171 protein-coding genes, 4 pseudogenes and 3 riboswitches (1 of these 178 cut by a window edge) are annotated in these 185,613 nt (G+C 38.8%); of the genes and pseudogenes, 121 read left to right on the forward strand and 54 right to left on the reverse strand.

The genetic code is table 11. The annotated features are described in order from the left end of the window. Window positions 1-369, reverse strand: the 5' portion of a protein-coding gene (locus tag AC25Y5_RS09510; protein WP_488140066.1) for a recombinase family protein. Its footprint begins 195 nt before the window's first position; 369 of the gene's 564 nt are visible here — the first part of the coding sequence; its start codon is at window positions 367-369; the stop codon falls past the left edge of the window. 119 nt (window positions 370-488) lie between these two features. Here AC25Y5_RS09510 and AC25Y5_RS09515 point away from each other — a divergent pair, with 119 nt between their 5' ends. The 31 genes and pseudogenes from AC25Y5_RS09515 to AC25Y5_RS09665 all read left to right on the forward strand — a co-directional run bounded on the left by AC25Y5_RS09515 (window position 489) and on the right by AC25Y5_RS09665 (window position 31,995). Continuing rightward, complete coding sequence (locus tag AC25Y5_RS09515) at window positions 489-1,898, forward strand: SulP family inorganic anion transporter (RefSeq protein WP_488140067.1); 1,410 nt, start codon at window positions 489-491, stop codon at window positions 1,896-1,898. A gap of 14 nt (window positions 1,899-1,912) precedes the next feature. Further along, window positions 1,913-2,322: pseudogene (locus AC25Y5_RS09520) on the forward strand (universal stress protein). Between the two features lie 432 nt (window positions 2,323-2,754). Next, the gene (gene lepA, locus AC25Y5_RS09525; protein ID WP_488140068.1) at window positions 2,755-4,578 is read left to right on the forward strand and encodes a translation elongation factor 4; all 1,824 of its coding nucleotides are present in this window, start codon (window positions 2,755-2,757) and stop codon (window positions 4,576-4,578) included. Window positions 4,579-4,759: 181 nt separating this feature from the next. Further along, complete coding sequence (gene hemW, locus AC25Y5_RS09530; protein WP_488140069.1) at window positions 4,760-5,893, forward strand: radical SAM family heme chaperone HemW; 1,134 nt, start codon at window positions 4,760-4,762, stop codon at window positions 5,891-5,893. Window positions 5,894-5,988: 95 nt separating this feature from the next. Continuing rightward, a complete protein-coding gene (gene hrcA, locus AC25Y5_RS09535) occupies window positions 5,989-7,044 on the forward strand; it encodes a heat-inducible transcriptional repressor HrcA (protein WP_488140070.1) in 1,056 nt (351 codons plus the stop codon). Then, window positions 7,041-7,616, forward strand: a complete 576-nt coding sequence (grpE, locus tag AC25Y5_RS09540) for a nucleotide exchange factor GrpE (protein ID WP_488140071.1) — start codon at window positions 7,041-7,043, stop codon at window positions 7,614-7,616. The genes hrcA and grpE overlap by 4 nt, the downstream gene beginning before the upstream one ends. A gap of 47 nt (window positions 7,617-7,663) precedes the next feature. Continuing rightward, window positions 7,664-9,493: a molecular chaperone DnaK gene (gene dnaK, locus AC25Y5_RS09545; RefSeq protein ID WP_488140072.1), complete on the forward strand. Its 1,830-nt coding sequence runs from the start codon at window positions 7,664-7,666 to the stop codon at window positions 9,491-9,493. 222 nt (window positions 9,494-9,715) lie between these two features. Then, complete coding sequence (dnaJ, locus tag AC25Y5_RS09550) at window positions 9,716-10,831, forward strand: molecular chaperone DnaJ (protein WP_482100759.1); 1,116 nt, start codon at window positions 9,716-9,718, stop codon at window positions 10,829-10,831. A 15-nt stretch (window positions 10,832-10,846) separates the two neighbouring features. Beyond that, window positions 10,847-11,791, forward strand: a complete 945-nt coding sequence (prmA, locus tag AC25Y5_RS09555) for a 50S ribosomal protein L11 methyltransferase (protein ID WP_488140073.1) — start codon at window positions 10,847-10,849, stop codon at window positions 11,789-11,791. Window positions 11,792-11,795: 4 nt separating this feature from the next. Then, a complete protein-coding gene (locus AC25Y5_RS09560) occupies window positions 11,796-12,536 on the forward strand; it encodes a 16S rRNA (uracil(1498)-N(3))-methyltransferase (RefSeq protein WP_488140074.1) in 741 nt (246 codons plus the stop codon). Between the two features lie 15 nt (window positions 12,537-12,551). Beyond that, window positions 12,552-13,892 (forward strand): tRNA (N(6)-L-threonylcarbamoyladenosine(37)-C(2))-methylthiotransferase MtaB, encoded by a 1,341-nt coding sequence (mtaB, locus tag AC25Y5_RS09565; RefSeq protein WP_488140075.1) that lies wholly within the window; start codon window positions 12,552-12,554, stop codon window positions 13,890-13,892. Between the two features lie 77 nt (window positions 13,893-13,969). Beyond that, a complete protein-coding gene (deoC, locus tag AC25Y5_RS09570) occupies window positions 13,970-14,680 on the forward strand; it encodes a deoxyribose-phosphate aldolase (protein WP_488140209.1) in 711 nt (236 codons plus the stop codon). A gap of 105 nt (window positions 14,681-14,785) precedes the next feature. Beyond that, window positions 14,786-14,959 carry a 30S ribosomal protein S21 gene (rpsU, locus tag AC25Y5_RS09575; RefSeq protein ID WP_067208368.1) on the forward strand — a complete coding sequence of 58 codons (174 nt, stop codon included), beginning with the start codon at window positions 14,786-14,788 and terminating at the stop codon, window positions 14,957-14,959. Between the two features lie 270 nt (window positions 14,960-15,229). Continuing rightward, complete coding sequence (locus AC25Y5_RS09580) at window positions 15,230-16,561, forward strand: NfeD family protein (RefSeq protein WP_488140076.1); 1,332 nt, start codon at window positions 15,230-15,232, stop codon at window positions 16,559-16,561. Beyond that, entirely contained in the window at window positions 16,561-17,571 is a 1,011-nt protein-coding gene (gene floA, locus AC25Y5_RS09585) for a flotillin-like protein FloA (RefSeq protein WP_482100753.1), read from the forward strand. The genes AC25Y5_RS09580 and floA overlap by 1 nt, the downstream gene beginning before the upstream one ends. A 38-nt stretch (window positions 17,572-17,609) precedes the next feature. Then, window positions 17,610-18,149, forward strand: coding sequence for a hypothetical protein (locus AC25Y5_RS09590; protein WP_488140077.1), 540 nt, complete (start codon window positions 17,610-17,612; stop codon window positions 18,147-18,149). Between the two features lie 50 nt (window positions 18,150-18,199). Continuing rightward, window positions 18,200-18,457: a hypothetical protein gene (locus AC25Y5_RS09595; protein WP_482100751.1), complete on the forward strand. Its 258-nt coding sequence runs from the start codon at window positions 18,200-18,202 to the stop codon at window positions 18,455-18,457. Next, window positions 18,450-19,547, forward strand: a complete 1,098-nt coding sequence (locus AC25Y5_RS09600) for a sporulation protein YqfD (protein ID WP_488140078.1) — start codon at window positions 18,450-18,452, stop codon at window positions 19,545-19,547. Before AC25Y5_RS09595 ends, AC25Y5_RS09600 begins: the two co-directional genes overlap by 8 nt. Before the next feature lie 4 nt (window positions 19,548-19,551). Further along, on the forward strand, window positions 19,552-20,496 hold the full coding sequence (locus AC25Y5_RS09605) for a PhoH family protein (protein WP_482101007.1): 945 nt from the start codon (window positions 19,552-19,554) through the stop codon (window positions 20,494-20,496). A gap of 85 nt (window positions 20,497-20,581) precedes the next feature. After that, the gene (locus AC25Y5_RS09610; RefSeq protein ID WP_488140079.1) at window positions 20,582-22,696 is read left to right on the forward strand and encodes an HD family phosphohydrolase; all 2,115 of its coding nucleotides are present in this window, start codon (window positions 20,582-20,584) and stop codon (window positions 22,694-22,696) included. Between the two features lie 21 nt (window positions 22,697-22,717). Next, the gene (ybeY, locus tag AC25Y5_RS09615) at window positions 22,718-23,188 is read left to right on the forward strand and encodes an rRNA maturation RNase YbeY (protein WP_488140080.1); all 471 of its coding nucleotides are present in this window, start codon (window positions 22,718-22,720) and stop codon (window positions 23,186-23,188) included. 7 nt (window positions 23,189-23,195) lie between these two features. Beyond that, on the forward strand, window positions 23,196-23,546 hold the full coding sequence (locus tag AC25Y5_RS09620) for a diacylglycerol kinase family protein (RefSeq protein WP_488140081.1): 351 nt from the start codon (window positions 23,196-23,198) through the stop codon (window positions 23,544-23,546). Window positions 23,547-23,563: 17 nt separating this feature from the next. Then, window positions 23,564-23,974: a cytidine deaminase gene (locus tag AC25Y5_RS09625; protein ID WP_488140082.1), complete on the forward strand. Its 411-nt coding sequence runs from the start codon at window positions 23,564-23,566 to the stop codon at window positions 23,972-23,974. Next, window positions 23,958-24,872, forward strand: a complete 915-nt coding sequence (era, locus tag AC25Y5_RS09630) for a GTPase Era (RefSeq protein ID WP_488140083.1) — start codon at window positions 23,958-23,960, stop codon at window positions 24,870-24,872. The genes AC25Y5_RS09625 and era overlap by 17 nt, the downstream gene beginning before the upstream one ends. A gap of 28 nt (window positions 24,873-24,900) precedes the next feature. Then, window positions 24,901-25,695, forward strand: coding sequence for a DNA repair protein RecO (gene recO / locus AC25Y5_RS09635; protein WP_482100744.1), 795 nt, complete (start codon window positions 24,901-24,903; stop codon window positions 25,693-25,695). Between the two features lie 455 nt (window positions 25,696-26,150). After that, entirely contained in the window at window positions 26,151-26,534 is a 384-nt protein-coding gene (locus AC25Y5_RS09640) for a CidA/LrgA family holin-like protein (protein ID WP_488140084.1), read from the forward strand. Then, complete coding sequence (locus AC25Y5_RS09645) at window positions 26,525-27,214, forward strand: LrgB family protein (protein ID WP_488140085.1); 690 nt, start codon at window positions 26,525-26,527, stop codon at window positions 27,212-27,214. The genes AC25Y5_RS09640 and AC25Y5_RS09645 overlap by 10 nt, the downstream gene beginning before the upstream one ends. Before the next feature lie 152 nt (window positions 27,215-27,366). Continuing rightward, window positions 27,367-28,227 carry a YitT family protein gene (locus tag AC25Y5_RS09650; RefSeq protein ID WP_488140086.1) on the forward strand — a complete coding sequence of 287 codons (861 nt, stop codon included), beginning with the start codon at window positions 27,367-27,369 and terminating at the stop codon, window positions 28,225-28,227. 312 nt (window positions 28,228-28,539) lie between these two features. Further along, window positions 28,540-29,349, forward strand: coding sequence for an NUDIX domain-containing protein (locus tag AC25Y5_RS09655; RefSeq protein WP_488140087.1), 810 nt, complete (start codon window positions 28,540-28,542; stop codon window positions 29,347-29,349). A 165-nt stretch (window positions 29,350-29,514) separates the two neighbouring features. Then, the gene (locus tag AC25Y5_RS09660; protein WP_488140088.1) at window positions 29,515-30,423 is read left to right on the forward strand and encodes a cysteine hydrolase family protein; all 909 of its coding nucleotides are present in this window, start codon (window positions 29,515-29,517) and stop codon (window positions 30,421-30,423) included. 105 nt (window positions 30,424-30,528) lie between these two features. Further along, window positions 30,529-31,995: a nicotinate phosphoribosyltransferase gene (locus AC25Y5_RS09665; RefSeq protein ID WP_488140089.1), complete on the forward strand. Its 1,467-nt coding sequence runs from the start codon at window positions 30,529-30,531 to the stop codon at window positions 31,993-31,995. A 302-nt stretch (window positions 31,996-32,297) separates the two neighbouring features. Here AC25Y5_RS09665 and AC25Y5_RS09670 read toward each other — a convergent pair whose 3' ends face one another. Then, on the reverse strand, window positions 32,298-32,837 hold the full coding sequence (locus tag AC25Y5_RS09670) for a 3H domain-containing protein (RefSeq protein WP_488140090.1): 540 nt from the start codon (window positions 32,835-32,837) through the stop codon (window positions 32,298-32,300). 46 nt (window positions 32,838-32,883) lie between these two features. After that, on the reverse strand, window positions 32,884-34,023 hold the full coding sequence (locus AC25Y5_RS09675; RefSeq protein ID WP_488140091.1) for an IscS subfamily cysteine desulfurase: 1,140 nt from the start codon (window positions 34,021-34,023) through the stop codon (window positions 32,884-32,886). Window positions 34,024-34,122: 99 nt separating this feature from the next. On the opposite strand from AC25Y5_RS09675, the gene nadB reads away from it, so the two are divergent. The 8 genes from nadB to AC25Y5_RS09715 all read left to right on the forward strand — a co-directional run bounded on the left by nadB (window position 34,123) and on the right by AC25Y5_RS09715 (window position 44,002). Next, window positions 34,123-35,715, forward strand: coding sequence for an L-aspartate oxidase (nadB, locus tag AC25Y5_RS09680; protein WP_488140092.1), 1,593 nt, complete (start codon window positions 34,123-34,125; stop codon window positions 35,713-35,715). Then, window positions 35,684-36,526 (forward strand): carboxylating nicotinate-nucleotide diphosphorylase, encoded by an 843-nt coding sequence (gene nadC, locus AC25Y5_RS09685; protein ID WP_488140093.1) that lies wholly within the window; start codon window positions 35,684-35,686, stop codon window positions 36,524-36,526. Before nadB ends, nadC begins: the two co-directional genes overlap by 32 nt. A 12-nt stretch (window positions 36,527-36,538) precedes the next feature. Continuing rightward, the gene (gene nadA, locus AC25Y5_RS09690) at window positions 36,539-37,648 is read left to right on the forward strand and encodes a quinolinate synthase NadA (RefSeq protein ID WP_488140094.1); all 1,110 of its coding nucleotides are present in this window, start codon (window positions 36,539-36,541) and stop codon (window positions 37,646-37,648) included. A 367-nt stretch (window positions 37,649-38,015) separates the two neighbouring features. Continuing rightward, a complete protein-coding gene (locus AC25Y5_RS09695) occupies window positions 38,016-39,158 on the forward strand; it encodes a M20 peptidase aminoacylase family protein (protein ID WP_488140210.1) in 1,143 nt (380 codons plus the stop codon). Then, entirely contained in the window at window positions 39,155-39,991 is an 837-nt protein-coding gene (locus tag AC25Y5_RS09700; protein ID WP_488140095.1) for a GNAT family N-acetyltransferase, read from the forward strand. Before AC25Y5_RS09695 ends, AC25Y5_RS09700 begins: the two co-directional genes overlap by 4 nt. Then, on the forward strand, window positions 39,988-41,100 hold the full coding sequence (gene menC / locus AC25Y5_RS09705) for an o-succinylbenzoate synthase (RefSeq protein WP_488140096.1): 1,113 nt from the start codon (window positions 39,988-39,990) through the stop codon (window positions 41,098-41,100). The genes AC25Y5_RS09700 and menC overlap by 4 nt, the downstream gene beginning before the upstream one ends. Before the next feature lie 535 nt (window positions 41,101-41,635). Beyond that, window positions 41,636-42,736: a glutamate 5-kinase gene (gene proB, locus AC25Y5_RS09710; RefSeq protein ID WP_488140097.1), complete on the forward strand. Its 1,101-nt coding sequence runs from the start codon at window positions 41,636-41,638 to the stop codon at window positions 42,734-42,736. 18 nt (window positions 42,737-42,754) lie between these two features. After that, on the forward strand, window positions 42,755-44,002 hold the full coding sequence (locus AC25Y5_RS09715; RefSeq protein WP_488140098.1) for a glutamate-5-semialdehyde dehydrogenase: 1,248 nt from the start codon (window positions 42,755-42,757) through the stop codon (window positions 44,000-44,002). A 52-nt stretch (window positions 44,003-44,054) separates the two neighbouring features. On the opposite strand, the gene AC25Y5_RS09720 is transcribed toward AC25Y5_RS09715, so the two are convergent. Next, on the reverse strand, window positions 44,055-44,987 hold the full coding sequence (locus tag AC25Y5_RS09720; protein ID WP_488140099.1) for an LCP family glycopolymer transferase: 933 nt from the start codon (window positions 44,985-44,987) through the stop codon (window positions 44,055-44,057). A gap of 424 nt (window positions 44,988-45,411) precedes the next feature. Between AC25Y5_RS09720 and AC25Y5_RS09725 the strand changes: the two genes are divergently transcribed. From AC25Y5_RS09725 to AC25Y5_RS09735, 3 genes are all read left to right on the forward strand, one after another. Continuing rightward, on the forward strand, window positions 45,412-47,139 hold the full coding sequence (locus AC25Y5_RS09725) for an AAA family ATPase (protein WP_488140100.1): 1,728 nt from the start codon (window positions 45,412-45,414) through the stop codon (window positions 47,137-47,139). Between the two features lie 230 nt (window positions 47,140-47,369). Next, the gene (locus AC25Y5_RS09730; RefSeq protein WP_488140101.1) at window positions 47,370-48,248 is read left to right on the forward strand and encodes a patatin-like phospholipase family protein; all 879 of its coding nucleotides are present in this window, start codon (window positions 47,370-47,372) and stop codon (window positions 48,246-48,248) included. A gap of 176 nt (window positions 48,249-48,424) precedes the next feature. Beyond that, the gene (locus AC25Y5_RS09735; protein ID WP_488140102.1) at window positions 48,425-50,215 is read left to right on the forward strand and encodes a sulfatase family protein; all 1,791 of its coding nucleotides are present in this window, start codon (window positions 48,425-48,427) and stop codon (window positions 50,213-50,215) included. 101 nt (window positions 50,216-50,316) lie between these two features. On the opposite strand, the gene nspC is transcribed toward AC25Y5_RS09735, so the two are convergent. The 11 genes from nspC to AC25Y5_RS09790 form a co-directional block, all read right to left on the reverse strand. Next, on the reverse strand, window positions 50,317-51,453 hold the full coding sequence (gene nspC / locus AC25Y5_RS09740; RefSeq protein WP_488140103.1) for a carboxynorspermidine decarboxylase: 1,137 nt from the start codon (window positions 51,451-51,453) through the stop codon (window positions 50,317-50,319). A 12-nt stretch (window positions 51,454-51,465) separates the two neighbouring features. Further along, window positions 51,466-52,665, reverse strand: coding sequence for a saccharopine dehydrogenase family protein (locus AC25Y5_RS09745; protein WP_482100722.1), 1,200 nt, complete (start codon window positions 52,663-52,665; stop codon window positions 51,466-51,468). 243 nt (window positions 52,666-52,908) lie between these two features. Beyond that, window positions 52,909-53,763, reverse strand: coding sequence for an agmatinase (gene speB, locus AC25Y5_RS09750; protein WP_488140104.1), 855 nt, complete (start codon window positions 53,761-53,763; stop codon window positions 52,909-52,911). Continuing rightward, window positions 53,753-54,604 carry a polyamine aminopropyltransferase gene (gene speE, locus AC25Y5_RS09755; RefSeq protein WP_482100720.1) on the reverse strand — a complete coding sequence of 284 codons (852 nt, stop codon included), beginning with the start codon at window positions 54,602-54,604 and terminating at the stop codon, window positions 53,753-53,755. Before speE ends, speB begins: the two co-directional genes overlap by 11 nt. Then, complete coding sequence (locus AC25Y5_RS09760) at window positions 54,601-56,028, reverse strand: aminotransferase class I/II-fold pyridoxal phosphate-dependent enzyme (protein ID WP_488140211.1); 1,428 nt, start codon at window positions 56,026-56,028, stop codon at window positions 54,601-54,603. Before AC25Y5_RS09760 ends, speE begins: the two co-directional genes overlap by 4 nt. Before the next feature lie 44 nt (window positions 56,029-56,072). Continuing rightward, on the reverse strand, window positions 56,073-56,891 hold the full coding sequence (speD, locus tag AC25Y5_RS09765; protein WP_488140212.1) for an adenosylmethionine decarboxylase: 819 nt from the start codon (window positions 56,889-56,891) through the stop codon (window positions 56,073-56,075). A gap of 323 nt (window positions 56,892-57,214) precedes the next feature. Continuing rightward, window positions 57,215-57,937: an amino acid ABC transporter ATP-binding protein gene (locus tag AC25Y5_RS09770; protein ID WP_488140105.1), complete on the reverse strand. Its 723-nt coding sequence runs from the start codon at window positions 57,935-57,937 to the stop codon at window positions 57,215-57,217. Then, window positions 57,930-58,589, reverse strand: a complete 660-nt coding sequence (locus tag AC25Y5_RS09775) for an amino acid ABC transporter permease (RefSeq protein ID WP_482100717.1) — start codon at window positions 58,587-58,589, stop codon at window positions 57,930-57,932. Before AC25Y5_RS09775 ends, AC25Y5_RS09770 begins: the two co-directional genes overlap by 8 nt. A gap of 35 nt (window positions 58,590-58,624) precedes the next feature. Then, window positions 58,625-59,419: a transporter substrate-binding domain-containing protein gene (locus AC25Y5_RS09780; protein WP_488140106.1), complete on the reverse strand. Its 795-nt coding sequence runs from the start codon at window positions 59,417-59,419 to the stop codon at window positions 58,625-58,627. Window positions 59,420-59,436: 17 nt separating this feature from the next. Next, entirely contained in the window at window positions 59,437-60,765 is a 1,329-nt protein-coding gene (locus tag AC25Y5_RS09785; protein ID WP_488140107.1) for an aspartate aminotransferase family protein, read from the reverse strand. 11 nt (window positions 60,766-60,776) lie between these two features. Further along, window positions 60,777-62,141: a sigma 54-interacting transcriptional regulator gene (locus tag AC25Y5_RS09790; RefSeq protein WP_488140108.1), complete on the reverse strand. Its 1,365-nt coding sequence runs from the start codon at window positions 62,139-62,141 to the stop codon at window positions 60,777-60,779. A gap of 291 nt (window positions 62,142-62,432) precedes the next feature. Here AC25Y5_RS09790 and AC25Y5_RS09795 point away from each other — a divergent pair, with 291 nt between their 5' ends. Together AC25Y5_RS09795 and AC25Y5_RS09800 are read left to right on the forward strand one after the other, a co-directional pair. Continuing rightward, window positions 62,433-63,608 (forward strand): M20 metallopeptidase family protein, encoded by a 1,176-nt coding sequence (locus AC25Y5_RS09795; protein WP_488140109.1) that lies wholly within the window; start codon window positions 62,433-62,435, stop codon window positions 63,606-63,608. Between the two features lie 107 nt (window positions 63,609-63,715). Continuing rightward, window positions 63,716-64,861, forward strand: a complete 1,146-nt coding sequence (locus AC25Y5_RS09800) for a glycerate kinase (RefSeq protein WP_488140213.1) — start codon at window positions 63,716-63,718, stop codon at window positions 64,859-64,861. Between the two features lie 81 nt (window positions 64,862-64,942). Here the strand turns inward: AC25Y5_RS09800 and AC25Y5_RS09805 are convergent, their stop codons facing one another. The 5 genes from AC25Y5_RS09805 to queC all read right to left on the reverse strand — a co-directional run bounded on the left by AC25Y5_RS09805 (window position 64,943) and on the right by queC (window position 68,745). Beyond that, window positions 64,943-65,494 carry a GDYXXLXY domain-containing protein gene (locus AC25Y5_RS09805; protein WP_488140110.1) on the reverse strand — a complete coding sequence of 184 codons (552 nt, stop codon included), beginning with the start codon at window positions 65,492-65,494 and terminating at the stop codon, window positions 64,943-64,945. Continuing rightward, on the reverse strand, window positions 65,491-66,567 hold the full coding sequence (locus tag AC25Y5_RS09810) for a DUF2157 domain-containing protein (RefSeq protein ID WP_488140111.1): 1,077 nt from the start codon (window positions 66,565-66,567) through the stop codon (window positions 65,491-65,493). The genes AC25Y5_RS09805 and AC25Y5_RS09810 overlap by 4 nt, the downstream gene beginning before the upstream one ends. A 386-nt stretch (window positions 66,568-66,953) precedes the next feature. Beyond that, the gene (gene queE, locus AC25Y5_RS09815) at window positions 66,954-67,661 is read right to left on the reverse strand and encodes a 7-carboxy-7-deazaguanine synthase QueE (RefSeq protein ID WP_488140112.1); all 708 of its coding nucleotides are present in this window, start codon (window positions 67,659-67,661) and stop codon (window positions 66,954-66,956) included. Next, the gene (gene queD / locus AC25Y5_RS09820) at window positions 67,658-68,083 is read right to left on the reverse strand and encodes a 6-carboxytetrahydropterin synthase QueD (RefSeq protein ID WP_488140113.1); all 426 of its coding nucleotides are present in this window, start codon (window positions 68,081-68,083) and stop codon (window positions 67,658-67,660) included. Before queD ends, queE begins: the two co-directional genes overlap by 4 nt. Then, complete coding sequence (gene queC / locus AC25Y5_RS09825; protein ID WP_482100708.1) at window positions 68,080-68,745, reverse strand: 7-cyano-7-deazaguanine synthase QueC; 666 nt, start codon at window positions 68,743-68,745, stop codon at window positions 68,080-68,082. Before queC ends, queD begins: the two co-directional genes overlap by 4 nt. Before the next feature lie 7 nt (window positions 68,746-68,752). Next, window positions 68,753-68,796, reverse strand: a riboswitch (PreQ1 riboswitch). 412 nt (window positions 68,797-69,208) lie between these two features. Here queC and AC25Y5_RS09830 point away from each other — a divergent pair. Next, window positions 69,209-69,577 carry a DUF378 domain-containing protein gene (locus AC25Y5_RS09830; RefSeq protein ID WP_488140114.1) on the forward strand — a complete coding sequence of 123 codons (369 nt, stop codon included), beginning with the start codon at window positions 69,209-69,211 and terminating at the stop codon, window positions 69,575-69,577. Between the two features lie 122 nt (window positions 69,578-69,699). Here the strand turns inward: AC25Y5_RS09830 and AC25Y5_RS09835 are convergent, their stop codons facing one another. The 3 genes from AC25Y5_RS09835 to AC25Y5_RS09845 form a co-directional block, all read right to left on the reverse strand. After that, a complete protein-coding gene (locus AC25Y5_RS09835; protein ID WP_488140115.1) occupies window positions 69,700-70,521 on the reverse strand; it encodes a squalene/phytoene synthase family protein in 822 nt (273 codons plus the stop codon). Between the two features lie 255 nt (window positions 70,522-70,776). Continuing rightward, complete coding sequence (gene sspL, locus AC25Y5_RS09840; RefSeq protein ID WP_488140116.1) at window positions 70,777-70,911, reverse strand: small, acid-soluble spore protein L; 135 nt, start codon at window positions 70,909-70,911, stop codon at window positions 70,777-70,779. A gap of 27 nt (window positions 70,912-70,938) precedes the next feature. Then, window positions 70,939-71,136, reverse strand: coding sequence for a gamma-type small acid-soluble spore protein (locus tag AC25Y5_RS09845; RefSeq protein WP_488140117.1), 198 nt, complete (start codon window positions 71,134-71,136; stop codon window positions 70,939-70,941). Window positions 71,137-71,458: 322 nt separating this feature from the next. On the opposite strand from AC25Y5_RS09845, the gene AC25Y5_RS09850 reads away from it, so the two are divergent. From AC25Y5_RS09850 to AC25Y5_RS09865, 4 genes are all read left to right on the forward strand, one after another. Then, window positions 71,459-75,319 (forward strand): AAA domain-containing protein, encoded by a 3,861-nt coding sequence (locus AC25Y5_RS09850; RefSeq protein WP_488140118.1) that lies wholly within the window; start codon window positions 71,459-71,461, stop codon window positions 75,317-75,319. Next, entirely contained in the window at window positions 75,300-76,100 is an 801-nt protein-coding gene (locus tag AC25Y5_RS09855; protein WP_488140119.1) for a hypothetical protein, read from the forward strand. The genes AC25Y5_RS09850 and AC25Y5_RS09855 overlap by 20 nt, the downstream gene beginning before the upstream one ends. 418 nt (window positions 76,101-76,518) lie before the next feature. Then, entirely contained in the window at window positions 76,519-77,601 is a 1,083-nt protein-coding gene (locus AC25Y5_RS09860; RefSeq protein ID WP_488140120.1) for a hypothetical protein, read from the forward strand. A gap of 466 nt (window positions 77,602-78,067) precedes the next feature. Then, window positions 78,068-79,498 carry an NAD-dependent succinate-semialdehyde dehydrogenase gene (locus tag AC25Y5_RS09865; protein WP_488140121.1) on the forward strand — a complete coding sequence of 477 codons (1,431 nt, stop codon included), beginning with the start codon at window positions 78,068-78,070 and terminating at the stop codon, window positions 79,496-79,498. A 278-nt stretch (window positions 79,499-79,776) separates the two neighbouring features. Here AC25Y5_RS09865 and AC25Y5_RS09870 read toward each other — a convergent pair whose 3' ends face one another. Together AC25Y5_RS09870 and AC25Y5_RS09875 are read right to left on the reverse strand one after the other, a co-directional pair. Further along, a complete protein-coding gene (locus AC25Y5_RS09870; protein WP_488140122.1) occupies window positions 79,777-80,703 on the reverse strand; it encodes an MBL fold metallo-hydrolase in 927 nt (308 codons plus the stop codon). A 202-nt stretch (window positions 80,704-80,905) separates the two neighbouring features. Further along, complete coding sequence (locus AC25Y5_RS09875) at window positions 80,906-81,325, reverse strand: DUF4395 domain-containing protein (protein WP_488140123.1); 420 nt, start codon at window positions 81,323-81,325, stop codon at window positions 80,906-80,908. Window positions 81,326-81,504: 179 nt separating this feature from the next. Between AC25Y5_RS09875 and AC25Y5_RS09880 the strand changes: the two genes are divergently transcribed. The 3 genes from AC25Y5_RS09880 to AC25Y5_RS09890 all read left to right on the forward strand — a co-directional run bounded on the left by AC25Y5_RS09880 (window position 81,505) and on the right by AC25Y5_RS09890 (window position 83,852). Continuing rightward, window positions 81,505-82,845 (forward strand): AAA family ATPase, encoded by a 1,341-nt coding sequence (locus AC25Y5_RS09880; protein WP_488140124.1) that lies wholly within the window; start codon window positions 81,505-81,507, stop codon window positions 82,843-82,845. Beyond that, window positions 82,835-83,560 carry a hypothetical protein gene (locus AC25Y5_RS09885; protein ID WP_488140125.1) on the forward strand — a complete coding sequence of 242 codons (726 nt, stop codon included), beginning with the start codon at window positions 82,835-82,837 and terminating at the stop codon, window positions 83,558-83,560. The genes AC25Y5_RS09880 and AC25Y5_RS09885 overlap by 11 nt, the downstream gene beginning before the upstream one ends. Window positions 83,561-83,699: 139 nt before the next feature. Beyond that, window positions 83,700-83,852 carry a YfhE family protein gene (locus AC25Y5_RS09890; protein ID WP_488140126.1) on the forward strand — a complete coding sequence of 51 codons (153 nt, stop codon included), beginning with the start codon at window positions 83,700-83,702 and terminating at the stop codon, window positions 83,850-83,852. Between the two features lie 85 nt (window positions 83,853-83,937). Here the strand turns inward: AC25Y5_RS09890 and AC25Y5_RS09895 are convergent, their stop codons facing one another. From AC25Y5_RS09895 to AC25Y5_RS09905, 3 genes are all read right to left on the reverse strand, one after another. Then, window positions 83,938-84,756 (reverse strand): S1C family serine protease, encoded by an 819-nt coding sequence (locus AC25Y5_RS09895; protein WP_488140127.1) that lies wholly within the window; start codon window positions 84,754-84,756, stop codon window positions 83,938-83,940. Between the two features lie 128 nt (window positions 84,757-84,884). Beyond that, complete coding sequence (fdhD, locus tag AC25Y5_RS09900; RefSeq protein WP_488140128.1) at window positions 84,885-85,673, reverse strand: formate dehydrogenase accessory sulfurtransferase FdhD; 789 nt, start codon at window positions 85,671-85,673, stop codon at window positions 84,885-84,887. Then, the gene (locus AC25Y5_RS09905; protein ID WP_482105209.1) at window positions 85,660-86,034 is read right to left on the reverse strand and encodes a Na-translocating system protein MpsC family protein; all 375 of its coding nucleotides are present in this window, start codon (window positions 86,032-86,034) and stop codon (window positions 85,660-85,662) included. The genes fdhD and AC25Y5_RS09905 overlap by 14 nt, the downstream gene beginning before the upstream one ends. A 261-nt stretch (window positions 86,035-86,295) precedes the next feature. On the opposite strand from AC25Y5_RS09905, the gene fdhF reads away from it, so the two are divergent. Both fdhF and AC25Y5_RS09915 read left to right on the forward strand, forming a co-directional pair. After that, on the forward strand, window positions 86,296-89,223 hold the full coding sequence (gene fdhF, locus AC25Y5_RS09910; protein ID WP_488140129.1) for a formate dehydrogenase subunit alpha: 2,928 nt from the start codon (window positions 86,296-86,298) through the stop codon (window positions 89,221-89,223). 10 nt (window positions 89,224-89,233) lie between these two features. Then, window positions 89,234-89,719 carry a helical membrane plugin domain-containing protein gene (locus AC25Y5_RS09915; protein ID WP_488140130.1) on the forward strand — a complete coding sequence of 162 codons (486 nt, stop codon included), beginning with the start codon at window positions 89,234-89,236 and terminating at the stop codon, window positions 89,717-89,719. A gap of 160 nt (window positions 89,720-89,879) precedes the next feature. Here the strand turns inward: AC25Y5_RS09915 and AC25Y5_RS09920 are convergent, their stop codons facing one another. Beyond that, window positions 89,880-90,032: a DUF1540 domain-containing protein gene (locus AC25Y5_RS09920; RefSeq protein WP_488140131.1), complete on the reverse strand. Its 153-nt coding sequence runs from the start codon at window positions 90,030-90,032 to the stop codon at window positions 89,880-89,882. A gap of 238 nt (window positions 90,033-90,270) precedes the next feature. On the opposite strand from AC25Y5_RS09920, the gene purU reads away from it, so the two are divergent. Beyond that, a complete protein-coding gene (gene purU, locus AC25Y5_RS09925; protein WP_488140132.1) occupies window positions 90,271-91,179 on the forward strand; it encodes a formyltetrahydrofolate deformylase in 909 nt (302 codons plus the stop codon). 119 nt (window positions 91,180-91,298) lie between these two features. Here purU and AC25Y5_RS09930 read toward each other — a convergent pair whose 3' ends face one another. Both AC25Y5_RS09930 and AC25Y5_RS09935 read right to left on the reverse strand, forming a co-directional pair. Further along, the gene (locus AC25Y5_RS09930; protein ID WP_488140133.1) at window positions 91,299-91,658 is read right to left on the reverse strand and encodes a transporter; all 360 of its coding nucleotides are present in this window, start codon (window positions 91,656-91,658) and stop codon (window positions 91,299-91,301) included. Between the two features lie 82 nt (window positions 91,659-91,740). Then, window positions 91,741-93,357 carry an ABC1 kinase family protein gene (locus AC25Y5_RS09935; protein WP_488140134.1) on the reverse strand — a complete coding sequence of 539 codons (1,617 nt, stop codon included), beginning with the start codon at window positions 93,355-93,357 and terminating at the stop codon, window positions 91,741-91,743. Window positions 93,358-93,499: 142 nt separating this feature from the next. Between AC25Y5_RS09935 and AC25Y5_RS09940 the strand changes: the two genes are divergently transcribed. Next, window positions 93,500-94,489 carry a YecA family protein gene (locus tag AC25Y5_RS09940; RefSeq protein WP_488140135.1) on the forward strand — a complete coding sequence of 330 codons (990 nt, stop codon included), beginning with the start codon at window positions 93,500-93,502 and terminating at the stop codon, window positions 94,487-94,489. Window positions 94,490-94,753: 264 nt separating this feature from the next. Continuing rightward, window positions 94,754-96,106 carry an amino acid permease gene (locus AC25Y5_RS09945; protein ID WP_482105203.1) on the forward strand — a complete coding sequence of 451 codons (1,353 nt, stop codon included), beginning with the start codon at window positions 94,754-94,756 and terminating at the stop codon, window positions 96,104-96,106. Here AC25Y5_RS09945 and AC25Y5_RS09950 read toward each other — a convergent pair. After that, the gene (locus AC25Y5_RS09950) at window positions 96,091-96,717 is read right to left on the reverse strand and encodes a LysE family transporter (protein ID WP_488140136.1); all 627 of its coding nucleotides are present in this window, start codon (window positions 96,715-96,717) and stop codon (window positions 96,091-96,093) included. The genes AC25Y5_RS09945 and AC25Y5_RS09950 overlap by 16 nt on opposite strands. Window positions 96,718-96,930: 213 nt before the next feature. Here AC25Y5_RS09950 and AC25Y5_RS09955 point away from each other — a divergent pair, with 213 nt between their 5' ends. Then, the gene (locus AC25Y5_RS09955) at window positions 96,931-97,206 is read left to right on the forward strand and encodes a YqhV family protein (protein ID WP_482100682.1); all 276 of its coding nucleotides are present in this window, start codon (window positions 96,931-96,933) and stop codon (window positions 97,204-97,206) included. 79 nt (window positions 97,207-97,285) lie between these two features. Here AC25Y5_RS09955 and AC25Y5_RS09960 read toward each other — a convergent pair whose 3' ends face one another. Beyond that, window positions 97,286-98,518, reverse strand: coding sequence for an MFS transporter (locus AC25Y5_RS09960; RefSeq protein WP_488140137.1), 1,233 nt, complete (start codon window positions 98,516-98,518; stop codon window positions 97,286-97,288). 157 nt (window positions 98,519-98,675) lie between these two features. Beyond that, on the reverse strand, window positions 98,676-99,305 hold the full coding sequence (locus tag AC25Y5_RS09965; protein ID WP_488140138.1) for a LysE family transporter: 630 nt from the start codon (window positions 99,303-99,305) through the stop codon (window positions 98,676-98,678). Window positions 99,306-99,699: 394 nt separating this feature from the next. Between AC25Y5_RS09965 and AC25Y5_RS09970 the strand changes: the two genes are divergently transcribed. Continuing rightward, window positions 99,700-100,041, forward strand: coding sequence for a zinc ribbon domain-containing protein YjdM (locus AC25Y5_RS09970; protein WP_488140139.1), 342 nt, complete (start codon window positions 99,700-99,702; stop codon window positions 100,039-100,041). A gap of 237 nt (window positions 100,042-100,278) precedes the next feature. Here the strand turns inward: AC25Y5_RS09970 and AC25Y5_RS09975 are convergent, their stop codons facing one another. Further along, window positions 100,279-101,727, reverse strand: a complete 1,449-nt coding sequence (locus AC25Y5_RS09975) for an RNA-guided endonuclease InsQ/TnpB family protein (protein WP_488140140.1) — start codon at window positions 101,725-101,727, stop codon at window positions 100,279-100,281. Between the two features lie 289 nt (window positions 101,728-102,016). On the opposite strand from AC25Y5_RS09975, the gene AC25Y5_RS09980 reads away from it, so the two are divergent. The 5 genes from AC25Y5_RS09980 (at window position 102,017) to AC25Y5_RS10000 (ending at window position 105,527) form a co-directional block, all read left to right on the forward strand. Further along, complete coding sequence (locus tag AC25Y5_RS09980) at window positions 102,017-102,484, forward strand: GNAT family N-acetyltransferase (RefSeq protein ID WP_488140141.1); 468 nt, start codon at window positions 102,017-102,019, stop codon at window positions 102,482-102,484. A gap of 99 nt (window positions 102,485-102,583) precedes the next feature. Further along, window positions 102,584-103,222 (forward strand): O-methyltransferase, encoded by a 639-nt coding sequence (locus AC25Y5_RS09985; protein WP_488140142.1) that lies wholly within the window; start codon window positions 102,584-102,586, stop codon window positions 103,220-103,222. 162 nt (window positions 103,223-103,384) lie between these two features. Continuing rightward, window positions 103,385-103,894: an MFS transporter gene (locus AC25Y5_RS09990; RefSeq protein ID WP_488140143.1), complete on the forward strand. Its 510-nt coding sequence runs from the start codon at window positions 103,385-103,387 to the stop codon at window positions 103,892-103,894. Window positions 103,895-103,936: 42 nt separating this feature from the next. After that, a complete protein-coding gene (locus AC25Y5_RS09995; protein ID WP_488140144.1) occupies window positions 103,937-104,575 on the forward strand; it encodes an MFS transporter in 639 nt (212 codons plus the stop codon). A 184-nt stretch (window positions 104,576-104,759) separates the two neighbouring features. After that, on the forward strand, window positions 104,760-105,527 hold the full coding sequence (locus AC25Y5_RS10000) for a class I SAM-dependent DNA methyltransferase (protein WP_488140145.1): 768 nt from the start codon (window positions 104,760-104,762) through the stop codon (window positions 105,525-105,527). A gap of 76 nt (window positions 105,528-105,603) precedes the next feature. On the opposite strand, the gene AC25Y5_RS10005 is transcribed toward AC25Y5_RS10000, so the two are convergent. Both AC25Y5_RS10005 and AC25Y5_RS10010 read right to left on the reverse strand, forming a co-directional pair. Next, on the reverse strand, window positions 105,604-106,107 hold the full coding sequence (locus AC25Y5_RS10005) for a phosphatase PAP2 family protein (RefSeq protein ID WP_488140146.1): 504 nt from the start codon (window positions 106,105-106,107) through the stop codon (window positions 105,604-105,606). 800 nt (window positions 106,108-106,907) lie between these two features. Next, window positions 106,908-108,242 (reverse strand): glutamine synthetase family protein, encoded by a 1,335-nt coding sequence (locus AC25Y5_RS10010; RefSeq protein ID WP_488140147.1) that lies wholly within the window; start codon window positions 108,240-108,242, stop codon window positions 106,908-106,910. A 378-nt stretch (window positions 108,243-108,620) separates the two neighbouring features. On the opposite strand from AC25Y5_RS10010, the gene AC25Y5_RS10015 reads away from it, so the two are divergent. Together AC25Y5_RS10015 and AC25Y5_RS10020 are read left to right on the forward strand one after the other, a co-directional pair. Continuing rightward, complete coding sequence (locus AC25Y5_RS10015; protein WP_482105196.1) at window positions 108,621-108,824, forward strand: hypothetical protein; 204 nt, start codon at window positions 108,621-108,623, stop codon at window positions 108,822-108,824. A 228-nt stretch (window positions 108,825-109,052) separates the two neighbouring features. Beyond that, window positions 109,053-109,469 carry a HEAT repeat domain-containing protein gene (locus AC25Y5_RS10020; RefSeq protein WP_488140214.1) on the forward strand — a complete coding sequence of 139 codons (417 nt, stop codon included), beginning with the start codon at window positions 109,053-109,055 and terminating at the stop codon, window positions 109,467-109,469. 872 nt (window positions 109,470-110,341) lie between these two features. On the opposite strand, the gene AC25Y5_RS10025 is transcribed toward AC25Y5_RS10020, so the two are convergent. The 3 genes from AC25Y5_RS10025 to AC25Y5_RS10035 form a co-directional block, all read right to left on the reverse strand. After that, window positions 110,342-110,416 (reverse strand): excalibur calcium-binding domain-containing protein, encoded by a 75-nt coding sequence (locus tag AC25Y5_RS10025; protein WP_488140215.1) that lies wholly within the window; start codon window positions 110,414-110,416, stop codon window positions 110,342-110,344. A gap of 160 nt (window positions 110,417-110,576) precedes the next feature. Next, window positions 110,577-110,924, reverse strand: a complete 348-nt coding sequence (locus AC25Y5_RS10030; RefSeq protein WP_488140148.1) for a hypothetical protein — start codon at window positions 110,922-110,924, stop codon at window positions 110,577-110,579. Between the two features lie 388 nt (window positions 110,925-111,312). Then, window positions 111,313-112,170: a manganese catalase family protein gene (locus tag AC25Y5_RS10035; RefSeq protein ID WP_488140149.1), complete on the reverse strand. Its 858-nt coding sequence runs from the start codon at window positions 112,168-112,170 to the stop codon at window positions 111,313-111,315. A gap of 576 nt (window positions 112,171-112,746) precedes the next feature. Between AC25Y5_RS10035 and AC25Y5_RS10040 the strand changes: the two genes are divergently transcribed. The 19 genes from AC25Y5_RS10040 to cyoE all read left to right on the forward strand — a co-directional run bounded on the left by AC25Y5_RS10040 (window position 112,747) and on the right by cyoE (window position 132,386). Continuing rightward, entirely contained in the window at window positions 112,747-113,577 is an 831-nt protein-coding gene (locus AC25Y5_RS10040) for a transporter substrate-binding domain-containing protein (protein ID WP_488140150.1), read from the forward strand. Between the two features lie 85 nt (window positions 113,578-113,662). Beyond that, window positions 113,663-114,817 carry a saccharopine dehydrogenase family protein gene (locus AC25Y5_RS10045; RefSeq protein ID WP_488140151.1) on the forward strand — a complete coding sequence of 385 codons (1,155 nt, stop codon included), beginning with the start codon at window positions 113,663-113,665 and terminating at the stop codon, window positions 114,815-114,817. Window positions 114,818-115,005: 188 nt separating this feature from the next. Next, on the forward strand, window positions 115,006-115,662 hold the full coding sequence (locus AC25Y5_RS10050; RefSeq protein ID WP_488140152.1) for an amino acid ABC transporter permease: 657 nt from the start codon (window positions 115,006-115,008) through the stop codon (window positions 115,660-115,662). A gap of 38 nt (window positions 115,663-115,700) precedes the next feature. Then, a complete protein-coding gene (locus AC25Y5_RS10055; RefSeq protein ID WP_488140153.1) occupies window positions 115,701-116,450 on the forward strand; it encodes an amino acid ABC transporter ATP-binding protein in 750 nt (249 codons plus the stop codon). Window positions 116,451-116,899: 449 nt separating this feature from the next. Then, a complete protein-coding gene (locus AC25Y5_RS10060; protein WP_488140154.1) occupies window positions 116,900-118,069 on the forward strand; it encodes a TraB/GumN family protein in 1,170 nt (389 codons plus the stop codon). Between the two features lie 139 nt (window positions 118,070-118,208). Further along, window positions 118,209-118,309: riboswitch (SAM riboswitch) on the forward strand. Between the two features lie 181 nt (window positions 118,310-118,490). Then, on the forward strand, window positions 118,491-119,090 hold the full coding sequence (cysC, locus tag AC25Y5_RS10065) for an adenylyl-sulfate kinase (protein WP_488140155.1): 600 nt from the start codon (window positions 118,491-118,493) through the stop codon (window positions 119,088-119,090). A gap of 233 nt (window positions 119,091-119,323) precedes the next feature. Next, window positions 119,324-120,055: a phosphoadenylyl-sulfate reductase gene (locus AC25Y5_RS10070; protein ID WP_488140156.1), complete on the forward strand. Its 732-nt coding sequence runs from the start codon at window positions 119,324-119,326 to the stop codon at window positions 120,053-120,055. A gap of 1 nt (window position 120,056) precedes the next feature. Then, window positions 120,057-121,205 carry a sulfate adenylyltransferase gene (gene sat / locus AC25Y5_RS10075; protein WP_482105183.1) on the forward strand — a complete coding sequence of 383 codons (1,149 nt, stop codon included), beginning with the start codon at window positions 120,057-120,059 and terminating at the stop codon, window positions 121,203-121,205. 44 nt (window positions 121,206-121,249) lie between these two features. Continuing rightward, window positions 121,250-122,032: a uroporphyrinogen-III C-methyltransferase gene (cobA, locus tag AC25Y5_RS10080; RefSeq protein ID WP_482100663.1), complete on the forward strand. Its 783-nt coding sequence runs from the start codon at window positions 121,250-121,252 to the stop codon at window positions 122,030-122,032. A gap of 153 nt (window positions 122,033-122,185) precedes the next feature. Beyond that, window positions 122,186-122,941: a sirohydrochlorin chelatase gene (locus AC25Y5_RS10085; protein ID WP_488140157.1), complete on the forward strand. Its 756-nt coding sequence runs from the start codon at window positions 122,186-122,188 to the stop codon at window positions 122,939-122,941. 35 nt (window positions 122,942-122,976) lie between these two features. Next, window positions 122,977-123,123: a YezD family protein gene (locus AC25Y5_RS10090; RefSeq protein WP_482100661.1), complete on the forward strand. Its 147-nt coding sequence runs from the start codon at window positions 122,977-122,979 to the stop codon at window positions 123,121-123,123. Window positions 123,124-123,177: 54 nt separating this feature from the next. After that, complete coding sequence (locus AC25Y5_RS10095; RefSeq protein ID WP_488140158.1) at window positions 123,178-125,004, forward strand: assimilatory sulfite reductase (NADPH) flavoprotein subunit; 1,827 nt, start codon at window positions 123,178-123,180, stop codon at window positions 125,002-125,004. A gap of 25 nt (window positions 125,005-125,029) precedes the next feature. Beyond that, window positions 125,030-126,754, forward strand: coding sequence for an assimilatory sulfite reductase (NADPH) hemoprotein subunit (cysI, locus tag AC25Y5_RS10100; RefSeq protein WP_488140159.1), 1,725 nt, complete (start codon window positions 125,030-125,032; stop codon window positions 126,752-126,754). 255 nt (window positions 126,755-127,009) lie between these two features. Then, the gene (locus tag AC25Y5_RS10105; RefSeq protein WP_488140160.1) at window positions 127,010-127,633 is read left to right on the forward strand and encodes a precorrin-2 dehydrogenase/sirohydrochlorin ferrochelatase family protein; all 624 of its coding nucleotides are present in this window, start codon (window positions 127,010-127,012) and stop codon (window positions 127,631-127,633) included. A gap of 22 nt (window positions 127,634-127,655) precedes the next feature. After that, entirely contained in the window at window positions 127,656-128,588 is a 933-nt protein-coding gene (gene cysK, locus AC25Y5_RS10110) for a cysteine synthase A (protein ID WP_488140161.1), read from the forward strand. A gap of 64 nt (window positions 128,589-128,652) precedes the next feature. Then, on the forward strand, window positions 128,653-129,495 hold the full coding sequence (locus AC25Y5_RS10115; RefSeq protein ID WP_488140162.1) for an ABC transporter ATP-binding protein: 843 nt from the start codon (window positions 128,653-128,655) through the stop codon (window positions 129,493-129,495). Beyond that, window positions 129,428-130,180 (forward strand): ABC transporter permease, encoded by a 753-nt coding sequence (locus tag AC25Y5_RS10120; RefSeq protein ID WP_488140163.1) that lies wholly within the window; start codon window positions 129,428-129,430, stop codon window positions 130,178-130,180. Before AC25Y5_RS10115 ends, AC25Y5_RS10120 begins: the two co-directional genes overlap by 68 nt. A 36-nt stretch (window positions 130,181-130,216) precedes the next feature. Beyond that, window positions 130,217-131,221 (forward strand): aliphatic sulfonate ABC transporter substrate-binding protein, encoded by a 1,005-nt coding sequence (locus AC25Y5_RS10125; RefSeq protein ID WP_488140164.1) that lies wholly within the window; start codon window positions 130,217-130,219, stop codon window positions 131,219-131,221. Between the two features lie 235 nt (window positions 131,222-131,456). Next, window positions 131,457-132,386 carry a heme o synthase gene (gene cyoE, locus AC25Y5_RS10130; RefSeq protein ID WP_488140216.1) on the forward strand — a complete coding sequence of 310 codons (930 nt, stop codon included), beginning with the start codon at window positions 131,457-131,459 and terminating at the stop codon, window positions 132,384-132,386. Window positions 132,387-132,449: 63 nt separating this feature from the next. Here the strand turns inward: cyoE and AC25Y5_RS10135 are convergent, their stop codons facing one another. Next, window positions 132,450-133,472: a hypothetical protein gene (locus AC25Y5_RS10135; RefSeq protein WP_488140165.1), complete on the reverse strand. Its 1,023-nt coding sequence runs from the start codon at window positions 133,470-133,472 to the stop codon at window positions 132,450-132,452. Window positions 133,473-133,806: 334 nt separating this feature from the next. On the opposite strand from AC25Y5_RS10135, the gene dacB reads away from it, so the two are divergent. Both dacB and ypfJ read left to right on the forward strand, forming a co-directional pair. Beyond that, window positions 133,807-135,294, forward strand: coding sequence for a D-alanyl-D-alanine carboxypeptidase/D-alanyl-D-alanine endopeptidase (dacB, locus tag AC25Y5_RS10140; protein WP_488140166.1), 1,488 nt, complete (start codon window positions 133,807-133,809; stop codon window positions 135,292-135,294). A gap of 160 nt (window positions 135,295-135,454) precedes the next feature. Next, window positions 135,455-136,303, forward strand: coding sequence for a KPN_02809 family neutral zinc metallopeptidase (ypfJ, locus tag AC25Y5_RS10145; protein ID WP_488140167.1), 849 nt, complete (start codon window positions 135,455-135,457; stop codon window positions 136,301-136,303). A gap of 74 nt (window positions 136,304-136,377) precedes the next feature. Here ypfJ and ilvA read toward each other — a convergent pair whose 3' ends face one another. After that, on the reverse strand, window positions 136,378-137,646 hold the full coding sequence (gene ilvA, locus AC25Y5_RS10150) for a threonine ammonia-lyase IlvA (RefSeq protein ID WP_488140168.1): 1,269 nt from the start codon (window positions 137,644-137,646) through the stop codon (window positions 136,378-136,380). Between the two features lie 290 nt (window positions 137,647-137,936). Between ilvA and AC25Y5_RS10155 the strand changes: the two genes are divergently transcribed. From AC25Y5_RS10155 to AC25Y5_RS10180, 6 genes are all read left to right on the forward strand, one after another. Next, the gene (locus tag AC25Y5_RS10155) at window positions 137,937-138,674 is read left to right on the forward strand and encodes a DUF2161 domain-containing phosphodiesterase (RefSeq protein WP_488140169.1); all 738 of its coding nucleotides are present in this window, start codon (window positions 137,937-137,939) and stop codon (window positions 138,672-138,674) included. A 116-nt stretch (window positions 138,675-138,790) separates the two neighbouring features. After that, window positions 138,791-139,615, forward strand: a complete 825-nt coding sequence (locus AC25Y5_RS10160; RefSeq protein WP_488140170.1) for a GNAT family N-acetyltransferase — start codon at window positions 138,791-138,793, stop codon at window positions 139,613-139,615. A gap of 250 nt (window positions 139,616-139,865) precedes the next feature. Then, window positions 139,866-141,569 (forward strand): methyl-accepting chemotaxis protein, encoded by a 1,704-nt coding sequence (locus AC25Y5_RS10165; protein WP_488140171.1) that lies wholly within the window; start codon window positions 139,866-139,868, stop codon window positions 141,567-141,569. Window positions 141,570-141,798: 229 nt separating this feature from the next. Then, window positions 141,799-142,647 carry a transporter substrate-binding domain-containing protein gene (locus AC25Y5_RS10170; protein WP_488140172.1) on the forward strand — a complete coding sequence of 283 codons (849 nt, stop codon included), beginning with the start codon at window positions 141,799-141,801 and terminating at the stop codon, window positions 142,645-142,647. A gap of 20 nt (window positions 142,648-142,667) precedes the next feature. Further along, window positions 142,668-143,342, forward strand: a complete 675-nt coding sequence (locus tag AC25Y5_RS10175) for an amino acid ABC transporter permease (protein ID WP_488140173.1) — start codon at window positions 142,668-142,670, stop codon at window positions 143,340-143,342. Window positions 143,343-143,419: 77 nt separating this feature from the next. Beyond that, window positions 143,420-144,388 (forward strand): proline dehydrogenase family protein, encoded by a 969-nt coding sequence (locus tag AC25Y5_RS10180; protein WP_488140174.1) that lies wholly within the window; start codon window positions 143,420-143,422, stop codon window positions 144,386-144,388. A 55-nt stretch (window positions 144,389-144,443) separates the two neighbouring features. Here the strand turns inward: AC25Y5_RS10180 and AC25Y5_RS10185 are convergent, their stop codons facing one another. Both AC25Y5_RS10185 and AC25Y5_RS10190 read right to left on the reverse strand, forming a co-directional pair. Continuing rightward, on the reverse strand, window positions 144,444-145,460 hold the full coding sequence (locus tag AC25Y5_RS10185; RefSeq protein ID WP_488140175.1) for a DUF1646 family protein: 1,017 nt from the start codon (window positions 145,458-145,460) through the stop codon (window positions 144,444-144,446). Between the two features lie 163 nt (window positions 145,461-145,623). Then, window positions 145,624-147,114 carry a peptide MFS transporter gene (locus tag AC25Y5_RS10190; protein ID WP_488140176.1) on the reverse strand — a complete coding sequence of 497 codons (1,491 nt, stop codon included), beginning with the start codon at window positions 147,112-147,114 and terminating at the stop codon, window positions 145,624-145,626. 567 nt (window positions 147,115-147,681) lie between these two features. On the opposite strand from AC25Y5_RS10190, the gene AC25Y5_RS10195 reads away from it, so the two are divergent. The 6 genes from AC25Y5_RS10195 (at window position 147,682) to AC25Y5_RS10220 (ending at window position 155,179) form a co-directional block, all read left to right on the forward strand. Beyond that, the gene (locus AC25Y5_RS10195) at window positions 147,682-147,918 is read left to right on the forward strand and encodes a hypothetical protein (protein WP_482100641.1); all 237 of its coding nucleotides are present in this window, start codon (window positions 147,682-147,684) and stop codon (window positions 147,916-147,918) included. A 265-nt stretch (window positions 147,919-148,183) separates the two neighbouring features. Then, window positions 148,184-149,776, forward strand: coding sequence for a long-chain-fatty-acid--CoA ligase (locus AC25Y5_RS10200; RefSeq protein ID WP_488140177.1), 1,593 nt, complete (start codon window positions 148,184-148,186; stop codon window positions 149,774-149,776). 399 nt (window positions 149,777-150,175) lie between these two features. Then, on the forward strand, window positions 150,176-152,056 hold the full coding sequence (locus AC25Y5_RS10205; RefSeq protein WP_488140178.1) for an ABC-F family ATP-binding cassette domain-containing protein: 1,881 nt from the start codon (window positions 150,176-150,178) through the stop codon (window positions 152,054-152,056). An 18-nt stretch (window positions 152,057-152,074) separates the two neighbouring features. Further along, window positions 152,075-153,202 (forward strand): virulence factor, encoded by a 1,128-nt coding sequence (locus AC25Y5_RS10210; RefSeq protein WP_488140179.1) that lies wholly within the window; start codon window positions 152,075-152,077, stop codon window positions 153,200-153,202. 202 nt (window positions 153,203-153,404) lie between these two features. Beyond that, a complete protein-coding gene (locus AC25Y5_RS10215; protein ID WP_488140180.1) occupies window positions 153,405-153,830 on the forward strand; it encodes a hypothetical protein in 426 nt (141 codons plus the stop codon). Window positions 153,831-153,988: 158 nt separating this feature from the next. Next, a complete protein-coding gene (locus AC25Y5_RS10220) occupies window positions 153,989-155,179 on the forward strand; it encodes a Bcr/CflA family multidrug efflux MFS transporter (protein WP_482100636.1) in 1,191 nt (396 codons plus the stop codon). Window positions 155,180-155,384: 205 nt separating this feature from the next. Here the strand turns inward: AC25Y5_RS10220 and AC25Y5_RS10225 are convergent, their stop codons facing one another. Then, window positions 155,385-156,278 carry a manganese catalase family protein gene (locus AC25Y5_RS10225; protein WP_488140181.1) on the reverse strand — a complete coding sequence of 298 codons (894 nt, stop codon included), beginning with the start codon at window positions 156,276-156,278 and terminating at the stop codon, window positions 155,385-155,387. 33 nt (window positions 156,279-156,311) lie between these two features. Continuing rightward, window positions 156,312-156,533: a YuzF family protein gene (locus tag AC25Y5_RS10230; RefSeq protein WP_488140182.1), complete on the reverse strand. Its 222-nt coding sequence runs from the start codon at window positions 156,531-156,533 to the stop codon at window positions 156,312-156,314. Between the two features lie 374 nt (window positions 156,534-156,907). On the opposite strand from AC25Y5_RS10230, the gene AC25Y5_RS10235 reads away from it, so the two are divergent. The 6 genes from AC25Y5_RS10235 (at window position 156,908) to AC25Y5_RS10260 (ending at window position 162,367) form a co-directional block, all read left to right on the forward strand. After that, window positions 156,908-157,342 (forward strand): BrxA/BrxB family bacilliredoxin, encoded by a 435-nt coding sequence (locus AC25Y5_RS10235; protein WP_488140183.1) that lies wholly within the window; start codon window positions 156,908-156,910, stop codon window positions 157,340-157,342. Beyond that, window positions 157,342-158,121: a class I SAM-dependent methyltransferase gene (locus AC25Y5_RS10240; RefSeq protein WP_488140184.1), complete on the forward strand. Its 780-nt coding sequence runs from the start codon at window positions 157,342-157,344 to the stop codon at window positions 158,119-158,121. Before AC25Y5_RS10235 ends, AC25Y5_RS10240 begins: the two co-directional genes overlap by 1 nt. 268 nt (window positions 158,122-158,389) lie before the next feature. After that, a complete protein-coding gene (locus AC25Y5_RS10245) occupies window positions 158,390-158,989 on the forward strand; it encodes a YpjP family protein (protein WP_488140185.1) in 600 nt (199 codons plus the stop codon). A 275-nt stretch (window positions 158,990-159,264) separates the two neighbouring features. Then, entirely contained in the window at window positions 159,265-159,459 is a 195-nt protein-coding gene (locus tag AC25Y5_RS10250) for a hypothetical protein (protein WP_488140186.1), read from the forward strand. Window positions 159,460-159,959: 500 nt separating this feature from the next. Beyond that, the gene (locus tag AC25Y5_RS10255; RefSeq protein ID WP_488140217.1) at window positions 159,960-160,049 is read left to right on the forward strand and encodes a DUF3953 domain-containing protein; all 90 of its coding nucleotides are present in this window, start codon (window positions 159,960-159,962) and stop codon (window positions 160,047-160,049) included. 815 nt (window positions 160,050-160,864) lie between these two features. Beyond that, window positions 160,865-162,367, forward strand: coding sequence for a serine hydrolase domain-containing protein (locus AC25Y5_RS10260; RefSeq protein ID WP_488140187.1), 1,503 nt, complete (start codon window positions 160,865-160,867; stop codon window positions 162,365-162,367). A 1,012-nt stretch (window positions 162,368-163,379) separates the two neighbouring features. Here the strand turns inward: AC25Y5_RS10260 and AC25Y5_RS10265 are convergent. Further along, entirely contained in the window at window positions 163,380-163,715 is a 336-nt protein-coding gene (locus AC25Y5_RS10265; protein WP_488140188.1) for a L,D-transpeptidase, read from the reverse strand. 454 nt (window positions 163,716-164,169) lie between these two features. Continuing rightward, window positions 164,170-164,253, forward strand: a riboswitch (cyclic di-GMP riboswitch). A gap of 17 nt (window positions 164,254-164,270) precedes the next feature. Here AC25Y5_RS10265 and AC25Y5_RS10270 point away from each other — a divergent pair. The 6 genes from AC25Y5_RS10270 (at window position 164,271) to AC25Y5_RS10295 (ending at window position 171,778) form a co-directional block, all read left to right on the forward strand. Next, window positions 164,271-165,116 carry a GGDEF domain-containing protein gene (locus AC25Y5_RS10270; RefSeq protein WP_488140189.1) on the forward strand — a complete coding sequence of 282 codons (846 nt, stop codon included), beginning with the start codon at window positions 164,271-164,273 and terminating at the stop codon, window positions 165,114-165,116. 904 nt (window positions 165,117-166,020) lie between these two features. Beyond that, window positions 166,021-167,301, forward strand: coding sequence for a M20 family metallopeptidase (locus AC25Y5_RS10275; protein ID WP_488140190.1), 1,281 nt, complete (start codon window positions 166,021-166,023; stop codon window positions 167,299-167,301). Between the two features lie 447 nt (window positions 167,302-167,748). Beyond that, on the forward strand, window positions 167,749-168,255 hold the full coding sequence (locus tag AC25Y5_RS10280) for a hypothetical protein (RefSeq protein ID WP_482103321.1): 507 nt from the start codon (window positions 167,749-167,751) through the stop codon (window positions 168,253-168,255). A gap of 194 nt (window positions 168,256-168,449) precedes the next feature. Beyond that, window positions 168,450-169,427 (forward strand): NAD(P)H-dependent flavin oxidoreductase, encoded by a 978-nt coding sequence (locus AC25Y5_RS10285; protein ID WP_488140191.1) that lies wholly within the window; start codon window positions 168,450-168,452, stop codon window positions 169,425-169,427. 230 nt (window positions 169,428-169,657) lie between these two features. After that, complete coding sequence (locus tag AC25Y5_RS10290) at window positions 169,658-170,071, forward strand: hypothetical protein (protein ID WP_488140192.1); 414 nt, start codon at window positions 169,658-169,660, stop codon at window positions 170,069-170,071. A gap of 21 nt (window positions 170,072-170,092) precedes the next feature. After that, entirely contained in the window at window positions 170,093-171,778 is a 1,686-nt protein-coding gene (locus tag AC25Y5_RS10295) for a type IV secretory system conjugative DNA transfer family protein (RefSeq protein WP_488140193.1), read from the forward strand. 102 nt (window positions 171,779-171,880) lie between these two features. On the opposite strand, the gene AC25Y5_RS10300 is transcribed toward AC25Y5_RS10295, so the two are convergent. The 6 genes and pseudogenes from AC25Y5_RS10300 to AC25Y5_RS10325 all read right to left on the reverse strand — a co-directional run. After that, window positions 171,881-172,693, reverse strand: a complete 813-nt coding sequence (locus AC25Y5_RS10300) for a glycerophosphodiester phosphodiesterase (protein WP_488140194.1) — start codon at window positions 172,691-172,693, stop codon at window positions 171,881-171,883. 469 nt (window positions 172,694-173,162) lie between these two features. Then, window positions 173,163-173,420: a hypothetical protein gene (locus AC25Y5_RS10305; protein WP_488140195.1), complete on the reverse strand. Its 258-nt coding sequence runs from the start codon at window positions 173,418-173,420 to the stop codon at window positions 173,163-173,165. A 426-nt stretch (window positions 173,421-173,846) separates the two neighbouring features. Next, a complete protein-coding gene (locus AC25Y5_RS10310; RefSeq protein WP_488140196.1) occupies window positions 173,847-174,299 on the reverse strand; it encodes a hypothetical protein in 453 nt (150 codons plus the stop codon). Window positions 174,300-174,487: 188 nt separating this feature from the next. Continuing rightward, window positions 174,488-174,684 (reverse strand): annotated as a pseudogene (locus AC25Y5_RS10315) (IS4 family transposase); the annotation flags it as partial. Window positions 174,685-175,005: 321 nt separating this feature from the next. Then, window positions 175,006-175,935 carry an urea transporter gene (locus AC25Y5_RS10320; RefSeq protein WP_488140197.1) on the reverse strand — a complete coding sequence of 310 codons (930 nt, stop codon included), beginning with the start codon at window positions 175,933-175,935 and terminating at the stop codon, window positions 175,006-175,008. 99 nt (window positions 175,936-176,034) lie between these two features. After that, a pseudogene (locus AC25Y5_RS10325) lies at window positions 176,035-176,339 on the reverse strand (IS30 family transposase); the annotation flags it as partial. Between the two features lie 341 nt (window positions 176,340-176,680). On the opposite strand from AC25Y5_RS10325, the gene AC25Y5_RS10330 reads away from it, so the two are divergent. Continuing rightward, complete coding sequence (locus AC25Y5_RS10330; RefSeq protein ID WP_488140198.1) at window positions 176,681-176,959, forward strand: urease subunit gamma; 279 nt, start codon at window positions 176,681-176,683, stop codon at window positions 176,957-176,959. Here the strand turns inward: AC25Y5_RS10330 and AC25Y5_RS10335 are convergent. Continuing rightward, window positions 176,955-177,155 (reverse strand): annotated as a pseudogene (locus tag AC25Y5_RS10335) (IS110 family transposase); the annotation flags it as partial. The gene AC25Y5_RS10330 and the pseudogene AC25Y5_RS10335 sit on opposite strands and share 5 nt — an antisense overlap. Window positions 177,156-177,641: 486 nt before the next feature. On the opposite strand from AC25Y5_RS10335, the gene ureA reads away from it, so the two are divergent. The 9 genes from ureA to AC25Y5_RS10380 form a co-directional block, all read left to right on the forward strand. Beyond that, a complete protein-coding gene (gene ureA, locus AC25Y5_RS10340; RefSeq protein WP_482105274.1) occupies window positions 177,642-177,944 on the forward strand; it encodes an urease subunit gamma in 303 nt (100 codons plus the stop codon). A gap of 15 nt (window positions 177,945-177,959) precedes the next feature. Continuing rightward, on the forward strand, window positions 177,960-178,328 hold the full coding sequence (locus tag AC25Y5_RS10345; RefSeq protein WP_488140199.1) for an urease subunit beta: 369 nt from the start codon (window positions 177,960-177,962) through the stop codon (window positions 178,326-178,328). After that, entirely contained in the window at window positions 178,325-180,040 is a 1,716-nt protein-coding gene (gene ureC / locus AC25Y5_RS10350; RefSeq protein ID WP_488140200.1) for an urease subunit alpha, read from the forward strand. The genes AC25Y5_RS10345 and ureC overlap by 4 nt, the downstream gene beginning before the upstream one ends. A 111-nt stretch (window positions 180,041-180,151) precedes the next feature. Further along, a complete protein-coding gene (locus AC25Y5_RS10355; RefSeq protein WP_488140201.1) occupies window positions 180,152-180,655 on the forward strand; it encodes an urease accessory protein UreE in 504 nt (167 codons plus the stop codon). Beyond that, a complete protein-coding gene (locus AC25Y5_RS10360; RefSeq protein WP_488140202.1) occupies window positions 180,597-181,337 on the forward strand; it encodes an urease accessory protein UreF in 741 nt (246 codons plus the stop codon). The genes AC25Y5_RS10355 and AC25Y5_RS10360 overlap by 59 nt, the downstream gene beginning before the upstream one ends. A gap of 23 nt (window positions 181,338-181,360) precedes the next feature. Next, window positions 181,361-181,990 carry an urease accessory protein UreG gene (ureG, locus tag AC25Y5_RS10365; RefSeq protein WP_488140203.1) on the forward strand — a complete coding sequence of 210 codons (630 nt, stop codon included), beginning with the start codon at window positions 181,361-181,363 and terminating at the stop codon, window positions 181,988-181,990. Beyond that, window positions 181,983-182,792 carry an urease accessory protein UreD gene (locus AC25Y5_RS10370; RefSeq protein ID WP_488140204.1) on the forward strand — a complete coding sequence of 270 codons (810 nt, stop codon included), beginning with the start codon at window positions 181,983-181,985 and terminating at the stop codon, window positions 182,790-182,792. Before ureG ends, AC25Y5_RS10370 begins: the two co-directional genes overlap by 8 nt. Before the next feature lie 263 nt (window positions 182,793-183,055). Beyond that, window positions 183,056-184,327, forward strand: a complete 1,272-nt coding sequence (locus AC25Y5_RS10375) for a RidA family protein (protein WP_488140205.1) — start codon at window positions 183,056-183,058, stop codon at window positions 184,325-184,327. Window positions 184,328-185,177: 850 nt separating this feature from the next. Further along, a partial coding sequence (locus AC25Y5_RS10380) for a recombinase family protein (RefSeq protein ID WP_488140206.1) occupies window positions 185,178-185,613 on the forward strand: 436 nt, incomplete at its 3' end.

The following is a 185,613-nucleotide window of genomic DNA, read 5'->3' on the forward strand; positions in this document are numbered from 1 at the left end:
TAGCGTAAATGTAGAAGAATGGCTAAGAAATTTAGATTGTAAATTCGAAAAAAAAGTAGCATTTTGAAGTAGTGAAGCTTTTTGTATCGTTTGATTGGTTAATTGTTCATCGACGAAGTGAATGGTGATTTGATCTCGTTCTGCTAATCTTAAAATATCTAAAAGCTGCTGAAGGGAATCAGCTAATACTACAATATTTTGGATGAACAGTTCGTCATATTTTTGGAGGGTCATTAATAAGTGTTCGAGTTCTGTTCTTTTCCTGGAAAGTCCATGTGTCTCTTTAAATAATGTATCAATGAAAAGTTCATTTAATTGATGGGTGCAATGTTGATCCAAGACAATCGGACGGATATATCCGTATTTCATTTTTTCGCTCCTAACTTCCCAAAACTATTAACTTTTGGGATTAAAAATGATATGATATTAATATTCTAACATTGGTATAAGCTTTTTTGTGAATTTAGACATCTTGAGAGGGGAACTGTATGAATACTTTAAAACAACAGTGGTTTGGGAATATGCGTGCCGATATTTTAGCAGGTATTGTTGTCGGACTCGCACTCATTCCTGAAGCCTTGGCTTTTGCGTTCATTGTGGGTGTAGATCCACGTGTCGCGTTATATGCTTCATTTACAATTGCGGTCATTATTTCGTTTGTAGGTGGCCGACCTGGTTTAATTTCAGCTGCCACAGGTGCGATGGCTTTAGTGCTTGTCAGCTTAATGGCGGATCATGGTCTACAATATGTCCTTGCAGCCACAATTTTAACAGGAATTATCCAATTAATACTCGGAGGGCTTGGTGTTGCGAATTTAATGCGCTTCATCCCAAACTCCGTCATGCTTGGATTTGTGAATGCACTAGGGATTATGATTTTTATTACGCAAATGCCATATTTACTTGGGGCAAACAGTATGACCTATATATTTGCGGTTGTTACATTAATTTTAGTGTACGCGATTCCACGATTTTTCACGGCTATTCCTGCACCTCTTATTGCGATTGTCGTTATGACTTGTATTGCGCTTATCAGTGGTGTGAAGTTACAGACAATAGGTGATCTGGGGACGATGCCAAATTCATTACCGGTTTTTTTCTTTCCAGATATTCCACTTAACCTTGAAACGTTGAAAATCATTCTACCTTATTCTTTGGCTTTATCGATTGTCGGTTTATTGGAATCCTTACTGACATCCCAAGTATTGGATGATATGACTGATACGTCGAGTAATAAAAATAAAGAAGCACGTGGACAAGGGATCGCCAACTTTATCACTGGTTTTTTTGGTGGGATGGCAGGTTGTGCTTTGATTGGTCAATCAATCATAAATATTAAATCAGGTGGACGAGGCCGCTTATCGACATTTACCGCGGGTGTATTTCTAATGTTTTTAATTATCGTTTTAGGAGATGTGGTTATCAAAATTCCGATGCCCGTTCTTGTCGGGGTGATGATTATGATTAGTATTACAACATTTAATTGGGGTTCGTTTAAGTTTTTGAAACAAGCGCCTAAATCGGAATCACTTGTAATGCTCATTACAGTTGCGATTATTTTATATACACATAATTTAGCGATTGGTGTTGTTATTGGTGTTATATTAAGTGCGCTATTCTTTGTCGCAAAGGTTTCTCGTGTAACAGTAACGCATGATTTGGATGAATATAAGGTGAAAGGTCCTTTGTTTTTTGCGTCAACTACAAAATTTATTCAGTCATTCGACAACGTTTCAGAAAATGAAATCGTCATTAATTTTGAAAATAGTCAGCTGTGGGATGAATCGGCAGTAGGTGCAATATATAAAGTGAAACAAAAGCTTGAGCAAAAAGGTGTGAAGGTACAGATTGAAGGATTAAATTCTTCAAGTGAACAATTGTATAAACGGCTAACATAGGGGGAGGAATCTACATGAAGATTGCTGTAGCAATTGATGGGTCAGAAAATGCTTTACGTGCAGCAAAACATGCCATTACGCTCGTCCAATACTTACCTGAGGCGCATTTAGAAGTTATTTATGTAGCGGATTTTAATAAGGCGAGAGATGAGAGGCTATTATCCCAAAGCCCAGAGAGCTTAACATTAAAACGAGAGCAAAAAGTGCTTCCTATTATAGAATTAGCAAAAGACGTCGGAGTAAGGACGAAGATTACCATGTTAAAAGGGAATCCAAGTCAAGAAATAATAAAGTATGTGAATTAGAAATTGACCAACTTGTCATCGGGAGTCGTGGCTTAAATACTATTCAAGAAATGGTCCTCGGTAGCGTTAGTCACAAAGTAATGAAGCATGTGAATTGCCCGATTACAATTGTTAAATAAAGAGCTTTCATTCCCGTTTACGATTAGCGATTACAAGTTACACTTCGATTAATTCATAGAGACTTCACTCATTTCTAAGCTGTGAGTAGAAGTATTGGGGGAATGTAGTATATAAGGGGGAAATAGAGCGGTTAAACGAATGGATTATAGGCAAGATTTTGAATGTGTGATTAAGAATAGAGAAAGTCCATTTTATAGTTAATAAAAATGAAATAGCCCGACATAGAAAAGACTTCATAAAAATGGGCTATTTCATTTCTGGATGATAAGTAATATTGATGTCATGACTTATATAAAGCCATATAAAACAGTGCGAAACTTATCATGTTGAATCATTCTCAAGCCTGTTCCCTAAAGGTTTTAACACAAATATATGTAAAGGTGAACGGATATCTGCTATAATTCATATAGTTAAAATAGGAGTGAACTTACATGAATCATGAACAGAGAGCGGCACGTCAAAAAAACATCCGGAATTTTTCTATTATCGCCCATATCGATCACGGGAAATCAACATTGGCGGATCGTATTCTGGAACAGACTCAAACGTTAACATCTAGGGAAATGAAGACCCAAACGTTGGATTCGATGGATCTTGAAAGAGAACGCGGAATCACGATTAAATTAAATGCAGTGCAGTTGACGTACTTGGCGAAAGACGGGCAGGAATACACATTCCATCTGATTGATACGCCTGGACACGTCGACTTTACATATGAAGTGTCGCGAAGTCTTGCGGCATGTGAAGGTGCAATCCTCGTTGTCGATGCGGCACAAGGGATTGAAGCGCAAACACTTGCAAACGTTTATTTGGCACTTGATAATGAACTTGAAATATTACCCGTCATCAATAAAATTGATTTACCAGCAGCAGATCCGGAACGTGTTAGAAAAGAAATTGAAGATGTAATCGGACTGGATGCATCAGAAGCGGTTCTTGCTTCTGCAAAAGCAGGTATCGGAATCGTGGATATTCTGGAACAAATCGTTGAAAAAGTCCCTGCTCCACAAGGCGATCCGGACGCTCCATTACAAGCGTTAATCTTCGACTCTCATTATGATCCCTATAAAGGAGTTATCGTAAATATTCGTATCATGGCAGGATCCGTCAAGCCAGGAGATAAGATCCATATGATGGCGACTGGTAAGGATTTCGAAGTCCTAGAAACAGGAGTCTTTACTCCGAAAATATCACCTAGGGATGAATTGACTGTCGGAGACGTAGGTTATTTATCAGCGTCCATAAAAAATGTCGGGGATACACGCGTAGGAGATACGATTACAAGTGTGAAAAACCCGGCAAGCGAACCTTTGGCTGGTTATCGACGCATGAATCCAATGGTGTTCTGCGGACTGTATCCAATTGATACATCGAAATACAATGAACTACGTGACGCACTTGAGAAGTTAGAGTTGAATGACTCTGCACTTGAATACGAGGCGGAGACGTCTCAAGCACTTGGATTTGGATACCGTTGTGGATTCCTAGGCCTTTTGCATATGGAAATTATTCAAGAGCGTATTGAACGAGAATTCAATATTGATTTGATCACAACTGCGCCAAGTGTTATATACAATGTTGTCTTGACAGACGGTTCTGAATTGAAAGTGGATAACCCTGCAATGATGCCAGACGCACAAAAAATCGATTATGTCGAAGAGCCATATGTAAAAGCATCAATCATGGTGCCAAATGAGTATGTAGGTTCTGTTATGGAACTGTGTCAACATAAACGTGGTAACTTCATGACGTTGGATTATTTGGATTCGACTCGTGTCAATATCATCTACGAATTGCCACTCGCGGAAATTGTTTACGATTTCTTCGATCAGTTGAAGTCTGGTACAAAAGGGTACGCATCACTCGACTATGAACTGATTGGTTATAAACAATCGAAACTTGTAAAAATGGACATCCTCTTAAACGGAGAACATGTCGATGCATTCAGTTTCATTGTGCATAGAGATTTCTCATATGACCGCGGAAAAGCGATTGTTGAAAAATTGCGGAAACTAATTCCTAGACAACAATTTGAAGTACCTGTGCAGGCAGCAATCGGTCAAAAAATTGTTGCAAGGTCTACAATCAAATCGATGGGTAAAAACGTTTTGGCTAAATGTTACGGAGGGGACATCTCTCGAAAACGTAAACTTCTTGATAAACAAAAAGAAGGTAAAAAACGTATGAAACAAGTAGGTTCAGTTGAAGTTCCCCAAGAAGCATTTATGGCAGTATTGAAAATGGATGAAGATTAATTAATAAATGGAATAGAGGGCGTATAGCCCTCTTTTTTCCGTGTCTAAACGATAAAGCTTAGATCTTTGAGTCGATACTACCTCGGTTTGTCGCTGAAAGACACAGCATATTGTATTATGTATGACTGGATTACTTGAACAATTTTTTGAGTTTTTCTAACTATAGAAAGGAAGTGACGGTATGAGGGGTATGTATATCCACATTCCGTTTTGCCATCAAATTTGTCATTACTGTGATTTCAATAAAGTATTTTTCAAGAACCAGCCTGTAGATGAATATATCGAATCGATAGGACAGGAACTATCTATCATGCATAATGAGGGAATTTCATTTAAAGAAGTCGAAACTGTTTTCTTAGGAGGCGGAACACCGACTTCACTATCTGAAAAACAACTCGAACGATTGCTTGAAATCATTCATGAATATATAGATGTTAGTTCTTTAAAAGAATTTTCAACTGAAGCAAATCCTGATGAACTGACATTCGGGAAGTTAGCTGTTCTGAAAAATGGCGGCGTAAATAGACTGAGTATCGGTGTACAATCATTTGACGCGGAATTGCTGACGAAAATCGGGAGGACGCATAGTCCAGGTGATGCTGATCGAGTTGTTGGAGAAGCTAGAAAAGCAGGATTCGACAATATTAGTATCGATTTAATTTACGGTTTGCCGGGACAAACAATTGTCCAATGGCAAGATACGCTTATACAGGCGACTGCGCTTGACCTCCCTCATTATTCGGGATACTCCCTTATTGTCGAACCGAAAACAGTGTTTTATAACTTGATGAATAAAGGCAAATTGCCGCTGCCGGGGGAAGATATCGAAACAGAAATGTTCACGATGCTAATTGAACATATGGAAAGCCATGGACGAAATCGTTATGAAATTAGTAATTTTGCAATACCTGGTCAAGAATCAATTCATAATCTCATCTACTGGGAGAACGCAACGTATGCAGGAATCGGTGCCGGTGCACATGGTTATATAAATGGAACCAGGTATTCAAACATTGGACCGATTGCAAAATATATTGAAAAGACAGCTGCGGGTAATAGGCCGTTACAACAAACACATCTAGTTACAGAAACAGAAGCAATGGAAGAAGAGATGTTTCTTGGATTACGCAAATCAAATGGCGTTTCTCGTTCATTATTTCAAAAGAAATTTGGGAAATCGCTTGAAAATGTATACGGTGAAACGCTGCAATCTCTGATTGAAGACGGACTTGTCATGCAATTGGATGATACCGTCAAGTTAACAGAGCACGGTGTTTACAGGGGAAATGATGTGTTTCAACAATTTCTTAAATAATCGTGAGTCAATTCGTTGACACGACGATCTGTATTTGTTAAATTATCAGTAGCATTAGCACTCGTAGTTATAGAGTGCTAACAGGAGTGATGGCTATGTTGACGAACAGACAATTGCTTATATTGCAACTGACGGTTGACGATTTCATCGAATCCGCACAACCTGTCGGATCAAGGCAGCTATCCAAAAAGAGTGAAGCTCCTTTCAGTCCTGCGACAATTAGGAATGAAATGGCTAATCTTGAAGAGATGGGTTATCTTGAAAAAACCCACACCTCATCCGGTAGGATACCATCTGAAAAAGGGTACCGATTTTATGTCGATCATTTGATGACTACAGAAAAGCTAAACATGGAAGACAGTATCCATTTGAGATCTGTTTTTCGAGAGAAAATTGTCGAAACTGAAGAGTTGATACGTAAATCTGCAACAATTCTTTCCGATTTGACCAATTACACTTCGATTCTTCTTGGGCCAGACACTTCACTACATGCAGTGAAACGTTTTTCAATCGTTCCATTAGATCGGAAGACGGCTGTCGCTATTATCGTTACAGACAATGGCCGTGTTGAGAATAAGCTTTTCAATGTACCGGAAGGATTCACCGCGTCTGATATTGAAAAAATGGTGAACATCCTAAACGAACGACTGATTGGCACACCGCTTGTTAATATTCAAAAAATGCTAGTCGAGGAAACGAAAACGGTATTGGAACGTCATATCCATCACGCTGGCGACTTATTCGCCTCATTCCAACGGGCGATATCAATCGCACCGGAAGAACGGCTGTTTTTTGGCGGTAAAATGAATATGATGAAACAACCTGAATTCAATGATATCCATAAGATGAAAACATTTTTCGAACTGATGGATAATGCTGCACCGGCAATGACGTTTTTCCAAGAAGGTATGACAGGTATCCATGTCCGCATCGGCTCTGAAAATAATCACAATGCCATGGAAGATTACAGTGTGATTACAGCTACGTATTCAGCGGGCGACAATATGACGGGTTCCATCGCAATTATCGGACCAAAACGTATGGATTATGCAAGAGTCATTACTATGCTCGATTTAATGAGCAGTGATTTGTCCAGTGAATTGGCAAGGTTGACAATAGGCGGCGGAAATGCAGGGAGGAACGACCAATGACAAATGTAAATGATGAAATTGAAGTTAAAGAAGAATCAGTAAATGAAACGCTTGAAGATGGAATTGAAACAATCAATTCAGATGAAAAAGTGGATTCGATTGAAATCATAGAAAACGGGAATGACACTACTGTGCAAGAACTGACAGAAAAACTACATGAAGAAGAGAACAAACGGTTGAGATTACTGGCAGACTATGAAAACTTCAAACGAAGGGTCTCCCTTGATAAAGAAGCAGCTCAAAAATACCGTGCTCAGAATGTAGTAACTAATCTTATTCCTGTTCTAGATAATTTTTCACGTGCATTGACTGTTGAAGCAAAAACAGAAGAAGTCCAAACGATGATGACGGGATTAGATATGATATACCGTACATTTGTCCAAGCTCTTGAAGAAGAGGGTCTTGTCGAAATCAAAGCACTCGATCAGGAGTTCGATCCTAATTTCCATCAAGCAATTATGACTGGAAAAGATGAAGATAAACCTGCAGGTATCGTACTTGAAGAATTGCAAGCAGGTTATATGTTGAAAGACAGAGTCCTGCGACCAGCAATGGTTAAAGTTAACGAATAAGAAGAATTAGAATAAAAGAAGCACTATTTAATAGGAGGAATTTGATTATGAGTAAAATTATTGGTATTGACTTAGGGACAACAAACTCAGTAGTTGCAATTTATGAAGGCGGAGAGCCGAAAGTAATTCCAAATCCAGAAGGTAACCGTACAACACCATCTGTCGTAGCGTTTAAAAACGGCGAACGTCAAGTCGGAGAAGTTGCTAAACGCCAATCAATCACTAATCCGAATACAATCATGTCTGTTAAAAGGCATATGGGTACTGATTTCAAAGTTAAAGCAGAAGACAAAGAGTATACACCTCAAGAAGTATCAGCGATGATTCTTCAATATTTGAAGGGGTATGCGGAAGAATACTTAGGTGAAAAAGTAACAAAAGCAGTTATTACTGTTCCAGCTTACTTCAGCGATGCACAACGTCAAGCAACACAAGATGCAGGTAGAATTGCAGGACTTGAAGTCGAACGAATTATCAATGAGCCAACTGCAGCGGCGCTTGCTTATGGTCTTGATAAAACGGATGAAGACGAAACAATTCTTGTATATGACCTTGGTGGCGGTACGTTCGACGTGTCGATCCTTGAACTAGGCGATGGCGTATTCCAAGTTAAGTCTACTGCTGGAGACAACAAACTTGGAGGAGATGATTTTGACGACGTAGTCATCGACTTCCTCGTTCAGGAATTCAAAAAAGACAACGGTATTGATTTGTCAAAAGACAAAATGGCAATGCAACGTTTGAAAGATGCTGCTGAGAAAGCGAAAAAAGACCTTTCAGGCGTAACATCATCACAAGTATCGCTACCTTTCATTACAGCAGGAGATGCAGGTCCACTTCATCTTGAAGTCACACTTTCCCGTGCGAAATTCGATGAATTGACTGCTCACCTGGTTGAACGTTCCATGGTTCCAACACGCCAAGCGTTAAAAGACGCTGGACTTGCTGCATCTGAAATTGATAAAGTAATTCTCGTTGGTGGATCAACTCGTATTCCAGCGGTTCAAGAAGCCATTAAAAAAGAAACAGGTAAAGAGCCATATAAAGGCGTTAACCCGGATGAAGTAGTTGCACTTGGTGCGGCTGTACAAGGATCTATCTTAAGTGGAGACGTTACAGATGTTGTTCTATTAGACGTAACACCTTTATCACTTGGTATTGAAACAATGGGTAATGTCTTTACAAAACTAATCGAACGTAACACAACGATTCCAACTAGCAAATCACAAGTGTTTTCAACAGCAGCGGATAGCCAGCCGGCTGTAGATATTCATGTTTTGCAAGGCGAACGTCCAATGTCTGCGGACAACAAAACGCTAGGTCGTTTCCAATTGACGGATATTCCACCAGCTCCACGTGGAGTTCCTCAAATTGAAGTAACTTTTGATATCGATAAAAACGGTATTGTTACAGTTAAAGCGAAAGACCTTGGTACTCAAAAAGAGCAAAATATTACAATCCAAGCAAGTTCGGGTCTAACTGATGATGAAATCGAACGTATGGTGAAAGATGCTGAAGCGAATGCTGAAGTTGACCAAAAACGTAAAGAAGAAGCAGATTTGAAAAACGAAGCAGACCAACTCGTATTCATGGCTGAAAAGACATTAAAAGATCTTGAAGGAAAAGTTTCCGAAGAAGATGTGAAGAGTGTGGAAGAAGCTAAGGAAGAGTTGAAAGTTGCACTAGAAGCTGCTGATTATGATGAAATTCGTACGAAAAAAGAAAAATTGGATGAACTTGTCCAACAAATGTCAATGAAATTATATGAGCAAGCTGCTGCTGAATCCGCTGAAGGTGCTGAAGGCGCTTCTGAGCCTAAGGACGACGGCGTAGTTGACGCTGATTTTGAAGAAGTTGACGACAAAGAAACTAAATAAAAATATTTGTTGACGGAAAAGTCAAAGTCCGATATTCCGGCTTTGGCTTTTTCGGTTTTTATTGCTGAGTACAAGCAGCAGCGGCTAGCCCTTTAAGCTAATATAGCGGAAGGGGAATGAACTGCATCTATCCTGCATTTCGGAGCTCACTGAACGCTTACGCTTTTAAGTTCGTAGTGATACAATAGTAAACATGCCAAAGTATTTCGGGAGAGTGAAATAATGAGTAAAAGAGATTATTATGACGTATTGGGCTTGTCAAAGTCCGCTTCAAAAGACGAAATTAGGAAAGCCTATCGATCACTTTCAAAGAAATACCATCCTGACTTGAACAAAGCAGATGATGCAGTAGAGAAATTCAAAGAAGTGACTGAAGCATATGAAGTGCTGAGTGATGATTCGAAGAAAGCAAATTATGATCAATTCGGCCATACAAATCCAAATCAAGGATTTGGTGGCGGAGGTGGCGCTGACGGATTCGGTTTTGATGATATTTTCAGTAGTTTTTTCGGTGGGAATACCCGTCGGCGTGATCCGAACGCCCCTCGTAAAGGGGATGACCTTCAATACTCGATGAATATTGACTTTATGGAGGCAGTTTTCGGTAAGGAGACTGAAGTTGAAATACCGAAAGAAGAAACATGCGATACATGTGATGGTTCAGGTGCTAAAAAAGGAACGTCAGCTAAAACGTGTACACATTGTAGTGGTTCAGGGCAAATCAGCGTTACACAAAACACGCCGCTTGGTCAGATGGTAAACCGTAGAGCATGTCACCATTGTCAAGGAACTGGTAAAATTATTCCTGAAAAATGTTCGACTTGCCATGGTGCAGGTAGAGTAACGAAAAAGAAAAAAATTAAAGTGACAATCCCTGAAGGTGTTGATGATGGTCAGCAGTTACGCGTATCCGGACAGGGCGAACCAGGTCATAATGGAGGACCTTCAGGAGATTTGTATATCGTATTCCGTGTGAGGCCACATGAGAAATTCATCAGAGAAGACGATGATATTTATCTGGAACTCAATCTTTCGTTCCCGCAAGCATCTCTTGGTGATGAAATCGAAGTTCCAACTGTACAAGGAAAAGTGAATTTGAAAATACCTGCTGGTACTCAAACAGGAACACGATTCCGTTTGAAAGGCAAAGGTGTTAAAAACGTCCATGGTCGTGGAATTGGAGATCAGCACGTTATTGTAAAAGTGACGACGCCTAAGAAAATGACGGAAAAACAGAAAGAACTTATGCGTGAGTTTGCGGCGATTAGTGGGGATTCTCTTGATGAGTATTCAAGTTCTCTTTTCGATAAAATCAAACGATCAATCAAAGGCGACTGAAAGGGATGAATTCATATGAAGTGGTCAGAGGTATCTATTCATACGACACATGAAGCAACTGAAGCAGTAGCAAATATTTTACATGAAGCTGGTGCAAGTGGGGTCGTTATAGAGGATTCAGCGGAACCAGATCGAATCCACGAAGACCAGTACGGTGAAATATGGGCACTGGACAAAAATGATTTTCCTTTGGAGGGAGTCATTTTAAAGGCATATTTACCTGTTAATAGTTTTCTGATAGAAACAGTTAAAGATATTGAACTGTCAATCGAAGGTTTGTCAAAATTCGGATTGGATGTCGGTAAAAATGCTATTCAGATGAATGAAGTCGATGAAGAAGATTGGGCAACTGCATGGAAGAAGTACTATCATCCTGTTAAAATTTCTGGCCGCTTTACAATTGTACCGACATGGGAACAATACGTTCCGGTTGAGTCTGATGAATTGATTATTGAGCTTGATCCGGGAATGGCTTTTGGGACAGGTACACATCCAACAACAGTACTGTGTCTGCAAGCGCTTGAGAAATACGTTAAACCTGGCTACACAGTTGTGGATGTAGGAACTGGTTCAGGAGTACTCTCCATCGGCGCGGCACTCTTAGGTGCATCACGTGTCCATGCGCTAGACTTGGATCAAGTTGCTGTAGTAGCCGCAAAAGATAACATCAAGTTGAATCACGTTGAAGGAACGGTAGAAGTGGTACACGGTAATTTACTAGAGTCTGTAAAAGAACCGGCTGATATTATCATTGCTAATATTTTGGCCGAAGTTATCATTTCCTTTTCACAAGATGCTTATACCATTTTACCGGAGGATGGCCTATTTATTGTTTCGGGAATTATCGGCCAGAAACGGGACTTGGTAAAGGATGACCTAGTGAGTAAAGGATTTGAGATTATAGAGTCTGTCCTTATGGAAGACTGGGTTGCTATTATTGCGAGAAAAAGGAGCGTGTAACAATTTGCAACGCTATTTTCTGCAATCCCCTTTTGATGATGAAGGGATCGCGACAATAAAGGGCGATGATGGAAAACATATCATTCGTGTCATGCGGATGAATGTCGATGATAATGTCATTGCTGTTACGAACGGGAAGGCTTTTATTTCTTTAATTACTGAATTGCTACCGGATGGTGTAGTCATTTTGCGTACCGGCAATGCACTAAAGTCTAATGAAATGCCTGTTAACGTAACAATTGCCTGTGGTCTGCCAAAAGGCGACAAACTCGATTTAATTGTTCAAAAAGGAACTGAGCTTGGTATGTCGGGGATTCTACCATTCCAAGCTGAGAGATCCATTGTTAAGTGGGATGAAAAAAAAGGTGATAAAAAAGTTGAACGGCTTCGCAAAATTTCCAAAGAGGCCGCAGAACAATGTCATCGAACCGTTATTCCTGAAGTGGGAAAACCATTATCATTTCAGCAATTGATTGTGGAATCAAGTAAATTTGACGTCTTACTTTTTGCAGATGAAGAGGATGCGAAAAGTGGAGAGCCTCATAAAATTGCTGACCGTCTAAAAAATGTATATCATGAACAAACGGTGCTAGTTGTATTCGGACCAGAAGGCGGGTTATCGAGAACAGAAGCTGAAAATCTCCGTTCTGAAGGGTTTCTGCCGATTGCATTAGGTCCGCGCATCTTGCGGACTGAAACGGCACCATTGTATTTATTGTCCGCAATGTCATACGAATTTGAATGAAAGAGGTGAGCAGCTATGTCTTCGGTGGCATTTCATACGTTGGGCTGCAAAGTGAATCATTACGAAACCGAGGCAATCTGGCAACTTTTCAAGGAAGCCGGTTATGACCGCGGTGATTTCGAAAAGAACTCTGATGTTTATGTCATTAATACATGTACAGTGACAAATACCGGTGATAAGAAAAGCCGACAAGTCATTCGTCGGGCAGTCCGTAAAAATCCGGATGCTGTCATTTGTGTTACGGGTTGTTACGCACAAACTTCTCCTGCTGAAATCATGGCGATTCCTGGGGTTGATATTGTTGTTGGAACACAGGATCGGACCAAACTTCTTGGGCTCATTGATGAGTACCGTTCAGAACGTAAGCCGATCAATGCTGTCCGCAACATTATGAAAAATAGAGTTTATGAAGAACTGGATGTACCTGCATTTACTGATCGAACACGTGCGTCCCTCAAAATTCAGGAGGGATGTAATAACTTCTGTACATTTTGCATCATTCCGTGGGCTCGTGGACTTATGCGTTCGCGTGATCCACAGGAAGTCATCCGTCAGGCGCAACAGCTTGTCGATGCGGGTTATCTTGAAATTGTTTTAACAGGTATTCATACAGGTGGTTACGGAGAAGATTTGAAGGATTACAATCTGGCTCGGCTGCTACGTGATCTTGAAACCCAGGTGATAGGACTGAAACGTCTTCGTATCAGTTCGATTGAAGCGAGCCAACTTACCGATGAGGTCATCGATGTCCTTCGTAATTCGTCTACAATCGTTCGTCATCTGCATATTCCGATTCAATCCGGTTCCAACTCCGTTTTGAAACGTATGCGCCGGAAATATACGATGGAATTTTTTGCAGAACGTCTGGACAGATTGCGTGATGCACTGCCACAATTGGCAATCACTTCAGATGTTATCGTCGGTTTTCCTGGTGAGACTGAAGAAGAGTTCATGGAAACATACAACTTTATCCGTGATTATAAATTCTCTGAACTTCATGTTTTCCCTTATTCAAAACGGACTGGGACTCCCGCCGCAAGAATGGAAGACCAGGTTCCCGAAGCTGTAAAAAACGAACGTGTTCATCGCTTGATCGAATTGAACGATCAGCTGGCGAAGCAATATGCATCGACATTCGAAAATGTGGTTCTCGAGGTTATACCGGAAGAAAAGTATAAGCTTGATCCGGACAGCGGATTATATGAAGGCTACTCGGATAATTATTTGAAACTCGTTTTTCCCGCTGATGAGTCCATGGTCGGTAAAATCATTCGTGTAAAAGTCGTGAAAGCAGGCTATCCCTATAACGAAGGACAGTTTGTCCGTGTTATTGAGGAAGAGACACAACTCGTCTAAATCAGCTATCTAAAAAGCTGTTCTTATCCATCTTGGAAGGAACAGCTTTTTTCGTGCAGAAACGAATGGTTCTTGATATGATATCAGAAGTACGGACAACTCAAGGAGGTATTCATTTGAATACAAATTATGCTACTTATATCGATCATACATTATTAAAAGCAGATGCTTTAAAAACAGAAATAACGACATTATGTGAAGAAGCCCGTAAATATTCGTTTGCTTCTGTCTGTGTAAACCCGGCATGGGTAAAAACAGCTTCAGCTGCACTTGAAGGTTCGCCAGTTAAGGTTTGTACAGTCATTGGTTTTCCTTTAGGAGCGTCAACGTCTGAGGTAAAGGCATTTGAAACTGCTGATGCGATTGCAAACGGAGCAACTGAAATCGATATGGTTATTAATATGGGAGCCCTTCGCAGTGGTGATGATGCGGCTGTGGAAAAAGACATTAAAGCAGTTGTTAATGCAGCAAAAGGAAAAGCGATTGTAAAGGTTATTATTGAAACAGCTTTACTAGCTGATAAAGATAAAAGAAAAGCATGTGAACTATCGGTTCTAGCAGGTGCTGATTTCGTGAAAACATCAACAGGTTTTTCAACTGGGGGAGCGATAGAGGAAGACGTCAAGTTGATGAGAGCCGTCGTTGGACCTGAAATGGGTGTCAAGGCTTCGGGTGGAGTTCGAAGCTTGGAAGACATGAAGAAAATGATAGATGCAGGGGCTACAAGAATAGGTGCAAGTTCAGGCGTTCAAATCATGCAAGGGTTGGAATCTAAATCTGATTATTAATTTGAAAGTTTTATATTGACCTATGCTTAATTACGAGGTATAATTTATGAGTACAAGGCACTTGGTCTTGTACAAGAAGTGTGTTTGGAGGGAGGGACAAGAGATATGTCGAAAACTGTTGTTCGTAAAAACGAATCGCTTGAAGATGCTCTTCGCCGCTTCAAACGTACTGTATCCAAAAGTGGAACAATACAAGAGGTAAGAAAGCGTGAGTTTTATGATAAGCCGAGTGAGAAACGTAAAAAGAAATCTGAAGCTGCAAGGAAACGTAAATTCTGATTTCCTGCGATGATGAGTTCGATCTTGTTTTCAATTTAAAATTTGGTAAACCGGAAAATCCTTTATGGGTTTTCCGGTTTATTTGTATATGCTTGAGATAATTAACTACCTGCGCCAATCATGCGTATTAGTATGCAAATCGGCTATGTAACACCGTGCACTTTTCGATATGGAGAAAAATAAACATATTTACAATGAAAATGAAACTTCCGCGCATTTAGAACGTATATAGAGATATAATAGATTCTATAAAGAGAGGTGAACAATACTATGCATAAAATGATAGGAAAAATTCTCCTGTTCATTTTATTCGTATCGGCATTCACGTTTCCGTTCTTAGAAACCGGTGCAGCAACAACTAAAGTTTATAAAGTTCCCATTGAAGACGTTGTTGAAAAAGGATTATACGCATTTTTGCAAAGGTCATTCGCAGAAGCTGAAGATGCGGATGCAAAAGCAATCATCTTGGACATCAATACACCAGGTGGCTTTACTGATGCAGCGGGGAAAATTGCTAAGCTCATGGATGAAACAGATTTAAAGGTAATCGCTTACATCAATGATGATGCTTTATCTGCGGGCGCATACTTGGCACTTCATGCAGATCAAATCTATATGTCTCCAAATGGCCGAATGGGTGCTGCACAGGTGATTGACTCTTCTGGTAATGCGGCGGATGTCAAAGCACATAGTGCCTGGGTCGCAAGCATGATAAATGCAGCGAAGTCTTCAAATCGTAACCCATTATTTGCTGAAGCCATGGCAAATCCTAAAATCGATCTTCCCGACTACCGAGCAGGTGTTGGTGAATTACTGACACTTACTGCGGATGAGGCAATGAAAGTCGAATATAGCGAAGGAACGGTGACATCCCTCAAAGAGTTGCTAAAAGAAACAGGACTCGAAAACGCAGAGATTATTTCGACGAATGAAACATTTACGGAGAGTATTGCACGTTTCGTCACGCATCCTGTCGTTATTCCGATTCTTTTGTCAATTGCTGGACTGGGATTTGTACTGGAGTTATACTCTCCGGGGTTTGGCGTAGCAGGAACTATGGCTGCCAGTTCATTAGTATTATTCTTCTACGGGCACCTGATTGCTGGACTCGCAGGCTACGAAACAATTATCTTATTTCTAATTGGAGTGGGTCTGGTAGTTGCGGAAATCTTCCTTCCGCATGGCGTTGCAGGTGTTGTTGGATCGCTCGCAATTATTGGAAGTATTATTATGGCGGGCGGCAATCCGATGTATATGGCGATATCTGTCTTAATCGCGGTTGCTATCGCTGTAACAGGGATGGTGATTATTATGAAATTTTTCGGTAAAAAATTGCACTTGCTCAACAAGATGGTATTGATGGATTCAACTGATACTGAAAGTGGCTATGTTTCTAATGTGAATAGAAAAGAACTACTTGGCCGCACCGCGCAGACATCTACAGCACTTAGACCATCCGGTGCAATAGAACTGGACGGCGAACGAATTGATGTTGTTTCCGATGGAAGCTACATTGATAAAGGAAAGAATGTTATTATTGTAAAGGTTGAAGGTTCTCGAATTGTAGTCAGGGAATCAGTAGAAAAGGGGGAAATTGAATAATGCAAGCACTTTTAGGTACAGGTAGTTTAGTTACAATCGTTATAATTGCTTTTATCGCAATTATTGTTTTGTCAGTGTTTTTCACACTCGTTCCTGTGACACTGTGGATATCCGCAATGGCAGCAGGCGTTAGAGTCAGTATTTTCACATTAATAGGTATGCGTCTTCGCCGGGTTATCCCAAGTCGAATCGTTAATCCGCTCATTAAGGCACACAAAGCGGGGCTTGAGGTTTCAATTAATCAGCTTGAAAGTCACTATCTTGCAGGAGGGAACGTTGACCGTGTTGTCAATGCTCTGATTGCTGCACACCGTGCAAATATCGAACTTACATTTGAACGTGCGGCTGCGATCGATCTAGCGGGTCGTGACGTTTTAGAGGCAGTTCAAATGTCCGTTAACCCGAAAGTTATTGAAACACCATTCATTGCCGGTGTGGCAATGAACGGGATTGAAGTAAAAGCAAAAGCTCGTATAACAGTTCGTGCAAACATTGACCGACTTGTCGGTGGTGCTGGTGAAGAGACAATCGTAGCGCGTGTTGGTGAAGGTATCATATCGACAATCGGTTCTTCAATTGACCACGCAAAAGTATTGGAAAATCCAGATATGATTTCACAAACTGTGCTAGCAAAAGGTCTTGACTCAGGTACAGCATTTGAAATCCTATCGATTGATATCGCAGACGTTGATATCGGTAAAAACATCGGTGCGGAACTTCAAACTGAACAAGCTATGGCTGATAAAAACATTGCACAGGCAAAAGCAGAAGAACGCCGTGCTATGGCAGTGGCAAATGAGCAAGAGATGAGAGCAAAAGTTGAAGAAATGAGAGCGAAAGTTGTTGAAGCCGAAGCAGAAGTTCCACTTGCAATGGCGGAATCACTACGTTCAGGTAACATGGGAGTTATGGATTACATGAACTTTAAAAATGTCCAGGCAGATACGGGAATGCGCGATTCCATCAGTAAATATGGAAAAACCGATAAAACCGACCCAGCCAAAGACTAATCCGGAAGAAACAGATTCCCGGAAAGGGGATGCACTGAATGGATAGTGGACTTATCATATTAATCATCTCTCTAGCTGTCGGGGCTTTTCTAAACGGTAAAGGAAAGAAAAACCCACCCGAAAAAGGACCCCAACCAAAGCCATTCACGGCAACAGGTCAGGCTCCAAATAGTCCGACACGTAAATTAAAAGAGATGTCAAAAGACTTGTATCGCGAATTGCAAAAAGAGATGCAGACTCAGGATGCGGAACCGCCAAGTCGCAAACTCCAAACACAACAGGAACAAACGCAACAGCGACAACTGCATCAAGAAATTGTTCTTACTACTTCCGAAACAGCACAACCTGCAAGACCTACTTCTAGTAGAAAAGAACGTGCTGATTCAACAGTTAGTCGTCATATCGAGCGTCCTGATTCTTCTGTAAGTCGTCATAGTGGAAGATTGTCGGCACATGGCGGCGTACGCCAATCTGTAGAAATTGTGGAAAAGCTTGATCTAATACCAAAAAGTCAAGATGACCTGCTTAAAGGTATTGTCTTCTCTGAAATCTTCGGTCCACCGAAATCAAAAAGATAAGCATCGACCCCCTATCCAAATCATACAATGTGGATAGGGGGTTTTATATTTTGAGAAAACTATTTAATACCGGTTCATCAATTACAATTGAGGATTTTTCATCATTACGAATCACTGGTCCTTACTCTTTGCTGAAACTTGGCCCCGATTTTGCGATTATTAGCAGCGGAGAATACAAGATTGAAGTGTCAGGGACTGACTTAACAGTTGAAACACTAACGGAGGAAGTGGCCCTTTTTACATTTACCTCCATTAGTGCTATGAACATTAAAACTGGTGAAAAACAGGAAGCTGTGTATGATGCGTAAACGGTATGCTGTTAAAGTTTCAGGTAACGGTGACCTTCCTGGATTTCTCACAAAATTGGTGACAATAGGAACAAAAATAACATCGTTATCGGTTGTTGATGGTGTTGCTCGTTTTCGGACGGATCGTAGTGGGCTTCGTAGTATCCGGCGCAATAGAAGGAATTATCGTTTGAAAGTGGCAATCTCAATTGCAGATCTTCAGTCGGGTTCATTGGTTTTTTTTTCTACAGGTCGTTTTCTTATAGCCTGTCTTATTCCGTTAGCGGCATCCTATTTCCTCTGGTCAGTAGAAATTGAATCTGATATCCCTGAAGTCGTGGATAGAATTGAGAAGAAACTTGAAAAAGGTTCAATTGTTCCGTTAAGACCTTTAGCTCTAATCCCAGATGAAGGTGAAATTCGCCGAAACCTTATGCTAGATGATCCGAATTTGTCTTGGGTTAGATTTAGACGGGTCGGTACATCGCTCACGGTTATACCCATGATTTCGCCTCCCTCAAATAACATAGTCGAAGCTGAAGAGGCCCCATCTAACCTCGTAGCGCGTACCGGGGGTGTAATTACACGTTTTGAATTGAAAAGAGGTGAACGGGTCAGTCGAGTTCATCAGACTGTAAAAGAAGGGGACGTGCTTGCTACGGGAATCCTTGAACAAGGCGATAAAACAACAATTGTAGCTGCGGACGGAGCCGTTTATGCAGATTACTGGGTTGAATATTCATTCAGCTTGCCAAAGGAAATGAAATTCCAGTTGCAAGGTGAAGAAATTGTTAAATATTCATTTAACCCTCCGTGGAAGCAGCAAGGAGAAGAGAAGTGGACTCCGCAATCTTTTATTAAAATGGAAAGACATGTGGAAGAGACTGCAGGACAGTTTGAATTGGTTAAAGGGATGGAGGAAACAGTACTAATTCCCTTACTAAAAAACAAGCTATTATCGGAATCTTTTTCAAAAGCAATAATTAAAGATGAAAATATTTTACACGTGACATTCGGTAATGATAAAGTTAGTGGGACTATATTGTTTCTGATCAATGACAATATAGCTGTTAAAAGACTGATTCCCAAGGAGACTGAGCCTATTGGATGAGCAAATGATTCAACTTCATGTTGAAGACCCTAATGAAACAGTGATGCTTCTTGGCATTTCTGACCAGAATATGAAGCTGATTGAGGAAGAACTGAACATTTCAGTATTGACCAGAGGTGACACGATTTCAATCAGTGGTGATGAAGAGAATAGGAATTCAGCAAAAGTGCTTTTGGAGCAGTTATTGAAAGTAATACGTAAAGGTACTAATATTAATCAACGAGATGTCTCGACAGCCCTAGAGATGGTGAAAAGTGGCACAATCGAATACTTTGCTGAACTGTACGATGAAGAAATTTCAAGGAATATGAAAGGAAAGGCGATTCGCGCGAAAACGATTGGTCAGCGTGAATACGTTAGTGCAGTTCGTTCGAGAGATCTTGTATTTTGTATTGGTCCAGCCGGAACCGGAAAGACATACTTAGCAGTCGTACTAGCTGTACTGGCGATGAAAACAGGATCTGCCAAAAAGATAATACTTACACGACCAGCAGTCGAGGCCGGAGAGAGTCTAGGGTTCCTCCCAGGCGACTTGAAAGAAAAAGTCGACCCGTACCTGCGTCCTCTATACGACGCCCTCCATGACGTGCTGGGAGCAGAACAGACGGATAGACTTATGGAGCGGGGAGTTATTGAAATTGCGCCCCTTGCTTATATGAGGGGACGAACACTCGACGACGCCTTTATTATTTTGGATGAAGCGCAAAATACGACAAAAGCACAGATGAAAATGTTCTTGACACGACTCGGTTTTGGTTCGAAAATGGTAATCAATGGAGACAAAACCCAAATTGACTTGCCGCGAGGCACTGAATCAGGCTTAATCGTCGCAGAAAAAATTCTAAGTAACGTAAGTGATATTCATTTCCAATATCTAGAACAAGGGGATGTCGTACGCCACCCACTCGTAGCCAAAATAATTGAAGCGTATGAACAGGAGCAGTCATAGAAAGTGACTGCTTTTTCTTTAGAATCATCGCTGCTCTAATTGTAGTCATAGAGAAGCAGGGGGAGAGATTCCAATTTTTAAGCCAATGGGGAAACTTTTTAAAACACTTAAGTTCAATTACTTGTCGCTATTTTTATTAGCGATATCAATGATACTCCTTTTTACTTTCATGTATGGGAGCGTTAAAAAAGAAACCTATGAGGTAAAACTTTTTCAAATTTCATTGGATACCATACGTTCATTAAAAACAGTAGAAGATACTGTGAAAACAGAGCAGGAAAGAGAACGCGCGGCTAATGAAGTAAATCCATACTATCAATTTTCCGAAGATGTTGTGAAAAATAGGCAAGCGATTGCAACGTCTATATTTGACTTGCTTATTGAAGTGAAAACTTCGAGTGAACCTGGAAAAACTGAAACAGAAGCGCCAACTAAGTCCGCCAAAGAACAACTCCCGACTATGCGGGCTAAACTTGCGAGCCTGGAAAAGGAAGAACCTGGACTGCGCTTGAGTGATGATGCCCTTACCAGTCTCTTAGCACAAAACACAGAGACATTGCAAAATATGCAGAAAATACTTGTCAATGTTATTGGGGAGGAATTATCGAAACCTGTCAGGACTTCAGATTTGTCGACTGTACGCGACGAAGTCGAACGGGAAATTCGACTTACGGAAGCGGTTCCGTCTTCTGTCTTACAAACACTAATTGCGATTAGCAAATCCCTTATTGTTGAGACAGAATCGATTAACGAAGATATGACGAAGGCACGGATCGTACAAGCTAAGGAATCTGTAGAGCCTACACGTATTTTACAAGGGCAAGTAATTGTACGTGAAGGCCAAGTTATCGATAAAGAAGTATATAGGCAATTGGAGCTTGCAGGTGTGTTGTCAAACCAGTCATCCATGAAGCCATTGGTTGGCCTGATTATCTTTGTTGTAATTATCGGTGCAATCATTTATATGCACTTTGGATCTTGGAACGAAAATAGAGTAACAAAAAGAAAAGCATTACTTATTGCGCTAACAGTCTTTTTTCTATTAGTAGTCATTATGAAGTTACTATCGCTAATTGGAAAGGATTTTGATGTCCTTCTCGCATTTCTATTCCCAACAGCCCTTGCACCAATGTTAATGAAGCTGTTAACCAATGAACGTCTTGCGATATTGTCAACAATCATCACGGCTGCAACTGCGGGAATAATTCTTCAGGAAGGTTATGCAGCAATCATTCAAATGGAAGTTGCATTATACATACTTTTCGGCGGTATTGTGAGCTTATATTTGCTTGGTAATGGTGGGAGACGTTCGAATATTTTACGGACAAGTCTTGGGGTATCCGTTTCTAATATGATGTTTATCGCATTTTACCTCTTGATGACACAGTCTTCTTATGATTTGACGGAGCTAGTCTATTATGTGATAGCGGCAATTGCTTCTGGTATTTTATCTGGAGCACTTACAATCGGCCTCATGCCATTTTTTGAGTCTGCCTTTCGATTGTTGTCCGACATGCGTCTAATCGAATTATCGAATCCAAATCATCCATTGTTGAAAAAGGTTTTGACCGAAACACCAGGTACTTATCATCATAGTGTTATGGTTGCCAATCTGGCTGATGCAGCGTGCGAATCGATTGGAGCGAATGGACTTCTTGCAAGAGTCGGGAGTTATTATCACGACATTGGCAAGACCATCAGACCGGGCTTTTTTATAGAAAATCAGCTTGCTGGACAAAATCCTCATGATGCTCTACCACCGGAGAAAAGTAGGGACATTATTATCGCCCATGCGGAAGATGGTGCAAAGCTGCTTGAAAAGCACAAGATGCCAGCTGAAATCATCGATATCGCCCGTCAACATCACGGTACGAGTACATTAAAGTATTTTTACTTTAAAGCGAAGGAATCTGGTATGGATGTTACGGAGGAGGAATTTCGGTATTCGGGTCCTAGACCGCAAACAAAAGAAATTGCAATAATATCAGTAGCTGACAGTGTTGAAGCAGCAGTACGTTCGATGAAAGAACCCACTCCACAAAAAATAGCAGCACTTGTAAAATCGATTGTTAATGATAAATTAAATGATGGCCAATTCGATGAATGTGATCTTTCAATGAAAGAATTAAAGACAGCTGAAAGAGTTATTTGCGAAACATTGAATGGGATATTCCACAACCGTATTGAATATCCAAAGTGAGTTTGAAAGGAGTGTCAGAGAATGCTGGAAATTTATTTTGAAGATGAAACTAAAAAAGTAGATAAAGAAACAGAAGACTTGATAAGGGAATTGCTAAGCCATGCTTCAGTAGAAGAAGGTTTGACTGGAGAAATAGAATTGGCTGTAACATTCATGACAGATAAGGAAATACAAGAAGTGAATTCTGAATATCGTGGTAAAAATGTTTCGACGGATGTACTTTCATTTGCTCTTGAAGAGATGACGGAAGGCGAAATTGCAATAATTCCGATAGAAGGCATGCCGACCGTATTAGGTGATATACTTATATCAGTGGAAACAGCTGGTAGGCAAGCAGAAGAGTATGGGCACGATTTTCATCGTGAAATCGGTTTTCTAGCATTGCATGGTTTTTTGCATCTGCTAGGGTACGATCATATGACAGAAGTTGACGAAGCTAAAATGGTCGGCAGGCAGAAAGAGATTCTCGCATCATTCGGACTTGAGAGGTGAATACTCGATGCGGAAGTTTTTGCTATCATTCGTCTACGCGTGGAATGGAATCCGTCACGGTATACTAGTAGAACGAAATGCTAAATTGCATTTATTTTCCGCTATTATTGTCGTGTCTGCAGGAGTACTGACTGGATTGTCACAATACGAATGGTTTATCATTCTCATTTTGATTGGCGGGATGCTCGCACTTGAAATGTTGAATTCGGCGGTGGAACGTGTTGTTGATCTTGTAACAGATACGCGCCATCCGCTTGCTAAACAGGCGAAAGATCTTGCTGCGGGTGCTGTGCTAATATACGCAATGATTAGTGCATTAATCGGGTTGATTATTTTTTTACCGAGATGGTTTAACTAAATTGAAGAGGTGTTTTTATGGATGTAGAACAATTATTAAATGAGTCGAAAAAAGCACGTGAAAAAGCGTATGTACCATACTCGAAGTTTCCGGTCGGGGCTGCACTTTTGACTGACGATGGAACAATTTATCACGGTTGTAATATTGAAAACTCTGCATACAGTATGACGAATTGCGCGGAAAGAACGGCATTTTTTAAAGCGGTTTCCGATGGTGTACGGACGTTCAAAGCACTTGCGGTAGTTGGAGATACGCAAGGTCCAATCTCCCCGTGCGGAGCATGCAGGCAAGTCATAGCTGAATTTTGTGATGGCGCAATGCCTGTATATCTGACAAACTTAAATGGGGACGTAGAAGAAACAACGGTAGCAAAATTGCTTCCGGGCGCATTTTCCAAGGAGGATCTTTCATATGCAGCAAAACAATAATAAGTTTAAGTCAGGGTTCATATCGATTATTGGCCGCCCTAATGTTGGTAAATCAACATTTCTAAACCATGTAGTCGGTCAGAAAATTGCCATCATGAGCGACAAACCCCAGACAACACGCAATAAAGTGCAAGGGGTTGTTACAACAGATGAATCACAAATAATATTCATTGACACTCCAGGAATTCATAAGCCAAAGCATAAGCTTGGTGATTTCATGGTGAAAACTGCTCGTAACACGTTAAAAGAAGTAGATATAATCATGTTCATGGTTAATGCTGACGAAGCGATTGGCCGCGGTGATCGATTCATCATTGACTTACTTGAAAACTCGGAGACACCCGTGTTTTTAATCATCAATAAAATTGACCTAGTACACCCAGACGAGTTGTTTAAAATTATCACAACTTATACTTCCGAATTCGATTTCGCTGAAATTGTTCCAATTTCAGCTTTAAACGGTAATAATGTGGATCGTTTGCTAGAAACGATGACGAAGTACTTACCTGAAGGGCCCAAATATTACCCTGATGATCAAGTAACGGATCATCCTGAGCGATTTATTATTTCTGAATTAATTCGCGAAAAAGTATTACATCTAACGAGAGAAGAAATTCCACATTCCATAGCTGTTGTTATTGAAAAGATTGAACGCGAGGAATCACGTGAAATGGTTAACGTAATGGCAACGATTGTCGTTGACCGCGATTCTCAGAAAGGCATTGTTATCGGTAAAAAAGGTGCATTGCTTAAAGAAATCGGCACGAAAGCTAGATATGATATTGAAATGTTACTCGGTTCAAAAGTATTTCTTGAGTTGTGGGTTAAAGTGCAAAAAGATTGGCGTAATAAGCCAGGTCAACTGAAAGAATTCGGTTTCAGGGACGATGAGTATTAAGAAATGAGCTGCATAAGTTGACAAAGAGGTGATTGCTTCGCTGAACAAATGGGAAGGAATCATTTTAAGAGGCATTCCGTATGGCGAGTCCAACAAAATTGTTACGCTGTTCACACGTGAAGGCGGTAAAATGACGGCAATGGCGCGTGGTGCGAAGAAACCGGCTAGCAGGCTAGCAGCAGTCACACAACCCTTCACACACGGTTCATTTCTGATTCGAACTGGCAGGGGAATGGGGACGCTTGAACAGGGTGAACCACTCGACTCAATGCGGCATATTCGAGAAGACTTGGAAGCAACGGCCTATGCCAGTTATATTGTCGAATTGATTGATAAGCTTACTGAAGATAATGAACGTATCGTGGGGATATATGGATTGTTATATGATGCGCTTCACGCAATTAACGAACAATATGACCCCGAAGCGATTGCGTTATTCGTTGAGTGGAAAATGTTGCCGATAGCTGGCATTCATCCAGTTCTCCATCAATGTGCAAACTGCGGAGCGACAGAGGGAGAGTTTGCATTTTCCTTTATGCAAACCGGTTTTATCTGCCACAGATGCTTCCAGGTAGACAAATTTGCAACCCGAATTACACCAAGTCAATTAAAACTGATTCGGACATTTTATACAGTCCCCATCAATCGAGTTGGTAATTTGACATTGAAAAAGACAACGAAAGAATTCATGAAAAAACTTGTTCGTACAATTTACGATGAGCAAGTGGGAATTCGTTTGAAGTCGAGATCATTCCTCGATCAGCTAGATTCGACACCCGAACTATTGCCCAGAAAAGAAAAACCTAAAGAAGAAAGCGAATAACTTTCTGAAATAGAAACCCCGAATTCTGGACTCTTTTAACTAGAGCCTGAATTCGGGGTTTATTATCGGTAAAAAGATTCACTCATTGATCACTCGTACTGTTCCATAATAACGTTGGCATTTTGAAATTTAAATTTCAAAATTGCCCTCAGCAAGCATACTGAATTCGGGACCCTTTAGTGCGAATTTTATAGGGTCACCACTTTCAACGTAAAACGCGACATACTACTTTGTACTAGCAGATAAATAGGTGAATATAGCTGCAAAATGTCCCAATGTATTTAGGATAATAGACTTGCCATTATTCGTCTTGGCGTAAAAGTAGTTTCAGGAGTCTATTGTAAACGTTAAAAATTCATTGCGACCTTTGATATTTACATAGTAAATCTCTATACTGATACGAATAGAGCATCAAGTTAATGTGAAGGAAAGTAATAAAAGGGGGCAGCGTATTTTTGAAATACATAAAAATAATTTCGCAAATCGTAATTTTATATGGTTTTGTCCTAATCGGTAACTGGTTAAGAGACTTCCTGCACTTACCACTTTCAGGAAGTATAATCGGTCTTTTATTATTACTGGCAGCTCTTTCATTAAAAATATATAAGCTTGAATGGATAGAATCGGGTGCTTACTTTCTTTTAGCTTATTTGCCACTATATTTTATCCCTGCAACTGTCGGTGTGATGAATTATGGGCATGTTTTTGCAGGAATTGGTTTTTTGTTAATTCCAATTACCATAGTTAGCACGCTATTGGCGATGTGGGTTTCCGGCACTACAAGTCAATCCCTGGCTCGTAAATCTGCAAAAAGTAAGGAGCAGGTTTCATGCGAATAATAATGCTTTCTATTCTGTTTTTGGTACTAACCCTCGCTATATATCTTGTGATGAATTTCGTATTTGTTAAATTTCGCAGAGTGTTCCTAATCCCAATCCTGACAACAACAATAGGAATCATATTGGTACTAGTGCTTTTCAAAGTTCCTTATGAAACATATATGCTTGGTGGAAAGTGGGTGGATTTGCTTTTGGGACCCGCGATTGTAGCATTGGCAATTCCTTTATATAAACAAAGGGAATTGATAAAAAAATACATGCTTGCGATCCTTGGTGGTATTTCGGTCGGTGCTGTTGTTGGCATGTTAAGTGGAGTAATATTTGTTAAACTAGCTGGTTTCTCAAAGGAAATCGTCATGTCATTATTACCAAAATCGATTACAACACCTATCGCTATTCAAATTTCTTCAACACTTGGCGGTGTTCCTTCGTTAACCATCGCTTTTGTAATGATTGCAGGTTTCACTGGAATCATAATTGGACCGGCGTTGATGAAATGGACGCACATTGATACAACAATTGGCCGAGGAATTGCATTAGGGACGGCTGCTCACGCACTGGGAACTTCGAAAGCAATCGACTTCGGTGAGGAGGAAGCATCCTACAGCTCCCTTGCTATGACACTTTCGGCAATTATCGGTTCTGTCATAGGTCCGATTGTGGCTTGGATGTTTTATTGAAGGATAATAAGAATCAAAAGAGTGTATGTTAGGGAAAGGAATTCTTTTTTAAAGTCCATTTCCCATCAATCACAGTATTGTAGTATCTAGTAAATAGGAAATGTTGAATAAATGGTCTAGTTCACAGAAAAACTCACAAACCGGAGGTACCTATGTTTTTTATGGAAGCAAAACGTATTATTGTTGTTATTTTTGGTTCGTTATTAGTTGCAATATCACTTAACTTCTTTTTAATTAATGCAAATGTTTACGCGAGTGGATTTGCTGGGGCTGCGCAGCTAGCTTCTAGTTTGTTTGAAGATTATACGGATTTTAGCATTAGTACGGGAATCTTGCTGTTATTATTTAATATTCCTGTCTTTATTTTAGGATGGTACAAAGTAGGAAAAGGATTTACCATTTATAGCATTATTTCCGTTATATTTGCTACTATCTTTTTGGAAATATTACCTGTAATCTCAGTGTCCGATGATATTATTTTAAATGCAGTAATTGGTGGGGTAATTGCTGGCGTAGGTGTCGGATTATCCTTAAAGTTGGGTGCATCTACTGGCGGTATGGATATTGTTGCAATGTTTTTATCACGATTACAAGACAAGCCAATCGGCACTTATTTTTTAATTCTTAACGGGGTTATTATTGTTATGGCTGGTATTCTATATGAGCCTGAAAATGCCTTATATACGATGTTAGCGTTGTATACTACGACAGCCGTTATTGACATGATCCATACACGTCATGAAAAAGTAACAGCAATGATTGTTACAGTTAAAGCAGATGAATTACAGCATGCAATTCATCAAAAAATGGTGCGCGGAATTACGATTATTCCTGTAAAAGGGGCATATACAAAAGAAGATAAAAATATGATGTATTTGGTCATTACACGTTATGAATTATATGATTTGGAAACAATTATTAAAGAGGTAGATCCAAAAGCATTTACAAACATTGTACAGACTGTTGGCGTTTTTGGGTTTTTTAGACGAGAAGGCGAAGTAATTAATAAGTAAAGCGGGTATTACGTCAATCGAAGAGATAACTTTCATACAAAAAGGATGGCTAAGATTACCTTAGCTGTCCTTTTTAATATTTGAAACTGATAGTCATTAAGAGCAAAATATAATACAGGAAAGATTTCTTGCTTTTTTTATTTAGCTGATATATACTTCAATTAATGATTAGTTAATTGTTAATTGAAAGGAAAGTTTTTGATTTTAAGCATTGATAAATAGATAGTTATCTGTTAAACAGCAATGGGCGTCGCTAAGGAAAAAATGAAGTCTAATCGACAGTTGGTTTATAAGCAAAGGAGATGAAATTGGATGTCAAAATTTAAAACAGAAGAAGAAGCACTACAACATTATGATTCGAGTCAGTACAGAACGCCGGATGGGTATACAAGTGATATTGCGATATTTACATTACTCCGAAATGAGGAATCGACTGTTGGAAGTGATTCGACTTCTATTCACTCATTAGCTTTGATGTTGATTAAACGGGCAGAGTTCGATGCTGAAGGTGAACCTAACATCGAAGGCGGAAAATGGGCTTTACCAGGAGGGTTTATCCATCCAGAAGAAACAGCATACGAAGCGGCTAAGCGGGAACTGAAAGAAGAAACAGGTGTAGATGGTATTCACATCGAACACTATGGTGTGTATGACAAATTAGGTAGAGATAAACGCGGATGGATAATATCTAATGCTCATTACGCAATTGTACCTGAAGAAAACGTTGAAAATATGGAAGCTTCTGATGATGCTGAAAATGTTCAATTATTTACGATAGATGAAGTCTTTACGTTAGATTTGGCTTTTGATCATTACCAAGTGATTAAAGATGCTTTGGAAGCCGTTCGAAAAGATGTATTTCAAACAACGGTGGTTAAAAACTTTTTAACCGAGGAATTCAAGTTGGAAGATTTACGCCAAGTGTTGCTTGCGATTATTAATGACCCTGTTGTGAATAGTAAGCCTGGGTTCTTTAGAAAAGCACCAAGTCTGCCTTTTATCGTAGCTGCGTTAGATAAAAATCATGTACCTAAAACAGCAGAACCAACGAGCACTACCAAACGACCAACAAAATTATATCGATTTGTAGATGTAGACATTACCCCTTCGATTTGGCGCTAAATTTGTGAATGGGGTATGTACCTGAACTTGTGAATCAATAAAATATGGATGCCTCCTGTTGCAGGCAGTAAGGTGTCCAAAATCTATAGTTTTTTATTTTTCAGTATAACAATTAACAAATTTGTAATTGTTAATTTAAATTAAAACTAAAGGAGTGTGTTGAAAATGATGAAAACTAAATTTGAGGAAATCGTTGATGTTTCAAGGGTTGGAAGTGAGAATACGAAGGGATTAAATGAATTAATGCTCCTTGCGAATGCGGAGAAAATGGCACCTTCAAGAGAAGATGTTGAAAGAGTATTGTTCATAGGGATTGATATTCAAAATGACTTTATGGAAAACGGAGAACTAGGTGTCCCAAATTCCCATAAGGATGTTGAACGTGTAACTAAGTTCCTTTATCAAAACCTAGATAAGGTGACAACGATTGCCTTGTCGTTAGATACACATCAAATGCATCAAATATTCCATCCGAGTTGGTGGGTAGATGCAGAGGGAAATCATCCTGTTCCATTTACAGTCATCACAACAGAAGATGTTGAAAAAGGAAAGTGGATGGCTGTAGAAAAACAAAAAGAAAGCTTGGCGTACATTATTCACTTAGAGCGTTTAGGGAAAAAACAATTGTTGATATGGTCTTATCATTGCATTGAAGGGACCCATGGCGCCGCCTTAGAAGGTCAGTTTTCGAATATGGTTCACTTTCATTCTGTGGTACGGCAGTCCAGCATACAAAAAATTGTGAAAGGGCAAGATCCATTAAGCGAAATGTACGGAATCATTCAGCCGGAGTATGCCAAAACAGACGGAACAAATTATGCGTTTCTTCAATCCCTACTCGCTTACGATAAAATTGTTATCGCTGGGGAAGCAAAATCTCACTGTGTATTGGAATCCGTTCGGCAGATAGTTGAGTACTACGGAGACAAGCATGAATTGCCATCAAAGATTTATTTGTTAGATGACTGCATGAGTCCCATCCCTGGATTCGAAGTATCAACAGAGCATGCATTTAAAGAACTTCAAAAGAATTATGGCATTCATATTGTGAAATCAACCGAATTTATGTTGTGAAAACGAACAAAACACGGCTGTTTGTATAATAAAAGAAGTGGCACTGTTAAAGAGACGGTGCGGTTTAGTAGTAATCAATGAACCCTTATAGAGGAGGAGAATTCAATGACTAAAAAGTACTCAGATGATGGGTTAGCACTACACACGGATCTGTATCAAATTAACATGACGGAAACGTATTGGGAAGATGGCATACACAACAAACGGGCGGTGTTTGAACTCTATTTTCGCAAGTTGCCTTTTGAAACGGGTTACGGTATTTTTGCAGGATTGGAACGAATCATTGAATTCATTAAAGAATACCGTTTCACCGATAGTGATATTGCTTATTTACGTGAAGAATTGGGTTATGCAGAAGACTTCCTGACCTATTTGCAATCGGTGCGCTTTAATGGAACGATTCGAGCAATGAAAGAGGGAGAATTGGTTTTTGCGAATGAGCCGATTCTACAAGTCGAAGCAAGTTTGGCAGAGGCTCAGTTGATAGAGACAGCGCTCTTAAATATTGTGAATTACCAAACACTCATTGCGACGAAAGCAGCACGTATCAAACAAGTGGTAGGAGAACAAACCGTAATGGAATTTGGAACGAGACGTGCACATGAATTAGATGCGGCGGTGTGGGGAACAAGAGCGGCTTATATTGCTGGGTTTTCTGCAACGAGTAATGTAAGAGCCGGTAAGATGTTTGGCATCCCTGTTTCTGGAACACACGCACATTCAATGGTTCAGGCGTATAAAGATGAATACAAAGCATTTCATAAATACGCTCGTCGTCATAAAGAGTGTACGTTTTTAGTGGATACCTTTGATACGTTGCGATCTGGTGTTCCGATAGCGATTCAAGTTGCGCAAGAACTGGGAGATAGCATTAATTTTAATGCGATTCGTTTAGATAGCGGCGACTTGGCTTACTTATCAAAGGAAGCTAGAAAAATGTTAGACAAAGCAGGATTCAGTAAAACAAAAATCGTTGCTTCCAACGACTTAGATGAAAAAACCATTATGAACTTGAAGGCACAAGGAGCGAAAGTTGATATGTGGGGTGTCGGAACAAAAGTGATTACCGCATTTGACCAACCTGCTCTGGGTGCTGTTTATAAATTGGTGGCGATTGAGGATGAAAACGGTAATATGGTTGACACAATAAAAATATCTGGAAATCCTGAGAAAGCAACGACTCCAGGATTGAAGAAAGTGTATCGTATTGTGAACACGGTGAATAATCGTGCCGAGGGTGATTACATTGCTATGATGGATGAGAATCCGCAAGTGGAAGAAAAATTAAAAATGTTTCACCCGATTCATACGTTTATCTCAAAGTTTGTGACGAACTTTGAAGCGATCGAATTACACCAAGACATTTTTGTAGAGGGAGAGCTTGTATATGCATCTCCATCTATACAGGAAATTCAAGTGTTTGCTAAAAACAATTTAAACCTCCTGTGGGATGAATATAAGCGCACCTTGAATCCAGAACAGTATCCCGTAGATTTAAGTCAGAAATGTTGGGATAATAAAATGAGAAATATTCGTGAGGAACAAGAAAAAGTACAGGAGCTGAATAGCTAGAGAAGCTTCAAGACATAAGGGAAATAGTAATGGATAGGGTTGAGGGGCAAGGGTGATCCCTTGCCCTCCATGCATGTTGATAGGTTTCATAAGGATACCTCGCTTTATGATTGAGAATGTTCGTTCTTAAGTATACAATTTAACAGAAATTCTAATAGAGTGATCAACACCTTTCACGGCTGCTCGGTACATTTATCTAAAATAGAAAAAAATACACCATCTAGTGAAAGATGATGTGGGTTCGAGAAAATTGTTGTATAAAGTTTTTAGTCACATGAAATTTTCTTCGAGGTTACATTCCGTCAATCGACGAGTATATCCGCTTTTCGTAATGCTTCTTCGGCATTTTTGATTTGGTCTTCATTGTCCGCGACGATTGTGTGCAAGTGAATTCCATCTTCAGATAACTTGGATAAGTAATTGGCTTCAGACTCTCTTATACGATTGATGAACTCTTTCACTTCATTCCGATTTGAAACCATGATAGAAGCACTCAAATCACCATAGACAGGATGCTCAATTTTGACGTCTTTCACAGTAATGCCATTATCGACAAGAATATTAAGTTCTTCCATCGTTTGATCAGAAGTATGCTTGCAAACAATCGTTTTTTCAATTCTCCCAAGGGTTTCCTGAGCCTGTATATAAATATATCCTCGACTTGTAGCAACAATAGGTTCATTTTTTGCTTTTAACAAAGTTATATCTCCGACGATTACTTGTCTACTGACATTAGTCATTTCTCCAAGTGTTCTTCCTGTAATGGGTTTTGCAGCTGACCTCAATGTATCAATGATTTGCTGCCGACGTTCTTCTCCTAATACTTTTTCATTATCTTTCATCATAAAACCTCCTCGCAATGCCATTTTAACATATTGTAAGTCTGAATCACTTTCGCTTGAATTGTTCCACAACTCTGAGAAGTGAGCTAGTTAAAGAGGATACTGTTCCGTCGGTTGTGCTGGCCCCAAATGAAATTCGGATAAATCCTTTTGCTGTTTGTGCATCAATTCTTAAGGCCATCATTGCTTTTGATGATTGCTGTTGACCTATTTGGCATGCGCTTCCAGTTGATATCGCAAAACCGAGCCGATTTAGCTCCAGCATCATAAGTTGTCCTTCTAAATCTTTTACACCCAATCCAATAATTTGAGGGAGTTGAAAAGTCATATCTTTTGATTCGTAGATTGTAAATAGCTCTGGATATTTTTTTATTTCATCCAGTAAAAGAGCTCGGAAATGGACGTGTTTTTCAACGTCATAGGCATTTTTTGAGCAAAGTTTGGCGGAAGTCACAAAAGCAGCTATTCCCGGTACATTAACGGTTCCGCCCCTGAATCCGGATTCGTGAACAAACCCTGGAAAGACAGGAATAATTCGGTACCGCGGATTGATGTAAACTGCACCGACACCTTTTGGACCATATACTTTATGACTGGAAACGGTTAAGCTGTCAACAATTTTCGCGATTGGTGTAATATCCATCTTACCGAATGACTGAACGCAGTCACTATGGAGAAGGGTAGTGCGTCCGGAAATTAATTCGGTAATCTGTTCAAGAGGTTGAATTGTACCTAGTTCAGGATTGATATGCTGGATGCTGACCAATATCGTATCATTTTGAAGCGCTTTTTCGAATAAATCAAGATTGACACGACCGTTTTCATCAAAAGGAACAACTGTTACCGTAAATCCGTCCGCTTTCAAATATTCCAGTGCGGAATCTACAGATGGATGCTCTCCTGCTGATGTAATGATATGACTACCTTGATGCCGATTTGCCTTAGCAAGAGAGACGATCGAAAGGACATTACTTTCTGTACCACCTGAAGTGAAATAGATTCCGGCTGTATTCACCCCTAGCAATTCAGCAAATTCTTTGCGACATAGTGCCAGCATGTTTTGCGCTTCACCACCAACCTCATGCAAGCTACTTGTATTTCCATAACACTCCTGTGAAAGTTTCAAGTAAACGTATGCTGCATCTGGGTGTAACGGTGTAGTAGCCGCGTAATCGAAATAATGCATAATAGATTCCTCCAAGTTAACTAATAAATTCATCTTGTCATAGTTTGCATAATGTGTAAAGATAGGTGTCAAGACAACGGTAGTTAAAGGAGGATAAAGGTGAACTCATACAGTTGTATTATTGTCGGAAGCGGAATATCCGCATTACAGTTGGCAAATGAATTGGCTGGCGACGCGCGAGTACTAATCATCACTAAATCTATGAAACGCTCGAGCAATTCTTATCGTGCTCAAGGCGGCATTGCCGCAGCGCTAAGTAGTGAAGATACATCAGCTTCGCATTATCAAGATACAATCGCAGCCGGCTGTCAATTCCAAAACAGTGATGAAGTACATGAACTTGTCAAAAACGGACCTTCACTTATTCAGGCTTTGATGAGAAAAGGACTTCAGTTCGATACAGATTCGTCTGGACAATTGGAACTTGGATTAGAAGGCGCACATAGCCTAAATCGGATTGTTCATTGCGGAGGGGATGCGACTGGTAAACATGTCGTGGACCATCTAATCAGCTCACTCGGAAGAAATGTTGAAATAGTGGAAAACCGTTTCGTATATGAATTAATTGTTCATCCTCTGACAAAGTCATGTATTGGTGTCAAAGCAAAAAACCAGTTTGGACATAATGAAACGTATTACGCTGATCACATCGTGTTGGCAACAGGCGGAATAGGTGGATTATATTCATATACTTCGAATGATTCATCTGTCACTGGGGATGGACTTGCAGTTGCCTATCGTGCGGGGGCAGAAGTAAAGGACATGGAATTCATTCAATTTCATCCGACGCTGCTGTATATCAACGGAAAAACAGAGGGGTTGATATCGGAAGCGGTTCGTGGGGAGGGGGCGAAACTCATAAATGCAAACGGGACTTTGATAATGAGAGGAAAGCATCCTCAGGAAGATCTTGCACCGCGGCATTTAGTAGCGAAGGAAATATATCAGCGGCAAGTTGCTGGTCAAGATGTCTATCTGGACATTCGAATGATTTCCCGATTTAAAGAGAAATTTCCTACAATCACAGGAATGTGTCAGGAAAACGGTATTTCTTTGGCTAGTGGGAAACTGCCTGTCGCACCAGGTTGTCATTTCCTCATGGGGGGAATTGTCGTGGATTCGGTCGGGAAAACGTCAATTGAAGGATTGTATGCCATAGGAGAAACAGCTTGTACGGGTGTTCACGGTGCGAATCGTCTCGCTAGCAACTCTTTGTTAGAAGCGCTTCATTACGGAAATAAATTAGCCAAGTATTTGAATGAACTGCCAGATAAGAACTGGCAACAACCGATCTACATGGAGGCGACTGCCATGCAATCTTCAATTTATATATCCTTGCCGGAAAAAGATAAACTGCGTGCGGAAATGATGGCTAAAGCAGGCATTGTTAGAACAAAAGCGGACCTTCAGCAGCTAACTAATTGGCTGGATAGCTTTGAGCAGCCGTATTTAGCGAACTTACAAGTTGATGAGTGGAGCACTGAACAAATTCAGCGACTATTTATGCTTCAAATTGCGAAGTTGATCACAACTGGCGCTTTGCAACGAGAAGAAAGCAGAGGCGCACATAACCGAGAAGATTATCCGCAAGAGGATGAACGATGGGCTAAACTCCATATTGTCCAATCGAAAAATGGAATTGAAATGAGGGAGCGAAAACATGAACATCATCAAGTTGAAATCCATGCTTGAACAGTTTTACATAGAAGACATCGGTGACGGCGATCTCTCCAGTGATTATCTATTCCCAAAATCTTTAAAGGGTGAATTGTCATTTATCGCAAAAATGGATGGCATCTTTTGTGGCAATAATGTCATTGAATATGGATTACAGGTTGTAGATGACACTCTTACAGTCGTTTGTCATCTGGAAGATGGAGATCCGATTAAGCGGGGGACTGTTATTGCGACTGCTTCGGGAAGAATTGGTAGTTTGTTAAAAAGTGAAAGAGTTATTTTGAACTTGATTCAGCGGATGAGCGCTATTGCTACTGAGACAAACAGGGTAGTGCAAAAAATTAGCGGGACAGGTACAAAGGTAGTCGATACACGTAAAACTGTACCCGGTTTACGCATGCTTGATAAGTATGCAATCCGTATCGGTGGTGGATTCAATCACCGTAATGGGCTTTATGATGCTGTTATGTTGAAAGATAATCATCTAGCATTCGCTGGGTCCATCTCAAAAGCAGTTAAAACAGTAAGGGCGGCAATCGGCCATACCGTGAAAATCGAAGTTGAAATTGAGTCATTCGAGCAATTGCAAGAAGCCGTGGAAGCTAAAGCGGATATTATTATGTTTGATAATTGTTCTCCTGAAATGATAAAAGAATGGAAGAAATCAGTTCCAGGATCAATCATTACAGAAGCATCTGGCATGATTACGAATGAAACAATCCGTGCTTATGCGGAATCTGGAGTGGACTATATTTCACTAGGTTATTTAACACACTCAGTTAAAGCGTTAGATATTAGCGCAAATGTACTAATAGAAACTCATTAAGGGGGAATCGATTTGTCAATTTTACAATACTTTGAAAAAGAAAAGAGCGGTACATTACCAGAATTTTACCGGGAAATGACACGTGAACAAATGGAAATGCGTATTGTTGAAATCAAACAGCATCTTGGCGATAAACTACTTATCCCAGGACATCATTACCAAAAAGATGAAGTCATTCAGTTTGCTGATATATCCGGTGATTCACTTCAACTTGCACAGCTTTGCGCTGACAATCAAAAAGCGGAGCATATCGTATTTTGTGGTGTCCATTTCATGGCGGAAACGGCCGATATTTTAACAAGTGAACATCAGAAAGTATACTTACCCGACATGCGAGCAGGTTGTTCAATGGCTGATATGGCCGATATATTTCAGACAGACCGTGCGTGGACAGCGTTAGAAAAGATGTTCGGAGAATCAATTGTACCATTGACATATGTCAACTCGACAGCAGCCATTAAAGCTTTCGTTGGTAAAAACGGTGGTGCAACGGTAACGTCATCCAACGCACATAAAATGGTGAAATGGGCGTTTACGCAAAAGGAGCGCATTTTGTTTTTACCGGATCAGCATTTGGGGAGGAATACAGCCTTTGATATCGGGGTGTCACTTGAGCAGATGGCTGTATGGGATCCTATTCATGACAAACTCGAGTATGATGGAGATTTTGAAGACGTTAAAGTGATTTTATGGAAAGGGCATTGTTCCGTTCATGAAAACTTCACTGTCAAAAATATCGAGGATGTCCGTACAAATGACCCTGCTATAAAGATCATTGTCCATCCGGAATGTTCACGTGAAATTGTCGCTCTTGCTGATGATAATGGTTCAACGAAATATATTATCGACGCAATCGAAAACGCTTCCCCGGGAAGTAAATGGGCAATTGGGACAGAAATGAATCTAGTCAATCGTTTAATCCGCAATCATCCAGATAAACACATCATTTCGCTCAATCCGCAAATGTGTCCATGTTTAACAATGAATCGTATCGACCTCCCGCATCTGCTGTGGGGTTTGGAGAGTATTGTCAATGGGGAAGAGATAAACGTGATTGAAGTCGATGCAGAAACGTCACTGTATGCTATTAATGCACTGGACCGGATGTTGGAAAGAGCATAATGAATAACGAAGAGACACCTTATGTATTTGGGTGTCTCTTTTTTTTCAATTGCTGGCAGAAATGAGACGATTCATGGGTGAGACCTAAGAATAGCGGAAAAACCAAATCATAATATCGAAAGAGTCGGAAAACACATTGAACTCCGTAAGCATGTATGTGAAAATAGTAAATAACCAATCAGTCAATTACTTTTCCCGATTTATTCACCAAACAAATCGACACTCGATGCAACAGCGACTTTGTTTTCATTCATGAATGCTATTGTTGCGGGATTATCCGTAAAAGAAAAGGATAGATTTGAAATAAGGCAGAAGACCAATAAGCGCTAACAAGTGATTTTTTATTTATAGAGGGAGCGGATTGAAAGTGAAAAACACATTACTTGAAGTGGAACCAATCATTGTAGAAGTGTTCCAACATTTACATACACATCCTGAAATCAGTTGGAAGGAAGTAGAGACGACAAAGTATTTACAGCAACTGCTTGAAAAAGAGGGCTTTCAGGTGGAGACGTTCGAGGATTCAACGGGACTCGTCGTCACTGAAGGGTCAGGGGAGTATTGTGTAGGGCTTCGCACGGATATCGATGCTTTATGGCAAGAAGTGAATGGCATTTATCAGGCGAATCATTCATGCGGACACGACGCGCATATGTCGATAGCAGTCGGTACGATGCTAGTTTTGAAAAAGCTAGGATATCCGAAAACAGGTCGACTAAAAGGGATTTTTCAACCGGCTGAGGAAAAGGGGACAGGGGCTTTAGCATTTGTGGAAAAAGGTGTTGTAGATGATGTCGATTATTTATACGGTGTCCATCTACGCCCTATTCAAGAAATCGGTCATGGCTACTCGGCGCCGGCTATTATTCATGGTTCTGCAAAAATGATCAAAGGGTCTATCAGCGGAACGGATGCACATGGAGCTAGACCGCATCTAGGGCAAAATGCCATTGAAGTGATGGCGTTACTCGTGCAAGCAATACATACTATCCATGTCGATCCCATGGTTCCACATTCGGCTAAAATGACAATGTTCCAGGCGGGCGGAGAGTCGGCGAATATCATTCCAGGAAATGCAGTGTTCAGTTTGGATATACGAGCCCAGACGAACCCAGTCATGGATAAAGTGATGGAACAAGTAAAGAAAGCGATTCACTCGGTTGCAGAGCTTTCCGGTGTTACTATCAATTATGAAGTTATCGCTGAAATAGCGGCTGCAGAAGTGAATGAAAATGCGGTCGATATGATGGCTAAAGCAATAACGGAAACAGTCGGAGTAGACTATCTGGCGGCACCCATTGTTACACCTGGGGGAGAAGATTTCCACTACTACACGTTAAAACGTCCAAACGTTAAATCAACAATGCTAGGTCTTGGCTGTGACTTATCACCGGGTCTCCATCATCCAGACATGACCTTTAATCAAGATAGTATACTCACTGGAATAGAAATTCTCGTTCGAACGGTTATCCATTCGTTTGAAGAATTAGAAAGAAGGAACCCAAAATGACCGTTGTTATCCGGGAACTGACTACAATTGAAGATATAAGGCTTGTGCAACCTCTAGAACAATTAGTTTGGGGTGCATATGCAATTCCTGTCCACCAAACATTTACTGCCGCAAAAAACGGTGGGTTAGTCATTGGGGCTTTTTCGGGGAATGAAATCGTAGGATTTTCATACAGCTTCCCGGGATTTGCAAATGGAAAAACGTATCTCTGTTCACATATGCTCGGAATTCATCCAGACTATCAGCTGATGGGTATCGGAAAGCAGTTAAAAGATGAACAACTAAAATTAGCTGTTGAGATGGGATACGACTTAATTACGTGGACATTTGACCCGCTTGAGAGTCGTAACGCCTACCTGAATACTACAAAACTATATGGTATTTGCAGTACTTATTTGGAAAATTGGTATGGAGAAATGGATGATGGACTCAATAAAGGTATACCAACCGACCGTTTTAAAATCGAGTGGTGGATTTCGAGCGAGCGCGTCGCAGGAAAGTGGAACCCACAAATTTTAAGCTACGATCGACCGTTTACAGTCGGGCAGTCAGCAAAAGAAAACCCGATTCTGTTATTTGATGAAAAAGATATCCCAGCAAACAGTGATGGTATCGAAATCCCTGTCCCAGAGCGTTATCAGTTAATCAAAAAAAATGAACCTGAACTGGCACTTGATTGGCGAATGAAAATCAGAATGATTTTTCAACAGTTATTCGCTTCTGGATATGCATTAATCGGTGTCAACAAATCCACAGAAGGTGTTCACTATTACCAAGTCGTAAAAAGAGAAACAATCCCGCTACCTACGACAAATGGAGGAGATTATAAATGATTATTAATGAAATTAATATACGTAAAATGAAAATGAGAATGAAACATCCGTTCACAACAAGTTTTGGAACGTTTCAAGATAAAAACTTTTTATTACTTGAAGTGAAAGATGAACTTGGAAATACAGGATGGGGAGAGTCGGTCGCATTCCACTCGCCCTGGTACAGCGAAGAAACACTTGAAACAAATCTGCATATGATTCGGGATTTCCTTATTCCACTTGTGCTTGGCAAGAAAATGGAACATCCGGACGAAGTGAGTGAATTGTTCGCAGCTATTCGTAAAAATAACATGGCAAAATCGACTTTGGAAGGTGCAGTTTGGGATCTTTATGCGAAAAGAAACAAAATGACATTAGCACATGCATTAGGCGGAGAGCTCGACAAAATTGAAGTAGGTATCAGTATCGGTATTCACGACAACGTTGCTGACTTGGTTGAAACGGTCGGCGGTTTTATAGAAGAAGGGTACAAGCGGATTAAAGTCAAAATCAAACCTGGCTATGACATTGATGTGATTCGTGAGTTGCGCAAGAGTTTCCCTGACGTGCCATTAATGGCAGATGCAAACTCGGCTTACACATTGGACGATATTGAACTTCTAAAACAGCTGGACGAATTCAACTTGATGATGATTGAACAACCCCTTGCTTCCGATGATATTATTGACCATGCTAAATTACAAAAACAATTGAAAACGCCTGTCTGTTTGGATGAAAGTATTCATTCGCTTGAAGATACACGGAAAGCTATCGAACTAGGTAGTACGCAGATCATCAACATTAAAATAGGGCGCGTTGGCGGTTTGACAGAAGCTAAGAAAATTCATGATTATTGCATGGAGAGAAATATTCCTGTTTGGTGCGGTGGTATGCTGGAATCAGGAATTGGACGTGCGCATAATATAGCGCTTACGACACTTCCAAACTTCATTCTCCCGGGGGATACAGCTGGTTCATCCCGTTACTGGGAAGAGGACGTAATTACGCCTGAAGTGGTTGCAATAGATGGCTATATTACGGTCCCGAAAGCTCATGGCATCGGGTACGAACCAAATCTGGAAGCGATGGATAAATTCACAGTTGAAGAAATGCATTATAAAGCTGAATAACTATATATGCTCAACACATTAATCCAGGCTCATGGCGAGAGGCATCCCCAAAGCGCCAAGCGATCTATAATCCATAATCCGAATTCCATGGAAGTCTTTATTTTAATATAAATAGATCCTTAACAGCTAAAAATCTGCGGGGAAGAGTTGCTATCTTTACATGGACAAGTAATAAAGTAACAGCCGGATAAGTAGATTCTGAAATCTGATAAATGCTTGACAATTTAGTTTTATAGTGTATGATTGTTTAAAATCTACAATAACTGAACGGTGATGAAGGATTAGTATGCGGATACATCTTGTGATAGAGAGTGGGATTTATCAGCTGGAAGATCCCTCCACAACAAACCGCTGAACCTGCCTTCGTAGTCCTATGCCAAAACATAGGCGCAAACTTCGGCGTTATGAGGATAAGCGGGATGTGTTCACACGCATCCAATTATGGTGGTACCGCGGAAACTAAGCCCTTTCGTCCTTAATAACAGGACAAAAGGGCTTTTTTGTTATTCGAAAAGGGAGAAAGGTGAGAGATTTGATGAAAAAACAACGGATAGTCGTAAAAATAGGCAGCAGTTCGTTAACAAATCACAAAGGCGAAATTGATCAATTGAAATTTATCGATCATATCAAGGCACTAGCTCAACTTCATCAAGCAGGACATGAAGTACTTGTCGTTTCTTCGGGTGCGATAGCGGCTGGGTTCGCGGGGTTAGGTTATCCATCAAGACCTTTAACCACTAAAGGAAAACAGGCCGCCGCAGCAGTGGGGCAAGGCTTATTAATGCAATCTTATATAGAAAAATTCAGTGTACATAACATTATTCCAGCTCAAATTTTATTGACACGAACTGATTTTTCTAATCGTGAAAGCTACAAAAATGCGCTTGCGACCTTGACAGAGTTAATAGAGCGAGGAATTTTACCGATTATCAATGAAAACGATACTGTCTCTGTAGAAGAATTGACGTTTGGCGATAATGATATGCTATCTGCTTTGGTCAGTGGTCTTCTCCATGCGGATCAGTTAATTATATTAACGGACATAAATGGTCTTTATGACTCGAATCCTCGTACAAATTCGTCAGCTAAGCGCTTGGATTTTGTGAATGAAATTTCGGATGCTCACCTGGAAATTGCTGAAGACACAGGGTCGAAAGTCGGTACAGGGGGTATGAAGTCTAAACTAATGGCTGCTAAAACAGCTACTTCACTAGGTGTTTCTGTCTTTATTGGGACAGGTGAAGGTTCGGACAAATTACTGGAAATTTTGCGGGGTGATGGGGATGGAACTTATGTCTCCAATGCCGGTTACACAAAAATCAATACAAGGAAGCAATGGATAATCCTCCATTCTGAATCGACAGGTAAGCTCTATGTAGATCAAGGGGCTGAAGAAGCTCTATTGAATAATGGAAAAAGTTTATTGCCGGCAGGTATTTTTAAAGTGAATGGAACTTTTGGGAAAGGGGATGTAGTTGAAGTCTTTGGTTTGAATGGCATGTTGGGAAAAGGAGAAGTGAGTTATTCTTCCGATGAGTTGTTAAATAGAATTGAAAGTAGACAAAAGGATAGCGCGATTGAATCATTCCCTGTATCGGTGGAAGTGATTCATCGTAATCGTTGGGTTAAAGTTTAAAAATGAGGAGTGTGTAACATGGGAGAAGTAAGAAGAAAAGGTCAAATTGCGAAAGAAACAAGCTATTCACTAGTGAACATTACAACTGAAGAAAGAAACCACGCACTGGGATTGATTGCCGAACAACTACTGGTGGATCAAGAAATGATTTTGGTGGAGAATAAGAAGGATTTGAATGAAGGGAAAGAAAATGGGCTAAGTGAAGGGGTTTTGGATCGTATACTACTCACCAGCGATAGGATTCAAGGCATGTCCAATGCTATTCGTTTGCTAATTGACTTAAAAGATCCAATCGGAGAAACGGTAGAGACCATAGAGAAGGATAACGGATTGCATATTAAAGTGAAAAGAGTGCCAATCGGTGTTATTGGTATGATTTATGAAGCTAGGCCAAATGTTACGATTGACGCTGCGACTCTGTCACTTAAAACTGGTAATGCTGTCATTCTTCGTGGAAGTTCTTCCGCTAAACATTCGAATAAAGTACTTATAAAATCAATACACACAGCACTTGAACACAGCAAAGTCCCGAAAGAATCTATTCAGCTGATTGAAGATACAAGCAGGGAAACTGCAAAAGAACTTTTCAAGCTAAACGAATACTTGGATGTGCTCATTCCAAGGGGTGGCAAGAAGTTAATAGAGACAGTTATTCGAGAGGCGACGGTCCCTGTCATTCAAACAGGAGCAGGAAATTGTCATATATATATTGATGAAACAGCGGACCAAATAATGGCCGAAGAAATTGTGATAAATGCAAAAGTTCAACGTCCATCTGTTTGTAATGCAATTGAAACGATTTTAGTGCATGATAAATGGTTTGAAAAATATGGAAAAGAGTTAATTAACAAACTTCAGATTAGTAATGTGGAAATACATGGGGATGAAACAGTTGTCAGAGATTGTGAAAATGTTCAGCTGGCATCTGAACAAAATTGGTCAACAGAATACTTGGATTTAATGATCAATGTAAAGTTGGTAAAGGGACTTGAAGAAGCCATATCTCATATCACTCAATATGGAACAAAGCATTCCGAAGCGATTATTACTAATGACGAACAAAACGCTGCACAATTCTTAAATTATGTCGATGCTGCTGCGGTTTATCATAATGCATCTACCCGATTTACGGATGGTTTTGAATTCGGTTATGGCGCAGAAATCGGTATTAGTACGCAGAAATTGCACGCTAGAGGTCCGATGGGATTAAATGCGCTGACGACAACAAAATTCGTCATTTACGGAAACGGGCAAGTAAGAGTCTAATTGAACTCTTATTTTAGGGAATTAGGAAAAGCCACGGAGTGATCTCCGTGGCTTATTTCAATTCCAAATGTTGTCTTAGGATGCTTGACACTTCTTGCAATTCTATATCATCCATCATGTAATACCAAATTCCACTATTCTTTCGTTGACCTCCACCTTTTTCAAAATGCAGCTGTTCTACTTTGTTTGCGGCATCTCGATAATTTTTCTGGACGTCAACCATCTCATCGAATGTCATATTCGTCTTAATATTTTTACCTAATGAGTTGAATACAGTTCGGTAATTCAACAGACTTGTCATAGAGGTTCCTTCACGTAATATACCTTCAATGACTTGTTTCTGACGATCTTGACGCCCGAAATCACCATTAGGATCATCTTTTCGCATCCGGACATATGATAAAGCCTCTTCACCGCCTAACGTGATTTCACCAGCTGCATAATGAAATGAGTCTTGTGTGAAGTCAAATGGGTTAGACACTTGAACTCCACCAACGGCATCCACTATGGTTTGGAAACCTTCCATATTAATTTCTGTTACATAGTCAATCGGAATATCCAACAAATTTTCAACTGAGTCCATCGACATCTGTATACCTCCAAACGCATAGGCGTGATTAAGCTTATCTGAAGTTCCATGACCGACAATTTCCGTATACGTATCACGTGGTATACTAATTATTTTAGTTGTCTTCAATTTGGGATTCACTGCGAGCACAATTATCGTATCTGAACGTCCTTTATCGCCTTCTCGTTCATCTACACCTAAAACGAGAACCGAAAATGGATCCTGTTCATCTAAAACAACAACTTCTTCACGTTTTTCAGATACCTCTCGGTCAATTGGTTTATGCATATCTTTAAGTGTTGATGTCAAGTCTAAAAAGACACTTAACGCAAATCCGCCAATAATAAGAACAACTATACCGGTTATCCATGGCCATTTTTTTCGTTTCTTTATCTTCTTGATATTTGAACGAGTCAACTATTTACCTCCAATAACAGACGTGTTTCTCTAGTATCAAGTTACATAATCAATGAATAATAAAACTTCACAGTAGTATGTCTCTTTTCGATCAATCAATACATTTGGGGCATGTATTACATACTTGTGGATGTTAGAGAATATAATTCGCATCAAAAAAACTACACAGTTTATAAAGGGTATGTGATAGCTTATAACTCGCAAAGAGGATAATAGGATAAGAAATTACCCGAATTTCATCCTGGGCGGCTATGTCCACATCTACTCCGTTTAAGTTTAGGATTAGGCCTTTTTTAAATTGACTGAATTATCTATCCGTCTTGGTCCTTGTTCACCCTTTGTACAAAAATATTCATTATTTAACCTTTTGTATGAGCAAGTTAGGGCTTATAATAGACTTATATTAGAGAAGGAGTTGTAGGGCTTGAAACTTATTTCGAAATTTGCAACAAAGATTGTCGTCCTTGTCCTCTTAGTCGTGGGAACAGCAGCAAGTGTGGGGTGGTATGTCTTTGATGCAGATAAAGGAATTGAAATCACATTTTCAGAACTTGAAAAGATTATCCAAGCCGAAAAAGACAATTCCGTCTCCCTTAAAGAATCGTCTGATGGTACTTTGTACGTAAAGACGATAGACAAGCAATACATCATCCAAGTTCGTCCTCAAAGTCAATTAGTCGAACAACTTGTAGAAAAATATCCTATTTCATATAAATATTCTATTCCAAATTCCTTTGGCAGTTTGATTTTATGGGGTTTGTTCATATCGATTTTAATTATTTTGTTCATTCTTCATAAAAAAGGGAAGATTGGTGTCGGTGCGTCTTCCATGAAAAATAGCGCGTCTAAAGCTACTCCACTACCCGATATTACACTACAAGATATTGGTGGACTTTCAGAAGAAATGAAGGAAGAGATTTTACAGACATTATCCATTGTGAAAGATCCAAAACGATCTTCACAAGTAGGTATTGAACCACCTAAAGGAATTCTGTTATATGGACCTCCTGGAACCGGAAAAACGTTGCTTGCACAAGCAATTGCACAAGAAATTGGTGCCACATTTTATTCATCCAGCGGTTCGGCTTTTACGGAATTATTTGTTGGAGTCGGTGCATCACGCATACGTTCACTGTTTGAGAATGCAAGAAAGCAAAAGCCGGCAGTCATTTTTATTGATGAAGTCGATGCGCTTGCCGGTAAACGGAAAACGCATGGCGGCGAAGAATCTGAAAAAACATTAACGGAATTACTTGTACAGTTAGATGGTGGAAATAATAATGATGGTGTGCTGTTTATAGCGGCAACGAATAGAAAAGACATGTTGGATGAAGCATTTCTTCGTCCAGGTCGTATTGATTATTCTTTCCAAGTACCTTTGCCTGATTTGACGGGTAGAAGAGAAATTATTGATATTCATACGAGAGGTAAGCTCTTAACGGATGAAGTCTTTGCTTCATTGGACGTTTTAGCGGAAAGTACGTCAGGGTTTTCCGGTGCAGAGCTAAGTTCGCTTTTCAAAACTGCCAGTAGAAAAGCAATCCGAGATGGGCGAGAACAAATTGATAAAACAGACCTTGATTTTGCGATTGATCGCACCATACTAGGCAGTGCCTCCCGATCTATGAATGATCCGATAACAAAAAGAAGAGTAGCCATTCATGAGTCAGGGCATGCGTTAATAGCAGAACTAACAAAACCTGGTTCTGTACGAAAAGCGACAATTATACCGCGAGGACAAGCTCTTGGATATGTCGCGCCGATTCAGAAAGAGCTTCACTTGTCTACGTATAGTGAACTACTGGACCAAGTCAGCATGATTTTAGCTGGTGGCGTTGCCGAACGGGTATATCTAGGTGAGCACAGCATCGGTGTAGGCGGAGATGTCCAACAAGCGAAAGAAATTATTGAGCAAATGGTAGATACAGGATTACTACAAGACGGTTTTACGTTAACCTTTAATAAAGTTGAAAAAGAAGCAAAAATGCAACTTCTATTTGAGGATGCGCTTCGCAAGACGGAAAGCCTCATTGCCGGACATGCACCAGAATTTAATGAATTAGTTGAAGCATTAATGCAGAAAGAAACACTTGACGGTTTAGAAATTCAACAAATTGTCAGTAACAGTGTTGCTAAATTGAAAATGTGCTAATCAAAAAAGAAGAGATTCGTCTCTTCTTTTTTAGGTTCTTGGAAACGATAGATTGCATGTTGCTTCAATTTAACTTCATCTGTAATAGGGACCGACTATGTTGTATGTTACCCGACCGATCATATCCAAAAATAATCTCCATAATCTGATGCATGCAGCGAGTAGTTCGTTCTAAATTATCTCCGTTCCTTCTACAGTGTAACAAGGCATGAAAATGGGGGAGATAATCTATGTTAATAGATGGGGTTTTTTCAGGAGGAGGTTTAAAAGGATTTGCCTTAGTGGGGGCGTATCAAGTACTAGAAGAAAAGGGATACAAATTTCAGCGTGTAGCAGGAACGAGTGCCGGTGCAATACTTGCCTGTTTCATAGCTGCGGGGTATTCCGCAAAGGAAATTGAAATTATGTTGGATGAACAAGATTTCCAGGTACTTCTTGATCCACGAAAAACAATTATGCCCTTACAGCTAATGAAATGGTTTCAGCTGTATTGGCGGCTTGGCTTATATCAGGGCAAAGCTTTGGAGAATTGGTTCTTAGAAAAGTTAGCAGCAAAAGGGGTGTATACATTTGCAGATTTGCCACCCGGATCATTGAAACTGGTTGCCTCAGATTTAACGAATGGTAAGATGATTGTCCTTCCTGACGATTTAGATTGGTATGGACTATCAGAAGCAACCTTTCCAATTGCACGTGCTTTACGAATGAGCTGTGGAATTCCTTTCTTCTTCGAGCCTGTAAGATTGAAAGTTGGGTCAGGTGATACAATCGTTGTTGACGGGGGAGTGTTAAGCAATTTTCCGATGTGGATATTTGAAGACATGGACGGAAAAAAAGAACGACCAGTCCTTGGTCTCAAGTTAAGCCGCAACCAGGAAGAAATGCCAGGACATAAAATCGACAATGCATTGGATTTGTTCGAGGCACTCTTTTCAACGATGAAAAATGCACACGACGAAAAGTATATTTCGCGCAAACATGAAAAAAATATTATTTTCATTCCAGTTGATGACTATAGTGCAACACAGTTTGATTTGGATGAAGAAACAAGAGTAGCCCTTATAGAAGCGGGACGTATCCATACAGTTAAATTTTTAAAAACCTGGTAAAGAAAAAAGATGCTAGCTCCCTAGACACGGGAAACTGGCATCTTTTTTGTTGACACTAGAATTCCCCGCTACAGGAATATAAATGACAAGTGAAAAGTGAGGCAAGCTAGGATTTTGCTAATAACTCATATGATGTGGCATCCTTCAACATATAATATATAACTAGGAGGATGAATATGGATTACAGTAGAAAAAAATACCCCTATAAGAAGAAGCAGCAACCAAATATTCTCTTCTTAATGGTTGATCAGGAACGCTTCCCATCTGTCTATGAAACAAAAGAATTGAAGGAATGGCGAAAAGAAAATCTAGTTGCGCAAGAACTTTTGCGGAAGAATGGTATGGAGTTTTTCAATCATTATGCTGGTAGCACCGCTTGCTCTCCAAGTCGTGCAACATTATATACAGGGCAATATCCTTCACTTCATGGAGTTACTCAAACTCCAGGAGCTGCTAAGGATTCGTTTGACCCGGATGTGTTTTGGCTTGATCCAAACACTGTTCCAACGACGGGGGATTACTTTCGAGCTGCAGGATATGATACCTTTTGGAAGGGGAAATGGCATGCGTCAGACGAAGATATTTTAATCCCCGGTACACATAATGCTTTACCCAGCTATAATCCAATGACTGGAGTTCCTACTAAAGAAAACGAAAAATTATATGAAAAAGCGAACCGTCTTGACTCTTTTGGATACTCTGATTGGGTTGGGCCCGAACCTCATGGGTCAAACCCGAGAAATTCCGGTTCCTCTGCGGGCATAGGCACAAGTGGTCGGGACGAAGTGTATGCAGCAGAAGCAGTAGAGTTAATCAAATCGCTAAATGAAATTTCAACATGCACGAAAGACGAGACACCTTGGTTTATAAAATGCTCCTTCATAAATCCCCATGATATCGCGTTATATGGTGTGCTATCCGCTATTTCCCCGAACTTTAACTTTGAAGTCGACCCAACACTTCCGTACATCCCACCAGCTCCGACAGTAGGGGAGTCGTTGTTAACTAAACCATCAGTCCATGAAAGCTATCGTGGTACGTATCCTAAAGCATTGCAGCCTATAATTGACAACAATTTTTACCGCCAATTGTATTACAGCTTACAAAAAAAGGTCGATGATGAAATGCTAAAAGTCTTATTGGCCCTTCAAAACTCGAGTTTCTATGACAACACAATTGTTGTATTTACATCTGATCATGGAGAACTACTGGGAGCACACGGCGGCCTCTATCAAAAATGGTATAACATGTACGAAGAATCGATTCATGTTCCATTGATCATTCATAGTCCAGCTCTATTCAAGAGAGCTAAATGTACAGATATGCTTACAAGTCACGTCGACGTACTTCCAACATTGCTGGGACTAACGGGAATAAACGTTGACTTAATTCGAGAAAAGCTTTCAAAAAACCACACGGAAGCACTTCCATTAGTTGGACGGAATTTGACGCCTTTACTTTATGGGCATAAAAAGTTTTTTGGTGCAAATGAACCGCTCTACTTTATGACAGATGACAATGTCTTCAAAGGTTTACAACAAACGAATGCCATCACAGGCAAACCCTATAAAACAGTAGTTGAGCCAAGTGACATCGAGGCAGTGATCACCAGGCTTGAATCAGGGAAAGATAATACTGAAGAAATATGGAAATTCGCACGTTATTTTGACAATCCCAAGTTTTGGACGGTTCCAGGCAATAGCGATACAGTCATAATCGAACAAGATGGCTGCTGCGTCCCAGTGACAAAAACAGAGCCAGTCCCGGAGCAATATGAACTCTACAATCTCACAAAGGATCCGTTAGAAAAAACAAACCTAGCGGATCCGGTATTTGCAACAATAGAATCTGCCATTACCCAAAGCGTGTTAGCGAGAATCCTTGAGGAACAATGCCGTCAAAAGAGACTGACACCAACGAGTGGAGAAGTTACGGGGATGCCGGGGTGTAGTATTGATGTGGAATAACTAGTCATTAACTAAAACGCGCGCTAAATGTATCAAAAAAGCCAGCAACTCGACGGGTTAAACCCACTGAGTTGCTGGCTTATTATTGATATTCGTTCAGTTTAAGATAAACGACTCTTAAAGTCTTCATAGCCAAATTGTTTAATCACTTTAACACCATCGTTAAGTGTATTCAAAACGATAGAAGGTAAATTAACACCATTAAAAGTATTGTTTTTCACCATTGAGTAATGACCCATATCACAAAAGACCAGTTTGTCGCCAGGCTTTAAAGGCTCATCAAAAGAGTAATCACCAATGACGTCACCTGCAAGGCAAGTTGGTCCACCAAATCGATAGGTGTAAGCTTTTTCGTTCGGAAGTCCTGCGCCAATGATTTCAGGGCGATAAGGCATTTCAAGTACATCAGGCATATGGCAAGCTGCTGAAGTATCTAAAATGGCAATCGGCATTCCGTTGTGAAGGGTGTCTAAAACAGTAGCAACCAAATAACCGGTATTTAGTGCTACAGCTTCACCAGGCTCCAAATACACTTGAACCCCATATTTCTCCTTCATAAACAGGATTGAACGAATGAGTGTTTCAATATCATAATCCGGTCTTGTAATATGATGACCGCCTCCGAAGTTGATCCACTTCATATTTTGAATATATTTTCCAAACTTTTCATCTACAACTTGTAAAGTTCTTTCAAGTGTATCAGAGTTTTGTTCACACATTGTATGGAAGTGTAGGCCATCGATACCTTCAAGCTGGTCTTCTTCAAAGTTTTCAAGCGTTATACCAAATCTTGAATGTGAAAAACATGGATTGTACATATCGACTTCGATTTCAGAGTACTCGGGGTTAATGCGCAGCCCGATTTCGATTTGCTTCGAATGGTTCTGTACTTTGCCCTTGAACTGATTATATTGTTGGAATGAATTAAAGACGATATGATCTGAGTAAGTAAGAATCTCCTCAAACTCCGATTCAGAAAAAGCGGGTGCGTAGGTATGTACCTCTTTACCCATTTCTTCATAGCCTAATCTTGCTTCATGGACGGAACTAGACGTTACGCCATTCAAGTATTCTCCTATCAACGGATACACGGAGAACATCGAAAACCCTTTTTGAGCGAGTAGAATCTTACACCCGGTCCGATCGATAACTGATTTCAATTTCTCCAAGTTTTTAATGAGCAAACCTTCGTCTACTACATAGCTGGGGGAGGGGAGTGTGTTCAAGTCAATATTCAATGTTAGTCCTCCTCAGTCAATCAGTTCAGGATTGAAGCTTTCCTGCCATGGCAAACCGTATTTGTTGAGTGCTTCCATGAATGGATCAGGATTGAACTCTTCGATATTGTGTACGCCAGGATTCTTCCATTTACCAGTCATAACAAGCATAGCACCGATCATTGCAGGTACTCCCGTTGTATAAGAAATCGCTTGTGAACCGACTTCTGCATAACATTCTTGATGGTCACAGACATTATAGACATAATATGTTTTCTCTTCGCCATCTTTGATACCTGTGAAGATACAGCCGATATTCGTTTTGCCTATTGTTCTAGGACCTAGGGAAGAAGGATCCGGTAAGATTGCTTTCAAGAATTGTAATGGAACAATTTCCTTACCTTCGAAAATAATAGGTTCAATAGAAGTCATGCCGACGTTTTCAAGTACTTTTAAATGGTTCAAATAATTCTCTGAGAACGTCATCCAGAAACGAATCTTTTTGATACCAGTAATATTGAGTGCAAGAGATTCCAATTCCTCATGATGTAACAAGTAAACATCTTTTGGACCAATTTCAGGAAGATCATAAACGCGTTTAATTGACAAAGGTTCAGTTTCAATAAACTCACCATTCTCAAAGTAGCTACCATTTGCTGTGATTTCACGGATGTTAATTTCTGGATTAAAGTTTGTGGCGAATGGATAGCCATGATCACCAGCGTTTGCATCTACAATGTCAATTGTATGAATTTCATCGAAATGATGCTTTAACGCATGTGCAGAGAAGACACCTGTAACACCAGGGTCAAAACCACTACCAAGTAGGGCAGTGATACCCGCCTTTTCAAAACGTTCTCTGTACGCCCATTGCCAGCTGTATTCAAACTTGGCTTCGTCAAGTGGTTCATAATTTGCCGTATCGACATAGTCAACGCCAGTAGCAAGGCATGCATCCATAATCGTTAAGTCCTGGTAAGGCAATGCAACGTTAATGACGATATCTGGTTGGAAACGATTGATAAGTTCAACCAATTCTTCTACATTGTCCGCATCTACTTGCGCTGTTTGAATTTTAGTACGACCGCCGTCTAGTTTATCTTTCAATGCGTCACATTTAGAAACTGTACGGCTTGCGATACAGATTTCTTCGAACACGTCTGGAACCTGACAACATTTATGAGCAACGACCCCTGCAACTCCACCAGCACCAATAATTAAAGCTTTTCCCATTAATATACACCGCCATTTTATTATTTTTAGTTATCTGAATCAATTTCATTATATAGAGGATATTGTATTAAAATCTGAACAAGGTTGATTTACACTCCAGGCAGACGCTACTCGTTACAATCAACGGAGCCCATCCATGCAAGTGAGTAATCGATAACGAAATTTAGTTAATGTTAAGTTTTTAATTATAATAAGAAATTATGAAATTAATTTACATATAAGAATTAAGATAAAGAATTCTATTTAGTCGGTATTAATTGCTAATAACAATTCTCTTAACACTTTGCATGCGACAGCTGTGGAAACGCCGCTTTGATCGTAAATAGGGGATAGCTCATTTACGTCACATGCAACAATATTAAGTCCGCTCGCTGTTAATATGGCATTCAGTAAATCCATAAAGCTGACACCACCGGCTTCAGGTGTACCTGTTCCGGGAAAAACAGAAGGATCCAAGACATCCAAATCAATGGTTAAATAAATGGGTTTTCCTTTAAGCTTATCAACAACTTCTTCTAAACCGTTAAAGTTGAACTTGTTAGTAAAGACGTGGTCTTGCCCCCATTGGAATTCGCTACGGTCGCCAGAGCGGATACCAAATTGGAATATTTTATCATCTCCAAGCAAGTCCCATACCCTGTGAATGACAGTAGCATGAGAAAGAGTCTCATCGAGATAATCCTCACGTAAATCTGCATGTGCATCAAACTGAATTACATGTAAGTCGGGATATTTTTTAGCAACAGCTCTTACAGCACCGAGTGTCACTAGATGTTCTCCGCCAATCATACATGGGATCTTGCTGTCATTCAAAATTTGAGTTGTAAAATCCTCAATTTGTCCTAGCGCTCTAGAAGTATTTCCGAAACTTAATTCTAAATCGCCACCGTCAAATACAGTGATATCTTCCAAATCTCTATCCTGATAGGGGCTATACGTTTCAATACCAAACGATTCACCGCGCATGGCTTTACTAGCAAAGCGAGTACCTGGGCGGAAAGAAGTCGTTGAGTCGAAGGGGGCGCCGAAAATGACGATTTTTGATTCGTCATACTCATTGTCACAGCCAATAAACGTTTCAATATTTCTATTCAACATCTTTTAATTGCTCCTTTACATAGTTTGGAAGAGCGAATGAACCGACATGTATACCAGTATTGTAATACTTCGTTTTCAAGCCAAGTTCGTTCCATGCCGCTACATCCAAATCTTGAATAGGGTCAAACTTTTTGGACGCGAATCCAAATAGCCAATGTCCGGATGGATAAGTGGGCATATGAAATTGATACACTTTACAAACAGGGAAGAACCCTACAATTTTTTGATGTGCTTTCCTCATCCCGAGTGCGTCTTCAGCGTAAAATGGACTTTCGTGCTGATTTACAAGAATTCCATCATCAGTTAGAGCTTTGTAACAGTTGCCGTAAAATTCTTTAGTGAATAATCCTTCGCCTGGACCAAATGGGTCTGTTGAATCCACGATAATTAAATCATATTCATTTTCAATCCTGCGAACAAATTTTAACCCGTCTTCAAAGTGTAATTTGACTCTAGGGTCATCCAGTTTTGAGGCCGTCTGTGGTAAGTATTCCTTGCATACATCTACAACCAATTTATCAATTTCCACCATATCGATTTCCTCAATCGTTGGATAGGCAGTCAACTCGCGGATTGTTCCACCATCACCAGCTCCGATAACTAGCACTTTTTTGATAGCCGGATTAGTCGCAAGTGCAACATGCGTAATCATTTCGTGATAAATGAATTCATCCTTTTCTGTCAACATGACCAGTCCATCAAGTGTTAGAACTCTTCCGAACTCTGCCGTTTGTAAAATATCGATTTTTTGAAAATCACTTTTTCCGGTGTAGAGGTGCTCTTCCACTTTCAAGGAAAAACGGACATTGGGCGAATGATTTTCTGTGTACCATAAATTCATTCCACCAACTCCTTCAATACATTAATATTTTCAATATTGCTGTCCTCAGTACCGGTTAGGAAACAACCTTTTACTTTTGAGTAATCAATGAAATCTAAAATCTCTTTTGTAATTCGTTCACCTGGAGCAAGAATAGGGATGCCAGGTGGGTAGCACATCACGAATTCACTGGAAATATAACCCGCGCTTTCTGAGATAGGTAACTTTTGCTTTGGCGCATAAAAGGCCTCTTGCGGGGTTAAAACCACCAACGGACTGATATATTCATGAATGTAAATCCTGTTTTTATCTTTAGAGTAGCGACGTTTGATCTCTGCTAAGGCAGCTACTAAACGTTCCAAATCCAAATGCCTATCGCCAACAGAAATATAGGCCAAAATATTACCGATATCGCCAAACTCGATTTGAATATCATACTCATCTCGCAGAATATCATATACTTCAATTCCAGCCAATCCGATTTCACGCGTATCTACCGAGAGTTTCGTTACGTCAAAGTCGTAAATAGTATCTCCATTAATCAGCTCTCTTGAATAGGCGTAATAGCCATCAATTTTGTTGATTTCATCCCTGGTGTATTGCGCCATTTCTGCTACTTTTTTAAAAATTTCTATCCCATTAAGAGCTAAACTTCGTCTTGAGATATCTAAAGAGGATAGCAATAAATAAGAACCGCTTGTTGTTTGCGTCAAATTAATAATTTGTCGTGTATAACCTTCGCTTACGTCATTATTAATCAATAAAAATGAACTTTGTGTCAATGAACCTCCGGATTTGTGCATACTAACGGATGCCATATCAGCACCAACTGACATTGCAGAAGCAGGGAGGTTATTTCCGAAGTAGAAATGCGTGCCATGTGCTTCATCTACAAGGACGAGCATGCCATGCTTATGGGCTAGATCGGTTAGTGCCTTCAAGTTAGAACAAATCCCATAATAAGTAGGGTTATTGATAAGAATGGCTTTAGCATCTGTATTCTCTAAAATAGCTTGTTCCACATCTTTTACGGACATCCCTAGGGGAATACCAAGTTCACTGTGGACGCCGGGATTCACATAAATGGGTACAGCACCGCTTAAAATGAGTGCATTAATGGCGCTACGATGAACGTTGCGAGGCATAATGATCTTATCTCCAGCTTTGCATGCCGTCATGATCATTGCCTGTACAGCAGATGTTGTCCCATTCACCATGAAAAAGGCATTCTTTGCATTAAAGGCTTGAGCGGCTAGTTCTTCAGCCTCTTTAATGACTGAAACCGGATGACATAGATTATCAAGCGGCTTCATGGAATTGACATCCATGGTCAGGCATTGCTCACCTAAGAATGCAGCTAATTCAGGATTACCTCTTCCGCGTTTATGACCTGGGACATCGAAAGGGACGACACGCATAGATTTATATTGAGTGAGGGCCTCCATAATTGGGGCTCTATGTTGCAATTGACTTGTCACGTTATCACCCCTTATTCATCTATATTAGAACCGTTAAAAATCTCTGTCATTTCTCTACGTAACATCGTTGTAATCTCGAGCCTTTCACTAATAGGCAGCTCAGAGACATTCGTATTAAACAAATAATTTTGTAAGTTTATGTCTTTTATTAATAATTTTGTGTGGAAAATATTTGATTGATGGACATTAATATCTTTCCAATCGTATTTCAGCAAGGTTTCACTGTCAATATAATCCCGGATGGATTCCATAGCATGATCTATATATACTTTCTTCCCTTCAATGCTACGAGTAAACCCACGCACGCGGTAATCAGTAGTTATAATATCCGAATCAAAACTGCCAATCAGATAATCCAGTGCATTCAAAGGTGAAATTTTACCACACGTCGAGACATCGATATCTACCCGAAAAGTAGCAATCGAGTTATCTGGGTGATATTCAGGATATGTATGCACAGTTACATGACTTTTGTCCAAATGACCTACAACTGTATTACGGGTTTTTAGAATTGACAGTTCCTCTTGATTGTACGGGCCGTCAATCTGTGGTCCAGGAAAGGAACCTTCAGAGATGAGAATTGTTACGCTCGCACCCTGGGGATCATAATCCTGCTTACTAACATTCAGAACTTGAGCACCAATAATTTCGGTCACTTCATGGAGAATAGCCGTTAATCTCTCAGAATTATATTGTTCATCAATATACTCGATATATTCACTTTGCTCCCGCTCACTTTTCGCATAGCAAACATCATAGATGTTGAAGCTAAGTGTCTTGGTGAGGTTGTTAAAGCCATATAGCTTCAGCTTATTTTCCAACCCTAACATCACGCCTCTCATGTGAAAACAATACTAATTATAGCACGTCTAATTCTTAGTCAATATAGTTATTTTTAGAAAAAGTAAAATTAATTTATCATTAGTAGGCGTACGATATCATAACTACGTAGAGGCCAATTTCATTGAAATATAATAGATACGACTAGCACTATCTGCGTCAGTTACATAATCCTATTTCCAAGTGAATTATTGTTTTCGTTATTATAGTCTGTGGATTAGACTTCAACTTTATGCGTTAAAACAAAAAGCCAGTTACTCGGCTTAAATAGTTTGCTGAGTAACTGGTAGTGGTAATTATATCATTATTTAATTTACAAAATCTTCTCTAAAAAGTCTTGTGCTCTTTTACTTTTTGGTGACGAGAAGAACTCGGCAGGGGGGGCGTCTTCTACTAATTGACCATCATCTAAAAATAACACGCGATCTGCCACTTCTCTTGCAAAGCCCATTTCATGTGTGACAATTGCCATTGTCATTCCCGTTACTGCTAAAGATTTAATAACTTCCAGTACTTCCTTAACCATTTCAGGGTCAAGGGCGGAAGTCGGCTCATCAAACAGCATCATTTCAGGTGACATTGCCAAAGCCCTTGCAATTGCTACACGCTGCTTTTGCCCACCTGATAACCTTACTGGATGTTCTTTCTCTTTTTCGGAAAGTCCCACTTTTTTTAATAATTCACGTCCAAGAATTTCTGCATCATTCTTCGAAGTACCTTTTACCATCATTGGTGCATATATAATATTTTCAAGAACAGTCTTATGAGGGAAGAGGTTAAACTGTTGAAATACCATTCCCACTTGTTCTCTAACCTTCATGATATTCACTTTGGGATTTGTCACTTCATTATCATTCACCCATATTTGCCCACCAGTGGGATTTTCAAGGAGATTGATGCAGCGAAGAAATGTTGATTTCCCGGAACCTGAAGGGCCAATAATCGCGATGATTTCCCCTTGTTGAATGGTGGTTGAAATACCTTTCAAAACCTCAACTTTTCCGAAGTTTTTACGGAGATTCTGGATCTTAATCACTTCTTCTCATCCTCCTTTCAATCACTTTCCCAAGAAGTGTTAACACAATTACCATCAGATAGTAGATGACACCTGCGAAGATAAGGGATTCAAAATAGCGATAAGTGCTACCACCGACAATATAAGATCTTCTCATAATGTCCGTGACACCAATTACAGTGACAATCGCGGATTCCTTCGTTAACGTGATAAACTCATTTACTAATGCGGGTAAAATATTTTTCAAAGCTTGCGGTAAAACGATATCTTTCATCATTTTCTTATAAGGAATACCGAGGGCCATTGAAGCTTCTAGCTGTCCTTTATCTACAGCTAAAATACCAGCTCTAATAATTTCTGAGATATATGCACCCGAATTTAAACCGAATGCCAAGATAGCTGCGGTATACGCACTGACTTTTATATCAAAAAGTTGTGGGGTACCGTAATAGATTAAAAGCAGTTGGAGAATTAACGGTGTTCCACGGAAAATGGACGTATAGATATCCGCAAACCATTTGAGTCCTTTAAATGGTCCGATTTTACATAATGCCAAAAGAATTCCGATTGCAAAACCAATAAGTGCCGCAACGCTAACAATTTTTAGAGTGACCGCGATTCCTTGCAGAATATAAGGAATCGAGGGAGCAATTTGTGTAAAGTCTAAATTCATGGGTTACACCCTCTCTTCCTATCTGACTTAGTTGCTTAGTTGCTGAACCATTTCAAAACTAGTTTTTCTACTTCGCCTTTGTCTTGTAATTCTTTTAGGGCTTGGTCAAATTCAGCAGTCAATGGACTGTCCTTTTGGAATGCCATTGATAAACCTAATTTATGCTCTTCAGGAAGCTCAAAACTGGATAGGTCCTTATCTGACTCGATGTAGCCATTTGCCACTACATCCGCAATTACGATTGCATCAAGATGGCCAGATTTGATTTCTTGGAATAGATCTGGAACACGGTCCCGGCTTTCGACTGTATACCCATATTGTTCTTCAAGTGATTTCGCACCTTTTTCTTGAACAGAAGCTGTTTGTGCGCCTACTTTTTTACCTTTAAGATCTTCCGCACTATTGATATTGCTGTCTTTTGCTGTAATTACCAGATTTGTTGCTGTGAAATAGGCTGTTGAAAAATCCACTACTTTCTTACGTTCTTCATTGTTGCCGTCCATACCTGCAACGACCATGTCAATGCTCTTTGCTTGTAACGCTGGAATTAGGCCATTGAAATCCATATCTTCAATTTCAAGCTCATAGCCAAGTTCTTTTGCAACCATTTTTGCTAAATCTATATCGAAGCCAATAATTTCATCACCTACCGCAGTGTCAACATATTCGAAAGGAGGATAATCAGCTGAAGTTCCCATCTTAAGAATCTTGGTTTCTTCCGTATCTGAAGTACCTGTTGTTCCGCTATCTGCCTCATCTTTCGTTCCACATGCCGCTAGTACGCTCATAACTAAAACGAGTAGAAGTGCAATTCCTGACCATTTTTTCATATTAAATCTCTCCATTCTCAATTGGTTTTATTTTCAAATTCTGTTAAAGCTTCATCCAATACAGTCAATCCATCATCAATCTGCTCTTTCGTTATTGTAAGCGGGGGAATCATCCGTATAACTTCACCCGAGTTACCGCATAAGTAGAACAGAACGCCTTTTTGGAGACAACTATCTAGCACAGTCATTACGGCTTCACCATCAGGTTCACCCGAATCAGGATTCCCAAGTTCGATACCAATCATCAAGCCGACACCTCTAATATCGGTAATAACTGGGTGGTTCACTTTCATCTCAAGTAGGCGTTTCTTTGCATAGGCACCCATTTCGGTCGCGTTCTCTAATAACTTTTCTTCTTTCATCACTTCAAGAGAAGCAAGGGCAGCAGAGCAGGCTATAGGGTTACCGCCAAAAGTCGTTCCATGTGTGCCGAGTGGCCATTGATCCATCAGTTCCTTGGAGGCGACCGTCGCACTTAACGGAAGTCCTGCGGCAATCCCTTTAGCAATCGCCATGATGTCCGGTTTAACATCAAATGTCTGTGCAGCAAACCAATTACCAGTACGGCCAAACCCTGTTTGGACTTCATCGAAAATAAGAAGAATGCCATGACGGTCGCAAATTTCACGAACTTTTTTAAGCCATGCCTTTGGCGGAATGATGTAGCCGCCTTCGCCAAGAACTGGTTCGATGATCATGCAGGCGACTTCTTCAGGATCAACTTGGTGATTGAAAAGTTTTTTTACGTCTTGTTCTAGTTTTTCAGGGAAGAAGACTTCAGGATCTGCACCTTCAGGAAGGTATTCAGGTAAAGCATATGGCAATTGATATGAAAGCCATGTGGGTTGCAGGTGTTTTCGGTATTTACTTTTAGATGTCGTAACGCTTAATGCACCCATTGAACGTCCGTGGAAGCATCCTGTAAAAGAAACAATATAAGGTCGGCGAGAAGTGTACTTGGCAAGTTTTAATGCACCTTCAATCGCTTCAGTACCACTATTTGCGAAAAAGAAGTTATCGAGTTTTGGTGGCAAAATCGATTGTAATTCCGCAGCGAGTTTCAGAATTGATTCGTAAATGATGACGCCAGAGGGACCATGTATAAGGTTGTCCGCACTGTCTTTTATCGCCTGAACTACTTTTGGATGACGATGACCGACATTTTCCACGGCAATTCCAGATGTGAAGTCTAAATACCTTTTACCATCAGCGCCGTAGTAATAACATCCCTCAGCTTTAACAACCGGTAAATTCGGATGGTCTTTTGCCATGCTTGGTGCGAGAAAGTTTCCGATATTGTCGACCATATGAAGCCAATCTTGTTTTTCATTGTTTTGTAGAGACAATCTAGACACTCCTATTGAAATTCAATGTATTTTTTTAGTTTGCGTACGACGGAAGGTTGACTTATTCCTAAGAATTTCGCAATTTCAGTCGTTGTTCGATAGCGCTCTTGTGCGTTTCTTAAGACTTTCATTTCTACGTCTTCTAAAATGCTTGGGAGGGTACGACCTTCAAGATGAATAATAGACAAATCATTTGTGGTTTCCTTGCGGTATTCTGGTGGTAAGTCTATCGACGTGATAATAGAAGAAGTACTTTGAACAACAAGTCGTTCCATTACATTTTTCAGCTCGCTGTGATTGCCCGTCCATTCAAGTCGAAGTAGATGGTTAAACAAATCATCTGCAATTCTCTTCTCGGTATGGTGATAACTGGAAAAGTAATGCAAATAAAATGTAATTAAAGCACTCAAATCTTCTTTTCTCTCATGTAATGGTTTTAAATAAATAGGCACAATATGAAGTAAATAATATAAGTCTCGGTGAAATTCTTTTCCAAGTAATGCATCTGTAAGAACACTTTCGGAAGAGCTGATGAGTCTCACATTTAGTGGAATGGCTATCGTTGAATGGATAGGTGTGTATTCACGTGCTTTTAAAACACTCATCAGTTTCCCTTGTAAATGAACAGACAACTTATTAATCCCTTTTAAATAGAGTGTACCTCCATGAGATAACGTCAACAATCCGGTTTCTGTGTTTTCAAACTCACCACCGAATAGTTCTCGTTCAAACATCGCTTCAGGTATTGTTTCGCAGTCGATTTCAATGAATGGCCCATCTTTACGAGTGCTTTCATTGTGAATGACCTTTGCCATTGTCGTTTTCCCGGTTCCTGCTTCTCCATAAAGGAAAATGGAGACGTTTAGTGCGGCTGCATTACGTGCAGTTTCATAGGCGATTCGAGTTGATCTGCTTTCAATCGTCAGCCCATCAATTGTAAGATTTTCTTTTCGTAAGTGAGATAGTTCTTGTTTTGCCAAAGACATTTCAAGTTCAAGATCTTTCATGTATTCCTGAATAACCAGAAGTTCTGCTACTTCATATGAATAGCTCATTACAAATTCAACTTCACCCGATTCATTAAAAAAAGGCATACCAGTAATAAGTACTTTCTGTCCACCTGGAGTCGATTGTATAATGACTACTTTCTTTTTCTGTTGAAGTACTAAAGGTGTTATGGCAGGCGAGAATATCCCCATTTTCTCCAGCGCATAAACGGACTTTCCGAGTAACTCTTCAGCTTGTATACCATAATTTCTTCCACTAATTTGCGAAGCTTTTACTATGATACCTGCGTGATTGGTTACGATGATGTCTTCGTCATATGAATCGATAATTTCTTCCCTTGAATTTGGATGTAAGAAAAATCCTAACATACGACCACCTTTCCTCAGAATGACATTATTCAATTTTGAATTATTATTTAGAAGTAAATAAATTGTACTGCTTTTTCAGAATAGCGGCAATAGATATTTAAAAGTAGGGAAGATTTTTTTATGTAAATAGTTGATAACGTTGAAAAGTATAACATGTATGTTCATTCTTGCACAAGTATAATTATGCAAAAATGAATAAAGGGAAATTAGGATTTCCTTTCTCTATTGCTTTATGATTAACTGACTAGAAGGGCTACAATTTAAATTCATTAAATGGAAGGAGAATTATGAATGCTAAAAGAAATGATATTCAAGAATATATCGATTGCTAGGATAGAAATGATAAAGATTCGTCGTCATTTACATATGCATCCTGAGCTATCACATCAGGAGATTGAAACGCCTAATTTCATCGCGAACTACTTGGAAGACTTGGGAATTGAAGTTAGGCGGGGGGTTGGTGGAAGAGGAGTCACGGGGATAATTCGTGGTGGGAGGCCTGGGAAAACAATTGCATTTAGAGCGGATTTTGATGCGTTGTCAATTCAAGATGCCAAAAACGTCCCTTATCAATCAACTGTTCCCGGTGTCATGCATGCTTGTGGACATGACGGTCATACTGCAGCATTACTAGGGTTTGCGAAATCTATGAATGCAGTAAAGGACCAACTTCAGGGAACTATTGTGCTTATTCATCAGTTCGGGGAAGAACTGCCACCTGGTGGGTCAAGAGCAATGATTGAAGATGGTTGCCTTGAAAACGTCGATGCGATTTACGGTGCCCATCTACAGTCCAATATGGAAGCGGGTTATGTCTATGTGCGTGATGGTTATTTACAGGCTGGAGAAGATACGATAAAAATCACTGTAAACGGGTCTGGAGCTCATGGGGCGGAACCGCAAAATGGGGCAGACCCGATTCTGGCAGCCAGTCATATTATGGTTGCCCTACAGTCGATTGTAAGCCGCAATGCAGACCCGTTGAAAGAACTTGTCATTTCGATAGGGAAGTTTCATGCAGGTGATGCGGATAACGTCATTCCAGAGAAAGCAGTTATGGAAGGGACAATTCGCGTCTTTGATGAGGACTTGCGAATGCTTGCCGGCAAGCGTCTAATTGAACTTGCACAATTTGTCGGTCGTGGACTCGGTTGTGAAGTTGAAGTCCAAATAGAAAAAGGCTATGACGCACTTTGGAATCATCCAACACAAGTGAATATTGTCCGCCAAGTGGTAACGGATGCATTTGGTAAGGACGTTTTGGTGGAAACTCAACCAATTATGCCGGTTGAAGACTTTTCTTATTTTCTGCAAAGAATTCCAGGCGCATTTTTCTTCGTTGGAGCAAAAATGGATGACACAGATAATGTCTTTCCACATCATCATGAACGTTTTGACTTTCACGAACCTGCGATGGAAATGATCGCGAAAACATTCGCGGGAATTGTACTTGCATATCAAACATAACCAATGCTCGGAGCGCAATAGCCTGTACAAAATTAAAGGCAGGACTATAATTTCATAATAAATGAATGCTAGATGCTGTAAAACGTTGAATAAAGGGGGAGTTAAAGATTAAAATAGTTATCGCTCCAGATTCATTTAAAGGCAGTGTCACAGCGATGGAAGCTGCACGGTCGATTGAAAAAGGTGTTTTCCAAGCGTTTCCAAATGCAGAAACGGTCCTTGTTCCTGTAGCAGATGGGGGTGAGGGAACAATGGAAAACTTAGTCGCTGTTACCAAAGGGTATACGAAGACAGTTCTAGTTTTAGGACCACTTAGAAGTCCGATTGAAGCTAAATACGGTGTGCTTGGAGATACTAAAACTTGTATCATCGAGATGTCGACTGCATCAGGTTTGAATTTATTGAGCAGTACTGAATTAGATCCACTTAACGCAACTACTTATGGAACAGGTCAATTGATTAGACATGCACTCGATGAAGGATTTAGAAGTTTCATATTGGCGCTTGGTGGTTCAGCAACAAATGACGGGGGCGCTGGAATGCTTCAAGCACTAGGTCTAGAACTGAGGGATAATACAGGTGCGGAGCTTGATTTTGGTGGGGGATCATTGAATCAACTTGACTGTATTTCTACGGAAAACTTTGATCCCCGCATTAGTGAGAGTCAATTTTTGATTGCGTCTGATGTTGAGAATCCCTTTGTTGGACCTAATGGGGCTTCACATGTGTTCGGTCCGCAAAAGGGCGCGACTAAAGAAATGGTTGAACTCTTAGACAACAACCTTTTACATTTTGCTAATTTGATTGAAAGGGAAATAGGCATTAGACTCCATGAACTTCAGGGAGCAGGTGCGGCAGGTGGTATCGGAGGCGCAGTTCTTGCGTTTTTCCCTTCAACAATGAAGCGGGGGGTAGATGTCGTACTCGAGTATACAAGGCTTGACGAACATCTATTAAATGCAGACCTTGTCATTACGGGCGAAGGACAACTGGATTTTCAAACGGCTTTTGGAAAAACACCTATGGGAGTTGCCCAAATGGCAAATAAACGCAATGTATCTACTATAATTCTGGCTGGGTCGCTAATGGGGGATATCGATTCACTTTATCAGTACGGCGTAATTGGAGCATACAGCATCATGAATAAACCGATGAGTTTAAATGAGGCCATGGAAAACGCAAGTGAGCTATTAGAAAAAGTCGCGGAACAAGTTTGCCGTACTTATTTTTCAACTAGAAAAGTGGCTGAATGATATGGAAATCAAAAAACGATTGAAAAACTAAATAAAAAAGCCCTAAACAGTTCACTAGAACTTGTTTTGGGCTTTTTCATGTTATTGAATTGCTTTAACATCCTTCAAAATTGCATAACCGTTTTTCACCTTTAAGTGAGCAACCAATTGCCCTTTAGCAGATAAATCCTCAAGCTCTTTTCCAGTGTTTTCTGGTACATAGAATCTATCTAAACCAAAGTTAATGGAATGAACGTTTATACCTGTCGTATTTTGATAGTCATAGCCATTCAGTTTTCCAGTTAAGTAAATACTGCCTTTTGGTTTTTTATCAGTTAAGCTATCAAGTACATAAATGTCTCCCTGTTTAATTAGCTTTCCATAAACAGTTAACTGATTGGAATTCGTCTGTTTTTCAATTTTCCGCAAAATATTTGTGGGGATTTCGCTTTTTGCAACTTCCTCAATTTCATAGCGGAGCGTTACATAATCTCCATATAATAAATCTCTCGGATCCACAGGTACAGTTAACAAGCTAATATCTTCACCGTACGTTTGCGCCCATAGCGGTTTAAAAGTCAAGCTAATTAACAATATAAGAGGGATGGCTAATGCAACGATGAAACCAAAACGCTTATTTTTCATCCTGTTCATTGGCTATCACCTTTCCTCTGACGTGTCTTTTCAAACCAGAAACCAAAGCCAATTAGGATCAAACCGCCAATGACAAAGAAAAGTGATTTCGGCATGAAGTCATATGACAAATCTGCGTAAAAGCGGAAAATCAGTGCACAAACAATGAGAACAGCGGGTAAACTACCGATTTTCAAGAAGAACAGTAGTTTTATCGCGAAAACAATTGTGAAAATAATCGCCATGATTTCGGCAGTATCTCCAGAAACAACATCAATCCAAGTAGTTGGAAATGTTAGAAATAGCCCCGCTATTCCATAGACAACTGAACCAATCCATTCAGACGATAATTGGTAACTGCCATACGGGTAAAAGGCGAGAAATAACCCGATGACGAAGAAAGAACTTGCAATAAGAAGCCCATGCACATCAAAATAGATAAATATATTGAAAATAAACGTCATTGCTAAAACCGTATTAGCGATGAACAAACCTCTAGAATGATTGAACCTTTTTTCATTCATCCAAAAAAGAAATGGAATGACAAGTAGAAGGAAGTAAGGTACACCACTGATTCCACCCCATACATTGAATCCATAGATAATGAAAAATACTGTTGCTACTGCAGCTATAAATTTATCTTTCAAGTAATAGGCGAGCGGTAAAATCCCGAGTCCCCACATGAAGAAATCCGCATAGACGCCTGCGCTTAGGTTAAACATCTGGCCAATCAAGAAGATACCGGCACCGTACACAGCCACACCGATATAATAAAGGCTACGCGATGTTTTTGGATAACGTTCTTCCATTTTATAACCGCCAATATAAAAGCCAGCTGTCGCAACGAATAATAGAATGAACTTTGCAAGTTTCGGTATTTCCTGCCAATTTCCAGCGACGAAACTTAAAATACCGACACCTATTAAAATGGCTCCAAAGACCAGCAAGACCCGCACAAAACCCACTCGTTCAGTAGGCTCGTATTCCGATAGAAGCGCGCTTCTTTGATCCGTCCCAAGCTTTCCTGCTTGTTCTAAATAGCGAAACTCCTTTTCAAGAACACGGTATTCAGAATTACTGACTTTTCTCTTCATCTAATCGAGCCCCCTATTCCATAGTTTCTCGTATGCTTAATTATACCCGTCTTTAATCATTAGCAACACTGGAAGTTAAGACTATTTTCTAGAACAGTTAAAACTTTATAAGGGTCAAGTGGGAGATGGAAGAATGAAGAGTTTTAGGACACTCTATCACGTAGCACATAGTATTTTTAGCTATGTACTATTAAAAAGTGATACTTCCTAGAAATAAAAGTAGGGATGCGATGAAATCGCATCCCTAAGTATTAATACATATCGACAAAGTGCTGAAGTCGTTCAATATAAAGTAATACAACTGCATCTGTTTTGCTCGATGTGTGGATTAAATTATTCGCCAGCGATTCTGGACACTTACCATGTGTAATTTTATTAGTACATATCTAAACCCCGCGTTTGTTCCCCCATATAAGCGTATGGAGCTGAGGTAATACCCTAACGTCATTCATGATAGATGAATTGACGGTCAAATCAACCAACCATTCATACCGATTTAGTAGAGTAGACACTAGCAGTTCATTTTCAGTCGTCGTCGTATCATCGTTTCCTGTCTGTAAAAAGAAAGGAAAAGCCGGGTAACGTTGGTGGACGGCTTCGGCAAATTTGAAATCTACTTCATCAAAAATGACGATCTTCAAACTAGCAGTCGTATTAAGCAGTTTCTCCATAAATGTATCCAGTTTGCTGAAATCTGTTGCCATTCCAGAACTAGGTGGTTTTGGAGAAAGGGTAATATCATCGATTTCCAACAACCAATCCTGCCAAAAAGAAGCCTGCGTTTCAACCGCAACTTTCCAGCCTTGTTCATGGCATAAATCAACAAGTTCCCCGATACCTTTATGAAGCGCAGGATTCCCACCTGAAATTGTTACATGTGAAAATGACTGCCCACCAATTGCTTTAAGTTCTTCTATAATTTCAATAGGTTGTTTCGAAACGCTCTTTCCTGAACCATCCCACGTGAAACTGGAATCACACCACGAGCATGAATAATCACACCCTGATGTCCGAACGAACATCGTTTTCAATCCCATTACCATTCCTTCACCTTGAATAGTTGGTCCGAAAACCTCCATCACAGGAATCTTCATACGTTCTCCTCCAGTTTGGGCCGGTAGATGACGTAGCTTGTTGGCGTTTCACGGACAATGACCTGAAGACAGACTGCTTTATTGCTTCTCGTCTGCAGAACTTCCTGAATTGAATTATAAATCTGTTCAGCTAATTTCTCGGTTGTAGGGAAGTTAGACTTAAATTCAGGATGATCATTCAATACGGAATGATCATATTTATCATGAATGAGGGTTTTGAGTTCCTTGAAATCAATCAGAAAACCAATTGAATCCAATTCATTTCCTCCGATTGTTATGTTCAAATAGTACGTATGCCCATGCATCACTTGGCACTTTCCAGCATTTTCACTTGGAATGTAATGCGCCGCCGAAAAATGCATGTCTTTGTTAAGTTCAAAACGAAACGAGTGCTGAACTTGTGGGTAAAATTGCTGCATCATTCGGAAACACCTTCAGACTTTTTAGTAATGTAAGCAGTTAGTCCATCATTTCGTAATACACAAGCTGGACATTCCCCGCAGCCTGAACTTGGAATTCCGTTGTAGCATGTAAGTGTTTTGTGCTGTACAAAATCGAGTGCACCTAATTCATCAGCCATTGCCCAGACCTCGGCCTTATCCAGCCACATTAAAGGCGTATGGATAACAAAGCGCCCATCCATTGCTAAATTCAACGTGACATTCAATGACTTAATAAAATTGTCACGGCAATCAGGATATCCGCTAAAATCAGTTTCACTCACACCCGTTATTAAGTGCCGGGCTCCAATCGCATCAGCATAGACAGCCGCAAACGACAGAAATAGATGATTCCTTCCTGGAACAAAGGTAGAAGGTAATTCACCATCTACTTCTTTTACTTCGATTTCATCACGTGTCAAAGCATTAGCAGATAGTTGGTTAATAAGACTCATATCGAGCAGTTTAAACGACACACCGAGCTCATCCGCAATTTTTCTTGCACATTCAATTTCCGCTGAATGGCGCTGACCATAATCAAACGTAACCGTCGCAACTTCCGCGAAATTTTTCAATGCCCAAATTAGACATGTCGTACTGTCTTGGCCGCCACTGAATACAACGACTGCTTTTTCATTTTTCATAGTAAACATCTCCTTAGTTTTTTTGAGAGGGAGTTTTCGAACCTCTTTTTCGAACAATGTTAATAATAGCATAGGAGTAGAAGCTACTAGTAGTAGTTTCCACTTTAAATAAAATGATATATTTATTCAGTATTTATATACCGATTGAATCCTAATCAATTTCAATATATAAAATGTGATTTGTTGGTACATTCATATGTATAAAGGGAATAGACATCACCAAGGATCAAAAACGGGAAACATAAAATATATAGGATTAGTGCCGATTAACTCCACAAATTTTTATGATTTATGTATTAAAACGCTTTTTTAGCAGAAGATAATAACGAATCTTAACAATTACCGGGAAGAGTGTTTTTATGGTGCCCATTCGTAATGATGTAATCCCTTTAAAACTCGAAACGGTATTGCGGATTCAATAATTGTTCGAAACTGCTTATTAAATAAGGGAGGTGTTAAAATAATGAGAACGATACAACGAATTGCCTTGGCTTTGGTAATAATTGGAGCAATCAACTGGGGCTTAATTGGATTTTTTAAGTTTGATTTGGTAGCATCACTATTTGGTGGACAAGAGGCGTTTTTATCACGGGTGGTTTACGGTCTGGTTGGGTTAAGTGGATTGGCTTGCTTGGGTATCTTATTTAATCCAATCGAAGAAACAGTCGCAGATAAAGAACCCAATCGTCGAGGCGTTAATAATCTCAGTTACGATACTGAATTCGGTGAGGAAACAGATATTGCGAAGTTGCGCGAGTCTTCTAAGAAACCCATTGATGAAAAGAATTCAGCTGACACAAGAAAGCAGGATTCAACAGACAATAAAAAATAAAGGAAGCTGAGCAAAGTTGTGGCATTTGAAAAAACATCCCAGCCTATGTCATATTGACAAGGGCTGGGATGTTTTTTAATGCATTACCTATACTTTTTCGAAGGTATTAATATAAATTGGTGTCAATTTTCATTAATAATTTCTTCTACTGTAGATTCAACTTCAGCTCGTGACATTTTTTCTTTACCACTCTTAAGCGTTTTTAATGTTGTTTTTGCCAAGGCAAGTGGGATTTTACAGAATAAAAGAATGTTTTTAGTGTCTAATGACTCTACATAGGCATCCGCTTTTTCCAAGTTCTTTGTTGCATAGGAAAACATGTCGTTACGGTCCCAACCATCGGGAATAAAATGAACACCGCGATCAGCATCTTCCTCTTGATTGCGGAGCATATTGACTGCCTGCAAACCACGTCCGTACCCGATAGCTAATTCACGATCTGTTTTAGTGCCATCATACATCTCCCATATGTCCGAAAGCATAACACCTACTAATCCTGCTACATAGTATGTATATTCATCTAAATCTTCTTTGGTTTTAACTAACCAATCCTTCTCGACCCATTTCGCCATTCCGTCTGCCATAATACTTGTTGACTCTTTTACCTTGTCCATAATATTTTCCGGACAAAAAGATAGCCAATCAGCCAGCCTTAATGTTACTTCAGGTAAAAGGTCCTCATAAGGCTTTAATAGTTGTTGGTAGGCTGCGCCATCAAAGTCTGCTTTTAAAAGTTCGCTTGTTGAGCGCAAAAGATATTGCTTCGTCTCCGATTGTAATCCTTCGTGATCTTCAATTTCATCAATTGCTCGCATACATAAATATGCTGATCCTACAGACTTTCTTAATGTTGGATTTAGTAATTTGATGGGGATATAAAAGGTTCTACTTGTCAACTTAAGGATGTGCATGGCTTCTTTATTTAACTTTGCTTCATTAATCAATGAAATGATCCCCCTTTCACAATGAGGTTGTTAATGTTTTAACGCCAAAGATAGAAAACAATCAATTACTCGGATAGTGTCTCAAGTTATTCAGATTGTATTCGCTCACAATATACTTGGATCGTATAATCTTTATTGTATCATGGACGGCAGTAATACGTACAAATAAACTCAGCCTACAACTTAAAGGCTGAGTTTGGATTATATTGCAGTAAACTTCAAGTTGATGTCGTAATGTGCAAAAAAGTCAAATTATTATTTCGTGTTCTTCTTTTTAGCGGCATCTTCCAGTTTACTTTTTGGATCTTTTGATAGGTCAGTATCTGCATAACCTTGGGGTGTTACACTAGTCGCTTTCTTACCCTTATCGTTATTTTTGTCTTTCTCCATTTTTTCACCCCCAATTAAAATGAATTGCTATATGTGATTTTTCCTTGTCACTTCATCTGGATTTGTATCACTGTAGATACTAGTTCCAAGTCCGCCACTCTTGGCAATTAATTCTTTTACTTCATTATAAGTTAGGCCCGAGTTTGCATTTTTTCTTTTTACGTCTTCAATATCTGTTCCAGATACTGTATAAGTTCTTTTGTTCGAATTGCTATTTACGGTCAAAAAGTCACCTCCATTTTGTGTATACTTATGTTCTCTCAATTCAGGATAATTATTCAGGGATTTATTGTCATTGGTGCAAGTGACTATATGGGACACTGCTTCGGAAATACACTATAATTGTCTAGAGTGAAAATCCAAAACACGAAAAAAGGTAATTGCTGATTTATTGGACCAACAATGTAGTTCGTCTTTTAGCCGCATTTTACAAATGAGAAATCAATATAAAATAATCGTATAAGTCATAATGAAAAGTCAGTAATCTGAATAGGGATGCTGACTTTTCAATGTTTATAGTTATCAGATTGTGAAAGAGGGCATGCTAATGAAACAAGATTCATCCACACTTAAGGTAATGCGGTGCGGACTAGGCATGACGGATAATGCCCGCAAAGGAATAGCGAAATTGACAATGGACGAATATGCATTTTTTTCGATGCAAGAATCCTTTTATGTATATATTGAAAAACGACCGAATAATAGACAGGGAAATATGTCTTTTTCAATTTACTTTGATAACGTAGCGAATGAAGTTTTATCAAAACGTCTAAATGATAGAGTGGCCGTAATGGAATGCGTTTATCTAAATGAAAGTTTTTTGGCAACCGGTTTTCAAGTTAGGGGAAGGAAAGAACCCGTCCAGACAAACAGACGTCTTCCAGCACGCTTGAAATTTCTAGTAGGGCGTAGCACAGGTATTGCAATGCCGATTGATCTTTACACAAGCATTCGAGAATTGCCGATTGCACAAGAACGTTCGGAGTACGTGAAGAAAAGAATTGCCGGCTGGGAAGGCTATCTGCGAGTAGAGGAAAGAATTGCCGATGTCGATGATTTGACGACGCCTTTTTCACACGCATCTTTGAATGCAGACTTCAGTAAATTGACCATTCGATGTAAAGAACTAAAAGGAAATGAATGGAATACGATTAATGGTTTCAGTGTTAAGTTGAAAGGACTTCAAAATGAAATTGGAAATGTTATTAATACGAGTAAGGGCAAAGGGATTGTAGAAATCGAATTGAGTCGCAACTATAAAGAGATGGCTCGCCGGAATGAATGGAATCCGAATACATATAAGGAAGTAGTATTTAGTAACTTTGCTGCGCTTAGCCAGGTAAGGAGACTTCGAAAGGGGTTCAAAGATCTACAGGATGGACTTGCTGCCAATGCAAACTTGGAGAGGGTACTTTTTGAAGAGCGGCCAGTTGTACGTATTTCCAAGAAACAACAGAATCTTGTTTTTCATAATGAACTTAACCAGTTCCAGAAAGAAGCAGTCACTGGAGCAATGACTTCAAATGATTTGTATGTTATTCAAGGACCACCGGGTACAGGAAAAACGACGGTTATTTCAGAGATATGTCACCAGAATGTCAAAGCAGGCCTGCGTACTCTCGTTGCCTCCCAAGCAAACCTTGCTGTGGATAATGCACTCGGAAGACTTCTATCTCATCAGGACGTCCGAATTTTACGTTATGGTCGAACTGAAAGTATTGAAGAAGAAGGAAAAAAGTTTATTGAAGAAAACGTAGCTATAAACTGGAAAAACGTGACGTTAAATACCATCAATGCAAAACGCCAGTCGAATACAAATAGAGAAAGACAAATAAATGATTTGTTAGTTAATCATAGCGTAAAGTTAACAGAAATGAAGAATGAATTGGTGTCTTTAGACAAAAAAGTTGAATTGAAGGAAGCCGCTCAAGAAGAATACATAACTAATTCATTGACAATGAAAAAGCAACTTACTAATCTGAAGAGCTTGAAAGAAGAAAGTGATAAGTTGGTCGAAATTCAGTCTGCATTCATCCAATCTGGAACGACATTAACCAGTGAGGTTAATCGACTTGAAGAACTCGTCTTATCGAAATGCACAAGTATAACTACAGCAGGGCAAATGGAAAAATTAGAACTACGAATAGAGAAGCTTCAATACTTCATTAGCTATAGTCAAACAGTAAATAAGATTGACGAGATGAATAGGTCCATTGAGGCCCTCCATAAAGAAGCACAAATAATAAATAACAAGAAGAAGCGACTTCATGTATTTTTGGAGGATATTCAAAAAATCACTAAAATAGATCGTTTACAAAAACAGATGGATTCGTTTGAAATTATTCCACACTTCAACACACAGTGGAAAATTACCGAGTTAAATCAACTGATTGCCACTATTAAATCTGAAGCTGCCGACGTTGGATACAGTGAGTGGCAAGAACTTTCACAGCGACTATACAATGCCATTGAAATGATAGAGCGTTTATTGAAAGATAATGGTTTTATTAAGAAAGAATTGAAAAGAACAATTAATGATAAATATAGTTCTATTAAAGAAATTCATGGCCTTATTGACCGTGTAGGTAAATTTCTAATTCACCCATCTACCAAGAGCAGCCTAGAAACGCGTAGCTACTCTGCACAAAAATATGACAATCTCGAAAAAATAGCAATTGCACTTGAAATGTTATATGAAAGAAAGAGATTTTCAGAATTGCAAGAAGCAGGTTTTGAAAAACAAAATCAAATTAAGATAAACTCGAAAAAAATGTATTCTGTCATAAAAACCGAAATTAGCGAACAGACGAATCAATCCATAGTGGAAATAAGACAAGAAAAAAAAGCAATCGACTTAATTGCTAATAATCACCAAGCTGAGATCATCAGTCTTCAGCAAACGACCATGAAACTTTTAGAAAAAGTGGAACCCTTTGACGAAACCATGACAATCAGTTCTGCAATAGAGGAATTGAAGAAAAATGAGATCCTTTTTTCGGATTATAATGAGAATAAGAAGGATATCGAACAATATAAAGATGAATTAGAAAAGAAAAAGCATGAAAAGAGAATTAATGCAGAACATTATTTAGATACTTCAAAGGCACTTGAAGATATTAGAGATAAAACTGAGGCATTGAGCAGCAATCTCATGAAGTTGGAAAAAGTAATGATGACCTTGGATAAGCTATTGGATGAAAATCCTGAAGAAATCCGTAAACAAGTTTTAACTACCATTCAAACCATTTCGACTGAAGTAGAAAAACTTAAAGTAGAAAAAGAACGACTACCAATAACAGATAAACTCCAAAAAGAATGGGTTTCACTTCTGACTAATGCGACTGAATATGATTTAGATGAAATACGAAAACTGTATGTTAAACACGCAAACGTAATTGGTACAACCTGTGTTGCGTCTGCACGGCGTGATTTCATGGAGGAGTATCCTACTTTCGATGTAGTTATTATCGATGAAGTTTCCAAGGCGACGCCGCCAGAACTACTTCTCCCAATGTTAAAAGGGAAAAAAATCATATTAGTTGGAGATCATCATCAGTTGCCTCCGCTCATGGGACAAGCAACTCTTGAAGAATTACTTGAAGAAAGCAACAGTCATGAAGAAAAGAATGAACTGGAAAAGCTTTTGAAAGAATCATTATTTGAACGTCTTTTCAGAACGTTGCCAATACAAAACAAAACGATGCTGGGTATTCAGTACCGCATGCATGAAAGTATTATGGAAACAATTACGCCGTTCTATGAAGAAGGGAATTACAGTCTACGCTGCGGGTTAACTGATTCGGATTCCTTGCGTGATCATTTGCTTGATTCCCACTTCGTGAATAGAAAAGATCACCTGTTATGGTTTGATATGCCGAACGAACAAGAGTATTTCGAAGAGAAGGTCAAGGGCGGCACAAGTCGTTTCAATCAAGCTGAACTAAACATGACTTGTAAAATATTGAAGGATCTAGATATGGCTACTGAGAAGGCCAAAACCTCTGGGCTAATGAATCGAGATACTAAAAAAAGTGTCGGCGTAATTAGTTTCTACGGTGAACAAGTCAAAAGGATGGATCGGCTAATTCATCAAGAGCTGATACCTCAACATTTAAATTGCAGAACCGGCTCGGTTGATAAGTTTCAAGGAATGGAAATGGATGTCATTATATTGAGTTTTGTTAGAAACCATCGGGAAAAAGGTGGAGATATCGGTTTTGCGAGAGATTATAGACGTTTAAATGTAGCGTTATCTCGAGCACGTGAACTACTCATTATTGTAGGGAGTTCAGAAATGTTTACAGTACAGACGAAACATCCTAGTTCCAGGAAAATGTACGGGCGTTTACTAGAGAATATCAAAATGAAAAATGGCTTAAGAGGTCTAGATGGAATTGTTAAATCGTAATTTGATGGATGGAGGTCCCAGGTTAATGATTGAGTTGAAAGCGCGGTTAACTAAGGAACTTCAGCAAGACATCAATCTAAAAGTAATGGGTTCTCTAATTTGGAATCTACCTATACATTTAATTGAAATTGAATATAAAACGGTAATGCGAACTAAAATGGATATACTCATGAAAATGATGTTGATTGCATTTGGAAAAGCTGAATTTTCGACAGTAGAAGAATTAAGTGAAGTTCTTCTCGTAGAACAGCTCTTTATTAATGATTTAATCGATAAAATGTCCAGAACTGGTGTAATTGAAAAGAGAGAAGGCTTTTTTTCATTGACTGAAGCCGGGATTGAACAGCTGAAGAAAGGGATTTTTGAACATGAACCAGAAAAAAATTCGACACAGACGCTCTATAGTCCTAGTCATTCAGCGTTTTTGATAGGCGAAATGAAAAATAGTGTATATGAAAATGCTGAAGTCTACCGTTATTTTATTGATTTTGATGAGAGGGATTTAGCAGTTATAGAAGATGACTTATTAATAGAAGCGCTTAAAAAGAGTGGTGTTGAGTCAGGTGAAGGAAACGTTCAAGTCATCGTTTCAGAAATTATATCTGCATCTGACTTTGCAACTGAATCATCACAATGTATAGAATTTCATTTGTATAACAAATCTGAAGATACATTATACGCGCGTGTTTGGAATATACTAACAAGTCACTGGGATGAGGTAATCGAAGCACAATTAAATGAAAAGGAACGAAAAAAGTGGCGGGAAACTTATTTGGCATAAGTTAACTAGCCGGTCTTTGTCCTTAGAACATCGTTTGAACCAAGTATCACAGAAACTAATCACATAAATGCATGTATAAAGTAGCCTTGCTCACTGTAAAAGTGATCAAGGTTTTTTGTTTTTGATTTACATGATATTTGCTGCGGCAACTTTATCAAAAATAGTTTGCATCTTTTCGTATATCAGCGCATATACTAAATAGTTCAATGACTTTATAAGGAAGCTTATATATTTCCTTCTACCGTTTTGTCTTTACAAATTAGGCGATTATAATTCGGTTATTCAATTGTTCAATATACATAGTTGATAAATGCTGAAATTTAAAAGTGATAATAAAAAATATTCAGTATATTGTAACTATTTGAGGCTATCAAACGTCTAATATGGACACAATCATTTTAGAAAAGAGGGGTAAACTATGAGAGAAAAGAAAAGATTGTTAATTGCTTCAGTTGCGATAGTAATTGGGATTGGATTGTTTACACCATCTTATACATCAATGGCAGCCGAACAAATTGAATCGCAAATTAAAGTTGGACAAATTATTAAAGGCACTGTATTAGAAAATTGGGGTAATGAAATTATAGTTAAAGGAGATGACGGTAAACGCTACCATGTAGGACTCTATAATTTTGAAGAAGAACAAATTCAAAAGATGAATGTTTCTATCGGTTCCACTGTGCAAATCGAAGGAGAAATACTGTCTAGCTTTTCGGAATTATATGACTTCAACTATTTTGTGAAAACATTACCCGAAGGAGTAACTGAAGATGAAATCAAGAAGTTAGAAAAACTTTATAATAGAGTCATGGTTTTGGAAAAAGATGAGTTATGGGAAGAGTCTGGGAAGGTCTGGGTTAAAATTAATGAAATAACAAACCCATATTATCTGAAGAACTGGGAGCCGGAACCTTTTGATATTTATATCAGTATGTTTGAATATTCTTTTTCAAGTGACGACTTGATACAAATGGAAGAGCTTTATAACCAATGGATTACGCTTGCAAAAAGTGGTCAAGAAGAAGAATCAAGTAGTAAGTTGAATCAACTATTTGAAATTGTCGGCAACTATTATGTGGAGCCAACATTTGATGAATATATTGCAAGCATGGATATGATTATTCCGATTGAAGATTATCAAGTGATAAAGAACTTATATGAAGATGCTCGTCAGGCAAATATAGATGAAGATGAACAATTATCGATGGCTAAATGGGAAGCCTTTGACTTAGCGATGCGTCCCTATTACCGTGCCGCATACCCAATGCCGACATTTGAAGAACAAATGTCTTACAATGATTTCGAAGTCTCGGATGTAGACTTTTCTAAGCTAAAGCAGATTTATGCAACTATCCTAGACCTGGAGCAGAGTGGTAAATATGATGATGTAGATAGCCAGTGGCAGCTGTATTACTCTATTTTAGAGCCTTATTATACAATTAATGAAAGTATCCCATTTCGTGCTTTACAAGTTATTGCAGATGATAAAGTGAAGCGCTGAAAAAAGTGTGTAGATTGAAAGTATCAAATCGGTATATAAATATGAATATGTTATTGTGATAAACAGGTAAAATGAATTTCCTCGAATAGTAGTTAATAGCCAGTAAAATTATTCAATTTGTCATTGAATAATTTTACTGGCATTTTTATTTTACAAAAAAATGTACATAGTTAGAAATCCACAAATCATTTGATAGAACTTCTAAGTGGAAGTTCTTTCAAATGAAATTCTTTCCTGTATTATTACAGTATGGTAGACAGTTTTCTGATACTTCATTAGGAATCCTTGTAGAAAAAACGAAACGTAGTTGGCTATGACAACAAAGTCGGAAGTATCTATGTCAAATTGTAGACCTGTGAATTCTGTGCTCGTAAGAATAAGGAGCATGACTGAATTTGATAGTGTCGGAAGAATTATTTTTGGAAGCGTCTTACAATCAATAATTAAACTTAGGAGTGTGTGGAAAATGAAAAACTATCTAATGTATATTAACGGAGAATGGGTTGGGGAAGATCTTGAGAAGCTAGAAGTTAAGAATCCAGCGAATGGCCAAGTTGTGGGTTCAGTCCCAGTTGGGGGAGAAACTGAAACGAATCAGGCAATAGATAGCGCACATGAAGCCTTTCAAACTTGGTCCCAAACGACTGCATATGAAAGAGCCAAGTATTTAAAAAAATTGAATGACCTTATATTAATAAATCAAGAAGAATTGGCACAAGTGATGACGATGGAAATGGGCAAGCCGATTAATGAATCCAGAGGAGAGGCTGCTTCAGCCGCTACATATATTGAATGGTATGCGGAAGAAGGTAAACGTATATACGGAGAGACAGTCCCTTCCCATATTGCTAATAAACGTATGCAGGTATGGAAAAAACCTGTCGGAGTTGTTGCGGCAATCACGCCATGGAATTTCCCAGCAGCCATGTTAACCCGTAAAATGGGACCTGCTTTAGCGGCTGGCTGTACAATTGTAATAAAACCTTCTGGTGAAAGTCCCTTGACAGCGGTTAAACTTATTGAGTTATGTGAAGAAGCTGGGTTTCCGAAGGGTGTAGTTAACCTAGTAACAGGATCTTCATCGAAAATAGGAAAAGCGATAATGGAAAATGACAAAGTACGGAAGGTAACGTTCACTGGATCTACGGAAGTCGGTAAATTGCTAATTCGACAAAGTGCGGATCAAGTCAAACGCCTATCGATGGAACTCGGAGGACATGCACCAATCATTATTTTGGATGATGCGAATTTAGAAAAAGCCGTAAAAGGTGTAATTGCATCTAAATTTAGAAATGCAGGTCAGACTTGTGTTTGTGGAAATCGAATATATGTGCAATCGGGTATTCATGATACATTTTTGGAGAAATTTACGGATGCAGTGAAGAAATTAACTATAGGCGATGGCATCAATGAGGAAACAGATATTGGACCATTGATAAATCAGAGTAGTGTGGACAAAGTAACAAATCAAGTAGCCGATGCTCTCTCAAAAGGTGCTTCTCTATTAACTGGCGGAAGTGCGTTAACAGATGAAGGTGGAACTTTTTATACACCTACTGTGCTAAGTGGGGTTAATCCATCCATGGTTATTATGCAAGAGGAAACGTTTGGGCCTGTAGCACCTGTTCAGAAATTCGAGACTATAAAAGAGGCTATCCAATTAGCGAATGATACAAATTATGGTTTAGCAGCCTATGTCTTCACTGAAAGTGTATCTAAAGGCACGCTTTTAATTGAACAACTGAATTTTGGAATTGTTGGCTGGAATGATGGTACTCCTTCTGCTGCTCAAGTTCCATTTGGGGGAATGAAAGAGAGTGGAATTGGTCGCGAAGGCGGTCATGAAGGACTGGAAGCGTTTTTGGAGACGCAGTACGTATCGATTGGGATGGATTAATTCTAGGTAAGTATTATTTATATAAAGATTTTAAAATACACTCACATATACATCTATTAAACATGAAAATCAGCCAATTATTAAAATGGCTGATTTTTTTCTTATTAAAATAATTTGGACTCAGATAGGTTCACCAAAAAAAATTTACTAAATGACCATAACCTTCTTGTAACATTAAATAGGATGAACCATAGAGCTGCACTGTTAATGCTCTTGTCTCTTGATTAACTCTAATTTTGAATATCACTAGTTGCCCACAATAAACCTATTTATTATAACTACTCACTTTCTATGAGTTTTAATGTTTCCCCGATTTTCAAAACATATAACCGTTGTTCATCCAAAGCATTTTTCTTCCATTCATTTAGTAAGCGGTCAAGGGCTTCTTTTGGTGTGTCATCAGCTAAACGAAAAGCACCGTAATGCATAGGAATCATGGCATTTGACCGGGTATCTAAGAATGCCTTTACAGCTTCTTCCGGGTTGACATGCTGCATTTCCATGAACCATTCAGGTTCGTATGCACCAATTGGCATGAGACAATAATCAATTTCGTATTTATCCCCAATATCTTGAAAACCTTTGAAATAACCACTATCCCCTACAAAGTAAAGTGTATAGCTAGTTTCTTGTATGATCCAACCACCCCAATGTGAGGTATTTGTATCTGTAAGTGTCCTTTTTGTCCAGTGCTGTGCAGGTACAAAAACGAATGTTAGGCCATCTAGCTGTTTTTCATCCCACCAATTAAATTCAATGATTTGTTTAAAACCTTTACGTATGAAACCTTTTTTCAATCCTTCTGGTACAAGAAATTTCGGATTGCCCAGTAACTTTTTAATCGAAGTGTAATGGAGATGATCGTAATGGCTATGTGAGATCAGTATATAGTCGATTGATGGTAAATCTTTGATTGCTATTCCTGGAGGCATGAGACGCTTCTCGGATCCAAGCCTGTTCGCCCACACAGGATCTGTGAGGATATTGAGACCATTCAACTGAATGAGAAATGTAGAATGTCCAATCCAGGTAATCGTGGGAATTGACCGATTTGTTTGGAGAAAAGTTTCATCAATATCCTTCGCCACTGGAATTCTATATGATAAATCCTTCTTTTTTGATAATCTTTCTTTTCTCCAACGAATTAATTCTTTGAACGATGATGTTGCAGTGATACCTATGTTTTCATAGCGTCTCTTTTTCAATGTAAACCACCTCTTCGGTTTGGAAATGGGGAATTATGTTATACATTAACTATAACTAATATTTACCGTACTACCAAGTTAAAGTCACATGGATAAAATTTATACATTTTCTGTAAGCGGAAACTAGTGAAATCATAAATGGACAATATGAAAAAGCGATCAGTCAGATATCTAAATGACTAATCGCTTTTTGTAGTATTTATTAATGCCTAAAGTTTGTTCTGCGATAACTCCATTGTTGGTATTGAAAACGTATAAAACAACCGATGCAGAACCCTAGTATTGCGATAAGTGCAGCCAGACCAACCATAACTGTAGCAATATTAAATAACAAGGACCACTTTAATAGTGAACTAACACTTGCTATTATTAGGAATCCGACAGCCAGCCATTGGTTAAACCTTAATTGAGCATAGTCTTCTTGAACGTACTGATTTGCGGGTTTAGTGAGCAATCGTTTAACAATTACCAAAATAGGATGGAAGCCTGTCAATAAACTTGATAGGTTCGCGATTAAAGGGATAAGTAGTATCCAAGCTGACTGTGTCAAAAGTGCAATAATTACCGCCAATACAATTGTCCATTGATTTACCATAACTAAAGGCTTCGAAATTGTTTTCATTTTAAACCTACTATTCTTATTGGATTTTATATAATTATATATCTAGTTAATCAAATTGTAAAACGTTCAAGCATCTAATCAGCATGTGAAATTGTGAGTTACAATGCATAATTCAGAGTCGGAAAGGACATATTGATAATTAAAAAAGAACTTGAAGTATTAATCATAGGGGGATCTCCATGACAACTATAGTCAGGATAACCAATGTAGAAATAAACAATCTGAAAAATGTAAAGAGAGGTGAATTTCATACAAATTCAACTTTCGATACTTTGGAAAAAGCTGATGTCATAGGATTTTATGGTCAGAATGGTTCTGGAAAAACAGCTGCGGTAGAAGCTTTCAACCTACTAAAAACGTTGTTATCAGCCCGGCACGATGCATCACTTCCTAAAATAACATTTAACTTACTCTATTTTGGAGAAAAGGCAATTCGATTGGTTTTTCGATTTATTGTGGAAAACAGTTTTGGTGAATTTTACGTTAATTATTCCGTTTCCTTATCTGCAGGAAAATCGAAATATCAGGTGCTTGAAGAAGAAGTGGTATACCGAAAAAACAAAGAAGAAGACCCATTCAAACTTTTGATTTCAAAGAAAGAAAACAATATCGTCATTGGAAATAGAAAAATTCATGAAATGAATGAATCTGACAGAGTCTCCGTTATTGTTGCCAATCGGTTGGCTGCGAGTAACTATACGTCTCTAGTTTTTAGGGAAGAGCTGAAGGAAGTTTATAGCAACGCCCTTGATGAACATGAAGTCGAAATTATTAACAGTCTATCGCTAAACTTTAATCAGGACTTACATGTAATTGACACGATTCAATATGGTTTGTTAGTCGCTAATCTTGTCATGCCATTTAGTGTTCATTTGGAAAAAAAACGTGGTCATATACCATATGAAATGACTGACACAATGGTGTTGCCAATCGATTTATTTGAAACAATAGATCAAGTGGTTACCCAAACGAATATTGTTTTACAGACAATAATTCCAGGTCTTCGAATAATAGTTAGACAAATCAATAAACAGAAGTTGAGTGATGGCAACGAAGGGATTCGCTTTGAGTTTCTTGCGAGAAAAGGGGAGATTGAACTACCGCTACGAAGCGAGTCTGAAGGTACTTTGAAAATCATTTCAATTTTAAGTACATTAATAGCCGTTTACAATAAACCAAACGCTTGCGTAGTGATTGATGAGTTGGATGCGGGGATTTTTGAGTATCTACTTGGTGAAATATTGGAAGTATTGAATGAAAATGCACAAGGACAACTTATTTTCACGTCACATAATTTGCGTATATTAGAAGTTCTCCCCATTCGAAACTTATGGTTTACGACACTAAACGAAGAAGACAGGTACCATCAACTAAAAGGCGTTAAAGAGTTGAGCAATGCGAGGGATGTCTATTTACGTGCTGTACAACTAGGAGGACAGGAAGAAGCAATATATGAAGAAACAAGTTTGTTCGATATTAAAACAGCGTTCCGAAAAGCAGGAAAAGTACATGACGAATAGTAAAAAGAAAGTTGTAATATTAATTGTCGAAGGAAGTTGTGAAGAGGTTTTACTATATAATCGGTTGCGCATTCTCTTTGAGCAGCATAATATACGATTCCATATACAGCGTGGTGATATTTTATATGATTTAGACAAGCCGAAAGAACCAATCAAGTCTGTAATTGATAATGCTGTGAAAGAGTTTATGATAAAAAGTAAATTTCGCATCGATGATATATTTTGTGTTGTGCATATTACTGATATGGATGGTTGTTTTATTCCAGAAGAGGCTATTATTATAGATGAAACACAAAAAGAACTTACAGTTTATCATACAGATCGAATTACTGTGCCCCATGATAAGCAGAAACAGCAAATAGCAGTTAGGAATGTGGATAGAAGTAGAAATATCAATGAGATGAAATCAGCAGATAAAATACTTTCTGGAGAAATCAATTATCGGATGTACTATTTTTCAAGAAATTTAGAGCATGTTTTATTTGAAAATCTGAATCCGGAAAAAGGTGGGAAATTTCCTGAAGTGGAACGTTTTATTGAACAGCTTGAGATTCCGATTGAAGAATTTCTGCAGGATTCAATGCCAGAATCGAAAGGAATCGATCCTTATTCGGAAAGCTGGAAAAGAGTAACTGTGGATACAGCATCACTGCAAAAATTCAGTAATGTGCCTTTGTTATTTGAATTCATAAAAGTACAATCCGAACAACTTTGAGGTTATTGAAAGTCGTGCGAGTAATCTACTGGAAATGCTCATAATTAGTGTCCATAATCATGAACATTAGCGTATAAAAGATGTGTAGTATGGCAATACTGATGTATCACTATGCGATTTTAGAAAGGAGAGTCTAATTTTGAGCGAGAAAAAACCTCAGCATGAACAGATGACGACTAAAAACAATGGTTTGAGTTCGATGCAAGAAGTGGTGTATCATGAAGAATTTAAAAAAGCAGATAAAGCTATTGAAAGTGGAGAAAAAAAGGATAAAGAAAATAAAAAAGGCTAATTTGTCAGGAAGAAAATTGATATAGTTTATAGAGGATCAAAAAACGATTGCAATATAACTGCAATCGTTTTTTGAATTGATAAAATTATTCCTGTTGACGATAATACTCATCGATTGGAACAAATAGACCTACATTGCCATACGTATCATCGTTAGATGTAGCGAATACGATGCCAATCACTTTACCATTACGATTAATAACCGGACTGCCGCTGTTCCCACGATAGACAGGGGCCTTCATCATAACGACAGGTATATCCCAATCTGGTAGTTTTAGATAATCAATAATCTTTCCTTGGTTTGCAATGCCAGTAAAGCTTAAAGGATTTCCAATGAAGTAAACGGATTCGTCATCTCCAAACTCCGTTTTTTCGGCGAGTTGTAGAAATGGGAAATTACTACCTTTCACTTTTACTACAGCGAGATCGACGGATGGATATGTATGTATGACTTCAGCATTGAAACGGCCCTCATTTGGAAATAGAACCGTTACTGAATCATTACCTTCGACAACATGGTAATTTGTAAGGATTATTCCATCATTTGATATTGAAAAGCCGGTGCCTTTGCTGTCTTCTGTCTTAATAACAACAACAGACTTTTTATATTCCGTGATATTATCTTGTTGGGATAGTTTTGAGGATGTTATTAAAAAGTCAATAGCAGGAATCGAATAGATTTGAAAAATCATTCCAAAGGTATTGAAGAACAACACGATTGAGATGAGCCAGAAAAGCCATTTTGGAAAGGGGCGTTTAATTTTGTGGTTCTCTTTCTCTTTTGTCGCTCTTATAAGGGCTTCACGTTGTGCTTCTAAAACGAGTACTTGTAATTCTTCGTCTTCTATTTCTTCCAAAATGTCTTTATCTTTCAAATCACTCTTATGGCTATCATTTAAGTCCACAAGTTCACACCCTAACCATTATCATTATAGTCATTATACACATCTGCATGAACTGCGATTTTCATATGGAAAAACTCTATTTCAATATCATTTTTCTTCGTTTTCAAAAAAGCGTTATTGAAACGTCGTCAATTAATGATTCTCTCTGGATGAGTATACAGGTTGAAGGAGTTTTGTCGAACAAAGCCGATAATGGTAATGCCGAGTTCTTCCGCCAGTTCAAGCGCCAGTTCGGTAGGTGCTGACTTTGATAGTACAATTTCACAGCCGATTTTTGCTACTTTCAATAAAATCTCAGATGAAATTCGACCGCTAAACACAATAACTTTGTCGCGTACTGGAATTTTATTTTTCAAACAATGCCCATATATTTTATCCAATGCATTATGTCTACCAATATCCATCCTTGATAAAACAATACCGCTTGGTTCACACAAAGCAGCATTATGGACGCCGCCCGTCTGGTGGAAGAGGTCTGCAGTTCTATCCATCTCCTCCATCAAGAAGAAACAATCTGCGGGTGTTAGGTTAACATGGATTTCTGTCATCTTTTTTGCTGTCAATGCATCGTTGGCGAACACAAATCCTTGTCTACTCATACCGCAACAAGAGTTAATGTAGCGCTTGTTCAATAGTTTTTCGTAAAAGGGATACATTTTGACAGTTTTGATATGAACGACGCCCACCTCTTCCTGCACCCAAATTTCTTTGATATCATCATACTTAGGAATGACGCCTTCAGAGACCAAAAACCCAACAGCCATATCCTCGATGTACTCAGGCGAGCAAACGATTGTGGCAAATTCTCGATCGTTGATTTTGATGGTGACTGGATGTTCGACTACAACTAAGTCTTCTTGTTTAGAAAATTGTTCGTTTGAATAACGAGAAACAGTCCGTTTCTTATCTAGTTTCAACTATCTTTCCTCCCTCATGGCCAATATTTCGGTCGAAAAGGAATACGGATACAGCAATGTCATCTTCAAATTTGATGTCCGAGAAAAGGTGGACAAACTTAGCACCGACGAGCTCTTCCATGCCTTCAGGTGGTGATTTTTGATAAACTTCCTGGATCATTCGAGTCCTTGCGGTATGGACCATTTCTTTTCCTTCCTGTGTACCAGCAATAAAATTTTCGGTCGGTGTCAAATTCCCATAAAGTGTGGAAATTATCATATTATCGACAAAAACCGTGTGGATTCTTTCAGGACCTTTACCAAATAAATCTTTTCTAAGCTTTCTGATGATATCGTTAAATTGATGTATCTTTTTCGACATTTATTTATTCCTCCTTTGTAAGTAAAAGTAAAACAGATTAATAGAAAAAGTAATGATTGATTATTCTTACATGTTCAAATATACTAGTATCAAAGAGGGCGGTACAGTATTAACTGCTGTGACGTTATTGAACGTTATGAAAAAAATGGATTGGTAATTTAACATGTCCTGTTAGAAGACTATTCCACTATGAAAGTGCACTTGTCAAGTTAGTGTATTTTTTCATGGTGGTTTTTTATTGATAAAATAGGAGGCGCCAATATGCCAATTAAGATTAACGGTTCCGAATATGACTTCGTGGAAGGCAAGACAATTCTTGAGGTGATCAATCATTATCAAATTTCTCATCCGCAAATATGTTACTTACCAGAAGTAGACCCAATTGAGACGTGTGATACGTGTATCTTGGAAGTGGATGGTCTTCTAGTGCGTGCTTGTTCAACAAAAGCAGTTTCCGGAATGAACATTGCGCTTTCTTCGACTCGAGCTAAAGAAGCCCAGACCGAGGCGATGGATCGGATTCTCGAAAACCATCTGCTGTATTGCACAGTATGTGATAACAACAATGGCAACTGTAAAATACATAATACAGTGGATATGATGGAGGTTGAACACCAAAAGTATCCTTATGAACCAAAGTGCACACAAGATAGTGTAGATTTTACGCATCCGTTTTACCGATACGATCCGAATCAATGCATTGCTTGTGGTCAGTGTGTGGAGGTATGCCAAAACTTACAGGTGAATGAAACCTTGTCGATTGATTGGGAGAGGGATCGTCCAATAGTCCTGTGGGATGGGGGAGCGAAAATCAACGACTCATCCTGCGTTGGTTGTGGCCACTGTGTTACCGTATGCCCTTGTAATGCGCTAATGGAAACCTCAATGCTTGGCGAAGCTGGTTTCATGACGGGGCTGAAAGAGGAGCTTCTAACGCCGATGATTGAACTAGTTAAAGATGTTGAGCCAGGGTATAGCGGAATTATGGCAATCTCGGATGCAGAAGCAGCGATGCGCGATACGAGAACGAAAAAAACGAAAACAGTTTGTACATTTTGCGGTGTTGGCTGCTCATTTGAAGTGTGGACAAAAGACCGGGAAATTTTAAAAATTCAGCCGGTTTCAGATGCACCGGCCAATGCGATTTCTACATGTGTTAAAGGGAAGTTTGGATGGGATTTCGTTAATAGCGACAAACGAATTACGACGCCACTTATCCGTAAAGATGATTCTTTTGTAGAAGCTACGTGGGAAGAAGCACTGAACCTGGTTGCACAGAGACTCGGAACAATCAAAAAAGAGTATGGAAAAGACGCTGTCGGAATCATTTCCTCGTCGAAGATTACGAATGAGGAGAACTATGTGATTCAAAAGCTTGCCCGTCAAGTTTTTGAAACGAATAACGTCGACAACTGTTCACGTTATTGCCAATCCCCAGCAACGGACGGCTTGTTCCGTACAGTTGGCATGGGAGGGGACGCTGGAACAATTAAAGATATTGCTAGTGCAGGTCTAGTGATTATTGTTGGGGCTAACCCAGCTGAAGGACATCCTGTACTGGCCACACGTGTAAAGCGAGCTCATAAATTACATGGGCAAAAACTAATTGTTGCTGATTTACGAAAACACGAAATGGCGGAACGCTCGGATATTTTCATTAGCCCGAAGCAGGGGACAGACCAAGTGTGGCTAATGGCAGTTACAAAATACATGATCGATAATGGATGGCATGACCAGTCATTTATTGATGAAAATGTCCATTACATGGAAGAATTCAAAGAAGTATTAGAAAAATATACACTTGACTATGCCGAAAAAGTTACTGGAGTGTCGAAAGACATGCTCATTCAAACAGCTGAAATGATTCGTGATGCTGACGGTACTTGTATTCTTTGGGGAATGGGAGTGACACAAAATACTGGTGGATCGGACACTTCAGCTGCAATATCCAATTTGTTGCTTGCGACTGGTAACTACCGTCGATCCGGAGCAGGAGCATATCCTCTTCGCGGGCATAATAATGTACAGGGTGCATGTGATATGGGATCACTACCAGGATGGCTTCCAGGGTATCAGCACGTTACTGATGATACAGCGCGTCAGAAATTTGAGAAGGCTTACGGCGTTAAAATAGATAGTAAGCCAGGGCTCGATAATATTCAGATGCTACATTCCGTTGATGACGGAATTATGAAAGCGATGTATATTGTAGGTGAAGATATGGCGCTTGTCGATTCTAATGCGAACTACGTACATGACGTCTTGTCTAAACTCGACTTTCTCGTGGTACAGGATATCTTTTTCTCGAGAACAGCACAATATGCAGATGTCATTTTACCAGCGGTGCCATCACTTGAAAAAGACGGTACATTTACAAATACAGAGAGACGCGTACAACGTTTATACAAAGCACTACCAGAACTTGGCGAAGCGCGAGCGGACTGGTGGATTGTTCAAGAAATCGCTAATCGACTAGGTGCAAAATGGAACTACAGTCATCCTAGCGAGATTTTTGCGGAAATGGCAAGTCTCTCACCAATATTCTCTCAAGCAGATTTTAGTGTGATGGAAGGCTGGGATAGCTTTTTATGGGGCAGTTTTGACGGTGCTAGCACACCACTCCTATACGTGGATGGTTTTAACTTCCCGGATAAAAAAGCACGTTTTGCTTTGTCAGACTGGGTTGAACCTGTAGAGTTTCCAGAGGAATATGATCTTCACATTAACAACGGACGTTTACTTGAACATTTTCACGAAGGTAATATGACAAATAAATCAGATGGGATACAAGAGAAATTGCCCGAGGTTTTCGTTGAAATTTCACCAGAGCTTGCGAAAGAACGCGGCGTGTTAAGTGGTTCTCTCGTCCGTCTAGTTTCTCCATATGGAGCATTGAAGTTGCCGGCTCTCGTGACGGACCGCGTCAAGAACAATGAATTATTCTTACCGATGAACTCGGTTGAAAAAGAATCAGCCATTAACTTCCTAACTGGTCCCGCTGTCGATCAGCGTACAAATACGCCTGCTTATAAACAAACGAAGGTACGAATGGAATTACTTCAAAGAGGCGGTGGAAACCCATTGCCTAAGTCGAATCACCGTAATAAAAGTCGTCATCCACAAAATGGTGTAGAAGTGGAGCGTAAATGGGCGCGTCCAGGATATGTTCAATTAACTGATAAAGAGTGAGGTGTGTTGAATGGCAGTACCCATTACTTCTATTCGTATAGAAGAACTACCACTAGAAGAAAACAAAAAGAAGAAATTAGATGAACTGCAATCATTGATCATCCAACAGGATCAAGCTCTCAATAAAATACTTGAAATTACCGGTGAATTGGACAATGCAGGAGTTTTTGATGCCGTGAAGGCAATGGTGAAAGCGAAAGATGATATTGCTAAAATTGCGGTAGACCAAGTGTCGAAGGAACCAGTGACTAATCTCATTAATCATATGCTTAATGCAATATCGGTGATTTCATCAATTGACCCTCAACTTACCGCAAAGCTGGGAGTTAGTATTAAAAGTGGTCTGCATGAAGCGGAACTTTATAAAGACAACGAACAGAAGGTGACTATTTTCCAGATAATGACGGCTTTAAACGATGCTGACATTAACCGAGCTGTTAAATTTGGTTTAGATTTTATGAAAGGAATGGGGAAGGAATTAGCCGGTGACGATTAAGCTGCATGTTTATAATACGATAAATTATTAGTGTCATTTGCATAAAAATAGCTCCTTCCAAACGACGACACGTCGAGGAAGGAGTTTTTGGAGATATAATCTTGTTATTAAATGAAGATAAGTGTTGATACTAGTTAGTAATCAAAAAGATCCGCTTAATTTACTTTGGTACGAAAGTTTTACAATCCGTTTCTTCACTGCTTGAAGCTTGTTTACCCTTTTGACTGACAACATAAATTGAATTAGCTCTACATTTGTTTCCTGAACCCCAATATTTACAGTTCTTCACTTCGCACAAAATTTCTTGTGACATCGTAACACACCTCCTTTTTGTTATGATGAACAGAATTGATAGGAACGATACCTTTTAAAAACTGTACTCTTTTTTAATAATTTATTTTCTGAAAATGTCGCAATTACAGATTTCTGAATGAGAACAGATATGGATTTAAAGCAGAATTTATCGTAAGTTAAATAAAAATCATTGCTTAGAAGTTATGTATGAAGCATAATGTACACTTAGCGAAATTAACCATAGGAGTTGTTCATAAATGTCTATTGATAAAAAATCGGAATTACAACTTAAAAGTCAGGGAAAACAATCAGAGAACAGAGGTATCCTGTTGGTGAAATGTCCGGAGAAACCGGGAATTGTATCAATGTTGTCGACGTTTATACATAATCACGATTCCAATATTATCGAATTGAATCAATATTCAAATGACCCGGAAAACGGTACTTTTTTCATCCGGATTGAGTTTTATTGTGAAAGTCTGGTTAATAAGTCATTAGAAATGGAAAAGAATTTTGAATCGGTGGCTGCTAATTATTCTATGAACTACCATTTTGTATATGGGAATGAACGCAAACGGACAGCTATCTTTGTTTCAAAAGAGACTCACTGTTTAATGGAGCTTTTATGGGAATGGCAAAATGGCGACCTGAACACAGACATAGTTGTTGTTATTAGTAACCATGAGCATGCGCGTGGAATCGTTGAGTCATTAGGTATACCATTTAAATATATTCCCGCAAACAAAGACATTCGAAAAGAAGTTGAACAAGAACAGATTCGCCTAATGGAAGAGTATGATGTTGATTTATTGATACTTGCTCGTTATATGCAAATTCTTACGACTGATTTCGTCAGCCGTTTTGAGAATCAGATTATTAATATTCATCATTCTTTCCTTCCTGCATTTATTGGTGCACGACCATATGAGCGTGCATACGATCGTGGTGTGAAACTAATTGGGGCGACATCCCACTATGTAACGAATGATCTTGACGAAGGTCCCATAATTGAACAAGACATTGAACGGGTAGACCACCGTGATAGCATCATTGATTTGAAGAAAATAGGTAGTCGGATTGAGCGTCGTGTTCTTGCGAAAGCTGTAAAGTGGCATCTTGAAAATCGAATTATTGTAGAAGGTAACAAAACAATAGTATTTCATTAAAAAGTGATTGCAGCTTCTAATCCCCAAAATTAAATAGACCAGTTTCAAATTTAAACACGATAGTAGTTAACTTCGTGTCCAATTAGAAACTGGTCGTTTTGTTGTTTAACTAATGTAACTTATGTGCATTGGAAAGTAACGATTTGGTCTAAATCTGTACCCCAAGGAATCCAGGAAAATCCATTCCACTTATATCCAGTTGTTGCTAAATAATCGATGTATGTTGGATGATACCAAAATGAACTGCGGTTTTTGAGTTTTATAAAGGTATCGCGATATAAGCAACCGCGCAGTGCGCCTGGGTCCACTGTAAGTACTCCACCTTTATGCTGAGGCATCGTTGATGGTGGGGGATTAGTAGGTGCTGAACCTTTTTTTGTATCTTGAATGTGTTCATCGCTTTTCGGGTAATGTGGCTGTCCAAAAGGGAGTTCTGCATTATTCGGATTTAATGGCTCGGGAATTTGATTCTCATTCAATATTGAGTTCCTCCTTTAAGTTAGCTTCGTCTTAGTATATGTGAGTAAAGAAAATTAGGAACGTCAATCATTTTATGTCTATTTATTTAGATCGTCTAAACACCCAGCAGGCACAGACGAAGAAAAATCCTGATGTTGCAAGTAGAGGCATTTGTTCGTCCCAGACGCTGAAAAAGATAGTTGTAAGGGACAATACTGCAATGATTCCCGCAAACATACGTGTTTGTAAACGAGTGCGCTCAATCTCTTTCCTGGAATCCCGCGTTTGCATGTATTCGCGCATGCGTGTCGGTTCATCGAGGAACGTATTTAATTTATTTGGGAGTGCTCGCAAAGGTCCAATGAGTTTGAGTGCAATACGTTTTGCATCATCTTTTGAATATGAACCGTCTCCGATTGTTTGTTTCTTCGCCCACTCCACTATTCGCGGTCTTCCAATTGCAAGTAAATCAACTTGTGGATCCAAGACATGAAGAACACCTATGAAAATTGAGACAGCTCGCCCTAAAAAAGCGAACTCTGACGGAAGCTGTACCGGTTGTGTACGGATTATTTCTTTTAAATCATCGAGTAAACGGTCAATCACAAAACTATTCATTTCATTTAAGTCATTCGATTCGTAGGCGTTTACAACACTTTCAATTGCCTCTGCCAATATGCTTCGATCCGCATTTGGTAACAAGAATTTCAAAGCTTCCAATCCATCCAACACTTGATCATACTGTTTGAAAATAATCCCTTCAATTATTTCTAATATCGAACGGGCCTCGACAGGAGTAATGTTTACTATCATCCCAAAATCGATTAAAAAGAGCGTTCCATCTTGCTGAACTAAAATATTACCGCCATGTGGGTCAGCATGGAATTGACCACCTTCAAGTATTTGCTCTAGAAACAATCGGACAAGTCGTTCCGAAAGTTCACGGGGATTGATGTCATTCTGCTTCAGAAAAGCAATATCCGTAATGCGAGCCCCTTCAATCCATTCCATAACAAGAACGCGACGCGTGGAGAATTCATCATAGTAGACGGGAAAACGAACACCTGGCATAATCGTAAAGCGTTCTGAAAAGCTTCGTCCGTTTTTCATCTCCTGCAAAAAATTCAACTCTGCGCCAATTGTATCAACCATTTCTCCGTACAATAAGGTGAAATCTATTTGTTTACTGAATGAAGTGAACCTTTTTATTAACCAAATAACAATTCTCATAGCACGAAAATCGACACGTAGAATTCGTTCGATATTTGGTCTTTGAATTTTTACGGCAACAGCAGTTCCATCTTTTAATGTGGCCTTGTATACTTCACCAATAGAGGCCGAAGCAATAGGTCCATCAGAAAGGGTTTCGAGATATTCATCGAAGCTCGTACCCCATTCATCCTCTAGGAGTCTAATCGCTTTTTCTTTAGGAACTGGTGTCACATGATCTGTTAAACCTTCCAATTCTGCAATGAACGATTGAGGCATAATGTCAGCCCGTGTTGACAAGAATTGACCCATTTTAATCATTAAACCGCCTAGCTCTAACGCGATTTCCTTATATTCTTTCGCTTGTTTCGTTACAAGAATTTCCCACTTTTTATTAACTGAAGGCGTAAAGCGGCCCCTATATCTACTTTGAAAAGCCATGATTTGGGTGAAGAATTTCACGGACATCCAAACAATTCGGAAAATCCGGTAAAATGCTAAATGATTCATATAATTTGCCTCCCGATGTATTCCATTATAGACAGTTAAGCTTTTAACGTCCAAAATGGTAGACTTAAAAGAGGTACTTATTATTCTGGAATAGACATGTTAGACTTAAATGTATTCTTATTTAATAAAAGGACGTGTTTTTTTGGTTGGACGTAATGACCCATGCCCGTGTGGCAGTGGAAAGAAGTATAAAAAGTGTTGTGAATCGAATAAAGATTTTTCAGTAAAAGAAGCACAATCGAGCGAATTAGAAATGATTTTGCAAGCTTTTTATGAAGAATACCCTGAAAAGAAAGACTTAAATCAATTTTTAAGACTCGTGAAAAAGTGGAGTGAACCACTTCAGCAATATATAGCAGTAGAAATGATTGAAGCGATTGTAATGGATGAATTCTTTTTCCATCAAAAACCTGATATTTGGGAAAGCTATCTAGGCAAACTACAGAAGAAAGTTATCCGCCCCTCAGTACTAAAAGTTTTAGAAACATGGTCCAATCCCCGAGCATTTATTGGTCAGGTAGTGAATGTGGATGAAAAATATTTATCCGTAAAAAATATATTCGGGCAAGAAACAATACTTTTAAGGCGTGAAAGTGAAAAACCTGTTCCCATGGATGTACATGTATATTGTTTCATTCTACCGGACGAATCATCTATTGATAATCACTATTTGGCGATTTCAAGTTTGATATTTTTCCCGACTGACCATGATAAAGTGTTTGACGAGTTCGTACAACAATTTGAGATGCAACATGAACATTCAATTTCCTCTTTTCTTAAGGAAAATGGAATTTCGTTTTGGAAATTGCTTGGTGAAGATGGATATGATGGAAGCGAATTTACCGATTTTGAAGTAGGTGTCATCCAGGTAGTACTTGATTTTTTAGACAATAATGAACGAGAATCCGAAATGCTATTGGATCTACTAGAGGATTACTTAGTAGAGCAGCAGCCGAATGCACGTAAAGAAGTAGCTATAGCAGCTGGAGCAATTAGATTTGGTCAGGAGAATTCATTTTTTGAACCTCTAGACATGAACATAAAACAGATTGCAGAATGGTTTAAGGTATCCACTTCTTCATTGAACAGGTATTACAATGAATTAAACGAGTATTACCAAAGCAATAAATAAACAACAGGATAGATTCTCTAGCGTCATAAATAATAAATTTAATCGGAATGAGATTCTAAAATCCTGAAATAGAAATCGGCCCCATGATGCGAGTAACAATCGTATCACGGGACTTTTTTAGTAGTGATGTTTCTTCGGGGGAACTGTGTGAGCTGAAAATTTTAATAAGCTGAATCCAATGTCTCATAAGAAGTTTTTTCATCATTTCACCAGCACATAAATCGACTTTCTTGTGGGAAGCTATCTTTATATGGAGGTGTGGAAATGGGTAAAAAAACGTCAGGTGATAAGGATGAAGCAGCAAACCTTACATGGTGGCAATTATCCCTAATTGGAGTAGGTTGCATTATTGGTACAGGGTTTTTCCTAGCTTCAAGTTTTGCGATTAAAATGACGGGACCTTCTGTTATCCTAGCCTTTATAATGGCTGCAACTGCAACGTATATTGTATTTGAAGCGCTTGCGAAAATGTCTGCAAAAGATCCACAGAAGGGGTCTTTTCGGACCTATGCAAAAAAAGCATATGGACGTTGGGCAGGTTTCTGTAGTGGCTGGGTTTACTGGTGTTCCGAAATACTCATTATTGGCAGTCAGCTTACGGCGATTTCAATCTTGTCTGGGTTTTGGTTCCCTAACGTAAAATTATGGATATTCGCATCGATTTATGCAGTTTGTGGTTTAATTGTTCTCTTTATTGGTGCAAAAGCGTTTGGGAAATTAGAAAGCGTATATGCTGTAATGAAAATCGCCGCTATTTTTATGTTTATCGTGATCGCCATTTTAGCGCTGACCGGGACAATTGAAGGCGACCAAAATGCAGGAATTCCAGAAACAGTAAATGAATTCTTTCCGAACGGTTTAACAGGGTTTTGGAGCGCACTGTTATTTGCCTTTTATGCTCACGGTGGAATTGAAGTAATGGGCGTGATGGCAATTCATCTGAAAAATAAGGAAGACGCTCCTAAATCAGGGAAAGTGATGTTGGGGTTGCTTGGAGTAATATACGTTACCGCATTATCCTTAGCACTATTACTAATGCCATACGATAAGTTCAGGGAGAACAAAAGCCCATTTGTTGAAGCGTTATCAGGAGTTAGCAATATCGAATTTTTCCCGCATGTGTTTACTGCAGCAATTATTATTGCCGGTTTTTCAACGATGTCTGCGTCTCTTTTTTCGGTAACCACGATACTTGTGACAATATCAGAAGACGGGGATGCCCCTAAAATATTCAGTAAACAAACAAAAAAGAAGTTCAAAATGCCGTTATTTGCAATTGCTTTAACATCAACCGGTCTTGTTCTTTCTATAGTCACATCTTTATTATTGCCTGATAAAGTATATGAATATATAACCACTGCCGCAGCATTAATGCTCCTTTATAATTGGTTTTTCATCTTAACGATGTACCATAGATTAATCGAGACCACTACTGCAGATAAGGTGAAAAGAGTGATTGGAATGATTCTTGTTTTTGGAGCTGTAAGCGGAACATTATTTCATCAAACAAGTCGGCCTGGCTTTTTTATCAGCTTAGGATTTCTCGCGGTAATTGGAATAGTTGTCTTATTGTTGCGAAAGAGATGGAAGAGAGAAGAAGCTCAAAATAGCGCATGATAAGCTTGAATACCAAAGTAAATTCCAAATCCAATCATAGCTAGTGACGAAAAGATGGAAATGGCTTTCAAAAGATTGGTGGATAAAAATCTGCGGGCGCCACTTGAGATAGTTGCCATTATAGTATCCCATAAAATGATACCGACTATGATGGCTACGCTATTGATAAGTATTTGATTGCCTGTGAAATTTTTGGCCGTTTCGGCAAGGACTGAACCATAAATCCCTAGCCAAAATAGAATTGTAAGGGGATTCAATAGTGACATGAAAAAACCAGAGAATAAGGAACGTCTGAGGCGTGTTTTATTACCGAACCTTAAAGCCAATTCAATTTTATGCAGTGAGAGTAAGCTCTCTATTCCCGTATATGTAAGAACAAAACAACCAAATGACCAAAGAATGATCTTTACGAGAGGGAACTCAATTATTTGACCAACGCCAAAGTAAACCATGATCATGTACAAGACATCGGCAACTAATGCTCCAATACCAAAAATCCATGCATGAAAAAATCCGTTTTTTATCCCTGTATCCAGCTGCGCAGCATTAACAGGTCCTACAGGCGCAGCTAAAGATACACCTAAGAAGATATAGGCAGCTATTGAATTCAAGCAATAATCCTCCCTTAAATTGATGTCTATGCATCCTATTCGAAAGGAGTGACCTGTACAACTATTATAAAGGAGAAATTATAGTGAAGGGAAAATGGTTATTTCATACCCGCCCACGGCTTGTAATAAAAATATAGGTCGCAAATTTGATTCAAGAATGAAAATAGTTCTTGGATTTCTTGCATATATTAGGTATGAATATAAGCAAGGGATGTGGTTCCATTTATTGAAAAGGCACTTGTTTTGATCATTACATTAAGACTAATTTCGGGAAGTATAGAGATAACAGCTGCAGCATTAATGTTTAAATTCAATGATTTAGAAAAAGCCTTTTATATCAATACGCTACTAGCCTTAGTGGGTCCCGTAATTCTAATTGTTACGACAGGAATTGCATTACTTGGTCTCGCTGAAAAAGTGTCATTGACGAGAATAGTATGCCTTTTTTGTGGAATATTTCTTATAATTTTTAGTTTAAAATCTGAATGAGAATGCAGCAATACATGTTATTTACATATTTTAATATAAAAGGACCCAATCAGCCATAATAGCTATTAGGTCCTTATTTTTATGTTGTTTTATTTGATTTTTCAATTTCCTCGACTTTGATGAACTTAAAGACAATGAACACAAGGATAATCCCTAATACACCTGCCGTAATGTAACTGACATTGAGAAAGTTTTTCATAGCGAGTGACATAATAGGTGGACCTGCTGCTACGCCGATAAACCTTGCCGAACTATAAAAAGAAGAAACGGTTCCTCTTAACTCTTTTTTTATATTTTCTGTAATAATCGCATCAAGTGCAGGTAATAATGCACCAATCGCAATTCCGACTATACTTGTTACGATTAACAGAAGGATAAGTTTTTCGCTTGTAAACCCGACGAATATGACGCTGGCGGACATCGCAATCAAGCAAATAATCATTACTTTTTTTATCGTCTTGAGATTACCTTTAATTTTACGACCGGAAATAAAGGAGGCAATACAAAGTAGCAGAAGTGGAATGGCCAAAACGAATCCTTTTTTAATACCCTTTATATCATGAACTTTTTCAAGGTTTTCTGATAAGAAAAATAACATGCTGAACAATATAAGCATTACAAGGACTCCATTAAGGAATACAGTATACAACCATTTACCTTCCACTTTGAATACTTTTTTTGTGTTACTTAAAAATTGCTTGAACTTTACTGGCTCATCTTTTTCTTTAGGGACTTTAACGAAGAAAAAGATGAGGGCAAAGGAAATTAAACTAAGTGCTGAGATGGAGAAGAAAGGAAGAAACCATAAAATAGCAGCAAATACTGAACCTAAGATTGGACTTAATACTTTTCCAAACGTGTTCGACGTTTCAATAATACCTAAACAAGAACTCGTTTTTTCATCATCATCCTGATAAAGGTCACCTACGAGTGGCAAAACGATTGGCATGGCTCCAGCTGCTCCTACTCCCTGCAGAATCCGTCCCACAATAATCATTGTGTATGGGTCATCCATTTTCCATGAAGCAAATCCGGCGATCAGACCACCGATTAAAGCGAAGACTAAACTCGGCAATATCACCATTTTCCTACCAAAGCGGTCTGATAAATAACCGGCTACTGGTATTAGAAAAATCGCCGCAACTGAATAGCTTGTAATGATCATACTAGACTGAAATGATGTGATACCAACTTTTTCTTCCAGTATCGGGAGCACTGGAATAAGCATGGAATTCCCAAGCGTCATGACGAGAGGAATTGAAGCCATGCTTACAATGCACCATACACTTACTTTATCTGCACTTTTGTCCATTACCACACCTCAATAATTCCTGATTTTGATTAGTAAAGGTATGGTTTCCTTGCCTGTGCAATTTATGCGTTTAATATTTATCTTTTGAATTATTCAAATAACTAGGGAAGATACTATGTAAAAATTAGAAATGATTCTTATGAAATTTTAAGATGGTTTATAAAAATAACGTTTGAAAAGCCTGAAGACCAAAGTATATTCCGAATCCGATCATGGATACGGATGAAATAATGGAAACAATCTTCAAAAACTTGGTGGATAATAATTTACGAGCGCCACCAGATAAAAAGGACATTATTAAATCCACAAACATAATACCAACCAAAATTGCAATGCTGTTTAAAATAATTTGATATTCTGTAGAAGCACTAACTGTTTTCGCGAGGATAGAACCATAGATTCCTAGCCAAAAGAGGATGGTAAGTGGATTCAACAACGACATGAAGAAACCTGATAGTATTGATTTTCTAAGTCTGACTCTTTTTCCAAATCTTAAGTTCATCTCAATTTTATTTAGTGATAGTAAATTTTCTATACCCGTATACATAAGTACAAAACAGCCGAACGACCAAAGAATTATTTTCATTAAAGGCGAATCAATAAATTGACCCACGCCAAAATATACTATGAACATATACATGATGTCGGTTGTCAAAGCACCCAGACTAAAAAACCAAGCATGAAAAAACCCACCTTTAATACCCGTATTTAATAAGACGGATTTAACAGGTCCAATTGGTGTAGCCATAGATATGCCTAAAAAGATATAGGTGAATATAGAATTCATGAATAGCCCTCCAATAATATGATGTCCTTGCATTTTATTCAAAGACAATTACTTATAGGACTATTTAAAGGGGAAATTCTAAAGTAATGTTTGTGGTTGAATTTTCTGCCTGGAGGTATTTTTTTAACATGAGCTTAAGTTGCAATAGCTTCGTATATCCGATTAAAGACTTCCTATATAGCTGATTCGTTAAGAACTATTTTGTCGAAAATGGATCGTTGTCGAAAAGTGAAGCTATGTGAAGAAATGTTTAAGCTAGCTTGTCAATATGACAAGACTGTGGCAGTATATAAGCATATAAGGCACCCCTATATATTTTTAAAATTGTTGAGAGTAAATTGCTAGCAATATATGTCTCGTTGAAATACCGATAATGAATGGAGGAAATGAAATAATGGTAAACCTACCAAATTGCCCAAGATGTAATTCAGAATACACTTATGAAGATGGGACACTTCTCATTTGTCCAGAATGTGCTCATGAATGGTCTTTTGAATCAGAATCCGAAAGTAGTGAACCTGAAAAGATTTATAAAGACAGCAATGGAAATGTTTTATCCGATGGTGATTCTGTGACAGTGATCAAAGATCTTAAAGTAAAAGGAAGTTCATTAGTCGTTAAAAAAGGAACCAAGGTAAAAGATATACGTTTGGTAGATGAGGATCATGATATTGATTGTAAAATTGATGGAATCGGAGCTATGAAATTTAAAACTGAATTTGTTAAAAAATTATAGAAAGCTATTCATGCAAGGGCTTCAATTTCTTTCATAAGTAAGTACAGAATAAAACTTCCATTAATTCACGTATTCTTTATGTCACGAAGTACTGCAAAGGAGAGACTCCATATACTTGAGAGTCTCTTTTTTGGTACTTAATAGGGTATTATACGAGGAAAATTACACTTTCATATGCTGGTATATGATAACTATATGAACCTCCCACGACTGAAGTCACGGGTTTCAGGGTTGATGCTATCGCACATTGACCACTTGAGGCTGGGAACACACAGCCGCTATACCGTTAGCGAATGCTTTCGGCACTACTTTTCTTAGGATGTTTGCTGCACCATTCACATCTGCATTTATTAATGTTTTACTTTTTGTACGGTAAATACCGCGTTTTAATCGTTTTCCACTGAAAATGTGATTTGCATTATTCCCCGATTTGTAGGTCGGAATAATGTCTTCATCTACAAAACTTGCCTGTGATGTGTAGCTTTCTTCAGTTACAATTACTGAAATACCCTCGGCATTCGCTTTGTAAGTGATTAATTCTATTAGCAATGAGTGTGTCACTTGAACAAAGTTTTGATTATTTCTTTTCCCTAATTCTATTTTTTGTTTCCAACCCACATTCTTGCCAATAACAATTGCATCAATGTTTCTTTCCACGGCTATTTTCACGATATTGAAACTAACTTTATGGAAAAAGTCTTTGATTTGTCTATGTTTTACGGAATCTAATTTCACTAATTTTTTGGAATGGAAGTTTCCTTCTTTTGGTTTTTGACCGTTACCAAGAGCCGCGTAGTAATAAGCACGCATTTTGTTGTACCATTGATTGATCGATTTAACTTTACCGCCTTTAAAAAGGACTGGAACGTGCTCTGTATTAAACACTAGCGCTGCAATGTTATCAAGACCTAAATCGATGCTCATGCATCGTTCCATTTTGGTAGATATTTGTTTTTTCAACTCGACTAAAAACACTAATTCAACAGTAAAACAATTGTGCTTGGGTATGATTCTCACTTGTTGAAACTTACCATTGAAATTTGCTAACTTACCGATATTTATTTTTCTTTTGGTTTTTGGAAAGCTCAGGAATTTACCGTCTTTAATTTTGCAAATCTGATTCGAAAGAGTTGATTCTTTCCTGCCTCCTTTAGGTAGGTAACCAGGAATAGAAGGTCTAGCCGTATACTTTTCTGGATTCTTTTTGAAGTCTTTCAAACTCGCGAAAAAACTAGTCCAATTTTGCACGACATTTCTAAGAACTTGTTGATTTATCTGACCTGGTAATGAATAATAGTCTTTTTGTTTAATTGTTTTAAATAAACAATCCAGAAAATTGTAACCTAAGAAGGACTTTTCTTTTGAAGGCAGTTCAAATAGATTTACCTTTATTTCTTTTAGTTCGTCTCTTGGTTTCATTTGTTCGTTTTCTAATTTTTTCAGATAAGCTTTTTGTTGATTGACATTCATTTTATCAATATTGTCACGAATTGTGTCCATTACTTCTATTTGTAAAGGTTGTAACACACCTTCATTGTTTAAAGAAGTGTATATCTGCCTGATAAAGAAATTTGTCGTGTTATACAAGTTATTACTATTTAGACAAAGTTCATCGAAATAAGTATACATTTTATGGCCATTTTTAATGTTGATTTGAAAAGTTCGATATTCTTTATTCGGCCCCATAGTTCGTCACCTGCCTTCCTTAAGAGTATTCTACCAAATAGAACACACGTTTGCCTAGTGGTGTCGCTTTAGAACAAAAAAAAGAAAGCCAATTCATCCCACGACTGAAGTCACGGATGTTCTTGGCTTAATCATAAATCTAAGGAGAATTATGAAATAACTTGAGTTTGACCGTGAAAATGCTGATATAATGAAGTTTAACTCTTTTAAGTAATTGGTTATTTTGTTTATAACACATATGATCTATCTGAAAAGATCGTATGTTCGTTTATAGAAAGGTGTAGAATACATGAAACTTCAATTTTATAATCATGCGTTTACTGAACTCATAGAAAACTATACATTAACCGACGAACAGCTACGATTTACGGGGACACCCAAGGATGCCATTAATCTATCGAATACAGAGCAGAATCGCTATTCGATTTTAGCAGTAAAAAACGAGCAACTGGTAACGTTCTTTAGCCTACATAAAGGTGAAGGGGTCAAGCCTTTTTCACCGAATGACAATGCAATATTAATTAGAAGTTTTTCAACGGATTTTCATCAACAAGGTAAAGGTTATGGGAAGAATGCTTTAATGCTTTTACCAGAGTTTGTTAAAAGTAATTTTAAAGATATTGATGAGATTGTACTAGCTGTAAATGTTAAAAATGAGAAAGCCCAGGCTTTGTATAAAAAATGTGGCTATATTGATGAAGGCGTACGAGAGATGGGGAGGAGCGGAGAACTTATTGTGATGAGTTACCACTTGTAAGAAAAGAATTAATTTTTCGATTAGCAAAGCAACTAATTGAGACGAAGTAAAAATTAATGAAATAGTCGGTAGATCATAATGAGAAAGGAATTGAAGAGGATGAAACAAGTTAACAGTTATATCGATACGGTTTTTACGAAGCAAGATGCTCTTTTGCAGGATGTGATTTCTTCTATTGAAGAAAACGGTATGCCTGCCATATCGGTATCCCCTTCTTCTGGCAAGCTGCTAACGATGCTAATCTCTATTTCAGGTGCTAAGAATATACTTGAAATTGGTGCACTTGGCGGCTATAGCGGAATTTGCCTTGCTAGAGGATTTGGAAGTGAAGGGAAACTAACCTCCCTTGAATTGGAAGAGGATTATGCAAATTTGGCCTCCAGTAATCTAGCTAAAGCTGGCTTTGGCGACCAAGTCTCCTATATGACAGGCGCTGCTTTGCATAACTTAGAGAAACTAGTCGACAATCATCAGCGATTTGATTTTTTCTTTATTGATGCAGATAAAGAAAACTATGAAAATTACTTGGAATATTGCATTCAGCTTGCAGATTCGGGTGCTTTAATCGTTATGGATAATGTGCTTGCTGGTGGTAGTGTAGTGGATCAAAGTGCAAAACCTAAACGCTATACCGAAATAATGAAGAAATTTAATGAAACCGTAGCCAACCATCCTCAATTAGAATCGCTTCTTGTTCCCATCGGTGATGGACTGACGCTTTCAAAAGTAAAGAAATAATTGGAGAATACCGAGATTTTTTAAACAATAAACAGAACAGGGTAAGCCACTGATTTGGAGGGATTTTATTTGATGATGTTACTCTTTTATTAATACGAGCTTAGTAAAACTGGCTCGTATCGGTATATAATCGATACGCAAATTTAGGGGGTATCGATTATAATGGAATATCAAAATTGGAAACGACTATTTTTCGCGTTATATACAGGGCAGTTTTTCTCGTTAATGAGTAGTGCCGCTGTTCAATTTAGTATCATATGGTGTTTAACAGATACAACAGGTTCACCGCTTGTATTAGCGCTAGCGGGGGTAGCGGGTTTTTTACCACAAGCATTGATTGGCCCATTTGCTGGGACAATTGTAGATCGTTACTCTCGAAAAATGATGATGATTCTAGCAGATTTGACTGTTGCATTAGGTAGTTTACTCTTATTCGCATCGATGTATTTTAGCAAGCCAAGTATCGCATTAGTTATACTCGTGTTAGTAGTTCGTTCATTGGCAACTGCCTTTCATATGCCGGCAATGCAAGCCTCTGTACCACTGCTTGCACCTGAAGAGCACCTTACAAAGATAGCTGGCTGGGGACAAATGGTAAGTTCTATGTCCTATATTGCAGGACTAGCAGTTGGCATGTCATTACTTGCAGTTAGCTCACTTGAATGGGTGTGACTATTAGATGTTTTAGGTGCTGTTATTGCTTGTGGCATTTTATTGTTTATCCGCATTCCAAGAGTAGTAAGAACTGAAGAATTGGAATCGAGTAGTTTTTTTGCTGAAATAAAAGAAGGATATCAAGCGATTGTGAAAAATCGCCTTGTCCTAAAGTTATCAATCATAACCACAGTTGTAGCTGTCCTTTACATTCCAATCGGTATCTACTTCCCACTTATGGTACGAAATCATTTTGAAAAAGGTGTGGTAGAAGCAGGTATAGTTGAGATCATATTTGCGATTGGTTTAATTCTAGGAGCTTTGTTAGTAGGTGTTCTAGGAGATCGTTTTGATAAGGTTAAAACAATGGCGGCCGGCATGATGTTGATGGGCATTGCATTATTCATTTCTGGTTTGTTATCACCCTCAGTTTTCTATGTGTTTGTTGTAATGAGTTCTTTTGTTGGTTTATCAGGCCCTTTATTTTCAGCACCATTTTATGCATACATCCAAACAGAAATTGAACCCCATTTACTTGGACGAGTATTTAGTTTCATTTCAAGCCTATCATTACTCGCAACACCAATTGGGTTAGGATTAGCGGGGTTATTTACAGATTTAATAAGTGTCGCCGCACTATTTAGTGTAGCTGGTGTCCTAATAATTCTAAGTGCTGTAGTGGTTATGAAGGTGAAGTAGGAAGGAACCCATACAATTCTTAATAATCTTTTGATACGAGCTTGAAACGGAAGCTCCTGTCATTATTAGCTTGCAATATGAAATTATAAAATTTGAAAGTAGTGAAAATGGTACATTTTTGTTTTTGAAATGCTCTTCCTATCACAGTATCAGAGGGAATATATAAGGGAAGAGGGATGAATGAATGAGTAGGAATAGATTCGAGGAGAACTTAGAGAAATATGCTGATCCTGAAACGTATGACCATCTCTATGAAGGATATCAAAAGGATTTGAACGTTATTCTAGAATGGGCTAAGTTAGATCAACCAATCATTGAATTGGCGTGCGGTACTGGCCGACTCACCATTCCAATGGCTAAGCGTGGATTTCAAATGGTTGGAGTTGATTTGCATGAGGGAATGTTGGAGCGTGCAAAGCAAAAGGCCATAGAGCAAAGGGTTTTAAATGATTTTTTCCTACAAGACTGCATGAATTTGACTCTACCCGTAAAAAGTTCGTTCGCTTTTATGACTGGGAATTCGTTTCAACACTTTTTAACGAATGAAGAGCAGGATGCCTTATTCCAATCTGTTCGACAGCATCTGATAGAGGATGGAATCTTTATTTTTGACACAAGAAATCCGATATTCCACGAGTTGGGAGCTGTTGATGAGTACGAGCAAAAGTATATTGATAAATATGGAAATCGGATAATTGATTTCCACCGTGATGAATATGATTCGATGACACAAATATTGCATTGTTATACTAATCGGCAAATTCATCAGGGAGACACTTTAATTGCTAAAGAGCAAGATGGTATTTCCTTGCGCTATTCATTTCCACTTGAAATGGAAAGAGTACTTAAGGATAATGGATTTGAGATCATTCAAGTATACGGTGATTGGGATAAAAATGAGTTCAATGCAAAAAGTGTTTCTATGGTGTATGTATGTAAAGTTATAAAATAAAAGTAGCCAAGTTCTGAAACCACTCAGAACTTGGCTTTTCTTTAGACGGCGGCTAATTGAAAGCTTAAGCATACAGCTATTTTGTATATGTTCGCTCAGAAACCTTTCTATGAATGAACTGAAAACACCAAATCGCACCAATCAGCCAAAAACTACCCGCAAAATAGCCTGCAATTACATCACTAGGGTAATGAACACCTAAATAAATGCGGCTAATTCCAATCATTAGAACCATGATTGTACTAAGGATGACTAAGAGCGTTCGGCCCCAATTTGAGGGAATACGAGACCATAGTAGGAATGAAATGATCCCATATAACGTTATGGCATTCATTGCATGACCACTTGGGAAACTGTACCCACCAATTTCAATAAGTTGATGCAATTCTGGGCGAGGCCTTTGAAATATTTGTTTTAACGCTTGAAAAATATAGTGAGAACCGATTAGAACTACAGTAAACAATATTAGTTCAGATCGATATTTGAAAAAGAAGAAAAGGACTATTATTGTAATCAGTGCAAGAACTTTAACTAAAGAACCCGACCCTATAAAAGAGAAAAATTTCATTATCGAGGTCAAACGTTCAGACTCCAGGCTGTGAATAAAAGAGATGATTACATTGTCAAACTGAAAAATTTGATTTACTTTGACTAGGAAAGCTAGGAACCCAAAACCAAAGAGAGTTATTAGAAGGACAAGTACTACGAATAGAGTATTTAACCTAGTTTCCACTTGCAAAATCACCTCAATATAATACATATACATTAATAGACAGACCAAAGAATAACCTTCCTTGAGTTTGACAGGCCAAGGTAGTTTGTTTTTCCGCTTTCAGGTCAATCTTTATTGTTGGAACTACCTATTACAATACCGCTAAATACACTAGCATAATGCGGTCTTTTTAATATATCCTATTGCTTACGTAAGTATACCAAGAAAAAATTGTGATCAATTTTCCGGCGGATGAGAGGTTAGAATGTCTTTTTACGCGGATTCGGTTGCAGTTGTTGGATGATATAGTGATAGAGAAACGTATAAAGTGGATGATTATCGTCATTTTTCTAGTAGTACTCGCCTAGATGCTGCGAAGAAAATGTTATATAGGAATGGATGACTTCATATTAGGATGAATTCGTTTTTTGTGGCCTAGCTTCATAGAAGTTTTGTTTAGTTACCAAGAAACATTGTCCGTTATCAATGGAGTAACCCGAGTCAAAGCTACTGGGGAATATCCTTCTGGCCAAAACTAGACAAAGCCCTTGATAACTCCTACCTGAGTTATCAAGGGCTCAAAAGTCTGTTATCTTGTTAAGGGAATTTTTTTCATCAATCTAAATTGAGCTATTGTATAGCAAAGGTTACATACCAACTTGAATTTATCAGTATATTTTCATATAACGTTCAACTTCCCAAGAATGCACAGTAATTAGGTAACTTTCCCATTCCAATTTCTTCTCTGCCATAAAGTTTGTGAAAATATGCTTGCCAAGAGCTTCTTGGATAATTTCATCTTTACCAAGTTCGATGAGTGCGTGATCAAGGTCAGTTGGTAAGGTACAGATTCCTAATTCTTGAAGCTCGGAATATTGCAATTCATAAATATTACGATCAACTGGTTTCGGTGGCTCAAGTTTACGTTTGATGCCGTCTAAGCCAGATTTTAAAATAGTCGCCATTGCAAGAAATGGATTTGCTGCCGAGTCAACGGAACGAACCTCGATTCGAGTGCTTATGCCCCGGGAAGCAGGGATTCGGATAAGCGGACTGCGGTTTTGAGCGGACCAGGCGATGTAGCATGGTGCTTCGTAGCCAGGTACAAGTCGTTTGTAGGAGTTAACTGTCGGATTTGTCACTGCTGTAAAACCAGGAGCATGCTCAAGAACCCCAGCCATGAACTGATATGCTATTGTGCTCAATTGTAATTCACCATTTTCGTCAATAAAAGCATTTTTGCCGTCTTTAAATAGGGAAACATTGCATTGCATACCCGATCCGCTGACGCCGAAAAGAGGTTTTGGCATGAAGGTTGCGTGCAAACCATGCTTTCGTGCAATCGTTTTGACTACGAGTTTGAATGTTTGGATATTGTCGCAAGCGGTTAGTACATCTGCATATTTGAAGTCGATTTCGTGTTGTCCTGGTGCACACTCATGGTGGGATGCTTCAATTTCGAAACCCATTTCCTCTAGCTCCAAAACGATGTCGCGTCGACAGTTTTCTCCGAGGCCCATTGGGGCAAGGTCGAAATAACCGCCGTTATCGTTTAGTTCCATTGTTGGTTGCATGTTCTCATCGAGCTTGAATAAGAAAAATCCTGGTTCAGGTCCGAGGTTGAAATCTGTGAATCCGAGCTCTTTCATCTCTTTTAATACACGTTTTAAATTGCCACGAGGATCACCTGTAAACGAAGAACCACTGGCAAGATAGATATCACAGATTAACCGTGCAACTCTGCCTTTACCTGAAGGCCAAGGGAATACCATCCACGTGTTAAGATCCGGTATGAGGTACATATCCGATTCCTCGATCCGTACAAATCCTTCGATTGAAGAGCCGTCGAACATCATCTTATTATCTAGTGCTTTTTCGAGCTGGCTGATGAGAATTTCCACGTTTTTGATCATTCCTAAAATGTCGGTGAACTGAAGTCGAACGAAATTCACATTTTCTTCTTCTACAAATTTGCGAATGTGTTCTTTTGTATAATTCCTCATCATGCCGTCCTCCTTAAGTATCGTTTATTACGGATTACTCCATAACATTTTTCTGTAATAAAGCAAGAAGTTACCAATAACAAGATTTTTTTCATTGACACATTACCATAAGTTGGCCAACGTTAAATGAGCTTTTATACAAAGTAACATATAGGTAAGCGTTTTTCTTTTACTCTATATTATAAAAATAAAGTATCGACTCGCGCGAAGCAATGCTAATGCGCCTACGCTCAATTTAATATATATATTCAATACTTCGTCTTATACACGCTTTACGAGTTATCAATTATATTAATTAAAACTTCCAGAAGTAGTGGAGTTTCGGGTATAATAGAAAGAAGTAAAAAAATCATCATTCGATATAAAGGAGGATTTCATATGACTGAAAATCATGAAACAAACGAGCAAGATGCTCCAAAGAAAAAAATCAGCTTAAAAGAAGCGATGCAAAAACAATTAGAAGCAAAGAAGAATCAAACCGCCGATAACAATAAAAAAGGTAATTCAATACAAACTGCAAAAAAAATGCAAAGCCAACAAGCGAAAAAAGTTAGTAGTGCACGCAGAAAAATGGGTTCTTAATAATAAAACGCAAACCATCGGCTACCTTGGTTTGCGTTTTTTCAATACAATACTACGGTTACGTACCATGGGCTAAAACTCTAAACATGAATGTGTAAAAAGGGTATGTGTTTCAACAGATAATGGTACAATACATATTGAAGGGTTATCATAAGATATCCCCTTGCATAAACAGGATATTGAAACAGAAGGAGATTGGATTACTTGATTAATGGTATAAAAAACGAAATGCCTCCAAACTATGATGAATTAAGGAAGGCAGTAAACAGGACGTCGAATTGGAGAGTCCGTTTAGATGCTATCGAAGAATTGGGACAGTGGAAACATAAAAGGACTATCGATGTACTGCTGCATAGAATGAACAACGATGCCGTCTATAAAGTGGTAGAAGCCGCTTACCGTAATCTTGTGAAGTTTGGCGAAGATGTGCAGCTACCGCCAAGAAATAAATTTGAGTTGATTAAAGATGCTAATAAAGTCTTCTTCAGAATTAAGAAAAGTTTGCCGGCAGGCCATACGTACGAAGAGTACAAAGAAAAGTTGAAGAACATGAGACTTGATTTGTATGACACGTATGAAGGGGATAAGGGTGCAGAGTTTGATGAATGGCTCCAAAACACCTGGGAGACGGCAAAGGGGAAATAGATTGAAGGGATTTTTGGGGGACATCCCCCAGAAATCCTTCAATCAACTGTATTTTAATAATTTATTGCATCATCGAATGTTACTACAGATTTTTTTATCTTCTTCAATTACATGACCATACAGTGTATTTCCTAAGTGCTTTGCAATTAACGCAACAGGATTTCGAATTAAGATAGTATCAAATGCATTATTAAAACTTCTACAAGGGTAGCTGTTGAGGCTATCAATATATAATCATTTTAAGACACACTTTCTCCTCTGAATAACTTAATTTCCAACTAACATTTTCGATATAGTTTCAATGTTAACTAGAAAATCGTTGATAACAATAGTTCTGCGACTTTTTTATTTTTGACGCCCTCGTACCAAATCTATCTCTCGTTCTATCCACGGTCAGTTTTTTGTTTTCGAAGTCTATATCTTTCCACTTCAACCCCTATACTTCCTAAATTAAACCCACAATCATCGCTAAATAGTTTTTTTAATGTACCCACCAACAAGGAAAAAATGAACTCAATGAGTTATCGTGATATGTTGAACCGGGATATAGCAGTAAAATTATCACTTAAATAGCGAGAAAAACCCATTCTTCTTAGGTTTGGCTAAAAGTTGTCCGATTATTTTCTTCGCGATAAACTTTGCAGGATTCTTCATCGCAGTTGCTTCACCCTTACCTCAACCAGGAACAACGGCTTTCTTTACTGATCTTTTTGCATGCGATTGTATCTTTTTTAACGGTGAGCGTGGTTTTTTAATCTAAACTTTAACCCCTTCATTAATCGATTTAATAATCCTTCGTACCTTACTTGGTAAAATACCCGGTATTAAGTTAATAGAAAAGCCCTGGGTAGGGCAGGGGAGTCAAACGTTAGTTACCTCTCGCAAGCCCAACCATCCTTATCACGGTCCATTTTCGAGTAGATAAGCGGGGTGACTTTGGAGGTAATTCATGCCGTTGCAAAGGTAATGAAGACACAGAATTGTGAAGTATCTATGTTTCAGAGTCTACAGTAGACACAAACTACGATGCGAAAAATTTAAAAATGTGATCGAAATATAAAAGAGAATCCATTGTAGGATTCCCATAAGAAAAATTGTTTACAGTGATCAGGATAATCGCCAAGCGGGAATTAAAGAGTGAAATTGAAAAAAGTAGCTCATCACAACGTGAATTACCGAATACAAGGCTAATGTTGTTAGATAGGTGAGAAACCATGTATCTAGGGGTTTATTTAAAAACAGGTAAAGCAAAAACATCCCAACTGGAAATGGTATTAATACAATTAGCCATATGGGGGCACCAAATGCTTCGGTAATCGCGCTTAACGAAACTACGGAAACCCCAATTATGAGAGCTTGCCAAACAGCTATACTATTTCTGATTAGAAGACTACCTAAAAAATAGGAAAAAGCAGTGAGTAAAGTTGCTAAAAGAAAACTAATAAAATAATTCACATTATCCTCCTTAATTGAATTATCTATTTTCTATTGTATCAAAGGACAGTTGGTAAATGGGGATTACCCTGTTGATTGTAGACTGGGCAGAGGTGGGCTCGATTTAGGATAGAGGGACAGTATTTTCGGGCAATAAAAAAAGGCAGGACTTCTCCTGCCGTGGCCAAGCCAAGTATAACACGAACGAGGAATGGTCCTGGTGAAAGATATGGCAGCGAAGATTGATCTTTATGAGAACTCAGTATACCGATTGAAGGATGGGCAACTAGAGAAGGCGGACAAGTCGGGCAACGGGAAACAGATTATTATAAGGCGAGAGATGACAGGCCTTTATTTTCTGAAGTTAGTTATACAAAAAATCAGTCCCTAGTAAAGGGACCGATTTAATTTAGTTGCTCAAGTCCTGTATACCTGGACTATGTTCATTTGGCATGTCAGGCATTAAAGGAACTGGAAACCCTTTTGGAGGATCCGTTACTGAAAGCGTTCCATTGTTCCTGCTAGGAGTTTGGCCTTGGAATATTTCGCCAATTCGGGTGGGGTCCAATCTGAAATTGAATTGTGCATTATGGTATCCCATCTCAACAAATTTTCTGCATTCAGGATATTTATTTATATCATAGTTCGGTACAGGGAATAGTTTGCCCCAATCCACACCCAATGTTTCTAACGCTTTAGCAAAAGCATTTTGGTGCGCATTATCCCGTACGATAAGAAAAGCAAGCGTTTCCCGGAAAGTTTTATTTGAACTCATTTCGTATATACGCGTCTTTTGTAGTACTCCGGTTGACTCAAGAACCAAGTTGTCAAGTAAATCAGCTATAAGATTTCCATGTGAATATACCCAAGAGCCGTTCCAAGGGTTACCAGCAGCGTCAACAGGCAAAGAAGCTTGTGCACCAACAATATAATGATGGGGGTTTGCGTGCCTAACTGCATCATCAAGAGGGGCATGATCGACTCCTGCATTCCCTGGAACTGCAGACTCTCCAGAATCATTTAATAACTGGTTAATTGTATTTTGCACGAGCTCTACATGTGCGATTTCTTCTAAGAAAACACCTCGAAGCAAATCTCGATATTGAGTATCTTTACCCCTGAAATTAGAACTTTGGAAAAAGTATTGCATCATAGTTCTCATTTCGCCATAATGCCCACCTAGAATTTCTTGCAATACTCTTGCAGCTTCTGGATCTGGTTTATCAGGGGTGATTATATTAATGAGCTCTTCTTTGTAGTAATACAAATTTATTCAATCCTTTCAAATTATAATAAAGATTAGAATGCCACTGATAATGAAAATCATACATTCAAATAGCGGTAATTACTTTTGATGTCTATCGAAAAAAAACGAGGGCAACATTTAATTACGTCAGGGATTTTTGAGTTAGGATTCGGCGCAAATGAGTCATTAGTGAAGACAAATAACCATCTCGTAATTTAGTCGGGTTCCGGATGTTTCAGTGATATATCTATCAAACGAACGGCCGAGCAAAAGCCCGCTGCACTATCTACTATATAGATGGTTATTTCCGTTAGTATCCGACATTCGAAGGATGCATAATCGGCCTGGTCTATAAATACGATAACGGCACAGGATGGGAAGCTCCCAACAGATATGCGGCAGTTTTAAATCAAACAGATTATAAAAATGCAATGCTCATATAGTCATTTCTTCTTTTAGTTGACTGAATTTTCGTATAAGTCAATTGACCTCTGGTAACATTTGTTTTATAATGAAGGAATAGGAATAAAGTCAGATACGTAGAATAGTTGTATAGTAGCTGTTTGAATTTCTGTGATTTTAAAAGGGGGATATGACATGAAGAGGAATATTATTTTGACGATTATCACCATTTTTATGATTACTATAATTGCAGGTTGCGGTTCAAATGAAGTGAAAAGCGAGAATACAGATGAAAATATAGGTAAGGAAAGCGGCACTAAAAGCGTGATGGATCGCATTGAAAAATCCAATACATTGCATGTTGCTTTCGAAGGAACATATCCACCATTTAACTTTTTAGATGACAAAGATGAGTTCCAGGGGTTTGACGTTGATATTTCCAACGAAATCGCGAGAAAGCTAGGTGTTGAGGCAAAATTCATCGCAACAAAGTGGGATGGGTTAATTGGAGGTCTGAAGGCCGATAAATTCGACATTATCATCGGACAGATGACCGTGACTGAGGAACGTAAAAAAAGCGTTGATTTTACTGAACCCTATGTAATAACCGGTTCTGTATTGGTTACCCGTGAAGAAACAGAAGGAATTACAGAACTTGAAGATATTTCAGGAAAAAAAGTCGGCGTTGGGGGCGGAACTACATTTGAAGAGGTTGCGAATAGTGTAGATGGGGCCGATGTAAAGTTATACAAAGCTGTCAGTGACTACATTCAGGATTTGACGAACAAACGATTGGATGTCATTATAAACGACCAATTATTAATGAGCTACAATATTAAAGAGAATAATCTTCCATTAAAAATAACTAGTGGAATATTAAATAAAGACGAAATTGGAATGGCTGTCAATAAAGGAAATGAAGACTTTATTTCAAAAGTCAATGAAGCCCTTAGCGAAATGAAAGAAGATGGTACTTATAATGAAATCTACAAAAAATGGTTCGGGACAGAACCTTTAGAAAAATAACCGTACGCATAGAGTGATCAATGAGGATTATTGATCACTCTATGTTTTCTTTATCCTGTAACCGTAGATAAGGGAGGTATGTAAATTGCATGTTGTCATATTAGGAACGGGAATGATTGGAGCTACAGTGGTCAGTGAAATCGCTAAGTTTTCCGTAATAGATAAAGTTACAGCAGTTGATGGAAGACAAAATAGCATTGAGAAGTGTCTGGAAAATACAAATAGTCCAAAGGTAACTGGGGTAGCAGCACCGTTGGAAACAGAAGAGGATATTTTCAATATCCTAAAAGGTGCCGATATAGCAGTAGCATGTCTACCACATTCCTTAAGTTTAATAGCAGTGAAGGCAGCTATTAGAGCAAAATGCCACCTTGTAGATCTTGTCGGTTCAGACTTCATTGAAAAAATAGCATTACATGATGAGGCGCAAGAAGCAGGTGTTATTATCATTCCCGGGTGCGGTGTTGCACCAGGTATAACAAACTTTTTAGCGGCACAAGGTATAGAATTGCTGGATGAAGCTGACGAAGCAATTATGACTTGTGGTGGTATTCCAAGGCATCCTGTTCCACCTCTGTGGTATCAAGTAGTTTTCCGTTTAGAAAGTGTACTGGGTTTATACACAAAACCCGCGATGGCTGTACAGGACGGAAAGCTTATAAAATTGCCCCCTTTATCGGGACTCGAAGAAGTTATTTTTTCAGACCCGGTAGGTGTTTGTGAAACGGTTATAACAGATGCACATAGCACAGCATTTGTGCTAAGGGAAAAAGTTAAAAATCTATATGAAAAAACAGCCCGCTATCCTGGTCATTGGGGGAAAATGGGCGTTTTAAGTGAATTGGGATTTTTAGACACAGAAGAAATATCCATAGAAGGAACAGTAACTACTCCACGAGCAGTTGCGGAAAAAATTCTTACAGCTAAAATGATATCTGACTCAAATGAAGATATAACAATTGTGAGGGTAGAGGTCAGTGGGGTGAAAGATGGAAAATCTAAAAAGTATACATGGGAAATGATTGATCTTTTTGACCATGAACGGAATATTACATCGATGGCAAAAACGACTGCTCTTCCAGCAGCTCTTGTAGCTAAGTGGATTGCGTTAAAAATAATACCAGAGACAGGCGTAGTGCCGATTGAAAATTTGATTATTAGAGATAGATTTCAGCCGTTTATAGATGAGTTGAATAGTGTTGGAATTGAAATTGAATGTAAGGAAGAAACAATAATGTAACTATATATCTTGAACAAATGTATACAGAGTAAGTGACTTACAAGGGGCAGTCCGAGCAGTGAGGTTAGCGTCGATGCCTGCTTGGCTTTTTTGCCGCAGGCATCCCCTAGCGCTACAGCAGGTTCAATGGGATTCTTTATTTCATTATATTAACTTGTCAGATTAATTGTCAGACAGGAGGGGGATTTATGGACGCCACAATTATTATTGATTCTTTGCCATCTCTGCTAAAAGCGACATTAATGACTATTCTCTTGGCGGCAATATCAATTGTTATCGCACTCATTATTGGGTTTTTCACTGCAATCATACGAATCGTAAAAGTTAGGATTTTGAATGGAATAGCAAGCACATACATTTCCATTATAAGAGGAACACCGCTGTTGGTACAAATATTTGTTATTTACTATGGTTTGCCTCAAATAGGAATTACCCTAGACCCAATTTCTTCCGGGATATTGGCTTTAAGTTTAAACGCTGGGGCTTACTTGTCTGAGTCTTTCCGGGCATCCATACTTGCCGTTGATAATGGGCAGATGGAAGCAGCTATGTCCATGGGAATGACTTATTCACAGGCATTAAAAAGAATAATCTTACCACAGAGTATGCGCATAGCAATTCCAACTTTGTCAAATACATTTATCGTGCTCATTAAGGATACATCACTGGTTTCGGTCATAACGGTAACAGAACTATTACAAATGTCGAGTTTAATAATAGCTAAAACGTTTGAGCCATTAACAATCTATTTAACGGCCGCAGCAATTTATTGGGTATTAATCACTTTCTTTACAACACTTTTAAATAGACTTGAAATTAAGACTTCTAAATACTTGGTTCGGTAAAAAATAGAATTGAAAATATGAATGTGGGGTGGTAAACCATGAGTACTATTCAAATTACTAATTTGAAAAAGAGCTTTGGATTAAATGAAGTATTGCAAGGAATCGATTTGACAATTGAAAAGAGCGAAGTGGTCGTATTAATGGGTCCGAGCGGTTCTGGAAAATCAACTTTGCTACGGTGCCTCACCTTTTTAGAAGAACCTACAGCTGGTGTTATTCAAATTGGTGAATTTCAAGTGCTTGCAGGTGGGAAATTAGAACGTAAACGAAAAAAAAACATTCGAGAGTTAAGAAAAAAGACTGGATTTGTCTTCCAATCGTTTAATCTATTTCCCCATAAAACTGCAATTGAAAATGTCATGGAAGGGCCTATTGTCATTCATGGGACTAAACGAAATGAAGCAAAAAAGTTGGCTGAAGCCCTTCTAATAAAAGTTGGACTGGGTGATCGTTGCAACCACTATCCAGCGCAACTCTCGGGCGGACAACAGCAAAGAGTAGCAATTGCTAGGTCGCTCGCTTTAAATCCGCTTGTCATGCTATTTGACGAACCCACCTCCGCTCTTGACCCCGAGCTTGTACGAGAGGTACTGCAAGTAATTAAAGATCTGGCTTCTGAAGGAATGACAATGGTGATTGTGACACATGAAATGAATTTTGCCAAAGATGTAGCTGACAGGGTTGTATTTATGGATGATGGTTTAATTATTGAACAAGGAACATCCACAGAAATATTTCAAATGCCAAAAGAGGAAAGAACGAAAAAGTTCTTGTTGAATGTCGAATAACTATAAGGGCACCTTTTATGACACATTGGTCGTAAAAGGTGTTTTTTTGTTGTTATAATTAATTTTCGTTGTTTCGTTCATACATTGCCTCCGCGGAATATCTGAATGATAAAGATCGTGATAAAGTTGTAAATAATGGGATTACGCTCGGTGATTGTAGGAGTTTAGATGAAGATGCGGGGTTATTCTTGATGAGGGAACACCCACAAGAAATCTTTGTATACCCTAAAGATCAAGGAACGCAAAAGTTTTTAAAGCAAGTCTAACCAAAGGATTTCACATATTCTATCTAACGATTTTCCCTTGGTGTAACGACTCTTATTTAATTAATAATGAAATATAATTGAATTTTGTTTCAAACTGATTCATTATTAATATTAGACCGTCTTTTGGTGATCACTGGATAGAGGTTACTAATAAGAAATTAGTTCTACAAAGGATGTTTGTTCATGCAAGAAGACAATATTACGAGAATAAATTTAGATGGAAAAGAATTAATTCTTATTGGAACAGCCCACGTTTCAAAGCAAAGTGCAGATCAGGTAAAAGAAGTAATCGACAGAGAGAGACCTGATTCGGTTTGTATTGAATTGGATGAACAACGTTATCAATCTATCATGGAAGGAAGCAAGTGGAAGGAGACAGATATTTTTAAGGTAATAAAAGAAAAGAAAGCATCTTTACTTTTAATGAATCTGGCAATTTCCTCCTTTCAAAACCGTTTAGCAAAACAATTTAATATAAAGCCTGGGCAGGAAATGATTCAGGGGATTAAATCGGCAAAAGAAGTTGGTGCGGATCTTGTGCTCGCCGATCGTAATATTCAAATAACGTTCTCCAGAATTTGGGGCAACATCGGTTTCATGGGGAAAAGTCAACTTCTCACGTCGGTCGTCTATAGTATATTCAGTAAAGAAAACATTTCCGAAGAAGACCTAGAAAAAATGAAATCAAAAGACACTTTAAATGCAGTACTGAACGATTTCACAGAAACTTTTCCGAAACTAAAGGAGCCTTTAATTGATGAACGTGATCAGTATTTAGCACAGAAAATTAAAGATGCACCGGGGAAAAAAGTAGTGGCTGTTTTAGGGGCAGCACATATTCCAGGGATTACCAAGGAAATTCATAATGAGCATGATTTACAAGCATTATCGCAAACGCCCGTCAAATCAAAACTACCTAAAATTATTGGATGGGCAATTCCAGTGCTCCTTCTTTCTATAATTGCATATACTTTTATTTCAAATCCTTCCGCGGGTTTTGACCAAGCGCTAAGTTGGATATTGTGGACGGGTAGTCTTTCGGCAATTGGTGCGGCTGCGGCACTTGGACATCCACTAGCCATTTTGGCTGCCTTTGTTTCGGCTCCAATAACAACCCTACATCCATTGATTGCAGCGGGGTGGGTATCCGGAATTGTTCAGGCATTTTTCCGTAGACCAAGCGTTGGCGATTTCGAAAGATTATCTGAAGATGTATTTTCGATTAAAGGTTTTTGGGCAAATAGGGTAACACGAGTCTTATTAGTTGTCGTCCTCACAAACCTAGGAGGTACATTAGGTACCTTTATAGGTGGGGCTGATGTCATACGTGTATTCTTTGAGAACTTTAAATGAAAAATAGATAGCTTTTTTGTTATCGACACAAGAAGGATATTTAAAACCAATTAAACCAATAGACTTTAATTTATTATCTGATAAGTCATTGACAATGTCTTTTTCATAATGTAATATTGGTCTCAACTTAATAGTTCATATCTTATCCAGAGAGGTTGAGGGACTGGCCCAATGAAACCTCGGCAACAGACTGTTTAGTACTGTGCCAATTCCATTAAACGAAAGTTTAGAAGATAAGAAGAGAAATTTTTTGTTCGATTAATTAACCTCTTCTTGCACTATTAAGAAGTGGTTTTTTATTTTCCACGTAATAGAATACATGCTAATTAGACAACTAAAGGCATCTTTTAATCGATTATTTGTATCGGTTTAGAAGTTGTCTTTTTTTGTAAATTAAATAGAGAAAATGGAGGAGAAAATAATGACAGAATCTACAAATATCGTTTGGCACGAATCAGAGGTAACAAAAGACAATCGCCAAGAAGCTAAGGGGCATAAAAGTGCAATTCTATGGTTTACAGGACTTTCAGGATCAGGAAAGTCGACGATTTCAGTAGCGTTAGAAACAGCGTTACATAAAAAAGGTATTCATACCTATCGGTTGGATGGGGATAATGTTCGGCATGGTTTAAATAAGAATTTAGGGTTTAGTCCAGATGACCGAACTGAAAATATTCGTAGAATCGGTGAAGTTTCAAAACTAATGATTGATGCAGGATTGTTCACGTTAACAGCGTTCATTTCTCCATACAAGGAAGATCGGGATCAAGTGCGCGACCTCGTCGAACCAAATGAATTTATCGAAGTTTACGTGAAGGCTAGTTTAGAAACATGTGAAGAACGCGATACAAAGGGACTCTACAAGAAAGCCAGATTGGGAGAGTTGAAAAATTTCACAGGAATCGATGCTCCTTATGACGTACCTGTTGACCCAGAAATCACTATTGATACAAATAAGCTAAGCGTTGAAGAATCCGTTAAAGTCATCGTAAATTATTTAAACGAAAATAAATATATCTGAAAAAACCAATAGACATGTAACTTCTTGGTGTTGTAGGAATAGAATACCTTTAAACCGACTTGACACATAGGAATAATAAAGATATTGTTAATTTCAATCATAAGTAGAACGGGAATTCTAATTGAACGTAAAATTCCGAACATATGAACAATAGATGGCTTTAACCATTGAATGGTTAACTTCGTCTTAAAAAGAGAAGTTACATCATTAATTTTATGAGGGGAGAAGTTTCTATGGTGAAACTGACGTATGACACATGGTTTAAACCTACTGAAACGTTTAACATTGACGACGAGTCAAAGGGTGCTTTAAATGTTTTGAGATGGGCTTATGACGAATATGATGCTGATCTTGTCTATGCATGTAGCTTTGGTGTAGAAGGAATTGTGATGCTTGATTTGATTTCGAAAACAAAACCAACTGCAAAAGTGGTGTTTTTGGATACAGGGCTTCATTTTCAAGAAACGTATACTCTCATCGATGACATCAAAACCCGTTATCCACAGCTCGATATAGAAATGAAAAAGCCAGCTTTAACGGTTGAAGAACAGGCCGATGCGCATGGAGAAAAACTATGGGAAAGACAACCAGATCGTTGTTGCCATATGAGGAAAGTTGTTCCACTTCGAGAGGCACTAAGCAATGCGACTGCTTGGTTATCTGGGCTTCGACGAGAACAATCACCGTCTAGAAGTCTAACCGAATTTGTGAATAAAGATGAAACGTTCCAATCAGTTAAAGTTTGCCCATTGATTCATTGGACGTGGACCGATATTTGGGATTATGTTGATAAATATAAATTGCCCTATAATCCCCTTCATGACCAAGGATTTCCTAGTATCGGTTGCGTACCCTGTACGTCTCCAAGTGATACAACGTCAGGCTCAAGGTCTGGCCGGTGGGCAAATCAAATGAAAACTGAGTGTGGATTACACCAAAAAATCAACTTAAATGGAGGAAATTAATATGAGCTTGAGTCAACCGCACGGTGGTACATTAATTAATCGTTGGAATCCAGATTTTCAATTGGAAGGGTTAACTGAAACAGTTGAATTAGATGAGATTGCTAGCAGTGATCTAGACTTGATTGGTACTGGGGCGTATAGCCCTATAAGTGGATTCCTAACAGAAGCAGACTACAATTCTGTCGTCCATACGATGAGGTTAACAACGGGTGAGCCTTGGACCATTCCAATTACATTGCCTACGACAGAAAAGAATGCGGAAAAAATTACGATTGGCAACTTTGTGAAATTAGTGAGAGACGAAATCGTTTACGGTGTACTCGAAGTAACTGATATTTTCACGCCCGATAAGGAAGTAGAGGCTGAATTGGTCTATCAAACGACGGACCGTGAGCATCCAGGTGTGAAGAAATTGTTTGAACGTCCGAATGTCTATCTTGGTGGAACGATAACGCTGATTCAACGGAGACCATTGAATGAGTTTTCGGAATATCTGTTTGACCCGATTGAAACAAGACAAAAGTTCCAAGATCTTGGCTGGAAAACAGTAGTTGGTTTCCAAACAAGAAATCCGGTTCACAGAGCACATGAATATATTCAAAAGACAGCTTTGGAGATTGTAGATGGTTTATTTTTAAACCCGCTTGTTGGTGAAACGAAATCCGATGATATTCCTGCAGATGTGCGCTTGGAAAGCTATGAAGTTTTACTAGAAAACTATTATGCGAAAGAGCATGTGTTTTTAGGTGTATTTACAGCGGCAATGCGTTATGCCGGACCAAGGGAAGCCGTTTTCCATGCGATGGTACGCAAGAATTTCGGTTGTACACACTTCATAGTCGGTCGTGATCATGCGGGGGTTGGTAATTATTACGGTACGTATGACGCTCAGAAAATCTTTAGTAATTTTACGCTAGGGGAGCTCGGAATTACGTTATTATTTTTTGAACATAGCTTTTATTGCAGTAAATGCGACAGTATGGCAACACCTAAAACATGTCCGCATGATGCCAGTCACCATGTAATCTTGTCTGGTACGAAAGTGAGAGAAATGCTCCGAAATGGAGAGAAGCTGCCAACGACATTTAGTAGACCCGAAGTAATCGATGTATTAATTGCAGGAATGCAAAAAGAAAAGATTCATTCATAACGTCAATTTTATTTTAGAACTAAGCGGTGAGAGGAGAGATAAGAATGGGAAAAGTATTTATAGTAGGAGCTGGACCTGGAGATGTTGATTTAATCACCGTTAAAGGGCTGAAATGTATTCAACAAGCTGATGTTATCTTGTATGATCGCTTAATAAATAAAGAGCTTCTTACTTATGCAAAACCGGGAGCGGACTTGATATATTGCGGGAAATTACCAAACTACCATGCAATGATCCAGGAAACGATTAATCACTTTTTAGTGAAATATGCGAAGCAAGGAAAAATCGTCACACGATTAAAGGGTGGAGATCCATTCGTGTTCGGAAGAGGTGCTGAAGAAGCAGAAGTTCTTGCGGACAATGGAATCCCATTTGAGGTGGTTCCAGGAATTACTGCTGGGATTGCAGCACCTGCTTATGCGGGTATCCCAGTGACACATCGCGAGTTAAGTTCGAGTTTTGCAATTGTAACAGGTCATATGCGTGCTGGAAAGAGCGACTCGATTCACTGGGAAAGTCTTGCGGTCGGAATTGATACCCTTGCGATTTATATGGGTGTCGGAAACTTGCCTTATATTTGTGAGCAACTGACAAAGTATGGTCGACCTGAAAGTACGCCAGTAGCTCTTGTTCATTGGGGAACAACGGAAGCGCAATATACGATTACGGGCACACTCTCTACTATCGTCGAGATTGCTAGGCAGTCCGAAATTGAAAATCCAAGCATGATTATTGTCGGCGAAGTAGTGAAGCTGCGTGAGAAGATTCAGTGGTTTGAACAAACCGGATTGAACCAAAAAATGATTAAAGAAGTTTCTGCATACTAACAATTTAACTTCATTCAGCAGGTGGGGAAACCCTTACCAAATGAAGTTAAGCCTGTGGCGATGTTACAAATTTTGATGGTAAATAATTGAGCAATCTAAAGTCGGAATTTGGAGGCAAATACATTGAGGCGTATTTGATAAGGGGGGATTAGCATGCAGGCAGTCTTATATGTTGCCCACGGTAGTCGGATTAAAGCAGGTGTCGAAGAAGCCATTCAGTTTATACAGAGCAGTCAAGCAATGATTGATGTTCCGATTCAGGAAATTTGTTTTTTAGAGCTTGCGGTACCAAGTGTGGATGAAGGTATTACGAATTGCGTGGAACGCGGAGCCACTAGAATCGCTGTTATTCCTATACTTTTATTAACCGCAGCGCATGCAAATGAAGATATTCCCTTTGAAATTGAAGTGGGGAAAATCATGTATCCCGATATCGAATTTACATACGGAAAAGCATTGGGCATTCATCCGAAAATTATTGACAGCTTATTTGATCGAGTTAAAGAACAAAATGTAGCGATTACAGAAGATGCACAGGTGCTGCTCGTAGGCAGAGGAAGCAGTGATCCGGCAGTTAAGCATGATTTAAATGAAATTGCACAGCTTCTTGCCGACAAGTATTCGTTTAACAAAGTAAATGTCTGTTTTCTTTACGGGGCGGAACCTCATTTCGATGAAGCATTACTGCAGATACAGGAAGCAGCGCAAAAGCAAGTTTTCATTATTCCTTACTTATTATTTACAGGTATTTTAATGAATGGCATTGAAAAAAAGATTTCGGAACAGGCTACTGCTGGTCAGCAGCTTATTCTATGTGAAAATCTAGGTTATCACAAATATGTCCAGGATGTACTTGTAGAACGGGTGTATGAGTTACTTCAAAAAGAACAAATCAGTCAGCCTATTTAATAAAGAATCTTTGTCTGAAAGGAAGAATAGGGACTATGGAGAAACGGGATAAAAACCTTGAGCTAACCATTGAAAACGTAAAACAGATGCTGAGCACGATGAATTATGGCTCTATCACATTGGTTATTCAAGACAATGTTGTAGTTCAAATAGAGAGAAACGAGAAGATTAGATTGAAATAATCGCCAGTTCTTCTGTTAACTATATAAAATACAATTTTTGTGGGGTGGAAAATTTTGGCGCTTCAAGTGATAAATAGTCCTTTCAATCAGGAGCAGGTAGAACTCCTTAATCAACTTTTGCCAATACTGACGGATACACAACAAATCTGGTTGGGTGGATATCTGAGTGCAAATCAGTTAACTGCACAATCAACCGCTTCAGGCAGCGTCGCAGTTCTGGAAGCTCCTGTAACGCAAATAGATGTTGTTTCAAAAGAAGTGACAATTCTTTATGGATCTCAGACTGGCAACGGGCAAGCTTTGGCTGAAAAACTGTCGAAGAATTTGAAAGCACAAGAGTACCAAATAACGCTTTCGGCTATGAACGAATTTAAGCCAAATGCGCTCAAGAAGATCGGGAATTTACTACTAATTGTGAGTACACATGGTGAAGGTGATCCACCAGATAATGCATTGCCGTTCCATGAATTTCTTCATAGTAAAAGAGCTCCGAAATTGGATAATCTACAATTTTCGGTTCTGTCTTTGGGAGACAGTTCTTATGAGTTTTTCTGCGAGACAGGTAAACAGTTTGAAAAACGATTACTAGAGTTAGGCGCAAAACAGCTTAGTCCGCGTGTCGATTGTGATTTAGATTATGATGAGCCTGCTGAGGAATGGTTTTCGAGTGTTTTAGCTACGTTAAATGAGCAACAAGGAAGCAGCGCTATTACTGCACAACAACCTGTCGAACAGGGAGTTGCAGAACAGCAAGAGTACTCTCGAACGAATCCGTTTAAAGCTGAAATTCTAGAGAATTTGAATTTAAACGGTCGTGGGTCTAACAAGGAAACGCGTCACCTTGAGTTATCACTTGAAGGGTCGAACCTTGAGTTTGAACCGGGAGACAGCTTGGGCGTTTACCCAGAAAATGATACTGAATTAGTAGATGCCTTGATCGCGGAGATGGGCTGGAATGCTAGCGAAACAGTTAAGGTCAATAAACAGGGTGAGCAAAGGCCGTTGCGCGATGCACTGATTTCTAACTTCGAAATCACTGTGTTGACCAAACCATTGCTACAAAAAGCGCAACTATTAACCGGTAATAATGAATTGAAGGAGCTCTTGGAACCTGAAAGAGAGCAAGAATGCAGGGAATATATCTATGGTCGTGATTTATTGGATTTTGTACGGGATTTTGCCCCTTGGGATATCTCTGTAAGTGAGTTTGTCGCAATATTACGTAAAATACCGGCGCGTCTCTATTCAATTGCCAGCAGTTCAAAAGCAAATCCAGATGAAGTACACCTCACGATTGGAACTGTGCGCTACGAGGCACACGGTCGAGACCGAGTAGGGGTCTGTTCTAATGAATGTGCTGTACGTGCACAACCAGGAGATCATTTACCTGTTTATGTTCAGCGTAACTCGAACTTTAAATTGCCAGCAGATCCTAACACGCCATTGATAATGATTGGACCTGGTACTGGTATTGCTCCTTTTAGATCGTTCATGGAAGAACGCGAGGAGATTGGCGCTGAAGGGAAAACATGGTTGTTCTTTGGTGAACAACACTTCGTTACAGACTTCCTGTATCAGGTTGAATGGCAACAATGGCTCAAAGAAGGCGTATTGACACGAATGGATGTTGCATTTTCCCGCGATACGAAAGACAAAGTCTATGTCCAACACCGAATGATAGAGAATAGCCAGGCTATTTTTAAGTGGTTGGAAGAGGGCGCTGTACTCTACGTTTGTGGTGATGAAAAGAATATGGCAGCGGATGTCCATGCTACTTTGGAAAGAATCCTTGAAGAAGAAGGGTCCATGACTTCTAAGGAAGCATCTGACTATTTGGCTGATATGCAACAACAAAAACGATATCAACGAGATGTCTATTGAAACAAGTGAGAGAGGAGCTAGTTACATGACTAAAAAAATAATTCTACCGCCACAACCCGGTCCACCTAGTGATGTTGAGCGGATTAAGAGTGAGAGTAACTATTTACGAGGAACGCTTGTGGAGACGCTTGAATATCCAATCAGTTCGGGGATACCTGATGATGATAATCGATTGATGAAACACCATGGGAGTTATCTGCAAGATGATCGGGATTTACGCAATGAGCGACAACGTCAAAAATTAGAGCCGGCATACCAGTTCATGGTCCGAGTTCGTGCTGCGGGCGGCGTTGCAACCTCGGCGCAATGGTTAATAATGGACGGAGTTGCCAATAAATTTGGCAATGGAACATTGAAATTGACTACCCGCCAGGCATTCCAAATGCATGGGATTTTAAAGTGGAATATGAAGGAAAATATTCAGGAAATTAATGCGGCATTGATGGATACGCTAGCGGCTTGCGGAGATGTGAACCGTAATGTGATGTGTAATCCAAACCCTTATCAATCAGATATACATGCCGAGGTTTATGGCTGGGCTCAGAAACTTAGTGATTACCTATCGCCACGGACCAATGCTTACCATGAAATCTGGCTTGATGGTGAAAAAGTAGTCGACAGTCAAGAAACAGAGGTAGAAATTGAACCAATGTATGGTGCACTTTATTTACCAAGGAAATTTAAAATTGGTGTAGCAGTTCCTCCTAATAATGATGTTGATGTCTTTTCACAGGATCTTGGTCTAATTGCCGTTTTAGAAGAAGATAAATTAGTCGGATTCAATATCGCTGTCGGAGGCGGCATGGGGATGACGCATGGTGATACGAAAACTTATCCTCAGTTAGCTCGGGTGATTGGATTCTGTACACCGGATCAGATTATCGAAGTAGCCGAAAAAATCATTACGATTCAACGTGATTACGGAAATCGTTCTGTGCGAAAGTATGCACGTTTTAAATACACCATTGATGCTCTTGGACTTGATTGGATCGCAAAAGAACTCAATGAACGATTAGGTTGGGAGCTTGAAACTGCACGTGATTATCATTTTGAACATAATGGTGATCGTTATGGCTGGGTGGAAGGAAGCGATGGGAATTGGCATTTCACGCTCTTTATCCAAAACGGACGCGTCCAGGACTTGGATGATTATCCACTGATGACAGGGTTGCGAGAAATTGCCAAGATTCACACAGGGGATTTCCGACTTAGCCCAAATCAAAACCTGATTATCAGTAATGTTTCGAGTCAAAATAAGAAAAAAATTGTCGAACTGATTGAGCAATACGGATTGACGGATGGGCAGCAACATTCCGCATTGCGACGGAGTTCAATGGCTTGTGTTGCTTTACCAACTTGTGGGTTAGCGATGGCTGAAGCCGAACGTTATCTGCCTTCACTACTAGATAAGATGGAACTGATCCTGGATGAAGCAGGATTGCGTGAAAAAGAGATTATTATTCGTATTTCGGGCTGTCCGAATGGTTGTTCTCGTCCATCTTTGGGGGAAATAGCCTTTATCGGTAAATCTCCTGGAAAATACAATATGTATCTAGGGGCTGGCTTCGTTGGAGATCGGCTGAATAAATTATACCGGGAAAATATCGGTGAAGAAGAAATTCTAGAACTGCTTAGACCATTATTTTTCCAATATGCAAAGGAAAGACATGAAGGCGAGCATTTTGGAGATTTTGTCATCCGTGCAGGGCATGTGAAAGCTGTTCAATCTGGATTGGACTTTCACGATTAATTAGAAATTCGCTGGAGTTTCGACGCTAAGAAAAGCGCAAGCGCCTTGGTAGACCCGAAAAGCGCTGTATGACCTTAAGATAAAGGCGATTTTTGCCTTTAACTTAAGGGCTGAAGTGACTCGAGGGGCTAGGCGCTGTAGTCTAGACACTGCTCGAAGTGGAAAATATATGTTTTATTATTGTGAAAAACTAAGAAGGACCGCTAATTTTGCGGTTCTTTCCAGAATTACTAACAGCGGCAGGTGGTTGAAAAGATGGGGTCTTACCCAATTATGCTGAACATCAAAGATAAAGCTGTTGTAGTAGTTGGTGGAGGTCTGATTGCTTTTCGTAAAATGGTTGGGTTGCTGCAAGCGGGTGCTTGTGTAACTGTGATTAGCCCGATGATTCATTCGGAAATAGAAAAACTCTATGCTCAGAATCGAGTTGCTTGGAAGAATAAATTGTTCGAACCGGACGATCTCGATTCTGTGTTGATAGTTATCGCAGCAACAAACAGTGAAACGGTGAATAAGTACGTTGCATCTTCTGCTGGCAAGTTTAAACTTGTCAATATCGTTGATAATCCGGAGTTAAGCACCTTTCATGTCCCTGCAAAACTTACAAGGGGGGACTTAACGATAAGTGTTGCAACGGGAGGAGCTAGTCCGACACTTTCCAAAAGCATTCGTGACGAAATTGCCGTAATTTACGACGAATCCTTTGGGGATTATCTTGAATTTCTAACGCAGTCAAGGGAAAAAGTGAAACAATCTATGTTAGATCAAAAAATAAAAACCAAATTACTTAAAGCGATCACAGATGAAACGTACAGGAAATCTAACAAAATGCGAAAAGCTTTTCTAGAAATAATAGATGGATACCAAGAGAAATCTTAAACGTAGTTGGAGGATGACAAACATGCGAGCCGTAAATAATATAGCTGAATTGATTGGGAACACTCCACTTGTAAGACTAAATAGGCTTCCAGATTCACAAGGTGCTGCTGTATATGTGAAACTTGAATCATTTAATCCAAGCGGTAGTGTAAAAGACCGGGCCGCTTACAATATGATAGTTGAAGCGGAAAAAAGTGGGGAATTGGTAGCGGGAGCAACAATTATTGAACCAACTTCGGGAAATACAGGTATTGGTTTGGCTATGAATGCTGCCGCAAGAGGATATCGGGCAATATTCGTCATGCCAGATAATGCAACAACTGAACGCATTAACTTAATGAAAGCTTACGGTGCAGAGGTCGTTCTTACACCTAGTGAAGAAAGAATGCCTGGTGCAATTGCCAAGGCAAATGAACTAGCAAAAAACATCAAAGACAGTTTTATTCCAATGCAGTTTGAAAATGCAGCAAATCCGGATATTCACAGAACAACTACTGCCGTTGAAATTATTGATGCGCTGAAGTCAATTGGAAGAACGCTTAGTGCTTTTGTTTGTACTTCTGGAACTGGTGGAACTGTAACTGGAACTGGAGAAGCCCTAAAAGAACATGATAATAAGATAACGGTTCACGTTGTGGAACCCGCTGGATCACCTGTTTTATCTGGAGGAGACCCCGGAAAGCATAAACTAGTCGGCACTAGCCCAGGTTTTATTCCTTCGGTATTGAATACCAGTGTGTATGATGAAATCTTTCAGATAAAAGATGAGGAAGCATACGACACTGTACATATTGCGGCAGCGAATGAAGGAATCCTTCTGGGCCCATCAGGAGGTGCGTCCATATATGCGGCGTTAGCCGTGGCGAGACGCTTGACTCCAGCAGATACCGTGGTCTGTATTGCCCCAGATTCGGGTGAACGCTATCTATCAGGTGACTTGTTCGAGTTTAATTAAACAGCGAGATGTAGAACTATTTTATAAACAGGTCTGATGGAAGTTTCCTGAAAGGGGTATTTATATGTATTTAACGATAGATGGGATCGAAAAAAGTTTTCCCAATAAAGAAAAAGGTCATGTGAAAGTGTTAGACAATATTTCGTTAGACGTGGAAAAAGGACAATTCGTTTCCATTGTGGGCCCATCAGGTTGCGGTAAATCCACATTGCTCTATCTTATAGCAGGTCTTGATAAGGCTGACAAGGGTGAAATCCGCATAGCTGGAAAAGTAGTGACCAATCCAGGTCCCGATCGTGTCGTCGTCTTCCAAGAAGATGGATTATTTCCATGGCTTTCAGTCCTTGATAATGTTACATACGGTTTACTTTTGAAAGGTTTTTCGAAGAAAAAGGCAGAGGATAAAGCAAAAGAAATGTTGAAAATGGTACATTTGACGAACTTTATTGATGCTTATCCACATCAGTTGTCCGGGGGAATGAAGCAACGGGTTGCAATTGCTCGTGCTCTTGTAATGGAACCAACCATATTACTAATGGATGAACCATTTGCTGCACTGGATGAGCAAACGAGAATGGTATTGCACAATGAACTGCTGGAAATATGGGAAAAAACAAAAGTGACGATATTCTTCGTGACTCACAATATTCGTGAAGCCGTACTTTTATCCGAAAAAATAGTAGTTTTTGAAACACGTCCGGGTAAAATTAAAGCCATCTTTAATTCGAAAACCATGAAGGATGGCATTATGCCCAATGACTTCACACATCAACTGGAAAAACAGATACTAGCATCACTGCAAGGTGAAATTGAGAAAGTGTTAAAGGAGGAAATGGGGGATGACTACATTTTTAAGACGAATCCTCTTCATAGGGATTCTAGCGGCGATATGGGAAGTCACATCTAGATTATCGAGTCTACCCGACTTTATGTTTCCTAGTCTAAGCCAAGTACTTCAAACACTTTATACGGGTATTGTAAATGGACAGATCACGAATGCAGTTTTTACAAGCTTGATTCGGCTGCTAGTCGGTTTTTCATTTGCTACAGTTCTCGGTCTATTTTTAGGATATCTCATATGGCGTTCAAAGTTAGTTGAAGATACACTTGGATTTCTAATCACAGCTTTACAATCAATTCCAAGTATTGTATGGTTTCCACTTGCAATTATCTGGTTTGGTTTGAACGATTTTTCCATTCTTTTTATAGTTGCAATTGGAGCAACTTGGACAATGACAATTAATTCTGCGAGTGGATTTAAAAATGTCCCTAAGCTCTATCAGCAAGTAGCTAAAACATTGGGGTCTGGCGGTTTTCACTTTTTACGAACAGTTATTATGCCGGCATCAGTACCTCAACTGATTACAGGTTTACGACTTGCCTGGGCATTCTCGTGGCGTGCACTAATGGCTGGTGAACTTCTCGGTGGAGGGGGAGGGCTTGGGCATCTCCTTGAAATGGGAAGGTCACTTGGACAAATGGATTTAGTCATATCAGTAATGATAATCATTGGAGTAATCGGTACAATCATGGATAATCTGGTCTTTTTACGATTGGAACGAAGTGTTCAAAAAAAATGGGGCATCAGTTAAGTAATAACAACTAATGGAAGATAAGGAGCGAATAGAATGAAACGTACTATATTATTAGGGCTTATTTCTTTAGTTGTATTGGTTTTCGGATCTGCTTGTGGAAAGACAGAAGGCAATGCACAAGACAGTAAAGAAGTGAATATCGGATATTTTCCAAATTTAACGCATATGTCCACAATTGTCGCGATGGAAAAAGGATACTTTAAAGAAGCCTTTGGAGAAGATACAAAAATTAACACAAAAATCGTCAGTAATGGCGGTTTGTTCATGGAAGCAATGGCAACTAAGTCAATTGATGTTGGGACAGTTGGACCTGGTCCAGTACTAAATTTTTACGTGAAAGATCCTAATTATCATATAATTTCAGGCGCAGTAAACGGTGGGGCAGTCCTTGTCGCTAGTGAACATAGTGATATAAAAGAACTTGCTGATTTGGATGGGAAAAAAGTAGCTATACCCGTAATTGGCAGTACGCAAGATGTCATGCTGCGTAAAGCGTTAAAAGATGTCGGTCTAACACCGAAGGCGAATGGTGGAACAGTAGAAATGTTTGCAGCAGCACCAGCTGATACACCGACGTTGTTTATCCAAAAGTCAATAGATGCCGCAGCAACGCAAGAACCTTGGGGCTATATTTTGGAAACACAGGCTAACGGGAAGTTGTTATTGGACTGGGAATCATTCGCATGGGGAAAAGAATCAACTAATACGGTTGTTGCAGCTAGCAAAAAGTTTACGGAAAACGAAGAACTTATGAAATCCTATTTAACAGCTCATGTAAAAGCGGTTGAGTTTATTGAACAAAATCCAGAAGAGAGCCAAGCGCTTGTAATCAAGCATCTGAAAGATATAACAGGGAAAGAAATTGATAAAGCTGAACTAGAAGTTGCATTCAAACACATGAAAGTAACAACTGCAGTAAATGAAAACGTTCTTCAAGAGATGGCTGACATTAGCAAAGAGGCTGGATATGTACCTAATAATAACATTGAAGGATTAATTCAGTTGGACCAATTGAATTCATTAAAAGAAATCAAATAATAGTATAATTTTTTAAAAAAGCATTAAGAACTATTGGGATTTAAAACATCAAAAGGATGTTTTAAATCCCTTTTTATTACTTTTATAAAAATGTCACAAAGCTTTCCTTTGTTTTAGTTGGAGACTAAGAGTAAAATGGAGTTAAGTATGCCAGTCACCGAATGAATTTTTGTAATCCATCAAATCGGGAAAGTACCTGGCTTTTTTGAGGAGAGAAGACTAAATGTCAAAAGTTATGAATCCTTCATGGCAGAAGGTTGAGGAACCAACATTATCAACTAAACAGAATATGGCAATCCTTTTTGCTGATTTAAAATCCCTTTTTAAAGCTATTGTTCTTATTTCTAACGTACTTCCTGTGCTTACTGGATTCTGGTTAGCACTCTATTTTACGAATTCAACTTTATTAGGTAACTTGGGCGTCTTTTTATTGACGATTTCAGGAAGTACACTGGTAATGGCTGGAGCACTAATCCTAAATAATTGGTATGATGTTGACATTGATACATTAATGGAAAGGACTAAGAATCGACCTACGGTTACAGGGCATTTCTCCCTAAAGTTTGTCTTAACTCTGGGAATTGCATTATCAATAGTCGGTTTAGTACTTTTAGCCTTAACTACAATCGAAGCAGCTATTTACGCATTCATTGGTTGGTTTACATATGTTATCTTGTATACTATGTGGTCAAAACGTAGATATACATTAAACACAATTATTGGAAGTGTCTCGGGCGCAGTGACGCCACTAATCGGTTGGACGGCAATCGCACCCGGTTATCACATCGTGCCGATTGTACTAGCGCTCATCCTATTCATATGGCAAATGCCGCATACATTTGCAATTGCCATTAAAAAGGTCGAAGAATATAGTCTAGCTAAAGTCGCTATGCTTCCAGTCATTCATGGATTTGATTTTACTAAACGTCAAATGGTTATCTATGTTGCCTGTTTATTACCTTTACCGTTCTTTTTGGGATCACTTGGAATTGTTTTCATAGTAATCGCTTCACTATTGAACATTGGTTGGCTATTCGCGAGTATTAGCGGATTTTTCACTAAAGATGATATGAAATGGGCACATCTCATGTTTATGTGTTCTGTGAATTATATCGCTATCTTATTTACTTTAATGATTCTAGTTACATTACCCATTTTCAATTGACACAAAAGTGAAATGCCAGCATATGAAACGACTTTACATCGTTTCGTATGCTGGCATTTTTTATTATTTAAAATAGGGAGAAACCTTTTTTGTCGTTTCTTCGGGAACTTTCATACAAAGCGGTTCGCCGTGTAAAAAGTTGAAAACATTCATGTCACTCGTTTGAAGTGCACCGATAGTCAGACGAGGAACAACTCTAACATGAACACGATCAAATGGATTCTTTGTTACAGGTATAAATAGGGCCAAGTTAAAGCTAGAAATACCTATTTCTTCAAAGTAAGGGAACAGATTAGTCATACTTTCAGCGAGGTCATTCCAATTACTTTTGTTCAATTCATTGAGTGAGGCGGCATCGATAATACCTATAAAATCAGCATGGCTTTTTGGTGCAAATGCATGGACCCAATTAATGGATCCTATCGTCCCTATAAAACGCTCATCAATCTCCCGTTCACGTTCAATTAACGCATCGTAAAAGCTACTTTGTGTCTCTTGGTAAAAATGTTCACTGCTTGCCGATGCTGTTAATTGATAATTTGTAGGAAGTTCAGAAGCCAATACATGAATATGTGGATGTAAAATACTTCCTCCAGATGGAGGTAAGTAGTTCCAGTTGATAGATGCATATGCGGTTTTTGGATCATGCACTATAACTTTTTTTAAATAATTATGTGCTGCAGAGAATGAATTAGCAATCAAAGGCGCTGTAAATTCATCAAGTTTGACGTAATGCTGATCACACATTCGTACAACAGCATTATGCTTACTGTAAGGAAAAAGGTTTGGAAAAACGACAGCTTCACCTTGTATAAGTCGCCCACCATCTATTAAGTCAGTTGGAAATTTTGGAGTCAAGGTTTGGACATTTTCGGAACAGAATGGACATTTACTACCAGAAGTTGCTATCGCGTGTTCTGAATAATTGTTTGGAATGAAAGGAGCTCCTGGATCAAAAATGATTCTGGAAGTTTCTCCTGTCAACGGATCAAGCCGGATTTCAGTTTTTCGGTCAACGAGTTTACCATCTTGCATTGGATCATGTAACGAAAACAGTTCTTGTTTTACGGTGAAAGTAATAGACATATAGTTTCCCCCTTTAATAGTGTTGATAGCTCTCTCTATTCTAACTTCAATTGTTGAATAAGTCAGTATAATCGAGTTTGAATTTTATACGTTTGAATAAGACTAGGTGAGTTTTAAAGAAAACACGTCTGTTGATTAAAAATTCACGTGAAAAAAATGCTAGCTTGCAAGGCTTGAAATCCGTCATTTTTACTGGATTAGCTTCGGCTTGCTTTCGGCGAAATATATACGATACTATTACCGAGGGACAAATGCTTTCTAATTATGCTGATTCTTGTAGTCTATTATTGTGATAGAATAGTCATAGTTGAGTAAACTTTAGGGAGGTTAAGATTTGTTTAAGAAAAGGTTATCACTAATCGTAATGTCGGTGTTGTTGTTGATTGGAACGCTTTTTACTCCTGCTCTGGGGCAAGGTAATACCTATGCGAAATCGCCATATAATGATTTGGAAAATGCAATTAATACAATTATGTCAGACAGCAGAATGCAAAAGGCGGTCAGCAGTGTAACGGTACGTAAAGCCTCTGATGGAGAAATTATCTATCAAAGTCATGGAGACAAAGGAATTACTCCTGCATCCACTTTGAAAATACTAACTGCAGCCTCGGCTCTTGAGACACTGGGTGAAAATTTTCGTTTTTCGACAGATGTAATAACGAATGGGAAAGTGGAAAATGGAACATTGAACGGAAATCTATATTTGCGTGGGACAGGCGATCCTACGTTGTTAAAGAAGGATTTTGACAATTTCGCTATGAAATTGGCTAGCAGTGGAGTAAAAAGAGTTTCCGGAAACTTGGTAGGAGATGACACATGGTTTGATGCAATTCGTCTATCACCAGGTATACATAAAAATGATGAATCCTATTATTATGCAGCTCAGGTTTCAGCATTAACAGTCGCTCCAAACACCGATTATGACGCCGGAACAGTTATAGTCGATGCAAGGCCAAGTGCTCGAGGAAAAGTAGCAAAAGTGACTCTAACACCTGAAACGAATGTAGTCAAAGTGGTCAATAAATCTAAAACAGTGCCAAAAGGGAATAAAAACACGTTGCGTATTGTACGCCAATATGGAACAAATAACATAGTCATTACAGGGAATGCGCCCCTTGGATCGACAGGTAAAAAGGAATGGATAACTGTTTCCAACCCGACTGCCTATGCACTTGATATCTTTAAAAAATCATTAACATCAAAAGGAATAAAGTTTGCGCCATCATCTAAAGTCGTACGTGGTAAAACTGCTGCGGGATCAAAGGTTCTCGTGTCCAAGAGTTCCATGCCCTTGAAGAGTTTGATGAAGCCGTTTTTAAAGTTAAGCAATAACTCACATGCAGAAGTATTAGCGAAGGCAATGGGGAAAGAAAAATACGGACAAGGTAGTTGGAAGGCTGGCCTCCAAGTCATGCGGAATTATGCCGAGTCTGTTGGGTTAGATGGCAACAAGTGGTTATTTGAAGATGCTTCAGGCATGTCCCACGCGAATAAAGTGACATCAATCCAGTTAACTGAGTTATTATACAAGGTACGAACAGCGCCATGGTATTCAACTTTTGCTCAAGGACTTCCGGTTGCGGGGGCCCAAGAAAGGTTTATGGGTGGTACTCTGAGAAATCGTATGAAAACTGGATCTGCTAAAGGCAATGTAGTTGCCAAAACCGGAAGTTTGACTAACGTTAGCGCGCTTGCAGGTTATGCAAAAACTAGAGACGGTGAAACATTAATATTTAGTGTCTTGACGCAGAATCATAAATCAAGTACTGTTCCTGTACTTGACCGGATTGCTACAACCATTTCAAATTCATCAACTAAATAAATATGTGAAAAAAGTAGCAGAATCATTTGCTGCTTTTTTTTATGATATGGATTATTTGAACTTTAAAAGAATTAGGATATGTGCTTTGGGGTATAGCAAGAGATAAGTAAAAATATTTAGTTCAATCAACTAGTCAAATTTAACAACAGGAGGAAATGGTATGGAGTATAAAGGAAGAAAAAGAAGCTCAAACGTAGAAGATCGCAGAGGCAAGGGTAAAGGTGGTATAGCATTAGCGGGAGGGGGAATTGGTGGTTTAATAATTATACTAATTATTACTTTTCTTGGAGGTAATCCAAGCGATATCTTAAATGGTACACAGAATTCCGATTCAGGGAGTTCGGTCCCTTACGAGGAAACTGCTGAAGAAAAAGAACTTGCTGAATTTGTATCTGTTGTTTTAGCTGATACAGAAGTAGTTTGGACCGAATTTTTCCGAGAGCAAGGCCAAGTGTATGAAGAACCGGTGCTCGTTTTATACACAGACCAAGTCCAATCAGCTTGTGGTGTTGCAGGCTCTTCTGTGGGTCCGTTTTATTGTCCTGGTGACCATAAACTCTACATCGATTTGAGCTTCTATCAGGAACTTAAAGACGAATTCCAAGCACCAGGTGATTTTGCGATGGCCTATGTAATCGCCCATGAAGTTGGGCACCATGTGCAAACTCTATTAGGTATCACTGAGCAAGTAAATGCACTTCGTTCGAAACTTAGCAAGGAAGAATTCAATAAATACTCAGTGAATATGGAGCTACAAGCCGATTATTACGCTGGTGTATGGGCTAAGCATCAGAATGAAAATAATTTTCTTGAAGCAGGAGATATTGAAGAAGCAATCAACGCAGCAAGTGCTGTAGGGGATGATCGTATCCAGAAAAAAACACAAGGTTATGTTGTTCCTGATAGTTTTACACATGGAACCTCTGAGCAAAGGATGAACTGGTTTACAAAAGGTTTTGAAAATGGAACCATTGAAGGTGGGAATACATTTGAAGCAAGTGGGTTTTAATTAAAAAAATATCGTGAAGAAAAAAATCTTGCTTACAGTCATTTAGCTGTGAGCAAGATTTTTTCATTAGAAGATTAAATTAGTAAATCAAACAGTGTACTATCATTGTTAACTTCTTTAAACATGAAACCGCATTGATCCATCCGCTGAATAAGTCCAGCATAGTCTGACTTATTCTTCAGTTCAATCCCGACAAGCCCCGGACCACTTTCCTTGTTATTTTTTTTCGTATATTCAAAAGTTGTAATATCATCATCTGGCCCAAGTACTTCGTCCAAAAACTGACGTAATGCACCTGAACGCTGTGGGAAGTTGACAATGAAATAATATAAGAGTCCTTCATAAATCAAGGATTTCTCTTTAATTTCTTGCATCCGTCCAATATCGTTGTTCCCACCACTAATTACACAGATCACTGACTTGCCACTAATTTCATCCTTATAAAAATCTAGGGCAGCGATTGGTAAAGCTCCAGCTGGTTCCACGATGATTGCATGTTCATTGTATAGATCCAATATAGACGTACAAACTTTACCTTCAGGAACAAGAACAATATCATCTAGATATTTGCGACAGATTTCAAAAGTAAATTGACCTGCACTTTTAACAGCGGCCCCGTCGACAAATTTATCAATGAAATTTAAGGTTGTCACTTCATTATTTTTTAAAGCTGCTTTCATACTAGCTGCACCTTCTGGCTCTACACCAATCATCCTAGTATTCGGTGAAACATTTTTAATGTAAGTGCTCAAACCTGCCATTAGCCCGCCGCCGCCAATACTAGCGAACACAAAATCAATTGGTTCTTCAATGTCATTCATCATTTCAACTGCAACTGTCCCTTGTCCAGCAATAATATCGTAATCATCAAAGGGATGGATGAATATTCGGTCCTCTGCATCAGCGCATTTGAAAGCTTCTTCAGAAGAATCATCAAATGTATCACCTACTAATATAATTTCAACAAAACCTTTACCAAACATTTTAACTTGGTCAATTTTTTGTTTTGGGGTAGTCTGCGGCATAAAGATCTTTGCATCTATACCTAGGTGTGCACATGCATAAGCGACCCCTTGGGCATGGTTACCCGCACTGGCGCAGACCACTCCTTTTTCGAGCGCTGCTGCTTCAATCGTTTTGATTTTATAGTAGGCACCTCTTAATTTAAAAGAACGGACATGTTGTAAATCTTCTCTCTTTACATAGACACGACAATTGTACTTTTCTGATAGTCGTTCATTTTTTTGGAGAGGGGTATGTGCGACTACATCTTTTAATAATTGATTGGCAATTAGTATGTCTTCCACTTGAATTCCAGTTTGTTCTGTCTTCATAATGTTCATTGTAATCTCAACACCCTTCAATATCGTTTTCCAATGATAACATGAAATCCTGCGTATGTGCATGAGAATCTTCTTAATTGTGCGTTATTTATTGTAGGTGCTATTTCCAATGGATTGTATAGTTTACATAAATGAATGCTTCTCCACCCCAGTGAAATGTAAAACATCAACGTGTGGAAATGTTGAGCTGCTGTTCCCACCTCGTAAAAAAAGCTTTATCCCATAAAAATATGTTTGAATAGCAGTTCCAATCTATTTTCTATACCATTAAGAAGAGGTGATGGTCAGCTATGTCAGATAAAACAAAGAAACGTTATGAAATTGATCTTTATCAACCGATTAAAGAATACTTTACACAGCAGGGTTACGATGTTTATGGTGAAGTGAACGAGTGTGATATAGCCGCGGTGAAAGAACAGGAATTAATACTCATAGAGATGAAGCTCACTCTTAATATTGATTTACTGATGCAGGCAACAAAAAGACAGCGATTGACGAATCAGGTCTATGTTGCAATACCTAAACCCAAAATCAGTTTTCGCTCGAAAAAGTGGAAAGATACTTGCCATTTGGTGAGGAGGCTTGAGTTAGGTTTGATCACCGTATCATTTCAAGAAGAAGTTGCCGTAGCGGAAATTATATTTCATCCCACTTCTTTTGATCGAAAAAAAAGCATGCAGCGTAGCACGAAAAAAAGGTCTGATATGTTAACAGAAATGGAAGGTAGACTCAGTGATTTTAACATTGGTGGAAGTAGCCAGACCAAAATTATTACAGCTTATAAAGAAAATTGTATTCATATTGCCTGCTGTTTTTTACATTATGGTCCCTTATCTCCAAAATCGTTGCGTGGGATGGGGACAGGAGAAAAGACATTTACAATTCTAAATAAAAACTATTATGGATGGTTTGATAGAGTCAGTAGGGGAATATATACAATTAATGATACTGGTATAAATGAATTGGGTGCCATTCCCGAACTGTATAGTCATTATTGTGAAGTCGTAAAAAAACACAATGAACAATGAGCAGCCTTGCAAGAATTTGAAGAATAAATTTAAATAGAAGATATTGTTTTACGTGCTATTATTGATAGAGTCAATACATAAGAAGAGCTATGTGTATTTAAATTGGGGGAAATTGTATGTTAAATGAGAGTCAATTAATTGCAATAAAGCAACTGCAAAACCAATGTGAGAAAGCAGACGGTTTTCAATTGAAATTCAACTGGGAAATGCTCCGTGAAAGAGATGGACGTCAAATGGATTTCTTCCATATAGAAAATGGGGAACTGATCGCTTTCCTAGCTTTATATAGTTTCGGATCTACAGTTGAGATTTGTGGAATGGTGAAGCCCGAAGAAAGAAGGAAAGGCCATTTTACGGAACTATGGACTCAGGCATTAGTACTAATGGAACAATATAGCTTTGAAACGGTTTTATTGAACGCACCTTCTTCATCAGACACAGCAAAGAGCTGGATATCTACCCAACCTTACACTTATGCATTTTCTGAATTTCAAATGGTCTGGAAGGAAAAAATAATTGAGCCGAGTGACGAAGTTCTTTTACGTTCCGCAAAACCGCGGGACGCTGATTTAGAAGTATTGCTTGATGTACTTGCTTTTGGCATGGATGAAGAAGATGCAAGGTCTCATCTGGAACGGATAAAAGAAAGAGCAGATGAGCAGTTTTTAATGATTGAAGCTGATAACAGGACAGTAGGAAAGGTTCGTATCAATCGAATGGACGGCGATGCTTGGATTTATGGATTCGCTGTCCTCCCAGAATTTCAGGGAAGAGGATACGGTAGAAAAGTTTTGCGAAACATTATTAAGCGTGAACATGATGCTGGTAATCGAATACGACTTGAAGTCGAAGCGAAAAATAATCGTGCGCTAACCTTGTATGAATCAGTTGGATTTGTAAAGGTGCAGGGGCAGGATTATTTTAGGAAGAACAAAGAATAAGTTAGACTTGAAAAAGCTGAAGCTATTTGGCCTTACCGGCGGAAGGGCATCAGCTATTCTAAATTTATAGAATTTCGATACAAAAGAAGCATGCTAGATTGCTTAGGAGACATAATAGCATTCCGTTAAACTTATACAAAGAGATGTTTTTATATCAGATCGAGTTTGTCGAATAATTGGCCGTTTTTGACCTTTTCTCTTATTATAATGTAGGGTAAAATAGACTAGTAGAATGCTAGGGGGAAAAATAGTGAAAAATACATTAACGATACAGTTGGGAACAATAATCGTGGGCATCATGGTCGCGATGCTGGCGATTACTTCCGTTGCTACATATAAGACAGCTTACGCCAAATTATATGATGCAGCTGGTGTAGAGGCATACGGCTGCGCCAATATTACAACTGGTTTAATTCGCCCGGAAGATGTAGATAAAATGCTCGAAGGCGACGTTGGAGTCATGGACGAGGTTGGCAAACAACTAAACTGGACAATCAACCATAAACCCATTTTCGAAACGCAATACATTATTGACTTAGATGGAAAAATACTTGCTCTTGATGATAATTTGAAGAAATCAGGGTTTAAACCGGGAAAATCCGTTCCGGTCGATGAGGAAGCAATTTCAATGCTTTTGGAAACTAAGCATTCAACTTATTCAGAGCTCTATGAATTCGCCGGTATGGAACGCTTGTCCGGTTATGCACCGATATATAAAAATCACGATCCAACTGAAGAAATTATTGCAATAAGCGTTATCGACTTTGATGGTTCAATTGTAGCAGGCAGGACATGGGATGTCGTTCGTAATGGTATTCTCATAAGTTTGATACCGATGATTCTTGCTTCAATTGGGACAATCCTGCTAATCCGACGTAAAACAAAATCGATTTCTGTTTTAATTTCCCATGCAAAAGAAATTGCGAAAGGAAATCTTGCAATCGAAGATACAGTTGTAAAGGGCAATGATGAAGTAGGAGATCTCGGTCGTACATTGAATACAATGACAGCGAATTTGCGTAATATGATTGGTACTGTGAAAAGCACATCTGTCCAATTGACAAAAAACTCTCTAGATACGACGGCATCTTTGAATGAAATGCAGATGGCTATTCAGCAGGTTGCACACAACATGAACGAAACAGCTGCATCTATTTCAGATGGTACCATCAATGCAGAGAACGCATCGAAGATCTTGTCATCTTTAGCAAGCGATCTCCAAAATTCAAAAGAAATAGCAGATCTTAGTGTGAGTAATTCACAACAAACGATGCAAATTGCTAAAGAAGGACAACTTAGCGTGAATGAAATTAGCAGTGATATGGAAAAAATCAGGATTTCTTCAAATGAAGCTGGAGGTACAATTCAAAAATTGATTGAATCTACAACGAAAATCCAAAATATCACGAGTTCAATTGCAGGAATTGCTGCACAGACAAATCTACTTGCGTTAAACGCATCCATCGAAGCTGCAAGAGCCGGTGAACATGGTAAAGGGTTCGCAGTTGTAGCAGAAGAAGTACGAAAACTTGCGGAACAGTCCAATAGGGAAGTGTTGGAAGTAGAAAAATTGGTACGCGATATAACAGAAAGTATAGGGCAAGTTGTTAGTTCCACTTCAGATAGCAATAAGCTAATTGAATCGGGTACTGAAACCGTCCGTTTGACCGCAGTTTCATTAAGTAATATATCCAGTGCTGTTTCAGAAACTGTGAAAGAAATAAATTTGATTTCAGAATTAACGACAGCTGAAGCGGAGAACTCTGAACGGGTGGTAGGGCTAATTAGTCAACTAACTCACTCAATCCATTTAATCGAAGATAAGACAAATAGTATTTCCGCGGCTACGGAACAGACTTCAGCTTCTATTGATGAAGTTGCCGCGCATTCAACTGAAATGAGTCAGATGGCACAGGATCTCGAGGAACTTGTAGGGCAATTCAAACTGAAATAATATAAAGACAAAACCCGTAAAAGTAATTACTTTTATGGGTTTTGTCATGAAAAGGAATTTTTAATTCGGTTGACAGGGAACATAAATTAGAATTCCTACTTACTTTGAAAGTTGATGTACCGTCTGTGAATTTATTTTTAGATCCGAAAACTTACAATTCATAGAGGAATACATTATAATTTTTTAGTGGACATGATATATAAAATACTTGATAGAACGGAGAGATTTCATGACAAGAGAAAAACAACTACATAAGAGGATTCTGTCTTTTCTGCTGCTATTAACAATTACTGTTCTTGCAGCTTGTGGTTCCAGCGCTAAAGAAGATGAAAAAGTTTCTAGTTGGGAGGAAATAAAAGAAAAAGGTGAAATTGTAGTAGCGACATCTGGTACACTTTATCCGGTTTCTTTTCATGATAGCGAGAGTAAAGAACTGACAGGTTATGAAGTAGAAATAATGAAAGAGCTGGGTAAGCGCCTTGATTTGGATATTAATTTCGTTGAGATGGGGCTAGATGGAATGCTAACTTCCTTGAACAGTGGGCAGGTCGATCTCGCAGTGAACGATATTGAAATTACGCCCGAACGGGAAGAAAAATTTACTTTTTCAGAACCATATAAGTATTCGTTCGGTACAGCAATTGTACGTAAATCAGATCACTCAGGAATTGAATCACTTAAAGATTTAAAAGGTAAAAAAGCAGCAGGCGCAGCGACTTCGGTATACATGCAAGTCGGTCGAGAAAACGGCGCAGAAGAGGCTATTTATGACAATGTAACAAATGATGTTTACTTACGTGACGTTGAAATCGGCCGAACGGATGTCATTTTAAATGATTATTATTTACAAAAACTTGCTCTAAAGGCTTTTCCTGAATTTGAAATTATGATTCATCCAGATATAAAGTATCATCCCAATGTCCAGGCAATCATTATGAAAAAGGACAGTAAGGATTTACTAGAACAAGTAAATACTGTGCTAGTTGAAATGAAAGATGATGGTACGATTTCACAATTGGCTGAAAAGTTTTTTGACGGAGAAGACGTGTCCATTGAAAAAGATTATGATTTTGAATAATTGGAAAGGCGGGTTATAAAGTGAGTGGAATTGAATGGAACCACATTTTTGACTTGCCACTTGCTATTGAATCATTTCCGTATATTTTACAAGGCGTTGGTTTCACGATACTCATCTCTTTTGGAGGGATGGCATTCGGATTAGTTCTGGGTTTAATCCTGGCGCTTGGTAGGACGTCTAAACTGCTATTATTCAGGTGGCCATCTCGAATCTATATTTCCTATATGCGGGGAACACCCATGCTGGTATTTCTATTTTTGTTATATTTCGGATTGCCGAATATAGGCATTCAATTTACTGCCGTTACAGCTGCGTTAATAGGCTTTAGTCTTCATTCATCCGCCTATATGGCCGAAATAATTCGGTCATCGCTTAACTCAGTCGATAAAGGTCAATGGGAAGCTTCTACTGCCTTGGGTTTGTCATATATGCAATCAATGTATTCCGTTATCATACCTCAAGCGACTCGCATAGCCATTCCGCCATTGTCGAACGTTATGCTAGATTTAATCAAAGCATCATCGTTAGCGGCGATGATTACAGTACCTGATTTGTTTCAGCGTGCAAAAATCGTCGGGGGAAGAGAATTCGATTATATGACAGTTTATATTTTGGTTGGCCTTATCTATTGGGGTATTTGTTTGCTAGTCGAAATATGGCAAAGCCAACTTGAGAAACGTTCAAATTACGTTTAATATGTTTTCATCATCTGTCATTTCAGTAAGAGCGCATGATATAATGGAATCAAAAACATAGTTGAGGAGCATGCGATATGTTGAAGGATTTCTTTATCGGGTTATCTCAAAATCAGTTATTGAATAGTGCTGCTAAAAAATACGGATTGAAACTTGGTGCGCAAAACGTAGTGGCAGGAACAAATGTAGAAGAAACAATCCAAAGCATTAAAGAGTTAAACTCTTATGGTATTTCTTGTACTGTAGATAATCTGGGTGAGTTTGTTTATGCAAAAGAAGAAGCATTAGCTGCAAAAAAACAAATACTTGAAGTAATTGAAGCAATCCATCAACATGGAGTCGATGCCCATATTTCATTGAAACCTTCTCAACTAGGTTTGGATATAGATCTTGATTTTTGTTTGGAAAATCTAAAAGAGATTGTTTCCAAGGCAAAGAACTACGATATCTTCATAAACTTCGATATGGAAGATCATGCTCGTTTGCAACCATCGTTTGATCTACTTGATGAATTATCGAGGACATATGATAATATAGGAACAGTCATTCAAGCCTACTTCTTTCGTGCAGTAGGAGATATTCAAAAGTATAAGAATTTCCGCTTGCGAATAGTAAAAGGTGCATACAAAGAGTCTGAACAATATGCTTATCAAAATAAAGATGAAATTGATGAAAACTATATTAAGTTAATTGAATGGCATTTGCTAAATGGTAAATTTACTTCGATTGCAACACACGATCACAACGTCATTAATCATGTAAAACAATTTGTTAAGGATAATAATATTTTGTATGATAAATTTGAATTCCAAATGTTATACGGATTCAGAAAAGACATGCAATTAAAATTGGCCAGTGAAGGGTATAATTTCTGCACGTACGTACCCTTCGGAGATGATTGGTACGGCTATTTCATGCGTCGTCTTGCTGAAAGGCCGCAAAATATGAATCTTATTGTCAAACAAGTATTTAACAAAAAAACAAATACAGTGCTTGGTTTAGCAGTCGGAGCTTTTGCAATCGAAAGATTTACCAGGAAAAAATAACAGTAAAATAAAAAGGTGTAAAATGAGATGCTTCTCATTATACACCTTTTTCAATTTAGCCCACTGTAATAATGACTACGAAGTAAATGACCATCGAAATCAACCCGATTGGAACACCAAAACGTGCCCATTCAATACTTTTAATATTCAACTTTCCCGCAGCGATAATATTTGGAATGTTTCCTGGTATTAACATTCCTCCGCTTATAAGCAGGCCTAGTAAAAGGGCCTTAATTGTCGAATCATTCATCTCAGGACTGATTTCTGCGGCTGCTAATGTGGCATTGTCGAGTACTGCTGAAATCATATTAATCCAATAAAGAATCAAAGGATTCATGTCGAGTAAATACTTTTCGATAAATGGTTCAAAGCCAGCTCCGAGCAATGTTAAAGCCATTACAAACAAATAGACTTTAAATCCCCGAATAATTATTTCGATGTATGATTCCGTAACAGGAATTGTTTTATATCTGTTTAACTTTTTTGAAGGCTTGATCATAACTGCAGCTAGTATGCCAAAAGCAATAACTCCAGGAATGATATCGGGTCCGATTAGGCGAAGCAAATAGAAAAAGTCCTCATCTAATTTACTAGTGGCAATGGTTGAAAGGGGTTCGCCAATAGGCGTCAAGACAGCACCGAGTCCGATTGAGTAACAAGCAATTATTACTAAACGTATTTCAGATTTCCTATCAAGTCGTAACACACCGACAATTGCAACCAATACAATTGCAGCAACAATTGCAGTAATTACACTTGATAGTATTCCTAGAACGATAACATTGAGTGCTATAAATAAGCGGAAAGGAATTGCTTTGCTCAAGATCTGTACTCCTTTGTGAAAAGGAGTTCGAAGCCACCGAAACAATAGCCCGGCGATTATAACCGCTAATGTAATATTTATCGGATCCTCCAACGCTTTTAATATGAGATAGGAGTCAAGTACCTGGCTAACCAGAACTGCGAAAATACCCATGATAAATAAAAAGAATTCTAAATTCCTTTCAACTATTTTCATTGTAAAGGGCAAAAATAAAACCAGTATTAAAATTATAGTCAAGCCAAGTAGCATGATATACCTCCATTATTCAATTTAATAAGAGTCCATTAGTTATCTTATTATAAAAAGTAAAGGAAAATACCAATGAAAAAGCTTGAACCACAACTTGAAAATGAGTAAAAAAACAGGCAGCCCCTATTACTAGCGGAGCTACCTGTTTTAATGATATTTCTATTTAACGTACGCCTTTCATAAAACGCTGGATAACTGGAGAAACTGCGAAGAGTAGAATACTAAATAGTATTGCTGTCCCGCCGATGATTCCAAAATACATTAATTCTGTTTCAGGTTTGTATAATTTTACAAGTTGTGCGTTTAATGCTTGTGCAGCTGCGTTTGAAAGAAACCATAGACTCATTGTCTGCGCAGAGAACGCTGCAGGAGCCAGTTTTGTGGTTGCAGATAAACCTACGGGTGATAAACACAATTCTCCTAGGACGACGATGAAGATGCTTAAAATGAGCCACAGTGGACTTACAAGTGCATCTGTACCTCCCAAATAGCCAGGCACTAAAATAACGATGAAAGACAATCCGGCAAATAGTAGTCCAAGGGAGAACTTCTGCGGAATAGTAGGTTGCCGATCACCAAGTTTCATCCAAATCCATGCAAAGAATGGTGCCAGAGTGATTATGAATAACGGATTAAATGATTGGAAAAAGGCTGGTGAAATCTGATAGCCAAAGATATTAAGATTTGTCCGTGTATCCGCATATAATGCAAGTATTGTTGATCCTTGCTCAGCAATTGCCCAGAATATAACTGAAGCCACGAAGAGTGGAATAAACGCAATAATACGTGAGCGTTCATCATCATTCGTTTTCGAACTTCTATACATTACAACGAAATAGGCTGTGGGGATCAAGAAGCCGAGAATCCCTACAATTGCAATGAATGAGTCAAATGTAAGCCAACCACGGGGAATGGCGATGGCAACTAGAATTGCAATTGCAATAGCGCTAATCGCAAAAATTGAGAATACTTTTTTCTTCTCGCTCGCTTCCAATGGATTTGCCACTTGCGTACCAGCAAGTCCAAGACTTTTCTTTTTCGTAAGTATGAATATCAACAGTCCAATGAACATCCCGACTGCCGCAACACCGAAACCAAGATGGAAACTTGTCTTCATTAATTCTCCGACAATCAGTGGAGAGATGAAGGCACCCATGTTTATACCCATATAGAAGATACTGAATCCCGCGTCTCGACGGTTATCATTTTCCGGGTAGATGTCCCCAACAACACTAGATACGTTAGGTTTTAATAGACCAGTACCAATTACAATGAGTACCATTGAAACGAAGAATAATGTAATGTTACCAGGAATTGCAAGCGCGATATGGCCAAGCATGATGAAAATTCCACCATAAAAAATCGCTTTAGATGTACCGAAAATCCTGTCAGCTAACCAACCACCGATTATCCCTGACATGTACACAAGGGAACCGTAAATGGACATAATAGACAATGCAACTGTTTTGTCTAGTCCGAGGCCGCCGCTTGATATTTCGTAATACATATAAAACACAAGGATTGCTCTCATACCGTAATAAGAGAATCGTTCCCAAAACTCTGTGAAGAATAATGTGAACAAACCTTTTGGGTGCCCAAAGAAACCTTTTTGCGGGACACTCTCCACGATTTGTTTTTTTGATATATGTGACATAATAATGCCTCCTTCATATTCTACTATAATACAATCAAACGTTTTCAATTGTCAAAAATAGTTTTTAGAAATACTGTGTTTTTGAATAACGTTGTAATTAAAACATTTCAATATTATTAGAATCATCTTAATGGATCAAATAGATATTCACTAAAAATATTTATACTATATTAATATATTTAAATTATTTATAATTCATGTTAACAAACTTTTGTTCATATAGTTAAAGGAATACAAAAACTGAATCAAACCATTGGGAAACTTGAAGCTATATGACTATCTACAACTCATTTTGTAGCTCTTGTGTCGGAACACTACTCAGGTAAAGTGGAATGATGATGCTTCTCTTAGAAGTATTATATTAAAGTCGCTCTTTTACATTGTGAAACTTACAATTTCGCAATCTGTTATTTCGATAGGGACGAATGTTCGTTCCATACATAACGATAGTCACTCTACAACCATTTCCGTTAACCTCCACTTAACTCCGCACTGAAATTTGTGTAGTCATTTACCTTTAAAAAGAAATTAATTGGTTATCGACTAACTAGTACAGGAGGAGAAACGTTGGAAATCTATGATGTTGTTTTAATTCCACTTATCATCGGAATAGTGGAGTTGTTGAAAATGTACGGTATGCCAAAAAAATTATTACCGGTAACAGCTATTCTCTTCGGAATTGTAGGCGGAGTTGTATATATATACCCTCATGATATCAAGGCAGCAATACTCATTGGGTTAATGATGGGGCTTTCTGCGAGTGGGCTGTACTCAGGTAGTAAAACTGTGGTTAAAAGACAATGAAAATAAAATATCTCTAAGAATAAATTTACTTAAGGGATTTATGGTTACATCGGATAATTCTGGCGTAAAAAGTAAAAATATAAAACTTACCTGTGCATTCTGGCAAACAGGTAAGTTTTTTGTGTTTTATTAAACTAATAGTTTTGCATTGAAATTTCATTTCTGAATATATTTAGACATAAACCGCTAACGGAAATAAGAATATTTAGTGATGACGGAAAATTCTAAATGGTATATACTAAATAAAAATGATGGGGTGAAATGGATGAATGTACCACTACTATTACCGCAATTTCTTGACCGTGCAGTTTCACTATATGGAGAAAAGGAAGCGGTATATTGCGAAGGACGTAAGTATACTTATTATCAACTGAATGAGAGAGTCAATCAGCTTTCACATGGGCTACGTGAATTAGGGATATGTAAAGGTGATAAAGTTGCATATTTAGCGGGGAATTCACTTGAAATGCTAGAGGGATTTTATGGCGTGTTTCAACTTGGAGCAGTCATGGTTCCTTTGAATATTAGATTAAAACCGGAAGACTATGCCTTTATTCTGAACCATAGTGAATCAAAAGTGCTTTTGGTCGATCAAGACCTCTATGAATTAATTAGACCAGTAATAGACAAGTTTGAAACAATCAAGCATATTATTGTTCATTATAAAGATTCTGATACTAGTGAAACGAGCTATGATGAATGGTTATCCTCTTTTTCAACCGAGCCATTTAACCGGACTGAACTTGATGAAAATGATGTCTGCAGTTTACTGTATACGAGCGGTACCACTGGAAATCCAAAAGGCGTCATGTTGACACATCGTAACAATTACCTACATGCACTTAGTACAATGCACCATTTAAGGGTTACTGACTCGGATGTTTATCTACATGTGCTCCCAATGTTTCATGTGAATGGTTGGGGATCACCATTTTATTACACCGCAAATGGAGCTACACATATTTGCTCAAGAAAATCCACTCCAGAGTCCATTTTTAATGCGCTTAAAGAACACAAAGTATCTATTTTACACATGGCTCCCACTGTATTGAACGCATTATTGCTATACCATGATCAGCATCATCCAGTAATCGAACAAGATATTCGTGTTGTCATTGCAGGATCTGCACCGCCTCCCGCTTTCATCAATCGTGTCGAGGAAGAGTTGGGTTGGGAATTCATCCAAGTATATGGCATGACAGAAACATCACCACTCAGCCTGATTTCAACAATTCGCTCGCATTTAACTGGACTATCAAGAGCACAACAAATTGAATTAAAAGCAAAAGCTGGTTATTCAATGATTGGAAGCGATGTAAAGATTCAAGATGAACAAGGGGACGAGGTTGCACATGACGGCAAACAAGTTGGGGAAGTGGCGGTGCGTAGCCATGGCGTCATGAAAGGTTATTGGAAAAATGATCAAGCTACGGAAGAGGTGCTACAAAACGGGCGGCTATTGACGGGCGACATGGGGACCATTGACGAAAATGGATACATCAACATAGTGGACCGCAAAAAAGATGTTATTATCAGCGGTGGGGAGAATATATCTTCAATTGAAGTCGAAGGAGTCCTTTATGGACATCCGGCAATTCTCGAGGCTGCGGTTATAGCGGTACCGCATGAGAAGTGGGGGGAAACGCCACACGCCTTTATTGTATTACGTGAAAATATGACTTCGAACGAACAGGAGATTATCGCATTTTGCAAAGAAAGATTAGCTCATTTCAAAGCCGTAACTGGGATTACTTTTGTAGATGAACTACCGAAAACAGCCTCCGGGAAAATACTGAAAGTTCAAATTCGTGATGCTTATTGGGAAGAAAAAGGAATAAAAGGGCGCCTTGTAAATTAAAATGAAAAAGCTTGTAAGTACAATGAGTTATGTACTTACAAGCTTTTTCAATTTCCCTTCTCATAACGAGTAATGAGGATCCGAAGAACAGCAATGTAGTTCCGAGAACATAGAGAACGCTAAAAAATGATATTTTTCACCGTTAATTTCATATAACATTCCCATATCGATTTGGAATGATTGTTTGATTTCAGCAGGAGCATTTGAATGATTACCACATTCTTTCTCAAGAAACGTATTGATGGAATTGTACCGCTTCATGGAATTAGTGGAAATTAATCTCACGTAACATGCATTTTTCAGATGATAAGATGCATTTAATAGTACAATACACTTTTAAAAAGCTATGTTAATCGGCTATGATAGAATAAGGTAGTCATAAGAAATGGAAGTGTAATCATGAGCCAATTAATTATTGAAAACCTCACAAAGACAGTTGGGGAAAAAACTTTGTTTAAAAATATAGCCTTTACGGTTGCGAGTGGAGAAAAAGTGGGTTTGCTTGGCATCAATGGGACAGGTAAGTCAACTTTACTGTCAATCATTGCAGGAGTCGAAGAAGCCGATTCGATTTCGACCGATCATCCGAATAGATACCGAATTGTATATTTACCTCAAGAACCTGAAGTCGACCCAGAACTTACTGTGATGGAAACAGTGTTCAAGAGTGACGCACCGATTATCAAGGTTAACTTAGAGTATGAGCATGCACTTCAAGCACTTTCTGCAAATCCTGAATCTACACTGAATCAGGACCAATACTCGAAATATCAAAATGAGATGGACGATTTATCCGGTTGGGATATAAATTCAAAAGCCCGTACAATTTTGTCGAAACTAGGCATTGAAACGTTCGATAAGAAGATGAGTGAACTTTCGGGTGGACAAATAAAGAGGGTAACACTTGCAAAAGTTCTAATTGAGCCTGCAGATCTCTTACTTCTCGATGAACCGACAAACCATTTAGATGTAAACTCCATCATGTGGCTGTCAGATTACTTGAAAAATGAACAAGGCGCTGTTATCTTTGTTACCCATGACCGCTACTTCTTGGACGAGTTATCAACTGGCATCTATGAACTTGCTGATAAAACGTTATATTCTCATACAGGTAATTACGGAAATTATCTTGAGTCGAAAGCAATTCGTGCGGAGATGGCAGCATCGACAGATGATAAGCTTCGCAATCAGTACCGATCTGAATTGAAGTGGATTAGAAGAGGTGCGAAAGCAAGATCGACAAAGCAAAAAGCACGGATTGGGCGCTTTGATGAACTAGCGGAAAAGGTTAAAAAAGAAGACACCAGCGGAGAAATGGACGTCGCGCTTAAGTCGACGCGACTAGGCAAGAAAGTGATTGAAGCGGTAGGCATCTCGAAGTCTTTCGGTGGAAGAAAAGTCATTGATGATTTCTCGTGCATTCTTCAATCGGGTGACCGTATCGCGGTTGTCGGACCTAATGGGGCAGGGAAAACGACGTTATTGAATATGTTTTCCGGCGAAAGTGAACCTGACAGCGGAATCATCGATAAAGGAACAACAGTGAAAATTGCTCACTTCCAACAACACACGCCAATAATGGATGAAAATAAAAGGATTATTGAATATATTCGCGATACATCGAATGATATCGAAGATGCAGATGGTGTTCGCATTTCAGCATCTCAAATGTTGGAACGGTTTTTATTTCCTACACAAGCACATGGGACGCCTATCGGTAAATTATCAGGCGGTGAGCGAAAAAGGCTATATTTATTGAAATTATTAATGGAACAACCAAACGTCATGCTGTTAGATGAACCTACAAACGATCTCGACCTTGAAACCCTTTCTGTATTGGAATCTTTCATCGATACATTCCCGGGTGTTGTTATCACTATCTCACATGACCGTTTCTTCTTAGATCGTACATCAAAAAAATTATGGGTAATGGATGGATCAGGGGATGTCGACACCTGGTTTGGTATTTATTCTGATTTCCTAGAAACGTATGTACCAAAAGAAGTAGTGGTACACGAACCAATCGTTAAAATAGAAGAGCCGATTCAACAGGAACTAAAAAGGAAGATATCGTACGCTGAAAAGAAAGAATATGAAACAATTGAGTCGGACATCGAGAAAGTTGAGAAATTAATCGAATCCACGGAAGCAGAAATGGCGTCCACTGGGTCTGATTACGATAAATTAAGAGATTTAACGTCATCACTTGAAGAATTGAACGGTAAATATGAAAGTCTTATTGAACGCTGGTCGTTCTTACAAGAATTGAATAAGTCCTAACGAAAGGGGCAAATGAACTTGAAAATAGTAACGATTGAACCGACACCAAGTCCGAACTCAATGAAAATCATTCTCGACGCTGAGCTGCCAAAAATGATAAGTCATAACTATAAAAAAGAGGATATGGGGTCTGCACCGCACCCGATTTCAGCTTTATTGAACATTCATGGCATAAAAGGAATTTACCATGTCATGAACTTTATGGCGATTGAACGCATAGGGAACGTTGCATGGGAAACGATACTTGCTAGTGTCCAAGCCGTTTTCAATGAAGAGCAGAGTGAAGAAACGGAAATTGAAGTGGAGATCGACGATAGTTTTGGCGAAGTATACGTACATGTTCAAACCTACAAAGATATTCCGCTACAAGTAAAAGTTTTTGATAGCGAATCAGAAGAACGTTTCGGTCTAAGTGACCGTTTTGTACAAGCAATGGAGAAGGTTCATGGGCGTGAAGTGGAAAATTATATTTTATTGCGTAAATGGGCAGATTATGGAATTCGTTACGGAGAAAAAGCTGAAATCGGTGAAACGGTGATTCAGGAAATAGAGGCGGCTTATCCGGAAGAACGATTACTTGAGATTGCCCGTCAGGCGAATGAAGGACAAAGTGAAGGTGTCCAGCGCGGTAGAAAAATTTCACTGGAGGACTTCTCAGTTGACCAATGGGAGAATAGATTTCAACTACTGGATCAAATACCTGATCCAGACATGTCGGATGCAGCACTTCTGGAGCGGGCACTGGACGATGAAAAGATGTCAATTAGACGCCTCGCAACGGTTTACCTTGGTATGATTGAAGACGTCGCAGTTATTCCTTATATTGAAAAAGCACTTAAAGACAGAAGTTGGGCGGTGCGTAGGACGGCGGGAGACTGCATGAGTGACCTTGGTTTCGAGGGGTTCGAACAGGCGGCAATTGAAATATTGAATGATAAGAATAAACTGGTTCGCTGGCGTGCAGCTATGTTTTTATATGAAACAGGAACTGAAGCGGCGTTGCCTGCTTTGAAAAAGGCTGAAAACGATCCGGAGTTCGAAGTTAAGCTTCAAATTCGTATGGCAATTGCCCGAATTGCTGAAGGCGAAGATGCTAAGGGGTCTGTTTGGAAACAAATGACAGAGGCGCGAACAGGCTCAAAATAGTAATATAACGAGTGCAAATATTTAGATGTTAAACGTTAGTGGATGTGAGAACTTACATTTCGCTAACGTTTTTTCTAAATAACAATAACACAAGTGTCTGTTAAGAGATGCTAGAGCCTTGACGTGAAATCTCTATCTTGCGTCTTATCCACAGTACGTGGTTTTATAGTTTCCATTGATATGAAAAATGGGAGGAAGATGAATGAAACTGTTGAAAATCCTTATCCTCCTACTATTAATTATTGGCGGAGTAGGATATGGAATCTATCATTTCGGAACCAATATCGCATCGGACAAAGTAATGAACGTTGTAACTACTGAATTAGAAAACAGTGGACAATTAAACGAAATCAAACAAATGGTGGCTGAGGACCCTGAATTAATGCGTATCATTGAAGAAGGTGCAAATGTTGATAATTATAATCTTCCTTTCACAACAAAAGAGCAAGCAACAAGAGTTTTAATCAAAAAAGTCGGGTTCAGTGAACTCCAATCTATTCACTCTAAAGCTCAAAGTGGAATGTCGAACGAGGAAATACAGGAACTATTAGTGGATTTAGAAGGAAAGCTCACAGAGGAAGAAATTTTGGCATTAAAAGTTATCGCTTATAAAGAATTCTTAGAATAATGCTTATCTCAAACATAAAAGTAGGATGATTTGAAACAAAATCATCCTACTTTTATGTTTGGTGTTTTGGTGATATAGTAGAACACTTGTGATTCTTCAATAGGTTATCATCACATACATATGCAATTTTTTTAATCAGAGAAAGGTCGTTATTGAACGTGGGACCACTTAAAGGAAATAAACGAATACGATTTGCATTACTTCTGGGAACATTAGCAGCATTGGGACCGTTAACAATTGATATGTATCTACCTTCATTTCCAACAATTGTAAGTGCTTTTGGCACTACGGCTACCTATGTACAGGTCAGTTTAACTGCTTGCCTTCTAGGTATAGGGTTAGGTCAACTTATTATCGGCCCAATGAGTGATGTCCATGGACGGAAAAAGCCGTTGCTGATGGCACTTATTGCTTATTTTGTCGCATCAATTTTATGTGTGATTTCTCCAAATATCGGCTTTTTCATTGCAGCGCGTTTCTTGCAGGGCTTTGCTGCTGCCGCGGGTATTGTTATCTCAAGGGCTGTTGTTCGAGATTTATACAGCGGACGGGAATTGACGAAGTTTTTTGCTTTGCTCATGCTTATTAATAACTTGGCACCAATCCTCGCACCTGTTCTTGGAGGAGGCATCCTAGCGTTTACTGAGTGGACTGGTATATTTGCAGTCTTGAGCGCAATCGGATTTTTGTTGTTTGTCATTGTCCTATGGAGAATGGATGAAACTTTGCCTGAACAAATGCGCATGCCAAGTAATCTCTCTCATACGATAAAAAACTTTCTGTCACTGTTAAAAGATAGACAGTTTATGGGGTATGCACTTGCACAAGGTTTCATTATGGCTGGCATTTTTGCTTATGTCGCTGGGACACCGTTTGTTTATCAAAATATATACGGAGTTTCTCCGCAGACATTCAGCATATTATTCGGTATGAATGGATTTGGACTTATCATCGGGGCTCAGGTAGTAGGACGCTTAACGGGTGTTGTATCTGAAAAACGATTTTTGGAATCGGGTTTGTTCCTTTCTATTACTTCAGGTACATTGCTGCTGATTGCCGTGTTATTGAATGGACCACTTATTACAATCGTTATTCCTATCTTTTTTTTCGTCGCTTCGATTGGGATCATTTCGACATCATCCTTCTCACTCGCGATGGAAAAGCAAGGGCATATTGCAGGTAGTGCATCTGCTTTACTTGGATTACTACCATTCATTTTAGGTGCAATCACGGCGCCACTTGTTGGAATAGCAGGAGAAGAGACAGCAATTCCGATGGGAATCATTATCTTCGCATCAAGTTTAATTGCAGGCCTCGCGTATTTTAGACTATCAAGAGTCAAAGTCTAACGAAACTAACAGAAAAACAGCCGCCCACTCAATTGAGAGTAGGTGGCTGTTTTTCAGAGATTGTAAACACAGTTTTATGGAGCTGGAGCAGTATTTAATGGTGGTGTTAGAATTAATGAAGATGTGTCTTGGCTAAGTGTTAAACGTTGATATTTTCGCGTTTATTGTGTGGGCAAGCTTCAATTTTGAAATGACCCATTCTTGACTACATATCCGACAACAACCGCCGAGCAATTTGCTCATACTCATCTCTGCCGATACCGGGTGCAAACTCTTCAGGGATACCCTCAAAATCAGGAATTTCATAGCCTTTTGGCATGCCTTCTTTTACAAATAGCTTTTCACCACTACTTGGATTGGTCCCTTTCCAAATCTGGCGTATGTCCTTGTATTCTCCAGTATCATTCCAAGTAAATAATACATTACCGTATCCTAGATTTTCATATTTTCTTGCAGTATCAAAGACACGATTATCTAAATTAGGTATTGGTAGCATCTTTGTCAAGTCAGTACCAGTGGCCATTTCTAACGCTTTTGCATAGGCGAGTATATGTGTACCTCCCCGAACGAGCAAATAACCAATCATTTCTCTTGCTGTTGGATGGTCTGTCATTTCATATACACGCATTTTATGCGTTCTTGCCCCGCATTCAAGAAAGAAGTTATGCAATAGGTCAAGTACTAAATTCCCACTGGAAAACACATAATCTCCGCGCCATGGATTGCCCATTGAGTCTCCAGGCATTGAAGTTTGTGCATTTGCTATGAAGGCATACGTATTCCGCTTATCTTTAGCGTTTTGTAAAGGTGTTAAGTTTGGGTCTGCTGTAAAAGATGTACCTTGATTCACTATATTTATCGTGTTAGAAACGAGTTCAACATGACCGAACTCCTCTGCAGTAATACTCGCAACTAAATCATAGAAAGGCCTGAGCTTTCCTTTCTGCCTGAAATTAAATGATTGGTACATATAGTTATTAAGCGTTGACATTTCTCCAAACTTTCCGCCCAACAGTTCCTGAACCGCAGAAGCTGCGTTAGCATCCCCGTATTCTGGGATAGGTAGATCAATCGGTAATTGATTTACACGTTTGATCAATTGATTCACTCCCCTCATTTGAGCCTTTTAAATTCATGTAAGTGTAACCCAGACAATTTCTTGCAGTCTAACGTAAAATGGCGTGTCGCTCACGTTAATTACAACATGATCAGGCATGACTGTTATTAATAAACCTTGTATCGGATTTTTCGTTGTTTGAATAACGATATTTTTTGACCTGAAACTTAGTAAGGATTGATAAAAGTAAGGGTCGAATACACTTACCATTTTAACTTCCGATTGTTGTCCATTCATACTTATCCCACCTCTCTTCAGATTCGACCTAGTATATGGGCGAAGGCGGAACTTTATGATTATGAGGTACTGCATGGATCTTGATTAGTAAATTTAAAATAGAAAGTAGCAAAAAATACTTGGTGTAAAATTGTTAAAAGGCGACTGCTCTTTTCGAATGGATGCCAGTATGTATCGATGGCCGGGAAGGAAGTAACAGCACAAGCTCGATTGAGAAGGTGGCTATTTTATGCGTTCGTAATAACTAAAAGAAATCATAGAATCTAACATATAAAGTGAAGAACCGTGAAAATTTATGAAAGACAAGGTAGAATAGAACTCGTGGAACTTGATTTACAAAGCGATTTTGAACACATATGAAAAGGGGCGAAAACATGAATGCTTACGATGAGTACATGAAAGGTATCGTTAAACCGATGCGTGAAGAGCTTGTAGGGACTGGATTTACGGAATTAACGACGTCTGAGGATGTCGAAAGTACTATGAAAACACTCGAGGGGACTGCACTGGTAGTGATCAACTCGGTTTGTGGATGTGCCGCAGGTTTGGCACGCCCAGCTGTCAGAGAAGCATTAAAAGGAGCCGAATATAAACCAGATCACTTGTTGACTGTATTTGCTGGACAGGATAAAGAGGCGACTGAAATGATGCGAGATTATTTCCCAGAAGTACCGCCGAGTTCACCTTCGATTGCCCTTTGGAAAGATGGAGCATTAGCTTATTTTATACCAAGAGAACAAATCGAAAATTTCGAAATGGAACAAATTAAAGACCATCTATCAGAAGTACTCGACCAAGTTTGTAAATAATGGGTACAGTCATTACGACTGCCGGCAGACCAAATGATAAATCGATACAACTTGCATTAGAAGCTTCTAGAGCTCTCGGTTATCCGATTGTCGAACGAAATAAACAGTCTATTCACGGGATGCAGAAAACTAGTGGCGCGGATGTGCTTGTAGCAGGCAAGAATCGCTATGAGTTATATCGGATTGGAATGGAAGACCCATTTTACTTTCATCCCAATTCGGCCGCGTTCAGATTGAAACGGCTTGCGAACGGGGAAAAGGATCCATTAATTGAGACAGCTCAATTGCGTAAAGGAGATTCATTTCTCGATTGTACACTTGGTCTTGGATCAGACAGCATTACCGCATCTTTCATAACAGGAGAAAACGGCAAAGTGTTAGGGATTGAAGCTGATCCTTCTATTGCATTTATAACCGGTCGGGGACTTCGTTCATTTCCTTCCCATTCTGAACAACTTACTTTGGCCATGCTAAGAATAGAAGTTATTCAGTCGGAGGCAATTGATTATTTAAGCAAGCTATCCGATTCTTCCTGGGATATTGTCTATATAGATCCGATGTTTCATACACCTATTGTCGAATCATCCAACTTCACACCACTGCGTCAAGCTGGTGTACATAGATCGCTTACAGATGAATGGATAGAACAGGCACAACGTGTATGTAAACGGCGTGTTGTTGTAAAAGATCGTTTTGATTCACCCGTATTCGAAAGATTTCATATGGAACAAGTAATAAGACCGAATACGAAATTCCATTTTGCTTATATCCAAAAGTGAAGAAATTAAAAACGCCGTCATCCAAAAGAAGTGGACGACGGCGTTTATCGCTATTAATGTGTGAAATTCAATGAGCTTAGGTATAGGAGCAATGCGAGCATCCCTAGGCCGATAAACAATTGTACATCCATTAATGAGTACCTCCTTCAAGAAAACGAACATTTATCTACGTTATTATTGTACAATGAAAGTGAGAAAGAAGAAACCTTTTCAATAGCTTTTCGTCAAAATAGAATATTAAAATATACTAAATTGCGGGTGAGATACTATGAAAAAGTGGTTCCAGAAAACGCTCATTGTTGCCGTAGCACTTTTGACATTTGGTGCAATTCCACCAAATCATGAAATTTGGACTAGCTTGCAAGACAAAGGTCATTCAAAAATTTCGGATAGACCCTTACAGAGTACAGATTATTCGATTGGATTAGCCAATTCTTTAGATGAAGAAAATCTGATGGGGAGTTCCGATTCCTTAGAAGAACTATTTATCACTTCTGCAAAAAGACTATCCTATATGAAATTCGGTACAAAAGTTGGGCCTGTAATTGCCGATGATTTTGATAATATCATTTTCCCAAAAATTGAAGAAGCCATTCAGATGACACTTGAAAAATCCGATAATCTTCATAAACGGCGTTTAGCTATCAGTGAAAAGCCTGCCGGAGATTATTCGGAGAAAATATTTAATGTATATGATTTGGATGATAGGAAAGATCTTATTCGTTTTCATGTACGAACTGAGAAAAGGCCTCAAGACGGCTACTTCTATAACTTTCATTATCATATCGCCGAAGATGAATTTATAGCTCATTACTCAATTGGCGACATATATTGGGCAAAAGACACACCTCCAAAGTGGTTATCTTAATAACCACGCTGGGGGTGTGTTTTTATTTAATTTTTGGATGCCATACCTAAAGGGGGTATGAGCGGAAAAGTCATTAATTAGCGACTCTAAACACTCATAAATAACCATTAGCGAAATTTGATATGGACAATCTTCTCAGGGTTCTGATTACACTGGGGAGGTTAGATTATGGTTAAGAAAAGAAAGTCGTCATTCTAATAAAAAAATAGGTGTATCTAGGCCTTAGCCAATTCGTATTAACTTTTGCCAAGTCCATATATGAGGTATTAGTCAAAGTGGACGTAATGGAAGAAAATCCATTCCGAGGTGTGAGTAAAATCAAAGATGGGAAGAAGCGAATCGAAGTACTATCAAAAGTTGAACTAAAAGAACTGATGAAGACTTTTGATAAAACTAGGTACGTTGGATTCCGAGACTATGTTGTCGTTAATGTCATGCTTGATACTTTCGGACGCTTAAATGAAATTTAAAGAAAAACGATGTTGATTTACGAAAATGGCTAAGTAACCTTTACGGTAACTAAAAATGGTTCATATAAAATTGTCCCCATTTCTAAAAGAGTAATAAATATTAAAAGAACTCAATTATGAAACTGCGGAATACAAATCCATACTACGATGATTTACAGCCATATGAACCAAAATGCACTTAAAAATCAAAATGAACAGTTCAGTCCATTACAAGGGATTGATGATAGGGGTTTAATTCATCTAGGATTACCCCGCCTAGAAACAACTCAAGGGTGATCCAAAGGTGTTTAGTTTATCAGTTTTTTGGAGTATTAGATATTCCGATTACTAAAACCATTTTTACACTATCCAGAACTCTTTGGTAGTAGACAGCTCAATATCTACTATCGCTGATGAATCGAGGGAAGTAGTAAAGTCATTTTTATAGAATAGATTCGTTATTCACTAAGGCCAGTAAATAGGTGGGCATAAGGGCGCGTAAATCGTTTGCGCTCCTCCTGATGCTCATACTTATGAGTGTAATGTTACTTATAATAGGATTACGAGAATATAAAAGAACTCAGGGTTTATGGAGTAACAGGTTCGGTTGATGGGAAGAAAACAATTGTGTAATGCAAAATACAACAATAAAAAACACAGTGTTCGGGGACGCAATTCGCATATGAATTGGTGTCCCTGTTTTTATTGTTGCACCAACATTTAGATACTTTATATTGATGAATTGGTACCACAATTGGCACAGGAATTAGCAGCATCGCATAAATTTATGTGCCTTTGTTAATTCCGTTGTTGAAACACTTGCTAATTGGATATTGGAAAGAAAAATATAGAAGGAAGATGAGAAATCTACGCTAAAATAGATTAAAGATTGTGAAATAATGTTCTTCAACTAACGGAGCAGTTTAACACAATAGTATAATTGGTTTTTCATGGTAAGATAAGCAATAAAAAGATAAAAGGGGATTATCATGGAAAGAACTTTAGTGAAAACTGCTATATATTCATTTATTATCTCTTTCTCACTATTGTTAGTCTCAATACCAAGAGAAAGATATACAACAGATTTAGATGGAATGAGTTCATTCGAGCAAACACCTTATTCAGAGTTTTTTTTTATGATTTTAAAATACTCAATAATTATTACATTCATTATGGGTATATTTGTATTTTAGTACAAAAGATATAAAAGTTAGAGGATATGAAATGAATGACAGTTTATTTCTTATTGTGCTAACGGGTAGCGTTAGTTGAATATGCCTAATGGGGAATGAGGGAAGGACGGAGGGACAGGCACCTCGGTCCACTCTTGATATTGAGTAGCGGGTCGTGGTGCCTGTCCTTATGTCCCAGATTTATTTAGGGGAAAGTAAAACATATTACAGATGATGTGAGAGAAGGGGAATAAATGAAAAATGTGATTATAAAAATAACATTATTGTTTATTACAGTAACAATGCTAATGATTCCTGTAATGGGAAATGGAGTAGTAAAGGCACAAGAAATAAATGATTTAACTGAGACGGAAGAAAAGCAAATAGAAAAAGTCATAACGGAAAATATGAGTAAGGGAAAGATCCCAGGATTATCTATAACGATAGTGAAAGATGATAAAACTGTTTATCAAAAAGGGTTTGGATATTCAAATCTAGATGAAGAAAAACCAGTCACTTCCCAGTCTTTATTTGAATTAGCATCTAATAGTAAAGCTTTTACTGCATTAGCTATTTTAAGTTTAGTAGAAAGTGGACAAATAGAGCTTAACGATAACGTAACTACGTATATACCTTGGCTAAAAGTAAAGTATAAAGGAAAAGAAATACCAATAACGATTGAGCAAACGCTACATCAAACAACTGGAATCCCCGCCTCTACTATAAATATGATTCCCGTTTCTAATGAAGATAGTGCGCTGGAAGAAACAGTCAGAACCTTAATTGGAATAGAACTAGATAGTGAACCAGGTAAGATGTTTCAATATGCGACAATAAATTATGATGTCCTAGGATTAATTATTGAACAGGTAACAGGTGAGACATACGAATACTATATGGAAGAAACTATTTTAAAACCAATGGAATTAAATAATACGTACCTATTCCGAAATGAAGAAATAAACAATCAAATGACCAATGGATATAAAATGGGGTTTTTAAAACCACAACGATATGAAGCACCGATATATAGGGGAAACAAACCAGCAGGATATATTATATCTAGCGGGGAGGATATGGCAAAATGGCTTAAAATTCAAATGGGTACGATGAATGAAGTTGATTTTGATAAAGAAATCATTAAAAAGACTCATAAGGCTGATCATGCTGTTGATGCAGTAGGTAATGAAGTATTCTATGCTGGCGGCTGGTTCCTTGAACCAAATGAACAGGTCACTCATGACGGAATGAATCCAAACTATTCAACTTATGTAACATTCAGTAACAAAGAAAAAATTGGAGTTGCTGTATTAGGTAATTTAAGTTCAATTCAAGTTCAAAATATAGGGGTAGAAATTAATGAAATATTACAGGGAGATATTGTTAGTAATGACATAGAAGATTCAAACCAATATATAGATATGTTGGCACTTGGTATCATACTTATTTTAAGCATCTTAGTGCTAGTTGTTTTAATTTTTATCATAAGGATTTTAATAAAGATATATAGAAAACAATTATATTTTAAATTTAATGGTATAAAAAGCATTCTTAAACTGACTTTGTCTTTATTATTTATGTTGGGGTTAAGTTATTTTATCTATTTAATACCAAGCCTTTTACTAAATGGTTATTCATGGGAAACAGTGTTTGTTTGGAGCCCTAATAGTGTTCAGGTGGCATTGTATTCAATGTATATTATTGTTTGGCTTATCTATATATTCTTTATACTGAAAATCCATTTTAAAAAGGAATAAACATGGTCACAAAAAAAGATTCTACATAAAACTAGCATGTTTATGAAGGGGCATCTTTTATTTATGCACTTCGTTATCCATATTATTCGTTGCAGTTAAAGGCATTATTATTAATTGGATAGAAGAAATATTCGACTAATTGGTGCGCTAGTTTAAGTATTGGCTGCATTTACAGGGTAACTTTTTCTTTTTGAGTGATGGAGTTAACTACTTCCGTGAACTGATGTTATGTCTATAGATCTATTTGAGGCTATTATTATCGCAATCTGCGGTTATTTAGAGTATATTTTTTCAGGAAGCTTTTTGATTACAAATAAATGCGTGTTATGGTTGCTGATAACCGTTTATAGAGGTGAATGATTCATCTAAATTAATTTGGAGGTGTAATATTTATTAAAATTCTCTATCTTTTTTTACTTTTAGGAATTCTATCTGGAGCAGCTATTACTTATTTCTATGGTCACATACCTTTCTTGTTCTATCTTGTTCTATCTAGTTATGCTTGTGATTTCAGTCATTATCGCAATAAAAGTTCGGAAATGAAAAGTGGCGTTATGTCAACCAGAGGGGTATTACATATACAAACCAGTTCAGTAACCGAATTCTTTGTTCAACTAATTGGCTTTCGATTACTCGAACAAGTAAGATTTTAAATAATCTATTTGACACAAAACACGTTCCATTCATTCTGCCAATGAATGGAACGTGTTATTTAAGCTGTATATCTACCCTGAAGTCGAAGCCCATGTAGCAAAACAAAGCCCAGCCGAATTAATCGAGCTGGGTTTTGTCGTGCTTGAAACATCTCTTCTATTGTTGAGGATGTCGAACGGGAGGTTGAGTATGTAATGAAGTTTTGTGAGCAATAAGACCACTGATTGCAATTCAGCGGCCTTAGACACAGTCACCTTAATGGTGTAGAAGCAGTATTGCCGAACCTGGCGATTGATAAACGTGGGGGTATTTGGCAGTATACACAAACTATGCAGTAAAGGATACGAGGTTAACAGAGTCATTTATGAATGACAACCCTTGTACCTATTGGAACTCTAGATGATAATTCTAGAACATCATTATTAAACATTCTAATACATCCACGTGAGACATTCTTACCGATTGAAGCTGGGCTACTTGTGCCGTGTATACCGTAATGAGGCTTTGATAATCCCATCCAAAGCACTCCAAATGGACCTCCGGGATTACGTTGTTTATTGATGATCGTGTAAGTCCCAGAAGGTGTCGGTGACAATATTTTTCCAACTCCAATTGGATAAGCTTTTATAAGTTTGTTTCCATCAAAAAGTTTTAATTTATGTTGTGAAGTAGACACGTCAATCCATATCACCATGAAAATCAACTCCGTTCTTTGACTAATGTATGAATTAGCCTAGGAATTTGTGAATTAACAGAAATTAATAGAACAGTTAATGAGGATAGAAAGCCAAAATGCTTAATGAACAGTTTAACTATTATACGCCGGGAAAGAAAAATTTCTTACCCTATTGAGTGTAGTTGTATAAGGATTCTTCAACTTTATTGCTTTAGAGACCAAATAAAGTTACTTTGTTGTTATCCATCAGAACACGTTTCATAACTGATATCATAATTGAGTGAATAATGAAGTAACGATAAAGATGCTGGGTTACAAATATAGGAATTTAAATTACAATAAAGTAGTAACAACATCTTCAGCTAACTAGCAGCTTTAGTTCATTAAGAGACACTGGATACAGATGAAAATCAGGTAATTTAGTTAACATTGGAAGTATCTAACTGTTGTATACTTATATACTTAGCAACTCTATTGAAAAAGGCAAAGTTATCGAAAGGTAATGACGCAAAACCACAGGTCTAAAGCATTAAGCTATGACGGCTGGGTTACCGAAAGGGGTAAGAAAGGTAATTGATAGAAAAACGTTTTAAATACTCATTAATTATTATTTTTTTATTTACGGTTGCCCTAGTTCTTATTGATACGACTATAAGTGAGTATGCGAGAAGCCATTATCCATTTATATGGTCACTCTCTCTGATTCCGATTATTATGATTATGAATATGTATCCTAAATGGAAAGTAATTATAGGGTCCGGAGTCTTTTATAGCTTTTTGAAGTACATAACAGAGTTTGGTCAGAAAATTAACCCTGATAATAGCGAAATCAATGCACTTATTTTAGGTTCGCTCATTAATTGGTCTATTACTCTAACTATTGGATACTTCGTAAACAAGTCTTATAAATTATTTCTAAAAGTAGAAGAGCTTACCATTACAGATTCATTAACTGGTATTTATAATCGAAGATATTTAGAGCTTTTTATGGAAAAATCTATTCCTATTTATAAAAGGACGAACAGTTCTTTAGTTTTTATGATGTTAGACATAGACCATTTCAAAGAAGTTAATGATAATTATGGTCATCAATGTGGGGATGAAGCTCTTAGGCATACTTCAAGTATTATTAGCAATAACGTAAGAAACTTTGATGTCTTCGTTCGTTTTGGCGGAGAAGAATTTGCAGTTATTCTACCAAACACCGAAGTTGCTGAAGGGCTAATAATATCAGAACGTATACGTGAGGCTGTTGAGAAATCAGAGTTCATTCATAAAAATGAACATATTCATTTTACAATCAGCATTGGAGTATCTTTTTACAATGGGGATACCGCGGAGGAGTTTATTGAAAAGGCAGACAATGCTTTATATAAAGCAAAAGAAGGTGGTAGAAATCAGATAGCAATTATTAATTGATAGGACTTTTGCTACTAGTTATTTTATAGGAGCTTACTAATTTAAATGAATACTCTTTTTTTTCACTAACGAGTGTGAAACCTCTGTAATGGAGGTGGATGAACAGCCCCAAGTCTAGCGATAGGTAATAATTATTTTTCAACTGTGCATTGCACTGATCGGGTAAGGACGTGGAAACATCACTTCATACAATGATGCCACAGTGCAAGCTCTTCGATTAAGAGTAACTTGAAACTTATAATTAAGAATATCATCGTTAGATGGAACGCGGAATGACGGGAAACTGTCATGAAGATTTGTTTTAGATGGCAAGATAAATCTAGAATACATGTTTCATACCCCTAGTTTATTGTGCTTGCAAAGAAATGATAATACACATTTGAAAAAATATGAAATGAATTACTCAGAAAACAGGGACTTTAGTTGAGCAAGGACAAGGTTTTTAAATAATCTAATTGCACTTGGGGCTAATTAAATTAAATAATATTTTATGTTTTACAATAATAAATCCGTTTCATTCCACGATTGAATGAAACGGGTTATTTTTATTACCTTTATACGGAAGGAAGAATCCACAGAGTGATTTTCAAAACTAAAACTTGTAGATAAGTTGTATATTTACTCGGAAGTGGGAGTTAATGTAGCAAAACGAGACCGAACTAGCTGATACAATTTTCTAGTGTAGCTATTAATTTGAATTTTTAGAAGTATCTTTAGTTTATAAAAAGTTTCAACTGTATGGGATAGCACAGGGAAATTTAGATTTACAACGTTAAGCACATTTTCAAGACGCTACCTATATAGATCTTTTGTTCAAAAAACTCTAGTATATGATCTAGGAAAATCACATAGAATAGTAAAGAAATACTGTGACTACTACTGGATATGGAGGGAATATATTCATATGAGTATCAGAGTGATTCGGCAGCTGATTCGGTCAAGGAAACAGGAATTAGTCGAACTTGCTGCTTCATTTATTCGAATTCCATCCGAAAATCCATCGCCCGAGTTTAAGAAGCAATCGGCAGAAATGGGACGCCATATTAGCCGATACCTAGCAGCAAAAGGGTTTTTGATTACCGAGCACCGCACTAGTGAAAGCGCGTTAGTTACCGTAGTCTGTGATGCTCCCTTAACTAGGGTACCCGGTCCACGACTCCTATTTTGCGGACATACAGATGTCGTACCTGCAGGCGACCGTTCACGTTGGACCTTTGACCCTTTTTCGGGAGAAGTCAAATCAGGTATGCTTTTGGGTCGGGGAGCCTCCGACATGAAAGGCGGCTTGGCATCAATGATCTTTGTGGCTGGACTGCTTCAGGAGTTTGCCCCCACTCTTAATTTGAAAGGTAGCATAGGAATTATTGCTTCTCCGGATGAAGAAAATGGCGGCATTGAGGTCGCCTCTCTCCTGGATCAAGGATTGATTAAGGGAGATGCTTGTCTTATTGGCGAACCAACGCACCCCCACCATCCGGTTGTTGGTGAAAAGGCCATGGCATGGATGCGGGTGACTATACCAGGTCAGACCGGGCATGGCAGCCAACAACCGCTTTCTGGAATCTCAGCTGTACGAAGAGGGGCAGCCGCGGTCGAAGCACTAGCTAAACTATGGGAGCTCAAAGCAACGCCTCCGGCAGAACTTAGTCAGCTTTTGTACAATACTGAATGGTTCCTATCTCAGGGTCAAGGACATCCTTTAATGTCACAATTACTATATCGTCCCTCTTACAATCCAGGTGTAATCCAGGGCGGAACAAAGGTAAACACCATCGCAGACAGGTGCATCATTGAAGTGGATACCCGGGTTCCATTCGGAATGAAGTCCGAGTTTGTACAGGGTGTCGCCAGGAATCTTGTCAAAGCTGTAGCGCCAGGTGCTGTTGTAGAGCCAATAGTACCCTATAATAACCCGAACTGGACCTTAGAGAATCGCCCAATTGTGCGGTCTATCGAACTGGGGATCCAGCGTGTCCTCGGAATAGAGGAACCTGTCTTCAGCGTACTCTCGCTTGGTTCTAGTGATGCCACTCACTTCCGGCGCAATGGCATTGATACCGCCTTTTATGGTCCGGGGCTGCAAGATACTATCCATGGGTACGATGAGCAGGTTTCAGTAGAGAACTTAGTAGAATCTGCCGAGATATATGCTGAGACGGCAGTCCAGTATCTTAGGTCATTTTAAATCTATTTTCACAAAACTTTATGTAGAGTCAGGATTTTTACGATTTATACCGTTAAGATAGAACCTCTAGTATTAATAAGGTCTAACATTATATAGTCTATATATGTATATTGCTATTTTAGTTGTTGAATAAATTTCTGTTTTTAATTTCACAAAACACGTTTCATTCAGCCATTGAATGGAACGTGTTATTTTTATTGCCTTTTTACGAAAGGAGGAAGTCGTAAAGTGGTTTTTTGAACTAAATTTGTAGAAGTGAGCTGTATATCTACCCGAAAGTCGAAGTCAATGTAAAGTAGCTAAGCAAGTTAAGATTTCGCGTTCCTAAATCGTTGAACAAAAGCTATTTTGAAAAGCGTAAAGAGGATAGTGTTGGAAGATTCTGATATATAGGCTATAATTCTATCTATATAATAAAAAAGTGGGGATGAAAATATGAAGTTTTCAATGGATTCCGGTGATACTAATTTTATTGGTGTAGTAAATGCAGAGAAATATAAATCATTTGTGCATGAAGATTGGAAGTTAGATATTCTCTTACAACATTTTTCTAACGAAATGGAAAAAGGAGATATTTTGGTGTTTCAGATGACGGATGAAGGAATAGAACATTCTTGGAAAGTAGAAGTACAAATTGGAACGGAAGAAATAGTTCGAAATTGTTATAGGAAAGCTGTAGGTTATATTAAAGTAACTGAGAATAAATTATACTTAGTTGACTATGACTGTCTAACTATGGCGGCTCAATTTGAAAGTGATAAAGTACCAAATGAAAATTGCTCCAATTACAAAGTTAATATCGGAAATGGTATTTATATGGTTGAGGTAGTTCAATTTTATAATGTAGATAAGGATGAATATATTGGGAATAAAGATGCCGATATATTACTGAATTTTATAAAAGTATCCGACTTCAAACAAGTAGCTAATACTGTTTTCTGGTGTAACTATTAAGTTGAGTTTCATAAAGCATCCTTAATTTACTGTAAGGGTAGCTTTTTCTTATTGAACAAACGAGCAGAATAGCACAATAAGGTCTTTCTATTTTGGTATACAATCAACACAAAAGATTATAAAACGTTAGAGGATTAATAATTTTTTGTGTTGATTATATAAAATAGAACATCTGAAAAGGAGTGGGAGAAATATTGAAAACACGAGTAACGGAGATTTTAGGAATTAAATATCCAATTGTACAAGGGGGACTTGCTTATCTTGCTTATGCTGAACTGGCTGCTGCGGTCTCGAATGCAGGGGGACTTGGACAAATTACTGCGGCAACGCTTGGTTCACCTGAAAAACTTCGAGAGGAAATTCGTAAAGTACGCACACTTACCGATAAGCCATTCGCCGTAAACTTTGCTATTGCAAGACATGACGGGCATTATAAAGAACTACTTGAAGTTGCCATTGAGGAAAAAGTACCGGCAATTTCAATTACTGGCGCTAATCCACAACCAATTTTCCAACGAATTAAAGAAGAAAATATTAAAACACTTGTTCTTGTAGCAGGTGTTAGACAAGCACAAAAAGCGGAAGAACTCGGTGCTGACATGGTAATGGTAGTTGGCCAAGAAGGCGGAGGACATTTAGGCCGTGAGGATATCGGCACAATGGTTCTTACTCCTCGTGTGGTCGATTCCGTATCAATTCCAGTATTAGCAAGTGGTGGCATTGGAGATGGACGAGGTTTGTTAGCAGCTTTAGCTTTAGGAGCAGAAGGAATCGAAATGGGTACTCGCTTTATTGCTACCCAAGAGTGCGTTCATGCAAATGAGAAATACAAGCAGGCAATCCTTCATGCAAAAGAGACGGATACAGTAATTATTAAGAGATCATTAGGCTCGCCGGGACGAGTGTTGAAATCTGAATATACTCTGAATATTATTGAACGTGAAAAGGAAGGCGCAACCTATGAAGACCTGCAAGATATAGTTAGTGGAAAAGCTAATTGTAGGTATATCTATGATGGAATTGAAACAGACGGTTTCGGATGGGTTGGACAGGTAATCGGTCTAATCGACGATATTCCAACGGTTCAGGAGTTATTTGATGAGATGATGTTAACAGCAGGAAAAGGATTGAATCGTATAGATAATATTATTGGAGAACGAACTCACAGATAGTTTTTAACTATATTTATTCCTAATCACTGTGTCGGTACTGGTTGCTTCGGAAACCTTTTTTTACAATGAAAGTTAAGATTGTGAAATAATGTACTTAAACTATAGGGTAGATTTACTTGGACAAGGGTAAGATTTTAAATAATCTATTTGATACAAAACACGTTCCATTCAACCATTGAATGAAACGTGTTATTTTTATTGTCTTTTTACGGAAGGAGGGAAATTTAAGTATGTTTTTCAAAACTAAAATCTGTAGAAATAAGCTGCACATCTACCCTGAAGTGGAAGTTCATGTAGCAAAACAAAGCCAGCCCGAATTAATTGTGTTGGGTTTTCTCGTCCTTGGCACATCTCTTCTATTGTTGAGGATGTTGGAAACTCAAAACTACAACAAGAATATGCGGTTTTGGGTGAAACGTATTTCTCACAATGCAAATGCGTTACCCGAATTATTATGGGAGGAAGGTGAACAGTCAAATCAATTGATGATTAGAAAACAGAACAAAGAGCAACTACAATTACTCAGCTATAAGATTTCAAGAACTATTCAAACGTTGTTTATTTTTGAAGAAAATCATCGTGCACCAATCAAAATGGAGCAGATACATGTGTACTTCGGCAAGTGGGATTGGATAAAACAATGAAACTGAAAGGAGGTGAGGTAGATGGGAATGCCCATCGTATGGCAAGGAAGTGATTGCTTCACTCATATGCTTGCTGTTGGTCCTACACGTTGCGGCAAGACGGCTACGATATTAAAGCCGATGATTTATCAACTGCTGCTACAGAAGAAACGAGGGGTGCCATTAGGTATTTCCGTTATCGAACCTAAAGGGGATGTGGCGGCAATGGTAAATGAAATGTGTATCGAAATGGATATCCCGTGTATTCACGTAGATCCTGACAAACCCAATTCTGCGAGCTTTAATCCAATGGAAGGTGACACGGATACAGTGGCGGAAGCAACGGTCGTTGTATTAAAAGGGTTGTTTGGCAAGCAGGATGCGTTCTTCGCCACCGTACAGGAACTATCTGCACGTAATGTTACGAAACTGCTTAAAGAACTGCATGGCAACAACATGGATATCGTTGATGTAATGAACACGCTACGCGATCAGAATGTTTTGCAGCAAAAGGTATCGGAACTGAAACATCGGGACGGCATGACGGACTTGGTCCATTTCTTTGAATCAGAATTACTCGGAAGCATGCGTGAGAAATACCAGCAATTCGTAATAGGACTTAGAGCGCAACTTGAAAACATCGTGAGTAATGAAGCCCTGCGAACTATCATGACAGGTAAGAGTGATGTGAATATTGATGAACATTTGGAAACGGGCGGCGTTCTGGCAGTCAATACAGCACTTGGAAAGCTACGCAAAGCAGGTGATGCCTTCGGCCAATTCATGATTATGCATTTACAAAACGGAACGTTCAGGAGACCGGGAACAGAAGATACCCGCATTCCCCATTTTTTAATTGTCGATGAATATAGTCGTTACATCAATCCTGACGTGGAAATCTTCTTATCGCTCGCTGCCGAATATAAGGTAGCGGGTATTTTTGCTACACAATCTCTTGGTCAACTCGAAATTGAATCAGGAAATCTTGGTCCGAAAGCAATGAAACAAGCGATTCTTACGTCTTGCCGAAACAAAATCTGTTTTGGTGGTATATCTGCACAGGATGCTCAAGACTTTGCAGATGAATTCGGCAAAGATAAAGTCATCATGCGGCAAAGCACCTATAAGAATCGTATTTTACTGCCACGGCTGTTTCCTGACTCGTATCGGGATACAGAGGATGAAGAATACCGTTTTGATCCAACGGATTTAATGGACGGCATACCGAAATTTAACTATGTCCATAAACTCCTACAGGACGGCACACCGCAGAAACCAGCGTTAGCTAAAGGTCAATTTGTTCCCCGTAATTGGAAGGAGTTGAGGGAATGGGAAGATGGAACGTCATTTAAAAAGTTAAAGGGGAACAGGCTATTCAAACGTTTACACAGTCGAATGAAGATGGAAAAGGAACAGGTGTCTGAACCTGGACAGACGAGTCAAGAGGGGGCTGAATCAGCAACTGAAACAATTATTCAGCCCGAACTTGAAACGCTACATTCTTTTGAAGTAACAAATGATAATAAACAATCAAATGCTTCTCATTCAAATGAAACAAAACAGGAAGCTGAAATGAAACGTGTTCCTGAACAGGAAAAGGAATTGAGGGAGCCGAGGAAGTCCATCGTGCAAGATTCAAAAGTAAAGGATGCACAGTTACCGGTTACAAAAACAAAACTAAAGGAAACGAGCAATGTAGTGAAGTCTAATGATGGATTTTGGGATTAGCAAAATGAAACGTGTTTCAATGGAGTATAGAAAAAAGCTCAATTTCTCAATTTTATTGCTGAGGAATTGGGCTTTTAATATTGGGATATTCAATCAATTATATTAGGGTACAATTACATCTGTTTCAATCAATCGTGGATGAATCTTTCTCGCTTTTTCATATGTTTCAGCTGAGTTAACTGAGTATACATGCAGTTTTAGGCCTGTTTTTTTGATTTTTTTGGCAGTATCTTCATCTATATTGTTAATAGATGTTGAATAAATGGCGTTTTCATATTTTTGTAACTCTTTAATATCGGCATCTACATTCTTTAATGCATTTCCAAGAAAGGTCACAGTTGCTTCTGGGTACCATCTGTTAAATTGATCTCGAATACTCGTATTACTCAATACAAAAAATGAATGATTTAATACTTTCGTTTCTTTAGCTTCTTCCATAACACCGTCTACGAATTCCTTGTCATCCCAGTCGCCTTTTGAACCATCAAAATTGATACCAATATTGTATTTATTAGCTTCATCTAACACTTCATGAAGTGTTGGTACTTTATAAATGGTCATATTACCCTGTTTATCTTTAATTGCAAAGCTTTGAATTTCTTTTAATGTTAAATCTTTTACCTTTCCAGAGCCTGTTGTTGTACGATCGACTGTTTGATCATGCATTAATATAAATTGATCGTCTTTCGTTTTTTGTACATCGATTTCAACAAAGCCATAACCTAATAATCCAGCCTGCGTAATCGACTCTAATGTGTTTTCTGGAGCAGCCACTTGTGCACCACGGTGAGCACTTAACTCGGTTTTATTACTATGTAGCCAGTTATCATTCGGCGCTGCACTTACAGCACTTTCAAACAGAATAGATGTTAAAAACATAAGTAAAGCTAACGATAGTAATAGATTCTTCTTCATTTTTCCCACTTCCTATTCTATATAATTGGTACATCTTTATAATATATACATAATGTAAACTACACATTAATTTTTAATTAAATTTGTGTTAATTTATGTCATTCACTAAAAGAATACTGCAAGTAACATTGACTATACGGTGAAAGTATACTTGGAATATTCATCCTCGCAAATAGTAAGCAGATTAACTGGAATTGATATATTCATTTAAAAAGGGTACTCACCAAAGTTGGAGTAAATGATACAATTATATTTCATCATCATGAACAATGAGTTGAGGGACCAATAATTGAGATGCCTAGTAGATACCATGATCTTGGAAACAAAAGATAGCATCTATTTGGAAATAAGGGGGAGTTGGCGGTGGAGAAGCTAGGCAGGAATTCAATAAATGGCGTGAAGAATATAGGAAAGCAAGATATGACAATGAAATGATTAAAAGGGTGATAATTGAATGAAAATAGAATTGTTAAATGCTATTGATGAAGAGTTTGAAATGTGCCCTGAAGCCTTTGGAGGGCCTGTTAATATTGAGGGTGTCAATTTTTTCTTCAGCTTTCATTTCTTCTTTTACTTCTTGTTTTACCTCATTTTCAACCGGTATTGAGACTTCGACTTTCTTCGGTTCCATTTTTGGCTCTTCCTTTACTCCTTCGGCTGAATCATTTCCACACGCTGCTAATATGAGTACCGTTGATAACATTAGTAATGTGATAAGTTTCTTCAATTTCATTCCTCCTAATGATGTAATAGTTCCATGGTACAACATTTATCGCGGAATGGATATATGTGGATGTAAAGGGAAATAGCTACTCTCCATTATTCATCATCCATTCAAACAGCCTTGCCGATTTCTTGCAGTATCTTCAGAAATAAAGGTGACATCTGGACTCGGCATCCTTCACGTCGGTTTTGCGACCCGGCACTCCAGGCTGGTGCAACAACCATAGTAGGATTAATCTCCCATGAGTGCTTCCCGTTAGGGAGCGACATTCTGTGATGCACCGCTGATTTTGCACTACATGTATGGCTAACGGGAGCGTTGCACGGAAAAGTTATGCCAATGGATATGCCGGATGGCAGAAAAACTAAATAGCGTGAGAGCTTTTTTTGTGAAAAAGAACAGACGAACTTCCGAATGTACGGGTCTCTGTTATTCTTTTTCTTGATCGGCTACCTTTTCATGAATATCTACTTCGATTGCTTGGACGTGTTCATTTTTAAGCTCTTGTTGAGGATGAGGATGGAACCACTGTATTTCCCCTTCATGGACAAAGCCTTTATATTCTTCCCCTTGAATTTGGATTTTAAATTGTAGACGTTCGTGCAATCTTCCCTCAAATGCTAGAGTAAGTTCGACGTCTTTTCCTTCGCTAGCCGTACGATGTTCGTTCATCAGCTTATAGATACTTTTTTCTAAAGTATCGGTTTTATCTTCACCTAGCATTTGTCTCGGGTGTGGTTGAAGCCATTGAATTTCCTCATTGTGAAAATGCCCCTTAAATTCATCACCTAGAACTTCGACTGTGAATTCGTATCGTTCATAAAGCCGTTCCTCAAATACAGGTTCAAATTCGACTTTTTCTAGTTCGTTTTCGAAAGACATTATTTTTCTCCTTTTAGAAATACTCCTCTTGAGTAATTTCCTGGATTAATAATTATTATTCAGCTATTTCAATAACCGGACGTAATTAATTTCAATTGCTTGCCATTCATTTTATCAATGGTAATAATACTATGTTTAAGGTTCGGTGCGAGGACCCCAAATAAGCCCCTTTAAAAGACATTTTTCGCTAGGACATTGCCTTTCTTTTTCTCACGCGCAGATTGATTTTTCGGACGTGTTTGCGTTTGTTCATCTGTTAAACGATAGGTGATGACGGGTGCCCCGAGCTACTGATTTTCCCTATGTATGCCTCCGAAACCTCAATCATTTCACCGTATTCTAACTTACTCTTCAGCTGTGCCATGTCGAGCTGATGACATTTCGTTGTACTCGCGACTTCCTACCGAACAGACACAAAGGGCTATAAGCTCATTCGCTGATACTTATTATCTCGCCTGATAAAACCAGTTTCTTTCGACATTTTTTGTAGGACGGCCGGTGATAAAAAATGTTGTAGTTCTTGTATGAAAAGTTTGATTTCTTCCGAAATGACATCTTTCATCAAACAACATCATCCTATCTCGTAAAATTCATATGATAAGCATAGTGTTACACTTTTTTGGGGATATGATTTTAACTTAGGTTGATGGGCATGTGAAGCTGCCCCAGGACCCTAGAATATAGGACTTTGGGGCAGCTTCAATGTTTAAAGGTTAGGCATTAGTTTTCGGGCAAATAAAAACAGCCATGTGCTTAAGACGAACGGCATAGTGAGGGGCGGCAGACCATAGGGCAGTAAAAAGCTATCCAGACTCGCGGTGATCAGCACAGATATTACCGCTGCAAGCAGACCAGAAATAGGAACTAATTTCTTTTTGTTATGAAAAACGTCCGAAACGGCAAAAATAGTTAATATGGCATTATATCCGTATAATCCAGAATTCATTAAAGAGTGTTCGCTTCCTAAGTAATAAGCAGCCAGCAAGGAAATAATGGTTGCATATATAGCGAGCATACCGAGTCTTTTGCTAGCAAAAAAAATGCCGGCTAGAATGAGAAGACCGCTCCAAATATTATCAAGGAAATATATTTGTCCAAAACTTTTCGTAAAGCCGCTTATCAAATCAACGGGACCAGAGATATCCAAATGCCAATAAGCCAGACCTTGCGGAACGAGAGAATTAATCACTTCGAAAAACTGTAAACGATGTGAAGCAGTCAGTAAAAACCAGGTAAAAATGATGTAAGGAAAGGTAAGAGAAGGGACATCAAATGGTTTTGTTAAATGCATCATCCCTGCTGTGAATATGGCAGCTATCACGGCACTGAACAATGCGATGATCCAAAGATGATTTCCTTCTAAAAAAATCACCGTTGCTAAACCGGAGAGAGCTGAGTTGAAGCTGAATAAACCTTGAGAAATCAGTTTTTCGTCGGCCCCGCCTATTTTTGCGGTAACTGTACCGATAAACGAGGAGATGAAGGTCATGATGCTTAAGGGGACGGAATAGAGAGAAATGGCTACAAGCACAATAAGACCGGTGATGGCATTTTCAATTAATAGAACTTGGGAGATCCCTTTTAATGAAGCGGAAAACATGGTAAGCACATTGCTTGCAGTTAGATGTTTTTGCATAAAAAAGCCCCTTTAATAAATTTCCTAAAATGCAATATTAAATGCAACAATAGATGAAATCCTATTAAAACCGTAATATGACGATGGATATACATTTTGCTTGAGAATAAATCGACGAATCAATCCATTATGATGCTCATTCGTGCCTGTTCACTAGAAGTATATGGATGAGTGAAGTAGTCTTCAATCTTCTCTCTTTTGAGTGAAAGGCTTAATTCCGCAAACTCAGACCCATTGTCGAAGGTGATGGTTTTGAAAACGGAAGAAAAAAGAGAACCATAGTGTTTTTGGATTTTTGTCATCGCTTTCGTCACTGCCTCACTCGCTTTCGCATCGATTTTCACGATGATTTCTTTACGTGTTTTTCGTTCTGTCAGTGTTAGTAACGCCTCATATTTTCTTTTACAACAGCCCATTTGATTTCACTTGAATATACATTTTTGCCCACGCAAAAATACCTCCGATTTAAATACTTTTTTGAAGTATACCCATATCGAAGGTGTTTTATATTGTTTCGTTATTTAGGTTAGTCCATTAGTCGACTTAATCATCTACGGTTTATCTGTGACCTTTCATCTTTTAAGTTGTTGCATTTGATTATACAACTAGCCCTTTAATAAATTAAATAAAGAATTAAAAGTTCATGTATAAAAATTGATGTATATGGAAATTGATGGATGAGCTAATCATATATTATTTAGCTGGAAAAAATCAAAGTAATTTATTGTGAAATGGAGTAATTTGTATGCATTTGTTGCCTAGAGAACAAGAAAAATTATTAATTGTTGTGGCAGCTGATTTGGCAAGGCGTCGAAAAGAACGAGGACTGAAGCTGAATCACCCGGAAGCAGTTTCCTTGATTACGCATGAAATTTTAGAAGGAGCCCGTGACGGTAAAACCGTTGCAGAGTTAATGGAATATGGTGCAACGATTTTAACGGTCGAAGATGTCATGGAAGGCGTGGCCGATATGATTCACGATGTGCAAGTAGAAGCGACGTTTCCAGATGGTGTAAAACAATAATCGTTGCCGCGATCTCTTCTCCGATGCCCGGAATTGATTGGATAATCTTATATTCTGCAATATCTTTTGCCGAAGCATCTATCTCCTTTTCCAAGCTGGATAGGTGCTTCTGGTATTCCAACAACACTTTTATATACATTTCCATGGTGAGAATATGACTCTGATAAAGGGTGTTCTGGAACGGATTACGTTTAGCTACATCAATTAATCCTTCATAATAGTATCTTAACATTAATATCCAAAGAAAAATTATATGAACACAATGTACACAAAAGGAAAGAATACAAATGATAGTATATGTAGAATTAAATGACACCAATGTTGTTTTCAAAAAGGAGAAAAAAAGCTATGGATTTTAATTTAATTTGGCAAACAACCCCGTCGGACAACCTCTGGATGTCGTATAAAGCATTTATACATCCGTTGAGTTGACAGCGTGGAAACCATAATGCGGTCCTAAGTTGAAAAAAACCATAACCCGATATAATAGTTCAATCAACGACATTCTTCGACAAATTCCGCAAGCTCGATCTAGACGGGCCCCAATCTACTGGACGGTTGTCCAAAATGGCATATTCATGCAAATTAAATTAAAAGAAGTAATGAGAACGTTAGTTGCGTCAATTTTCTGAATCCTAAAAGGTTTGGTTTTTTTATTAATTAAAAAAAGAGGTGCTTTGAATTGAAATTATCACCGGTTGAACAGGAAAAGTTGCTGTTGCACGTTGCAGGAGAGCTTGCAATTAAGCGTAAGGAACGCGGAGTTAAGCTGAATTATCCGGAAGCTATCGCATTAATTTGCCACTACATTATGGAAGGCGCGCGTGATGGCAAGACTGTTGCGCAACTGATGAGCGAAGGGAAACAAGTGCTTACGGTTGAGGATGTAATGGAAGGCGTCGGCGATATGATCAGTGATGTGCAGATGGAATGCACATTCCCAGACGGTACAAAACTTGTGACGGTCCACCGTCCAATTCAATAATAGGAGGCTTTGACAATGATTCCAGGAGAAATTAGAACAACTGAAGGCATGATTGAAATAAATGCCGGACGCCCCGTGAAAGTGGTACGCGTTGCGAACACTGGCGATCGTCCGATACAAGTCGGATCTCATTTCCATTTTATTGAAGTTAATAAATACCTTGAATTCGACCGTGAACAGGCAGTTGGTATGCATTTGAATATCCCGTCTGGTACCGCTGTACGTTTTGAACCGGGCGAAGAGAAGGAAGTTGAATTAGTTGAGTTCGGCGGAAAACGTCACGTGTTCGGACTGAATAATTTGACGGAAGGTTCGACGCATAATAAGGACGAAATTTTAGATAGAGCAGCAGAAGCAGGATTTAAAGGAGCCGAGGATAAATGAAAGTAACACACGAACAATATGCCAAAATGTTCGGTCCGACAGTAGGCGATAAAGTGCGTCTTGCTGATACGGATCTTTGGATTGAAATTGAAAAAGACTATACATCATACGGTGATGAAGGTGTTTTCGGTGGAGGAAAATCACTTCGCGTATCGATGGGTCAAAACGGTGAAAATGTTCGCGCTGAAGGCGTTCTCGATACAGTCATTACGAACATTATGATTATTGACCATACAGGTATTGTAAAAGCAGATATTGGTATTAAAGATGGCCGTATCATAGGTGTCGGAAAAGCAGGAAATCCGCTATCGATGGATGGTGTAGATCAGGATATGATCATCGGTGTAGGAACAGAAGTATATGCGGGTGAAGGATTGATCGCAACAGCGGGTGCTGTCGACACGCATATTCACTTCATTAGTCCTCAGCAAGTTGAAACCGCACTCAATGCGGGTACGACTACATTCATCGGTGGTGGAACAGGCCCGGCCGCAGGTTCAAAAGCAACGAGTTTGACAGCGGGCGAGTGGCATCTCCACCGGATGCTACAAGCGGTTGAAGACCTACCGATCAACGTTGGGTTACTTGGAAAAGGGAGCGCATCTACGACGGAACCAATTATTGAACAAGTCCGTGCAGGTGCAATTGGCATGAAAATTCATGAAGACTGGGGTGCGACTCCAGACGCTCTTGATCAGAGTCTTACAGTTGCAGATGAATACGATATTCAAGTGGCACTTCACTCTGACACGCTCAATGAAGCGGGCTTTGTTGAAAATACAATCGAGGCGATTAACGGTCGTGTTATTCATATTTTCCATACAGAGGGAGCAGGCGGAGGGCATGCGCCAGACCAACTGAAATTGGCTGCATACCCAAATATCTTGCCGGCATCGACGAATCCGACAAAACCATTTACGACAAATACAATCGATGAACATTTAGACATGCTTATGGTATGTCACCATTTGAAACACGATGTACCTGAAGATGTAGCGTTTGCAGATTCACGAATTCGTCCTGAAACAATCGCTGCAGAAGATATTATGCAAGATCTAGGTATTCTTAGTATTATGTCATCCGATTCACAAGCGATGGGGCGTGTGGGTGAAGTAACAATGCGTACGTTCCAAACAGCCAACAAAATGAAGATGCAACGCGGCCCACTTCCGCAAGACGAAGGAAAAGACAACGATAACTTCCGCGTAAAACGTTATATTTCAAAATTAAATATTAACCCGGCGATTGCACACGGAATCAGCCATGAAGTTGGTTCAATCGAAGAAGGGAAATTGGCGGATATTATCCTTTGGGACCCTGCATTTTTCGGTGTGAAAGCAGAAGTCGTTATTAAAGGCGGAATTGCTGTTTACGCAATGACTGGTGATCCAAACGCGTCTATTCCAACGCCGCAACCGATGATGGGACGCCGTATGTACGGTTTCCACGGTCAAGCACCACAACACGCGGCAATGACGTTCCTCCCTAAAATTGCAGTAGAAGAAGGCCTTCCTGAAAAACTAGGCCTTAAGAAAATGATTGGTACTGTTAAAAACTGCCGTAACATTGGTAAAGCAGACATGAAACATAACAGTGAAACGCCGGAAATTGACGTTAATCCTGAAACGTATGAAGTGAAAATTGACGGCGTACTTGCTACATGTGAACCGGTAAGCGTTCTCCCGATGGCACAACGTTACTTCTTATTTTAATTGCTGAAAATTACCGAATGTGCTCAAAAGGAAAGGTCGAAATGGCTGACCAGAAATTTTACAGCTATTTCGACCTCGCCCTATTGAACATGCTGAAAGGGAGAATGCTGAATGCTTATAACTAAAGTCATTGGTAACATCGGAACGGAAGAAGAACTTGCTGGTAAAAAGACAGAGTGGATTGAGCTTGACTGGGAAGAGTTGAGTAAACGCATTCTGCGCAAAGAAACAGATCAAGGTACAGATATAGCGTTATCACTTGAACAACAGGAACATCATGATGAACACGAGCATCATGACCACGACGATCATCATCATCACGAACATCAGCCGTTACAATATGGCGATATCTTATTCGAGGATAACGCACGTCGTATTGCCGTTCGCACAAAAATGGAGCCGGTTATCGTGATTAGCCCAAAAGACATGACAGAAATGGGTAAAACGGCTTTCGAACTTGGTAATCGCCACACACCGGCATTAATTGAGGAAAACGAAGTCATCGTGCGTGCAGATCATACGTTGAATAAATTGCTAGATGAAGTGGGTGTCGCATATGAAACAACTGAAAGACGATTCAAACAACCATTCAAATACCGCGGACACTCTCACTGATCTTGCCTTTTTACGGTTAATTCAGATTCATGATTCCGCGTTTCCGATAGGGTCTTTTACGCAGACGTATGGCATGGAGACGTACATTCAGGAAGATGTAATCCGGACGAAAGAGGATTTGGTCGCTTATTGTACGTCGTTTCTTTTTCAAAACCTGGTGCGTGGGGATGCGATTTTGATCAAAGAAGCGTATGCTGCGGCTCAGGAACAGGATATTGAACGACTTCTTTATTTGGAGCAATTATGCGGAGCAATCAAGCTTGCGAAGGAGTCACGTGAGGCAAGTGTGAAACTCGGTAGACAGTTCATTAAAACGGTTTCCCCACTCGGGACGGATGATTTCCTTGTTGACTGGAAAGCCCGCATTGATACGAAAGAGATTAAAGGACATTACGCCATTCTCTATGGTATTTACAGTGCAACGACAGGTGTCAGTGCACATCATGCGGTCATGACGTATTTGTTCGCATCGCTTAACGGACTCGTCCAAAATGCGGTCCGTGCGGTGCCGTTCGGACAAACTACCGGTGTTCAGGCGACTTATGAATTGATTGAACAGGTGTCGGAAGCAGCAGAATTAGTTTCCACATTGACGGAAGACGACATTAGTAATAATGCGTTAGGTATAGAACTTGCTTCTATGAAGCATGAGTATTTGTTCTCAAGATTGTTTATTTCGTGATGAATTGAAAGGAGTTTTTCTAAATGAAACCAGTACGTATTGGCATCGGTGGACCAGTTGGGTCAGGCAAAACTTCGCTCGTTGATCAACTTACACGTGCGATGCATAAAGAATATAATGTAGCGGTTATAACGAATGATATTTACACACGTGAAGACGCTCAGTTTTTAATAAATAGCGGCGTTCTTGAAGAGAATCGCATTGTAGGCGTTGAAACGGGAGGTTGCCCACATACGGCAATCCGCGAAGATGCTTCGATGAACTTTGCAGCAATCGATGAGCTGAAAAATCGCTTTGCAGACCTTGATATTATTTTCGTGGAAAGCGGCGGCGACAACTTGTCCGCTACATTTAGCCCAGAGCTAGTTGACGGCTATATTTACGTCATTGACGTAGCAGAAGGCCAGGATATTCCGAGAAAAGGCGGACCAGCTTTGACGCGTTCCGATCTATTATTGATCAATAAAACAGACCTTGCACCATACGTTGGCGTTGATCTCGATCTTATGGACAGCGATGCAAAAAAAATGCGTAACGGACGTCCGTACATTTTCACTGATGTAAGAACACAGAAAAACGTCGACCAAGTTGTCACTTGGATTCAGCACAATATGCTACTAGAGGGTGCGGGATCCGCTGGTTCAAATGCTTAATCCGTCTCGTGCTATCCACCACGGAAAACTAGATTTGGAATTTGAACCTAGAAGAGGCTACACGCGAATGCCTCATGTTTTCCAACAACCCCCATTGAAGGCGAGTCGTGAACTGTACGTAGGAAAAGACCCGAAAGCGACCGTTTATATAATGGAGTCGTCTGGCGGGATGGTTGCCGGGGATCGGAATGACATTACAGTGAAACTTGCACCGGATAGCAGTGTAAGATTGGTTCAGCAGTCCGCTTTAAAGATCTATCCTTCGTATACGGGAGATACTTGCGTGCAGAACATTAACGTCGAACTAGAAGCCCGGGCGCGCCTCGAATGGATGCCAGAAGTAATTATTCCATTTGTAAATGCGAAATTCCGAGGCGACACGACGCTTCGAATCGCCCGCGATGCAACTGTATTATGGGGTGAAATCGTTGCCCCAGGGCGCGAAAAGCGCGGCGAGATATTTGATTATCAAACGTTCCATACGAATTTCAAGATTTTTGTCGAGGACGAATTAATTGCTTTTGACTCCCTGCATTTCTCACCGAAAGAAGCGGCACTTGGCGACATCGGAGTACTGGAAGATGCAATGTATATCGGTTCAATCTGGCTCGTATCACCGAAAGCCGCAGATGTCGACGTCCGTGCATTACAGGAAACACTTCGGGTCGAAGAAGGCTTGAAGGCCGGAATGACAAGGCTTGAAGGAAATGCCATCCATTGCAGATGGCTCGCGGTCGATCAGTGGACGATGCAGGAAGAGATGAAGCGCATATATGAGCTGCTGTTGGCAGAAATAGTTTAAGAGGACACTCCGATAGAGGGGTATCCTTTTCGAGTTGTGGGGTATTGAGTGAGCGTTGTTTAGCATGTTGTAAACTTTGTTTGTAATGTTGCTTTGCGATTGCGTTGTCTAGTTTGGTTGAAACGTCGTTTACTCACGATTTTCGTCCAAGAAAGAAAAAAATACCGGTCATCGTCCTTGGAATGGGTATACTTACTATATAGTTTTACATGTAAAAGGGGATAATCGTAATTAAAAAATTTATCTAAAAGGGGAATACTTTCATGAGCGGTTATAACGCAGTATCAGCAAAAAATACGGAGAATGCTCCGAACGGTAACGGTCTATATTCACAAAGCGTAGCTTTCTCTCATTACAATAATCTTTCAGCTCAATTGCCTGTCGATCCAAAAACAGGTAAATTGGTAGCTGGTGGTATAAAAGAGCAAGCTGAACAGTGCTTTAACAATATCAAGGCAATTGTAGACAGCATCGATCATGTTATGAGCGATATTGTTCGAATCACGGTATTCGTTAAGGATATAAAAGATGTTGACGCTGTAGATGAAGTTTATAAATCATTCTTCCCAACTTATGTTCCTGCACGTACAACAGTTGAAGTTGCAGCTTTGCCGATGGATGCTATGGTGCAAATTGAAGCACTTCTTTCTCACGGTGAAGGTTCAATTCCAAACGCTCCACAAGCAGGCGACCTTATAAAGCTTACAAACAACACGGCAAATGCACCTACAAGTCCTCTATCTACACAAACCGTGGCTTTCTCTCACTACAATTATCTCTCAGCTCAATTGCCTATCGATCCAAAAACAGGCAGATTGGTTACAGGTGGTGTAAAAGAGCAGGCTGCACAGAGCTTGAAAAATATCAAAGCAATTTTAGAGAGTATCGACGTTCCTTTTGACGATATTGTTAAAATTAATATCTTCCTTAAAAACCTCTCGGATATTGAAACCGTAAACGAAGTTTATACAACATTTTTCCCAGACTCGGCTATCGCCAGGGCCGCAGCCTATGTCCCTGCACGGACAACAGTTGCAGCTTCAGCTTTACCTATGGATGCTTTGGTACAAATTGAAGCAGTGGTGTCACACGGAGATGGTACACCCCCACAAGCTGTTGAAGACAGGCATGGAATCGTCATAAAGGCAAACAACACTGAAAATGCACCAAAGAGTTCTCTATCTACACAAACTGTAGCGTTTTCCCATTACAATCACATTTCAGCTCAATTACCTTTGGACCCAAAAACTGGTGAAATGGTAGCTGGTGGTGTAAAAGAGCAGGCTGGACAGTGCTTAAAAAATATCAAGGCAATTTTAGAAAGTATCGACCACGTTATGGACGATGTAGTTAAAGTAAATATCTTCCTTAAAAATATAGCAGATATTGATGCTGTAGACGAAGTTTACACAACATTCTTCCCAGGCGGTGTTCCTGCACGAAGAACAGTTGGCGTATCAGCTTTACCTAAAGATGCTTTAGTCCAAATCGATGCAGTTGTATCAAACGCTGAAGGAACACCTCCAAAAGCATAACAGGCATTTGTTTGTAAATACAGGAACTATCAAAGTTACTTGTTAATGCCGATGGTGAATGCGAAATCGGTATTGATTACCCATTACGCCAAACTTTTTCTCGAGCCGTTCAAGCGACATCAAAGCAGGTTCATTATTTGCTCCGACATGCTTCAACAGTGGTTAGATGGTTCAAGCTTCACATTCGAATACCAGGATGATAAGGTGATCAGTCTCCATAACTTCGAGGATTATCTAAAAGAATTGCTAAATAACTCTGACGAAATTGAGAAAGAGTTTCCAAGCATGTATAGCGCAATAGCTACTGTACTAAAGAAGTTGGATGATGAAAGAAAGTTTGAAAAAAGAACTCCGAGAATTCCTAAAAACTTTTCAAGGAAGTGAGAGCCAAGTTATTCACTGATAAATTTTTGAATAGGTCTTGGTCAGTGAATTATTATCAAGCTTCTTTTTTAGAAGTTGGATTGAACAAGGATTACATGTAATCAAAATAAAAATCAGAATGAAAGGTACAACAATTTTGCAGACTACATCAGAATACAGCTTCAATCAACTCCTGTGAATATCTATTTTATAGAGGTGCTAATAGAACGTGATAGTAATACCGCAAAATATTGAAGAAACCGAGCTGCAAGATGCTCGGCTTTTTTGCGTCTACAATTTTACTAGTCATAATGAGATCCTCAAATTATGATATTGACAAAACTCTATTGTATTTATTCGAATGTTTACTGATGTAGTCATAACCTTTAAGTATTGACACCGTTTTCGGAATGCAGTAATATCAAGGTATCAAGCAGTGTCATAACTAAGTATCATAAGTAGACCACAAGAAAAGGAGTAAATACATATGAAGTATGGTTATGGTCGCGTTAGTACAGCGTCACAAGATTTAGAGTTACAGCTGCAGACGTTGGAAAGTGAAGGTTGTGACAAAATCTATTCCGAGAAATTCACTGGAACTAAATCGGATCGTCCTCAACTTGTAGAGTTACTATCATTGCTGAAAAAAGGGGATACATTGGTAGTTACAAAGCTAGACCGATTCGCAAGGTCGGCAGAAGATGGAGTAAATCTAATCAAAGAATTGCTGTCAAAAGGAATCAAGGTTCACATATTAAATATGGGACTTGTAGAAGACACATCAATGGGCAGATTAATTTTAAGAATGTTATCAGCCATTGCGGAATTTGACAGGGATATGATAGTTGAACGATTAGCAGAGGGGAAAGCCATTGCGAAGCAGAATCCTGATTTCCGTGAAGGTAGACCGAAGAAATTCACTA

This window comes from Sporosarcina sp. Y1011, assembly GCF_057669885.1.

What these genes read in the sequence shown, in the direction of transcription:
- AC25Y5_RS09515 (WP_488140067.1), top strand. Translation starts at nt 489, where the DNA reads ATGAATACTTTAAAACAACAGTGGTTTGGGAATATGCGTGCCGATATT.
- lepA (WP_488140068.1), top strand. Translation starts at nt 2,755, where the DNA reads ATGAATCATGAACAGAGAGCGGCACGTCAAAAAAACATCCGGAATTTT.
- hemW (WP_488140069.1), top strand. Translation starts at nt 4,760, where the DNA reads ATGAGGGGTATGTATATCCACATTCCGTTTTGCCATCAAATTTGTCAT.
- hrcA (WP_488140070.1), top strand. Translation starts at nt 5,989, where the DNA reads ATGTTGACGAACAGACAATTGCTTATATTGCAACTGACGGTTGACGAT.
- grpE (WP_488140071.1), top strand. Translation starts at nt 7,041, where the DNA reads ATGACAAATGTAAATGATGAAATTGAAGTTAAAGAAGAATCAGTAAAT.
- dnaK (WP_488140072.1), top strand. Translation starts at nt 7,664, where the DNA reads ATGAGTAAAATTATTGGTATTGACTTAGGGACAACAAACTCAGTAGTT.
- dnaJ (WP_482100759.1), top strand. Translation starts at nt 9,716, where the DNA reads ATGAGTAAAAGAGATTATTATGACGTATTGGGCTTGTCAAAGTCCGCT.
- prmA (WP_488140073.1), top strand. Translation starts at nt 10,847, where the DNA reads ATGAAGTGGTCAGAGGTATCTATTCATACGACACATGAAGCAACTGAA.
- mtaB (WP_488140075.1), top strand. Translation starts at nt 12,552, where the DNA reads ATGTCTTCGGTGGCATTTCATACGTTGGGCTGCAAAGTGAATCATTAC.
- deoC (WP_488140209.1), top strand. Translation starts at nt 13,970, where the DNA reads ATGATATCAGAAGTACGGACAACTCAAGGAGGTATTCATTTGAATACA.
- rpsU (WP_067208368.1), top strand. Translation starts at nt 14,786, where the DNA reads ATGTCGAAAACTGTTGTTCGTAAAAACGAATCGCTTGAAGATGCTCTT.
- AC25Y5_RS09580 (WP_488140076.1), top strand. Translation starts at nt 15,230, where the DNA reads ATGCATAAAATGATAGGAAAAATTCTCCTGTTCATTTTATTCGTATCG.
- floA (WP_482100753.1), top strand. Translation starts at nt 16,561, where the DNA reads ATGCAAGCACTTTTAGGTACAGGTAGTTTAGTTACAATCGTTATAATT.
- AC25Y5_RS09590 (WP_488140077.1), top strand. Translation starts at nt 17,610, where the DNA reads ATGGATAGTGGACTTATCATATTAATCATCTCTCTAGCTGTCGGGGCT.
- AC25Y5_RS09600 (WP_488140078.1), top strand. Translation starts at nt 18,450, where the DNA reads ATGCGTAAACGGTATGCTGTTAAAGTTTCAGGTAACGGTGACCTTCCT.
- AC25Y5_RS09605 (WP_482101007.1), top strand. Translation starts at nt 19,552, where the DNA reads ATGATTCAACTTCATGTTGAAGACCCTAATGAAACAGTGATGCTTCTT.
- AC25Y5_RS09610 (WP_488140079.1), top strand. Translation starts at nt 20,582, where the DNA reads ATGGGGAAACTTTTTAAAACACTTAAGTTCAATTACTTGTCGCTATTT.
- ybeY (WP_488140080.1), top strand. Translation starts at nt 22,718, where the DNA reads ATGCTGGAAATTTATTTTGAAGATGAAACTAAAAAAGTAGATAAAGAA.
- AC25Y5_RS09620 (WP_488140081.1), top strand. Translation starts at nt 23,196, where the DNA reads ATGCGGAAGTTTTTGCTATCATTCGTCTACGCGTGGAATGGAATCCGT.
- AC25Y5_RS09625 (WP_488140082.1), top strand. Translation starts at nt 23,564, where the DNA reads ATGGATGTAGAACAATTATTAAATGAGTCGAAAAAAGCACGTGAAAAA.
- era (WP_488140083.1), top strand. Translation starts at nt 23,958, where the DNA reads ATGCAGCAAAACAATAATAAGTTTAAGTCAGGGTTCATATCGATTATT.
- AC25Y5_RS09645 (WP_488140085.1), top strand. Translation starts at nt 26,525, where the DNA reads ATGCGAATAATAATGCTTTCTATTCTGTTTTTGGTACTAACCCTCGCT.
- AC25Y5_RS09650 (WP_488140086.1), top strand. Translation starts at nt 27,367, where the DNA reads ATGTTTTTTATGGAAGCAAAACGTATTATTGTTGTTATTTTTGGTTCG.
- AC25Y5_RS09655 (WP_488140087.1), top strand. Translation starts at nt 28,540, where the DNA reads ATGTCAAAATTTAAAACAGAAGAAGAAGCACTACAACATTATGATTCG.
- AC25Y5_RS09660 (WP_488140088.1), top strand. Translation starts at nt 29,515, where the DNA reads ATGATGAAAACTAAATTTGAGGAAATCGTTGATGTTTCAAGGGTTGGA.
- AC25Y5_RS09665 (WP_488140089.1), top strand. Translation starts at nt 30,529, where the DNA reads ATGACTAAAAAGTACTCAGATGATGGGTTAGCACTACACACGGATCTG.
- AC25Y5_RS09670 (WP_488140090.1), bottom strand. Translation starts at nt 32,837, where the DNA reads ATGAAAGATAATGAAAAAGTATTAGGAGAAGAACGTCGGCAGCAAATC.
- AC25Y5_RS09675 (WP_488140091.1), bottom strand. Translation starts at nt 34,023, where the DNA reads ATGCATTATTTCGATTACGCGGCTACTACACCGTTACACCCAGATGCA.
- nadC (WP_488140093.1), top strand. Translation starts at nt 35,684, where the DNA reads ATGAACATCATCAAGTTGAAATCCATGCTTGAACAGTTTTACATAGAA.
- AC25Y5_RS09700 (WP_488140095.1), top strand. Translation starts at nt 39,155, where the DNA reads ATGACCGTTGTTATCCGGGAACTGACTACAATTGAAGATATAAGGCTT.
- menC (WP_488140096.1), top strand. Translation starts at nt 39,988, where the DNA reads ATGATTATTAATGAAATTAATATACGTAAAATGAAAATGAGAATGAAA.
- proB (WP_488140097.1), top strand. Translation starts at nt 41,636, where the DNA reads ATGAAAAAACAACGGATAGTCGTAAAAATAGGCAGCAGTTCGTTAACA.
- AC25Y5_RS09715 (WP_488140098.1), top strand. Translation starts at nt 42,755, where the DNA reads ATGGGAGAAGTAAGAAGAAAAGGTCAAATTGCGAAAGAAACAAGCTAT.
- AC25Y5_RS09730 (WP_488140101.1), top strand. Translation starts at nt 47,370, where the DNA reads ATGTTAATAGATGGGGTTTTTTCAGGAGGAGGTTTAAAAGGATTTGCC.
- AC25Y5_RS09735 (WP_488140102.1), top strand. Translation starts at nt 48,425, where the DNA reads ATGGATTACAGTAGAAAAAAATACCCCTATAAGAAGAAGCAGCAACCA.
- AC25Y5_RS09745 (WP_482100722.1), bottom strand. Translation starts at nt 52,665, where the DNA reads ATGGGAAAAGCTTTAATTATTGGTGCTGGTGGAGTTGCAGGGGTCGTT.
- speB (WP_488140104.1), bottom strand. Translation starts at nt 53,763, where the DNA reads ATGTTGAATAGAAATATTGAAACGTTTATTGGCTGTGACAATGAGTAT.
- speE (WP_482100720.1), bottom strand. Translation starts at nt 54,604, where the DNA reads ATGAATTTATGGTACACAGAAAATCATTCGCCCAATGTCCGTTTTTCC.
- AC25Y5_RS09760 (WP_488140211.1), bottom strand. Translation starts at nt 56,028, where the DNA reads ATGGAGGCCCTCACTCAATATAAATCTATGCGTGTCGTCCCTTTCGAT.
- speD (WP_488140212.1), bottom strand. Translation starts at nt 56,891, where the DNA reads ATGTTAGGGTTGGAAAATAAGCTGAAGCTATATGGCTTTAACAACCTC.
- AC25Y5_RS09775 (WP_482100717.1), bottom strand. Translation starts at nt 58,589, where the DNA reads ATGAATTTAGACTTTACACAAATTGCTCCCTCGATTCCTTATATTCTG.
- AC25Y5_RS09780 (WP_488140106.1), bottom strand. Translation starts at nt 59,419, where the DNA reads ATGAAAAAATGGTCAGGAATTGCACTTCTACTCGTTTTAGTTATGAGC.
- AC25Y5_RS09790 (WP_488140108.1), bottom strand. Translation starts at nt 62,141, where the DNA reads ATGTTAGGATTTTTCTTACATCCAAATTCAAGGGAAGAAATTATCGAT.
- AC25Y5_RS09795 (WP_488140109.1), top strand. Translation starts at nt 62,433, where the DNA reads ATGCTAAAAGAAATGATATTCAAGAATATATCGATTGCTAGGATAGAA.
- AC25Y5_RS09805 (WP_488140110.1), bottom strand. Translation starts at nt 65,494, where the DNA reads ATGAACAGGATGAAAAATAAGCGTTTTGGTTTCATCGTTGCATTAGCC.
- AC25Y5_RS09810 (WP_488140111.1), bottom strand. Translation starts at nt 66,567, where the DNA reads ATGAAGAGAAAAGTCAGTAATTCTGAATACCGTGTTCTTGAAAAGGAG.
- queE (WP_488140112.1), bottom strand. Translation starts at nt 67,661, where the DNA reads ATGAAGATTCCTGTGATGGAGGTTTTCGGACCAACTATTCAAGGTGAA.
- queD (WP_488140113.1), bottom strand. Translation starts at nt 68,083, where the DNA reads ATGATGCAGCAATTTTACCCACAAGTTCAGCACTCGTTTCGTTTTGAA.
- queC (WP_482100708.1), bottom strand. Translation starts at nt 68,745, where the DNA reads ATGAAAAATGAAAAAGCAGTCGTTGTATTCAGTGGCGGCCAAGACAGT.
- AC25Y5_RS09830 (WP_488140114.1), top strand. Translation starts at nt 69,209, where the DNA reads ATGAGAACGATACAACGAATTGCCTTGGCTTTGGTAATAATTGGAGCA.
- sspL (WP_488140116.1), bottom strand. Translation starts at nt 70,911, where the DNA reads ATGGAGAAAGACAAAAATAACGATAAGGGTAAGAAAGCGACTAGTGTA.
- AC25Y5_RS09850 (WP_488140118.1), top strand. Translation starts at nt 71,459, where the DNA reads ATGAAACAAGATTCATCCACACTTAAGGTAATGCGGTGCGGACTAGGC.
- AC25Y5_RS09855 (WP_488140119.1), top strand. Translation starts at nt 75,300, where the DNA reads ATGGAATTGTTAAATCGTAATTTGATGGATGGAGGTCCCAGGTTAATG.
- AC25Y5_RS09860 (WP_488140120.1), top strand. Translation starts at nt 76,519, where the DNA reads ATGAGAGAAAAGAAAAGATTGTTAATTGCTTCAGTTGCGATAGTAATT.
- AC25Y5_RS09865 (WP_488140121.1), top strand. Translation starts at nt 78,068, where the DNA reads ATGAAAAACTATCTAATGTATATTAACGGAGAATGGGTTGGGGAAGAT.
- AC25Y5_RS09875 (WP_488140123.1), bottom strand. Translation starts at nt 81,325, where the DNA reads ATGAAAACAATTTCGAAGCCTTTAGTTATGGTAAATCAATGGACAATT.
- AC25Y5_RS09880 (WP_488140124.1), top strand. Translation starts at nt 81,505, where the DNA reads ATGACAACTATAGTCAGGATAACCAATGTAGAAATAAACAATCTGAAA.
- AC25Y5_RS09885 (WP_488140125.1), top strand. Translation starts at nt 82,835, where the DNA reads ATGACGAATAGTAAAAAGAAAGTTGTAATATTAATTGTCGAAGGAAGT.
- AC25Y5_RS09905 (WP_482105209.1), bottom strand. Translation starts at nt 86,034, where the DNA reads ATGTCGAAAAAGATACATCAATTTAACGATATCATCAGAAAGCTTAGA.
- fdhF (WP_488140129.1), top strand. Translation starts at nt 86,296, where the DNA reads ATGCCAATTAAGATTAACGGTTCCGAATATGACTTCGTGGAAGGCAAG.
- AC25Y5_RS09915 (WP_488140130.1), top strand. Translation starts at nt 89,234, where the DNA reads ATGGCAGTACCCATTACTTCTATTCGTATAGAAGAACTACCACTAGAA.
- AC25Y5_RS09920 (WP_488140131.1), bottom strand. Translation starts at nt 90,032, where the DNA reads ATGTCACAAGAAATTTTGTGCGAAGTGAAGAACTGTAAATATTGGGGT.
- purU (WP_488140132.1), top strand. Translation starts at nt 90,271, where the DNA reads ATGTCTATTGATAAAAAATCGGAATTACAACTTAAAAGTCAGGGAAAA.
- AC25Y5_RS09935 (WP_488140134.1), bottom strand. Translation starts at nt 93,357, where the DNA reads ATGAATCATTTAGCATTTTACCGGATTTTCCGAATTGTTTGGATGTCC.
- AC25Y5_RS09945 (WP_482105203.1), top strand. Translation starts at nt 94,754, where the DNA reads ATGGGTAAAAAAACGTCAGGTGATAAGGATGAAGCAGCAAACCTTACA.
- AC25Y5_RS09960 (WP_488140137.1), bottom strand. Translation starts at nt 98,518, where the DNA reads ATGGACAAAAGTGCAGATAAAGTAAGTGTATGGTGCATTGTAAGCATG.
- AC25Y5_RS09965 (WP_488140138.1), bottom strand. Translation starts at nt 99,305, where the DNA reads ATGAATTCTATATTCACCTATATCTTTTTAGGCATATCTATGGCTACA.
- AC25Y5_RS09970 (WP_488140139.1), top strand. Translation starts at nt 99,700, where the DNA reads ATGGTAAACCTACCAAATTGCCCAAGATGTAATTCAGAATACACTTAT.
- AC25Y5_RS09975 (WP_488140140.1), bottom strand. Translation starts at nt 101,727, where the DNA reads ATGGGGCCGAATAAAGAATATCGAACTTTTCAAATCAACATTAAAAAT.
- AC25Y5_RS09980 (WP_488140141.1), top strand. Translation starts at nt 102,017, where the DNA reads ATGAAACTTCAATTTTATAATCATGCGTTTACTGAACTCATAGAAAAC.
- AC25Y5_RS09985 (WP_488140142.1), top strand. Translation starts at nt 102,584, where the DNA reads ATGAAACAAGTTAACAGTTATATCGATACGGTTTTTACGAAGCAAGAT.
- AC25Y5_RS09990 (WP_488140143.1), top strand. Translation starts at nt 103,385, where the DNA reads ATGGAATATCAAAATTGGAAACGACTATTTTTCGCGTTATATACAGGG.
- AC25Y5_RS10000 (WP_488140145.1), top strand. Translation starts at nt 104,760, where the DNA reads ATGAGTAGGAATAGATTCGAGGAGAACTTAGAGAAATATGCTGATCCT.
- AC25Y5_RS10010 (WP_488140147.1), bottom strand. Translation starts at nt 108,242, where the DNA reads ATGAGGAATTATACAAAAGAACACATTCGCAAATTTGTAGAAGAAGAA.
- AC25Y5_RS10015 (WP_482105196.1), top strand. Translation starts at nt 108,621, where the DNA reads ATGACTGAAAATCATGAAACAAACGAGCAAGATGCTCCAAAGAAAAAA.
- AC25Y5_RS10020 (WP_488140214.1), top strand. Translation starts at nt 109,053, where the DNA reads ATGCCTCCAAACTATGATGAATTAAGGAAGGCAGTAAACAGGACGTCG.
- AC25Y5_RS10040 (WP_488140150.1), top strand. Translation starts at nt 112,747, where the DNA reads ATGAAGAGGAATATTATTTTGACGATTATCACCATTTTTATGATTACT.
- AC25Y5_RS10050 (WP_488140152.1), top strand. Translation starts at nt 115,006, where the DNA reads ATGGACGCCACAATTATTATTGATTCTTTGCCATCTCTGCTAAAAGCG.
- AC25Y5_RS10055 (WP_488140153.1), top strand. Translation starts at nt 115,701, where the DNA reads ATGAGTACTATTCAAATTACTAATTTGAAAAAGAGCTTTGGATTAAAT.
- AC25Y5_RS10060 (WP_488140154.1), top strand. Translation starts at nt 116,900, where the DNA reads ATGCAAGAAGACAATATTACGAGAATAAATTTAGATGGAAAAGAATTA.
- cysC (WP_488140155.1), top strand. Translation starts at nt 118,491, where the DNA reads ATGACAGAATCTACAAATATCGTTTGGCACGAATCAGAGGTAACAAAA.
- AC25Y5_RS10070 (WP_488140156.1), top strand. Translation starts at nt 119,324, where the DNA reads ATGGTGAAACTGACGTATGACACATGGTTTAAACCTACTGAAACGTTT.
- sat (WP_482105183.1), top strand. Translation starts at nt 120,057, where the DNA reads ATGAGCTTGAGTCAACCGCACGGTGGTACATTAATTAATCGTTGGAAT.
- cobA (WP_482100663.1), top strand. Translation starts at nt 121,250, where the DNA reads ATGGGAAAAGTATTTATAGTAGGAGCTGGACCTGGAGATGTTGATTTA.
- AC25Y5_RS10085 (WP_488140157.1), top strand. Translation starts at nt 122,186, where the DNA reads ATGCAGGCAGTCTTATATGTTGCCCACGGTAGTCGGATTAAAGCAGGT.
- AC25Y5_RS10090 (WP_482100661.1), top strand. Translation starts at nt 122,977, where the DNA reads ATGGAGAAACGGGATAAAAACCTTGAGCTAACCATTGAAAACGTAAAA.
- cysI (WP_488140159.1), top strand. Translation starts at nt 125,030, where the DNA reads ATGACTAAAAAAATAATTCTACCGCCACAACCCGGTCCACCTAGTGAT.
- AC25Y5_RS10105 (WP_488140160.1), top strand. Translation starts at nt 127,010, where the DNA reads ATGGGGTCTTACCCAATTATGCTGAACATCAAAGATAAAGCTGTTGTA.
- cysK (WP_488140161.1), top strand. Translation starts at nt 127,656, where the DNA reads ATGCGAGCCGTAAATAATATAGCTGAATTGATTGGGAACACTCCACTT.
- AC25Y5_RS10115 (WP_488140162.1), top strand. Translation starts at nt 128,653, where the DNA reads ATGTATTTAACGATAGATGGGATCGAAAAAAGTTTTCCCAATAAAGAA.
- AC25Y5_RS10120 (WP_488140163.1), top strand. Translation starts at nt 129,428, where the DNA reads ATGACTACATTTTTAAGACGAATCCTCTTCATAGGGATTCTAGCGGCG.
- AC25Y5_RS10125 (WP_488140164.1), top strand. Translation starts at nt 130,217, where the DNA reads ATGAAACGTACTATATTATTAGGGCTTATTTCTTTAGTTGTATTGGTT.
- cyoE (WP_488140216.1), top strand. Translation starts at nt 131,457, where the DNA reads ATGAATCCTTCATGGCAGAAGGTTGAGGAACCAACATTATCAACTAAA.
- AC25Y5_RS10135 (WP_488140165.1), bottom strand. Translation starts at nt 133,472, where the DNA reads ATGTCTATTACTTTCACCGTAAAACAAGAACTGTTTTCGTTACATGAT.
- ypfJ (WP_488140167.1), top strand. Translation starts at nt 135,455, where the DNA reads ATGGAGTATAAAGGAAGAAAAAGAAGCTCAAACGTAGAAGATCGCAGA.
- ilvA (WP_488140168.1), bottom strand. Translation starts at nt 137,646, where the DNA reads ATGAACATTATGAAGACAGAACAAACTGGAATTCAAGTGGAAGACATA.
- AC25Y5_RS10155 (WP_488140169.1), top strand. Translation starts at nt 137,937, where the DNA reads ATGTCAGATAAAACAAAGAAACGTTATGAAATTGATCTTTATCAACCG.
- AC25Y5_RS10160 (WP_488140170.1), top strand. Translation starts at nt 138,791, where the DNA reads ATGTTAAATGAGAGTCAATTAATTGCAATAAAGCAACTGCAAAACCAA.
- AC25Y5_RS10170 (WP_488140172.1), top strand. Translation starts at nt 141,799, where the DNA reads ATGACAAGAGAAAAACAACTACATAAGAGGATTCTGTCTTTTCTGCTG.
- AC25Y5_RS10180 (WP_488140174.1), top strand. Translation starts at nt 143,420, where the DNA reads ATGTTGAAGGATTTCTTTATCGGGTTATCTCAAAATCAGTTATTGAAT.
- AC25Y5_RS10185 (WP_488140175.1), bottom strand. Translation starts at nt 145,460, where the DNA reads ATGCTACTTGGCTTGACTATAATTTTAATACTGGTTTTATTTTTGCCC.
- AC25Y5_RS10190 (WP_488140176.1), bottom strand. Translation starts at nt 147,114, where the DNA reads ATGTCACATATATCAAAAAAACAAATCGTGGAGAGTGTCCCGCAAAAA.
- AC25Y5_RS10200 (WP_488140177.1), top strand. Translation starts at nt 148,184, where the DNA reads ATGAATGTACCACTACTATTACCGCAATTTCTTGACCGTGCAGTTTCA.
- AC25Y5_RS10205 (WP_488140178.1), top strand. Translation starts at nt 150,176, where the DNA reads ATGAGCCAATTAATTATTGAAAACCTCACAAAGACAGTTGGGGAAAAA.
- AC25Y5_RS10215 (WP_488140180.1), top strand. Translation starts at nt 153,405, where the DNA reads ATGAAACTGTTGAAAATCCTTATCCTCCTACTATTAATTATTGGCGGA.
- AC25Y5_RS10230 (WP_488140182.1), bottom strand. Translation starts at nt 156,533, where the DNA reads ATGAATGGACAACAATCGGAAGTTAAAATGGTAAGTGTATTCGACCCT.
- AC25Y5_RS10235 (WP_488140183.1), top strand. Translation starts at nt 156,908, where the DNA reads ATGAATGCTTACGATGAGTACATGAAAGGTATCGTTAAACCGATGCGT.
- AC25Y5_RS10240 (WP_488140184.1), top strand. Translation starts at nt 157,342, where the DNA reads ATGGGTACAGTCATTACGACTGCCGGCAGACCAAATGATAAATCGATA.
- AC25Y5_RS10245 (WP_488140185.1), top strand. Translation starts at nt 158,390, where the DNA reads ATGAAAAAGTGGTTCCAGAAAACGCTCATTGTTGCCGTAGCACTTTTG.
- AC25Y5_RS10255 (WP_488140217.1), top strand. Translation starts at nt 159,960, where the DNA reads ATGCTCATACTTATGAGTGTAATGTTACTTATAATAGGATTACGAGAA.
- AC25Y5_RS10260 (WP_488140187.1), top strand. Translation starts at nt 160,865, where the DNA reads ATGAAAAATGTGATTATAAAAATAACATTATTGTTTATTACAGTAACA.
- AC25Y5_RS10265 (WP_488140188.1), bottom strand. Translation starts at nt 163,715, where the DNA reads ATGGTGATATGGATTGACGTGTCTACTTCACAACATAAATTAAAACTT.
- AC25Y5_RS10275 (WP_488140190.1), top strand. Translation starts at nt 166,021, where the DNA reads ATGAGTATCAGAGTGATTCGGCAGCTGATTCGGTCAAGGAAACAGGAA.
- AC25Y5_RS10280 (WP_482103321.1), top strand. Translation starts at nt 167,749, where the DNA reads ATGGATTCCGGTGATACTAATTTTATTGGTGTAGTAAATGCAGAGAAA.
- AC25Y5_RS10290 (WP_488140192.1), top strand. Translation starts at nt 169,658, where the DNA reads ATGTTTTTCAAAACTAAAATCTGTAGAAATAAGCTGCACATCTACCCT.
- AC25Y5_RS10295 (WP_488140193.1), top strand. Translation starts at nt 170,093, where the DNA reads ATGGGAATGCCCATCGTATGGCAAGGAAGTGATTGCTTCACTCATATG.
- AC25Y5_RS10300 (WP_488140194.1), bottom strand. Translation starts at nt 172,693, where the DNA reads ATGAAGAAGAATCTATTACTATCGTTAGCTTTACTTATGTTTTTAACA.
- AC25Y5_RS10310 (WP_488140196.1), bottom strand. Translation starts at nt 174,299, where the DNA reads ATGTCTTTCGAAAACGAACTAGAAAAAGTCGAATTTGAACCTGTATTT.
- AC25Y5_RS10320 (WP_488140197.1), bottom strand. Translation starts at nt 175,935, where the DNA reads ATGCAAAAACATCTAACTGCAAGCAATGTGCTTACCATGTTTTCCGCT.
- AC25Y5_RS10330 (WP_488140198.1), top strand. Translation starts at nt 176,681, where the DNA reads ATGCATTTGTTGCCTAGAGAACAAGAAAAATTATTAATTGTTGTGGCA.
- AC25Y5_RS10345 (WP_488140199.1), top strand. Translation starts at nt 177,960, where the DNA reads ATGATTCCAGGAGAAATTAGAACAACTGAAGGCATGATTGAAATAAAT.
- ureC (WP_488140200.1), top strand. Translation starts at nt 178,325, where the DNA reads ATGAAAGTAACACACGAACAATATGCCAAAATGTTCGGTCCGACAGTA.
- AC25Y5_RS10355 (WP_488140201.1), top strand. Translation starts at nt 180,152, where the DNA reads ATGCTTATAACTAAAGTCATTGGTAACATCGGAACGGAAGAAGAACTT.
- AC25Y5_RS10360 (WP_488140202.1), top strand. Translation starts at nt 180,597, where the DNA reads ATGAAACAACTGAAAGACGATTCAAACAACCATTCAAATACCGCGGAC.
- ureG (WP_488140203.1), top strand. Translation starts at nt 181,361, where the DNA reads ATGAAACCAGTACGTATTGGCATCGGTGGACCAGTTGGGTCAGGCAAA.
- AC25Y5_RS10370 (WP_488140204.1), top strand. Translation starts at nt 181,983, where the DNA reads ATGCTTAATCCGTCTCGTGCTATCCACCACGGAAAACTAGATTTGGAA.
- AC25Y5_RS10375 (WP_488140205.1), top strand. Translation starts at nt 183,056, where the DNA reads ATGAGCGGTTATAACGCAGTATCAGCAAAAAATACGGAGAATGCTCCG.